The organism is Kitasatospora aureofaciens, from assembly GCF_001188955.3.
Lineage (GTDB): Bacteria > Actinomycetota > Actinomycetes > Streptomycetales > Streptomycetaceae > Kitasatospora > Kitasatospora aureofaciens.
In genome coordinates this window covers 108,757-289,624 of the sequence record NZ_JPRF03000097.1, presented here as the reverse complement: position 1 = coordinate 289,624, position 180,868 = coordinate 108,757, and the positions used below count along the sequence as shown (strand labels likewise).

189 protein-coding genes and 7 pseudogenes (1 of these 196 cut by a window edge) are annotated in these 180,868 nt (G+C 74.1%); 101 read left to right on the top strand and 95 right to left on the bottom strand.

The window, feature by feature from the left end; translation table 11 throughout:
- From HS99_RS40275 to HS99_RS40265, 3 genes and pseudogenes are all read right to left on the bottom strand, one after another.
- Positions 1-367: pseudogene (locus tag HS99_RS40275) on the bottom strand (BREX-1 system adenine-specific DNA-methyltransferase PglX); the annotation flags it as partial.
- Complete coding sequence (locus HS99_RS42990) at positions 367-1,008, bottom strand: hypothetical protein (RefSeq protein ID WP_030290188.1); 642 nt, start codon at positions 1,006-1,008, stop codon at positions 367-369. The gene HS99_RS42990 and the pseudogene HS99_RS40275, both read right to left, overlap by 1 nt.
- A gap of 229 nt (positions 1,009-1,237) precedes the next feature.
- A complete protein-coding gene (locus tag HS99_RS40265; RefSeq protein WP_030558288.1) occupies positions 1,238-1,648 on the bottom strand; it encodes a winged helix-turn-helix transcriptional regulator in 411 nt (136 codons plus the stop codon).
- 100 nt (positions 1,649-1,748) lie between these two features.
- Here HS99_RS40265 and HS99_RS40260 point away from each other — a divergent pair, with 100 nt between their 5' ends.
- Together HS99_RS40260 and HS99_RS40255 are read left to right on the top strand one after the other, a co-directional pair.
- Positions 1,749-2,606: an alpha/beta hydrolase gene (locus HS99_RS40260; protein ID WP_030558287.1), complete on the top strand. Its 858-nt coding sequence runs from the start codon at positions 1,749-1,751 to the stop codon at positions 2,604-2,606.
- Positions 2,607-3,173: 567 nt separating this feature from the next.
- Complete coding sequence (locus tag HS99_RS40255) at positions 3,174-3,584, top strand: SRPBCC family protein (RefSeq protein ID WP_030290191.1); 411 nt, start codon at positions 3,174-3,176, stop codon at positions 3,582-3,584.
- A gap of 67 nt (positions 3,585-3,651) precedes the next feature.
- Here HS99_RS40255 and HS99_RS40250 read toward each other — a convergent pair whose 3' ends face one another.
- On the bottom strand, positions 3,652-4,173 hold the full coding sequence (locus tag HS99_RS40250; RefSeq protein ID WP_030290192.1) for a metallophosphoesterase family protein: 522 nt from the start codon (positions 4,171-4,173) through the stop codon (positions 3,652-3,654).
- A 123-nt stretch (positions 4,174-4,296) separates the two neighbouring features.
- Entirely contained in the window at positions 4,297-5,094 is a 798-nt protein-coding gene (locus HS99_RS40245) for an SDR family NAD(P)-dependent oxidoreductase (RefSeq protein WP_030290194.1), read from the bottom strand.
- A 246-nt stretch (positions 5,095-5,340) separates the two neighbouring features.
- Between HS99_RS40245 and HS99_RS42135 the strand changes: the two are divergent.
- A pseudogene (locus tag HS99_RS42135) lies at positions 5,341-5,727 on the top strand (FAD-dependent oxidoreductase); the annotation flags it as partial.
- 112 nt (positions 5,728-5,839) lie between these two features.
- Here the strand turns inward: HS99_RS42135 and HS99_RS40240 are convergent.
- Positions 5,840-6,931, bottom strand: a complete 1,092-nt coding sequence (locus HS99_RS40240) for a vWA domain-containing protein (protein WP_030290196.1) — start codon at positions 6,929-6,931, stop codon at positions 5,840-5,842.
- Positions 6,932-7,017: 86 nt separating this feature from the next.
- On the bottom strand, positions 7,018-8,250 hold the full coding sequence (locus tag HS99_RS40235) for a PP2C family protein-serine/threonine phosphatase (RefSeq protein WP_046387115.1): 1,233 nt from the start codon (positions 8,248-8,250) through the stop codon (positions 7,018-7,020).
- An 81-nt stretch (positions 8,251-8,331) separates the two neighbouring features.
- On the opposite strand from HS99_RS40235, the gene HS99_RS40230 reads away from it, so the two are divergent.
- Complete coding sequence (locus tag HS99_RS40230) at positions 8,332-9,189, top strand: YihY/virulence factor BrkB family protein (RefSeq protein ID WP_050366291.1); 858 nt, start codon at positions 8,332-8,334, stop codon at positions 9,187-9,189.
- Positions 9,190-9,260: 71 nt separating this feature from the next.
- Here HS99_RS40230 and HS99_RS46050 read toward each other — a convergent pair whose 3' ends face one another.
- The 3 genes from HS99_RS46050 to HS99_RS40215 form a co-directional block, all read right to left on the bottom strand.
- Positions 9,261-9,725 (bottom strand): hypothetical protein, encoded by a 465-nt coding sequence (locus tag HS99_RS46050; protein ID WP_079151563.1) that lies wholly within the window; start codon positions 9,723-9,725, stop codon positions 9,261-9,263.
- A 168-nt stretch (positions 9,726-9,893) separates the two neighbouring features.
- Positions 9,894-10,433: a hypothetical protein gene (locus HS99_RS40220; protein WP_030290130.1), complete on the bottom strand. Its 540-nt coding sequence runs from the start codon at positions 10,431-10,433 to the stop codon at positions 9,894-9,896.
- A gap of 214 nt (positions 10,434-10,647) precedes the next feature.
- On the bottom strand, positions 10,648-11,493 hold the full coding sequence (locus tag HS99_RS40215; protein WP_046387038.1) for an SAM-dependent methyltransferase: 846 nt from the start codon (positions 11,491-11,493) through the stop codon (positions 10,648-10,650).
- Positions 11,494-11,838: 345 nt separating this feature from the next.
- Between HS99_RS40215 and HS99_RS40210 the strand changes: the two genes are divergently transcribed.
- On the top strand, positions 11,839-12,846 hold the full coding sequence (locus HS99_RS40210; RefSeq protein ID WP_232543075.1) for an AraC family transcriptional regulator: 1,008 nt from the start codon (positions 11,839-11,841) through the stop codon (positions 12,844-12,846).
- Positions 12,847-13,024: 178 nt separating this feature from the next.
- On the opposite strand, the gene infA is transcribed toward HS99_RS40210, so the two are convergent.
- Positions 13,025-13,249 carry a translation initiation factor IF-1 gene (gene infA, locus HS99_RS40205; protein WP_030290127.1) on the bottom strand — a complete coding sequence of 75 codons (225 nt, stop codon included), beginning with the start codon at positions 13,247-13,249 and terminating at the stop codon, positions 13,025-13,027.
- 57 nt (positions 13,250-13,306) lie between these two features.
- Positions 13,307-13,639: a hypothetical protein gene (locus HS99_RS40200; RefSeq protein ID WP_030557470.1), complete on the bottom strand. Its 333-nt coding sequence runs from the start codon at positions 13,637-13,639 to the stop codon at positions 13,307-13,309.
- 239 nt (positions 13,640-13,878) lie between these two features.
- Here HS99_RS40200 and HS99_RS40195 point away from each other — a divergent pair, with 239 nt between their 5' ends.
- Complete coding sequence (locus HS99_RS40195; RefSeq protein WP_030290123.1) at positions 13,879-14,523, top strand: CatB-related O-acetyltransferase; 645 nt, start codon at positions 13,879-13,881, stop codon at positions 14,521-14,523.
- 63 nt (positions 14,524-14,586) lie between these two features.
- Here the strand turns inward: HS99_RS40195 and HS99_RS40190 are convergent, their stop codons facing one another.
- Complete coding sequence (locus HS99_RS40190; protein WP_030557469.1) at positions 14,587-15,684, bottom strand: baeRF3 domain-containing protein; 1,098 nt, start codon at positions 15,682-15,684, stop codon at positions 14,587-14,589.
- Between the two features lie 178 nt (positions 15,685-15,862).
- Between HS99_RS40190 and HS99_RS40185 the strand changes: the two genes are divergently transcribed.
- On the top strand, positions 15,863-16,273 hold the full coding sequence (locus HS99_RS40185; RefSeq protein WP_030557468.1) for a tautomerase family protein: 411 nt from the start codon (positions 15,863-15,865) through the stop codon (positions 16,271-16,273).
- Here HS99_RS40185 and HS99_RS40180 read toward each other — a convergent pair.
- The 3 genes from HS99_RS40180 to HS99_RS40170 all read right to left on the bottom strand — a co-directional run bounded on the left by HS99_RS40180 (position 16,266) and on the right by HS99_RS40170 (position 18,997).
- Positions 16,266-17,513, bottom strand: a complete 1,248-nt coding sequence (locus tag HS99_RS40180) for an NAD(P)/FAD-dependent oxidoreductase (protein WP_046387134.1) — start codon at positions 17,511-17,513, stop codon at positions 16,266-16,268. The genes HS99_RS40185 and HS99_RS40180 overlap by 8 nt on opposite strands.
- Complete coding sequence (locus HS99_RS40175) at positions 17,510-17,719, bottom strand: ferredoxin (RefSeq protein ID WP_030290119.1); 210 nt, start codon at positions 17,717-17,719, stop codon at positions 17,510-17,512. The genes HS99_RS40180 and HS99_RS40175 overlap by 4 nt, the downstream gene beginning before the upstream one ends.
- 75 nt (positions 17,720-17,794) lie before the next feature.
- Positions 17,795-18,997 (bottom strand): cytochrome P450, encoded by a 1,203-nt coding sequence (locus HS99_RS40170; protein ID WP_030290118.1) that lies wholly within the window; start codon positions 18,995-18,997, stop codon positions 17,795-17,797.
- 221 nt (positions 18,998-19,218) lie between these two features.
- Here HS99_RS40170 and HS99_RS40165 point away from each other — a divergent pair, with 221 nt between their 5' ends.
- The gene (locus tag HS99_RS40165; protein ID WP_063738041.1) at positions 19,219-19,788 is read left to right on the top strand and encodes a MarR family winged helix-turn-helix transcriptional regulator; all 570 of its coding nucleotides are present in this window, start codon (positions 19,219-19,221) and stop codon (positions 19,786-19,788) included.
- Between the two features lie 22 nt (positions 19,789-19,810).
- On the opposite strand, the gene HS99_RS46045 is transcribed toward HS99_RS40165, so the two are convergent.
- Both HS99_RS46045 and HS99_RS40155 read right to left on the bottom strand, forming a co-directional pair.
- Entirely contained in the window at positions 19,811-20,401 is a 591-nt protein-coding gene (locus tag HS99_RS46045; RefSeq protein ID WP_050366289.1) for a hypothetical protein, read from the bottom strand.
- 602 nt (positions 20,402-21,003) lie between these two features.
- On the bottom strand, positions 21,004-22,326 hold the full coding sequence (locus HS99_RS40155; protein ID WP_050366288.1) for a M14 family zinc carboxypeptidase: 1,323 nt from the start codon (positions 22,324-22,326) through the stop codon (positions 21,004-21,006).
- Between the two features lie 298 nt (positions 22,327-22,624).
- Between HS99_RS40155 and HS99_RS40150 the strand changes: the two genes are divergently transcribed.
- Positions 22,625-23,251 (top strand): hypothetical protein, encoded by a 627-nt coding sequence (locus HS99_RS40150; RefSeq protein ID WP_030557464.1) that lies wholly within the window; start codon positions 22,625-22,627, stop codon positions 23,249-23,251.
- A gap of 48 nt (positions 23,252-23,299) precedes the next feature.
- On the opposite strand, the gene HS99_RS40145 is transcribed toward HS99_RS40150, so the two are convergent.
- From HS99_RS40145 to HS99_RS40120, 6 genes are all read right to left on the bottom strand, one after another.
- Positions 23,300-24,187 carry an NAD-dependent epimerase/dehydratase family protein gene (locus HS99_RS40145; RefSeq protein WP_030557463.1) on the bottom strand — a complete coding sequence of 296 codons (888 nt, stop codon included), beginning with the start codon at positions 24,185-24,187 and terminating at the stop codon, positions 23,300-23,302.
- Positions 24,187-25,266, bottom strand: coding sequence for a cytochrome P450 family protein (locus HS99_RS45655; RefSeq protein WP_051835638.1), 1,080 nt, complete (start codon positions 25,264-25,266; stop codon positions 24,187-24,189). The genes HS99_RS40145 and HS99_RS45655 overlap by 1 nt, the downstream gene beginning before the upstream one ends.
- A complete protein-coding gene (locus HS99_RS40135; protein WP_030557458.1) occupies positions 25,263-26,732 on the bottom strand; it encodes a class I adenylate-forming enzyme family protein in 1,470 nt (489 codons plus the stop codon). Before HS99_RS40135 ends, HS99_RS45655 begins: the two co-directional genes overlap by 4 nt.
- A gap of 20 nt (positions 26,733-26,752) precedes the next feature.
- Positions 26,753-27,490, bottom strand: coding sequence for a glycosyltransferase family A protein (locus tag HS99_RS40130; protein WP_030557457.1), 738 nt, complete (start codon positions 27,488-27,490; stop codon positions 26,753-26,755).
- Complete coding sequence (locus HS99_RS40125) at positions 27,487-28,503, bottom strand: 3-oxoacyl-ACP synthase III family protein (RefSeq protein ID WP_030557456.1); 1,017 nt, start codon at positions 28,501-28,503, stop codon at positions 27,487-27,489. Before HS99_RS40125 ends, HS99_RS40130 begins: the two co-directional genes overlap by 4 nt.
- 109 nt (positions 28,504-28,612) lie before the next feature.
- Positions 28,613-29,332 carry a ricin-type beta-trefoil lectin domain protein gene (locus HS99_RS40120; protein ID WP_046386181.1) on the bottom strand — a complete coding sequence of 240 codons (720 nt, stop codon included), beginning with the start codon at positions 29,330-29,332 and terminating at the stop codon, positions 28,613-28,615.
- 243 nt (positions 29,333-29,575) lie between these two features.
- Between HS99_RS40120 and HS99_RS40115 the strand changes: the two genes are divergently transcribed.
- The 4 genes from HS99_RS40115 to HS99_RS40100 all read left to right on the top strand — a co-directional run bounded on the left by HS99_RS40115 (position 29,576) and on the right by HS99_RS40100 (position 33,626).
- Positions 29,576-30,472: a PIG-L family deacetylase gene (locus HS99_RS40115; RefSeq protein ID WP_030290104.1), complete on the top strand. Its 897-nt coding sequence runs from the start codon at positions 29,576-29,578 to the stop codon at positions 30,470-30,472.
- An 82-nt stretch (positions 30,473-30,554) separates the two neighbouring features.
- On the top strand, positions 30,555-31,226 hold the full coding sequence (locus tag HS99_RS47540) for an ATP-binding protein (protein ID WP_030557454.1): 672 nt from the start codon (positions 30,555-30,557) through the stop codon (positions 31,224-31,226).
- A gap of 139 nt (positions 31,227-31,365) precedes the next feature.
- Positions 31,366-32,760, top strand: coding sequence for a uracil-xanthine permease family protein (locus HS99_RS40105; protein ID WP_030557453.1), 1,395 nt, complete (start codon positions 31,366-31,368; stop codon positions 32,758-32,760).
- A 134-nt stretch (positions 32,761-32,894) separates the two neighbouring features.
- Positions 32,895-33,626, top strand: a complete 732-nt coding sequence (locus HS99_RS40100) for a heparin lyase I family protein (RefSeq protein ID WP_046386180.1) — start codon at positions 32,895-32,897, stop codon at positions 33,624-33,626.
- 65 nt (positions 33,627-33,691) lie between these two features.
- Here the strand turns inward: HS99_RS40100 and HS99_RS40095 are convergent, their stop codons facing one another.
- Both HS99_RS40095 and HS99_RS40090 read right to left on the bottom strand, forming a co-directional pair.
- A complete protein-coding gene (locus HS99_RS40095; RefSeq protein ID WP_030290097.1) occupies positions 33,692-33,904 on the bottom strand; it encodes a DUF397 domain-containing protein in 213 nt (70 codons plus the stop codon).
- Positions 33,901-34,767, bottom strand: a complete 867-nt coding sequence (locus HS99_RS40090) for a helix-turn-helix domain-containing protein (protein WP_046386179.1) — start codon at positions 34,765-34,767, stop codon at positions 33,901-33,903. The genes HS99_RS40095 and HS99_RS40090 overlap by 4 nt, the downstream gene beginning before the upstream one ends.
- A 105-nt stretch (positions 34,768-34,872) precedes the next feature.
- Here HS99_RS40090 and HS99_RS45650 point away from each other — a divergent pair, with 105 nt between their 5' ends.
- The 4 genes from HS99_RS45650 to HS99_RS40070 all read left to right on the top strand — a co-directional run bounded on the left by HS99_RS45650 (position 34,873) and on the right by HS99_RS40070 (position 38,549).
- Positions 34,873-35,118 carry a hypothetical protein gene (locus tag HS99_RS45650; RefSeq protein WP_030557450.1) on the top strand — a complete coding sequence of 82 codons (246 nt, stop codon included), beginning with the start codon at positions 34,873-34,875 and terminating at the stop codon, positions 35,116-35,118.
- A 37-nt stretch (positions 35,119-35,155) separates the two neighbouring features.
- Positions 35,156-35,662 (top strand): NUDIX domain-containing protein, encoded by a 507-nt coding sequence (locus HS99_RS40080; protein WP_050366250.1) that lies wholly within the window; start codon positions 35,156-35,158, stop codon positions 35,660-35,662.
- Positions 35,663-35,750: 88 nt separating this feature from the next.
- Positions 35,751-36,599: a LamG-like jellyroll fold domain-containing protein gene (locus HS99_RS40075; protein ID WP_030557448.1), complete on the top strand. Its 849-nt coding sequence runs from the start codon at positions 35,751-35,753 to the stop codon at positions 36,597-36,599.
- Between the two features lie 552 nt (positions 36,600-37,151).
- Positions 37,152-38,549, top strand: coding sequence for an MFS transporter (locus HS99_RS40070; protein ID WP_046386582.1), 1,398 nt, complete (start codon positions 37,152-37,154; stop codon positions 38,547-38,549).
- A gap of 64 nt (positions 38,550-38,613) precedes the next feature.
- Here HS99_RS40070 and HS99_RS40065 read toward each other — a convergent pair whose 3' ends face one another.
- On the bottom strand, positions 38,614-39,594 hold the full coding sequence (locus tag HS99_RS40065; protein ID WP_141763912.1) for a hypothetical protein: 981 nt from the start codon (positions 39,592-39,594) through the stop codon (positions 38,614-38,616).
- Positions 39,595-39,790: 196 nt separating this feature from the next.
- On the opposite strand from HS99_RS40065, the pseudogene HS99_RS48660 reads away from it, so the two are divergent.
- A pseudogene (locus HS99_RS48660) lies at positions 39,791-40,246 on the top strand (AAA family ATPase); the annotation flags it as partial.
- Positions 40,247-40,350: 104 nt separating this feature from the next.
- Positions 40,351-42,540 carry an ATP-binding protein gene (locus HS99_RS40060; protein WP_370863341.1) on the top strand — a complete coding sequence of 730 codons (2,190 nt, stop codon included), beginning with the start codon at positions 40,351-40,353 and terminating at the stop codon, positions 42,538-42,540.
- A gap of 46 nt (positions 42,541-42,586) precedes the next feature.
- On the opposite strand, the gene HS99_RS40055 is transcribed toward HS99_RS40060, so the two are convergent.
- Positions 42,587-43,021 carry a DoxX family protein gene (locus HS99_RS40055; RefSeq protein ID WP_030290087.1) on the bottom strand — a complete coding sequence of 145 codons (435 nt, stop codon included), beginning with the start codon at positions 43,019-43,021 and terminating at the stop codon, positions 42,587-42,589.
- A 341-nt stretch (positions 43,022-43,362) separates the two neighbouring features.
- Between HS99_RS40055 and HS99_RS40050 the strand changes: the two genes are divergently transcribed.
- The gene (locus tag HS99_RS40050; protein ID WP_030557445.1) at positions 43,363-44,466 is read left to right on the top strand and encodes an NADH:flavin oxidoreductase/NADH oxidase; all 1,104 of its coding nucleotides are present in this window, start codon (positions 43,363-43,365) and stop codon (positions 44,464-44,466) included.
- Between the two features lie 272 nt (positions 44,467-44,738).
- Here the strand turns inward: HS99_RS40050 and HS99_RS40045 are convergent, their stop codons facing one another.
- From HS99_RS40045 to HS99_RS40030, 4 genes are all read right to left on the bottom strand, one after another.
- The gene (locus HS99_RS40045; protein WP_037831338.1) at positions 44,739-45,827 is read right to left on the bottom strand and encodes a hypothetical protein; all 1,089 of its coding nucleotides are present in this window, start codon (positions 45,825-45,827) and stop codon (positions 44,739-44,741) included.
- Positions 45,824-46,522, bottom strand: coding sequence for a hypothetical protein (locus tag HS99_RS40040; protein ID WP_141763911.1), 699 nt, complete (start codon positions 46,520-46,522; stop codon positions 45,824-45,826). The genes HS99_RS40045 and HS99_RS40040 overlap by 4 nt, the downstream gene beginning before the upstream one ends.
- A 172-nt stretch (positions 46,523-46,694) precedes the next feature.
- Positions 46,695-47,615 carry a hypothetical protein gene (locus tag HS99_RS40035; RefSeq protein ID WP_030557442.1) on the bottom strand — a complete coding sequence of 307 codons (921 nt, stop codon included), beginning with the start codon at positions 47,613-47,615 and terminating at the stop codon, positions 46,695-46,697.
- A 61-nt stretch (positions 47,616-47,676) separates the two neighbouring features.
- Complete coding sequence (locus tag HS99_RS40030; RefSeq protein ID WP_030557441.1) at positions 47,677-48,621, bottom strand: hypothetical protein; 945 nt, start codon at positions 48,619-48,621, stop codon at positions 47,677-47,679.
- Positions 48,622-48,853: 232 nt separating this feature from the next.
- Between HS99_RS40030 and HS99_RS40025 the strand changes: the two genes are divergently transcribed.
- Both HS99_RS40025 and HS99_RS40020 read left to right on the top strand, forming a co-directional pair.
- Positions 48,854-49,390, top strand: a complete 537-nt coding sequence (locus tag HS99_RS40025) for an AAA family ATPase (RefSeq protein ID WP_030557440.1) — start codon at positions 48,854-48,856, stop codon at positions 49,388-49,390.
- A gap of 142 nt (positions 49,391-49,532) precedes the next feature.
- Positions 49,533-49,955, top strand: a complete 423-nt coding sequence (locus tag HS99_RS40020) for a carboxymuconolactone decarboxylase family protein (RefSeq protein WP_030557438.1) — start codon at positions 49,533-49,535, stop codon at positions 49,953-49,955.
- 34 nt (positions 49,956-49,989) lie between these two features.
- Here HS99_RS40020 and HS99_RS45645 read toward each other — a convergent pair whose 3' ends face one another.
- On the bottom strand, positions 49,990-50,166 hold the full coding sequence (locus HS99_RS45645) for a hypothetical protein (RefSeq protein ID WP_157881761.1): 177 nt from the start codon (positions 50,164-50,166) through the stop codon (positions 49,990-49,992).
- Between the two features lie 76 nt (positions 50,167-50,242).
- Complete coding sequence (locus tag HS99_RS40015; RefSeq protein ID WP_030557437.1) at positions 50,243-51,184, bottom strand: helix-turn-helix domain-containing protein; 942 nt, start codon at positions 51,182-51,184, stop codon at positions 50,243-50,245.
- Between the two features lie 155 nt (positions 51,185-51,339).
- Between HS99_RS40015 and HS99_RS40010 the strand changes: the two genes are divergently transcribed.
- A complete protein-coding gene (locus HS99_RS40010; RefSeq protein WP_030290579.1) occupies positions 51,340-51,663 on the top strand; it encodes a cupin domain-containing protein in 324 nt (107 codons plus the stop codon).
- An 890-nt stretch (positions 51,664-52,553) separates the two neighbouring features.
- Here HS99_RS40010 and HS99_RS40005 read toward each other — a convergent pair.
- Positions 52,554-53,546 carry a helix-turn-helix transcriptional regulator gene (locus tag HS99_RS40005; protein ID WP_050366299.1) on the bottom strand — a complete coding sequence of 331 codons (993 nt, stop codon included), beginning with the start codon at positions 53,544-53,546 and terminating at the stop codon, positions 52,554-52,556.
- A gap of 211 nt (positions 53,547-53,757) precedes the next feature.
- Between HS99_RS40005 and HS99_RS40000 the strand changes: the two genes are divergently transcribed.
- Positions 53,758-54,861, top strand: a complete 1,104-nt coding sequence (locus tag HS99_RS40000; RefSeq protein WP_030290573.1) for an alpha/beta hydrolase — start codon at positions 53,758-53,760, stop codon at positions 54,859-54,861.
- 42 nt (positions 54,862-54,903) lie between these two features.
- Positions 54,904-55,995 carry an RICIN domain-containing protein gene (locus HS99_RS39995; RefSeq protein WP_030290571.1) on the top strand — a complete coding sequence of 364 codons (1,092 nt, stop codon included), beginning with the start codon at positions 54,904-54,906 and terminating at the stop codon, positions 55,993-55,995.
- Between the two features lie 67 nt (positions 55,996-56,062).
- Here HS99_RS39995 and HS99_RS39990 read toward each other — a convergent pair whose 3' ends face one another.
- Together HS99_RS39990 and HS99_RS39985 are read right to left on the bottom strand one after the other, a co-directional pair.
- On the bottom strand, positions 56,063-56,455 hold the full coding sequence (locus HS99_RS39990; RefSeq protein ID WP_232543077.1) for a hypothetical protein: 393 nt from the start codon (positions 56,453-56,455) through the stop codon (positions 56,063-56,065).
- Between the two features lie 5 nt (positions 56,456-56,460).
- Entirely contained in the window at positions 56,461-56,982 is a 522-nt protein-coding gene (locus tag HS99_RS39985; RefSeq protein ID WP_030290567.1) for a peptidylprolyl isomerase, read from the bottom strand.
- Between the two features lie 101 nt (positions 56,983-57,083).
- Here HS99_RS39985 and HS99_RS39980 point away from each other — a divergent pair, with 101 nt between their 5' ends.
- Together HS99_RS39980 and HS99_RS39975 are read left to right on the top strand one after the other, a co-directional pair.
- Positions 57,084-57,308, top strand: a complete 225-nt coding sequence (locus HS99_RS39980) for a hypothetical protein (protein ID WP_037831553.1) — start codon at positions 57,084-57,086, stop codon at positions 57,306-57,308.
- Between the two features lie 3 nt (positions 57,309-57,311).
- Positions 57,312-57,644: a hypothetical protein gene (locus HS99_RS39975; protein WP_050366300.1), complete on the top strand. Its 333-nt coding sequence runs from the start codon at positions 57,312-57,314 to the stop codon at positions 57,642-57,644.
- 210 nt (positions 57,645-57,854) lie between these two features.
- On the opposite strand, the gene HS99_RS39970 is transcribed toward HS99_RS39975, so the two are convergent.
- On the bottom strand, positions 57,855-58,232 hold the full coding sequence (locus tag HS99_RS39970; RefSeq protein WP_030290563.1) for a nuclear transport factor 2 family protein: 378 nt from the start codon (positions 58,230-58,232) through the stop codon (positions 57,855-57,857).
- Between the two features lie 94 nt (positions 58,233-58,326).
- Here HS99_RS39970 and HS99_RS39965 point away from each other — a divergent pair, with 94 nt between their 5' ends.
- The gene (locus HS99_RS39965; RefSeq protein ID WP_030557434.1) at positions 58,327-59,274 is read left to right on the top strand and encodes an NAD-dependent epimerase/dehydratase family protein; all 948 of its coding nucleotides are present in this window, start codon (positions 58,327-58,329) and stop codon (positions 59,272-59,274) included.
- A 296-nt stretch (positions 59,275-59,570) separates the two neighbouring features.
- Here the strand turns inward: HS99_RS39965 and HS99_RS39960 are convergent, their stop codons facing one another.
- Together HS99_RS39960 and HS99_RS45640 are read right to left on the bottom strand one after the other, a co-directional pair.
- The gene (locus HS99_RS39960) at positions 59,571-59,900 is read right to left on the bottom strand and encodes a DUF1330 domain-containing protein (RefSeq protein WP_030290559.1); all 330 of its coding nucleotides are present in this window, start codon (positions 59,898-59,900) and stop codon (positions 59,571-59,573) included.
- Positions 59,901-60,052: 152 nt separating this feature from the next.
- A complete protein-coding gene (locus HS99_RS45640) occupies positions 60,053-60,625 on the bottom strand; it encodes a hypothetical protein (RefSeq protein ID WP_157881791.1) in 573 nt (190 codons plus the stop codon).
- A 378-nt stretch (positions 60,626-61,003) separates the two neighbouring features.
- Here HS99_RS45640 and HS99_RS39950 point away from each other — a divergent pair, with 378 nt between their 5' ends.
- Positions 61,004-61,867 (top strand): alpha/beta fold hydrolase, encoded by an 864-nt coding sequence (locus HS99_RS39950; protein ID WP_030557431.1) that lies wholly within the window; start codon positions 61,004-61,006, stop codon positions 61,865-61,867.
- A gap of 75 nt (positions 61,868-61,942) precedes the next feature.
- Here HS99_RS39950 and HS99_RS39945 read toward each other — a convergent pair whose 3' ends face one another.
- Positions 61,943-62,887: an aldo/keto reductase gene (locus HS99_RS39945; RefSeq protein WP_046385798.1), complete on the bottom strand. Its 945-nt coding sequence runs from the start codon at positions 62,885-62,887 to the stop codon at positions 61,943-61,945.
- 140 nt (positions 62,888-63,027) lie between these two features.
- Entirely contained in the window at positions 63,028-63,255 is a 228-nt protein-coding gene (locus HS99_RS39940) for a hypothetical protein (protein ID WP_043481481.1), read from the bottom strand.
- A gap of 414 nt (positions 63,256-63,669) precedes the next feature.
- Here HS99_RS39940 and HS99_RS39935 point away from each other — a divergent pair, with 414 nt between their 5' ends.
- The 3 genes from HS99_RS39935 to HS99_RS39925 all read left to right on the top strand — a co-directional run bounded on the left by HS99_RS39935 (position 63,670) and on the right by HS99_RS39925 (position 66,261).
- Complete coding sequence (locus tag HS99_RS39935) at positions 63,670-64,203, top strand: XRE family transcriptional regulator (protein WP_223885855.1); 534 nt, start codon at positions 63,670-63,672, stop codon at positions 64,201-64,203.
- Positions 64,204-64,372: 169 nt separating this feature from the next.
- On the top strand, positions 64,373-64,954 hold the full coding sequence (locus tag HS99_RS39930; RefSeq protein ID WP_232543078.1) for an ImmA/IrrE family metallo-endopeptidase: 582 nt from the start codon (positions 64,373-64,375) through the stop codon (positions 64,952-64,954).
- Positions 64,951-66,261: an MAB_1171c family putative transporter gene (locus tag HS99_RS39925; protein WP_037831548.1), complete on the top strand. Its 1,311-nt coding sequence runs from the start codon at positions 64,951-64,953 to the stop codon at positions 66,259-66,261. Before HS99_RS39930 ends, HS99_RS39925 begins: the two co-directional genes overlap by 4 nt.
- Before the next feature lie 194 nt (positions 66,262-66,455).
- On the opposite strand, the gene HS99_RS39920 is transcribed toward HS99_RS39925, so the two are convergent.
- Positions 66,456-66,770, bottom strand: a complete 315-nt coding sequence (locus HS99_RS39920) for a hypothetical protein (protein WP_046385794.1) — start codon at positions 66,768-66,770, stop codon at positions 66,456-66,458.
- A gap of 258 nt (positions 66,771-67,028) precedes the next feature.
- Here HS99_RS39920 and HS99_RS47535 point away from each other — a divergent pair, with 258 nt between their 5' ends.
- Together HS99_RS47535 and HS99_RS47530 are read left to right on the top strand one after the other, a co-directional pair.
- Positions 67,029-67,487, top strand: a complete 459-nt coding sequence (locus HS99_RS47535) for a hypothetical protein (RefSeq protein ID WP_030290551.1) — start codon at positions 67,029-67,031, stop codon at positions 67,485-67,487.
- Positions 67,484-67,828: a winged helix-turn-helix domain-containing protein gene (locus HS99_RS47530; RefSeq protein ID WP_030290550.1), complete on the top strand. Its 345-nt coding sequence runs from the start codon at positions 67,484-67,486 to the stop codon at positions 67,826-67,828. The genes HS99_RS47535 and HS99_RS47530 overlap by 4 nt, the downstream gene beginning before the upstream one ends.
- 192 nt (positions 67,829-68,020) lie before the next feature.
- Here HS99_RS47530 and HS99_RS39905 read toward each other — a convergent pair whose 3' ends face one another.
- The gene (locus HS99_RS39905; protein ID WP_072656138.1) at positions 68,021-68,458 is read right to left on the bottom strand and encodes an ATP-binding protein; all 438 of its coding nucleotides are present in this window, start codon (positions 68,456-68,458) and stop codon (positions 68,021-68,023) included.
- Between the two features lie 245 nt (positions 68,459-68,703).
- On the opposite strand from HS99_RS39905, the gene HS99_RS39900 reads away from it, so the two are divergent.
- From HS99_RS39900 to HS99_RS39885, 4 genes are all read left to right on the top strand, one after another.
- Entirely contained in the window at positions 68,704-69,510 is an 807-nt protein-coding gene (locus tag HS99_RS39900; RefSeq protein WP_232543079.1) for a helix-turn-helix domain-containing protein, read from the top strand.
- A 24-nt stretch (positions 69,511-69,534) separates the two neighbouring features.
- Positions 69,535-69,747: a DUF397 domain-containing protein gene (locus HS99_RS39895; protein WP_030290547.1), complete on the top strand. Its 213-nt coding sequence runs from the start codon at positions 69,535-69,537 to the stop codon at positions 69,745-69,747.
- A 248-nt stretch (positions 69,748-69,995) separates the two neighbouring features.
- A complete protein-coding gene (locus tag HS99_RS39890; RefSeq protein WP_030290546.1) occupies positions 69,996-70,415 on the top strand; it encodes a YciI family protein in 420 nt (139 codons plus the stop codon).
- The gene (locus HS99_RS39885; protein ID WP_191093525.1) at positions 70,415-71,728 is read left to right on the top strand and encodes an RNA polymerase sigma factor; all 1,314 of its coding nucleotides are present in this window, start codon (positions 70,415-70,417) and stop codon (positions 71,726-71,728) included. Before HS99_RS39890 ends, HS99_RS39885 begins: the two co-directional genes overlap by 1 nt.
- Before the next feature lie 95 nt (positions 71,729-71,823).
- Here the strand turns inward: HS99_RS39885 and HS99_RS48780 are convergent, their stop codons facing one another.
- The gene (locus HS99_RS48780; protein WP_465390020.1) at positions 71,824-71,901 is read right to left on the bottom strand and encodes a 50S ribosomal protein bL37; all 78 of its coding nucleotides are present in this window, start codon (positions 71,899-71,901) and stop codon (positions 71,824-71,826) included.
- 167 nt (positions 71,902-72,068) lie between these two features.
- Here HS99_RS48780 and HS99_RS47525 point away from each other — a divergent pair, with 167 nt between their 5' ends.
- Positions 72,069-72,212 (top strand): hypothetical protein, encoded by a 144-nt coding sequence (locus tag HS99_RS47525; RefSeq protein ID WP_223885857.1) that lies wholly within the window; start codon positions 72,069-72,071, stop codon positions 72,210-72,212.
- Positions 72,212-72,691 (top strand): hypothetical protein, encoded by a 480-nt coding sequence (locus tag HS99_RS39880; protein ID WP_232543080.1) that lies wholly within the window; start codon positions 72,212-72,214, stop codon positions 72,689-72,691. Before HS99_RS47525 ends, HS99_RS39880 begins: the two co-directional genes overlap by 1 nt.
- Positions 72,692-72,697: 6 nt before the next feature.
- Here HS99_RS39880 and HS99_RS45635 read toward each other — a convergent pair whose 3' ends face one another.
- From HS99_RS45635 to HS99_RS39870, 3 genes are all read right to left on the bottom strand, one after another.
- On the bottom strand, positions 72,698-72,874 hold the full coding sequence (locus HS99_RS45635; protein WP_157881937.1) for a hypothetical protein: 177 nt from the start codon (positions 72,872-72,874) through the stop codon (positions 72,698-72,700).
- The gene (locus HS99_RS39875; RefSeq protein ID WP_078939096.1) at positions 72,871-73,431 is read right to left on the bottom strand and encodes a mycothiol transferase; all 561 of its coding nucleotides are present in this window, start codon (positions 73,429-73,431) and stop codon (positions 72,871-72,873) included. Before HS99_RS39875 ends, HS99_RS45635 begins: the two co-directional genes overlap by 4 nt.
- A 278-nt stretch (positions 73,432-73,709) precedes the next feature.
- Entirely contained in the window at positions 73,710-74,609 is a 900-nt protein-coding gene (locus HS99_RS39870) for a LysR family transcriptional regulator (RefSeq protein WP_030291100.1), read from the bottom strand.
- Between the two features lie 65 nt (positions 74,610-74,674).
- Between HS99_RS39870 and HS99_RS39865 the strand changes: the two genes are divergently transcribed.
- The 5 genes from HS99_RS39865 to HS99_RS39845 all read left to right on the top strand — a co-directional run bounded on the left by HS99_RS39865 (position 74,675) and on the right by HS99_RS39845 (position 79,490).
- Positions 74,675-75,460 (top strand): NAD(P)-dependent oxidoreductase, encoded by a 786-nt coding sequence (locus HS99_RS39865; protein ID WP_030558265.1) that lies wholly within the window; start codon positions 74,675-74,677, stop codon positions 75,458-75,460.
- Between the two features lie 418 nt (positions 75,461-75,878).
- On the top strand, positions 75,879-76,736 hold the full coding sequence (locus tag HS99_RS39860; RefSeq protein WP_050366257.1) for a BPL-N domain-containing protein: 858 nt from the start codon (positions 75,879-75,881) through the stop codon (positions 76,734-76,736).
- A gap of 437 nt (positions 76,737-77,173) precedes the next feature.
- Positions 77,174-78,391 carry an FAD-dependent monooxygenase gene (locus tag HS99_RS39855; protein ID WP_030291094.1) on the top strand — a complete coding sequence of 406 codons (1,218 nt, stop codon included), beginning with the start codon at positions 77,174-77,176 and terminating at the stop codon, positions 78,389-78,391.
- 71 nt (positions 78,392-78,462) lie between these two features.
- Positions 78,463-79,254, top strand: coding sequence for a MerR family transcriptional regulator (locus HS99_RS39850; protein WP_046386319.1), 792 nt, complete (start codon positions 78,463-78,465; stop codon positions 79,252-79,254).
- Positions 79,251-79,490, top strand: a complete 240-nt coding sequence (locus HS99_RS39845; protein WP_030558268.1) for a hypothetical protein — start codon at positions 79,251-79,253, stop codon at positions 79,488-79,490. The genes HS99_RS39850 and HS99_RS39845 overlap by 4 nt, the downstream gene beginning before the upstream one ends.
- Here HS99_RS39845 and HS99_RS39840 read toward each other — a convergent pair.
- Together HS99_RS39840 and HS99_RS39835 are read right to left on the bottom strand one after the other, a co-directional pair.
- Positions 79,468-79,884 (bottom strand): VOC family protein, encoded by a 417-nt coding sequence (locus HS99_RS39840; protein WP_030291088.1) that lies wholly within the window; start codon positions 79,882-79,884, stop codon positions 79,468-79,470. The two genes, HS99_RS39845 and HS99_RS39840, sit on opposite strands and share 23 nt — an antisense overlap.
- 10 nt (positions 79,885-79,894) lie before the next feature.
- The gene (locus HS99_RS39835) at positions 79,895-80,260 is read right to left on the bottom strand and encodes a helix-turn-helix transcriptional regulator (protein ID WP_046386320.1); all 366 of its coding nucleotides are present in this window, start codon (positions 80,258-80,260) and stop codon (positions 79,895-79,897) included.
- A gap of 147 nt (positions 80,261-80,407) precedes the next feature.
- Here HS99_RS39835 and HS99_RS39830 point away from each other — a divergent pair, with 147 nt between their 5' ends.
- The 3 genes from HS99_RS39830 (at position 80,408) to HS99_RS39820 (ending at position 83,026) form a co-directional block, all read left to right on the top strand.
- Positions 80,408-81,499, top strand: a complete 1,092-nt coding sequence (locus HS99_RS39830) for a PP2C family protein-serine/threonine phosphatase (protein ID WP_046386318.1) — start codon at positions 80,408-80,410, stop codon at positions 81,497-81,499.
- 68 nt (positions 81,500-81,567) lie between these two features.
- Positions 81,568-82,197 carry a carbonic anhydrase gene (locus HS99_RS39825; RefSeq protein ID WP_223885860.1) on the top strand — a complete coding sequence of 210 codons (630 nt, stop codon included), beginning with the start codon at positions 81,568-81,570 and terminating at the stop codon, positions 82,195-82,197.
- 193 nt (positions 82,198-82,390) lie between these two features.
- A complete protein-coding gene (locus tag HS99_RS39820) occupies positions 82,391-83,026 on the top strand; it encodes a flavin reductase family protein (protein ID WP_030291080.1) in 636 nt (211 codons plus the stop codon).
- A gap of 77 nt (positions 83,027-83,103) precedes the next feature.
- Here HS99_RS39820 and HS99_RS39815 read toward each other — a convergent pair whose 3' ends face one another.
- From HS99_RS39815 to HS99_RS39805, 3 genes are all read right to left on the bottom strand, one after another.
- The gene (locus HS99_RS39815) at positions 83,104-83,715 is read right to left on the bottom strand and encodes a hypothetical protein (RefSeq protein ID WP_223885861.1); all 612 of its coding nucleotides are present in this window, start codon (positions 83,713-83,715) and stop codon (positions 83,104-83,106) included.
- A 603-nt stretch (positions 83,716-84,318) separates the two neighbouring features.
- Complete coding sequence (locus tag HS99_RS39810) at positions 84,319-88,308, bottom strand: Pls/PosA family non-ribosomal peptide synthetase (protein WP_078968689.1); 3,990 nt, start codon at positions 88,306-88,308, stop codon at positions 84,319-84,321.
- A gap of 1,805 nt (positions 88,309-90,113) precedes the next feature.
- A complete protein-coding gene (locus tag HS99_RS39805) occupies positions 90,114-90,578 on the bottom strand; it encodes a winged helix DNA-binding protein (protein ID WP_030291181.1) in 465 nt (154 codons plus the stop codon).
- 742 nt (positions 90,579-91,320) lie between these two features.
- On the opposite strand from HS99_RS39805, the gene HS99_RS45630 reads away from it, so the two are divergent.
- Together HS99_RS45630 and HS99_RS39800 are read left to right on the top strand one after the other, a co-directional pair.
- Entirely contained in the window at positions 91,321-91,497 is a 177-nt protein-coding gene (locus HS99_RS45630) for a hypothetical protein (protein ID WP_157881918.1), read from the top strand.
- Positions 91,498-91,611: 114 nt separating this feature from the next.
- Entirely contained in the window at positions 91,612-92,103 is a 492-nt protein-coding gene (locus HS99_RS39800; protein ID WP_030558306.1) for a GNAT family N-acetyltransferase, read from the top strand.
- A gap of 31 nt (positions 92,104-92,134) precedes the next feature.
- Here the strand turns inward: HS99_RS39800 and HS99_RS39795 are convergent, their stop codons facing one another.
- Both HS99_RS39795 and HS99_RS44400 read right to left on the bottom strand, forming a co-directional pair.
- Positions 92,135-92,524 carry a Dabb family protein gene (locus HS99_RS39795; protein ID WP_030291184.1) on the bottom strand — a complete coding sequence of 130 codons (390 nt, stop codon included), beginning with the start codon at positions 92,522-92,524 and terminating at the stop codon, positions 92,135-92,137.
- Between the two features lie 175 nt (positions 92,525-92,699).
- On the bottom strand, positions 92,700-92,915 hold the full coding sequence (locus HS99_RS44400) for a hypothetical protein (protein ID WP_141763910.1): 216 nt from the start codon (positions 92,913-92,915) through the stop codon (positions 92,700-92,702).
- 827 nt (positions 92,916-93,742) lie between these two features.
- Here HS99_RS44400 and HS99_RS39785 point away from each other — a divergent pair.
- Positions 93,743-94,108: a hypothetical protein gene (locus HS99_RS39785; protein ID WP_030558308.1), complete on the top strand. Its 366-nt coding sequence runs from the start codon at positions 93,743-93,745 to the stop codon at positions 94,106-94,108.
- Positions 94,109-94,191: 83 nt separating this feature from the next.
- Here HS99_RS39785 and HS99_RS39780 read toward each other — a convergent pair whose 3' ends face one another.
- Positions 94,192-95,094, bottom strand: coding sequence for an MBL fold metallo-hydrolase (locus HS99_RS39780; RefSeq protein ID WP_305953139.1), 903 nt, complete (start codon positions 95,092-95,094; stop codon positions 94,192-94,194).
- Positions 95,095-95,821: 727 nt separating this feature from the next.
- Between HS99_RS39780 and HS99_RS42100 the strand changes: the two genes are divergently transcribed.
- The 3 genes from HS99_RS42100 to HS99_RS39765 all read left to right on the top strand — a co-directional run bounded on the left by HS99_RS42100 (position 95,822) and on the right by HS99_RS39765 (position 99,256).
- Positions 95,822-96,871 carry an AraC family transcriptional regulator gene (locus tag HS99_RS42100; protein ID WP_078867796.1) on the top strand — a complete coding sequence of 350 codons (1,050 nt, stop codon included), beginning with the start codon at positions 95,822-95,824 and terminating at the stop codon, positions 96,869-96,871.
- A gap of 110 nt (positions 96,872-96,981) precedes the next feature.
- The gene (locus HS99_RS39770) at positions 96,982-98,079 is read left to right on the top strand and encodes a sugar ABC transporter substrate-binding protein (protein WP_050367093.1); all 1,098 of its coding nucleotides are present in this window, start codon (positions 96,982-96,984) and stop codon (positions 98,077-98,079) included.
- A 397-nt stretch (positions 98,080-98,476) separates the two neighbouring features.
- Positions 98,477-99,256: a class I SAM-dependent methyltransferase gene (locus HS99_RS39765; protein WP_030553910.1), complete on the top strand. Its 780-nt coding sequence runs from the start codon at positions 98,477-98,479 to the stop codon at positions 99,254-99,256.
- Positions 99,257-99,275: 19 nt separating this feature from the next.
- Here HS99_RS39765 and HS99_RS39760 read toward each other — a convergent pair whose 3' ends face one another.
- Positions 99,276-100,190, bottom strand: a complete 915-nt coding sequence (locus HS99_RS39760; protein ID WP_232790638.1) for a glycoside hydrolase family 113 — start codon at positions 100,188-100,190, stop codon at positions 99,276-99,278.
- A gap of 295 nt (positions 100,191-100,485) precedes the next feature.
- Positions 100,486-102,369 carry a DUF2334 domain-containing protein gene (locus HS99_RS39755; protein ID WP_030553906.1) on the bottom strand — a complete coding sequence of 628 codons (1,884 nt, stop codon included), beginning with the start codon at positions 102,367-102,369 and terminating at the stop codon, positions 100,486-100,488.
- 717 nt (positions 102,370-103,086) lie between these two features.
- Here HS99_RS39755 and HS99_RS39750 point away from each other — a divergent pair.
- From HS99_RS39750 to HS99_RS39740, 3 genes are all read left to right on the top strand, one after another.
- The gene (locus HS99_RS39750) at positions 103,087-104,340 is read left to right on the top strand and encodes a glycosyltransferase (protein ID WP_030553904.1); all 1,254 of its coding nucleotides are present in this window, start codon (positions 103,087-103,089) and stop codon (positions 104,338-104,340) included.
- 76 nt (positions 104,341-104,416) lie between these two features.
- Positions 104,417-105,652, top strand: a complete 1,236-nt coding sequence (gene wecB / locus HS99_RS39745; protein WP_232790640.1) for a non-hydrolyzing UDP-N-acetylglucosamine 2-epimerase — start codon at positions 104,417-104,419, stop codon at positions 105,650-105,652.
- Positions 105,649-106,317, top strand: a complete 669-nt coding sequence (locus HS99_RS39740; RefSeq protein ID WP_037831679.1) for a hypothetical protein — start codon at positions 105,649-105,651, stop codon at positions 106,315-106,317. Before wecB ends, HS99_RS39740 begins: the two co-directional genes overlap by 4 nt.
- Here the strand turns inward: HS99_RS39740 and HS99_RS39735 are convergent.
- On the bottom strand, positions 106,286-107,059 hold the full coding sequence (locus HS99_RS39735) for a TetR/AcrR family transcriptional regulator (protein ID WP_030291023.1): 774 nt from the start codon (positions 107,057-107,059) through the stop codon (positions 106,286-106,288). The genes HS99_RS39740 and HS99_RS39735 overlap by 32 nt on opposite strands.
- 87 nt (positions 107,060-107,146) lie before the next feature.
- Between HS99_RS39735 and HS99_RS39730 the strand changes: the two genes are divergently transcribed.
- Together HS99_RS39730 and HS99_RS39725 are read left to right on the top strand one after the other, a co-directional pair.
- Positions 107,147-107,692 carry a DUF1707 SHOCT-like domain-containing protein gene (locus HS99_RS39730; protein ID WP_030553900.1) on the top strand — a complete coding sequence of 182 codons (546 nt, stop codon included), beginning with the start codon at positions 107,147-107,149 and terminating at the stop codon, positions 107,690-107,692.
- Between the two features lie 389 nt (positions 107,693-108,081).
- The gene (locus HS99_RS39725) at positions 108,082-109,425 is read left to right on the top strand and encodes a M64 family metallopeptidase (protein ID WP_030553898.1); all 1,344 of its coding nucleotides are present in this window, start codon (positions 108,082-108,084) and stop codon (positions 109,423-109,425) included.
- A gap of 57 nt (positions 109,426-109,482) precedes the next feature.
- On the opposite strand, the gene HS99_RS39720 is transcribed toward HS99_RS39725, so the two are convergent.
- On the bottom strand, positions 109,483-110,340 hold the full coding sequence (locus tag HS99_RS39720; RefSeq protein ID WP_030553897.1) for a helix-turn-helix transcriptional regulator: 858 nt from the start codon (positions 110,338-110,340) through the stop codon (positions 109,483-109,485).
- 113 nt (positions 110,341-110,453) lie between these two features.
- Here HS99_RS39720 and HS99_RS39715 point away from each other — a divergent pair, with 113 nt between their 5' ends.
- A complete protein-coding gene (locus tag HS99_RS39715; RefSeq protein ID WP_232790731.1) occupies positions 110,454-112,082 on the top strand; it encodes an MFS transporter in 1,629 nt (542 codons plus the stop codon).
- Here the strand turns inward: HS99_RS39715 and HS99_RS39710 are convergent.
- Positions 111,986-112,345 carry a hypothetical protein gene (locus HS99_RS39710; protein ID WP_030291013.1) on the bottom strand — a complete coding sequence of 120 codons (360 nt, stop codon included), beginning with the start codon at positions 112,343-112,345 and terminating at the stop codon, positions 111,986-111,988. The two genes, HS99_RS39715 and HS99_RS39710, sit on opposite strands and share 97 nt — an antisense overlap.
- Positions 112,346-112,421: 76 nt before the next feature.
- Positions 112,422-112,781: a hypothetical protein gene (locus HS99_RS39705; RefSeq protein ID WP_141763909.1), complete on the bottom strand. Its 360-nt coding sequence runs from the start codon at positions 112,779-112,781 to the stop codon at positions 112,422-112,424.
- Between the two features lie 327 nt (positions 112,782-113,108).
- On the opposite strand from HS99_RS39705, the gene HS99_RS39700 reads away from it, so the two are divergent.
- Both HS99_RS39700 and HS99_RS39695 read left to right on the top strand, forming a co-directional pair.
- Positions 113,109-113,522, top strand: a complete 414-nt coding sequence (locus HS99_RS39700) for a hypothetical protein (protein ID WP_030289551.1) — start codon at positions 113,109-113,111, stop codon at positions 113,520-113,522.
- Positions 113,523-113,576: 54 nt separating this feature from the next.
- Positions 113,577-113,990: a hypothetical protein gene (locus tag HS99_RS39695; RefSeq protein WP_030289552.1), complete on the top strand. Its 414-nt coding sequence runs from the start codon at positions 113,577-113,579 to the stop codon at positions 113,988-113,990.
- A gap of 98 nt (positions 113,991-114,088) precedes the next feature.
- Here HS99_RS39695 and HS99_RS39690 read toward each other — a convergent pair whose 3' ends face one another.
- Entirely contained in the window at positions 114,089-115,729 is a 1,641-nt protein-coding gene (locus HS99_RS39690; protein ID WP_046386790.1) for an alpha/beta hydrolase, read from the bottom strand.
- Between the two features lie 126 nt (positions 115,730-115,855).
- Between HS99_RS39690 and HS99_RS39685 the strand changes: the two genes are divergently transcribed.
- The gene (locus tag HS99_RS39685; protein WP_043480871.1) at positions 115,856-116,425 is read left to right on the top strand and encodes a hypothetical protein; all 570 of its coding nucleotides are present in this window, start codon (positions 115,856-115,858) and stop codon (positions 116,423-116,425) included.
- Here the strand turns inward: HS99_RS39685 and HS99_RS39680 are convergent.
- Together HS99_RS39680 and HS99_RS39675 are read right to left on the bottom strand one after the other, a co-directional pair.
- Positions 116,415-117,254, bottom strand: a complete 840-nt coding sequence (locus HS99_RS39680; RefSeq protein WP_030553889.1) for a PH domain-containing protein — start codon at positions 117,252-117,254, stop codon at positions 116,415-116,417. The two genes, HS99_RS39685 and HS99_RS39680, sit on opposite strands and share 11 nt — an antisense overlap.
- Before the next feature lie 96 nt (positions 117,255-117,350).
- A complete protein-coding gene (locus tag HS99_RS39675) occupies positions 117,351-118,298 on the bottom strand; it encodes a TIGR01777 family oxidoreductase (RefSeq protein WP_030553887.1) in 948 nt (315 codons plus the stop codon).
- A 391-nt stretch (positions 118,299-118,689) separates the two neighbouring features.
- Between HS99_RS39675 and HS99_RS39670 the strand changes: the two genes are divergently transcribed.
- The 9 genes and pseudogenes from HS99_RS39670 to HS99_RS47515 all read left to right on the top strand — a co-directional run bounded on the left by HS99_RS39670 (position 118,690) and on the right by HS99_RS47515 (position 128,770).
- Positions 118,690-120,402 carry a glycosyltransferase gene (locus HS99_RS39670; protein WP_030553885.1) on the top strand — a complete coding sequence of 571 codons (1,713 nt, stop codon included), beginning with the start codon at positions 118,690-118,692 and terminating at the stop codon, positions 120,400-120,402.
- 317 nt (positions 120,403-120,719) lie between these two features.
- Positions 120,720-121,463, top strand: coding sequence for an SOS response-associated peptidase (locus HS99_RS39665; protein ID WP_030553883.1), 744 nt, complete (start codon positions 120,720-120,722; stop codon positions 121,461-121,463).
- A 115-nt stretch (positions 121,464-121,578) separates the two neighbouring features.
- Positions 121,579-123,084 (top strand): annotated as a pseudogene (locus tag HS99_RS48775) (tetratricopeptide repeat-containing protein); the annotation flags it as partial.
- 58 nt (positions 123,085-123,142) lie between these two features.
- A pseudogene (locus HS99_RS48770) lies at positions 123,143-123,229 on the top strand (hypothetical protein); the annotation flags it as partial.
- 15 nt (positions 123,230-123,244) lie between these two features.
- Positions 123,245-124,330, top strand: a complete 1,086-nt coding sequence (locus tag HS99_RS45620) for a tetratricopeptide repeat protein (protein WP_157881886.1) — start codon at positions 123,245-123,247, stop codon at positions 124,328-124,330.
- Positions 124,213-124,719: pseudogene (locus HS99_RS48765) on the top strand (tetratricopeptide repeat protein); the annotation flags it as partial. The gene HS99_RS45620 and the pseudogene HS99_RS48765, both read left to right, overlap by 118 nt.
- A gap of 18 nt (positions 124,720-124,737) precedes the next feature.
- On the top strand, positions 124,738-127,146 hold the full coding sequence (locus HS99_RS45610; RefSeq protein WP_043480867.1) for a tetratricopeptide repeat protein: 2,409 nt from the start codon (positions 124,738-124,740) through the stop codon (positions 127,144-127,146).
- Positions 127,104-127,292 (top strand): hypothetical protein, encoded by a 189-nt coding sequence (locus tag HS99_RS45605; protein ID WP_030553881.1) that lies wholly within the window; start codon positions 127,104-127,106, stop codon positions 127,290-127,292. Before HS99_RS45610 ends, HS99_RS45605 begins: the two co-directional genes overlap by 43 nt.
- 5 nt (positions 127,293-127,297) lie before the next feature.
- A complete protein-coding gene (locus HS99_RS47515; protein WP_232790725.1) occupies positions 127,298-128,770 on the top strand; it encodes a CHAT domain-containing protein in 1,473 nt (490 codons plus the stop codon).
- A 78-nt stretch (positions 128,771-128,848) separates the two neighbouring features.
- Here the strand turns inward: HS99_RS47515 and HS99_RS39635 are convergent, their stop codons facing one another.
- Together HS99_RS39635 and HS99_RS39630 are read right to left on the bottom strand one after the other, a co-directional pair.
- Positions 128,849-129,394, bottom strand: a complete 546-nt coding sequence (locus HS99_RS39635) for a hypothetical protein (RefSeq protein ID WP_030289567.1) — start codon at positions 129,392-129,394, stop codon at positions 128,849-128,851.
- 135 nt (positions 129,395-129,529) lie between these two features.
- Complete coding sequence (locus HS99_RS39630; RefSeq protein WP_030553877.1) at positions 129,530-130,771, bottom strand: styrene monooxygenase/indole monooxygenase family protein; 1,242 nt, start codon at positions 130,769-130,771, stop codon at positions 129,530-129,532.
- A gap of 271 nt (positions 130,772-131,042) precedes the next feature.
- On the opposite strand from HS99_RS39630, the gene HS99_RS39625 reads away from it, so the two are divergent.
- The 3 genes from HS99_RS39625 to HS99_RS39615 all read left to right on the top strand — a co-directional run bounded on the left by HS99_RS39625 (position 131,043) and on the right by HS99_RS39615 (position 134,593).
- Positions 131,043-131,396, top strand: coding sequence for a zinc ribbon domain-containing protein YjdM (locus HS99_RS39625; protein WP_030289569.1), 354 nt, complete (start codon positions 131,043-131,045; stop codon positions 131,394-131,396).
- A gap of 199 nt (positions 131,397-131,595) precedes the next feature.
- The gene (locus HS99_RS39620; protein ID WP_030553875.1) at positions 131,596-132,633 is read left to right on the top strand and encodes an alcohol dehydrogenase catalytic domain-containing protein; all 1,038 of its coding nucleotides are present in this window, start codon (positions 131,596-131,598) and stop codon (positions 132,631-132,633) included.
- Positions 132,634-132,865: 232 nt separating this feature from the next.
- Positions 132,866-134,593: a penicillin-binding transpeptidase domain-containing protein gene (locus HS99_RS39615; RefSeq protein ID WP_050367090.1), complete on the top strand. Its 1,728-nt coding sequence runs from the start codon at positions 132,866-132,868 to the stop codon at positions 134,591-134,593.
- A 17-nt stretch (positions 134,594-134,610) separates the two neighbouring features.
- On the opposite strand, the gene HS99_RS39610 is transcribed toward HS99_RS39615, so the two are convergent.
- Positions 134,611-135,090, bottom strand: coding sequence for a hypothetical protein (locus HS99_RS39610; protein ID WP_037831105.1), 480 nt, complete (start codon positions 135,088-135,090; stop codon positions 134,611-134,613).
- Positions 135,091-135,229: 139 nt separating this feature from the next.
- Here HS99_RS39610 and HS99_RS48250 point away from each other — a divergent pair, with 139 nt between their 5' ends.
- Positions 135,230-135,520, top strand: coding sequence for a DUF2199 domain-containing protein (locus HS99_RS48250; protein WP_107050785.1), 291 nt, complete (start codon positions 135,230-135,232; stop codon positions 135,518-135,520).
- Here the strand turns inward: HS99_RS48250 and HS99_RS48655 are convergent.
- On the bottom strand, positions 135,415-135,696 hold the full coding sequence (locus HS99_RS48655) for a hypothetical protein (protein WP_370863340.1): 282 nt from the start codon (positions 135,694-135,696) through the stop codon (positions 135,415-135,417). The genes HS99_RS48250 and HS99_RS48655 overlap by 106 nt on opposite strands.
- 411 nt (positions 135,697-136,107) lie before the next feature.
- On the opposite strand from HS99_RS48655, the gene rox reads away from it, so the two are divergent.
- Positions 136,108-137,538 carry a rifampin monooxygenase gene (gene rox / locus HS99_RS39600; RefSeq protein WP_030553868.1) on the top strand — a complete coding sequence of 477 codons (1,431 nt, stop codon included), beginning with the start codon at positions 136,108-136,110 and terminating at the stop codon, positions 137,536-137,538.
- Positions 137,539-137,609: 71 nt separating this feature from the next.
- Here rox and HS99_RS39595 read toward each other — a convergent pair whose 3' ends face one another.
- Positions 137,610-138,389, bottom strand: a complete 780-nt coding sequence (locus HS99_RS39595) for a VOC family protein (protein ID WP_030289575.1) — start codon at positions 138,387-138,389, stop codon at positions 137,610-137,612.
- 271 nt (positions 138,390-138,660) lie between these two features.
- Between HS99_RS39595 and HS99_RS39590 the strand changes: the two genes are divergently transcribed.
- From HS99_RS39590 to HS99_RS39580, 3 genes are all read left to right on the top strand, one after another.
- A complete protein-coding gene (locus HS99_RS39590; protein ID WP_050367089.1) occupies positions 138,661-139,062 on the top strand; it encodes an effector-associated constant component EACC1 in 402 nt (133 codons plus the stop codon).
- 159 nt (positions 139,063-139,221) lie between these two features.
- On the top strand, positions 139,222-139,476 hold the full coding sequence (locus tag HS99_RS39585; RefSeq protein WP_030289577.1) for a hypothetical protein: 255 nt from the start codon (positions 139,222-139,224) through the stop codon (positions 139,474-139,476).
- Positions 139,477-139,558: 82 nt separating this feature from the next.
- A complete protein-coding gene (locus tag HS99_RS39580) occupies positions 139,559-140,284 on the top strand; it encodes a class II aldolase/adducin family protein (RefSeq protein ID WP_030553858.1) in 726 nt (241 codons plus the stop codon).
- 33 nt (positions 140,285-140,317) lie between these two features.
- Here the strand turns inward: HS99_RS39580 and HS99_RS48080 are convergent, their stop codons facing one another.
- Positions 140,318-140,440 (bottom strand): hypothetical protein, encoded by a 123-nt coding sequence (locus tag HS99_RS48080; RefSeq protein ID WP_267885557.1) that lies wholly within the window; start codon positions 140,438-140,440, stop codon positions 140,318-140,320.
- Between the two features lie 76 nt (positions 140,441-140,516).
- On the opposite strand from HS99_RS48080, the gene HS99_RS39575 reads away from it, so the two are divergent.
- Together HS99_RS39575 and HS99_RS39570 are read left to right on the top strand one after the other, a co-directional pair.
- Positions 140,517-141,494, top strand: coding sequence for a phosphotransferase family protein (locus HS99_RS39575; RefSeq protein WP_232790771.1), 978 nt, complete (start codon positions 140,517-140,519; stop codon positions 141,492-141,494).
- Between the two features lie 16 nt (positions 141,495-141,510).
- Complete coding sequence (locus HS99_RS39570) at positions 141,511-142,281, top strand: Fic family protein (protein WP_078939055.1); 771 nt, start codon at positions 141,511-141,513, stop codon at positions 142,279-142,281.
- Between the two features lie 72 nt (positions 142,282-142,353).
- Here the strand turns inward: HS99_RS39570 and HS99_RS39565 are convergent, their stop codons facing one another.
- From HS99_RS39565 to HS99_RS39550, 4 genes are all read right to left on the bottom strand, one after another.
- Positions 142,354-142,725, bottom strand: coding sequence for a hypothetical protein (locus HS99_RS39565; protein ID WP_030289584.1), 372 nt, complete (start codon positions 142,723-142,725; stop codon positions 142,354-142,356).
- Positions 142,722-142,970, bottom strand: a complete 249-nt coding sequence (locus tag HS99_RS39560; protein ID WP_030289585.1) for a plasmid mobilization protein — start codon at positions 142,968-142,970, stop codon at positions 142,722-142,724. The genes HS99_RS39565 and HS99_RS39560 overlap by 4 nt, the downstream gene beginning before the upstream one ends.
- A 30-nt stretch (positions 142,971-143,000) precedes the next feature.
- Positions 143,001-143,678: a DNA topoisomerase subunit B gene (locus HS99_RS39555; RefSeq protein ID WP_046387216.1), complete on the bottom strand. Its 678-nt coding sequence runs from the start codon at positions 143,676-143,678 to the stop codon at positions 143,001-143,003.
- Positions 143,679-143,865: 187 nt separating this feature from the next.
- Entirely contained in the window at positions 143,866-144,522 is a 657-nt protein-coding gene (locus HS99_RS39550) for a pyridoxamine 5'-phosphate oxidase family protein (protein WP_037831108.1), read from the bottom strand.
- Between the two features lie 238 nt (positions 144,523-144,760).
- Between HS99_RS39550 and HS99_RS39545 the strand changes: the two genes are divergently transcribed.
- From HS99_RS39545 to HS99_RS39535, 3 genes are all read left to right on the top strand, one after another.
- Entirely contained in the window at positions 144,761-145,621 is an 861-nt protein-coding gene (locus tag HS99_RS39545) for an NmrA family NAD(P)-binding protein (RefSeq protein ID WP_030553849.1), read from the top strand.
- 213 nt (positions 145,622-145,834) lie between these two features.
- On the top strand, positions 145,835-146,668 hold the full coding sequence (locus HS99_RS39540; protein WP_037831110.1) for a slipin family protein: 834 nt from the start codon (positions 145,835-145,837) through the stop codon (positions 146,666-146,668).
- Positions 146,669-146,828: 160 nt separating this feature from the next.
- Positions 146,829-148,193 carry an FAD-dependent oxidoreductase gene (locus HS99_RS39535; RefSeq protein WP_030289591.1) on the top strand — a complete coding sequence of 455 codons (1,365 nt, stop codon included), beginning with the start codon at positions 146,829-146,831 and terminating at the stop codon, positions 148,191-148,193.
- Positions 148,194-148,196: 3 nt separating this feature from the next.
- Here HS99_RS39535 and HS99_RS39530 read toward each other — a convergent pair whose 3' ends face one another.
- Positions 148,197-148,829: a TetR-like C-terminal domain-containing protein gene (locus HS99_RS39530; RefSeq protein WP_030289592.1), complete on the bottom strand. Its 633-nt coding sequence runs from the start codon at positions 148,827-148,829 to the stop codon at positions 148,197-148,199.
- 243 nt (positions 148,830-149,072) lie between these two features.
- Between HS99_RS39530 and HS99_RS39525 the strand changes: the two genes are divergently transcribed.
- Positions 149,073-149,894: a lipase family protein gene (locus tag HS99_RS39525; protein ID WP_030289594.1), complete on the top strand. Its 822-nt coding sequence runs from the start codon at positions 149,073-149,075 to the stop codon at positions 149,892-149,894.
- 229 nt (positions 149,895-150,123) lie between these two features.
- On the opposite strand, the gene HS99_RS39520 is transcribed toward HS99_RS39525, so the two are convergent.
- The 4 genes from HS99_RS39520 to HS99_RS39505 all read right to left on the bottom strand — a co-directional run bounded on the left by HS99_RS39520 (position 150,124) and on the right by HS99_RS39505 (position 154,106).
- A complete protein-coding gene (locus tag HS99_RS39520; protein WP_030289596.1) occupies positions 150,124-150,807 on the bottom strand; it encodes a response regulator in 684 nt (227 codons plus the stop codon).
- Positions 150,804-152,120, bottom strand: coding sequence for a sensor histidine kinase (locus tag HS99_RS39515; RefSeq protein ID WP_046386692.1), 1,317 nt, complete (start codon positions 152,118-152,120; stop codon positions 150,804-150,806). Before HS99_RS39515 ends, HS99_RS39520 begins: the two co-directional genes overlap by 4 nt.
- A 128-nt stretch (positions 152,121-152,248) precedes the next feature.
- Positions 152,249-153,100, bottom strand: coding sequence for an ABC transporter permease (locus HS99_RS39510; RefSeq protein WP_030553843.1), 852 nt, complete (start codon positions 153,098-153,100; stop codon positions 152,249-152,251).
- A gap of 67 nt (positions 153,101-153,167) precedes the next feature.
- Positions 153,168-154,106: an ABC transporter ATP-binding protein gene (locus tag HS99_RS39505; RefSeq protein WP_030289600.1), complete on the bottom strand. Its 939-nt coding sequence runs from the start codon at positions 154,104-154,106 to the stop codon at positions 153,168-153,170.
- Between the two features lie 190 nt (positions 154,107-154,296).
- On the opposite strand from HS99_RS39505, the gene HS99_RS39500 reads away from it, so the two are divergent.
- From HS99_RS39500 to HS99_RS47500, 3 genes and pseudogenes are all read left to right on the top strand, one after another.
- Positions 154,297-154,785 (top strand): GNAT family N-acetyltransferase, encoded by a 489-nt coding sequence (locus tag HS99_RS39500; RefSeq protein ID WP_050367088.1) that lies wholly within the window; start codon positions 154,297-154,299, stop codon positions 154,783-154,785.
- Positions 154,782-155,021: pseudogene (locus tag HS99_RS47505) on the top strand (DUF5946 family protein); the annotation flags it as partial. The gene HS99_RS39500 and the pseudogene HS99_RS47505, both read left to right, overlap by 4 nt.
- A complete protein-coding gene (locus tag HS99_RS47500; RefSeq protein WP_244916013.1) occupies positions 154,907-155,290 on the top strand; it encodes a DUF5946 family protein in 384 nt (127 codons plus the stop codon). The pseudogene HS99_RS47505 and the gene HS99_RS47500, both read left to right, overlap by 115 nt.
- An 86-nt stretch (positions 155,291-155,376) precedes the next feature.
- On the opposite strand, the gene HS99_RS39495 is transcribed toward HS99_RS47500, so the two are convergent.
- From HS99_RS39495 to HS99_RS39465, 7 genes are all read right to left on the bottom strand, one after another.
- Positions 155,377-155,787, bottom strand: coding sequence for an ATP-binding protein (locus HS99_RS39495; RefSeq protein ID WP_094742970.1), 411 nt, complete (start codon positions 155,785-155,787; stop codon positions 155,377-155,379).
- A 76-nt stretch (positions 155,788-155,863) separates the two neighbouring features.
- Positions 155,864-156,280, bottom strand: a complete 417-nt coding sequence (locus HS99_RS46035; RefSeq protein WP_063738038.1) for a hypothetical protein — start codon at positions 156,278-156,280, stop codon at positions 155,864-155,866.
- A gap of 115 nt (positions 156,281-156,395) precedes the next feature.
- Positions 156,396-158,786: a SpoIIE family protein phosphatase gene (locus HS99_RS39485; RefSeq protein WP_050367087.1), complete on the bottom strand. Its 2,391-nt coding sequence runs from the start codon at positions 158,784-158,786 to the stop codon at positions 156,396-156,398.
- Positions 158,783-162,322 carry a HAMP domain-containing protein gene (locus tag HS99_RS39480; protein WP_046387140.1) on the bottom strand — a complete coding sequence of 1,180 codons (3,540 nt, stop codon included), beginning with the start codon at positions 162,320-162,322 and terminating at the stop codon, positions 158,783-158,785. The genes HS99_RS39485 and HS99_RS39480 overlap by 4 nt, the downstream gene beginning before the upstream one ends.
- A 130-nt stretch (positions 162,323-162,452) precedes the next feature.
- Positions 162,453-162,821: a hypothetical protein gene (locus HS99_RS39475; RefSeq protein ID WP_030289606.1), complete on the bottom strand. Its 369-nt coding sequence runs from the start codon at positions 162,819-162,821 to the stop codon at positions 162,453-162,455.
- A gap of 57 nt (positions 162,822-162,878) precedes the next feature.
- Complete coding sequence (locus HS99_RS47495; protein ID WP_232790762.1) at positions 162,879-163,259, bottom strand: STAS domain-containing protein; 381 nt, start codon at positions 163,257-163,259, stop codon at positions 162,879-162,881.
- A 271-nt stretch (positions 163,260-163,530) separates the two neighbouring features.
- Entirely contained in the window at positions 163,531-163,980 is a 450-nt protein-coding gene (locus tag HS99_RS39465) for an STAS domain-containing protein (RefSeq protein WP_072656112.1), read from the bottom strand.
- A gap of 194 nt (positions 163,981-164,174) precedes the next feature.
- On the opposite strand from HS99_RS39465, the gene HS99_RS39460 reads away from it, so the two are divergent.
- From HS99_RS39460 to HS99_RS39450, 3 genes are all read left to right on the top strand, one after another.
- Complete coding sequence (locus tag HS99_RS39460; RefSeq protein WP_030553829.1) at positions 164,175-164,441, top strand: hypothetical protein; 267 nt, start codon at positions 164,175-164,177, stop codon at positions 164,439-164,441.
- 60 nt (positions 164,442-164,501) lie between these two features.
- Positions 164,502-164,720 (top strand): hypothetical protein, encoded by a 219-nt coding sequence (locus HS99_RS39455; RefSeq protein ID WP_030289611.1) that lies wholly within the window; start codon positions 164,502-164,504, stop codon positions 164,718-164,720.
- A gap of 132 nt (positions 164,721-164,852) precedes the next feature.
- Positions 164,853-166,112: an AI-2E family transporter gene (locus tag HS99_RS39450; protein WP_370863342.1), complete on the top strand. Its 1,260-nt coding sequence runs from the start codon at positions 164,853-164,855 to the stop codon at positions 166,110-166,112.
- Here HS99_RS39450 and HS99_RS42075 read toward each other — a convergent pair.
- Positions 166,014-166,337 carry a hypothetical protein gene (locus HS99_RS42075; RefSeq protein ID WP_030553825.1) on the bottom strand — a complete coding sequence of 108 codons (324 nt, stop codon included), beginning with the start codon at positions 166,335-166,337 and terminating at the stop codon, positions 166,014-166,016. The two genes, HS99_RS39450 and HS99_RS42075, sit on opposite strands and share 99 nt — an antisense overlap.
- A 136-nt stretch (positions 166,338-166,473) precedes the next feature.
- Here HS99_RS42075 and HS99_RS39445 point away from each other — a divergent pair, with 136 nt between their 5' ends.
- Positions 166,474-167,103 (top strand): DNA polymerase ligase N-terminal domain-containing protein, encoded by a 630-nt coding sequence (locus tag HS99_RS39445; protein WP_030553823.1) that lies wholly within the window; start codon positions 166,474-166,476, stop codon positions 167,101-167,103.
- A gap of 159 nt (positions 167,104-167,262) precedes the next feature.
- Here the strand turns inward: HS99_RS39445 and HS99_RS39440 are convergent, their stop codons facing one another.
- Entirely contained in the window at positions 167,263-167,454 is a 192-nt protein-coding gene (locus tag HS99_RS39440) for a DUF2795 domain-containing protein (RefSeq protein ID WP_030289615.1), read from the bottom strand.
- 235 nt (positions 167,455-167,689) lie between these two features.
- Here HS99_RS39440 and HS99_RS39435 point away from each other — a divergent pair, with 235 nt between their 5' ends.
- The 4 genes from HS99_RS39435 to qcrB all read left to right on the top strand — a co-directional run bounded on the left by HS99_RS39435 (position 167,690) and on the right by qcrB (position 174,337).
- Complete coding sequence (locus tag HS99_RS39435) at positions 167,690-168,286, top strand: hypothetical protein (protein WP_030553821.1); 597 nt, start codon at positions 167,690-167,692, stop codon at positions 168,284-168,286.
- Positions 168,287-168,300: 14 nt separating this feature from the next.
- The gene (locus tag HS99_RS39430; protein ID WP_030553819.1) at positions 168,301-171,873 is read left to right on the top strand and encodes a hydantoinase B/oxoprolinase family protein; all 3,573 of its coding nucleotides are present in this window, start codon (positions 168,301-168,303) and stop codon (positions 171,871-171,873) included.
- Between the two features lie 69 nt (positions 171,874-171,942).
- Positions 171,943-172,416: a nucleoside deaminase gene (locus HS99_RS39425; RefSeq protein ID WP_030289619.1), complete on the top strand. Its 474-nt coding sequence runs from the start codon at positions 171,943-171,945 to the stop codon at positions 172,414-172,416.
- Between the two features lie 154 nt (positions 172,417-172,570).
- Positions 172,571-174,337: a cytochrome bc1 complex cytochrome b subunit gene (gene qcrB / locus HS99_RS39420; protein WP_063738035.1), complete on the top strand. Its 1,767-nt coding sequence runs from the start codon at positions 172,571-172,573 to the stop codon at positions 174,335-174,337.
- Here the strand turns inward: qcrB and ctaF are convergent.
- Both ctaF and ctaD read right to left on the bottom strand, forming a co-directional pair.
- Positions 174,297-174,698 (bottom strand): aa3-type cytochrome oxidase subunit IV, encoded by a 402-nt coding sequence (gene ctaF / locus HS99_RS39415; protein ID WP_030289622.1) that lies wholly within the window; start codon positions 174,696-174,698, stop codon positions 174,297-174,299. The two genes, qcrB and ctaF, sit on opposite strands and share 41 nt — an antisense overlap.
- Positions 174,695-176,398: an aa3-type cytochrome oxidase subunit I gene (gene ctaD / locus HS99_RS39410; protein ID WP_078867636.1), complete on the bottom strand. Its 1,704-nt coding sequence runs from the start codon at positions 176,396-176,398 to the stop codon at positions 174,695-174,697. The genes ctaF and ctaD overlap by 4 nt, the downstream gene beginning before the upstream one ends.
- Before the next feature lie 191 nt (positions 176,399-176,589).
- Between ctaD and HS99_RS39405 the strand changes: the two genes are divergently transcribed.
- Together HS99_RS39405 and HS99_RS39400 are read left to right on the top strand one after the other, a co-directional pair.
- Positions 176,590-176,955, top strand: coding sequence for a DUF488 domain-containing protein (locus HS99_RS39405; protein WP_030289624.1), 366 nt, complete (start codon positions 176,590-176,592; stop codon positions 176,953-176,955).
- Positions 176,956-176,986: 31 nt separating this feature from the next.
- Positions 176,987-177,256 (top strand): hypothetical protein, encoded by a 270-nt coding sequence (locus HS99_RS39400; RefSeq protein WP_043480863.1) that lies wholly within the window; start codon positions 176,987-176,989, stop codon positions 177,254-177,256.
- Positions 177,257-177,411: 155 nt separating this feature from the next.
- Here HS99_RS39400 and HS99_RS39395 read toward each other — a convergent pair whose 3' ends face one another.
- The gene (locus HS99_RS39395; protein WP_232790679.1) at positions 177,412-178,638 is read right to left on the bottom strand and encodes an MFS transporter; all 1,227 of its coding nucleotides are present in this window, start codon (positions 178,636-178,638) and stop codon (positions 177,412-177,414) included.
- A 39-nt stretch (positions 178,639-178,677) separates the two neighbouring features.
- Positions 178,678-179,697 (bottom strand): homoserine dehydrogenase, encoded by a 1,020-nt coding sequence (locus HS99_RS39390; RefSeq protein ID WP_030289627.1) that lies wholly within the window; start codon positions 179,695-179,697, stop codon positions 178,678-178,680.
- Positions 179,698-179,822: 125 nt separating this feature from the next.
- Between HS99_RS39390 and HS99_RS39385 the strand changes: the two genes are divergently transcribed.
- Positions 179,823-179,990 (top strand): hypothetical protein, encoded by a 168-nt coding sequence (locus HS99_RS39385; protein ID WP_030289628.1) that lies wholly within the window; start codon positions 179,823-179,825, stop codon positions 179,988-179,990.
- Positions 179,984-180,199 (top strand): DUF1360 domain-containing protein, encoded by a 216-nt coding sequence (locus HS99_RS39380; RefSeq protein WP_030553811.1) that lies wholly within the window; start codon positions 179,984-179,986, stop codon positions 180,197-180,199. The genes HS99_RS39385 and HS99_RS39380 overlap by 7 nt, the downstream gene beginning before the upstream one ends.
- Before the next feature lie 37 nt (positions 180,200-180,236).
- Here the strand turns inward: HS99_RS39380 and HS99_RS39375 are convergent, their stop codons facing one another.
- Entirely contained in the window at positions 180,237-180,527 is a 291-nt protein-coding gene (locus HS99_RS39375; RefSeq protein WP_030553810.1) for a helix-turn-helix transcriptional regulator, read from the bottom strand.
- Between the two features lie 201 nt (positions 180,528-180,728).
- Positions 180,729-180,868, bottom strand: partial view of a hemerythrin domain-containing protein gene (locus tag HS99_RS39370; RefSeq protein WP_030289631.1) — the 3' end only. It continues 361 nt past the right edge of the window; 140 of the gene's 501 nt are visible here — the last part of the coding sequence; its start codon lies off the right edge, out of view; the stop codon is at positions 180,729-180,731.

Below are 180,868 nucleotides of genomic sequence, written 5' to 3'. Positions count from 1 at the left end.
GGCGGGTCAGCGCCGGAGCGACCGCGCTCACGGGTTCGGCGACCGGCTCGGCCTTCGGCGCCTCGACGGGCGCGGGCGTGGCAGCGGCGGCCCGGTCGTCGGTCTTGACGGCGCGGACGGCGGCCGGGGTCGGGTCCAGCAGCGGGGCGATCCGCACGACGTCGCCGACCGACAGGCCCGAGGCCTTCGCGACGGCGTCGGCCTTCGCACCCTCGTACCCCGCGAGCCCGGCGACCCGGCGCGCACGCTGGGCGGTCAGCTTGTCCAGCTCCTTCTGCGCGGCCGCGACCTGCTTCTCGGCGGCCGTGATCCCGGTGCGCAGCTCGCGCAGAGAGGCGAGCTCGGCGGTGTACGTCTTCCGGTCCATCAGCGGGTCATTCCCCCCTCGGTGTCGGGCTGGTGGGTGGTGGTCGGGTTGGTGGGGACGTAGGCGATCGGGCCGCCGGAGACGGACGCCAGGCGGGTGCCGAGCAGCAGTCCCGCCAGGCGGGCGTCCTGCGGGTCGGTGGGGGTGGCGGCGTTGGCGGGGGCGGTGAGGTCGGTCAGGTAGCCGGCCAGGCGCGCCTTCGGGAAGCGGAACCGGGCCGCGGTGCCGACGGTGCCGTCGCCCTCCCACTCGGTGAGGCCGGTCAGCACCGCGACGACGAACCCGGCGACGGTCACCGGCAGCACTGCGCCGGCCGCGACCCGGGCCGGGTCGCACCGCCACCAGCCGGACAGGGCGGCCAGCAGCTGCGCCCGGTCCAGCGCGGTGCCGAAGCCGATCCAGTCGCGGTCCGGCTCGTCGACCCGGGTCGGGGCGTCCGAGCGCAGCACTGCGATCTCGGGCGCGCTGAGCACGGTCAGACCGGCGGCGGGCCGGGCCTGGAGCGCCTGGAGCGCGGCCAGCGGGAACACCTGCCGGCCCTGCTCGCGGACCCCGGGGACCACGCCGGTGGCCATCAGCTTCTTCACCGTCGGGATCGAGCACCCCAGGGCCGTCCCGGCCTGCCCGGTCGTCACGAACACACCCACGACCCTCCATGCCTATTCAGCTGACTTGAACCGCTATGGCGACTCTACGCCCCTCCGGCAGCGTCCTGGCCAGGCCGCCTGCCCGGCTTCCTCATGGACGGCCGGAGGTCCACCGGACGGTGGGCCTGCGGCGACGGCTCGACACGGCGACGGGCACCGAGGCGGCGACACCGGCCGCATCGGGTAACCCCCGGCCGTCGGCAGCGAGCGCGACACCGGCTGCCTAGTCCTCGTCGGCCTCCTGGTCACTGGCGGCGTTGGCGCGGTCGATCTCGGCCATGTGCTCCTCCGCCCAGGTCCGCAGCCCCGCGAGTACGGCTTCCAGGGACATCCCGAGTCCGGTGAGCCGGTAGAAGACCCGCGGGGGCACGGCCGGTTCGACCCGGCGCGACACCAGCCCGTCACGGGTCAGGCTCCGCAACGTCACGGACAGCATCTTCTGCGAGACGCCGGGCATCCGGCGCCTCAGCTCCGCGAAGCGCACCTCCTCCGGCGCGGCGTCGGCGAGCGCCTTGACGGCCATGGACGTCCACTTCGTCCCGATGCGGTCCAGCAACTGCCGCGTGGGGCAACAGGGGTCGAACAGATCGCCGCGTACGCCGCGACCGCCGGCCGGGGCTCCTCGGGTGGTCACCCGCGGCTCACCACCTTCCTCGAAAGTGCCGTCTGGGAACTGGCCAGGCAGTTACCTATCGTTTTGTCGTCACCAATGGTAACCAGGCTGAGGAGCCGTCATGCCCGCCACCCGCACACCCCGGCTGCGCCGCATCGAGACGAACGGCGTCCGTCTCAATGTCGCCGTCGCCGGGGAAGGACCCGCGGTCCTCCTGCTGCACGGATTCCCGCACACCTGGCGGCTCTGGGACGGCATCATGGGCCGGCTCGCCGGGCGGTACCGGGTCATCGCCCCGGACCTGCGAGGCTTCGGTGGCAGTGAACGCGCCGTCGGCGGTTACGACGCGGGCACCCTCGCGGCCGACGCCGAAGGGCTGCTCGACGCACTCGGCGAACCCTCGGCAGCAGTGGTCGGCATCGACGCCGGCACCGCCCCCGGCGCCCTGCTGGCGCTGCGCCGACCCGACCGCGTCCGGCGCCTGGTCGTGATGGAGGCGCTGCTCGGCCACCTGCCCGGCGCCGAGCACGTCGTCGCGGGCGGCGCCCCGTGGTGGTTCGGCTTCCACGCCGCCCCCGGCCTCGCCGAGACCGTGCTGGCCGGCAACGAGGCCGCCTACATCGACTGGTTCCTCGACTCGGGGACACTCGGACGAGGAGTACCCGCCGACATCCGCGCGGCCTTCGTCCACGCCTACACCGGGCGCGAGGCCCTGCGCTGCGCGTTCTCCTACTACCGGGCCCTGCCCACCAGCGCGCGGCAACTCCAGGACGCCGTCGCCACGGCCCGGCTGACCGTGCCCACCATGGCCCTCGGCTCCCACCCCGTCGGAACCGGGCTCGAACGCCAACTCCGTCCCGTCGCCGACGACCTGGTGGGCCACCACCTCCAGGACTGCGGTCACATCATCCCCCTCGACCGCCCGGACGCGCTGCTCGCGCTCCTCGCTCCCTTCCTCTCCGAAGACCTGCCGAGGTGACCGAATCGCGCCCGTGGCGCGCAGGACTGCGTCGACCTGCGCACCGCTGCCCGGGCGGCCCGGGACCGGCTGGACGGCAACCGCCCCGCCGACGACGCGGGCCCGGTCCACGCCGGCGACCCGATGCCGCGGCTCGCGATCGGCCGGGCCTGCGACGTCCTCGTCCACCCGCACCGGGCCACCCGGGTCCGCGGGTTCTGACCCCGGCCAGGCGGAGGCGGAGACGTCGGTGGTGAACAGGCGCAGGAGTTGGCGGCCCGGTCGAACCGGGCGGCCATCACCCAGGCCGTCAACACCCCGCGCCGGGCGTGCGAGACCGTCTGAGCACGCCCGGCCCGCAGGCAGCGCCCGCACCAGGTCCTTGCGCCAGCACCTCACCCCGTCGCTCCGGAGCGGCCCGGCTCCGACCGGGCCGCTCCCCGGCCGTCCCGGCGCACCGGGCCCGCCGGTCGGGCCCGGTGTCCGTCGGCCGGCGGCTTCCTGGTCGCGGTATCGCCGGGCGGGGCCGAGGGTGGGCAGCGGAGCGCCCGGCCCGCTGCCGGCGCGGACAGGATCCGAGGAGTGCCGATGACCGAGTACGAGCGCACCCGCACCATGCCGGCCCTGCCGGAACTGGTCTTCGACCAGGCCTGCGACCCCGGGCGGTTCGACGCGTGGATGCCCCGCGACCTGCACGTGCGGGTCGACGACCCGCCCGCGGTGACCGTGCACGAGGACCGCACCGGCGAGGACGAGCGCGGACTCCTGCGGGCGCAGAGGGACCAGATGCGGATGGAGTGGGGCACCCGGGACAACGGCCGGTACGCCGGCTGGCTCCAGGTGGCGGGCCTGGACACCGGGACCAGCCAGGTGACCGTCCACCTGTCGTTCTTCGACGCGAAGTCGGCCCCGCCGCGCGAGGAGGTCGAACAGCTGCTGGAGGACAGCCTGGCCCGGCTGGAGGAGCAGGTCCGCCTGCGGGCCGACTCCAGCGGCTGAGCGACCGCGTCCCTGCCGACCGGTGCGCGGCCGACCGATGCGCGGCCGGGTCAGGAGCGCGGCGGGGTCAGGAGCGCGGCGGGAGCCGGTGGAGGCGCAGCTCGGTGAGGTGGCCGTCGTCCGCGCGGGCGGTCAGGTAGGTGGCGAAGGGCTGGCGGCGCCGGTCGGTCGGGGAGCCGGGGTTGAGCAGCCGCGGGCCGCCGGGGGCGCGGCTGTCCCACGGGATGTGGCTGTGTCCGAAGACCAGGACGTCCGTGTCGGGAAAGCGGGAGCGGCAGCGCTGTTCGCGCCCCCGGGCGGGGCCGGTCTCGTGGACGACCGCGAAGCGCAGGCCCGCCAGTTCGGCCCGGGCCACTTCGGGCAGCCGTTCGCGCAGCTCCTGCCCGTCGTTGTTGCCGTGGACGGCGACCAGCCACCGGGCCCGGGCCTCGAACAGGTCGAGCGTGGCGGTGTCGACCCAGTCCCCGGCGTGGAACACCACGTCGGCCTCGTCGAGGGCGCGCAGCAGCGGGGCGGGCAGGGAGCGCGCCCGGGTGGGGACGTGGGTGTCGGAGGTGAGGAGCAGTCGGGCGAAGCTGTCCGACGGCATGGTGCGACCTCCCGGGGGACGCGGCGGTCCGCGCGGACCGGGGACCGCGTGCGACGCCTACCCGGGTGCGGCGGGGCCAACCGGGCGGGCCGGCCGCCGCTGCGGGGACGTCGCGGACGGGCGTCAGCCGTCGCCCGAGCCGGGTCGGGCCATGGTGCGGTGCATCTGCGCCTTGGCGCTGTCGGGCAGCACCTTGTTCGCGGCGGCCTGGGCGCGGGTCCTGAGGGAACCGGCGGTCACCCTGTCCTTGCCGGCCATGAGGGCCTCGAAGCCCTGCCGGGCGACCTGGGCCGGGTCGTCCTTGTCCTGCCGGCCGAGCTTGGTGTCGGTCATGTCGGCGCGGCGGAAGAAGTCGGTCTCGGTGGGGCCGGGCATCAGCGCGGTGACGGTGACGCCGGTGTCCTTCAGCTCGTTCTGCAGGGCCTGGGCGAAGGACTGGAGGAAGGACTTGGAGGCGTTGTAGACGGCCTGGAAGGGGCCGGGCATGGTCGCGGCGATGGAGGAGGTGATGAGTACGCGGCCCTCGTCGCGGGCGGTCATGTCGCGCAGGACGTGCTTGGCCAGGCGGACGGTCGCGGTGATGTTGAGGTCGATGATCTCCAGTTCGTCGCTGAGGTCGGTGTCGACGAAGGCGCCGCCCCGGCCGACGCCGGCGTTGAGTGCGACCGCCGCGACGGGCCTGCCGGTGGCGGTGATCGCCGACCACAGGGTCTCCACGCCGTGGCGGGTGCGCAGGTCCGCGTGGACGTCGGTCACGACGGCGCCGTCGGCGCGCAGGCTCTCGGCGGCCGTGGCGAGGTCGCCGTCCTCGGCGTTGATCAGAAGGTCGAAGCCGTGTTCGGCGAACTGGCGGGCCAGTTCGTAGCCGATGCCGCTGGAGGCGCCGGTCACCACGGCGAGGGGTCGGGTGGGAGTCGTCATGCCGCGCGACTGCCCAGCCGCTCGCACGTGAATCACACCGGGCGTGGCCGCCGGCACCGGCCTGCCGCTCCCCGGTGGGCCGTCCGCGAAGGGTCAGGTTCTGCGGGAGACGACCATGACGTATTCGCAGGGGGCGTGCCGTGGCGACGGCTACGCGCTGGAGTCCCTCGCACCGCCGATCGGCTGACCGCGCCCACGGCGGCGGGCGTGGCCGTGCCCGCGCCCGCACCGGCTCGTTGACGGGGCATGCGAGCGATCACAGCAGCCGCGCGCACCCGGCGCGCCCTGCTCACCGGGGCGGCCGGGGCGGCCGCCGGTCTCGGCCTCGACCTCGGCCCGAGCGCGGGCGGGCCGGCGCGGGCGGCGGGACGGACCGAAGGGCAGGCGGGACGGACCGAAGGGCAGGCGGGACGGTCCCAGGGGCAGGCGGGACGGTCCCAGGCCGGGCGGCGGGTCGCCGTGCTCGGCGGCGGGGTCGCCGGCCTGAGCGCGGCGCAGGAACTGGCCGAGCGCGGCTACCGGGTAACGGTCTACGAGCGCAACCGGGCGCTGGGCGGCAAGGCCCGCAGCATGGACGTGCCCGGCACCGCCCGGGGCGGACGGCGGCCGCTGCCCGGCGAACACGGCTTCCGAGGCCCGCTACCGCCGGGGCCTGCCGAACGCCCTCGACCTGGGCTGACGGCGGACCCGGCGGACCTGGGCCGGCGCCGGGGCCCGGGCCCCGGCGCGTGTCCTGCCCGCCCCGCTACAGCATGACGAGCAGCTTGGTGCCGGGGACGAGCTTGCGGTTGACCGAGGTCGACTGGACGAAGACGGTGTAGGCGGGGTTCTCGCCGGGCTTGACGGTGGCTTCGGCGCAGGGCAGGCCGAGGAGTTGGCGGGCGGCCGGGCCGGAGAAGACGCGGCCGGTCATCCGGCCGGTGGCCGGGTCCTTCTCGGCGACGGCGAGCTGCTTGTTGCCCTGGATCTTCTCGCGCTTGGAGAGCTCGTAGAAGGCGCAGCCGGTCCGGTACGTGTGGCCGGCGCTGGTGACGAAGTCGCGGATGGGGGTGGGCTGGTCGACGGGGACCAGCATGTACTTGCCGGTGTCGAGGGCGTCGAGCTTGGCCTTGACCTCGGCGGTGTTGAGGTCCTGGCCCATGGCGAAGAGGTTCTTGGTGCCGCGCACGCCCTGTTCGCGGCCGCGCAGGAAGCTGGTGGCGGCCGACTTGACGGTGCCGATGGCCTCTTCGACGCCCTGGCTGGAGTCGGCGTCCCAGATCGCGATGTTGCCGGCGGGGAAGCCGTACTCCTGGGCGGTGCGCTTGGCCAGGGAGTTGGGGACCAGGATGGCCGAGGTCCAGTGGTCGGGCAGCTCGTCCATGGCGCCCTGGATGCGGTCCCGCCAGGTGCGCAGGACGGTGGTGCCCCGGCCGGCGTTCATCCGGGTGTGCATCTGGCCGGTCTGGGAGAAGCCGGAGGCGTTCTCCTCGCCGTCGGTGACGACGACCTGGAGGAAGGAGTGCTCGCCGTAGCCCTCCCAGATGTTCTTGAGGTCGTCGACGGACTTCACGGCGGCTTCGATGAGCGCGGTGGCGCCGTTGTCGACGCGGTAGAGGCCGCGCAGGGAGGGCAGGTGTTTGACGTCCATGTCCCAGACGAGGTTCTGCACTTCGTGGTCGAAGGCGTAGAGGCTGATCCGGGTCTCGTGGCCGAGGCGGTCGGACTCCTCCTGCAGGCCCTTGACGAACTCGTCGACGACGCGGATGAGTTGGGCCTGGTGCTGGCGCATCGAGCCGGACTTGTCGACCACGAGCGAGACGTGGTTGACCTTGTGCTTGATCCTGTTCGCGGACATGGGTGTGCCCCCCCTTGTTCGTGCGGTGGTTTTTCGGCGGGCTCTGCGGGCGCCTTCGCGGCGCCCTCTCCGTCGTGGTTCCCACCCTAGGCGGGGGCACTGACAGTGCGTCCGCTCCCGTGGCGCCGGGGGTGCCACTCGGCCAGGGCGATGGTGGCGTCGTCGCGCAGCTGGTGGTCCTGGTGGGTGAGCAGGGCGTGGACCAGGCGGCGCAGGGCCTCGGGAGCGGGGTCGCCGCCGGCCATGTGGTGGACCAGGGTGTCGGTCAGGCGGTGTTCGCCGAAGAGTTCGCCGGCGGCCGAGCGGGCCTCGGTGACCCCGTCGGTGTAGACCAGCAGGCGGTCGCCGGGCTGGAGCCTGGCGTGGTGGACGGGTTGCGGCCCGTGCTCGTGGAAGCCGAGGCCGAGCGGCAGTTCGGGCCTTCGGCGCAGGGCGTCGGGGACGACGCGGGCGTCGCGGATGAGCAGCGGCGGCGGGTGGCCGCAGTTGACCCAGGACAGTTCGCCGGTGGCGGTGTCGAGGTCGGCGATGACGGCGGTGAGCAGTCGGTCCGGGATCCACCGGGCGAGGGTGCGGTCGATGGTGCGGGCGATGTCGGCCAAGCCGCCGCCGGAGCGGCGGGTGGAACGACAGGCGGCCAGGGCGACGGAGCTGGCGCCGCCGGAGGCGAGGTCGTGGCCCATCGCGTCGAACACGGACACGTGGAGGTGGCCGTGGGCCACCGCGTGGTCGAAGGCGTCGCCGCCGACGTCGTAGGCGGGTTCCAGGACCGCGCTGGAGGTGACGTCGCGGGTGCCGATGGTGCGCGGCGGCAGGAAGGCCCACAGCAGTTCGGCCTGCAGGCTCATCCGCTGCCGGCGGACCGCTTCGACGATGACGTCGCTGTAGGCGCTCTTGGACGCCACCACCAGGGCGACCAGGCCGGCCAGCGCCTCGCAGCACTCGATCGTGTGGCGGTCCAGCGCTGCGCCTTCGACGCCTTCGATCCGCAGCACGCCGATCCGTTCGACGCCGTCGACCAGGGGGAACCAGCCGGTGGGCGGCGGGCCGGCGGACAGCTGGGTCTGCTGCAGGCGGTAGGCGCGGCCGCCGAGTGTGCCCTCGATGTCGACCCGGTGGCCGTCCTCCCCCGGCTCGGGGCCGGGCAGCGGGACGAGGGAGTGCTGCTGGACGTCGGCGAGCAAGACCCGTGCGCCGTCGGTGCCCAGTGCGCGGGCGGCCTCGTGCACCAGGGCGGGCAGCTCGGCCGGCCCGCTGGTCCGGGAGCCGGTGAGCAGCCCGGCCAGGGCGCCGCCCAGCACCGCGTCGTCGCAGGTCACCGCTTCGCACCTCCCGTCGCAGCGGCGTGTACCCCGTTCGGGGCCGGCCGCACGCGGTTGGCGGCCCACCCGCGGTTGGCGGTGGCCCTCCACGGCCATCCGCAGGCCCGGCAGGCCGTCGTCAACTCCGCCCTCGCCGACTTCCCCATCATCGGCGGCCAGCTGCGCCAGAACGTCCACTCCGTCCAGGGCAGCGGGCTGGCGCTGGTGGTCGCCGTGCTCGGCCTGCTGTACGGCACGCTGGGCATCGCGCAGGTCCTCCAGCACGCCATGGCCGAGATCTGGAACGTGCCGGGGGTGGTGCGTCCCGGCTACTTCCCGCGCCTGGCCCGCAGCCTGCTGCTGTTCACCGTCCTGGCCCTCGGGCTGCTGCTGGCCACCTGGGCCGCCACCCTCGTCGCCGTCGCCCTCACCGGGCCGGCCGCGCAGGTAGGCGGGCCGGTGCTGTCCGCCCTGGTCAACACCGCCCTGTGCCTGGCGTGCTTCCGCGTCCTCACGCCCACAAGCGTGCCCACCCGCGCGCTGCTGCACGGGTGCCTGCTCGCCGGCCCGCTGTTCACCGTGCTGCAGGCCTTCGGCGCCCTGCTGGTCGCCCACCAGCTGCGGCACGCCACGGCCGTCTACGGGTTCTTCGCCACCGTGATCGGCCTGCTGTCCTGGCTCTACCTGAACGCCCAGATCACCGTGTACGCCGCCGAGGCCAATGTGGTGCTGCACCGGCGGCTGTGGCCGCGCAGCATCCTGCAGCCCCCGCTGACCGGGCCGGACCAGGAGGTCCTGTCGTCCATCGCGCGCCAGGAGGAGCGGCGGCCGGAGGAGCGCGTCAGCGTGGACTTCGGGGAGGGGGGCGGGAGCGGGGACGGGGAGGAGAGCAGGGACGGCGACGGGAAGGGGGAGGACGGGGACGGGGACGCCGGGAGGGCGCCGCCGTCCGGGTAGGGCCGCCCGGGACGGCGGCGGCCCGCCGGGTGCAGGGACTCTGCACGCGGCGGGCCGCCGGGTGTGCGGGGTCAGCGCACGGTCACGGTGAACACGGGCGAGGCGGTGTTCCCGCTGACGATGCGCAGCTCGTTCAGGCCCTTGATGCCGAGCTTGACGCCGAGGGAGTAGGAGCCGTTGCGGGTCGTGTGCACGGAGGCCGGCAGGGTGACCCACGTGCCGTGCTGCTTCTGCTGGAGGGTCACCGTGCTCCCGGCCTCGAGGCCGGTGGTGGTACCGGTGACCCGGAACAGCTGCCAGGCCTGGACGGAGGTGACCGACGGCTTGGCGGTGATGCCGGCGGACACGGAGGCGACGGGGGCGGAGGCGACGGGGGCGGGGGCGGGGGCGGGGGCGGGGGCGGTGGCGGTGGCGGCGACGGGGTCGGGGTCGGTGGCGGCCGGGGCGGCCGCCATGGCGGTGCCCGCCGTCCCGAGGAACAGCGCGCCCAGGGCGGCGACGGCGGCCAGGCGCAGGGAGTTCCGCTTGGTGACGATCACTGGTGCACCCCTTTCAGAGGGGAGGTGGTCGTTCGGCCCGAGGCACCGTCGGTGCGGTTCGGGCACTGTCCTTCCTGAGGACGTCCCACTCCGCGCCACCGGTTGTGTGCGGAACGTCACTGTCATGTAACAGTCGGACGGGCTCCCGGTCGGACGGGACCGGGGTCAGTCCTCCTCGGCGCGGGAGAGGGCGTCGGTGATCAGCCGGGTGGCGAAGTCTCGGTCGTCGCCGCAGATGCGGTTGACGTACTCCGCGAGGAGGGTGGCGGTGGCTTCCAGCGGGTTCATCTCGGCGTCGGTCCAGGGACCGTACTGGGCGCGCCACAGGTTGGGGCTCAGGCCGCTGCCGGCGGCGATGAGCAGGCCGGCCATGGTGGGGACGACCTCGGGGCGGAAGGTCCTGGGCATCATGCGCATCGTGGCGACGAGGGTGGGCACCACGTACTCGATGACGTCCTTGCCGTGGTCCTCGCACGCCCGGCCGAGCCAGTTCATGTACATGTAGATGAGGGTGCAGGCGCCCTCCAGCAGGGCTCCGAACTCGTCGGGGCCCATGGAGGCGGCGAGTTGGTCGACCATCCGCAGGTGTTCGGGGTCGGCCTCGGTGCGGCCGTCGTAGAGGGCCTTGAGCCGGGAGTCGATCACCATGAGCGCTGCGCTCACGTCGCCGGCGGGAGCGTACTGGGGGTCGCAGGGCGAGGACACGGGTCTCCTCCTCCATGGGGCGTAGCGGGTTTCGCCGTGCCCGGGGCCGGGCTGCTCCATGACAGCCCGGGCGGGCCCGGCCCGGAGGGGAAACCGCGTGCGCGTCACCCGGACGGGACCCCGCAGGCCGCCCGGGTGTTGACGCGGGGGCGGTTCTGCGGACGGCTGGTCAGGGGTCGGCGGCCAGGGGCCCGGCCGGGGGCCCGGTCGGTGGTCAGGGCTTGAGGGCGACGCCGGCGTAGAAGGAGACCTGGGCGTCGGTGACGGTGGCCGGCAGCAGGTCGGCGGCGCCGTCGGTGCCGTCCGGGTGCCAGCGGTGGGCCGGGACGATGCCCGGGTCGAGGAGGTCCAGGCCTTCGAAGAGGGTGGCGAACTCGGCCCGGGAGCGCAGCCGCAGGGAGGTGCCGGCCTGGTTGTAGATCTCCTCGACCTTGGAGGCGCCGGGCGGGTCGAGTTCGGCGGTGGCGTGGGAGAGGACCAGGGCGGATCCGGCCGGCAGGGGGTTCAGGAGGTGCTCGACGATGGCGCGGGCGTCGTCGAGGTCCGGGACGAAGTGGAGCAGGGCCACCATCGACAGGACCACGGGCCGGGTCAGGTCGAGGGTTTCGGCGACCTGGGGGGTCGTCAGGATCGAGGCCGGGTCGCGGACGTCGCCGTGGACGTAGGCGGTGCGGCCCTGGGGGGTGCTGGTCATCAGGGCGCGGGAGTGGGCCAGGACGACGGGGTCGTTGTCGGCGTAGACGACGCGGGCGCGCGGTTCGACGGCCTGGGCGACCTCGTGGAGGTTGGGCGAGGTGGGGATGCCGGTGCCGATGTCCAGCCACTGGCTCAGGCCGCGCCGGGCCAGCGCGCGGGTGGCGCGGTGCATGAAGGTGCGGTTGGCGCGGACGGCGGTGCGCATGGTGGGGAAGGCGGTCAGGACGCGCTCGGCGGCTTCGCGGTCGACGGCGAAGTTGTCCTTGCCGCCGAGGAAGTAGTCGTACATCCGGGCGCTGTGCGGGATGTCCTGGCGTATCTGCGGCCCCGCCGGCTCGGCCGGGTCGGGATCGGTCACGGTCATCCAGGTCTCCCCCATGCTCATCCCTGCCCCTTCCCTGTCCCTTGGTGATCACACCGGGCCGGGGCAGTCTAGCCAACTGGGCGGTACCGCGCGGGAAGTGGGTCCAGGTCCGGTACGGCAGCGGCCGGCAGCGGGGGCCGGGGCCGTCGGGGCGGCCCGCTGGCCCCGGGGCGGGCTGACCAGTGCTCGGCGGGGGGGTAGCGCTGTCCCGGGCCGGGGCGGGATCGGCTACGGTCGGCCGTCCGGGTCCGGGCGTGGTCCGGGCCGGGGAGGTCCCGGCCCGGCGGGCAGCCGAGGAGGAAGGGGCGAGGGGTGGCGGCGCGGAGTGTGTTCCGGGGTGAGGGTGTGCCCGCGAAGGAGCGGTTCGACTGCTGGCGGGAGCTGATCGGGCGCACCCGGGCCAGCGAGATGACCAGCGTTCACGCCGACGACTTCCGGGCGGAGATGCGGCGCCTGGAGCTGGGGCCGGTGACCCTGCTGAGGTCCTCCTTCCCGCCCACCCGGTTCCGGCGCACCGCCGCGATGGTGCGGCGCGCGGACCCGCAGGTGTACCACCTGACGATGCCGCTCGGCGGCGGGCTGTCGCTGAGCCGCGGCGCCCGGGAGGGGGCCCGCGCCTTCGGGCCGGGCGACCTGTACCTGGTCGACAGCTCGACGCCCTACGACGTGCGGGCCGTCGGGGTGCGCGTCGACGGCCGCCGGGAGCGGCGGACCGACGCGGTGGGCATCGACTTCCCGGCCTCGCTGCTGCCGCTGCCGCCGGAGCGGCTGCGCGACCTGCTGGGCCGGGGGTTCTCGGTGCGGGAGGGGACGTGTGCGCTGCTGTCGGAGTTCCTGGTCGGCCTGGACCGGCAGGCCGCCGTGCTGGGGCCGGGCGAGGCGGCGCGGCTGGGGACGGTCGCGGTGGACCTGGTGGCCGCCTGGCTGGCCCGGGAGTTGGAGGCCGAGGCCGCGCTGCCGGACGACGCCCGGCGGCGGGCGCTGGTGCAGAGCGTGCGCTCCTTCGTCCGGCGCCGTCTGCACGACCCGGAGCTGTCGCCGTCCGTGATCGCCGCCGCCCACCACGTCTCGGTGAGCCACCTGCACCGGGTGTTCAGCGGGCAGTCGCGCGACGGCGTGACGCTGGCCGCGTGGATCCGCGGCCAGCGGCTGGAGCGGGCGCGTCGCGACCTGGCCGACCCGGCGCTGCGGGCGCTGCCGGTCCACGTCGTCGCCGCGCGCTGGGGCATCCCGCGGGCCTCCGACTTCAGCCGCTCCTTCCGGGCCGCGTACGGGCTCTCGCCCCGCGAGCACCGGCAGCGGGAGCTGGCCGGGGGCACGAGTGCGGGCGGCGCGGGCGCGGCGGGCGCGTAGACGCATTGCCAAGGAAGTGACGACGCAGTGACAACACGGCGGGGCGGCGGCCTGGCATCCTCCACGAGGAACACCGCGGTACGCGCCCGGGCCACCCGGCCGGGGCGCGGCAGAACCGCCGGTGACGGCCCGGCACGCCACGGGGGAGCGTGCCGGGCCACCGGCGCTGTCGGAACCGCTAGTTGCGGTAGCGGAAGCGGATCCGGCCGCGGGTGAGGTCGTAGGGGCTGAGCTCCACGAGCACCCGGTCGTGCGGGAGGATCTTGATGTGGTTCCTCCGGACCTTCCCGCTGATGTGGGCGAGCACGACGTGCCCGTTGGGGAGCTCCACCTTGAAGTTGGCGTTGCGCAGGCACTCGACGACGGTGCCTTCGACTTCGATGCCGTTCGTTGTCTTGGTCATGGTCCTTCACCTCTTCGGTTCGTGACGTTTCGTAACGTGTAGTGGCCCGGGGACGCGTCAGCGGCGGACGAGTTCCAGGGGGCTGCTCATGCGGAGGGCGCCGACGCCCTTGAGGAGTGCGGTGGCGGCCGGGGCGGGCGCCACCGCCTCGGCCCACGCTTCGGTGGTGCCTTCACGGTGCGGGGATTCCGGTGCGTGGGCCGGCAGGGCCCGGGCGGCGCCGCAGCGGTGCAGCTCGGCGCGTACGGCGAGCCGGCCGATCCGCGGGCGGCGCGGCGGTGACACCCGGATGTCCTCCACGGCGTGCCACTCGGTGTCGCGGACCCGCGCGAACGCGGGGGCGCGGTGGTCGGTGCTGCGCCCGTTCGGGGCGGGGTGGGCAGGGTTCATGGTGGCGCCTTTCGGAAGTGCCTGGTCTGAGGCGCTCCCGGGCGACACCGACGTCAATCGCCCACCGTGACGACAAGGGGGAGCACCCACACGGATACAGCCTTCATGGGTCTCACCTCCTCGCGCTTCTCTCATGGCTGCGCTGACGGTAGCAGTCAACGGCGCACCCGCCCAACCGATTTACGCCGACGTAGTGGATCATGAGGGGGTCGCTCCGCCGGTAGGGAAGAGGTGGTCTCGTGGTTCCCGTCGTGCCCGATCCTGGGGTGCTGCACCCGTTTCCGGAGCAGCCGCGGGTGGTGCTGCTGAAGCCGTTGGTGACCTCGCCGTTGATCGAGGTGGGTGAGTACTCGTACTACGACGACCCGGAGGACCCGACGGCGTTCGAGACGCGCAACGTGCTGTACCACTACGGGCCGGAGCGGCTGGTGATCGGGAGGTTCTGCGCGTTCGCGCAGGGGGTGCGGTTCGTGATGAACGGGGCCAACCACCGGATGGACGGGCCGTCGACGTTCCCGTTCCCGATCATGGGCGGCGCGTGGGCGGAGCACTTCGACCTGCTGAGCGGGCTGCCGGGGCGCGGGGACACGGTGGTGGGGCACGACGTGTGGCTCGGGTACCGCACGACGGTGATGCCGGGGGTGCGGATCGGCAACGGGGCGATCGTCGCCGCCGGGTCGGTCGTCACCTCCGACATCCCGGACTACGCGATCGCCGGCGGCAATCCCGCGAAGGTGGTCCGGATGCGGTACGAGGAGGACGAGGTGGCGCGGCTGCTGGCCGTCGCGTGGTGGGACTGGCCGGTGGAGCACCTGACGCGCCATCTGCGGACCGTGATGTCCGGCAGCGTCGAGGAGTTGGAGGCCGCCGCGCCCCGGCCGTGAGGCCTCGGACCCGAGGCGTCGGGCCCGAGGCGGCGCGCGGCGGACCCGGGCGCGGCGGGCCGGTCAGTGGCGCAGGACGGCGGCGATGCGCCGGCTGTCGGCGAGGGTGTCGTCGGGGACGAAGGTGATCCGGGCGCCGGTGTCGAGGGCGCGTTCGATGACCTCGTCGACGATGTCCTCGCGGGCGCCGGCCTCGTCGGCCTGCGCGGGGACGAGGTGGTCGCCGTCGTCGCGGACGGTGGCGCGGTAGTTCTCCTCGACGACCAGGCGGGCGATGCGGGCCTCGCCGGCGGCCCGCCAGACCTCGTCGAGGCCGGCGGCGAACTCCTGGCGGCCGCGGGCCTTGTCGAGCTGGGCGAGGGTGTCGTCGACCTCGCGTTCGGCGTGGGCGCGGACGGCGGGTTCGACCACCCGGTGGACGGTCGCGACGTCGGCCTGGGCGAGGCCGCCGTGCGGGACCTGGGCGGCGGCCTCCTTGGCGATCGGGCCGGCGGCGTCCAGCAGGGCCAGGGCGGGGGCGTCGCCGACGACGTACAGCGGGCGGGGGTCGGCGGCCAGGACCTTGCCGATCGCGGTGTCGGCCTGGCGCAGGAAGGTCTTGGCCTCCTCGTCGCGGAAGGTGCTGGGGGTGTCGCCGATGCGCTCCTGGCGTTCGGGGTCGGGGTTGGGGAAGGTGCGGACCAGCGGGAAGCCGTTGCCGCTCTCCTCGGTGACCCGCTCCTGGTTGCCGCCCCACAGCACGGCCCGGTCGGCGGCGACGGCGAGGACCCAGTAGGGGCGCTCGGCGGCCTGGGCGGCGACCAGGTTGCGGGTGAGGAAGGTGTCGGACAGGACCACCCGGGCGGGGGCGGTGCGGGCGAACGACCACACCTGGTGCTCGCCGGGCGCGGCAAGGACGGCCAGGCCGTCCTCGGCGTGGACGAGGTCGACCTCGGCGAGTGCCCGGTCGAGCTGTTCGAGGACGTCGATGCGGTCGGCCCGGGAGACCTTGGGGTCGGCCTGGACCCGCTCCCTGGCCTCGGCCAGCAGGTTGCGCAGCCGGACCGGGTCCTGGGCGCTGTCCGGTTCGCGCCGGTGGGTGGGCATCAGGACGGACACCGCCGGGTAGGGCCGGGGCCGGCGCAGTTCGGCGAGGACGGCGGGGCTGAGGGCGGGGCGCATGAAGACCCCTTTCCGAAGGCGGTCGGCCTTCTCTGCGTGGACGCTCGGTTCCTGGCACAGCTGCCCAATGTCCTCAATGTAACGATTTGCACACCGGGTCGCCGGGCCAGCTCTTGCCCCGGAGCCGTCCAGGCTGTACCTACTGGTACGTACAGTTGAGGCCAGGGAGGGAGTCGGCATGCCGTTCGTCCGCATCGACGCGTTGGGGGCCGGATCTGAGCGGCTCGGCGCCCTCGGGCGCGCCGTCCACGAGGCGCTGGTGGAGGCGATCGGGATCCCGCCGAACGACCACTTCCAGGTGCTGGTCGGGCACGACGGCACCAACAGCCTGCTGCGCTACGGCGATTACCTCGGGGTGCGGCGGGACGAGGGCATCGTGTACGTGGCGATCACGCTGCGCGCCGGACGCACGGACGCGCAGAAGCGGGCCCTGTACGCGAGGATCGCCGAGCTCGCCCAGGCGTACGCGGGCACCGAGCCGCGCAACGTGTTCGTCGTTCTGACGGAGAACACGTCGGCCGACTGGTCACTGGGCCACGGGCTCGCCCAGTACGCCCTCCCGGACGGGGAGGGCGTACCGCTCAGCTGAGGCGGGCGGGCGCGTGGTCCGCGGTCTGCCGCGTGACGGGGTCGGCGGGCGGCCAGGGGGCGTGGGCCGCGACCTGGGCGCGCAGTTGGCGCAGGGCGCGGGCGCAGGCGATGCCGACCGCGCCGGTGACCCGGCCCCGGTGCAGGCAGGCGGCGGCGAAGCGGTGGTCGGCGGGGCTGCCGTCGACGAGTTCGAAGCGGTCGGCCGTGCCGGGGCTGCCGAACGCCTGGATACGCAGGCCGTACTGGTCGGTCCACAGGTACGGGACCGGGGCGTAGGCCTGCCGGGCGCCGTCCGGGCCGGCCAGCAGGTTGCGGGCGGCGTGCAGGGCCTGTTCGGTGGCGTTGGTGCGCTGTTCGAGGCGCCGGCGGCGGCCGGTGCGCGGGTCGGGCCAGGAGGCGGCGTCGCCGGCCGCCCAGACGCCGGGGCCGGCGGCGCAGTGGGCGTCGCAGGCCACGCCGCCGCCCGCGTCCAGGGGCACCCCGCTGCCGGCCAGCCACTCGGTGGCGGGCTCGGATCCGATCGCCATCAGCACGGCGTCGGCGGCCAGTTCGGATCCGTCGGCCAGCCGCACGCCGGCGGCCCGGCCGCGCCGCCGGACCACCGCGGCGGCCGTGCCCCGGTGGATGCGCACCCCGTGTTCGCGGTGCAGGCCGGTCAGCAGCGCGGCCGTCTCGGCGCCCAGGACGGCGGCCAGCGGGGCGGCGGCGGACACCAGCCAGACCACCTCGGCCCCGAGTCCGACGGCGGTGGCCGCCGCCTCGGCGCCGAGCAGCCCGCCGCCGGCCACCAACAGCCTTGTCCCGGGGCGCAGTTCCTCGCGCAGGGCGAGGGCGTCGGCGAGGGTGCGCAGCACGTGGGCGCCGGGCAGCGGCGCCTCGGCCCCGGGCAGTCGGCGGGGGCGGACGCCGGTGGCGAGGACGACGGCCTGGCAGCGGACCTGGTGGCCGTCGGCGAGGTGCACCGTCCGGGCCTGGCGGTCCAGGCGTTCGGCGGGTACGCCCAGGCGCAGGTCGAGCCGTAGCTCTGCCAGGGCGTCGGGGCTGCGCAGGGCAAGTCTGTCGGGTTGCCACTGCCCGTCGAGCAGGTGCTTGGACAGCGGCGGCCGGTCGTACGGGGGTTCGTCCTCGGCTCCGATGAGGGTGAGGCGGCCGTCGTAGCCGGCCCGGCGCAGCGCCTCGGCTGCGTGCAGTCCGGCGGCGCCGGCGCCGACGACGGCCACCTCCCGCAGTGCGGTCATGCCCGGTCCGGGGCCTGGTCCAGCTGGATCGCGGCGGCCGGGCAGACGGCGGCGGCGTCCTGGACGGCCTGGTGGAGTTCGGCAGGCGGGCGGGCGTCGAGCAGGACGACGATGCCGTCCTCGTCGCGCTGGTCGAAGACGTCGGGGGCGGCGAGGACGCAGTGTCCGGCGCCGCAGCACTTCTCCTGGTCGATCTGGACGAGCACGGGGGTTTCCCTTCAGGGGTACGGCGGGTGTCGGGGTGGGGCTGCGGTGGGGCGGGCGTGGTGGCGCCCGGCGGGTCACCAGGCGAGCGGCAGCTCGTGGACGCCGTAGATGAGCATGTCGCCGCGGAAGCGGACGTCCTCGAACGGTACGGCCAGGCGCAGTTCGGGCAGTCGCCGCAGGAGGGTGGCGAGGGCGATCTGCAGTTCCAGCCGGGCGAGGGGCTGGCCCAGGCACTGGTGGACGCCGAAGCCGAAGGCCAGGTGGCGGCGGGCGTCGCGGGTCAGGTCGAGTTCGTCGCCGTCCGGGAACTCGTCCTCGTCGCGGTTGGCGGTGCTGATCATGCAGACGACGCCTTCGCCGGCCCGGATGCGCACCGCGCCGAGGTCGACGTCCTCGGTGGCGACCCGGCCCAGGCCGGAGTGGACGATGGTCAGGTAGCGCAGCAGTTCCTCGACCGCGCCGGTGACGGCTTCGGGGTGGCGGCGCAGGTGGTCGAGCTGGTCGGGGTTGCGCAGCAGGGCGAGGACCGACAGGGCGGTCATGTTGGCGGTGGTCTCGTGTCCGGCGACGAGCAGCAGCCGGCCCATCGCGCCGATCTCCGCGGTGGTCAGTTCGCCGCGTTCCACCAGGCGGCTGAGGATGCCGTCGTCGGGCTGGGTGCGCTTGGCCTCGGTGAGCCGGTTCAGGTAGTCGACCAGGCGGTCCTGGGCGGCGCCGACCTCCTCGGCGGAGGATTCTCGGCGCAGCATGACGCGGCTGCACTCCTGGAAGAACTCGTGGTCCTGGTAGGGGACGCCGAGCAGCAGGCAGATGACCAGGGAGGGCAGCGGCAGGGCGAACTCGCGGACCAGGTCGGCGCCGGTGCGTCCGTCGGCGGTCATCCGGTCGAGCAGGTCGTCGGCGATGCGCTGGATCCGGGGGCGCAGCGCCTCGACCTTCTTGATCACGAAATCGCCGGTGAGCATCCGGCGCAGCCGGGCGTGCTCGGGGTCGTCCATCCGGATGAAGGTGGGCCGGCCGGCGTTGAGTTGCCGGACACCCGCGGTGAGGAAGGGGAAGCCGGGGCGGGTGCTGTCGGCGCTGAAGCGGGGGTCGGCCAGGACCGCCTTGACGTCCTCGTGGCGGGTGGCCAGCCAGCTGGCGCTGCCGTCCCACAGGGTGATGCGGCTGACCGGCTCCTCCTGCTGGGCCTGGCGGTAGGCGGGCGGCGGGGCGAAGGGGCAGGTGCCGCGGGCGGCGGGGTGGGTGAAGCGGGGGGTCTGTGCGGCGGTGGCCATCAGGGGGCTCCCTTCTCGGAGCTGGGTGTGCTGGCGGTGCCGGGTGGGGGTGCGGTGCGGGCCCTGAGCATTTACGTGCCAAAAGCAACTAACTCGCCGTCACGCTAACTCGCGGTCCGTGGCGGTGGAAGAGCCCGTCCGGTGGGCGCGGAAACTGTCCGAAATCCGGTCAGCGGTCGGCACCGCAGCGGTGGCGGGCACCGGCTCGCTACAGTTCGCCCATGTCGGACGCCGCAGACGATCGGACCGCCGCGGACGCCACCGCGGACCTGGAGGCCGTACTGGCCTCGCTGGCCTACCTGCTGACCCGCTCCCAGGAGCACGAACGCCGCACCGCCCGGGCCGGCATCACCGCCGCCCGCTCGGACGTCTACCTGCTGCGCGCGCTCGCCGAGGCCGAGGGGCCCAGCCGGGTGGGCGACCTGGCCGCCAGACTGATGGTCAAGCCCTCCCACGTCACCCGGCAGATCGACCGCCTGGAGGGCCAGCGGCTGGTCGAGCGCACCCCGGACGCCCTGGACCGGCGGGCCCGCCGGGTCGCGCTCACGGCCGACGGGCGGGCGATGCTGGAGCGGCTGAAACAGGCCAACATCATCGGGCTGACCAGTGCGCTGGACGGCGTGGCGGAGCCGGACGTCACCGCGACGGTGGGGGTGCTGCGCCACCTGATCGAGCGCTACGTGCAGCGGGTGCGGGGCTCGATGCTGCCGGAGGAGGACGGCTCCGCTCCCCCGGCGGACGGGGCCGCGGGGGCGCGGCGGGGCATCGTGCGCGACGCCGTGGAGACCTGAGCACCCCCACCGCCGGGGCCGGTCACGAGCCGGACCCGGCGCAGGATGCGCAGGAAGGCCCGGTTCCGGTCGGCGGGGCCGGCTCGGTGCGCCAGCGGGCCCGCAGGACCCCGTCGGCGTCGGGCAGCACGGCGGCGAACAGCGGGCTGCGCTCCCCGGTGTACACCGACAGGACGGCGGCGGCCCGGGCTCCGGACAGCTCGGCGGTCCGCGCCCTGAACTCCTGCGGGTCGTCGACCTCGCTGGTGATCCTGCCGCCGTGGTCCTCCCGGACGAACTCGACCAGCCCGTCCTCGGGGAGGGCGGCCAGGACCGCCGCGACGTCGGTGGACAGGTCCGGCCAGACGGCGAGCCTGGCGCGCGGGGTCAGCCGGGCGCGCACCGCCTCGATCGCTCCCCCGTCGAGCCGGTGCCAGCGGGAGGCGTTGTCGATGTACGTCTCCTCCAGCAGCGCCGCCCGGCCCGCCGCCACGCACCCGCGCAGCCGGGCCCAGAAGTCGTCGTCGGCGGGGCGCTGCTCGCCCGGCTCGCCGGACCCGGCCTCGGCCTCGGCCTCGTACGGCGAGGCGTCCAACGGCTCGGGGTGGAGGCCCAGTTCGCGGGTGCGCGCCACCGCGGCCGGGCAGGGCCCCTCGCTGCCGACGTAGACGTACTGGTCCCAGCCGACGGCACGGCGAAGGCGGGCTCAGTGGAGGAGGGCACGGTGAACGCGGGCCCGGTGAACGCGGGCCCGGTGAAGGTGTCGGGCTCGGTTTCCAGGCGGCACCAGGCGCCGCTGTCGCGGAGCATCGCCCGTACCAGTTCCAGGCCGACGGCGACCGGTACCCGGGCGCCGTCGTGGAAACCGGTCAGGTCGGGCGGGAAGATCCCCGCGAGGCCGCCGCCCTCGAGCGCCGGCTCCAGGCCGAAGTGGGTGAAGCCGAGCGGGGCCTGGGGCTCGCGGATCGACAGGTGCCGCACGCCGCTCTCCTCGGCGAAGGCGGCGATCGCCTCCAGGTAGGCGGCCTCGACCGGCCCGTGGTCGCTGACCGCCTCCTCCGGTCCCGTGTAGACGCCCCGCTCGTCACGGTCGGCCGGGTCGTACTTGGTGATCCGGTACACGTGGGGCGGCGCGTCGCGGGGCCGTCGGGGAAGGGAGTCCATCCGGGCCATCGTGCCGCAAGCGGTGCTCAGGGCGGCGGTCGGGGCAGATCGGGGCGGGGCGGGCGGGCCGGGTCAGGGCAGGCGGGCGGCGGCTTCGGCGGTGTTGGCGTGGTGGGCGGCCTGGCGGTGGACGGGGAGCCAGGTGGGGCGGAAGCGGCGGCGGTAGTGGGCGCACCAGGTGTGCAGGAGTTCGTCGAGGCGGGGGTCGGGTTCGGGGGTGGCGCGGCGCAGGAGGGCGGCGGCGCGTACCGGGATGCGGTGGGCCCACAGGTCGATGCCGGCCAGGTGGGCGCGGGTGAGCAGGGGCGGCGGGAGGAGGGGGGCCTGGGCGGTGCGCGGGTCCCAGGCGTCGGCGAGTTGCCGTAGGGCGGTCAGCTGGGTTCGGACGGCGCGCAGCAGCGGGGTGTCGTGCGGCGGGAGCGCGGGGGCCAGGTCGGTGAGCTGGCGGCCGCGTTCGCGCAGTTGGTCGGCGGCGGCGCGCAGGCGCGGGTCGGCGTCGTCGGCGGGGCGGGTGTCGCCGAGGCGGTCGGTGGTCCAGGCGGGCACTTCGACGACGACGGTGCGGCCGCCGTGGCGCCGGGGGGCGAACCAGGTGGCGGCGCGGGCGCCGGGCGGGGTCTCGTCCGGGGCGAGCATGCCGGTGGTGTTCTCCTGGGAGTCGATGTGGTGGGGCTCCATCAGGAAGACGCCGGGGCCGGCGACCGGCAGGCGGTAGGTGTCGAAGGAACCGGTCTCGACCGGGATGCCGAGGGCGGCGGCGGAGCGGGCGAAGGGTTCGGCGAGGGCGCTGGGGTCGGTGCGGGCGCTCGGGTCGGCAGTGGCCTGGAGGAAGGTGCCGCCCACGTCGGCGGTGTGGAGGGTGAGTTGGAGGCGGGGGCGTAGTTCGTCGATGAGGTCGAGGAGGATCCGGCTCTCGGGCAGGCGGCCGCCGACCGCCGGGGCCCATTCGGGCTGTTCGTCGGCGGCGGGGCGGTAGTAGCCGGCGAAGTAGGCGGGCAGGGTGCGGGCGAGCAGGCCGCCCTGGGCCAGGTGCGCGCCGTCGGGGTCGAGGCAGAGCAGGAAGTGCCAGGCCGTGGCCGCGGCCGGGGTGGGGCGGGCCAGGACGCGGTGGGCGAGTTCGACGATGCCGGCCCGGCCGGAGAACTCGTCGGCGTGGGCGCCGGAGACGACCAGGACGTTGTCGGGGGCGCGACGGGTGTCGGCGTCGGCCCCGGGGCCGATGGACAGCAGGTGCAGGGGGCGGCCGGCGCGGGAGGTGCCGAGGGTGCGCACCCGGCAGCGCCGGGGGTGGCGGGCGGCCAGTCGGTGTGCGGCGTCGGCGAGTTCGTCGAGGGTGGGATAGCGGTCGTGGAGCAGCATCGCCCTGCCCGCGCCGGTCGAGGTGTCGGTCAGCACCGGTTCTCCTTCCCCTGGCCCCGGCAGCCGGTGGGCCCGGGGGTGTCATTGGATCCGGCCGGGTGCGGGTCCGTCCAGGGGCTGGCCGCCGCCGAGGCCGACCACGACCCCGGCCCCCCGCGGAGGCCGTCCTCCACCTGGAAGCGGACCTGCGCGCCGCCCGGACCCACCGGTACGACGAGGGCGAGGCGGCCGCCCTGGCCGCCCTGCGGGCCCTGCCGGGCGGGGCCCGCACCGGGCTGGCGGCCTTTCGGCCGTGACCCCTCGCCGACCCGTCCAGGGGGGGCATGATGCCGGGATGGAAACAACCACGGCAACAGCCGCCGACGGGGAGTTCACCGCTCTCTGTGATCGGGCCTGGGACGTCCTGGTCCCCGCCCGCGCCGGTTACCTGGCGGGCGTCTCGCCGCACTACGACGAGGTCTTCGCCGAGGTCGCGCAGCGGGCCCGGCTCAGCGGCAGCCTCGGCAAGGCCGACATCGCGGTGCTGACGGTCTGGAAGCGGCTGTCCGCGCGCACCCCGTGGGCGGCGGTGCTCATGTCCCGGCCCGATGCGGAGGTGCGGGCCGTCACCGCGCGGGCCGTCGCGGCCGTCCGGGACACCGCCCTCCCGCGCGGCGAGGCCGCCCGTGCGGGACGGGCCGTCCTCGGGCAGCTGCCCGGGCTTCGCACGGGGGACGCACTCGCCTCCGCCGTGCTGACCGCGGCGGCACCGGGGCGGATGGCCGTCTACGACCGCCGCGTCCAGGCCGCCCTGGACGCCCTCGGATTCACCCTCACCCCGGCACCGGGCCGCTACGGCCGCTACCTGCGGCTCCTCGACGGCCTCCTGCTGCACGGCGGGCCACGGGCGGACGGCTGGACGGCCCGCGACCTCGACACCGCCCTGTACTGGGCGGGCGGCAACGGACCGCAGCCGTCCTGACGCACCGGCCCCGACCCGCCACCCCACGGGCCATCGGGTCCGGGGCGGTCAGGGGTGGTAGTCGGTGAGGGTGTGGTGGGGGTGCCAGCCCTGGGTGTGGGCGCGGGTGAGGTCGAGGACGACGCTGCGGGTGAGGAGGTCGAGGGTGTAGGGGGTGAGGCCGGGCAGGAGGGTGGTGCGGGCGGCGAGGCGGGCGAGGGGGGCGGGGAGGTGGAGGATGCGGGCGGACCGGCGGTGGGCGGCCAGGACGTGGCGCAGGGCGGTGTCGCGGCGGTAGGGGGCGGGATCGGCGATGTTGTAGGCGCCGGGGGGCCAGGGCGGGGTGGTGGTGAGGCCGAGGGCGGCCAGGCAGGCGTCGGTGAGGTTGGCGACGGCGGTGAGGCTGAGGGGGATGTCGGGGCCGGGCAGGGGCAGCAGGCCGTGGCGGGCGCGGGCGAGCAGGGGTGGCAGCAGGTGGGGGTCGCCGGGGCCGTAGACGGCGCGGGGGCGCAGGACGACGGCGCCGGCGGCGAGGGCGTGGTGTTCGGCGGCGGCCTTGGTGCGGCCGTAGGCGTTGAGGTGGCCGGTGTGGGTGGGGTGGTCCTCGGTGAGGGCGGCGGCGGTGGTGCGCGGGTCGTAGACGCTGGCGCTGCTGACGTGGACGAGGGGGCGGCCGGCGGCGGCGCGCAGGACGCGCTGGGTGCCGGTGACGTTGACGGCGTGCTGGTGGGCTTCGTCCGGGTGGCCCGGGGGCAGGTCGGCGACGGCGGCGGCGCAGTGGACGACGAGGTCGGCACCGGTGAAGTCGGGGTCCGCTTCGGTGGCGTCCCAGGGGAGGTGGCGGCCGAGCGGGCCGGGGCGGCGGCCGTGGCAGGTGACGTCGAGGCCCAACCGGGCGGCGGCGCGGGCGAGGTGGGAGCCGCAGAAGCCCGCGGCGCCGGTGACGGCGATGCGCATCAGCGGGTTCCTTCCGCGCGCAGGGTGAGGTGGGCGTATCCGGGCAGGGCGGCGTGGCGGTCGACGCGGGCGCGTACGACGCGGGGGCGGTGGGGGGCCAATGCGAGGAGAGTGTCCGCGAGTTGGGCGCGGGCCAGGGCGGCGCCGGGGCAGGCGTGGGCGCCGGTGCCGAAGACGGCTTGGGTGGCGGCGGGGTCCTGGGGTGGGGTGCGGTGGTGGGCGCGGGCGGCGTGGCGGGCGACGAGGACGAGCCGGTCGCCGGCGCGCACGGGGTGTCCGGCGAGGGTGGCGTTCGCGGCGGCGGCTCTGGGCAGCAGCGGGGAGGGGGCGGTCAGGCGCAGGAGTTCGGCGGCGAGGGCGGGTGCGGAGGTGGCGTCGACGGCGGGCCACAGGCGGGCGTCGGCGCACCAGGCGGCGGCTCTGGGCAGGGCGGCGACGGTGGTGTTGACGGCGGCGACGGCGAGCATGGCGTCGCGGGGGTCGGGCAGCAGGGCGGTCAGGCGCGCGGCGGCCTCGGCGGCGTCCGTCCCTCGTGGAGGGCGGGGCCCGGGCAGGTGGTCGCGGGCGGTGGCGGCGGCCGCTTCGCGGGCGGCGCGGGCGAGTTCGCGGGGCGGGGCGTCGGTGCCGGTCAGGGCGGCGGCGGTGGCTGCGGCCAGTTCCTCGGCGAGGTCGACGAGTTCGAGGGTGCCGGTGGCGAGGGCGGGGACGCGTTCGGCGAGGACGTCCTGCCACAGTGGGCGCAGCCGGGACAGGGCGGGGGCGGCGAGGTCGGTGGTCAGGGCGCGGCGGGCGGCGCGGTGGTCGTCGCCGTCCTGGTCGAACAGGATTCGGCCGCCGGTGAATTGGGCGGCGGCGCCGCCGGTGGTGCCGGGTGCGGTGCGTTCCAGGGGGATGCGGGTGAGGGCGTGGCGGTAGGCGTCGGGGTCGTGGACGATCAGGGTGCGGCCCAGGCGCAGGACCGGGCGGTGGCGGGTGGCGCAGAGCAGGGCGAACAGCAGGGGGTGGCTGCGCAGGTAGACGGTGCGGTCGCGGCGGCGGGCGCGGCGGGAGGCGGCGGGGTGGACAGCGGGCGGTGTCATCGGGCCAGCTCCCGTGCGCAGTGGGCGGATGCGGCGGCCCGGTCGGGTTTGCGGGAGCGTCCGGCAAGGGGGACGGTGCCGAAGAGCAGGGCGTCGGGGCGGGCGGCGCCCATGCGTTGCAGTGGGCCGTCGAGTCGGGTGCGCAGCTGTCGGGGGTCGGTGCCGGGGTCGGGTTGGACGAGGGCGACGAGGCGTTCGTCGCCGTCGGTGTCGGGTACGCCGACGAGCAGGGCGAGTTCGACGCCGGGGATGTGCAGGGCGGGTTCGTACAGGCCCGGGTAGATGTTGCGGGCGCGGCGCAGCACCATGTCCTTGAGTCGGCCGGCGAGGACGATGCGGCCGTCCGGGGTGAGGGTGGCGCGGTCGCCGGTGCGGATCCAGGGGTCGGGTTCCTGGCCGAGGTAGCGGTGGCGGGCGGCGGGGCCGGTGAGGTGGAGTTCGCCGTCGTCGGCGAGGCGGGTGCGGACGCCGGGCAGGGGGTGGCCGACGAGGTCGCCGTCGCCGGTGTGGGCGCTCTTGTCGCTCTCCTCGACGGCGGCGGCGGGGAAGAGTTCGGTGAGGGCGTAGACGCTCCAGGCGGTGTCGGCGCCGGCGTCCTTGGCGCGGCGCAGCAGGGCTGCGTCGGCGGGGGCGGAGCCGGTCCACAGGGTGCCGGTGAGGCGGGCGCCGGCGGCCAGGGCGGTGCGCAGTCGGGGCGGGGTGAGGTAGGCGTGGGCGGGGGTGAGGTGGGTGAGTTGGCGGGCGAGGGCGGTGGGGGTGCGGGCGGGCAGGGCGACGGTGGCGCCGGCGGCCAGGGCGGGGGCGAGGACGAAGAAGGTGCCGCCGAGGACGGTGGTGCCTTCCTGGGGGCGGACCAGGTCGGTGACGGTGCGCAGGCCGGCGGTGAGGCCGCCGTGGGTGTGGACGACGGCGCGGGGGCGGGCGGTGGTGCCGGAGGTGAAGACGATCACGGCGTCGGCGTCGGGGTCGTGGCGCCGGGGTGGGACGGGGGTGGTGGCGGGGCGCAGGCGGGGTGCGCAGCCGGGCAGGCGGGGGCCGAGGGTGGCGACGGGGCCGAGGGTGGCGAGGCGGGGCAGGTGGAGGTCGGCGCGGCGGGCGAGCGGTGCGGCCCAGCCGGCGGCGGCCTGGGCGGTGGCGTCGGCGAGGATGAGGCCGGGCCCGGCGAGGGCGAGGTGGGCGGCGAGGACGTCGGGGCCGGCGGTGGGGTCGAGGACGGCGACGCGCAGGCCGAGGCGGTGGGCGGCGATCAGGGCGGCGAGGGCGCGGGGGCCTGGGCGCAGGGCGAGGCCGAGGGTGGCGCCGTGGGTGAGGCGGCGGGCGTGGAGGGCGGCGGCGTAGCCGTCGGCGAGGTCGGCGAGCTCGCCGCGGCGGATGCGGGTGCGGGTGGCGCCGGTGCGGGTGTGGTGCAGGACGGCGGGGCGGTCGGGGTGGTGGGTGCGCAGGGCGTGGGCGAGTTGGTCGAGCACGGCGGGTTCCCCCTGGGGTGTCAGCGGATGTCGGCGGGGCGGGGGCCGGCGCCGCGTTCGAGGTACCAGCGGGCGGTGCCGAGGACGCCGTAGGCGCGGATGCGGCGGGTGGAGTTCTGGACGACCATGGCGCGGCTGCGGGTGATGGCGGTGGTGTGGCGGCGGACCTGGTTGAGGAAGGTGCGGTCGGTGGGCGAGGGGCGCCGGGGCATGCCGCCGACGGCCTGGTAGAGCGCGGCGGTGATGGCCATGTTGTTTCCGGCGTGCATCCGGTAGGGGGTGAGGTAGCCGTGGCGGCGGTGGTGGGCGGGGCGGATGCGGCCGAAGAACGCGCCGAGGGCGACCAGGAGGAGGAAGAGGGCGCGTCCGGCGGGTCCGTGTTCGTCACGGCGGGCGGTGACGCGGCCGCAGACCAGTCCGTCGTGGGCGAGCAGGGCGGTGCGGGCGGCGGCGGTCCAGCCGGGTTCGGGCAGGCAGTCGGCGTCGGTGCGGGCGAGCAGGGTGGCGCCGTGGGCGATGGCGTGGCGGAAGGCGGTGTCGACGGCGCAGCCGACGCCCTTCTGCGGTTCGGTCAGGACGTGGACCGGGAAGGGGGCGTGGGCGGCGAAGGCGCGGACGGTGGCGACGGTGGCGTCGGTGGAGCCGTTGTCGGCGACCAGGAGGGTGAAGTCGCGGTCGTGCTGGGCGGCGAGGGCGCGCAGGGCGCCGTCGATCCGGGCTTCCTCCTGGTAGGCGGGGATGATCACCCAGAGGGTCATGAGGCCTCCCAGACCATGGTCATCAGGGAGACGCCGCCGCCCAGGCCGATCATGAGGACCTTCTCCCCCGGTTTCAACTGCGCTTTGACAAGGTCGAGTTGGATGCCGATGGTGGCGCTGGCGACGTTGCCGAGCTCGGGCACGGTGAGGACCAGCCTGTCGGCGGGGGCGCCGGTGAGTTCGACGAAGCGCTCCAGGTAGGGGACGGTGACCTGGTGCACCAGGACCCGGGCGTAGTCGTCCCAGGTGAGGCCGGTGCGCTGGGTGAGGTCGGCCAGGGCGGCGGGGCCGATCCGTTCGAAGATGCCGCGCAGTTCCTTGCCGCCGCCGCGGAAGTAGCTGTACTCGTCGCCGCGCGGGTGGCGTGAGCCGCCGCCGGGGATGCCGCCGGCCTGCCAGTGTTCGGAGGCGGTGACGGTGGCGGTGTCGAGGATGCCGCCGCGTTCGACCGGTTCGACGACGACGGCGGCGCCGGCGTCGCCGAAGGTGTAGCCGGCGAAGCCGTCGCGCAGGGCGGCGGCATCGGCGGGGTCACGGCGCATCGCGCGGCTGGGGGTCTCGCCGGTGACGACCAGGGCGCGGCGGGCGCGGCCGGCCAGGATCATCGCGCGGGCCAGGTCGATGCCGTTGAGGAAGCTGTTGCAGGCGTTGCTGACGTCCAACGCGTGGGCTCGGGTGCCGAGTTCGGTCTGCACGATGTGGGCGGTGGCGGGCTCGCAGATGTCCCGGGTAGCGGAGGCGAAGAGCAGCAGGTCGATGTCGCGGGGGTCGAGGCCGCGAGCGGCCAGGGCGCGGCGGGCGGCGCCGGTGGCGAGGGTGGAGGCGTACTCGCCGTCGGCGGCGAAGCGGCGGGTGCGGATGCCGGTGGCCTTCTCCAGCATCCGCTCGGGCAGGGCGAGCCGGGTGCCGGCGGTGATCTCGTCCTGGAGCTGCTGGGAGGTGAGCCGGCGGGCGGGCAGGTGGGAGCCGACGGCGGTGATGCCGATCCTCTGTGTCGCTGCTGGATGTTGCATGGCCCCATGCTGCGTGGCGGGTGCCGGGGCCCACCTGAGTACGGGTACTCAGGTGGGCCGGGGCGGATACCCGTTCGGGTCGTGCGGGCTACCCGGGCGGGCGGCGGCCTCAGGGCGTGAGGACCCACTTCTGGTTGGCCAGGCCGTTGCAGTCCCAGATGCCCAGCTGGGCGCGGTTGGAGGTGTCGAAGCCGAGCTCGTCCAGGCACTTGCCGGTGAGCACGTTCTTCAGCGAGCCGTCGGGCTGCGGGATCCACTGCTCGCCCTGGCTGCCGACGCAGTCGTAGATCTCGACCTTGGTGCCGTTGGGGCTGGAGGCGCTGCCCCACACGACGTTCAGGCACTTGCCCAGGCCGCGGACGGTGTTGTCCAGGCCCAGGGTCCACCACTGGGCGCCGGTGCCGTTGCAGTCGTAGATCTGCACGGGAGTGGCGTTGTTGTTGCTGCCGTGGGCGATGTCCACGCACTTGCCGCCGTATCCGACCAGGCGGCCCTGCTTGCCCTGCATGCCGATGACGACCGGGCGGATGGTGTCGGTGGCGGTGTCGCCGGGGTGGCACACGGCGGTGGAGGTCCCGTTGCCGACCACGGTGTTGCCGGCGACCCAGTAGGTGATCGGCTGGCTCTGGACGACGTAGAAACAGACCACCTGGACCTGCCAGACCGTGCCGGGTGGCACGTTGTTGCAGGTGGCGGAGGCCATCGGGCCGCCGCGGCCGGTGCCGCAGGCGCCCGGGGTCTCGGCCTGGGCGGTGGAGGACAGGGCGGCGACGCCCGCCAGGGTGAGCAGGGTGGTCAGGAGGGCGGCGAGGGTTCGTCGCAGGCGCATACGCGGGGTCCCTTCTGGTCGACGGGGCCCAACCGGATGTGTGGATCGTGTGGTTGGTGCCGCCCAGCGTGGGCGATGACATGAGCGTGCGTCAACTGTTGTGAATTGCTTGTCCGGAAACGATTCATGTCAGCTTGCTGCGCCAGTGGCCCGGCCGGCCCGGGGGACGGGGGTCGGGGACCGGCTGTCACACCCGCCCGGCAGACTGGGCGCGGACCACCCGAGCGAAGCGAGGACGACACCATGGCCGACCGGCCCCTGACACTGATGGCAGTGCACGCCCACCCCGACGACGAGGCCACCGGCACCGGCGGCGTGCTCGCCCGCTACGCCGCCGAGGGCATCCGCACCGTCCTCGTCACCTGCACCGACGGCGCCTGCGGCGACGGCCCCGGCGGCGTCAAGCCCGGCGAGGACGGGCACGACCCGCAGGCGGTGGCCGCCCTGCGCCGCAAGGAGTTGGAGGCCAGCTGCCGCGTCCTGGGCGTCGACCATCTCGAGACGCTCGACTACGGCGACTCCGGGATGATGGGCTGGCCCGCCAACGACGCCCCCGGCTCGTTCTGGGGCAGCCCCGTCGCCGAGGGCGCCGCCCGCCTGGCCGAGCTGATCCGCCACTACCGGCCGGACGTCGTCGTCACCTACGACGAGAACGGCTTCTACGGCCACCCCGACCACATCCAGGCCCACCGCATCACCATGGCCGCCCTGGACCTGGCCCCCGACCTGGCGTCCAAGGTGTACTGGACCACCGCACCGCACTCGGCGATGAAGCGCTTCGGCGAGGTGATGCGGGAGTTCGGCGCCGACTGGGACGAGGCGGGCGATGCGGCCGAGACGGCCGAGGCCGGCGAGGGGACCGACGGGACGAGCGGGGCCGGATCGGCCGTCGAGGCCCCCGAGCTGCCGCCGATCGGGCTGCCCGACGAGGAGGTCACCACCTGGGTGGACACCAGCGCCTACGGCGGGCAGAAGTACGACGCGCTGGCCGCCCACGCCAGCCAGGGCGAGAACATCTTCTTCCTGCGGATGGGCAAGGAGCGCTTCACCGACCTGATGGGCATCGAGACCTTCGTGCGCGTCCGCGACACCACCGGCGCGCCGCTGCCCGAGCAGGACCTGTTCGCCGGCCTGCGCTGACGCCCCCGGCCCCCGGGCCCCCAGCAGGGGCCAGGGGGCCGTTTGTCCTTTTGACGCGGGGGTTTATGGGCAGTGGCCCCCTATGGGCATCCCCAGTCCGCCCGGAGCGCCGTCGCGGCGGCTGCCGGCAGCGCCGGAGAGCGCCGCGCTGGCCCGCCGGTTCGTGCGGTCGGTGCTGGACGGTGTCACGCCCGAGGTGGCGGACACCGCCGAACTGCTGACCTGCGAGCTGGCGACCAACGCGGTCCTGCACGCGCGCGGCGACTTCGAGGTACGGGGCTGGGCGGGTGAGGACCGGGTCCAGGTGCAGTTCAGCGACGGCTGTCCGGAGCGCGGCCTGGTCCCGCACGACCACCACCCCTTCGCCTGCACCGGCCGGGGCCTGGCCCTGGTGGAGGAGCTGGCGCCCAGCCACGGCGTCCACAGCGGCGCGGACCGCAAGACCGTCTGGTTCGAGCTGTGGCCCGGTCCGACGGCGCCGCCCACCGTGAAGCGACGGGGCGTCGGACCGGGACTCCCGCGAAGGAGACGACGGCGCTTCGCGCCCACGGGCCAGGGCCGCATTCCCTCCCAGCTGAAACCGGGCGGGGGCGGACCGCCGGTCGGCGAGGGCGGCGGCGTCCTGGTGCGCACCGAGGAGATCCACTCCGGGCCACAGGTCGACGCGGACGCCCCGGCCGCCACCGCGATCCTGCGCCAGGGCCTGGACGCCTGGCTGGGCGACCTCAAGACCGCCGCCGAGCACTGCGGCTGACCGGCCGTCACACCTCCCCCGGCCCCGCTCCCCGCGCGAGTGCGCAGGTCAGGAGCGGGTCCAGGTGTGCGCGGGTGGCCGGATGACCATGAGAATGGTGCGGACAGTCCCCCCGAAAGTTCAGAGAAGGAACCCCCACATGGATCTCGGCGTGCGCTGGAAGCTGCACGGTGACGGGCGAACGCCCGCACCGGGAGCGGTCGTCCGCCCCGACGAACGGCTCTCCTGGCCCCGCACGGCAGGGCTCGGCGCCCAGCACGTGGTGGCCATGTTCGGCGCGAGCTTCGTGGCCCCGGTGCTGATGGGGCTGGACCCCAACCTGGCGATCATGATGTCCGGCGTCTCGACCGTGATCTTCCTGCTGGCCACCCGCGGCAAGGTGCCCAGCTACCTCGGCTGCTCGCTGTCCTTCGTCGGGGTCGCCGCGGTGATCCGGGCCCAGGGCGGCACCAGCGCGACGGTCACCGGCGCGGTGCTCGTGGTGGGCGTGGTGCTGTTCCTGGTGGGCCTGGCCGTCCAGTACTTCGGGGCGCGGATCATCCACGCGACGATGCCGCCCATCGTCACCGGCGCCGTGGTCATGCTGATCGGCTTCAACCTGGCCCCGGTGACCGCCTCCACGTACTGGCCGCAGGACCAGTGGACGGCGCTGCTGGTGATGCTGTTCACCGGTCTCGCGGTGGTGTGCCTGCGCGGCTTCTGGTCGCGGGTGGCGATCTTCCTGGGGCTGGTCTTCGGGTACGGGATCTCCTTCGTGTTCGACCGCGTCTTCGGCAAGATCCACTCGGTGGACGGCGGCGGGCACATGACCGACCACTGGCGCCTGGACCTGTCCGGCGTCGGCAAGGCCGACTGGATCGGCCTGCCCGCCTTCCACGGCCCCTCCTTCCAGTGGTCGGCCGTCCTGGTCGCGCTGCCCGTGGTGATCGCGCTGGTCGCCGAGAACGCCGGGCACGTCAAGGCGGTCGGCGAGATGACGGGCGAGAACCTGGACGACAAGCTGGGCACCGCGATCTCGGCGGACGGTGTGGGTTCTGTGCTGTCCACCGCCCTCGGCGGCCCGCCCAACACCACCTACTCCGAGAACATCGGCGTCATGGCCGCCACCCGGGTCTACTCGACGGCGGCGTACTGGGCGGCGGCCGGGTTCGCGCTGCTGTTCGGCATCTGCCCGAAGTTCGGCGCGGTAGTGGCCGCGATCCCGGGCGGGGTGCTCGGCGGGATCACGGTCATCCTGTACGGCATGATCGGCCTGCTCGGCGCGCAGATCTGGATCAAATCCAAGGTGGACCTGCGCAATCCGCTGAACCTGGTGCCGGCCGCGGCGGGCATCATCATCGGCATCGGCAACGTGACGCTGAAGTTCACCGACACCTTCAGCCTCAGCGGAATCGCGCTCGGCACCCTGGTCGTCATCACCGGCTACCACGCGCTGCGGGCGCTGGCCCCGGCGCACCTCAAGACCCAGGAACCGCTGCTGGACGAGGGCCCCTCGTCCTACGACGAGAACGGCGGGCAGCGGCGTACCCCGTAAGGGTGATGTCCTCAAAGACCGGCGGAAGTACCCGAAAGGGTACTTCCGCCGGTCTTTTTTGCCTGGTCAGAGGGGTCGTCAGATGGTCGAATCGCTCCGTACACCCTTCTTGACCGCCCATTGACGGGAGAGGCATGTCCGTTCTGCCCCAGCACCGCAAGCTCACCGTCGGAGCCCTGGCCCTGGCCACCTTCGCGATCTCCTGCAGCTCGGCCGCGGCCAGCAGTTCGGCCGCCACTGGCAAGGTCCTGTGGACCCCGAGCACGGCCAAGGGGCCGTCGTCCTTCGTCGGCGTCCAGTGCGCAGCCCCGAGCAGCTTCGGCGTCGTCAAGGACCCGGTGAAGGGGAGCGTGTGGAAGGCGTTCCAAGCCGCGAACCAGGAACGCTGCGAGACGGTCGGCCCGGACCTGAAGGAGGGCGACACGTTCTACCTGGGCTGGTCGTCCAAGGTGGAGATCGGCGATGACCAGAGCCGGTACGTGTTCCAGCTCAAGTGCTCGCCCAGCGAGGGCACAGCGAACCACCCGATCGAGATCGACCTCACCACCGGGCGGGTGCGGCTGCAGGAGTGGGACACCGAGCACGTGGCGCACCCGCTGTGGACCGCGCCGGTGAAGAACGGCGAGTGGCACGCGTACGCGTTGAAGATCCACCTGGGGCGCAGCGACGGGACGATCGACTTCTGGTTCGACGGCAAGAAGCAGACGTTCAGCGGCGGTTCGGGGACGTTCAAGGGCACGACGTGGGACGGTGACCGCAACTACCTCAAGTGGGGCTCCTACCACCCGAACCCGGGCGATGCGACGAACACCTTCACCAGCCCGGTGATGGCCACCACGTTGGAGACGGCCACCGCCGGCTCGTAGCGGAAGAGGAGGACAACGACGGCGACAGGCCCGGACCGCAGGGATTGCGGTCCGGGCCTGTCGCTTTAGAGGTCGCCGAACTCCCCACTGCGGACAGCGGAGACGAACGACTTCCAGGCCTCGGACGGGAAGACCAAGGCGGGCCCCTGAGGGTCCTTCGAGTCGCGAACGGGCATCAGTCCCTGGAAGTCGAACGCCACCTCAACGCACTGTCCGCCGTTGCCGCTGTAGCTGCTCTTGCTCCAGGAAGCACCCGTCAGGTCAACGTTCTCGCTCATGCTGAAGAGTCCCTTCGCGCCTTGCTGATCTTTGCGAGCGATGCCGTCTGCGACAGCGCTTCCACCTGGAGCAGATCGTATTCCCTCGCCCAAGCGGACACGATTGCCCGGTCGTTCTCCAGGTAGCCACGTTGATGCGTCTCGGTGTACCCGAGCGAGGCGCCGTCGCCGAGATCGAGAATCGACATGGACCGCATGAACGGGCGAAGCGCGCCCAACTCGAAGGGCGCGACCTGGACCACATAGTTGGACCGCTGGGCCAACATCTCCAGATGTGCCAGCTGTTGAGACATCACAGCCCCACCACCGCCAACCACGGTCCGTAGACAGCTCTCGTCAAGGATCACATGGATCAGCGGAGCAGGGTCTCTGTTGATTCGTTCTTGTCGATTCAGAAGGAGCCGGACCCGTTCGGCTCCTTGCTCAGCTGTGACACCGCCTCGCGCAACAGCACCGGCCTCCAGGGCCTCAGCGTAACCGCGAGTCTGCACCAGGCCGGGGATGATGCCCAGCTCGAAGAGCCGGATGACCCTGGCCTCCCGTTCCTTGGCTGCGTACTCCGGGTAGCCCGGCAGGAAAGACGACCCTCTGAGACTCCAGTACGTCAGTTCTAGCGTGCCACCGGTAACAAGGACCTTGTCAGCAGCGCGGACCCACTCAAGCGTGGGATTGCGCGTCCCTCTTTCGAGGTTCGAAATCTGACTATCACTCAACTGCGTGCGCTCCCCCAGCTGGGTCTGCGTCAAGCCCGCCGCCTTGCGCAGCCTGCGCAATTGGGCTCCAAACGCCTTGAGGGGCGAAGCCGATGGATCCAGCCGAGACTCACGCACCGTCAGACCTCCACTGCTGCGCGAATTCCACATGAGGAAACTGTCAAGTGGGAAAGCCTTCCGATCGTACCGAGCGAAGCGCCACCATGGCCACACCCGGTAATTCACCGGACGCACAGCGCTACCTGCGGAGACCCCATGCCTGACGCGCAGAACTCCCCTCATTCCTTCCAACTCCACGAAGTCGTCCGGGACTTCAGCTGTCTGGAGGACGGGAAGCCGCGCGAGGGGGTCTTCGTCGAAGTGCTCCTCGGAACGGCGGTTCTCCGACCGCTCGGAGCGACCGGGCCCGAGTGGCGGGTCGCCCCTGCCTTCCTCCAGTCCCTCAACCCCCGGGAGACCGCGCCGGGGACCTGCGGCAAGCCGCGCCGTCGGCCGCTGTAACCAACCCCCTTCGAGCCCCTCCCACCCTGGAGCAGAGTTGAACCGCACCCGCCTCATGAGCCGTCCTCCCGCCCGGCGGTCGGGTCAGCAGGTCTTCGTCCTCCTCGAAGACCCCGACCGGGCGGACGACTTCTTCGTCCTCCTCGTCGACCCCGTCCACCGCGAGGGCCTGACCCTGCCCGGTGGCAGCGCCGAGCAGGACGAACTCCCCCACCTCGCGGCCCGCCGCCACCTCGAAGCGGAGACCGGGCTCGTCCTGGGCCTGCGCACGGTCCTGACCATCGACTACGTGCCCGCCGCCGAGTTCCCCGAGGGCGTCGACTTCGTCTACGCGGGCGGGATGCTCACGCCCCAGCAGGCCGACACCGTCCGCCGCCACCAGCCGCCGGCCGACATCCGCGGCCTGCACTGGGTGCCCCAGTCCAAGCTGCGCGAGGTCATGGCCGACGACCAGTACCGGCGCGTCGACGACGCCTGGGACGCCTGGGAGCACGGCGCCGGCCTCCCGCTCCTCATCCAGGGCGTCCCGGTCCCGGTGGGCTGACCAGCGTGCACCAAAAGGATTGACATCGGTTCGTGTGCTCCACGAAGCTTCTGCTCCGTTTCAGATGATCTTCAACCGTGGAGCCGATATGACCGTACGTGGATCCAGACTGCTGGCGGCCGTGGCCGTGACCGGAGTACTTCTGGCCGCCCCGGCCGCCACCGCGGCCGCCGACACGAACCAGCCGCAGCCGATCGACCGCTGGAAGTTCGCCCAGGCCGCCGGCAGCCCGCTGAGCTCGCCGGACGAGGGCTCCGCCCACGCGGCCGCCGTCCTCGGCAACGGCGCCTCGGTCAGCCCGGAGGAGCCCCTCCTCCCGGCCCCCGGCTTCCTGCGGCTCGACGGCGCCACCGGCTACGCCGAGGCCGCCGCCGCTTCCCTGCACGCCGACCGGAGCTTCACCCTCACCGCCTGGGCCAACAGCAGCGACCCCACCCGGGACATGACGGTGCTCTCCCAGGGCACCGGCACCACCAGCTCCGTCGCCCTGCGCTGGCACTACCTGGGCGTCGACCCGTACGGCGGCGGCCCCATGGGCGAGTGGCAGGCCACGGTCGCCGACTCCGACAGCCCCACCGCCGCCCGCACCACCGTCGCCCACACCGCGAACATCTCGGTGCTGGAGAACTGGACCCACCTGGCGGTGGTCTACGACGCCGACGCCTCCCGGCTCACCCTGTACGTCGACGGGCAGCGCGAGAACCAGTCCTGCGAGCCCGACGCGAGCGGCTGCACCCCGCACGTCTCCTCCGCCCCGAGCGTGCGCCCCTTCGACGCGGGAGCGGGCCTGGAGTTCGGCCGGGCGCGCACCGACGGCGCCTGGGGCGAGTACTTCGCCGGTTCGCTGGACGACGTCTGGGTGCACCAGGGCGTCCTGAGCGAGACCCGGATCGCCCAGCTTGCCGACTACAACGTCGAGTTGGGCACGCCCGGCTAGCGCCCGGCCCGGGGCCGGCGAAAGGCACTCCTTTCCAACGGATTCTGGACTTGTGGGTCCATTTTCGGCTGCCTACCGTGCTGGACGTTCCCTCCCGAACGAACCCGCGCAGGAAGGCGGTCACCCCGTGCACGCGATCCGCATCGAGGAGCACGGCGGCCCCGAGGTCATGCGCTGGACCGAGCTGCCCGACCCGGGACGCTTGGTCTGGACCAGGAGTCGAAACTGTGGCTCTCGCCACGCCCGCGGGCGCCCGTCGTGAGAAGGCTCACCTGCGGCGGGGGATCGCGGCGGCAGACGGCGACGACGCCTACGGGCACTGGGCAGGCCTTGGTTCGGCACGGGCGAAGGCCCTGTCCGTTTCGGGACCAAGGTCACCGGTCCGGTTGACCTTGGACCCGGTGGTGGCACGTGTGTACCCGGGCAACCGTGGACGGTCGCCCGGTGTGATCGGGCGGAGGCGCCGTCCAGCGTGGGCGGCGTCGTTCCCTGCCGTCTACCCGGCGCACGGGCGCGAGACGCGGCCGTACGCTCCGGAGGACCCCGAAACCCATGTCCCAGACCATCGACAACGCCCCGTATACCGCCTTCCACCGCCGGCTGGCGCTCGCCTGTTCCGGTGGGCCGCTGCTGGACGGCTACATCCTGAGCATCGTCGGCGTCGCCCTGATCGGGATGCGCCCCGACCTGGGCCTGTCCACCGCGCAGGTCAGCCTGATCGGCGCCGCCGCCCTGGTGGGCATGTTCGTCGGCGGCGCCCTGTTCGGCGTGCTGACCGACAAGATCGGCCGGGAGGTGATGTACACCGCCGACCTGCTGGTGATGGTCGCCTGCTCGGTGCTCTCCTTCTGGGTCGACTCGGTGTGGGCGATCGCCGTGCTGCGCTTCGTGCTCGGCATGGCGGTGGCCGCCGACTACCCGATCGCCACCTCCCTGCTCGCCGAGTGGCTGCCCGCCAAGCACCGCGGGCGGCTGCTCGGCCAGCAGATCGTCGCCTGGTACGCCGGCTCGGTGCTCGCCTACGTGGTGGGCTACCTGTTCCTGGAGCTGGCCGGACCGGGCAGCTGGCGGTGGATGCTGGCCAGTTCGACGGTGCTGTGCGTGGTGTTCCTGGTGATCCGGCGCGGTTCGCCGGAGTCGCCGCGCTGGCTGGCCGCCAACGGGCGGGTGGGCGACGCGGTGCGCGTGGTGGAGAAGCACCTCGGGGTGCGGGTGGACGGCCGCGAGCTGATGCCCGACCCGGCCGAGCGCGCCCGGCGCAGCAGCGGGCTGCGGCTGCTGATGACCCCGCCGTACCGGCGCCGCACGCTGTTCTGCGGCCTGTTCTTCCTGTGCCAGGTCGGCCCGCTGTTCGCGATGCTGACCTTCGGCCCGCAGATCCTGTCCTCCTTCGGCATGCCCGGCGGCACCGTGATGGAGACCCTGGGTACCGGGCTGATCAGCCTGGTCTTCCTGCTGGGCTGCTACCCGGCGCTGCGCCTGGTCGACACCAAGGGCCGGCGCCCCGTCATCGTCTGGTCGTTCGCGCTGATGACCGTTCCGCTGGCGCTGCTGGGCGTGTGGCCCACCGCGCCGGCCGCCGTGGCGCTGACGGCGCTGTGCGCGTACGCGTTCCTGTGCGGCGGGCCGAACGTGCTCGACTGGACCTACCCCAACGAGCTGTTCCCGACCGAGATCCGGGCCACCGCCGTGGGCGTGGCGACCTCGGTGAGCCGGATCGGCGCGGCGGTGGGCACCTACCTGCTGCCGCTGTCGCTGACCGGGCTGGGCACCGGGCCGACCATGCTGATCGCCGCCGGGACGACGGCGCTGGGCCTGCTGGTGTGCGTGCTGTGGGCGGAGGAGACCCGTGGCACGGCGCTGGGCGCCGCCCCGGTCGCCGGCCGTACGGGTACGGCGAAGACGTCGGCCGTCCCGGCGCAGCGCGTGCCGCAGACGGCGCGCGGCTGACGGCCGGCACGTGAAGGCGGCGGCGCCGTCCGGGATGCGTCCCGGGCGGCGCCGTCGTCGTTGCTCACCGGTGGTCGTCCTGGGTGTCGTCGACGCCGTTCAGGCGGTTCAGGACGGCCCGGAAGACCCACCGGTCGAGGTAGCCCGCGTAGAGGGGGTGGGGTGGGAGGGGGTCGTCGCGTTCGACGCCGGGGGGCAGTCGGCCGGTGGCGGGGGCGAGTTCGCGTTCGTCGTGGAAGGCGAGGGCGGCCCAGTACTCGGCGGCCAGCGGCGCGGCGGCCACGCCCGGCGGCGTGGGCCAGGGCTCGCCGGTCTGCGGATGGCGCGGGACCACGGCGATGTCCGGGAGGGGACGGGGCAGTGGTCGGCCCGGTCCGGCCAGGGCCGCGCGCCGGGCCGGGCGGGCCTGCGGGGGCGGGAGTTGGCCGAGGAGTCCGCGGAAGGCCTGGGCGAGCGGGCCGGGGGCGAGGGCGAGGGGCGCGCCGTCGGCGGCGGAGACCAGGTGGGCCAGGGTCACGGCGGCTTCCACGTCCCAGCGGATGCTCCGGCTCCCGTCCGCCTCCACCAGGGCGGCGGCGCGCCACCGGCCGGCGACCGACGCCCAGTCGGCGACCGGGCGGGGCGGACCCGCGGGGACTCGGCGCGCCGCGTCCGGTTCCAGCCAGGTGGCCTGCCACGCGGAGCACTCGTCGATCCGGGCCGCCACCGGGCGGCCGCAGCCCGCGCAGGCGAGGTTCGGTCCGCCGTAGCCGTCGAGGCCGCAGCAGTTGCCTTCGTTGCGCCCGGGGATCAGGCGGGTGCCGGCGGCGTCGCCCGGGGCCAGCAGCACCGACCCCTCGTTCTCGCCCTCGTCGGCGGGGTCGAGCAGGTCGATGCCGAGGGCGTAGGTCCCGGACTCCATCAGGACGGGCATGGCCACGCCGTTGCCGTAGGGGATGCCGGCGTAGACGGGGAACGGGACCCGCGACAGCGGCCCGGTCAGGGCGGTGCCGCACCCCCTGCACTCGAAGACCTCCACGCCCGCCCGCTCCCCCTTCGTCCGCACCGCCGGCAGGCGAGTATCGCGGTCCGGGCGGACACGGGCCAACGGTTTTGCGGGGCGGGTCGGCGTGTCCGTGGCGCGCCGGGCCCGGGCGGCGGGCCGCGTGCGGCTTTGTCAAGCCCGCACCGGAGCGGGCTGATCGGCAGTAACCTCGGCTCTCTGCAACGACGGGCCCGGCAGGGCGAATTGGAGGCGGCGGGTGGCCGAGGGGAAGGCCGGGGGCGGCGAGGGGGCCGGACGGGACGACGGGCCGCTGCACGAGCGCGAGGCCGAACTGCGGTCGGCGGCCCAGGCGATCGAGGCGCTGACCCGGCCGGCCGGCACCGGGGTCGGGGAGCTGCTGCTCTACACCGGAGCGGCCGGACTGGGCAAGACCGCGATGCTGACCGAGGTGCGCCGGGCGGCGAGGCACGCGGGCTGCACGGTGCTGTTCGCCCGGGGCGGCCAGCGGCAGTGCCACGAACCGTTCCATGTGGTGCGCCAGCTGGTGCGGCCGGTGCTGTCGGCCCTGTCCGACGACGAGCGGGCGCGGGTCTTCGGCCCGTGGGAGGACGTCGTCGGCCCCGCAGCCGGCCTGCGGCCGCCCGGCGGGCAGCTCGACCCGCAAGGGGTGCGCGACGGGCTGGACTTCGTCGTGACCCGCCTGGTGCAGCTGCGTTCGCCGCTGGCCGTGCTGGTCGACGACCTGCACTGGGCCGACCCGGAGTCGCTCGGCTGGCTGGCTTCGCGGTCCGGGCCCGGGAGCTGCCGGCCCTGCTGGTGCTCGCCTGCCGCGACGAGTTCCCCGACGACGCGCTGGCGCTGCAACGCGGCCTCGCCGACCGGGCCGACCGCCGGCACGAACTGCGCCCGCTCCAGCCCGCCTCGGTCGCGCACCTGGTCCGCGCGGCGCTGGGCGCGCAGGCCGAGGACGCCTTCTGCCGCCACGTCTGGGCCGTCACCGCCGGGAACCCGTACGAGACCGCCGCCCTGCTGCGCGAGGTGGCCGACCAGCGCCTCGACCCGGTCGAGGAGAGCACGGGGCTGCTGCGCGAGATCGCCGCCACCGCCCGCGGGATGACGCTGCGGCACTGGCTGGACCGGCTCGGCCCCACCGCGCTGCGTTTCGCCTGGGCGGCGTCCGTCCTGGACACCGACATCCGCCCCGACCTCGCCGCCGCCATCTGTGCCCAGGGGCCCGAGACCGCCGCCCAGTCCGTCCGGGAACTGCGCCGCCACCGGGTGCTGACCGGCACAGCGGCGGGCCGGCTGGAGTTCGTCCACCCGCTGATCGCCACCTCCGTCTACCAGTCGATGACGCCGGCCGCCCGGACCGGGATGCACGGGGTCGCCGCCGTCGAGGTCGAGAACGCCGGCCTCGGCCTGCCGGCGGCCTCCCGGCACATGCTGGAGATCCTGCCCGAAGGGGACGGCGTCATCGTCGACAAGCTGCGCCGGGCGGCCCGCGAGCACCTGGCGATCGGCGCGCCCGAGGCCGCGCAGCGCTGCCTGCGCCGCGCCCTCAGCGAGCCGCCCGCCGACGAGGACCGCGCCTCGGTGCTCTACGAGCTCGGCTGCTCGGCCCTGCTCACCGACCCGGCGACCACGGTCAACCAGCTGCGCCTGGCGCTCGCCGACCCGTACGGGCTGGACCCCGGGCTGCGGGTGGACGCGACCTTCCGCCTCGCCCAGGCCCTCGCCCACAGCAACCGGCTCGGCGAGGCCGCCGCGCTGTGCGCCGAGGAGGCCGCGCGCACCCCGCCCGGGCCGGGACGGCTGCGTCTGGAGGTCGCCCACTTCATGTTCGCCGCGTTCCAGTCCGAGGACGCGGACGGCCCCGGCCGTTCCCGGCGCCTTGCGCAGTTCCACCGGACGCTGGACACGGTCGGCATGGCCTTCACCGACGCCGGCGCGGACGCGGCGGCCCCGGGCGGGGCCGTCTTCGAGCACGACGGTCTGGCCCACGCGGTGGCCGTGCTGCGCTGCTGGGACCTCACGCTGCGCGGCGCCGACCGCGCGCGGGCGCTCGCGCTGGCCGACTCCGCGCTGCCGCAGGGCCGGCTGCCGCACAGCCTCGGCTGGACCAACACCACCTGGGGCTTCGAACTGCCCGGGATCCTGGGCCTCAGTTACCTGTACGCCGACCGCGTCGAGCGGGCGGAGGAGCTGTTCACCGAGGCGGTGCGCGCCTACGAGGTCGCCGGGTGGAGCGGCGGCCACCTGGGCTTCGCCTACCTGCTGACCGGCATGCTGCGGTTCCGCTGCGGCGCGCTCGTCGAAGCGGAGGACTACCTGCGCCGCGCCCTGCGCACGGCCGGGCGGATCGGCCCGGGCACCCCGCTGCACTGGGACGCGGTCGGGGCGCTGGCCGAGACCCTGGCAGCGCGCGGCCGGCTGGAGGAGGCCCTGGAACTCGCGCGCGAGCACGCCTTCGGCCCGCCCTACCCGACGGTGATGGTGCTGCCCGACGCTCCCACGCTGTACGGGCGCCTGCTGCTGGCGGCGGGCGACGCGGCGGGGGCGGCCGAGGTGCTGACGGCCGCCGGGGCGGCCCTGGACGCGCGCGGGTGGCGCAACACGGTGTGGGCGCCGTGGCTGGGGCACCTGGCGCGGGCGGTGGCCCCGTCCGAGCCGCAGCGGGCCCGCGAGCTGGCCGGGGAGGCCGTGCGCCGGGCCCGGCGGTCGGGCACGGACTCGGCCGTCGGCAGCGCGCTGCGCCTGTGCGCCGCGGTGCACGACGGTCCGCGCGCGGCCGAGCTGCTGGCGCAGGCGGTGCGGCACCTGGAGCGCTCGCCGGCCCGCTACGAGCACGCGATGGCACTGGTCGACCTCGGCGGGGCGCCGGTGCCGGCTCCGCAGGCCCGTGCCGCGCTCGCCCGGGGGCTGGAGCTGGCCGTCGAGTGCGGCGCCGACGGCCTGGCGGACCGCGCCCGCGGCCTCCTGGAGGCGGGGGCCGGGGCGGGCGGCTGAGGCCGGGGGCTGCGGCCAAGGGCTGCGGCCGGGGGGCTGGGGGCGGTCAGACGGACAGGGCCGCTCTGCCGGGCACCCGGCGCAGCACCCGGCCCGGGGTCAGGCCGCCGGGCCCGACCGCGGCGATCAGCAGGAAGGCCCAGCAGAACATCACCGCGGGTTCGCCGCCGTTCTGGATGGGCCACAGGCCGTGCTCCTGGTGCACGCCGAAGTAGGCGTAGGCCATCGACCCGGAGCACAGGAGCGCGGCCGGGCGCACCGCCAGGCCCACGAGGACCAGGACGCCGCCGGCCAGCTGGATGGCGGCCGCCCACCAGCCGGGCCACTGCCCGAACCCGGGTGCCTTGCCGTGCGTACCGCCCAGGACGCCGAAGATGGTGGCCGCGCCGTGGCAGGCGAACAGCAGGGAGACCACGATCCGGAACAGCCCCAGGACCAGGGGGCGGGTGCGTTCGGCGAGGGGCGAGGGGTCGACGGTCATCGGAAGCTCCTCGGTCAGGTGGGGGTTGGGGGATGCGCGCCGGTGCCGGGGCCGTGCGGGGCCTCTCCGGCCGCGGTTGACGCGGCGGCGCCAATTCTGACCCCGCGTCACCTCGGGCGGCAGGAGTGGGGAGCTCTGAGGTTCCTCTGAGTTGCGCGGCGGCCGCCGGCGGCGGGGCCGTCCACCGCGCGGGGCCGCCCGCCGGTGGGCCCGCCCGCAAAAATATGCAGCTCTTGCAACTTAATGAGTGCACAACTATTGTCGGAGCGCGTAGATTTCATTCGCAACAAGCTGCGCCCGCCCGCGCCGACGGGCGCCGCGGACCGAGCCGGGAGCCCGACATGAGCACCACCCTCTTCACCCCGTACACCCTGCGGGACGTGACCGTCCCCAACCGGGTCTGGATGCCGCCGATGTGCCAGTACAGCGCCGCCCCGGCCGGGGAGGCGGCCGGGGTGCCCACGGACTGGCACTACACCCATCTGGCGGCGCGGGCCGCGGGCGGCACCGGGCTGATCATCGTGGAGGCCACCGCCGTCAGCCCCGAGGGGCGCATCAGCCCGTACGACCTCGGGCTGTGGAACGACACCCAGCTGGAGGCGTTCCGCCGGATCACCTCCTTCCTCAAGGAGCAGGGCACCGTCCCGGCCGTCCAGCTCGGACACGCCGGGCGCAAGGCCTCCACCGAGCGGCCGTGGGTCGAGCGCGGGCGCGCCCTGGCCCCCGAGGAGGAGCACGGCTGGACCCCGGTCGCGCCCAGCGCCGTGGCCTTCTCCCCCGACCACACCACGCCGGAAGAGCTGACGGTCGATCAGATCCGGGAGATCGTCGGCAAGTTCGCCGACGCCGCCCGGCGCGCGCTGGAGGCCGGCTTCCAGGCCGTCGAACTCCACGGCGCCCACGGCTACCTGATCCACCAGTTCCTCTCCCCGCAGAGCAACCACCGCACCGACGCCTACGGCGGCGACTTCCAGGGCCGCATCCGCTTCGCCCTGGAGGTCGTCGACGCGGTGCGCGCGGTGTGGCCCGAGGAACTGCCGCTGTTCTTCCGCGTCTCGGCCACCGACTGGCTCACCGAGAACCCCGAGGACGGCCGCGAGGGCTGGACCTGCGAGGACACCGTGCGCCTGGCCAAGGAACTCCAGGCGCACGGCGTGGACCTGCTGGACGTCTCCACCGGCGGCCTCGTGCCCGACGCCCGGATCGAGGCCGCGCCCGGCTTCCAGGTGCCCTTCGCCGAGGCGGTGCGCAACGAGGCCGGGCTGCCGGTGGCGGCCGTCGGCCTGATCACCGACCCCGCCCAGGCCCAGGACATCCTCGCCACCGGCCGGGCCGACGCCGTCCTGCTCGGCCGCGAGCTGCTGCGCAACCCGTTCTGGGCCCGCCACGCGGCCGGCGCGCTGGGCGGCGAGGTCCACTCCCCCGTCCAGTACCACCGCGCCTGAGCGCGGACGAGCGCGCCTGAGCGTGGACGAGGGGCGCCGCAGGACAGCCGTCCTGCGACGCCCCTCCACCTTTTCGCTCCCACCGGGTCAACGGCCCCACGGGCCGAGCGGGTTCACGGCCGCAGGAGCCGGATCGCCGGAAGGGAGCACGGGGACCGTTCGGGGGGCGCGCTCCGCACGGACGAGAGCCCGTTGGGGGACATGACGCCCCGCGCACAGGGCCCCGCACCCCCTCCAGGGAAAGGGGTGCGGGGCCCTGGTGGCGGGTCCGGTCAGGCCAGCAGGTCGCACTGGAGGGTGACGACCTGGCGGAACGCCGTGGCCGGCACCCCGCGCGGGTTGGTCATCGTGACCACGGCCACCACGTCGGAGGCCGACACGAACGCCACCCGCGTGGTCGGCACGCCCTTGCCCGCGGTCTCCTGGGAGTCCTTGCGGGTCACCTCGATGCCCGCGACGGTGTCCCAGCCGTCGCCGGAGGCCATCTTCGCGTCGGGGGCGGCCTTGAGCTGCAGGTCCGTGCGCCCGCGGAAGTAGGTTTCCCGGGCCTCGTTCGGGGAGCCGAAGCGCAGCAGCCGGATCCGGGTCGAGGTGCCGTCGGAGGCCGTCCACTCCCGGACGGTCGCCGCGCGGCACACGTTCTGCAGCAGCAGGCCGTGCAGCCTGGCCGGGTTCTGCAGCTCGGAGCCCATCGCCTCGCAGCCCACCCAGTTGGCCGGGGCCGTCGCGCCGGGGGCGGCGGACGCGGCCGGCGCGGCGGTGGCCGAGGCGCTCGCTCCCGGGGTCGCCGGCGCGGTGTCCGAGGGCGCGGCCGACGCGGAAGCCGGGGCCGAGGCGGTGGCGGTGGGCGCGGTGGGCGACGGGAAGACCGGCGGGTTCACCGAGCCGCCGGCCTCCTTGGGGGCGGGCAGCAGCAGGTAGCGCAGGTCCGCCTGGTGCAGGCCCTTGCTGTTGTCCTTCAGGTCCGGCGCGGCCTTGCCCGAGGGCAGCGGAGGCAGCGTCAGGGGCGGGAAGGTGTAGCGGCCGTCGTTGGCGGTGGCCAGACCGGGAATGTCGGTGCGCTCGGGCGCGGTGACCGCCAGCGCGGTGCCGGTGCCCGCGATCGCGAACACCAGGACGGCGCAGCTCCACCGCACCGCGGCCCTGCGGCGCCGGGCGCGGCGGGCGGCCTGCTCCTGCGGGCTCTGCGTCGGCTCGGGCGGCGCGAACGGCGCGGGGGCCTGGCCGGCGTCGGGCTGCGGGTCGTCGATCGTGATGGCGGCCCAAGGGTTGGCGTCGTCCGCGGGGGTGACCGGGGTGACGGCGGTGGCCTGGTCGTGGGGCTCCGGCCCGGGCTGCGGCGCGGTGGCGTGGTCGGTCATGCGGAGGCTCCCGGGCTGGCGAGGCGGTCGAGCTGCAGGGTGAAGAGGCCGACGATCTTGTCCTTGGGCAGCGGTGCCACGCCCTCGACGCTCATGACCACCAGCAGGTCGCCCTCGGCGGCCGAGCACTCCAGGTAGTCGATCGGCGCGGACGGCGGGGCGGGCATCAGGTAGCAGTGCGCCTCGGGGTGGCCCGGGATCTGCGGGCCGGAGCGGAAGATGCCGGTGTCGCCGGTGAACACCGCGGTGTACTCGTTGATCCGCTGCACCTCCTGCTGGTTGAACTGGCGCAGCCGCAGCCCGACCACCAGGTTGTTGCCGTCGTTGCGGTAGGTCCGCACGCCGGTTCCCTTGACGTGCAGCCCCTCCCAGTAGGAGCGCAGCTTGTCGCGCTTGTCCTTGGGGACCTGCTGGAGCTCGGCGTCCAGCTCGTCCGAGATCTGCCCGGCGCCGATCTCGGTGTCGTTGCCGTAGCCGCCCTCGTCGGGGCCGAGTTCGAAGCCGGCCGGGACGGGCAGCAGCAGGTCGCGCAGCGAGCCGAAGTGGCTGCCGTTGGACTTCGCGCCGTACGGCGTGGGGGTGGCCGTCGGGGCGGGGGCGCCGGTGGGGCCGGCGGCCGCGGCCGGGGCGGGGTCGTCGTACCGGGTCTTGATGATGCCGACGCCGATGACCACGCCCACCAGCGCGGCGGCCACCGTCGCCGCGCCCGCGCGCAGCAGGCGGCGGGAGGCGGGGCGGGGCGCGGCGGGGGGCTGCTCGGGGGTGAACCCCGCTGCGGCGTCGGCGGGTTCGGGGCGGCGGGTTCGGGGGCGGCGGGTTCGGGGGCGGGCGTGGTGGCCGGCGTCGCGGTCACGGAGTCGTCGTCGGTCATGCCAGTCGCTCCCACTGCTGCTTGGCCAGGGCCTTGAGTTCCTCGCCGTCCACCGGCTTCGGGCTGAAGATCTCCACCTTCATCTGCACCGTGCCGCGCTGGGCCTGGGCCTGCCCGTAGTAGTACTGCTCCTCGGTGTCGGACCACTTCCTGGGCGTGAAGTCCATGCTGTAGCCGCCGTTGGCGTCGCCGGCGAAGGGCATCCAGAAGCCGGAGGCGGCCTCGGCCTCGTCGATGTGCTCGGGGGTGTACTGGGTGAGCGAGACGCGGTAGCGGGTGTCGCCCTTCATCCAGTCCACCTCAGCGGCGCGCCGGAAGCCGGAGGAGGCCAGGTCCTTGAAGACCAGGGCCGCGCCGCCCCTGCGCTCGGCGAGTTCGCCGATCGACATCCAGCCCGGCTTGTTCGGGTAGTCGCCCCAGGCGGTGCTGCCGTCGGGGGCGCTGACCAGCAGCTTGGGCAGGTCGCCCTCGATGGCCGGCGGCCCGGGCTGCGCGGCGGCGAGGGCGGCCGGGTCGACCACCTCGGCCGGGTAGGCCGGCAGGGCCACCTGCAGCGGCGGCAGGGGCGTGGGCGGGCGCTGGGCCTGGATCGCGTAGCCGGCGCCGCCACCGGCCAGGACGCCGACGGCCAGCGCGCAGACGGACAGCAGCACCGGGCGGGGGCGGCGCGGGGCGCGCGGGGCCGACTCCGGGCCGGCGGACAGGATGTCGGCGGCGTAGGGGTCCTGGTGCGGCGTCTGCTCGGCCGACGGCGCGGCGGACGGTTCGTCGGACGCCTCGGCGGAGCCGAACGGGACGGGCGGGACGGGCGGCACGGGCGGCACGGGCGGGACCGGCGGCTCGTCCGGCGCCGGGGGTACCGGCGGCAGCGGCGGTTCGGCCGCCGCGGACGGCGGCTGCTCGGGTTCGGTGGTCACGGAAGTGGCTCCAGACAGGAGGAAGGGAGGACGACGTCGTGGGGCGGGCGCCGGCGCGGGCTCAGCCGCCGGATGCGAGCCACTCGCGCTGGCGCTTCATCAGGTCGTTGAGCAGCGCCTTGTCCGGTGTGCCCTTGACGTCGACGTCGATGGTGTACTGGACGTCACCCTGGCTGGAGACGCCGGTCATCGAGCCGGTGTACGCCTCGTGCTTGGGCGTGCGGCGGAAGCCGTGGGCGTTGGGGTCGCCGTCGATGTCGATCGGCTCCTGCGACTTGATGGTGTAGCCCTGGACGAACCTGCTGGCCGTGTCGGCGGAGCCGAAGTGCAGCAGGGTGACGGTCACTTCGGCCTTGCCGTCGGCCGTGCGGTAGGTGCGGGTCGCCCCGTCCCGGTAGCCGAGCCGGTTGAGGATGGTGTCGATGTCGTCCTGTTTGCCGAAGATCCCGGAGACGTCGTCGCGGGTCATCGGCATCCCGTCCGCGGGCCCGTAGGACTCGCCGCCGGCGGGGATCGGGAGCAGGAAGTAGCGCAGGTCGCCCTCGTGCTTGCCGTTGCTGACCGTGCCCTTGACGGTGCTGGCCGGGGCGGGCTCGCTCGGCACGACGGTCGGCACCGGGACGGCGGAGGGCGTCGCGCTCGCACCGGCGCTCGGCGAGGCGGTGGCGGTGGCGCGGGGCGCGGGCGCGGCGGCCGGACGGCTGTCGGGCTTGCCGACCGCGACGGTCACCGCGGCGCTGGCCGCGGTGACGGCGAGCAGCCCGGCGGTGGCCAGCGCGACGCCGACGGCGCGCGGCAGCCGGCGCGGGGCCGGGGCCTGGTCCGGCGCGGGTACGGGCGCGGGCGCGGGCGCGGGCAGGGGCACGGCAGCCGCTTCCGGCGCGGCTGCGGGCCCGGGCACCTCTACGGGTGCGGGCGTGGGTGCGGCGGCCGGTTCCGTCACCGCGGCAGCCGGCTCCGGCGGCGGATCGGTGAAGGCGGCGCTCTCGTTCTCGGGCGCGGACAAAGGACTCCCCCCAAAGGGAAAACGTGGGATTTCGCACGCGGGCCACCGTCGGATCCCGCTCCCCCAAGCGGCTCTCCGGACCGTCCGTCACGTGTCTCAGCAGGCATTATGAGAGTCCGATGACATTCACGCCAACAAAATCAATCGCCGCACTCCCACCCAATGCTTGACGAACCGGACGCTCCGTGATCCAACCGCAACACCGCCCCGTCGGCGGCACCAGGGTGGCCCGGTGACGGGCAGTCGGGACACGGTGCTGGTGGTGGTGCGGGGGCCGAGCGGGGCTGGCAAGTCCAGCGTCGCCGCCGGACTGCGGGCCGCGTACGGGCGCGGCCTTGCCCTCGTCGGGCAGGACCTGCTGCGGCGCACCGTGCTGCGCGAGCGCGACGTGCCGGGCGGGGCGAACATCGGCCTGATCTCCCTGGTGGCGCGGCACGCGCTGGACAGCGGCTTCCACGTCGTGGTGGAGGGCATCCTCGCCGCCGAGCGCTACGGCCCGATGCTGGCGGACCTGGTCGCCGACCACCGGGGGCGCAGCCACCTGTACTACCTGGACGTCGACTTCGCGGAGACGGTGCGCCGCCACGCCACCCGGTCGCAGGCGGCCGAGTTCTCGCCCGAGGACATGGCCGGCTGGTACCGGGAGCGGGACCTGCTGCCGGGCGGCGCCGAGCGGGTCGTCCCGCAGGACAGCACGCTGGCGGGGACGGTCGCCCGAATCCTCGCCGATACCGCGCTGACTCCGCCCGGGTGGACGCCCCGCCCCTGACGGGGTGTCGTACGGGCGCGGCTTTGGCTCCGGCTTGAGTTGGAGTGCACTCCAAGTCCTACGGTTCATGCCGTGGTCACGACCGCAAGGGCCGGGACCACGGCACGAGCACGAGTACGGGTACGAGGAGAGGACAGGCGCCATGGGTGTTTCCGCGAACGGGGCCGAGCAGCGGCAGGAGCGTTTCGACCGGGGCCTGGAGGTGCTCACCCGGGTCGACGGCGAGGGCGGGCAGCGGGTGATCGACGCGCTGGCCGACATCAATCCCGAGCTGGCCCACCAGGTCGTCGCCTGGGGCTTCGGCGAGATCTACAGCCGCCATGAACTCGCTGCGCGGGAACGCCAGTTGGTGACCCTGGGGATGCTCACCGCGCTGGGCGGCTGCGAGCCGCAGCTGGAGGTGCACATCAACGCCGCCCTCAACGTCGGCCTCACCCCCACCGAGATCACCGAGGCCCTGCTGCACTCCGCCGTCTACTGCGGGTTCCCCAAGGCCCTGAACGCGACCTTCGTCGCCAAGAAGGTCTTCGGCGAGCGCGGCCTGCTCCCGGTCGCGGCGAACTGACGCGGCGCCGGGAGCGGTGCGCGGCCGCCCGGGCTCAGAACCTGGACTCGCGGGCGAAGACGGTCTCGGCGACGGCGTCCTGCAGCGGGGTCAGGCGGTCGACGAACTGCTGGCGGCCGGTGGAGCGGCCGTCCGCCCACTGGCCGAGGGCGGCCGCCGGTCGGGCGGGGCCGTGCCGCGTCACCCGGTCCAGCGCCGGGTGACGCGACACCTGGGGTCCGGGGGCTTCGACGGGCGGTTCGCCTTCCCCCTGTGTCCACCGGCATCGAACTGCCGGGGCGCGGGCGCTAGTTGAGGCGTTCGCCGAAGGTGCGGCGGTAGGCGCCGGGGGTGGTGCCGAGCGCGGCGTGGAAGCGGCGGCGCAGGTTGACGGCGGAGGCCAGGCCCACCCGGGCGGCGACGGCCTCCACCGGCAGGTCGGTCTGTTCCAGCAGGGCCCGGGCGGCGTCGATGCGCCGGGCCAGCAGCCACTGGCCGGGGCTGGTGCCGAGCTGTTCGGTGAAGCGCCGGGACAGGGTACGCCCGGACAGTCCGGCGCGGGCGGCCAGGTCGTCCAGGGTCAGCCGCTCCCCCAGCCGTTCCTGGGCCCAGTCCAGCAGCGGCGCCAGCGACTCGTCCGCGCGGGCGGGCGCCGGGGCGGCGGCGTACTGCAGCTGGCTGCCCTCGCGGTGCGGGGGCAGCACCATGTGCCGGGCGACCTGCCCGGCGTAGGCGGCGCCGTGGTCGCGGCGCAGCAGGTGCAGGCACAGGTCGATGCCGGCGCCGGAGCCGGCGCTGGTGGCGACGTCGCCGTGGTCGACGTACAGCACGTCCCGGTCGACCTCCAGGGCCGGGTGCTGGGCGGCGAGTTGGGCGGTGCGGCCCCAGTGGGTGGTGGCGCGGCGTCCGTCGAGCAGTCCGGCCTGGGCGAGGACGAAGGCGCCGGTGCAGATGGAGACGATCCGGGTGCCGCGGGCGTGGGCGGTGCGCAGCGCGTCCAGGACGGGGGCCGGCGCGGGTGAGCCGGGCGGGTGCCAGCCGGGGACGACGACGGTGTCGGCGTGCTCCAGCGCCTCGAGGCCGTCCTCGACCAGCAGGGGGACGCCGAGGGTGGTGGGCAGCGGGCCGGGGGTCTCGGTGCACAGGGCGAACTCGTAGTAGGAGGGCAGTCCGGCGCGTTGGGTGCCGAAGGCCTCTGCGGCGCAGGCGAGTTCGAAGGGTGCCTGGGGTGCGCCGAGCAGGGCCACCACCCGGTGGCGGGGTGCTTCCGCGGGCGCTGTCACGGCTGCTGTCACGGGTGCGTTCCCGGCAGGGGCGGCGGCGGGTGCGTGCATGGCAGGAATGTACCCGAGGATGTCTTTGCGGACACTGGGGCGGCGGGGGTGGGGGCGGCCACAGTGGGGGCATGGACGAGAACGACGCACTGAAGACGACGTTGCTGGTCGACGACGTGGAGCCGGTGGAGGTCGGGCCGGGGATCCTGCGGCGCCGGCTGACCGCCACCGGGTACGCCCGTGCCTGGCTGATCGACTTCGAGCCGGGCAGCCGGTGGCCGGAGGTCGACGTGCACGACACCGAGGAGCGGTACTACGTGCTCAGCGGCGAGGTGATCGAGGGCGAGGAGCGCCATCCGGCGGGCAGTTACGTGGTGTTCGCGCCGGGCAGCCGGCACCGGCCGCGCACCGAGGCGGGCGCGCGGATCCTGGGGATCACCCTGTCCGCCGTCTGACGCGCGGGCCGCCGCGCGCCGGCGCGCCGGGGCATCGTCACGACCGGCCGCCGCGCGCCGGTCGTGACGATGTCGCGGCCTTGTCACCGTTGTGGGAGGAGGCCTGGTCACGGGGGCCGGGCGGCCCGAGGATCGGGGTCCGGGACGGTGGCGGGGCGCGGGCGCCTGGGGGGCGGGGCTGATGGGGGCGGGAGCGGTTCGGGCGGGAGTGGTCGGGGCGGGGCCGGTGCGCGGCTGCGTGGCGGTGGCCGTGGCGGCGGTGGTGGCGCTGGCGCTCGCGGGCTCGGCGGCGGTGTGGCGGTGGTCGCAGGACGATCCGGTGGGCGGGTGGCTGGGGTGGCTGTGCGCCGGGTCGGCGGCGGTGGCGCTGGCGGCGTCCGCCGTGCTGCGCGGTCGCGATCCGCAGGCGCCCGTGGGGATGGGCACGCGGGCGGTGGGGTTCCTGCTGCTGACGCTGGTCGCGGTGTTCCCGGCCGCGCAGGTCGCCGGCACCGTGCGGGAGCGGCTGGGCCGTCCGCGCAGCACGACGGCCCGGGTGACGGGCTGTCGGGTGAGCGGCCAGGAGCCGGGCGGGGAGGGCAACGGCCTGGGGGCGAAGACGTACGCCTGCACCTTCCGCTGGAGCGTGGAGGGGCGGGAGTTCGGCGCGGAGCGGCCGGAAGGGCCGTACGAGCAGGGCGAGGAGGTCACGGTGTGGCTGGACGAGCGGGGGCGGATGAGCACCGGCCGGCCGAGCCGGGTGTTCGGTGCCGCTGTTCGCCGCCCCCGTCCCGTTCGCCGTGTTCGGCGCGGTGTTCCTGGGCCGCTGGGCGGCCCGGGACGCGGTGGGGTGGTGGCGCCGGGCGGCGCGGGAGTGAACCGCCGGGCCGGCTTCGCGTGGTGGCGGGCCGTCACAGCCAGCCGCGGCGGGCGGCCTGGACGCCGGCCTGGAAGCGGGTGGTGGCGCCGAGGTGGGCGAGCAGGGTGGAGACCCGGCGCACCACGGTGCGCCGCCCCAGGCCCAGGCGGCGGGCGATGGCGTCGTCGGTGGCGCCGGAGGCCATCAGGGTGAGGATGCGCCGGTCGCGTTCGTCGATGCGCAGGTCGACCCCGGCCACGGTGGCGGGCACCGCCAGGCGCCACAGCGTCTCGAAGACCGCGGCCAGGGCGTTCAGCAGCCCGGAGGGGCGCACCAGCAGCGAGACGACGCCGTCGCGGCCGTCGGCGGGCAGGGTGACGATGGCCAGGTCCTCGTCCCCGATGGCGAGTTTGAGCGGTGGCTCGTCCAGGGTGCGGGCCTGCTCCCCCGCCTCGACCATCCGCGCCATGTTCGGCCCGGCCACCGGGTCCTCGAAGGCGCAGCCCTGGTAGATCGCCCGGTAGACCACGCCCGCGGCCATCCGGCGGCGCTGCAGTGCCTCCTGGTCGAGGTAGTGGGCGCTGCTGCCGGAGTACGGCGGCACGTCGATCACCCGTACCTGGTGTCGGGCCGCCAGCTGCAGCCGGTTGCTGGCCGCCATCACCTCGGCGCGGTCCTCGACCACTTCCAGCGCGCCGTAGGTGCCCGCGTCGCGCCGGGCGTAGCGGTAGAGCCGTTCGAGTTCGTCCCCGGCCCGGCGGGCGGTGGCCTGGCGCATGGCGTCGCGCTGGAGCACGGTCTCGACCACCCGGGCGGGCGGCAGGGCCTCCCAGCAGTGGTCGCGGTCGTCGCTGCTGTGGGCGGGGCCGAAGGCCACCGCGGCGCCCTCCTCGGCGAGGTCGCGGAGCACGGCCAGCACGGTGTCCGCGTCCAGGCCCGCCGCCGGGGCCAGCTCCTGGATCCGGGCCCGCGGCCGGGCGACCAGGCAGCGGTAGACGCGGCCGCGTTCGGAGTCCGCGTCCAGCACGTCGTGCACGGTGAGCACCCCCCTTTCGTCGCCTTCCGGCCCCGGCCCCGGGCGGGGCCGGGGGAGGCCGGAGGCCGTGGGAGGCTACCCACGGGTGTGGCGCACATGCGCCAGTGGCCCAGGTGGGCCGCCGGGCGCTCTGGCGGACGGCCCGGGCACCTCGCAAGAGTTGTCAGTGCTCAGACATTCTCTGAGTTCCGGACCAGCCCGCTGAAGGCCGAGGACGCCCATGACCCCTGCCCGGCTCCGGCGCGCCCGAGCGGCCCTCGCCGCCCTGGCCGCCTGCCTGCTCCTGCTCGCCGCGCCCGCTTCCCCGGCCGCGGCCGCCCCGGGCGCCGCGCCCGTCGAGGCGCCCGGCCCGCCGCCGCTGGCCGACGGCTTCGGCCTCACCCAGGTCGGCGCCGCCACCGGCAGCGCCACCAACTTCGTCATCACCGTCACCACCGCGCAGGTCGCCGGGGAGCACACCATCCGCATCCTGCTACCCGCCGACTACGCCGCCCGGCCGGACAAGCGCTACCCCGTGCTGTACTTCCTGCACGGCGCCTCGGACAACCCGGCCGACCCGGCACTGGCCTACCCCGCCCTGACCGCCGCCCGGTCGATGATCACCGTCATCCCGGACGGCGGCCTGCGCGGCTGGTACACCGACTGGCTCGACCAGGGCACCGCCGCCGGGGCGCAGAACTGGGAGACCTTCCACCTCGGCCAGGTACTCCCGTTCGTCGACGCCAACCTGCGCACCCTTTGCGACCGCGCCCACCGCGCCGTCGGCGGCCTGTCCATGGGCGGCTTCGGCGCCCTGCACTACGCCCAGGACCGCCCCGAACTGTTCGGGCAGGTCCTCACCATGTCCGGCGCCGACGACCTGTCCGCCGACGAGATGATCATCCGCGGCGCCGTCGTCGCCATGCTCACCAACGTCGGCACCGTCCTGTGCGGGCCCAGCGACGGGCGCCCCTGCGCCCTGGACTACGGCCCCACCGTCTCCAGCGACGCCGTCTTCGGCAGCCCGTACCCGGTGTTCAACGCCGACTGGCGCTGGAACGCCGTCGACCCCACCGCCCGGGCCGCCCTGCTCGCGCACACCGGCATCGCCGTCTACACCGGCAACGGCGACGGCAACGCCGGCGACCTGGAGTTCTGGGCCGAGGGCACCGCCAAGCGCCTCAAGGACCGCCTGGACGCGCTCGGCCTGCCCTACCGCTACGTCGACTACGGCAACGGCGCCGGCTGGGGATCCGACTGCCACGGCGGCCACACCCCCGGCTGCTGGGCCCAGGACCTCGCGGACTACGTGCCGCGCCTGGAGGCGGCCTTCGCGGCCGCCTGACACCGCCCGCTCCCCCTCTTTTCTCCTAGGAAAGGACCCTCCGTGCCCTCCACCCCCGCCCCGGCGCGCACCGCGCCCTGGCCGCGGCTGCTGGCGACCGCCCTGGCGCTGTGCTGCGCCCTCCTGGGCCTGAGCGCCGCACCCGCCCTCGCCGCACCGGCCGCGCCGGCCCTGTCCTCCTGCGCCTCGCCACAGCAGTGCCTGACCATCAAGTCGCTCAGCAACGGGCGCCAACTCGACGTCCAGAACGGCACCATGGGCGACGGCGCGTACATCGTCACCAACTCCGCGCCCGGCTACCACCAGTCCTGGCACCTGAGCGTCGACCCCTCGGACTTCACCTTCACCATCGTCAACAACGACACCGGCAAGTGCATCGACCTGGCCTTCTTCACCCCGGCCCTGCGCCAGCAGACCTGCGCCGGACAGGCCAGCCAGCGCTGGTTCCTGCAGCCGGCGCCGGGCTCGGACGACGCCTTCATGATCCGCCACGCGGGCGACAACACCTGCCTGGACCTGCTGATGGGCGCCAACTACGACGACGCCTGGACCGACCAGTACACCTGCAACGGCACCAACAACCAGCAGTGGTCCACCGGATTCCCGCTCGCCGCCCGCAACCTGGCCGTCGACCACGCCGCCAAGCAGTGCGAGAAGGACACCTCCACCTGCTCCTGGTCCGTGAAGAGCGAGGCCCCCGCGGCGCCGCTGCCGCGCGCCTGCGTCTCCTCGGTCTGGTTCAACAACACCAGCGGCACCGTCCAGCAGTCCTTCTCGGTCACCGACGAGAGCGGCTGGTCCAACACCATCGGAACCAGCCTGACCTCCAGCATCTCCGCAGGCGCCCCGACCGTCCTGACGGCGACCATCACCTCGGCCCTGTCCTTCACCAACGAGTGGCACGGGTCGAGGAGCGTCAACAACGCCGTCGTGGTCTCCGTCCCGCCCCAGCAGTACGGCTGGGTGACGCTGGCCGAGGTCGCCCGCAAGGTCACCGGCAGCTGGACCTTCGACACCCACGGCTTCCCGTGGACCGCCGACGACACCATCACCGTCCCGGTCACCTCGGACCCCAACGCCGGCCCGACCCTCTACATCGCCAACACCAGCCCGACGTTCACCAGCTGCGTCTGACGGAGCGTCGAGACCATGCCGCCGCCCGGTGCCCCGCGCCGGGCGGCGGCCCGGTTTCCGGCTCCGGCTACCGGCCTGCGCCACCGGCCCCGAGGAGGGCGAGCACCTCGCGCACCGCCACCTGCCCGGCCCTGCGGTAGGCGTACTCGCTGGTGTCCACGTCGTGCACCCCGGTGCGGCGCACCACGAGCGCCAACGCCACCATGGCATCCGGCAGTTGCTCCGCCAGCTCGGCGCGCACGCCCTCGGCCAGCGCCGCGTGGTAGCGGGCGAGGCCCTCCTGCGAGGCGGCGCCGCCGTACACGGTGGCACCGGCGGCGACCTCCAGGTGCACGCCCTCCTCCCACGGCTCGAAGTCGACCACGGCGTCCGCGAAAGGGCCGCAGCCGCCCTGGAGGACGTAGCGGGCCCGCACCCCGCGCACCGGGCGGGGCGGGAAGGCCTCCCCTGTGGCGGTCACGGCCGTCAAGACCGGGTGATCTCGACCTTGGTGATCACCACGTCCTCGACCGGGCGCTCGCCCTCGGTCGGGGCGGCCGCGATCGCGTCCACCACGGCCTTGGAGGCGGCGTCGGCGACCTGGCCGAAGATGGTGTGCCGGCGGTTGAGGTGGGTGGGCGTGCCCACCGTGATGAAGAACTGCGAACCGTTGGTGCCCGGACCGGAGTTGGCCATGGCCAGCAGGTACGGCTTGGTGAAGAACAGCTCCGGGTGGAACTCGTCCGCGAAGGCGTAGCCCGGACCGCCCGTGCCGGTGCCGGTCGGGTCACCGCCCTGGATCATGAAGCCCTTGACCACCCGGTGGAACGTCGTGCCGTCGTAGTACGGGCCGCTGCCCGGCTCGCCGGTGCGCGGGTCGGTGTACTCCCGGGCCCCCTCGGCGAGTTCGACGAAGTTGCGGACCGTCTTCGGCGCGTGGAACGGGAACAGTTCCAGCCGGATCGGGCCCGCGGTGGTGTGCAGGGTGGCGAACCGGGCGTTGGCCACGGGTGACTCCTTCTTCGTCGGTCGTGTTCGGTACTCGGACGGAAATCCTGGCACATGGCAGGATTCGTGGCCGAACCGGTGAGGGAGAAGAGGAGTCCGTGATGGTCGGAGCGGTGCTGGTCGGGGTGCTGGTACTGGTGCTCGCCGGGTGCGGGTGCGTGGTGTGGGCCGAGCGCGGCGGCCCGCGCTGGGCGCGCGCGGTCGCGGCGCTGACGCTCGCCGCGGGCGACCTGCTGCGCAGCGCGGAGCAGCGCCGGCGGCGGCGGGAACGGCGGGAGCGGTGGCTCCTGGGCAAGGGCGGCAGCGGCGAGAGCAGCGGGGACTGAGCCTTGACGGATGACCAGCACGAGCGGGACGGGCAGGACGGGCAGGACGGGCGGGACGGGCAGCGGCTGCGCCGCGTCTTCGCGGCTGCGCTGGACGACGCCCTGACCGGGCGCGGGGTGGCGACCTGCCTGGGCCTGGACCAGGAGACCGAGGAGGCCCTGTGGGCGGTGTACGACGCCGGGTACTTCGGGGCCGGGCGGCAGGTGAGCGAGGAGCGGGTGGCGGCCGCCCACCGGGCGTTCGAGGGGCAGTTGGACGGCAGCAACGCGGCGCGGTGGCGCGAGCAGCTCGCGCACCGGTTCCCGAGCGCTGAGAACCGGCACCGAGAACGCTGAGAGCGGGCGCGTCCCGGCCCGCCGTCGTGGGGGCGGCGGGCCGGGACGCGACCGGGTGTCAGCTCTCGGCGGAGCGGCGGCGGGAGAGCGCGACCAGCGCGGCTCCGGCGGCGAGGGCCGCGGCTGCGCCGCCGGCCTCCCAGCCGAGCCCCTCGGTACCGGTGGCGGCCAGCGTGCCCGTGGTGGCTCCGGTGGTGCCGGTGGCATGACTCAGGAGGCGGACGGTTCGATCTCCCCCGCGAAGACGATGATCTGGTCGATGAGGCTCCGTCGCAGATGGACGACGTCCGTTCCCGCCAGGCGGGGGCCTCCGTCAGGCGTGGTGAAGACCCACCGGTACCGGGCCCATTCGTCGGGCATGTCCACCGCTGAGCAGCGCACCATCGTGCCGGTCCCCGCCGGGTGGCGTCGGATGTCCAGCACGAACCGCTCGACCGCCGCGATTCCTTCGCTGCGACCCAACGGCCCCCAGAAGACCACGTCCGAGGTCAGGGCCTGCGGGAGAAGGGCAGTCACATAGCTGTCGTCCGAGGCGTTGAACGCGGAGATGAACGTGTCGATCGCCGAGCGTGCGGTCTCTTCCTGCATACCCCAGTAATACCAGCCGTTTCGCGTGCGCTCGCCCCACGAGCCGCCTTCCGGTCACGGTGAACCTCCCGGTCACAGCACTAGGGTGGGGCGGGTGAGCTTTCATCTGGTCGTCGGACACGGGCCCGCCGGGGCCGCCACCGCCCGCCTGCTGGCCGAACAGGGCCACGAGGTCCGGGTCGTCACCCGCGGCGGCCGCCCCGCCGGACCTGCCGTCGAAGGCATCGGGCACCTCGCCCTGGACGCGAGCGACCCCGCCCGCCTGACACAGGCCGCCCGCGGCGCCGTCGCGATCCACGGCTGCGCCGCACCGCCGCTGGCGCAGTGGGCCGCGCAGTGGCCCGCCCTCACCTCCGCGCTGTGCGCGGCGGCCGAGGACAGCGGCGCCGTGCTGGTCATGCTCGGCAACCTGTACGGCTACGGCCCGGTCGAGGGCCCGCTGACCGAGGACCTGCCGCCGGCCGCGACCGGCCCCAAGGGCCGGGTGCGGGCGGCGGGCTGGGAGCAGGCGCGGGCCCTGCACGAGGCCGGGCGGATCCGCGCCGTGGAGGTGCGCGCCTCGGACTTCTTCGGCCCCGGCGTCACCGACGGCGGCCACCTGGCCTCCCGCGCGATGCCGAACCTGCTCAAGGGCCGTCCGGTCGCCGTCCTCGGCGACCCGGACACCCCGCACAGCTGGACCTACCTGCCCGACGTGGCCCGCGCGATGGCCGAACTCGCCACCGGGGAACGCGCCTGGGGCCGCCCCTGGCACGTCCCCACCGCCCCCGCCCTGCCGGTGCGCGCCATGGTCGAACGCCTCGCCGCCGAGGCCGGCACCGGCCCCGTCGCGGTGCGCCGCCTGTCCCCCGTCCTGCTGGGCGCAGCCGGGCTGTTCTCCCCCCTGGTGCGTGAACTGCGCGAGGTCCGCTACCAGTTCGACCGCCCCTTCGTCATGGACTCCTCCGCGTACGAGGCGGCCTTCACCCTCCGGGCGACCCCTCTGGAGCAGCAGCTCGAGGCAACCGTCGGCTGGTGGCGCGAGCGGCTGCGGACGGCCTGAGGCGCGGTGGGCGACGCTCTGAGGCCCGGGGCGGTCGCGGTGGGCGGCAGGACGGCGACCGCCCGCACCCTTCGAGGACGAGCCGGACCCGGCACTGCCGAACAACCCCTGCGCCTGGCTCTCCACCGCGAGCGGGGGCACGCCCGGGCTCGGCCACCGCGGCGCGCACGCCGTGGAAATGGTGTCCGACGGCGACAACACCGTGGAACGGGTGGCGCACGTCAAGGGCCTCGCGGCTCCGATCGCCGAGCAGATCCAGGACGTTGCGCCCTGACGGCCGCTGGGCGCCCCCGGACTCAGTGCTCCTTGAGGGCGTCAGCGCCCCGGTAGCCGGCCGGCACGCCCTCGGCGATGATCACGTCGGCGACCATGTGCCGGGTGCGCAGCGGCAGGATCTCCCGGTAGGCGGGCGAGTCGTACCAGGCGCGGGCCCGCTCGTAGTCGGGGAACTCGATCAGGATCAGACCGAGTGGTCCCCAACTTCCCTCCGGGTTCTCGAACGTGCCGCCGTGGACGACGAAGCGGCCGCCGAAGGGGTCGAGGGTGTCGTCGATGCGCTCCAGGTACTCGACGATGTCGGGGCACATCTCGGCGGAGTGGACCTGGGCGAGGGCGAAGGCGGACATGTGCTGCTCCGTGGTGTCGTGGGGGCGGTCCGGTTGACGTCTTCGACGGTACGGGGCGGCGGGGGCCGGGCGAATCAGTCACGCATCAGTAGGGGTGACGTACGGACGGCCCTGATGGTTCGTGTAAAGTCCGCCCAGCTCGAGCGCTTGACCTAAATGAAGTGGAGGAGCGGCGTGCCGGACAGTGCCGGAGACGGGCCGCAGGACGGCAGAACGACGACGCGCAACCGGCGGGCCCTCGCCGTCGCGGCGTGGGCCTGCGCCCTCGGTGTGGCGGGGATCGGCGGGGCGCAGCTGCTGACCGGCTCACCGGGCACCGCCCCGGCGGCGCCGGACGCGGCGGCCACGTCGAGCCCCTCGGCGGCGGCGTCGCCGTCGGCCTCGGCGGCGGCTTCGGTTTCGGTTTCGGTTTCGGCTTCGGCTTCGGCTTCGGCGGTGGAGACGACGACCGCTCCCCCGGCGCCCCTCCCGGCCGAGACCCCCACGGCCGTTCCGGTGGACGACGGGACCGGGGCCGCGCCGGAGCCCTCCGCCACCAGGCACACGCAGGCCCCGGCCCGCCCCCGCGCCACGGCGGCCGCGACGGCGACTGCGACTGCGGCTGCGGCGAGGCAGCCCTCGGGCGACCAGGCGCCGGCCCCCGTCCGCACCGTCCCGCCCCGGCCGGCGCCGCCGACATTCGGGCCGGTGCGGACCAACGCGCCCTGCCCGCCCTTGCAGGCCATCACCTACGCCGGCTGCCGTCCGATCGGCCCGGTCATCACCCTCGGCCCGACCACCCCGCACGGCTGAGCCGGCCGGCCGGGTTCCCGCGGTTTCGCGCGGTGCGCCGTGCGGGGCGGGTCGTCGGGGTAGTGCGGATGATCTTCCGGTGAGTAGGGTGAACCACCGGATCGTGGGCGGTCGTTCGCACGCCGCCCGGGCGGATCCGCGCTTGACCGCTGACGCTTGCCATGCACGTGGACGTCTGTGCGGCGGGCTGGTGCACTGCGAAGCGTTGTCCCGTTTTCCGGCCGCGAGGGTGAGAGGCGGTGCGCGGCGCCGGGACGAGCGGCGCGTGTGCCGGCGGCGCCGCCGGGCACCAGAAAGTGAGTCGTAGACAGATGCAACCGACGTTCGTACTGGTTCACGGAGCTTTCGCGAACTCCTTCTCCTTCGCACCGCTCCAGGCCGAACTGGGCCTGCTGGGCCACCGCTCCGTCGCGGTCGACCTCCCGGGGCACGGGTTCGCCGCGACGTACCCGGGCGCCTACCAGGCGCCGCAGGACCTCGCGGGGCTCGCCTGCGCGCCCGGGGCCATCAAGGGCGTCACGCTCGCCGACAACGCCGCGCACCTGATCGGGATACTGGAGCGGGCCAAGCGCAACGGTCCGGTCATCCTCGTCTCGCACAGCCGCGGCGGTGTGACGGCCACCGTCGCGGCCAACCGGCGGCCCGACCTGATCGACCGCATCGTCTACGTCTCCTCCTGGTGCCCCGTCGACCTCGACGTCAGCGCCTACTACGCCGAGCCCGAGATGGCCGCCGTCGACGCCCGGGGGCTGGCCTCGGCGATGGTCGGCAATCCCGCCGAACTCGGGCTGCTGCGCTGCAACTTCCGCACGGCCGACCCCGGCGTCCTGGCGTCCTTCAAGGCGGCCTTCCTCGCCGACGGGACGGACGAGGAGTTCATGGTCTTCCTCAACACCTTCCAGCCCGACGAGAACCTCGACGCCGGAACCCCCGACGACCGGGCGCAGGCCGACAGCTGGGGGCGGATCCCCAGGACGTACGTCCGGCTGAGCGAGGACACCAGCGTGCCGCCGGCCATGCAGGACCGGATGATCCGCGAGGGCGACGCGCTGACGCCGCAGAACCCCTACGACGTCCGCACGCTGACCAGCAGCCACCTGAAGTGGCTGGTGGACCCGGCGCCGGCGGCCCGGGTGCTGGCGGAGGTCGCCGCGCTCCTGCCGTCCGGGTCGTGACCGGCGCCGGCTGAGGAGAGCAGAAGGGCCGGCCCGCCGCCCCGGACACCGGGCGCGGCGGGGCCGCCGTCTCCCTCAGGCCCAGGGCAGCGACGAGCGGGTGCGCCAGTAGTCCTCGGCGGGTTCGGCCATCGCGGCCAGCGGGGCGAGGTCCTCGGGGCCGAGGACCACCTCGGCGGCGGCGAGGTTGGAGGTGAGCTGGTCGAGGGTGGCGGCGCCGGACAGGACGACGTCGGCCCAGGGCTGGGCGGCGGCTGCGGCCAGGGCGAGGGCGTCGGGGGCGGTGGCGGTGCGGGCGGCGAGGGTGCGCAGGGCGGCGGTGTCGGGGCCGGTGGCGTTGCGGCCGGCCAGGCGGCCGTTGGCCATGCCCTCCTTGACCACGACCAGCCAGCCGGCCCGGTGGGCCTCGGCGAGGGCGGGGGCGGCGGAGGTCTCCAGCAGGTTCCAGGTGGCCTGGACGGCGGTGAACAGCGGGCGGCCGTCCACGGTGACGGCCAGCGCCCGGCGGATGGCCTCGGCCTGGGCGGGGCCGCTGGTGGACAGGCCCACCCGCACGCCCTCGGCGGCGAGGCCGGCCAGGCGCCGGTGCAGGGCGGGGTCGGTGAGGGCGGGGCTGTCGGCGGTGACCGAGTGGACGAGGTAGACGTCCAGGTGGGGGCCGAGCAGGGCGCGGGTCTCGCGGATCTGGCGGTCGTACACCGCCGTCGAGTGCTCCTTGACCTCGTGCGCGGCGACGCCGCTGGTGCGCCAGTCGGCCGTGTAGGTGTAGCCCCACTTGCTGCCGACCGTCACCTCGGCCGCGGCCTCGGGGTGTTCGGCGAGCCACTGGGCGAGGAACTCCTCGGCGCGGCCGTAGGAGCGGGCGGTGTCGAGGTAGCGCACGCCGGCGGCGTACGCGGCGTCGAGCAGGGCGTGGGTGCGTTCGCGCAGGGCCTCGACGGTGCGCTCGGCGGGCAGGTCGTCCGCGCGGCCGAGGGTGATGTAGCCGGGGCGGCCGACCGCCGCGGTGCCCAGTCCCAGGCGCGCGGCCCGCGGGCGCGCGGCGTGCGGGCCCGCGGCCTGCGGGCGGGCGTCGGCGTCGGCGTCGGGCGTGGTGGCGGCGGGGTCGGTCGGCACGGCGGGGTCTCCTCGGGCGGGCGCGGGGGTGCTCACCTGGGACTTTAGCCGCCGCCCCGCCCCGGGCCGGTGGCCGGCCGGTCCAGGCGCAGCACGAAGTCGACGTAGTCCAGCGGCTTGCCCGGCCAGTGGCGGTCGCTGCTGGTGAGCAACTGGCTGCGCACGCCGTCGTGTTCGGTGAGCGGCCCGGGGGTGGTGCGCGGGTTGGGCTGCCGGCTGCGGCCGCACGGGCGGTGTTCCAGGGCGAGCGTCCGGCTGTCCTCAGGGGTCAACGGATGCGGGACGCACGGAGGAGCGGACGGACGGCGACCGGGCGGTGACCGGGCGGTTCCGGGGCGTACGCGGGCTCGGTGCGGCCGCCCGGGCCGTACGGGCGGCCCGGGCGGAGAGCGGGTGCGGCGGGAGGGCGCGGAGGCGGGCGGCGGTGGCGGTGCGGGACGCGGGGCGCCGCGCGACGGGGCAACAGCCGCCGCCAGGACGTGGTCTGATGAGACATCAGGTTGGTCGACGGCGCCCGCGGGCTGCCCGTCCAGGATGTCAGTCGCCGTTACGCGGGTCAACTGGAGTTGATTGCGGGTATCTTCGGATCCATGCCAGCTGATGCCGTTCGGCTATCGTGACCTGGCCGGCCCTGCCCGTCCGTCGAGGTCGCGGCGCGGAGGGCCCGGGTGTGAGGAAGGTGGGGAATGGCGGAGTCGACGGGGGACGGCGTTGAGGTGGAACCCGAGGGCGCTCCACCGGAGCTGAACAGCCCCGGGGACGGCCCCGGGGGCGGGGACGGGGACGAGGGCCTTCCGGCGAGCGCGGAGGCGAGCGGGCTCGCGGCCCGGATCGAGGCGCTGTTCCACACCGTCCGCCGCCCCGACCGCGAGCAGTACACCAACGAGGAGGTGGCCCGGGCCTGCCGCGAGGCGACCGGGGAGTCCTTCTCCACCACCTACCTGTGGCAGCTGCGCACCGGGCGCCGGGACAACCCGACCAAGCGTCACCTGGAGGCGCTGGCCCACTTCTTCCAGGTCCCGCCCGCGTACTTCTTCGACGAGCGGCAGGGCGCCGAGATCGCCAAGGAGCTGGCACTGCTGGGCGCGCTGCGCGACGCGGGCGTGCGCAGCCTGGCGCTGCGGGCGGTGGGCCTGTCGCCGGAGGGGCTGGACACCGTCAGCGAACTGGTCGACGTGATCGCCCGCCGGGACGCGGCGCGCAAACGCCCCTCGTCCTGAGAGCGGGAGTCCGTCGGCCCCGGGCGCTGTCGACCGGGGCCCGGACGGGCTGGGCCCGGGGCCCGGGGCCTGGGACGTGCGTAGGGGTGGAGCTGGAGGGGAGCTCGGCTTGTGGGGTGACTTATGGGGTGGCCGGGGCTACCGGTCCACGCTGCGGCGATGTCGCCGGATGGCCGAACAGCTGGAGCTGCCGCGCCCGTTCGACCCGGTGGCGCTGCTGGAGCAGCTCGCCGTGCGGCGCGGACGGCCGATCGAGCTGCTGCCGGTGGCGGCCCGTCCGCACGCCCCCTGCGGGCTGCTGGTCTCCACGCTGGAGGCGGACTACATCCTGTACGCGGCGGACACCGGCGCACTGCACCAGCGGCACATCCTGGTGCACGAGATCGCGCACCTGCTGCTCGACCACGCCGGGTCCGCGCCGCTGGCACCGGCCGCCGCGCTGCTGCCCAACCTCTCCCCCGCGCTGGTGCAGCGGGTGCTGGGGCGCACCAGCTACGACGAGCCGCAGGAGCGGGAGGCGGAGCTGCTGGCCTCGCTGATCCTGAACCGGGCGGACCGGGCGGACGCCGCCGGCGGTCCGGGGAAGGCCCCGGCCCACGGTTCGCTGGACGCGCTGGGCCTGCTGCTGAGCAGCGGCCGCGGCCCGCAGCCCGCCGACGGCGAACGGACGGACAGCGGGGAGCCCAAGGGCGGCGGGGAGCCCAAGGGCGGCGAACCGGAGGACGGCGAGCCGAAGGAGGGGCGGCCGTGAGCAACCTGGCCCTCTACCCCGTCGGCCTGTTCTTCGTGCTGAGCGCCGCCCACTTCGCGCGCAGCCGCATCGACTCCCGCGCCACCGCCCGCTACACCTGTTACGGCACCGCGCTGCTGGGCGCCGCCCTGCTGGTGCTCGCCCCGCCGACGATACGGGCGGTGCAGAGCACGGGGGTTGCGGTGCTCGCGGTGCTGGCGATCGTGCTCGGCGACGGGCTGCGCGACGGCGCGGCCGCGGCGATCCGGCTGCTCGCACCGGCACTGCGGGCGGCCGACGCCGCCGCGCACGCCGCACAGGCCGGCAACGCCGAGGCCGCCGGGAACGCCGCCCGCGCCGTGCACCGCCACGAGGTGCGGGGCGGCCTGGCCCTGCTGGGCACGGTGCTGGGGCTGCGGCTGGCGCTGATCACCGCGGCCGCGCCGGGCCTGTCGGGCGAGGACCTGACCGTCGGTCCCGAGCTGTCCGCGCGCCTGGCGCTGGCCGGGTACACCGCCGTGGGCATGCTCCACACCACCGTGTGCCTGGTCGCGCTGCTGCGCGAACTGGTCCGGCGCGCCCGGGCGGCCGGCCCCGGGCGCCTGGGCACCGGGCTGCGGCTGCTGACCGGCGGGCTGGTGGCCGGGCTGCTGTGGAACGCCTGGAGCATGGACGACGTGCTGCGCGCGGCCGCCACCGGCATCCAGGACGGCCCCGAGGACACGCTGTGCGCCGTCCTGGGCGGGCTGTGCGCGGCCCTGATCGCCGCGGGCCTGGGCAGTACGCTGTGGCCGGCCGCGGCCGGGGCGGTACGGGGCTGGGTGCACGCCCACCGCCGCTACCGGGCGCTCACCCCGCTCTGGCGCGACCTGCACACCGTGCTGCCGCAGATCGCCCTCGACCCGGCCCGCCGCCTTCCGCTGCCCCCGCGCGACCCGCAGTTCGCGCTCTACCGGCGGATCATCGAGATCCACGACGCGCGCCTGATCCTGCGCCAGCACTGCGACCCGCGCACCGCCCAGTGGCTCGACCAGGCCACCCGCCGCTTCCCGCCGCCCTGCGACCACGCCGCCGCCACCGCGGAGGCGGCGGCGCTGGCCGCCGCCCTGGAGCTGGCCGCTTCCGGCGCCGTACCGGAAGCCGCCGCACCGGAAGCCGTCCTGTCCGCCGTGCCCGGGACGACCGTCACGGACACCATGGACGGCGAGGCCGAGCACCTCGCCCACCTGGCCCGGGTCTACGCCACCTGCCCCGCCGTCGCCGAGGTCCGCACCCGCGCCCGCGCCGAACGGGCCCGCGCCGCAAGCGCCGCAGGGGCGCTGCGGTGAGCCGCCGTCGACATCGACGACCCCCGCCTGGAGCCGTAGGGCCGCTGTCGGGCGAAGCCGGGGACGAGCTCCGCCGGGCGATAGCGCGCGAACCCTGCCTGCCCGGTACCCACCCAGCCCTAGCCGTCCCGGCGTAGCGCCTGCGCCGTAGCGCCTCGGCCGCGGCTTCAGCGGTGGCGTTGTGCCGCAGCGTCTCAACCGGCCTGCGCGGTCAGCGCCTTGACCAGCGCGACGGCCTCCTTGAGGCTCAGGCCGGGGCGTGCGGTGCGCAGCTCGCGGACGGCCTTGATCTCGGCCGTACGGGGGTCGATGCCGGCCAGCGCCAGGACGTTGCGCGCCCAGTCCACCCCGGCCGCGCCGCCGGCGGGGACGAAGTCCTCCACGATCCGGATCGCGCGGCGCAGGCCCGCCAGTTCGTCCTGGTCGGCGGCGTCCAGGGCGGCCTGCAGGGCTGCCTGGAGGGCTTCGAGGTTGGCCGGCTTGGCGCGGTTGGACAGCGGGTTGAACACGGTGGTTCCTCTTTCTTCCGTTCAGGGTCGTGGTAGCGCATCCGCGGTCCGGCCCCCCGAGTCGCCGGTTCGCCGCCGGCCTGTCCGGCCTGCTCCGGCCCGTTCGGCCTGCTCCGGCTGCGGCGTCGTCGCGGGTCGAGCCCTCGCCTCCCCCCGTGCGCATGCCCGCCACGCTAGTACTTGCCCGGTGGGAAAGTAAATGCCAGGATCGCGGGGCACCGCACAACCGCGCCAGGGAACAACCGAGTTGGAGACCTGATGGCAGTTCACCACGTCGACCCCGCGGATGCCCTCGCCGCCCTGCGCACCGCGCGCCGGGCCCGGGCGGCGGCCCGTCCCCGTCCGCTGCCGGGCTGGTACCCGGCGACGGCCGCCGGGCTGTTCGCGCTGGGGTTCGTCCTGTTCGGTCTGTCGGTCCTGCTGCCGGAACGGCTCTGGCTGCCGGCCGCCGGACTGCAACTGGCCGCGGCTGCGGCCCTGATCGGCCACGTCGTGGTCAGCCACCGGGTCGAGCACCGGCCCGGGATCGTCCCGGCCCTGCCGCGCCCGGGCGCCTGGTTCCCGGCCGCGGCGGCCCACCTGCCGGCGCTGGCCGTGTCCGGGGTGCTGGCCCTGTCGTACGGCCCTGCCGGGTTCCTGCTCGCCCTCGGCCCCACCTGCGGCCTCGCCCACCTGCTGCTGCTGCGCCGCAAGCGGGCGCGGGCGGGCGCCGAGTGAACGCCGAACCGCCCGCCCCGGCGTTCGACGAGCTGATCCACCAGCCCACCCGGCTCACCGTGGTGGCCTTCCTCTCCGGCTGCGCCGAGGCGGAGTTCCGTACCGTACGGGAGAACTGCGGGGTCTCGGAGTCGGCGCTGAGCAAGGTGGTCAGCACCCTGGAGGCCGCCTCCTACGTCAAGGTCCGCCGCGGCTACGTCGGCAAACGCCCCCGCACCTGGCTGCGCCTCAGCCCCGAGGGCCGCCGCGCCCTGGCCGCCCACCTGGCCGAACTGCAACGCATCGCCGCCACCGCCACCGCCCTGGCCGCCACCTTGGACCACCACCCGCCCCAGCCCTGACCCGGGCCGCCTCCGCCCGCTGCGCGGGAAGTCGGCCGGGCCGACTTCCCGCGCGAGAGTCCGGACGATGCCCTCGCTGCTGCGGTCGGCCGAAGCAGCGACGCAGACCCACCCTTCGCTCCGCGCGGGGGGTCCACTGGACAGGGCGGGGCCGTGGACACCACCGCGGCCCCGCCCTGCGGCCTATCGGACTCACGGCTTCACCACGAGTGGCGCGGCTGCGCACTCGCACCACACCACCTTCCCCACACCGCCCGGGCGCGGGAAGTGGCCCCATTGCGTGGCGAGGGCTTCCACGAGGAGCAGCCCGCGCCCGCACCCGGCCGTGGGATCGGGCTGCTGCGGAAGCGGGGGCCGGTCGCTCGCGTCGTGGACCTCGATGCGCAGCCGGATGGCGTCGACGTCGAAGGACACCCGGATCAGCCGGCCCGGCATGCCCGAGTGCAGCACGGCGTTGCCCACCAGCTCCGTGGCGAGCAACTCGCCGACCTCCGAGTAGCGGTCGCCGCCCGGCACAGTGGCGAGCAGCTCGCGCAGCATCCGCCGCGCGAGCAACGGCGAGCGGCAGGATCGCGGGAACCAGCAGCTGCGGACGGCGGTCGGACCGACGGGCGCGTCAGTTTCAGGCATGGCGGAGCCACCTCCGGTGGGGATGCGGATCGGGCAAAGGGATACCCGGCGGTCGATCGCAGAGAGTGTTCACCTCATCGACCGTGAGTAGCATGCGCCCACCGGAAGATCATTCGCAAGATTTCCTGATGGAACATTTTCCGATCTTGATTTCCGAGTAATCTGGCATCAGTTCCGCTTCTTGATGGGGAGTTGATCACATGGGCCAACCGCGGCCCTCGGTCCGTCGTCGCCGCGTAGCAAGCTTGCTCATCCGCCACCGCGAGGCGGCGGACAAGACTCCGGATGAGGCCGCGGCGCGCATCGACTGCCATCGCTCCAAGATCAGTCGGATGGAGAATGCCTGGCTGCCGATCTCCAGCAGCGAGCTGCGAGACCTGCTCACGTTCTACGGCGTGGACGATCCGGCTTATGTGGAGGAAGTGGTCGCGCTCAACCGGCAGGGTTCTGAACGTGGTTGGGCACAGCGGTTCGATATCACGCCACCGTCGTACGTCGACTACATCGATTACGAAGAGAGCGCCAGCCACATCCGCTCGTTCCAGCCGATGATGGTGGCAGGGCTGTTGCAGACGGCGGACTACGCGCGAGCCGTCTACCGGGCATCGCCGTTCGACATCCCTCCGGAGCGGATCGACGAGCTCGTGGCAGTTCGCCTGCAACGGCAGAAGGTGCTGGATCACGCTGAGCCGCCGCGGCTCAGCGTGATCCTGGGAGAAGCCTCGCTTCGAGGGCACGTAGGCGGCGTGCACGTCCTGCGGAAACAGCTGGACCATCTACGGAAGTTGGCCGACCGCCCGAACATCGACCTCCAGGTGCTGCCCTTCACCGCGGGAGCCCATGCCGGAATCATGGGCTCGTTCGTGCTCTTCAGCTTCTCCACAGCCGCTTTCTCCGACGTGGCGTGTGTGGAGCACCAGGCAGGCATGCTCTACATGGAGAAGCCCGAGGAGACGTCTGCCTATACGCTCACGTTCGACTCGTTGCGTTCGAGTGCGTTGAGTGCCTCCGAGAGCCTCGACCTGCTCACTCGGGTCATACGAGAGCTGTAGCGGTATCGACCGGAGGTACTGAAGGTGTCCACTCCCGATCTCAGCGGTGCGAACTGGCGGAAGAGCTCGTTCAGTGGAGAGACCGGGGCCTGCGTCGAAGTGGCGGACGGGTTCCCGGGGTTGCTTCCCGTCCGCGATTCCAAGGACCCGCAGGGGCCGTGCCTCCTCTTCACCCCCGATGCCTGGGCGGCCTTCATCACCGCTGTCCGCGCGGGGGAGTTCCGCGTACGGCACTGACCGGCAGCAGATCGGCGCCCCATCCCTCGGCAGCCGCCGACACCACACCTCACGCGCCGCCGTCCCGGAGCCCGCGCACGCAGGAAGTCGGGCCGGTCCGACGTCCTGCGCAGCGACGCGCTTCCTGTCGGGCGAGGGGCGGCGGAAAGGAATATGGTCCGTCTTCGCCCACCGTGTCGATCCGCGGCCGCGCCGTTCGACCTTGGGGTGGAGAGGGTCGGCAGGCGACCCCGTTCGAGGAGGTTGAGATGGCGAAGTACATGCTGATCATGCGGGGCACGGACGAGTCCGTGGCGAAGATGATGGAGACGCCGTTCGAGGAGATGCTGGAGACCGTGGGGCGCTTCAACGAGGAGCTGATCCGGGCGGGCGTGCTGGTGGCGGCCGAGGGGCTGGACGACCCGTCGCAGGGCGCGGTGGTCGACTTCGGCGGTGAGGCCCCGGTGGTCACCGACGGCCCGTACGGGGAGACCAAGGAGCTGTTCGGCGGCTTCTACATCCTCGACGTCGCCTCCAAGGAGGAGGCCGTCGAGTGGGCCAAGCGGATGCCCGCGTTCCCCGGTTCCAAGTGCGAGGTGCGCCGGGTGCCGGGCATCGAGGAGTTCCCGCAGGACAACGAGTGGATCGTCAAGGAGCGGGCCTGGCGCGAGCGCACCGGCCAGCTCTGATGCCCGCGGCAACCGACCTCCCGCCGGGCGGCGAGTCCGCCCGGCGGGCCGTCGAGGCCGTGTGGCGCATCGAGTCCGCACGGATCGTCGGCGCGCTCGCCCGCTACACCGGGGACTTCGCGCTCGCCGAGGACGTCGCGCAGGAGGCGCTGGCGCAGGCCCTGGTCAGCTGGGAGCGCGACGGCCCGCCGGCCAGCCCGGTGGGCTGGCTGCTGGCCACCGCCCGGCGCCGCGCCATCGACGCCTTCCGCCGCGCCTCGGCCCTCGACGAGCGCTACGCCGCACTCGCGGGCCCGCTCGCCGAGGGCGAGTTCAGCGCGGGCGCGGCGGGCGCACCCCAGCAGCCGGACGACCTGCCGTGGGACCCGGACCGCGTCGACGACGACGTCCTCGCCCTGATGTTCACCGCCTGCCACCCCGTGCTCTCCCCCGAGGCCCGGGTGGCGCTGACCCTGCGCGTGGTGGGCGGACTGTCCAGCGAGGAGATCGCCCGCGCGTTCCTGGTGCCGGTGCCCACCGTCCAGGCCCGGATCACCCGGGCGAAGAAGACCATCGCCGCCGCGCACGTCCCCTTCGAGCTGCCCCCGCAGCAGGAGCGGCGCACCCGGCTCGGCGCGGTCCTGAGCGTCCTGTACGTGATCTTCACGGAGGGCTCGACGGCGACCGCCGGCGAGGACCTGCTGCGCCCCGACCTCGCCCACGAGGCCCTACGGCTGGCCCGGATGCTCGCCGCCCTGCTGCCCTGCGAGCCGGAGGTGCACGGGCAGCTCGCCCTGTTCGAGCTCACCGCCGCCCGCTTCCCGGCCCGCACCGGGCCGGACGGGGAGGCGGTGCTCCTGGAGGACCAGGACCGGCGCCGCTGGGACCGCTCCGCGATCCGCCGCGGCCTGGCCGCGCTGGGCCGGGCCGCGAGCCTGGGCCGCGGTCTTGGCCCGTACGGGCTGCAGGCCTCGATCGCCGCCTGCCACGCGGCGGCGCCCTCGGTGGCGCGGACCGACTGGGAGCGCATCGTGCTGCTCTACGAGGCGCTCGGCCGGGTCGCGCCGTCCCCGGTGGTCGAGCTCAACCGGGCGGTGGCCGTCGCGATGGCCGAGGGGCCGCGCCAGGCGCTCGCCCTGGTCGACGACCTGGCCGTCTCCGGCCGGCTGTCCGGCTCGCACCTGCTGCCGGGCGTGCGCGGCGAACTCCTGGCCCGCCTCGGCCGCACCGCCGAGGCCCGGGCCGAACTGGAGCTCGCCGCCCGGCTGTGCCGCAACACCCGCGAGCGCGCCGTGCTGCTGCGCAAGGCGGCCGCACTCGACACCGGGGAGTGATCACCCGGTCACAGGACGGGAGTTGCGCCGGACGCGGACGGCCCCGCGCCGGGCCCGCCCGGCCCCGCAGCCGCGGGGCCGGGCCGCTCAGCCGCTCAGCTCTGGGGGCGGCGGCCGTGGTTGGCCCCGCGCCGGGCCCGGGCCTTCTTCTTGCGGCGGCGCTTGGACGACATGGCGACTCCTCTCGCGGCTCTCACAGCCAGGACCCCCGGTCTTCCACCGTTCCACACCCCGCCCGCCCCGGCCCGTCGAGGCACCGGCCCGCCCCCGGCCCCCTCGCCCCCCGGCCCCGGCCCCGGCCCCGGCCCCCGGCGCATGGGGACACTGGCACACTGGCCCGATGACGACGGACGAGGAGCTCCTGCGCCACCAGGCAGCCCTGCAGGCGGAAGCCGACGCGGTCCACGCCGACCTGGGCCTGGAAACAGCCGGCTCGGCGCCCTCGGCACGCCGGTGCGGGTGGGCGGTTCGGCGCTGGGGCTGATGGTGCGCCGGGACCTGGACGTCACCGTGGTGTGCCCGCGCCTGGACACCGCCGCCCACGAGCGGGTCGCCGCCCTGGGCGCCCGCCTGGCCGTGCACGAGCGGGTGCGGCAGGTGCGCTTGCGCAACGACACCGGCGCCTGGAACGAGGACCCCGACGCCTACCCGGACGGCCTCTACCTCGGCCCGTCCTACCGCTCCCCCGCCTCCCACTCCCCCTGCCCCCCGGAAGGCCGGGACTGGACGCTCGACCTGTGGTTCGTCGACGACCCCGCCCGCCAGCCCGACCTCGCCCACCTGCGCGAGCTGCCCCCACGGCTGACCCCGCAGGCCCGCACCGCGATCCTGCGCATCAAGCACGCCTGGGCCCACAACCCCGACTACGGCCGCACCGTGCGCGGTTGGGACGTCTACCGCGCCGTCCTGGACGGCGGGGTGCGCACCCCCGAGGAGTTCGAGCGCCCCCGCCGCGGCACCTGACCCCCCTCACACCGCCACGCCCGCCATCTCCCGCACCACGGCGCGCAGCAGCCGGTTGAAGGCGGCGGGCTGCTCCTCGTGCGGCATGTGGCCGGAGCCCTCGATGACGTGCGGGCTGCCGTGCGGGGTGTCCTGGGGGCCGTCGGGGGCCGCCGGGGTGCCCGCCGCCCCGGCGGGCGTCACTGGCCCACCCGGCCGTCCACGCACTCGCGCAGCAGGTCGGCGTGCCCGCAGTGGCGGGCGTACTCCTCGACGCGGTGCACCTGCAGCTCCCGCACCGCGATGCCCTGCCTGCCGAGCCGCTCCCCCAGATCCGTGTGGGCGGCCAACTCGGAGTCCAGTGCCGCCTGTTCGCGCTCCAGGTCGCGCCAGGCGGCCTCGACCACCGCGGGATCGGCCACCGCCCCGTCGAAGTCCGCGTCCCGCGCGCCGTACAGCTTCGACAGCGGCTCGTCCTCGGTGATCCAGTTCCGCCAGTCCCGCTCCACCCGCGCGAGGTGGCGCACCAGCCCGAGCAGCGACATCGTCGACGGCGGCACCGAGCGCCGGGCCAGCTGCTCGGCGTCCAGGCCCTCGCACTTCATCCGCAGGGTCAGCCGGTAGTTGGCCAGATAGTCCTCGAGGGTGGCGAGTTCGCCGTCCGGGGAGGTGCCTTCGCTGTTGCGCGGATCGTCGGCCGGGTCGGCCCACATGTCGGGGTAAACGGTCGCCTGGGTCCATCGCTCAAGTCGCTCGGTCATACCGGCATGCTCACCCGCCACCGCCCCTTCCCGTCAAAGGGTTTACGGCGGGCGGCGGGCCGTGACCGGGCGCTCTCGCGGGGCACCGGCGGGAAGCGGCCCGGCATCCCGTCGATGCGTGCGCGCCTGAGCCACTGGTGGGAGCCCAGGAGCGGCCCGTGACCGACCTTCACCGGCCGACGGACGGCACCGCCCTCGCCCGCCGGGGCGGGGCCGAGGCCGAAGGGGTGGTCGGGGCCGAGGCCGAAGGGGCACCCGGTCGGGGCCGCCCGGTCAGGTCAGTTTCCCGCCGCGGCCCGCAGGAACCCCGTGAAGGCGGCGACGGCGGGGGCGATCCGCCGGCCGCGGCGGGTGGCGGTGCAGACGTGGCGCACGGGGGTGTCGTCCGGGTGGAGGGGGACCAGGGTGACGTCGGGGCGGGCGGCGCGGGCGGCGAGGGAGGGGATGAGGGTGGGGCCCAGTCCGGCGGCGACCAGGCCGAGTTTGGCGGTCCAGGCGCCGACGGCGTATTCGATGCGGGGCTGGAAGCCGCTGCGGACGCAGGCCGCGAGGAGGGTGGACTCGGGGTGGCGGCTGGCGGCGATCCAGGGTTCGTCGGCGAGTTCGGCCAGCCGCAGGCGGCGCCGGGTGGCGAGGCGGTGCCCGGGGGGCAGGGCGACCAGGACCGGGTCGTCCAGCAGGGGCCGCACGTCGAACTGCTCGGTGTCGTAGGCGGCTTCGGCGTCGCGGGTGTAGGAGGCGACGACGGCGAGGTCGATCGCGCCGTCGGCGAGCCGCTCCAGCAGGTGGGCGGTGAGCCCTTCGGTGGGGGCGATCTCCACCCGCGGGTGGGCGGCACGGAAGGCGGCGAGGGCGCTGGGGACGAGTTCGGCGTTGGCGCTGTCGAAGGCGCCCACCCGGAGGCGCCCGGCGCCCAGTTCGGTGAGGGCGACGAGGTCGCGCCGGGTGGTGTCGAGGCGTTCCAGCAGGGCTTCGGCGTGCGGGAGCAGGGTGCGCCCGTGTTCGGTCAGCCGCACCCCGCGGGCCAGACGGTCGAACAGCTGGGCGCCCAACTCGGCTTCCAGGGTGGCGATCTGACGGGAGACCGCGGACTGGGTGAAACCGAGGCGCTCCCCGGCGGCGGTGAAGGAGCCCAGGTGGGCGACGGTGCGGAAGACGTCCAGCCAAGCCATGTCCATTGCGCATGGATACCATGCCGGACATTCGCTTGTCGCCTGGCTCGGGACTGCCTAGCGTTGCGGCCATGGAAAAGATCGCCTTTCTGGGCCTGGGCCGGATGGGGCAGCCGATGGCCCGTCGCCTGGCCGCCGCCGGCTACCCGCTGACCGTCTGGAACCGCTCCCCGGGCCGCGCCGACGACCTCACCGAGGCCGCGAGCCCGGCCGAGGCCGTCGCCGGGGCCGACGTCGTCGTCACCATGCTGTCCGACCCGCAGGCCGCGGCCGAGGTCGCCGGGCGGTTCACGCCCGCGCTGGCCCCGGGCACGCTGTGGATCGACATGTCCTCGATCGGCCCGCGGGCCGTCGCCGGGCTGCGCGCCCAACTGCCGGACGGCGTCGCCCTGGTGGACGCCCCGGTGGTCGGCAGCGTCGGCCCTGCGACCACCGGCGACCTGGGCATCCTCGCGGGCGGCGAGGACGCCGACCTGGAGCGCGCCGAACCCGTCCTGGCCCAGCTCGGCCGGGTGCGGCGCTGCGGCGGCCCGGGCGCGGGGGCGGCGCTGAAGGTGGTGGTGATCGGCGGGATCGTGGCGTGCGTCACCGTGCTCTCCGAAGTCCTGGCGGTGGCCGGCGAGTTGGGCGTCCCGCGGGAGGTGGCGCTGGAGGTGCTGTCGGCCGGTCCGCTGGCGGGGGCCCTGGCCCGGGCGCGCAGCGCCGAGTCGGACTTCCCGGTGCGGCTGGCCGCCAAGGACCTCGCCCTGGCGGGCGGGGGCCCGGTGCTGTCGGCGGCCCGGCAGGTGCTGCTGGCGGACCCGTCGATCGCGGACCGGGACCTGTCGGCGGTGGTGGGGGCGCTGCGGGAGGAGTAGCCGGGTTTCCGGACACCTCAGGTCTGCGCGCGGGCGGCGAGGCGGGTCTGCGCGCAGGGGGCGGGCGTCGAGGGTGGTCGGGGCCGAGCAGGGGGACGCGGTCGGGGACGAGGGCGTCCGGGAGCCGGGCGCCCCCGCCTCGCCCTGGCCGGGCGGATCACGCCGCCCGAGCGCGTGGGCGGGGCGATGGCGCCGCCGGGCAGCGGGCGCATCGCCGGGCAGGGCCCGCGGTGACCGCCTGCGGGCCGCCGACCGGCGCCCACGGCCCGCCCCGGCTGCCGGGGAGTGCCCGCACCCGTCAACCACCGGTCCCGCGTTCACCCGATCAGGGTGGCCGGTGTGCAAGCGGGGGCAGGCGGCACGTAGCGTCGTAACAGGGTACGAAGCAAGGCCGGGGAGGGCGACAGGAGTGCAGGTCATGAGGGCTGAACGGGTCACCACGGCGCTGGCGCTGGCGCTGGCGGTACTGGTGGCGACGGCCTGCGGGGCACCCCCGTCCGGCAGCGGCAGCGACGACGCCGACCCGACGGGCGGGGCGGCCAGGGTCGGCAAGGCCGCGCAGGATCCCGACGGCCGCCCGCTGGCCCTGGTCTACCGGGGCCCGGCGGCCTGCGACGGCTGCCCCGAGGCCGCGCACGACATGCTGGAGACCGACGGCTTCACGGTGCGCTACATCGGGCCCGACGAACAGGCCCGCTTCGGCCCGGACGCGCTGTCCGGCGCGGCCCTGTACGTGCAGCCGGGCGGCACCAACGGGCAGGAGGTGAGCACCGCGTGGAGCCTGCTGCAGCGCGACCCGGGCTTCTCCCCGGAGCTGGTGCGCTCCTACGTGCGCGGCGGCGGGCACTACCTGGGCCTGTGCATGGGCGGCTACCTGGCGGGCAGCGAACCGGGCTACGGCCTCCTGCCGGGCGACTCCGGCCAGTACATCAGCTCCCGGAACGCCGCCGTCACCGACGAGCAGGACCACCTGCTCGACGTCCTGTGGCGCGGGCAGCCGCAGAAGATGTACTTCCAGGACGGCCCGTACTTCGACGTGGACGGCCCGGGGGCGGAGGTGCTGGCCCGCTACACCAACGGCCGGGCCGCCGCCGTGGTCGCCTCCTACGGCGCCGGGCGGATCGCGGTCAGCGGCCCGCACCCGGAGGCACCCTCGGAGTGGTACCGCGACTACAAGCTGCCCAACGAGTCGCAGACCGGCCTGGCGCTGGGCAAGGACCTGCTGAACACCCTGATGGCCACCGCACCCGCGGCCACCGCCGCACCGGCGCCCTGACCCCCGGCGCCCCCGGCGCCCTGCCCTTTCGTCCATGGACGGACGCCGGGAGCCCCCCGCCGTACGGCTGCGGGCCACCGACAGCGCCGCCGCGTACGACCTCGGCGCGGCCCACGACCCCGGCACGGCGCGGCCGCCGGCCCGGGCCCCGCGGCACGTCCTGCCGGCCTGGCTGATGGGGCGCGCCCCGGCGCCCGGGCCGGGGCTGCCCGCCCCGCCGTTCCTGTACCGGGCCGTACCGCCCCGCCCTGCCAGCCAGCCCGCACTAGTGCACCCGGCCCGGCCCGGTACGCCCCCCGCCTGCGCAGACCCTCCCCCGCTGCCCCCGAGCGCGTTCGGCGCCGCCCCGGAACCACCCTGGTGCACTAGTGCAGGATCTCAAGTAACCGTAGAACAAGCCTTGTTGAGTCTCGCGCGTACGGCGTACGGTGGCGGGCGTGGAGAACACCGACATCCTCATCTGCGGCGCCGGCATCGCCGGCCCCGCCCTCGCCCACTGGCTGCGCCGCCACGGCTTTCGCCCCACCGTCGTCGAGCGGGCCCCCGGGCCGCGCCCCGGCGGGCAGGCCGTCGACCTGCGCGGCGCCGGACGCACCGTCATCGAGCGCATGGGCCTCATGGAGCGGGCCCGCGCGCTGTGCGTCGAGCAGCGCGGCGTCGCCCTGGTGGACCGCCGCGGCCGGCACACCGCCCGGATGCCCGTCGAGCTGTTCGGGGGCGAGGGCATCGTCTCCGAGATCGAGATCCTGCGCGGCGACCTCGCGGACCTGCTCCGGGAGGCGAGCGAGGGCGTGGAGTACCTGTACGACGACACCGTCACCGCGCTGACCGAGGACGCCGGCGGCGTCACCGTCCGCTTCGAGAACGCGCCGCAGCGCCGCTTCCACCTGGTCGTCGGCGCCGACGGGCTGCACTCGGCGGTACGGCGCCTGGCGTTCGGCCCCGAGCAGGACCACTACCGCCCGCTCGGCGGCTACCACTGCTGGTTCACCGTCCACGACCCGGCGCTCGCCCGCGCCCTGGACGGCTGGTTCCTGATGTACAACGCCCCCGGCGGGCTGGTCGCCGGCGTCCGGCCGGGCCGGCTGCCCGGCGAGGTCAAGGCCTGCCTGGGCTTGCGCTGCGAGCCGCCGGCCGGGGAGCTGCGCGACGCGCACGCCCAGCGGCGCCTGCTCGCCGCGCGTTTCGCCGGCGCCGGCTGGGAGGTGGAGCGCCTGCTCGCCGCCATGGCCACCGCGCAGGACTTCGCCTTCGACTCCTTCGGGCAGATCCACCTCGGGCGCTACAGCCGCGGCCGCACCGCGCTGCTCGGCGACGCCGGCTACAGCCCCAGCCCGCTCACCGGCCTCGGCACCAGCCTGGCCCTGGTCGGCGCCTATCTGCTGGCCGGTGAACTCGCCGCCGCGGCAGGCGACTTCACCACCGCCTACGCCCGCTACGAGGAGCTGATGCGCCCCTACGTGGCGCGCGCCCAGGAGCTGCCGCCCGGCGGCGTGCAGGGCTACGCCCCCGACAGCGCCCTGATGATCCGCCTGCGGGCGGCCTCCATGCGCTGGATGGGCCGCTGGCCGCTGCGCAGCCTCCTGGCCGCCCAGTTCGCCAAGGCCGGCGACATCACCCTGCCCGACTACCCCCTGCCCGCCCGCACCGCCTGAAGGCGTGTCCGTGCGCTGCGGCGCGGCCCCGGGCTTGCACCTCACGCGGCGTGAGGAGGAATGCTCGTGCCATGCCCTCCCGTGAAGAACAGACCCGGTCCGAGGAACGGACCTGGAAGGTCGGCCCGCTCGCCGAGGCCAGCGGCCTGACCGTACGCACCCTGCACCACTGGGACGAGATCGGCCTGCTGCGCCCCTCCCGGCGCACCTCCTGCGGCCACCGCGCCTACACCGAGCAGGACGTCGTGCGCCTCTACCAGGTCCTCGCGCTGCGCCGCCTGGGCCTGGGGCTGGAGACCATCGCGACCTGCCTGGACGCCGGCGTGGACCCGCGGCGGCTGGTGCGCGAGCACCTGGCCGCCACCGAGGCCTCCCTGGCCGCCCTGCACACCCTGCGCGAACGCCTCGCCCGCCTGCAGGACGAACTCGACGCCGAACGCACCCCCGGCACCGCCGAGCTGCTGCGCCTGGTCCAGGCCGTCGGCGCCACCGGTGCGGCGGCCGGCGAGGCCCTGCGCCGCCACCTCGACGAGGACCAGCTGCACGCCCTCGCCGACCACGCCGCCGCCCTGGGCCCGGGCGCCCACTACCTGCTGGAGGTCGAATGGCCCCAGCTCTACCGCCGCGCCGAGGCCCTGCGCACCGCCGGCACCGACCCCGCCGACCCGCGGGTGCGGCGCATCGCGGCGCGCCTGGACGAACTCTCCCGCCTCTTCAGCGGCGGCGACACCACCCTGTCCGCGGCCGTGCGCACCGCCTGGCGCGAGGACCCGGGCGCCCTGTCCGGCGACCCGGCGGCCCCGGCCGACGCCTGGGCCGCGCTGCGCGCCTTCCTGGACCGGGCCCGGCAGGTGTCGCGATGACCGCCCCGGTGATGCCCCGACACCTGCGGCCGCGCGTCGCCCTGCTGAGCACCCTGCCGGTGCTGGCCGTGGCCGCCGTCGTGCTGCCCCCGCCGGCCGCGGCCGGCCTGCTCCCGTGGTCGCTGCTGCCCGCCGTGGCCCTGGCCCAGGGCGTCCGGGCGTGGCTGGTCTCGCGCCGCCTGGGCCGCGCCGACGACGGCGGCGGGCCCGGGGCTACTTCCCGCGCGGCTGGTTGAAGCGCAGCATGTTGCCCGCCGGGTCGCGGAAGGCGCAGTCGCGCACGCCGTAGGGCTGGTCCATCGGCTCCTGGAGGACCTCGGCGCCGGCGGCGCGGATGCGCTCGAAGGTCGCGTCGCAGTCGTCGGTGCGGAAGATGACGCCGCGCAGCAGGCCCTTGGCCAGCAGTTCGGCGGCGGCCCGGCGGTCGTCCTCGCAGGCGTGCGGGTCGGCCAGCGGGGGTTCCAGGACGATCTCCACGCCGGGCTGTTCGGGCGAGCCGACGGTGACCCAGCGCATCCCCTCGAATCCGACGTCGTTGCGCACCTCGAAGCCGAGCACGTCGCGGTAGAAGGCGAGCGCCTTGTCGTGGTCGTCGACGGCGATGAAGCACTGTGCGAGTTCGATGCTCATGCCCGTCACGCTACGGGAACCGGCCTTGGGTGCGCCGCACGGGACGGGTGCGGATCTTGGCGACGCAGGCGGGGATCGGTTCGCCGTCGGCGTGGTCGCGGGCGCGGTAGGCGCTGGGGCTCTCGCCGACCAGTTCGGTGAAGCGGGTGCTGAAGGAGCCCAGCGAGGTGCAGCCGACGGACATGCACACGTCGGTGACGCTCAGGTCGCCGCGCCGCAGCAGGGCCTTGGCCCGTTCGATCCGGCGGGTCATGAGGTAGCTGTAGGGGGTCTCGCCGTAGGCGGCGCGGAAGCTGCGGGAGAAGTGGCCGGGCGACATCAGGGCGGTGGCGGCCAGCGCGGGCACGTCCAGCGGCTGGTCGTACTCGCGGTCCATCCGGTCGCGGGCGCGGCGCAGCCGGACGAGGTCGTCGAGGGGGACTCGGGTGGGCACGCCCTTCACCTTAGCGAGTGTCCCTGGCGAACTCCCCCGCCCGGCGGCGGCCCGCTCGCGTGGGCCGCGCGGGGCCGACCATCCTGGAGGGTGGCCGCAGACGACGAACCGCTCTCCCCGCGCGCCCCCGGTAACGGGGCGGTGGCCGTCGGGGTGCTGGTGGCCACCGCGCTGGTGCTGCTCGCCCAGGCGGCCAGCGGGACCAGTTCCCGGCTGGTGCTGCTGCTGGTGTTCCTGCCCGCGCTGCTGGCGGGTCTGGGCACGGTGGCGCAGACGGTGGCCGTCTCGGTGTGGGTGAGCGCCGTGGTGGCGGTGTACTCGGCGCTGTACCCGCCCGCGGACCTGCCGGCCCGGCTGGGCACCCTGCTGGGCGTGGTGGCCGCCGAGGCGGCCGTGATCGCCCTGTGCGCGCGGCGGGTGCGGCGCGAGCGCCAGCTGTTCCGGATGCGCCAGAGCGCGGTGGCGCTGCAGCGCCAGCTGCTGCGGCCGCTGCCGGTGCGCACGGCGGAGCTGGACCTGTTCGGGCTGTACCGGCCGGTGGAGGAGGACACCCTGATCGGCGGTGACCTGTACGACGTCGCCGAGACCCCGCACGGCACCCGGGTGCTGGTCGGTGACGTGCAGGGCAAGGGCCTGCGCGCGATCGGCACGGGCTTCGCGGTGCTGAGCGCCTTCCGGGAGGCGGCCTTTAGGGAGGCGGAGCTGACGGCGGTGGCCGACGCCCTGGAGGCGGCGGTCGAGCGCCACAACGCCTACGCCGTGCAGAGCGGGGAGCCGGAGCGCTTCGTCACCGCCACCGTGCTGTGCGTGCGGCGCGGCGGCGACGTACGGGCCGTCAACTGCGGGCACCTCGCGCCGTGCCTGCTGCACCCCGACGGGCGGGTCGAGGCCGTGGGGCTGCCGGCCGGGGTCCCGCTGGGCCTGGCGGCGCTGACCGGTGAGCCGCGGACCATGGAGCGCTTCGCGCTGCCCGAGGGCGGGGTGCTGGTGCTGCTGACCGACGGCATCACCGAGGCCCAGGACGCCTCCGGGGCGTTCTACCCGGCCGAGCAGGGCCTGGCGGAGCTGGCCGGCACCCCGGCCGCCGAGCTGCCGGGGGCGCTGGACGGGTGCGCCCGGCGCTGGAGCGGCGGGCGCAGCCGCGACGACGTCACGGTGCTGGTGCTGCGCCCGGCCCGCTGAGCGCCGCACCGCCCCGGGGGCGGGGGCCCGGCTGCGGCTGCCGTCAGGGGCGTTCTAGGGTGGCTGGCATGATCCCTGCTGCGATGTCCGCTCCGATATCCGACCCCGACGAGGCCCTGCGGGTGCTGCTGGAGGGCAATGCCCGGTTCGTGGCCGGCAGTCCCGAGCACCCCAACCAGGACGCCGGGCGGCGCGCGGCGCTCGCGCCGGGTCAGAAGCCCTTCGCCGTGCTGTTCGGCTGCTCCGACTCCCGGCTGGCCGCCGAGATCATCTTCGACCAGGGCCTGGGCGACCTGTTCGTGGTGCGCACCGCCGGGCACGTGACCGGTGTGGAGGCGCTGGGCAGCGTCGAGTACGGGGTGGCGGTGCTGGACTGCCCGCTGGTGGTGGTGCTCGGGCACGACTCGTGCGGCGCGGTGGCGGCGGCGCTGGATTCCCTGGAGGGCAGGCTGCCCGGCGGCTTCGTGCGGGACGTGGTGGAGCGGGTGACGCCGAGCGTGCTGTCCGCTCGGGCGGCGGGCATCGAGGAGCCGGAGGCGATCGTGGACGAGCACATCCGCCAGACCGTGGACCTGCTGCTGGAGCGCTCCCAGCTGCTGGCCTCGCGGGTGGCCGAGGGGCGGCTCGCGGTGGTGGGGCTGTCGTACCGGCTGCACGACGGCCGGGCCCGTACGGTCGCCGCCCGCGGCATCGGCTGACGGGGCCGAAGCGGCCGGCCGGCGGCGGGCACGGGACCGGCGGGAGGGGCGGGAGGGGCGGGAGGGGCGGGAGGGGCGGGAGCTGGATGTCCGATCCCCGCCAGCGCCGGTGCGCGGGCGGGGGCAGAGTCGGTGGCCGGCGGCGGATCATTCCCGGTCCGCCCGTCTCCCGGTCCAAGGAACGGCTCTTCCCGTGCACAAGGTCACCGATCTCAAGGTCCTCTACTTCGGCACCCCGGTGGTGCTGATCGGCTCGCGCAACGAGGACGGCGGCGCCAACCTGGCGCCGATGTCCTCGGCCTGGTGGCTGGGCCAGTCGTGCGTGCTGGGGCTGGGCAACAGCTCCCAGACCAGCGCCAACCTGCGGCGCGAGGGCGAGTGCGTGCTCAACCTGCCCTGCGCGGCGCAGGTGGACGCCGTCGACGCCCTCGCGCTGCTGACCGCCAACCCGCACATCGCCGAGTACCGGCGCGAGCAGGGCTACCGCCACGAGCGGGACAAGTTCGGCGCCGCCGGGCTGACCGAGCTGCCCGGCGAGCTGGTGCGGGCGCCGCGGGCCGCCGAGTGCCCGGTGCAGCTGGAGTGCCGGGTGGAGGCGGCCACCCCGCTGGCCGGCAACGAGGGGTGCACGGCGTTCGAGGTCACCGTGGTGCGCGCCCACGTGGACGAGGGCCTGATCGTGCCGGGCACCGACCACTACGTGGACCCGGTCGGCTGGGACCCGCTGATCATGAAGTTCTGCGAGTTCTTCGGCGAGGGCCGGCGCCTGAGCCCCTCCCGCCTGGCCGAGGGCTGGCGCATGCCGGGCCGGCTGCCGGCCGCGGTGTGAGGACCGCGCCGCTGGCCGGCGCCACGGCCGCCGTGTGACGGCCGCCGTGCGACGGCTGGCGTTTCACAGGTGGCGTTTCACGGCGCGACGGCCGCTCCGCAGGAGTCGCACACCCGGGTCGCCGGCAGCTCCAGGAAACAGGTCGGGCAGATCGCCGGCGGGCGCGGCGCGGGCGCCGCGGCGACGGTGGTGGTGGTGGTGCTCCGGCGGGTCGCCGCGGTCTTCAGCCGCGGGGCCAGCGCCGGGATGCCGCCGTCGGCGGGCAGGTCGGCGCCGAAGTGGCGGTAGCAGGCCAGCCGGGCGGCGGCGGCGTGCTGCTCGCGGTCCATCTCGTCCGGGATCGGCGGCTGTCCGGCCACCGCCAGCACGTCCTGGTAGCCGGTTCCGACCATGCCGTCGGCGGCGTGCACCACCAGGGAGGTCAGCGGCGGGTCGCCGCGGCGGTGGGCCTCGCGCACCACCAGGGCCAGCACCTTGCCGATCCAGTGCCGCTGGTTGATGCTGGTGCGCACCCCGGAGGCCTGCTGGACGGCCTCGGCCAGCTCGGCGTAGGTGATCACCGCGTGGTAGCGGCGTGCCACCTCCACCAGGGCCGGGTAGGCCGCCCTGGTCCACACGATGTGCGCCTGGCTGACGGCGACGGGCGAGCCGTCCGAGTCCCGCCAGTAGCCGCGCTGCTGCTGCGTCATCCGTCCGCCCCTGTCCGTTGTGCCTGTCGGCGCCCGCCGGGAGCGAGGCTACCCGGCGAAGGTGGCGCTCTTCCCGTCGGGGCGGGCGGCCGGGCCCGGCTTCCCGTGCTGCCGAAGGCGTTGCCCGGGCGCCGGCCGCGGCCGTACGGGCTTGCGCGGTCGATGCCCCCTGTACGGGAACGCCCCGGGGCCGGGGCCGTTTCCCGGCCGTGCCGCCGGCGGCCCCGGCCCCCGGTTCACCCCGTCCACCCCGTCCACCCCGTCCACCCCGTCCGCCCCGTCCGCCCCGTCCGCCCGGTCCGTGCGGTCCGTGCGGTCCGTGCGGTCCGTGCGGTCCGTGCGGTCCGTGCGGTCCGTCCCGTTCACCACGGTCGGGGGCGGAGCGTTCGCGGCCGCGGCCGCGGGTGGTACTGCCCACCTCCACGGTACGGGCCCTCGCGCCGCCCTTCGCCTCCCGCCCCCCCCGGGGGGGCGGTTCGTGCGCGGGCCTTCACAGGCGGGGCGCCCTGGGCGGTGTCCCGCCAAGGGCGGGCAAAGCGGAAAAGGGCGGTGCGGTCACGGTGGGGACCGTGACCGCACCGCCTTTGCGGTGCCCGGGGTGGGCTACGTCACAGGGCTGCGGCGTCGGGCGCGGGTGGCGCGGCGGCCGGGGGGCGGGGTGGGGTCGGCGTTCCAGGCGGCGACGGGGTTGCCGAGCCAGCGGGTGGCGTCGGGGACGTTCTCGCCGCGCATGACCAGGGAGGCGGGGCCGACCGTGGTGTTGGCGCCGAGGGAGGAGTTGAGCAGCACGATCGAGTGCGGGCCGGTGGTGGAGCCGGTGCCCAGGTGGACGGGGCCCAGGCGCATCACCCGGTCGTGGAACAGGTGGGTCTGCAGCACGGTGCCGCGGTTGACGCTGGCGCCGGCCCCGACGGTGACCAGGTCGCTCTCGGGCAGCCAGTGGGTCTCGCACCACACGCCGCGCCCGATCCTGGCGCCGAGGCTGCGCAGCCACAGGTTCAGGTAGGGGGTGCCGGTCATGGCGCCGCCGCCGAAGGGCATGGCGAGTTCCTCGACGAAGGTGTCGTAGAGCTCGTTGCGCCACACGAAGGACGACCACAGGGGGTGCTCGGCGACCCGGAAGCGTCCGACCAGCAGCCATTTGGCGAGGGTGGCGATGGTGCAGGCGGCGACGGCGGCGGCGACCAGCACCAGGCCGGCGGCGCCGACGGCCACGCCCAGCCCGTAGCCGTTGCGGATGGCCTGCAGGGCGGCGAAGACCAGGTCGGCGAGCAGGGCGGCGATGATCACCGGGACGAGCCGGCACAGCTCGACGCCTGCGCGCGCCCACATCAGGCGCCTGGGCGGCTCGTAGGTGCGGGCCTCGCCGCCGCCTTCGGCCACCCGGGGCAGGGCGAAGGCGGGCCGGCCCAGCCACGAGGAGCCCTCCAGGGCCTGGGCGGGGGTGTCGGAGAGCACGCCGACCAGGGAGTTGTCGGGCAGCCAGCGGCCGGGGCCGACGATGCCGGAGTTGCCGACGAAGGAGCGGCGTCCGACGCGGGCGCGGCCCAGGTGCAGCCAGCCGCCGCGCAGCTCGTAGGGGGCGACGAGGGTGTCGTCGGCGAGGAAGGCGCCGTCGTCGACCCGCATCAGGCCGGGCAGGGCGAGCACGGTGGAGGCCTCCACCCGGCGGCCGATCCTCGCGCCGAGCAGGCGCAGCCACACCGGGGTGAAGAGGCTGGCGTAGAGGGGGAACAGGGTGCGCCGGGCGCTGTCGCTCAGACCGGAGACGGCCCAGGCGCAGAACGCGACGCCCCCGGTGGCCGGGTGGAAGCCGGGGCGCAGCGGCAGGGAGAACAGGCGGATCAGCAGGGCTATCAGGGTGGCGTGGCACAGGACGGTCAGGACGGCGAGCGGCACGGTCAGCGGCAGCAGTTGGAGCAGGGCGGTGCCGAGGGTGTGCTCGTTGTCGACCATCGGGTAGACGATGAACAGGGCGGGCAGGGCGGAGAGGAGGGGGACGAGGCCGAAGAGGACGAGGCTGAGGCCGTAGGCGGCGTTCCAGATCCGGTGGGGGCGGGCGGGGGCGGCGGGCCAGGGGGTGCGGGTCTCGGTGGAGGGGCGGGCCGGGGAGCCGTGCCAGTGTTCGCCGGGTGGGACGGTGGCGGTGACGCAGGTGCCGGGGGCGATCTCGGCGCCGGCGCCGATGCGGGCGCCGGGCATCAGGGTGGCGCGGTGGCCGATGCTGGCGCCTTCGCCGATGTCGATGTGGCCGAGTTGGAGGGTGTCGCCGTCGAGCCACCAGCCGGCGATGTCGACCTCGGGTTCGAGGCAGGCGCCGGCGCCGATGCGGGCCAGTCCGGTGACCGGGGGTGCGGTGTGCAGTTGGACGCCGCGGCCGACGCGGCAGCCGAGCATGCGGGCGTAGCGCGGGGCCCAGGGGGTGCCGGACAGGGAGGCGGTGGCGAACATGGCGGTGTAGCGTTCGGCGGCCCACAGCCGCAGGTGGACCTGGCCGCCGCGGGGGTGGCTGCCGGGGCGGATGCCGGCGGTGATCAGGCGGGCTCCGGCGGCGGCGAGCAGGGTGCGGCCGGGGGCGCTGTAGAAGGCGGCGGCGCCGGCGGCGACGGGCCACCAGGAGCTGTGGGGGGCCCATGACAGGTGGGTGCCGAGCAGGTTGTCGGCGGCGACCAGGACGATCGTCCAGCGCAGTCCGGCGAGGGCGAACAGGGCGAGCAGCATGAGGGTCTGCCACAGGGCGGCGCTGCGCGGGGTGGGGCGTACCGCTCGTGCGGGGTGGGCGGTCGTGGCGGTTTGTGGCCCTGCCGCGGCCCGGGGGGCCGGGGCGAGGGAGTCGAGGTAGTGGGCGAGGTCGCCGAGCACGGGGTGGGCGTAGAGGTCGGCGACGGAGACGCCGTTGTGGCGGGTGCGCAGTTCGGAGACCAGGCGGGCGGCGGTGAGGCTGGAGCCGCCGAGGGCGAAGAAGTCGTCGGTGGCGGCGGGGGCCGTGCCGAGCAGGCGTTCCCAGTGGCCGGCGAGCCAGCCGGCGGTGCCGTGCAGTTGTTCGGCGGGGCCGTGGGTGGTGGTGGCGGTGGTGGCCAGTGGCCAGGGCAGGGCGCCTCGGTCGACCTTGCCGGAGGTCTTGGTGGGCAGGGAGTCGACGAGGGCCAGGACCGGTACCAGGGGTGCGGGCAGGTGTTCGAGCAGGTGCTGGCGGGCGGTGGCGAGGTCGGGGCCGGTGCCGGGCTGGGGGACGAGGTAGCCGACCAGCAGGTCGGCGCCGGCCGGGGTCTTGCGCACGGCGGCGGCGGCTGCCCGGATGCCGGGCAGGGCCTGGAGGGCGGCGTCGATCTCGCCGAGTTCGATGCGGCGCCCGCCGAGTTTGATCTGGTCGTCGGCGCGGCCGAGGAAGATCAGGCCTTCGGGGTCGTTGCGGACCAGGTCGCCGCTGCGGTAGACGCGGGGGGAGGCGATCGCGGGGTGGGGGCTGTACTTCTCGGCGTCCTTGGCGGGGTCGAGGTAGCGGGCGGTGCCGATGCCGCTGATCAGCAGTTCGCCGCTCTCGTACCAGGGCACGGGGTTGCCGGCCTGGTCGACGACGGCGATCTCCCAGCCGTCCAGGGGGGCGCCGATGCGCACCGGCTGGCCGGGCAGCATCCGGGCGGCGGTGGCCACCACGGTGGTCTCGGTGGGGCCGTAGGTGTTCCAGAACTCGCGGCCGGGCACGGCCAGGCGTTCGACGAGTTCGGCGGGACAGGCCTCGCCGCCGACGATGATCAGGCGCACCTGGTCCAGGCACTCCTGCGGCCACAGGGCGAGCAGGGTGGGGACGGTGGAGATCGCGGTGATGCGGCGCTGGACCAGCCAGGGGCCCAGGTCGGTGCCGGCCTTGACCAGGGCGCGGGGGGCGGGGACCAGGCAGGCGCCGTGGCGCCAGGCCAGCCACATCTCCTCGCAGGAGGCGTCGAAGGCCACCGAGAGGCCGGCCAGGACGCGGTCGCCGGGGCCCAGCGGGTGCTGGCGCAGGAAGATGCGCGCCTCGGCGTCGACGAAGGCGGCGGCGCTGCGGTGGGTGACGGCCACGCCCTTGGGGCGGCCGGTGGTGCCGGAGGTGAAGATGATCCACGCGTCGTCGTCGGGGTTGGGCCAGGCGGGACGGCCGCGGGGGCGGGCGCCGGGGCCGGCGAAGAGACGGCGTTCGGCGCCCAGGACGGCACAGACCTGGGCGTCCTGCCAGATCATCTCGGCGCGTTCGTCGGGATCGTCGGCGTCCACCGGCACGTAGGCGGCGCCGCAGCGCAGCACGGCCAGGATGGAGACGTACAGGTCGGCGGTGCCGGAAGGGATGCGGACCCCGACCCGGTCGCCGGTGCCGATGCCGTGGCCGGCCAGGACACCGGCGAGGGCGTCGACCTCCTGCAGGAGGGTGCGGTAGTCCAGGACGGTGGTGCCGGTGTCGAGCGCGGGTGCGTGGGGGTGCGCGTCGGCGGTGGCGGCGATGACGTCGAGCAGGCTGCGCGGGTGGGCGGGCTGGGCCACCGGCCAGCCCGCGGCGAGCCCGGGATGGGGGCGGTGCAGCGTGCGTGGGCCGGCCGTGTCGTGGCGTACGTCCATGGGGGTGGGTTCCTCGGCTCCGTTTTCCTGGGGGGCGCGTATCGCTTGCTACGTGCGGTGACGGCGTTGTCACCTGGTGGGACGCGCCCACTCACCATGACTCCGCTGGGAGTCGGCTGGATGCAGCGAAGGTGCGGTCAAAGAAAATTCTCATCATCGATGCCGTAATTCGGCGGCAGCGGTGCGTTTCGAATGTCATTTCGGTGTTTTCGAACGTTTTCGCTGGTGAAGGGTAATCGGCGCCGACCCGGGGGCCGTGACGACAGGGGGACGCGTGGTGAACACCATGGCGTCCGGAACGGTACCGGTAGTGAGGGGCCGACTACCGAATCGGGGGGTTCTGGTCCTCGGATCACCAACCCGTTCACGTCGCTCGCACGTTTGTGTGGGACCGTGCCGCCGCCGCTGTCCCTGCGGAGGATTCCTGGGAATACGGTGTGCAGCACAGCGGCCCCCTTCCGGCCGCGGTGACGAGGAACCACCCGGCGCCGCACCGGCCGTCCCACCGCGGGGGACCGGCCGGCGCAGCGCCCGGTGAGCCGCTCGTCCGGTGCGCGGCCACGGATCCAACCTGCACGCCACACGCCTGGCCTGCTACCCGTACGAGGACCCCACAAGGGCCGTCCGGACGGCGGCGCCCACCCCCACCCGCCCACCCGAGACCCCTCCACCCCGAGCGGAAGACCATGCAGACACTGCCCGGGACCCCCTCCCTCACCACGCCCCGACCGGCCAGCGGCACCACGCACGCCTTCCACAACCCGCCATCACCCGGACGGGCTCCTCCACGCCCCCACCCCCCTCACCCACCACCCACTCCCCCGCCCCACCCCACACACCCACCACCCACCCGACACCGGCCCCCACCCCGATCCCGGCCACCACACACGAACACACCCACCCCCAGCCACCACAACACCCCACCGCGCGAAGACACGCCCAGACAACCCCCACCACCCACCCCCACCACCACCACCCACAGCGCCAGCGGCCGGGGGGCTCGCCGCCGGCGGCCCCAGCGAGAGGAAGCCACGCACATGCCTCCCGTCCCGGTGAAGCCCGGCAGCCACGAAATCGACGGCACCATCCTGGGCGGACAGGCCGTGGTCACGGCCGGCGAGCACGCGACGGAGCACGCAGTGCCCCTCATCACCAGCCGCCCGCCGCACCCGCCGTTCCAACAGACCCGGACCATCGAGCCGGGCGAGCCCGTGCCGGGCCCGCCGTACGTGATCCGCCCGACCCACCACGAGCAGGCCGGCCTCGTGATCGCCGAGGACAAGCTGGGGGTCAACGACGCCCCGCGCCGGCCATGGGCGCAGTTCACGTTCGAGCCGGCCCTCGGCGGGTCCGGATCCGGTCGGACAAGGGCCTGTCCCTGCGCCTGGTGCGTCCCGGCGAACAGCTCGAACTCCCGCGCCGCAGCGGCAGCCCCTGGAGCCGTGGCACCTGACGCTGCGCCCGTTCGGCGAGGAGCAGACGCCGGGCGAGCGCCCGGGTGGGCGCGCGAGTGGGCGCCCACGCCCGGGGCCGCCGGGGCCGCTCGCCCCGGCCGCCCCGCCCCGATCCCTCCGAGCGGTGGTGAACCCGTCCGGCGGTGGGATCCGTCGAATTCCGGTGGGGGCCTGAGGCCGGTAGGCCCGCCCGGGCGGGAAGTCGACGGGGCCGACTTCCCGCGCGGGCGGGCGGTTCCGGCCGGCGCCGTCGGCGGGGTGACGGCCCCGCCGACGGCTGCCCCGGCGCACGGCAGCGCCGCGGGCCGACCGTAGCGGGCCGGTGGCCACCCAGGCGGGCGGACCGGCCGCTCAGGCGGGCAGGTTGCCCTCACCGCCCAGGTTGGCGGTGATGCGGCGCAGAACGTTGACGGCGGTCACGAACTCCGCCTCGTCCACGCCCTCGTGGGCGCGGCGGTGCACGCGCAGGTTGCGTTCGCGGGCCCGCAAGCGCGCGGCCTCGCCCTCCTCGGTGAGCGACATGGCACCCGTCGCCCGGTCCTCCAACAGCCAGCCGCGCGCGGCGAGGTCGTCGAAGACCTCGCCGAAGTCGAGGCCGAGGTCCTCGTAGCGGGCCAGGCGCTCGGCCAGCGTCGCGCGGTTCCAGACGCCCGGGGCCCCGGCGGCGTGGTTGAGCGTCCACCAGTGGGGCTGGGTCAGGCCCTCCACGGCCAACTGCTCACGCAGCGCCCCCACCACCCGCCGGTACACCTCGCCGCTCCACGCGCCGATGGGCTGGGCCGCCAGGACCTCGTGCGGATACTCCTCAAGCGCCACGCCGACACACCCTTCCTCGCCTCCTCGCCGGACCACCGGGACACGAACACCGTAGAACCTCAAGTCTCCTTGAGATCAAGGAGGTTCCTGCCGGGATCCCGGCAGCGGGATCAGGCCGAAGCCGCGCGCCGGACCGGCCGACTTCCCGCTGCGCAAACCCGCCGGCGCACTACGGCCCGGCCCCGCTCACCCACACGGGTGGCCGGCGCCTGCCCCTCCGACCCGGCCCCGCCACCTGACACGGCGGGGACACGGCAGGCCCCCCGGGCAAGGAACGGCGGGAACAACGGCCCGCACCCCGCCGAGCGCCAACTCCCCTCCCCCGGGCGGCCACCGCACGCCCACCACCCACCACGCCCCTTGCAGACGGGCCGAAGCCGCCCGCACCGGACCGCCCCCCCCCCCCCCGCACCGGCTCCGGCTTCAGCTCCGGCCGACCGCAGTCCCCCCTGACCGGAGCGGGAAGTCGTCCCCGCGACTCTGCTGGCGAAGTCGGTTGGGGGTTGTGGGACAGTAAGTGTCCGCCGATTTGGGTGAACCACGCACCCAGCGCGTCCTCTCCATGCGGCCGAAGAAGAACGGCCTGCTCCGCGTCGCCTTCTCCCGCGCAAACGGTCGCCCCCGCCCGATCCGCGCCCAGTGCACCACCAGCGCCCCACACCCCGGCCGGGTCCTGAAGATCCATCGCGAACCGATCCATACCGCGCAGGCTCGCGCACCGCCAGCCGGTGATCGTGCCGAAATGGCGCTGCGAACGGCGGTGACCCGTCACGGCTTCGGCGGACAGCGGGCCGCCGCTGCACGGGAACGGACGGCGCGCACCGGGCGGGTGCTGCCGGCGGCCGGCCCCCGGGTGCGCGGGGCCGGCTCCCAGGAGACCGACCCCATCGCGGGCTCTCAGGTGCCGGCCGGGTGCTGAAATTGAGACCGCGTACGACGAGCCGACGTCGCGGGCCCTTCTCCCCCGACACCAGCCGCCGAACGCTGCTCTGGTGGCAGGGCGGTTGTCACAGGCCCGCGCTAGCGTGCGGGCATGACGACCTCCCTCACCCTCGCGCCGTGGTCCGAGCCGGGCCTGGACCTGCTGCACCGCCAGAACACCCCCGAACTGACCGAACACCTGGGCGGGGTGGAGAGCGCCGAACAGGTACGGCGCCGGCACGAGCGCTATCTCGCGATGACCGACGGGCAGATGTTCCTGCTACTGCTCGGCGGCCGGGCCGCCGGGTCGGTCGGGTACTGGCCGCACACCTGGCAGGAACAAGACGTCTACGAGACGGGGTACGCCGTGCTGCCCGAGTACCAGGGCCGCGGCCTGGCCGTACAGGCGGTGCTGCTGTGCGCACAGCGGGCCGCACAGCAGGGCGTGCTGCCGTGGCTGCACGCCTTTCCCTCGGCGGCACACCAAGCCTCCAACGCCGTGTGCCGCAGAGCGGGCTTCGAACTGCTCGGCGAGGTGGCCTTCGAGTACCCACCGGGCCACCCCATCCGCTCCAACAACTGGCGCCTGCCCCTGACCGGTTGACCACAGCGACCACCCCGGCCCGCCCGCCCCGCTACGCCGTCAGCAGCGCGGCGAGGCCGGCGGCCCCGTGCGGGTGGAGCGCGGCCTTGTCCTCGTGCAGGGCGAGGATGCGCGCGGCGAGGTCCGCGGCCACGTCGTCGAAGAGGTCGGGGCCAATGGCGATCTCCGCCAGACGAGGCGCGATCTGCGGGTCGCCGGCCACGTGGAGGGGGTCGTGCCTGTAGCGGCGCAGGGCGTCCAGGTCGGCGATACCCACGCAGTAGGCGTGAACGCCACCGTCCTCCTCACCCAGGCCCCGGCCGACGGTGGCCGAGGCCACCGACACCGCGGAGGCCGTGCGGCGCATCACCACGAGCACGTGCTCGCGTACGGCTCCCGTCGCCCCCTCCTTGAACGCGAACCGCAGCACGTGGACGATCACGTCGCTTTCCGCCCCCTTCCCGCGTTCTGGACTGACTGGTTCAGGAACTCCCACCGACTGGTCCAGCTGGCCGGCCCTGAACCGAGCCCACGACTTCGGAAGCGTCAACCGCCTCCGGCCGGCCCCCCTTCGCGACCGGCCGGACACGCACCGCCCGCGGTTCACTTCGCGGGGTTCACTTCCCGGCCGTCGCCGCGCAGGCGGCCGCCTCGGCGACACCGGCGCGGTACAGGCCCATCCAGGGGCCCAGAACCCGCACGCCGCCGGGCAGCGGGAAACTGCGGATGCCCGCCAGAGGCACGCTGACACCGTCCTGGTCGACCAGCACGTTGATCTCGTTGACCCCCTGAACGGTGCCGGTGATCGCACCGCTGCAGTCAAGACCGATCACCGCGCAGGCCCTCTGCCCGGCCCGGACAGTGAAACGCGCCGCGCCACCGGCCAGCACCGGCCCGGGGCTCTCACTCCGGTCCCGCCCGGCGCCACCGCCCAGGCCGACCCCCGGAGAGGAGCTGAAACCGCAGGCACCCGCACCGGTGCCGTACACCTCGATCACCCCCTGGTCCGGCGCCCCCCGAGCGAGCCAACGCCCTGATCAACAGACTCTCAACATCACACCGACCCGCGCCCGCGGAACCGCTGCCGGACGAACCGGAGGACAAGGCGCCGGACGAACCGGAGGACGAGGCGCCGGACGAGCCGGAGGACGAGGCGTGCGGGACCGGGCGCGAGGGCGACATGGTCACCGGTGCGCCGCCAGCCGCCTCCCCGGCCATCACAGGGGCCGCCGTCGCGGGCACGGAAGCCGCCGGAGCGGCGGAGTCGGTACCGCCGGGCCCACAGGCACTCAACGCCAGACCCGCCCCGCGACAAGGACGACAACGGCAAGCAGCGGACGGCGGTGGCACCCGGACACGACGGCTCCCCGTGCCGGTAGACACTGACGGCTGCGGACACACCCCAGGACCGCCCTACGGCCGCCCGCGGTGCCACGCACCACGTCACAAACGCGCGGACACCACCCGGGTACGGCCATGACACTTCGCCACCCGCCACACCCGCCCCCCCAGCGGCGTTACCAGACACCGGCGCCCGGCACACACCGGCGCGCCCCTGACGCATGTCAGGGACCGCCATCGGGCCCGCGTTCCTAGGCTGACCAGCACCAGGCCCGGCCCCCTCGACCGGGCCGCCGCAACCAGCAAGGGAGAACCACCCATGCGCAGGACCACCCATGCCCTGGCCGCCCTCACAGTGGCCGCCGCCGCGCTGACCGCCGTGGCCACCGGCAACGCCGGCGCCGCCGACGGCTCCTGGGCCGGCTGCCCCTACGGCGCCGTATGCGTCTACCCTCAGGACCAGAACCCCGCCTCCTCGCCCAGCGCCGTCTACTGGAGCTACGGCGCCCACAACCTCAACGGCCAGTACGGCAACCACTGGGTACTCAACAACCAGTCCGCCGGCGCCCACGCCCACCTGTGCCAGAGCTACAACGGCGCCAACTGCGTGTACGACATCCCCGCCCAAAACGGCGTCTACTACAACCTCGGACCGATCAACTCCATCACCCTCGACCACCCCTAACACCCACCGATGAGCCCGGGGTGCCCGCCACCACCACAGAGAACGGGCACCCCACCCCCCACCACCACAACCCGCCCGCTTGTTCACGACACCCAGCGCGGCACGAAGCCCGCCCCGGCGCGCTCCACACGGGCGGCGCCGGGCCCGGCGAAGTGCGCGGGCAGGACCAGCTCCCGCCGGTCGGCGGCCTGCCGCAGGATCCTCAGGCGGCTGGCCGCGGCCTGCTCCTGGTCCAGGCAGAAGCAACTGCTGCACCCGGGGTTCGCCAGCTGGACGGGCGAGTGCAGCAGATCCCCGACGAACACTGCGTGTTCACCCCCGGAGGTCAGCCGTAGCACGCTGGAGCCGGGGGTATGGCCCGGCGCCTCCTGAAGGACGAGGCCTGTGCCGATGGTGCGGGTGCCCGACCAGGGGGCGGCCTGTCCGGCGGCCAGGACGGGGGCGAGGCTGTCGGCGAAGACACGGTCCCATTCGGCCCAGCGGGCCGGGTCGACGCTGTCGTCGGTGCGGGCGGGATGTGCCGCGCCAGGGTCGAAGAAGGCGAGGTCGGCGGCGGGCAGGTGGTAGACGGCATTGGGAAACGACGGAACCCAACTACCCTGCCGGTCCCGGGTGTTCCAGCCGACATGGTCGGCGTGCAGGTGGGTGTTGACCACGACATCGACGTCCTCGGGACGGATACCCGCTTCCGCCAGCAGATCGAGGAAGCGGCCCTTGCGGCGGTGGAACAAGGGGGTGTCGGGGCGTTCACGGTCGTCGCCGACACCGGTGTCCACCACCACAGTGTGCGCACCGGTGCGCACCACCCAGGTCTGCAGGGCGCCGAGGTAGGAACCGGAAGCGGGGTCGTAGTGGTCGGGGCCGGCACGGCGCCAGGCGGCCTCCGCGGGTTCGGGCACGATACGCCCGGCCGGGGCGAAAGCGCCCTGCCACTCCAGAATCCGGATGATCTCCGCATCGCCCAGCCCGATCCGTTGCACCGTCACGCTCTCCGCCTTTGCCGTGTGTCGTGGTTCTACGCCTCGAGCCTAGGAAACCCGGATGAGCGACTCAATGCGCTGACGGCTTGAGCAGATACGCAAACAGCTCAGGCCGATCAGACCGACGGCCACGGACATGAACAGCGACGCGAACGCGGCGGTACACGACAAACCGCCCGCCCCCGACCAGACACAGCCACAACGACCCGCAGGGCACGGATCCCGGGCCACGCCGGGCCCGGGCTCCCACGCGCCACCCGCACACCCCGCCAACTCATCACCCAGAACAGCCACAAGGCGGACCACCTCACGGCGAAACACGCGACACCACCACGCAACACCGAACAACTCCCACCCGCCGATGAGTTGACCTACCACCAATCACGACGACTGCCCCAGCTGAACACACCGCCCGAGCGGCCCCCACAGACAAACCCAACGGCCGACACAAACGGGACCGGCGGCACGAACCCCGCGGACGAAACGGGCAGCACGAACGGAACGGGCGGGACGGTCGACGCGGCCGGCCGGGGCGAAGCGCCCTGCCACCCCAGAATCCGGATGATCTCCGCATCGCCCAGCCCGATCCGTTGCACCGTCACGCTCTCCGCCTCTGCACCTCTGCCGTGTGCCGTGGTCTGCGCCTCGAGCCCAGGAAGACCGGGCGAGCGGCTCAATGCGCAGACGACTGGATCGGATACGCGACCGGCTCAGGCCGGTTAGGCTGACAGCCATGGATGTGGTCAGCGACGCGATCGCGGCGGTACGGGTCGGGCGGCCGTCCTTCGACCGGGTACGGGCACGGGGGCGCTGGGGGGCGTGGATCCCGGGGTACGCGGGCGCGGGCTTCCACGTGGTACTCGCGGGCTCCTGCTGGCTCGTGACCGAGAGCGGCCGCAGGGCGGTACGCCTCGAGGCGGGAGACGCGGTACTACTACCACACGGCACCGGACATGCCCTGTCCGCCGAAGAGTTGACCTACCCCCAAGCACGACAGCTGCCCCAGCTGAACACGCTACTCGAGCGGCCCCCGCAGGCAAACGGAACGGTCGGCGCGAACGGGACGGACAGGACAGGCGGCACGGGCACGACGGGCGGCGCGGAGGACGCGGAACTGCTGTGTGGAAAATACCGGCTGGAGCGCGGCCCGGCCCATCCGCTGATGCGTGAGCTGCCGGCCCTCCTCCACCTGCCCACCCACGATGGCGAGCACCCCGAACTGCGCTCGGCCGTCGAGCTGTTGGGCGCCGAGCTGGCCACCGCACGCCCCGGCGCCCAGCTGGCCGCGCCCGCACTGATCGACCTGCTGCTGGTGTACCTGGTGCGCGCCTGGACGACCCGACCCGAGGCCGGGGGCTGGGGAGCGGCACTGGCCGACCCGGTGGTGGCCGCCGCACTGGCCGCCGTCCACACAAACCCGGCCCACCCGTGGAACGCCGAGACACTGGCCGCCCGGGCGGGCGTCTCACGGGCCACCCTCAACCGCCGCTTCACCGCACTGACGGGCCGCCCGCCGATGGCTTACCTCACCTGGTGGCGGATGACCCGAGCCGCAGCCCTGCTACGCCGCGGCACGGACCCGCTCGAAACGGTCGCCCGCCAGGTCGGCTACAGCAGTGGGTACGCTCTCTCACACGCCTTCACCCGCCAGTTCGGCACCACCCCAGGCCGCTACCGCACCGCAACCGCAACCGCCACCGACGAGACGGTAGGCGCGAACACCCCCGCACACGCCGCCGCAAAGGCCGCGCAGCCAGGGCACGTTCACGAAGGTAACGAATAGCGGCACATTCCCAGGAGGCTGTTTTACTTCTTGACGCCATGTACGCGGTCACGTTTAACTCCCCCCACCCCCGCCGCACCGCCGCGGCGCCCCCAGGGAGAGGCACCCGTATGAACGCCCGACTGCGTCGCGTCATCGTCTCGACCGCCGGCCTCGCGCTGGCCCTTTCCATGACCGCCGCCTGCGGCAAGGCCGGCGGCGACAAGAAGGATTCCGCCGCCTCCGGCGACAACAAGTCCATCGGCCTGCTGCTGCCCGAGAACGCCTCCTCGGTGCGCTACGAGTCCTTCGACAAGCCCTTCATCGAGGCCAAGGTCAAGTCCCTGTGTGCGGACTGCAAGGTGCTCTACAACAACGCCGAGGGCAGCGCCGCCAAGCAGAAGCAGCAGTTCGACACCCTGATCGCCCAGGGCGTCAAGGTGATCGTCCTGGACGCCTTCGACGCCACCTCGACCGAGAGCTGGGTCAAGGAGGCCGCCGCCAAGGGCGTCAAGGTCGTCGCCTACGACCGCCTGGCCACCGGCCCGGTCGCCGCCTACGCCTCCTTCGACAACGAGAAGGTCGGCGAACTCCAGGGCCAGGCCCTGCTCGACGCCCTCGGCCCCCAGGCCCCCGACGACAACATCGTCATGATCAACGGCGACGAGGCCGACCCCAACGCCGCCCAGTTCAAGGCCGGCGCCCACAAGATCCTCGACGGCAAGGTGAAGAAGGTCGTCTACGAGCAGTCGGGCGAGTGGAAGCCCACCGTCGCCGGCCAGAAGATCGGCGCCGCGATCACCCAGCTCGGCAAGGACGGTTTCCAGGGCGTCTACTCCGCCAACGACGGCATGGCCGGCGCCATCATCACCCAGCTCCAGGGCGCCGGCATCAAGGTCCCCGTCGGCGGCCAGGACGCCGGCCTGGACGCCGTCCAGCGCATCGTCAACGGCGACCAGGCCTACACCATCTACAAGGCCTACAAGCCACTCGCCGACTCCGCCGCCGAACTGGCCGTCGACCTGCTCCAGGGCAAGGACGTCAAGACCGTGGCCACCACCACCGTCGACAGCTCCACCGACAAGAACATCCCCGCCAAACTCCTCGACGCCAAAATCGTCACCAAGGCCAACATCAAGGACACCGTCATCGCCGACGGCCTCTACAAGGCCACCGACATCTGCACCGCGGACTACGCCGCCGCCTGCACCACCGCCGGCCTCAAATAGTTCCAGCCACCCAACAACCCCGCCCCACACCCCCAAACCGCCCACCAGCCCCTCAGCCGTCAAGCAGCCCATCAGCCGAGCCGACTACACAGCGGCCTACACCCACGTGTGGGCCGCCACCGAGGAACAGCGGCGAAGATGGTGATGCCGCGGTCGCGTTCCTGGGAGTCGGAATCGGTGACCGTGTTACCGGTGTGTACCTCGCCGCGCTCGCCGGTGACAACTGTGGGATAGACGATCCGGTCTGACGGTCGATTCGGTCCGGAGGACGGAACGGGGAGCGATTGCCGACTCAGGTGCGCGGTGAGGACCGGTTCGGCACCATGGCAGTCAGCCGTCCGGTGAGGAACTGATGAGAACGGCCGCCCACCATCACCCGCGCCGATAGCGTGAACAGATGGATCAGAACGAGCGGCACCTCCACGCATCGTCCTTCGGCGCGGCGGCGGCCGCCTACGCCGAGCACCGCCCGGACTACGCGCACGCGGCGGTGCGCTGGGTGCTGGAGGCCGCGCCCGGGTTGCGGGTGCTCGATCTCGGGGCCGGAACCGGCAAGTTGACCGGGGTGCTGGTCGGGTTGGGGGCGGAGGTGGTTGCGGTCGAGCCGGATCCGGCGATGCTGGCCGAGCTGCGCTGTTCGCAGCCGACGGTCCGGGCGCTGTCGGGCAGTGCCGAGGCGATTCCGTTGCCGGACGCGTCCGTCGATGCCGTACTGGCCGGGAATGCGATGCACTGGTTCGACATGGCGGTCGCGGGGCCGGAGATCGACCGGGTGCTCGCGCCGGGCGGGATCCTGGCCGGGTTGTGGAACGTGATGGACGACCGGGTCGCGTGGGTGGCGGATCTCGCACGCGTCAGCGGGCCGGCGGCCGTCGGGCCGCGGGACACGCCGGCCGGTTGGCGGGCCGCGACGGCTGCGGCACACCTTCCGAGGACCGGTGGGACCGCCCGCTTCGGTTCGCCGGAGCAGCGGCTGTTCCCGCACGGGCACCGCCGCACCGCGGATTCCCTGGTCGCGACCCTCGGGACGCGCGCGGGAATGCTGGTGATGCCGGAGAAGGAGCGGAAGGCCGCGCTGGACGGGATCCGGGCGTTCCTCGCGGGCAGGCCGGAGACCGCCGAGGGCGAGTTCGCCCTGCCGATGCTGACCGCCGTGCTGCGCGTCGGGCGATTGTGAGCGTGAGCCACCGCCGCACTCACGTGCCGGGCGCCCACCACTTCCGCAGCACCTGTTCCGCAGGCTTCCCGTGGGGGGTGTACGCGAGGTTCTTCGCCGTCTCGCCGCTGTCGGGCCAGTCGTCCCACATCCACCAGCAGACACCGGCCCACCACGGCTTGCTGTCGAAGGTGTCGAGCAACGCCTCGTAGGCGGCGGCCTGTTCGGCGTCGTCCTCGGTCTTGCTGACGGTCCAGGAGTACGGGGCGGTGGTGGTGCCGCGCTGGCTGACGTAGCCGGCCTCGGTGAAGAGGATCTTCCGCTGCAGGCGCCCGGAGAAGGCGGCGAGTTGGTCGGCGATGGGCTGCCAGGCCCGGCGCAGCTGCGCCGGGTCGGTGGTGGCCTGGTCGGCGAGCGGCCAGTAGGCGTCGATGCCGATGACGTCGAGGTCGTTCCAGAACGGGATCCGCTGGTACTCGTCGTAGTTGGCGGCGTACGTCAGCGGGCCCTTGTAGCGGGCCCGGACGGCGGCGATGACCTTGCTCCAGTGCGGGCCGTCCTGCGAGGTGCCCGCGAGTTCGGTGCCGACCGCGAGCTGTTCGGCGCCGGTGTCGGCCGCGAGTTGGGCGTAGTGGGTGATGAAGCGCTCGTAGGCCGCGAACCAGGCGTCCGGGTCCTTGGGCTTGATCCTGGCCCGGTCGCCGCCCTTGGTCAGGTCGACGTGGGGCTTGACCATGGTCTTGAGGCCGGCGTCGTGGGCGAGGCGGATGATGTTGCGCAGGCTGTCGTCGGCGGCGGTCTCGTCGGTGGTGTGCATCTCCGGGTCGCCGACGCGGTCCTGGTACCAGGTGGGGGTGAAGGCGACCCACCGGGCGCCGGTGGCGGCGATCTGACGGAGGTACGTGGTGGCCTGGGGGCTGTTGTAGTCGTCGGTGTTCCACGCGGGGAGCGTCATGCCCCGCATCCGGCTCGCCCTGGCATCCTCGGGCCCACCGCCCGCAGCACCGGTTCCGGTCGGGGAAGCGGGAGATGAGGGAGAAGCGGGAGAAGCGGGAGAAGCGGGCCCGGCCGAGCCGCTGCGGCTGCTCGGTCCGCCGGCCGAGGGGGCGGGCGTTTCGTCCTCGCCGCCGCCGGACGAGGAGCATCCGACGGCGGCGAAGAGGACGGCCACCGCCGACAGGGCCGCGGCGGCCGCCCTCTTCATCGGGTTCACTGCTGGGGACTCCTCACCTGTCGGGAAGTCGGGGAGTTCAGTTGGCGAGGTCGGTCGGGCCGACGAAGGTGTAGCCGAGGGCCCTGATGCCGTCGATCGTCTGCTGGAGCGGCGCCACGTCGTAGTACGGGTGGTAGAAGAAGCTCGCCACACCGTCCCGGACGGCCAGGTTGGCCTTGGCGGAGGCGATCAGATCGGCGGGCAGCCTCGCCGGGTGGTTGTTGTACGGCAGCGGCTCGTAGTTGCCGATGTCCTCGGGCAGCACGGTCGTACCGTAGACGTCCTTCACCCAGTAGGGGAAGAACTGGCCGATGTAGCGGCTGGCGTTCACCGGTCCGCCGCTGAGCGTTCCGGCGAAGTAGAGCGAACGCTCCAGCCGCGCCGTGTAGTTCCGGCCGAAGACCTGGTAGTCGGCGGCCGAGGCGGCGTAGTGCGGGGTCGTCCAGAGCGTGGGCCGGGGCAGGCCGGCCGCGGCGAAGGCCGCGAGCGCGGAGGTGACCCGGCTCTGGGCCCAGGCCGTGGAGTCCTCGCCCGGCGGTCCGTCGTAGACGACGTTGTCGGCGGCGTCGATGTGGGCGCGGAAGAACTCGAAGTCGTCGCCGGTGACGCCGGTGTACGGGTTGTCGACGTTGCTGTACTGGTGGGTGTAGCCGTGGTTCATCAGCACGGCGCCGTGCTGGAGCATGTACTGGAGCGCGGCGGCGACGTCCGGGGCCTGGGCCAGGGTGATGGTCTGCGGGATCCCGTTGTCGTAGGCGCCCTTGGGGTCGGTGTAGACGGGGATGACGTTGATTCCGTACGGGATGTGCTGCGAGGCCAGGTAGTCGGCCATGGTCCGCAGTTGCGTCGGGTCCGAGGCGGGGCTGATGTCCTCCAGCCGCACGAAGGCCCGGTGGCGGTCGGTGGTGGCGGGGGCGAGGGAGTCGAAGAGGAGGTCCTCGAAGGCGATCACCCGGTCCGACTCGGAGACGTAGGAGAAGGGGATCTCCCCGACGTAGGTGAGGTTGGCCGAGCGGATCGCCCACGGGCTGGTGGCCCCGGTGGTGCCGTCGACGGCCCGGGCGAGCTGGGTGACCTGGGGGTAGCCGGCGCCGGAGAGGGCCGGGTGCAGCACTCCGCCGTCCTGGCCCGCGGGGATCTTCCTGGTCAGCGACTGGTTCCTGTACGTGACCTGGTTGATGTTGCCGACGCTGCCGTTGGTCTCGAAGTAGGAGTTGGTCGGGTCCCAGCCGTACTTCTTCTTGAAGTTCTCGATGCCGACGGCGTTGGCCATGTTCCAGACGTTGTCGCCGATCCAGGTGACCGGCTTGGCGGTCGTCATCGCGTCCTGGTAGAAGGCCGCCGGGACGGCGTCCGGGACGGCTCCGCCGTAGTACGTCGAGCCGATGTAGAAGGTGGCGGTGTACTGCTCCACCGTGCTCGCGGTGTACGCGGAGACCGGTTGGGCGGTGACGGTGCCGAAGTGACCGGCGAGGTTGGCGACGGCCATCGCGTAGAGCTCGCCGAGATAGCCGTAGGGGCCGGTGGTGTCGTAGAGGACGAGGGCCGAGGTGCCGGCCGGGCCGGCCGCGGCGTCCGCGGCGTCCGCGGCGTCTGCGGCGTTCGTGTTCCGGGCGGCGGCCTTCGGAGCCGCGACGGTGGGCCGGGCCGGTGCCGGGGTCACGGCGAGCCGGTGGGCGTGGCGCTCGCGGTCGTTGGCCAGCCCGGCGGCGTTCCAGGCCGTCAGGTCCTCGGGGCCGACGGCGGAGGGCGCCCCGGGATCGGCGGCCCCGAGGCCACGGGACGCGGCGGGCGGCCTCCTGCCCCGGCCCGTCGCCGCCTCGGCGCCCGCGGAGAACGCGATGCCGCCCAACAACGCCCCGACCACGGCCAGGACGAGCGGGACCCGGGAGAGCGGAGCTCTCCCTCGCACGCTTTTCATGGTGCCCCCCTGAATCAAGAGTTTTGTCGGCACCTCCGTCCGGGATCTCCATCCGGGATCTCCGACCGGGGTCTGCATCCGGGGTCTGCATCCGGGGTCTCCGCCCGGGATCTTCACCCAGGATCTCTGCCTGATCCGCGGTTGAGATCTGCCGTCCGAGATCTCGATCCGAGGCACCCCTCGACGAAACCGGTGAAGGCGCGGCGATGAGGCCCCGACAGATTGCCGATTCTTGCGCCGGGCCTGGAGGAGTGTCAACAGGAAATCTCGGCCCGGGGTGCCGCATTCATGACAGATCAACCCTCGGCGCACCGAAATTGGCCAGGGATGGCCCGTTCAGGCCATTGATCCCACGTGTCACACAGCCCCCTGATCAGGCACAACGGCCCGCTGCTCGGTGGAATTAATCATTCCGATCCTAAATTTCCCACCATCTCGGACGGGCGCGAGCCTGCCGTCTGATAGCTTCCGGTTCGCAACGCCTCGGAACGACGAACGAGGCGGAATCCGGGGGGATCTCATGTACGGAAAACCCGCTCTGGGGATAGTCCTGCCCCTGGCCGGACTGACGGCAGCCCCAGAAGTTCTGCCGGGCCTTCCTTTTGCCAAAGACCTTCAGGAAGCGGCCGGCGCCGGATTCCTTCTCTACTGCTTCCTGGCTGTCGCCCTCATCGGGGTAAAATTCTGGTTCGCTTTCCGGAACCCCGGTGATCGCCGGTGATCACGGACGTTCTCCTCGGGGCGAGCATCGCCATCATCGTGATGGCGGGCTGCTACAACTCCGCCCTCTTCCTCCTCTCCAGACGCCGGGTCCGCAACGACCGCGCCCCGCACGCCGAGCGGCTCTACGTCTTCCTTCTCGCCTGCCTGAACGAGGAGAAGGTCCTCGCCGAAAGCCTGGCCCGGATCACCTCACTGCCGGTCGGCAGCTTCCTGGCCCTGGTCATCGACGACGCGTCCGAGGACCGCACCGCCGAGATCGCCCGCGCCGCCGACCCCGACCGGGTCAAACTGCTCCAGCGACACCTGCCCGACGCCCGCAGGGGCAAGGGAGCCGCCCTCAACGCCGGCATCCGCCACCTGCGGGAATCCGGCATCCTCGACGGCCGCGACCCGAGCGACGTCATCGTCTGCGTGGTGGACGCCGACGGCCGCCTCGACCCGCACATCGTCCAGGCCGTCGACCCCTTCTTCGACGACCCACGCACCGGCGCCACCCAGGTCGGCGTGCGGATGTACAACCGTCACCAGGGCCTGTTGGCCCGGCTCCAGGACATGGAATTCGTCATCTACGGGGACATCTTCCAGTCCGCGCGCCGCTACTTCGGCAGCGTCGGCATGGGCGGCAACGGCCAGTTCATGCGGCTCTCCGCGCTGGATACCCTCAGCGACGGAAGCGGGAAGGGGCCGTGGAGCGACTCCCTGACCGAGGACCTGGACCTCGGAGTGCGCCTGATCGCCCGCGGCTGGACCAACCACCACTGCACCACCGCCGCCGTCTCCCAGCAGGCCGTGCTCGACGTGCGCCGGCTGGTGCGCCAGCGGTCCCGCTGGTTCCAGGGCCACCTCCAGTCGGCCCGGCTCGTCCCGCTGATCCTGCGCGAAGTGCCCACCAGGGCCGCGATCGACCTGCTGTACCACCTCTCCAGCCCCGTGCTGATCCTGCTCACCTCGCTGCTGCCGCTCTCCTTCGCCGTGGCGGCGGGCGGCGTCGTGGCGGGCTCGGTCGAGGCCGGCCGCCCGCTGATGTCACCGATGTGGTTCATCGGCCCGTACGTCCTGTCCTTCACCGCGGCGTACGCCTACGGCTGGGTCTACTCCCGCCGCGAGCGCGGACTCGGCCTGGTCCGCGCGGTGCTGCTCTCCCACGTCTTCGTCGTCTACGGCTACATCTGGTTCGCCGCCGGCTGGTGGGGCCTGTGGCGAATGCTCACCGGCAAGCAGACCTGGCTGAAGACCGCGCGCACCTGAGGCGCGCCCGCCCCACTCGCCGCCTCCCTTCCTCTCTGCGTCTCAAGCAGCTTCAAGCACCCTCCTTGGAGACCCCATGTCCCCGAACGGCTCGATGTCCCCGAACAGCTCGACGGCCCCGGACCCCGGCCCGGCTCCCGTCCGCGCGATGCTCGTCCTGGGCACCCGCCCGGAAGCGATCAAGCTCGCGCCCGTGGCCCGCGCCATGGCCGCCTCCCCGCACTTCGAACCCCTCGTCGTCACCACCGGCCAGCACCGCGAGATGCTCCAGCAGATGCTCGAACTGCTGAACGTCCAGGCGAAGTTCGAGCTCGACGTGATGAGAGAGCGGCAGGAGCTGTCCAAGCTGACGGCCCGGCTGGTCGACAGGCTGGGCGAGGTCGTCCGCGCCGAACGCCCCGACCTCGTCATCGTCCAGGGCGACACCACCTCCGCGCTGACCGGGGCTCTCGCCGCCTTCTACGAGCACGTGCCCGTCGCCCATGTCGAGGCCGGGCTGCGCACCGGGGTGGCGGACAACCCTTTCCCCGAGGAACTCAACCGCCGGCTCATCGGCCGCATCGCCCGTCGGCACTTCGCGCCCACGCCCCGCGCCGCCGGACACCTGATCGCCGAGGGAGTTCCGGCGGGCGAGGTGTTCGTGACCGGCAACACCGTCGTCGACAACCTGCTGTGGGTGCTCGAACAGGGCGTCGGCCGCGACCAGTTCGAGAGCAGCGGCGCCCTGCGGCGCCTCCTGGTCACCCTGCACCGCCGCGAGAACCAGGGCGACACGATGCGTGCCATGGGCAAGGCCCTGCGCCGACTGGCCGACCGCGGCGACGCGGAGATCGTGCTGCCGCTCCACAGGAGCCCGGCCGTCCGCGAGGTCCTGCTGCCCGAACTGTCCGGACACCCCGGCATCCGGATCGTCGAACCGCTGGGCTACGCGGACTTCTCCGCCACCCTGGCCGGCTGCGACCTCGTCCTGACCGACTCCGGCGGGATCCAGGAGGAGGCCCCCACCCTCGGCAAACCCGCCCTGGTGCTGCGCACCACCACCGAGCGGCCCGAGGCCGTGGAGGCCGGTGCGGCCCGGCTGGTGGGCACGGACCCGGACGTCATCATGGACGCCACGGTCCGGCTGCTGGACGACGAGGCGGCGTACCGACGGATGGCGAAGGCCGGGAACCCCTTCGGTGACGGGCACGCCACGGCGCGGATCGTGGCACAGCTGGCCCGGGACTTCGGCGTCGAGGCGGCTGCGGCGTCCACGGCGGTCCCGTCGGTCACCCCTCGGCCCGGCGGTGCGGGGTCATACTCGACGGCATGACGAGAGTTCGCCTGGTCCTCGCCCTCGCCCTGCTCGCCGCCACCGCGGCCACGGGACTCGCCGTCGCGGTGAGCACCGGCTGGGGAGGCGGCGGCGGAGGGCCGGCCCGGCCGTGGACCGACGGTTCGGTCCACGGCCCGTGGCGGTCGGTCTTCGACGGCCACGGCGAGAACACCGGCCTCGACGACGGCCTGTCGCTCTCCCCCATGCCCTCGCGCACCGCGTCGGAGACCCACGCCGGGCTGATCGTCTCCACCCGGCAGTACCGGGACATGGACCTGAAGGCGCGGATGCGCACGGTCGCCCAGCTGCGCACGCCCACGCCCAACCCGTGGGAGGTCCCGTGGCTGGTGTGGGCGTACTCCGATCCGGAGCACTTCTACTACCTCATCCTCAAGCCCAACGGCTGGGAGTTGGGCAAGCGCGACCCCGTCTACCCGGGCGGCCAGCGCTTCCTGGCGACGGGCCCGGACCAGTTCCCCGTCGGCCCCTGGTCCGGGGTGACGGTGGCCCAGCGCGGCGCGCACCTGGAGGTGAGCGTCGACGGCAGGGCCCTGGTGTCCTACCAGGACGACGAACGCCCGTACCCGGCCGGCAGCGTCGGGGCGTACACCGAGGACGCCCGGGTGGAGTTCACGGACATCGCGGTGGAACCGGCGCAGTAGCGCCGGCCTGGCCGTCGGACGGAAGAGCGGCCGGGAGGGCGGCCGCGATGCAGTCGAGGACGCGCTGCAGGCCGGAGCCGAACTGCTCGTCGCGGCCCATCCGCGGCTGCCGCGCCTCCGTCGCGATCCTGCCGAAGATCGGGTACTGCCCGCTCTCCAGCAGCTGCTGGACGTACGGGTAGCTGCGCGCCAGCCACTCGGACTCGCTCACCCCGCTGCGGCGGACCTCCTCGGCCCAGCTGACCTCGTCGCGGGCGGCGCCCTCGACGTAGCCGTTGAGGAGGGCCATCAGCGCGAGGTTCTCGTCGATCGGGACGTGGGCGTCGAGCGCCCCCATCACCGCTTCGATCAGGCGCAGTTGCTGGGGGCCGAGGACCGGCAGCGCCCGCTGCGCGGTGGCGATCCACGGGTGCCGCAGCCACATGGCGCGCAGCCCGTGGGCGTAGCGGGTCAGATCGGCCCGCCAGTCGCCGGAGGGCATGCCGTCGACGTCGATCTCGCCCATCAGCCGGTCGGCCATCAGCAGGACCAGGTCGTCGCGGCTGGGGACGTACCGGTAGAGCGACATCGCGCCGGCGCCGATCTCGGCGGCGATCCGCCGCATGGTGGCGGCTTCCAGTCCTTCGGCGTCGGCGATCCGCACTGCGGCCTCGGCGATCTGTGCCCGGCTGTAGGCGGGCTTCGGTCCGCGGGCGGGGCGTTCGGGCCGCATCCAGATGTTCACGTACTCGGCGTCGGTCACGGTCGGCCCTCCTTCTTGCGTACACGGTACCCAGTAATCTACCTTGGCCGCCATGACCGCGTACAACGTACTCAGTAGTGGCATCGGATGACGGCGGCCGGGACCGAAGGGCCGCCGATCAGCGCCCAGCACCGCGACACCGCCGTACGGCGGCTACAGGAGGCGTACGCCGAAGGACACTTGTCGGACGAGGAGTTGGACGAGCGCCTCCGGACGGCACTCACCGCCACCACCCCCGGCGGGCTCGACTCGGCCCTGGCCGCGCTCCCGGAGCCGCCCCCGGACGCCACGGCCACCATCACCGGCACCGGAACGGGCGGGTGGATCCGGCGGCGCGGGGCCTGGAGCGTCCCCCGGGTCCTCAAGGTCGCGTCCGCGCTCGGCCGGGTGCGCCTGGACCTGTCCCGGGCGGTCATCGCCCACCCGGTGGTCGACATCGAGCTGCACCTCGGCACCGGCGGTGCCAACGTCATCGTGCCCCGGGACGCGGTCGTCGACCTCAGCGGCCTGCACGCCGGCCTACGGGCGCCGCGCTACCGGCCCCGGCAGCCCGCCCGGGCGGGCGGGCCGACGATCCGGATCTCCGGGGGTCTGGGGCTGGGACGGCTGAGGATCCGCCACGCACGTTGGTGAAGCCTCTCAGCGAGCGGCCGTTGCACCCGGCCTCACCGAGCGACCGCCCGCAGCGAGCGACCGTCCGCACCGCCTCGATGAACCCGCCGGCCCGGCCGAGGCCGTCCAGCAACGGCTGCCCGGGGCGGACAGCGAGCCGACGGGTCGACGAACAGAGGGTCGAGTCGACCGCTCTCCAAGGACCGGACCCGCGCGACGGACAGGGCGGTGCGCGAGGCCGGGCTCATCGCGTCAGGCATCGACGTCATGCCGGACAGTCTGCCCCGCTCCACAAGTCCGGCCGCGGCGAAGGGAATTCCTCGCACTCGTGATCGCCACTGAGTGATTGTCAGGACCTCGACAAGGGAAGGAGCCTCCCCACAGACCCGCCGTCCACCGGGAGGCCCCTCGTGCACACCAGGACCACCAGCACGGTCAGCAGGGCCGCGTCCGCCCTGCTGACCACCGCCCTCGCCGCGACCGTGCTCGGCGCCGCCCCCGCCTGGAGCGCACCGGCGGACGGGCGCGGCGCACCGGCGGCGGACGGGCCCCGGCGCCAGGTGGAGGCCTTCGCCGAGGACGGCGGCATCTCCCGCGCCACGGCCCCCGCCGCCTCCCCCTACCTCGCGGCCCCGCCCGCCGGCCTCGCCGCGCCGACCGGCGACGGCGACGGCGAGGTCACCGCCCTGGTCCGCAACGGCGACCCGGCCACCAAGCTGGACGTTGTGGTGGTCGGCGACGGCTACTCCGCCCAGGAACAGGAGAAGTTCCGCACCGACGCCGCCGAGAAGTGGCGCGAGATCACCGCCGTCGAGCCGTACGCCACCTACCAGCGCCTGTTCAACGTCTGGACGGTGAACGCGGTCTCCCCCGAGTCCGGCGTCACCGGCGATCCGGACCAGGCGACCGTCCGGCACACCGCGCTCGGCTCGTACTTCTGGTGCGACGGCGTGGAGCGGCTGCTGTGCGTGGACGAGAAGGCGGTCGAGCGCTACGCCGCCAAGGCCCCGCAGGCGGACCTGGTGATCGTGGTGGCCAACAGCGCCAAGTACGGCGGGGCGGGCTACAACGACGTCAAGTCCCCGGTCGGCTACGAGGGCATAGCCACCGTCGCGGGCGGCAACGCGAAGTCCGGCCAGATCGCGGTGCACGAGACCGGGCACTCACTGGGCAAGCTGGCCGACGAGTACGCCTACGACGGCCAGGGCACCTACCAGGGCGACGAGCCACCGGAGGCCAACCTCAGCACGCTGACCGCCGACCGGATGAGCGACCAGGGCACCAAGTGGGCCCGCTGGCTGGGCCAGTCCTCCCCCGACGGCGGGACGGTCGGCACTTACCAGGGCGGCGGCTACTACCCCACGGGGCTCTACCGGCCGACCGAGAACTCGATCATGCGCTCGCTCGGGCGGGAGTTCAACCTGCCCGGGCGGGAGGCGATGATCGCCGGCTTCTACCGCCACGCCACCCCGCTGACGAGCCCCACGCCGGTCGGCAGCTGGCTCACCGCCGCCGACCGGCTGACCGTCGACCTCCCGGTGCCCGGCACCGTGCTGCGCTGGTACCTGGACGGGCGCGAGCAGCCCCGGCTGCGCGGGCGCACCGCGCTCGACCTCGACGCCCTGCACCTGACCGGCCCCCGTTCCCGGCCGCACCTGCTCTCCGCCGTCGCCACCGATCCGACCCCGGCGGTCGCGGACCCGGCGCTGCGGACCGAGCTGACCGGCAGCCTTTCCTGGCTGGTGACGCGCTGATCGGCCCCACTGCCAGGAGCTGTCCGACCGATCGTCACCTGACCGGACGCACAGGTCCTACTCGGAGGCGGTGAGGCTGCCGAGGAGGTGCAGCGCCTCCTCGGCGGGGCTGCCGGGCGGGGCCGTGTAGACCACCAGCAGGTGGTGGGCGGCGCCGGGGACGTGGAAGGTCTCGTAGTCGAGCGTGACCTCTCCGACCGACGGGTGCCGGAAGCGCTTGGGGCCGTGGTTCTTCTCGTGCACGTGGTGGCCGGCCCACAGCCGGCGGAAGGTCTCGCTGCCCAGGGACAGTTCGCCGACCAGGCGCACGAGTTCCGGGTCGTGCGGGTGCCGCCCGGCGGCCATCCGCAGGATGCCGACGGTGGTGCGCGCGGCCTCGTCCCAGTCGAGGTGGACCTCCCGTGCGTCCGGGTCCAGGAAGATCCGGCGGGCCATGTTCCGCTCGGGCGGGGCGAGGCGGGGGAAGTCGGCGATCAGGGCGGCGGCCGGCCGGTTCCAGGCCAGGACGTCGTTGCGGTCGTTCATGATCAGGGCCGGGGTGACCGGGATGGCCTCGACGATCTGCCGCAGTGCCGGCCGCAGCGCCTCTCCCCGTCCGGCGGTCGCCGCCTTCGCCGACGCCCTGCGGGGTGGCCGGGCCAGGTCGTACAGATGGGCGCGCTCGGCGGGCCCGAGCCGCAGCGCCCTGCCGAGCGCGTCCAGCACCTCGTCGGAGGGGCGGTCGGCGCGCCCCTGCTCCAGCCGGACGTAGTAGTCGGCGCTGAGCCCGACGAGTTCCGCGACCTCCTCGCGGCGCAGGCCGGGCACCCGGCGGCGGCCGGTCTCCGGCAGGCCCGCGTCGGCCGGTGACACCAGGGCACGCCGGGCGCGGAGGTAGTCGCCGAGACTGCTGGTGATCATGCTCGTGTTGGCCATGCGCCCCAGTATGGGGGCCTTCGGTAGGGGCGCGGCGGCCCGAGGGTGGCCCTGTCGTTCCCAGGGAACGGCGGTCACTTCATGCCCCGGCGGATCCCGCCGACGATCGGGGCATGTCCACACCTTCCTCCCTCGCCACCGCCCGCCGCCCCGGGCCGCACCGCTCCCGAACCGCGGACGACAGCGGGCGCGGCTACTGGCCCACGGCGGTCGCGGTCGCGTCCGCCAGCATGATGCTGCCGTTCTCCGTGACCGGCGCCGCCGTCGCCCTGCCGAACATGGCGGCACACCTGGGTTCCTCGGTCGGCGCCGCCCAGTGGATGCTGAACGCCTTCAACATCACCTTCGCCGCCCTGCCGCTGGCGGCCGGCAGCCTCGCGGACCGGCTCGGCCGACGACGCGTCCTGCTGACCGGCATCGCCTTGGTCGGGGCACTGTCCCTGCTGGTCGCGCTGGCGCCGTCGATGGCCTTCGCCGATGCGGCCAGGGCGGTCCAGGGATGCGGAGCCGCGGCCGTACTGGCCTCGGGGGCGGTGCTGGCCCACTCCACCTCCGGGCGGCGCCGGCAGCTGGCCTTCGGGGTCCTCGGCTCCTCCTTCGGCACGGGCCTGGCGATCGGACCGCTGGTCGCCGGAGCGCTGGTCGAAGCGGCCGGCTGGCGCTCGGTGTTCGCCCTGGTCGCCGTGATGTCCGTGCCCGCGTGGCTGTGCGCGACCCGCGCGCCGGAATCCCGCACCCCCGACCGGCCCGCCCTCGACCTGGCCGGGGCCGTCGCCTTCACCGCCGGACTGGCCTGTCTGTCCTTCGCCTTCGTCCGGGCCGGGTCCGCGGGCTGGGGCGCGGTGAGCACCCTGCTGCCGATGTTCGCGGCGGTGGCGCTGGTGGCGCTGTTCGCCGTGGTGGAGCAGCACCGGGGCGACCGGGCGATGTTCGACGTCCGCCTGCTCCGCCGGCCGGAGTTCCTCGCGGTGGTCTGCCAGCCCTTCACGGTCACCCTCGGCTTCGTCATCCTCCTGGTCTACCTGCCCGCCTACCTCCAGGGCGTCGCCGGCCGCACCGCCCTGGCCGGCGGACTACTCCTGCTCCCGATGACCGCCCCGGTCCTGCTGCTGCCGCTCGCCGCCGGCCGACTGGCCGCGCGCACCTCGGTACGGGCGGTGCTGACCTGCGCCTCCGCGCTGATCGCGGTCGGCTCCCTGCTCCTGACCACCCTGCACGGCAACGGATCGTGGCTCCAACTGGCGCTTCCCCTGCTGCCCTTCGGGGCCGGGGTGGGACTGGCCTTCGGGGTCATGGACAACGCCGCCGTCAGCACCGTGCCGGTCGAGAACGCCGGAGCGGCGGCGGGCATCTTCAACACCATGCGGATCACCGGCGAGTCCGTCGCCGTCGCCGGGGCGTCCGCCCTGCTCGCCGCGCTCACCGCCGCCCGGTTGAACGACAGCGGCCTTCCCACCGGAGCGGCGGCCCGGATCGCCGGGCAGGCCGTCCAGGGACAGGTGGCCGAAGCCCACCGCCCGGCCCTGACGGAGGGGTTGACCAGCGCCTTCCACACCCTCGGCCTCGTCCTCGCGGCGCTCTCCGCGCTCGGTGCGGTACTGACCCACCTCGCGCTCGCGCCCGACCGGGCGGTGCCGAAGCCCGGTCAGGGCGACGGCGTCCGGCCCGGCGGGGTGCCGAAGTCGGGGGCGGGCCGCCAGATCCGCCCGTCGGGGAGGTTCTGGCGGGCGCCGAGGAAGTAGTCGAGGCCGTCCTCGAAGCCGGGCGGTCCGAGCAGGTCCTGCACGGGCCGCCACAGCTGTGCGGGGACGGGGTACCCGCCCGCCATCATCCAGTCGTCGTCGCCGAGTTCGGCCGCGAAGAGGTGCCGGATGCGCAGGTACTCCTCCCGCCCGAGCAGCCGGGAGGAGTGCTGACGGTCGTCGGAGCCGTAACCCTCCAGCTCCCAGAGCACGTTGTGCCCGTCGGCGAACGGGTAGTCGCGGTAGGCGTGATCACGGTCCACGCCCCCAGCCTAGGCCTGTCTTCGAACTCGCGTCTGCAGGAGTTCGAAGACAGGCCTAGGCCGACACACGCCCTGGTCAGACGGCGGGCCAACGGCGCTCCGTGCCCTCCGGGGGGCGGCGGCGCAGCGGGGCCAGTTCGCGCTCCAGGGTCCGGACGTCGCGGGCTATGCTCGCCGCGAGTTCCCTCGGGGCGGTGTCACTCGGCAGTCGGCGCGTCCAGGAACGGGCCTTCGCCGGGCCGTCCTGAACCATGTGGAAGGTGAGGCCCACCACTCCTCCGACGTCGGCCAGGCTCACCAGGATCCGGGTGTCGGCGAGGTCGATGGTCACCTCGTTGCCGATGCAGGAGCAGGCCACCAGGCCCTCGATGCCCTCCTCCGCCAGGTACCTGGCCAGCGGAACCGCCCTGCCCCGGACCAGAAACGGACGTGCCACCGGACCCACGGGATCCGCCTCCTCTCGCCGTACGCGTGCCACCTCGGCCGGGCGCAGGCGCGCCGCAACAGACCGGACTCCGCCCATGCTCCACCACGTCGCCGAAAAGCACCAACTTCGCGCCTCACAAGGCGACTTGAGCGCATGCACTCGACCGGCGCACCGGCGCACACCGGGGCGCACCGGACGGCTCACGGCACCGGGGGCGCACGGTTCGCCGACGGGCGGACCGACGCCGCAACCCGACGGACTTGCCGGTGGCCAGCCACGGCGGATAGCTTGAACGCGTTCAATTTGAACCCGTTCAAACCTCCCCGGGGGGACCGGATGTCAGTACACCTCTTCGCCTTCCGAGCCGGAAGGCCCTGGCCGATCGCCCTGTTCGCCGCAGCCACCTGGGTGCAGCCCTGGGTACTGGTGGACGCGACCGCGCCCCGGTGGCTCGCCACCCTCTGGGCCCTGTTCCTGGCGCTCACCACGGTCCCCCTCACGATCGCGGACCCGCTGGTCTTCCGCCGCGCCTGTCTGACCGTCGGCACGACGGTGCTCGGCACCCAGGTCGCGCTCTCCGTCCCGTACCTGCTGATCCCGCTGCCGTTCGCCCTCATCCTGTTCCCGGCCGGCCTCCTCCTGCTGCTCGCGGGCTGGAAGCGCTGCGCCCTGGCCCGCGGCACCCTCGCCGCCCTCCTGCTGGTCGTCCCGGTGCTGGCCGGCTTCACCACCCTCTGGCCGCCGCACTGACCACGCCCGGGAAGTGCGGCCGCCCACCTTCACCGACACATCCGGAGGGACAGCATGACCGAACGCCCCGTCCCGTTGCGCACCGACCGCCCGTGGCAGATCGTCGCCCTGGCCGGGGCCAGCTGGTTGACGCCCTGGGCGCTGGTGCGCGGTGACGTCAACGGGGAAACCATCGCGCTCTGGTTCCTGCTGCTCGCGCTGACCGTACTGCCGCTCTCCTACCGCAACCCCTACCTGTTCCGCCGCACCTGCCGGATCGTCGGCGGGGTCCTGCTCGGCCTGCAGTTCGTGGTCTCCGTGCCGTTCCTCCTGCTGGTCCTGCCGCTCCTCGTCGCCTTCCTGCCCGCCGGCGCGCTGCTCCTGCTCGCGGGCTGGAAACGCAGCGGGCCGGTCCGCACCGGTCTCGCCGTCACCCTCGCCGCCCTCCCGCTCGTGATCGTCGCCGGAGTGCTCTGCCACTCCCGCTGACCATGCCCGAGCGGCGCAGCCTGGAGTCGCCGGCTGCGCCGCTGAGCGCCGTCACGGCGTCGGAGAGCCCGTAGGGCGTGTCTCTCGGAGCTCCCTGGCTAGCGGAGGACGCCTCGCACGGCCTCCGGGTCGGTGGGCGGGAGCGGACCGGTCCGGGCGGCCGTCAGCGCCTTGGCGGTGGCGGGCGGCGGGGTCACGTAGACCGGGGTCGGATCGGCCTCGGGGGCGCAGGTCTTGGCGATCCGCCCCTTGCCCTGGGGCAGGCTGCCGTCGCGCAGGTAGGCGGTGAAGGTGTCGTCCAGACAGGCGTTGCCGTGGAACAGGATCTCGTGGAAACTGCCGCCGTCCTGGACGACCAGCTTGGAGCCGGGCAGCGCGTCGTGCATGGCGAGCCCGCCCTGGTACGGCGTGGCCGCGTCCTCGGTGGCCTGGAAGAGCAGGACCGGGGGCAGGTTCTTGCCGGTGATCTTCAGACGGCCCGCCGGGTTGCCCTGGTAGGGCCAGAACATGCAGGCGGCGTTGTACCACATGTTGTTATAGGTGTAGAAGGGCGCGGTGGCGTCGACCTTGGCCTGGTCCTTCTTCCAGAACTCCCAGTCGCGCGGCCAGGCGTTCTCGGTGCACTGGGCGGCGTTGTAGGCCGGGAAGGCGCCGTCGTCGGCGCCGGGGGCGGCGTACTTGTTGTAGGCGATGGTCAGTGGCCGGGTGTCGTGCTGGTTGAGGTAGGCGGAGAGCACGGTGGCCATCCGGGGCCAGCGCAGGAAGTTGTAGCCGCCGCTGTAGAAGGTGTCCTCGAACTCGGCGGGGCCGATCTTCCCGGTCGAGGGCGCGGCGTCCGCCGGCTCCTTGCGCAGGGCGTCCTCGACCTGGTGGTAGGCCTGTTCCACGGCCTTGGCGTCGGTGCCGAGGTGGTAGACGGAGTCGGCCTTGGCGGTCCAGTCGGCGAAGGCGTCGAAGCGGCGCTGGTGCTCCCGGTCCTGGAGGACGTTGTGGTCGTACCAGCTGATGGTCGGGCCGACGATGCTGTCCAGCACCATCCGGCGCACGTGCGAGGGGAAGAGCTGGCCGTAGGTGGAACCGAGCGAGGTGCCCCAGGAGCCGCCGTAGAAGTTGATCTTCGTCACGCCGAGCGCCCGGCGGATGCTGTCCAGGTCGCGGGCGTTGTCGACGGTGGTCATGTGCGGGAGCAGCCAGGACCAGTCGGCCGCGCAGTCGGCGGCGTAGCCGGCCGCCTTCTTCAGCCACGCCTTCGAAGTCCCCTGGTCCACCTGGTAGTCGGGGCGCTCGGCGTCGAAGTAGTGGGCGTCGCAGACCACATGCGGGTCGCTGCCGTTGGTGCCGCGAGGGTCGAACCCGATCCAGTCGTAGGTCGACGCGACGTCCGCCGGGATCTGCCCGGAGATGTAGCCGGGCATCCAGAGCCCGGAGTCGCCGGGGCCGCCCGGGTTGAGCAGGATCGGGCCCTGCTGCTTGTCCTTGGGGGCGGTGGCGGGCAGCCGGTTGAGCTTGATCTTGATCTTGCGGCCACGCGGGTCGGCGTAGTCCACCGGCACCTCGAGCATGGCGCACTGGAGCGCCGGGGTGGTGGTGTCGTTGCAGGAGCTCCAGACGAGCTTCCCCTGACCGGTGTCGACCAGGTCGGGACCGTCGGGCTCGACGGCGGAGGCGGCGGGGCCGACGATCCCGCCGAGGGTGGCCACGGCGGCGGCGGCCGAGAGGAGGGCGATGGCTTTTCTCATGGGGAGCATGATGTGACATGTGCAATGGCACATCCAAGGGGCGAAACCGGACTTTGCCAAGCCTTGACCGTTCCTGTCGGCCCGATCACGGCTTCATCGCGTCAGGTCGCCCGGTTAGGCTGCGGTATGGCCCGTTTCGTCCTGACCCGTCTCAGCCCGCTGCCGCCCGCCGACTGCTGGGCGCGGCTCACCGCCTGGCCCCGGCACGGCGACCGGGTGCCGTTCACCCGGGTGAGCGTGGTGCGGGGCACCGGACGGCAGCCGGGGGACGTGATCCTGGCGCGGACGGCCCTCGGGCCGCTGCGCTTCGACGACCCGATGGAACTGGTCGAGCTCGTGGCGCCCATGCACTGCCTGTTGGCGAAGCGGGGGCGGGTGGTGCGCGGCGGCGCCGAGCTGCGGATCCGCGCGGTGGGCGCGGGCACGGTGGGCGCGGGAAGCGAGGTGGGCGCGGGCACGGTGGGCGCGGGCACGGTGGGCGCGGGCACGGTGGGCGCGGGAAGCGAGGTGGGCGCGGGAAGCGAGGTGGGCGCGGGCACGGTGGGCGCGGGAAGCGAGGTGGTCTGGGCCGAGGAGCTGCGGATCACCGGCCTGCCCCGGCTGTTCGACCCGGCGGTGGCGCTCGCCGGGCGGCTCGTCTTCGGCCGCGTGCTGGACCACCTGCTGGCCACGCCCCCCGCTTCCGCTACGGGTTGAGGGCGCGCCGGCTCAGGTACTGCTGGCGCACGTAGTGGCGCTGGTCGCCCTCGACCCTGACCCGGTCGTGCTCCACCAGCCGCTGCGCCTCCCCCAGCGCGATCGCCAGCGCCAGACCGTCCCCGTCGCGCAGGAACACCCGGTCGGCCAGCGCCGCCCGACGCAGCAGGTGCTCCCGACCGAGCCGGACCCGCCGCTTGACGGCCTTCCCCAGTGCCACGAGGTCCTGCCGCTCCTCCTCGATGCCCGGCGCGTCCGCGTAGGCCTGCTCGGGATCGGGCGCACCCTCGACGGGCGGGGCCCACAGCGGCAGCGGCGGCAGCTGTGGCAGTCCGCGCACCCTGAGCACCTCGTTCGCGAACTCCGGTAGGTCGACGGGCAATTCATGCTCGACGAAGACGGCGAACAGTTCGGCCAGCGCCCGGGGCGGGACGCCCTCCGGGGTGTCCTCATCGGTGACGTCGATCCGGCCGAGGCGCGGGCCCCAGAACCGGCCGGGCGGCTCGGCGAGGCGCAGCCGCAGGGTGAGGTGGTGTCCGTCGTTCTCCTCGTCCCGGCCGAGTTCCATCGCCAGCCCCCGGACGTCCGCCCAGGCGTAGTGGCGCGGCACCAGCAACCGCACCAGGGTGAGCCCGTCCTCGTCCGCGCGCAGCCAGTACGCGTGGGGCGCGGCGAGGGCCGCCACCGCGACGATCGCCGCCATGACCAGGAAGGCCGCTCCCCCGCCGACCGTCCCCGTCTCGGTGAGGACGGCGGCCGCGACCAGCCCCACCATGGAGCCGACGCCGGCCAACTCCCCCCGCTGCTGCATGAACCACAGCCGCACCACGTCCCGGCCCCCTTTCGCCGACCCCACGCTCCCGACCGCGACCGGCCCTCGGCAACCACCGCCGCGAAGCTGTGACACCGCCGTGACGAACCCGCGTCACCGTTGTCGCCCGCGAAGCCGCCGGACCAGGTTGCGGGCGGCCTGCGGCCAGTGCGGGTACGCGAAGGCGAAGCCCGCCTCCAGCAGCCGGGTGGGCACGACGCGGCGGCTCTTCAGCAGCAGTTCGCTCTCCGAGCGCAGCGCGAACGCGCCGAGTTCCGTCATCCAGCGCGCGGCGGGCAGCGCCAGCGGCATTCCCCAGCCCGCGCGCAGCTCGCGCATGAACTCCCGCTGGGGCAGCGGGTCCGGGGCGGCGAGGTTGACCGGCCCGCTGAGCTCCTCGTGCTCGATCAGGAACTCGACGGCGCGGGCGAAGTCCCGGTCGTGGATCCAGGACCCGTACTGCGCGCCGCCCGCGATCGGCCCGCCGACGCCGAGCCGGGCCAGCCAGGACAGCGAGTCGAAGGCGCCCCCGCGCTCGGGGCCGAGGACGACGGCGGTGCGCAGCGCGAGGCGGCGGGTGTGCGGGGTGTCGGCCTGCGCCTGGGCGTCCTCCCAGGCCCGGGCGATGTCGATGCTGTACCGCCAGGAGGCCGGGGCATCGGGTTCGCCGCCGCCGATCCGGCCGGTCAGCTCGTCGTTGGGCGCGTGGTGCCGGTGGGCGTAGACGGTGGCGGTGCTCATCTGCAGCCAGACGGCGGGCGGTCGGCGGGCTTCGGCGATCGCCCGGCCGACGGCCCGGGTGGAGTGCACCCGGGAGTCCATCATGGCCCGCCGGTTCTCCGGGGTGTAGCGGCAGTTGACGCTGCGCCCGGCCAGGTTGACGACGGCGTCGCTGCCGTCGATCTCGGCCGTCCAGGCTCCGGGACTGCGCCCGTCCCAGCCGACCTGCCGGGGCCCGGCGGGCCGTCGGCTGAGCACCACGACCTGGTGCCCGGCGGCCGTCAGACTGCGGTCCAGAAGGGTCCCGAGCGCACCGGAGCCGCCGGGGATGACGATCTTCATGATTTCCCCCTCATCTCTGGCCGCGAGCCTAGCGCCATAATTGAACACGTTCAATTCAATGTGCCCCCACTCCGACTCCCCACTCCACCGCGCTCGGGCCGCCGACCGCCGACGGCCCGCACCGGCAAGGGGTTCACCTCGGAAATATTTGATGCAAACATGACATCTATCTTTGTCCGGCGCGCCCCGCTACCCGATCCCACCACCGTCCCGCATGCCGGCCCTGCCGCCTGGTACGGCGCGACAAACGGAAGCCCCGTCGGTACGTTGAATTACGTCCACCTGGACGGTTCCTCGCCCGGTTCCACCGGGCCGACGGTCACCCGTGCGATGACGCGGGCACGAACGGTAGTCGCAGCCTGAAGTCGGCAGTTCGGCGCATGGGGGAATCATGCACACCAGCCTGGTGATTTCCGCCTACAACGAGGGCCCGGTGCTTCTGCGTACCGTCCGAGCATGCATCCAGGTACTCGAGGACCTGTACGCCGAAATCGTCGTGGCGGACGACGCGTCGGACGACGGCTCGGTGGCCGAGGTCGAGCGGAGCCTGCCTGTGGTCCGGACCGTGCACAGCGCACGGCGCCGCGGGGCCTCACCGACGAAGGCGATGGGCGCCGACGCCGCGCGCGGAGACGTGCTGGTGTTCCTCGACGGCCCCACCAAACCGGAACCGGGCTCGCTGCGTCGGCTCGTCGAGGACGTGGAGCGTACCGACGGACAGGCGGTGGCCACGCCGCGCCTGTTGAATCTGGACGTCGAACGATGGATCAACGACCCGCTGCAGGCCGGTCACGGTTACCGGTTGGATCTGGGCACACTCGACTGCGGGTGGCTGGACCTGCCGGACATGACGGCCGTCTCCGTGGGGCGGCGTCGGCTGTACGAGTCCCCGAGCCTGATCGGATGCGCGTTCGCGATCAGCCGTCAGCTGTACGAGAAGTTGTGGGGGATGGATCGGGACATGCTGTTCTGGGGGGTCGAGGACCTCGATTTCGGGCTCAAGTGCTGGCTCATGGGTCATCGGATCCTGCACGATCCGGAGGCGACCATCGGACACCGGTTCCGTGAGTCCTTCGACAACTACGACGTACCGCCGGAGCACTTTCTCGCCAACCAGCTCAGAATGGCGCGGAAGAACTACACCGAAGGCACGTGGCGGCAGTGGCTGGAAGCCACCGCGCAGCGCCAGCTGCAGGTGTCCGAGGACGTGCCGGAGAGCCTGTGGGCGCGTGCCTGGCTCACGTTCGACCGGGCGAGGGCCAGTGTCGAACAGGAGCGGGCCTACCTGCACGGGAGCCGTACCCGGGACGAGTTCTGGTACGCCCGCCGCTTCTCCCTCGACTGGCCCTACGTGTCGGAGTTCCCCGCCCCTGCGTTGCCCTTGGACCTGTCGATCACGCCCAGTGGCGGTCCCCGTCCCAGTGGCGGTCCCCATCCCAGTGGCGGCCCCCATCCGACCAGCGTCCCGCCCCAGCCGCCCGTCCTGGTCCTGGTGCGCCCGACAGCGGGCCAGACGTTCGCGATCACCGGAGACGCACAGATGCCGACCGTCGTGGCCGAGGCCCGGGTCACCGGGGTGACCCCCGATCCGACCCCCGCCACCGACTTCCACTGGACGGTCCAGATCTCCTTCGACGCCAGTACCTGCCGGCACGGACCGCACCGGACCATCAACCCGCCGCCCGTCACGCAGACCACGCACGGCACCCCGCTGACGATCGCCTTCCCGCTGGTACGTGGCGGCAGCCTTGCCATCCAGGTGCAGGCGACGGTCGGCGGCCGCCTGCTGACCGCGCGCTCGCAGCACCTGTCCATCGTGGGCACCAACCCGCCCGCCGCCACCCTGCACGCGGCGCTGCCCCACGACGTGCTGCGGCGCATCGCCCGCCACGAGTCCGGCTGCCGACAGTTCGACGCGGGGGCCGACGGAGGCACCTCCGGCTGCCCCCTCTGTCAGCGGCGGCACCAACGCCTGGACGGGCGCCGGGTACGCCCTGGACCGGGTGGCCGGCGCCCGGCCGGTGTGGGCGATGGACCCCTGCCGCCGTGCCGCCGCCCAGGCGCTGGGAGGCGAACAGGGGCAGGAAGGTGCTCAGCCCGGTGAAGACGCTCGAGCGGCACCACGGCCAGCGACAGCTCCACGACCGCTCGGCCTCGACCGGCCCACCGTCCTCGCCGTCGGCCCACTGCTGTGGCTCACCCAGCTGCGGCTGCACCGCGCCCTGGTGCTGCTCGCCGAGGGGCAGCCGGTCACCGCCGCGGCCCACCGCCGCGGCTGGTCCTCCGCCAGCGCCTTCATCGACGTCTTACGCCGCGCCGCCACCGCCCCGACCGCACGCCGGGCAGCGCCGACCGCGCGCCGGACGGCCGACCGGCGCGCTGAAGGCCCCGGTTGTCCGTGCCGGGTGGCAGGCTGGGGACATGTGCGGCCGCTTCGTCTCCACCACCACGCCCCAGGACCTCGTCTCGCTGCTCGGAGAGCTCCGGTGGGACCCGGCCGAGACCCTCGCGCCGAGCTGGAACGTCGCGCCCACCGACCCGGTCCCGGCCGTCCTGGAGCGCCTCGACCGTGACACCGGCGAGGTGCTGCGCCAGCTGCGTCCGCTGCGCTGGGGACTCGTCCCCTCCTGGTCCAAGGACCCGTCCGGCGCCGCCCGGATGATCAACGCCCGCTCGGAGACCGTCGACACCAAGCCCGCCTTCCGCAAGGCCTTCGCCGCCCGCCGCTGCGTCATCCCCGCCGACGGCTACTACGAGTGGCGTGAGGTGCCCGCCACCGACGACCGCAGGAAGTACAAGCAGCCGTACTTCCTCAGCACCGGCGGCCTGATGCTGATGGCCGGCCTGTACGAGTTCTGGCGCGACCCCAGCCGCCCCGAGGACGACCCGCTCGCCTGGCTCGCCACCGCCACCGTCATCACCACCGACGCCACCGACTCCGCCGGGCGCGTCCACGACCGGATGCCGCTCACCATCGCCCCCGGCGACCTGCCCACCTGGCTCTCCCCCGGCCACACCGAACCGGCCGAGCTCCACCACCTGCTGCGCCGCCCCGCCGACGGCGCCCTGCGGGTCCGCGCCGTCCCACCCACCGTCAACAGCGTGCGCAACAACGGCCCCGAGCTGCTCGCCACCGCCCCGGACCCGCTGGGGCTGGCCGACTGATCCCCACCGGCCCCGACGGATCCCGGCCTTGGGGCAATCCGCTGACAACGCGTCTGACCAGCACTACGGTGGGCGGGCGAAGCCGTAAACAGGGGGTTGGGGGCGCGAAGTGTTGATGTCCATGACGGCGCACATCCGTCCCGAGAGCGGCATGCCCGACCCGGAGCCCTTCGAGCAGCGCCGCCGCCCCGGCTCTCCCTCGGCCGCCGACGCGGACCCGCACGCCGCCGTCCTCCCGCCCGAGGCCGCGCGGTCCGCGCTGACCGTCGAGGCGACCACCCCGACGCCCAACCTGCCGCCCCGCGCCTCCGGCCGACTCGTCGGCCGGGAGAGCGAGCTGCGGGCCGTCGCCGACGCCCTGGCGCACGACGGCGGCGGCGGGCTGGTCACCCAGGCCACCACCCTCCACGGCCTCGGCGGCGTCGGCAAGACCAGCCTCGCCCTGCACCACGCCTACGCGCGGGCCGACCACTACCGGCTGATCTGGTGGATCACCGCCGAGTCCGAGGGACAGCTCGCCGAGGCCTTCGCCGGACTCGCCGTCCACCTCCACCCCTCCTGGGCCCTCACCGCCCCGCCCGGCCAGCAGGTCGAGTGGGCCATCGCCTGGCTGCGCGCCCACGACCGCTGGCTGCTCGTCTACGACAACGCCGAGGACCCGGCTCACCTCACCCCCTACGTCGGCCGGCTGCTCGGCCGCGGCCACCAGCTGGTCACCAGCCGCCGCGCGGGCGGCTGGCACCCGGGCATCCGGCCCGTACGGATCGACGTCCTCGACGCCCCCGAGGCCGCCCGGCTGCTCTGCGGGGCGGCGTACCCGGGCACGGCCCTCGATCCGGCCGAGCAGGACGAGGCCCGCGCCCTCGCCGACGAGTTGGGCCACCTGCCGATCGCCCTCGCCCAGGCCGGCGCCTACGTACAGCAGACCGGCACCACCTTCGCGGCGTACCGCGAACTGCTGCGGGACACCGGGCCGGTGGGACCGGGGGCCGAGCACACCGTCGCCCGCCTCTGGCGGACCACGCTGCGGACCGTCCAGCACACCGCGCCCTTCGCCGTCGACCTGCTGCGCACCCTGGCCTGGTACGCCCCCGAGGCGCTGCCGCGCGAAACCCTCACCCCCTTCGGGGAGCGCCGCCCGGACGAGGTGGACCGGGCACTGCGGTTGCTCGCCGACTACCACCTGATCACCCTCGGCGACACCGTCACCGTGCACCGCCTGCTCCAGACCGTGCTGCGCGACTCCGGCCCCGCGCAGGGCTTCCGGCAGCGGGCGGAACGGCACCTGGCGGAGGCCGCGGCCCGGCTCTGGCCCTCGGGCGGGTCGGAGCTTCGGCGGGCACTGCTGCCGCACGTCCGGGAACTGGCCGACAGCGGCCCCTCGGCGGAGCCGACGGCGCAGACCGTGGCGTTGTACGGGCTGGCGGCGGCCGAACTGACCGACCGGGCACAGCGGGTGTACGCCGCACGGCTGGTGGAGGCCATGGCGGACGGGCAGCGGCGGCTGCTCGGCGACGACCACCCGGAGACGCTGACCACCCTCGGGCGACTCGGCAGACTGCAGGCCAAGACCGGCGACCCGGCGCGGGCCGTGGCACTCTGCCAGGACGTGGTCGCCCGGCGGACGCGCGTCCAGGGCGGACCATCCGGCCGCCCTCGCCGACCGGCACACGCTCGCCCAGGCCTACCGCAGGGCCGGCCGACACGAGTTCGCCATCGCGGAGTTCCGGGCCGTCGTCGCCGATCGGGCTCGGGTGCTGGGACCGGACCACCCCGAAACGATGCACAGCCGGGCGAGCCTGGCGTACGCCCTCCAGGTGGCCGGAGAGCACCGGGACTCGGTCGCCGAGTACGAGCGGCTGGTGGCCGACGCGGAGCGGGTGCTCGGCCTGGACCACCCGGAGGTGGTGACCCGGCGCAGCGGCCTCGCCTTCGCCCAACTCGCTGCCGGTCTACACGAATTGGCGATCCGCCGGTACGAGCAGGTGGTCGCCGACCGGACCCGTGTGCTGGGTGCCGACCACCCCGACACCCTGAACAGTCGCGGCTGGCTCGCGGCCGCCCACTCCGACGCGGGCGACCACCTCGCGGCGATCGCCGCCTTCGAGACCCTCGTCGCGGACCGCACCCGGGTCCAGGGCCCGGACCACCCGCAGACCCTCTACGCGCGCAAGCGCCTGGCCTCCCTCCACCGCAAGTCCGGCCATCCCGCCCTCGCCGTCACCCGGTTCGGCGAGCTCGTCGCCGACTACACCCGGGTCCTCGGCCCGGACCACCCCCACACGCTCAACGCGCGCAGCGGCCTGGCCCGCGCCCACCGGGAGGCGGGTACTCCCGGCCGCGCGGTCGAGCAGCACCGGGCCCTGGTCCGCGACCGCGCCCGCATCCAGGGCGAGCGCCACCCCGACACCTTGGAGGAGCGCAGCTTCCTGGGGTTCGCGCTGCGCATCGCCGGCCTGCCCGCCCTCGAAGTCGAGGAACTGAAGCGCCTGGTGGCCGACCGGGTCCGGATCCAGGGCCCCGACCACCCCGGCACCCTGGAGGAGCGCTCCGGCCTCGCCCGCGCCCTGAACGCCGCCGGCCGCCCGCGCGAGGCCCTCGCCGTACGGGAGCAACTCGTCGCCGACCGCCTGCGCATCAACGGCCCCGAGCACTTCGAGACCTTCGACGCCCGGCTGCGGCTGGCCCGGTCCGTCGACGAGGCCTGCTCCTCGACGAGCAGAACCACGCCCTGGGACTGCACGACGCGCTGGTCGCCGATCACACCCGGGTCAACGGGCCGGACCACCCCGACACCCTGGACGCTCGTGCCAACTGCTTCTCGGCCTACCAGAGCGCCGGCCACCACCGCCGCGCGATCGAACTGATCGAGTCACTACTGGACGATCGGATCCGGCTCCAGGGCGCCGACCACCCCGATACCCTCTCCACCCGCCAGTGGACGGCCACCGCCCACGGGAACGCCGGCGATCACCGCCGCGCGACCCACCTGCTCGAATCACTCGTCACCGACCGCACCCGCACCCAGGGCGCCGACCACTTCGAGACCCTCTTCACCCGTTTCGCTCACGCCCTCGCCTGCCGGAACGCCGGCGACCACCGCCGAGCCCTGTCCCTGCTCGAACCCCTCGCGCGCGACTACGCCAGGACGCTCGGACCGGACCACCCCAGCACTCTCGGCGTACTGGTCTGGCAGGCGTCCACCTGCTGGTCCGCCGGTGACCGCCACCGGGCCGCCGCACTGTTCGAAGGCCTGGTCACCGACCACATCCGGGTGTTCGGGCCGGACCATCCCAGTACGCTGCACTGCCGCCGCGAACGGGCCTCCGCATGGCGGGAGTCCGACGAACACGCCCTGGCCCTCGCCGAATTCGCATCGCTGGCGGCGGATCACACCCGGATCAACGGGCCGGACCACCCGCAGACGCTGGAGATCCGCCAGGACCTGGCCCGCTCGTACGCGCAGGCGGGCGATCACCGTCGCGCCACCGAGGCCTTCGTCGCCCTGATCGCCGACCGCTGTCGGATCCAGGGCCCGGACCACTGGGGAACGCTCGACACCCGCTGGTGGCACGCGTTCGCCCGGGACAGCGCGGGAGATCACCGCCTCGCCGGTGAACTGTTCGACGCGCTGGCAGCCGACCGCGCACGGATCCTCGGATCCGATCACCTGGAGACCCTGCACGCCCGGCAGTGTCACGCCACCTCCTGCCGCGCCGCCGGCAATCTCCGGCAGGCTCTGCAACTGTTCGAGACGCTGCTGGCCGACCGCGTGCGGATCGCCGGCCCGGACCACCCGGAGACCCTCAACACCCGTCTTCTGCTCGCCTGGACCCACCGGACCTCCGGCAACCATCTGCGCAGCATCCGGCTCAACGAAGCCCTGGTCCGCGATCGGATCCGCATCCAGGGCCCCGACCATCCGGCCGTGTTCACCGCCCGGAGCATCCTCGCCACCGATCGTGGGTTCGCCGGACTGCACCGTCGGGCGGTCGCCGACCGGGAGCAGTTGGCCACGGATTCCGCCCGCGTCCACGGGCCGGAGCACCCGGACCGCTTCCTCGAGCGCTCCCTGCTGGCCCAGGAGGTCCGCGAGACCGGCGAGCTCGACCGTGCCGGCGACCTCCTCGCAAGACTGGTCACCGATCGGACGCGCAGTCAGGGCCCGGACCATCCCAGCACCCTCGACGAGCGTGCCGAACTCGCCTACATCCGCCGCCTCGCCGGACGTCATCACCAGGAGGTCGCTGAATCGCAGGCGCTCGTGGCCGACCACGAGCGGGTCCACGGCCCCGACCACCCCGCCGCACTGACCGCCCGCTCCAACCTGGCCCACGCCCTCCGCCACGGGTGGAGGCACCACCGCGCCCAGGTCATGTACCAGTCCGTCCTGGCCGACCGCGGCCGGGTCCTGGGAGCCGACCACCCGGACACCCTCGACGTCCGGGACAGCATCGCGCGGAACCTCTTCGACGCCGGCCGGCACGCCGAGGCGGCCGCGTACTACCGCGACGCGCTCGCCCTCGCCGGCGAGGCGCTCGGGCCCGAGCACTCCACCGTCCGGGAACTCCGGCGCGACCTCGGCAAGGCCCTGATCCTCAGCGGTGCGCTCGACGCGGCCGTCGCCGAACTGTCCCCGATGGCCGACGACTGGGACGGGCCCAGCGGTCCCGGCCTGCCCGACCTGGTCCACGCCGGATGCGTCCTCGCCTACGCACTTCACCTCACCGGGGAGCAGCAGGCGGCCCTGCGGCTGGTCGGCGGCCTCGCCACCACCGCCACCGCCGCCCTGGGCGGCCCGGACGAGGCGACCGTCACCGCCCGGACGTCCCACGCGCTCCTCCTGGCCGAGGGCACCCGCCCGCTGCGGGCCGTCGTCCGGTTGGAGGAGCTCGCCGAAACCTGCGCCGAGAGCGCCGGTCCGCGCAGCCGACCGACCCTGGACGTCCGCCGGAGCCTCGCGCACGCCCGGCTCCGGGCCGGGGACGCCGACGGCGCCGTCCAGGTGTACGAGCGCATCATCGCCGACCGGACCACCGTCGGGTACGCCTCGCCGACCGCCGTGCTGCTGGCCGGCCACGCGGACGCCCACGACGTCGCCGTCAGCATCGGCGCCCAACGCCCCGGGCCGCTCCCGGTGTTCCCCTCGCTGGCCGTCGGACTGGCCCACGCCCTGGTGGCGGCCGGGCGCCGCGACGCCGCCCGGGAGCTGCTGGCGGCGGTGTGCACCGGGCGGGAGGCCCTGATGGACCCGGGACACCCGCTGGCGGCCGAGGCGCGAACCGCGCTGGCCCGACTCGACCGCACCGCACCGCACCGCACCGCACCGGAGACCGAACCGGAGCAGGAGCGCCCGCCGAAGCCTCCCGCAGCCGCCGGCGCCCAGCTCGGCCGGACCCCGGCCGCCCCGCTGCCCGGCAGCGCCCCCGCCCGCCGCGCCGCGCCGCCCGGCCCATCCAGCTCCGGCCCGCCTGGCGCCCCCGCCTCACCCTGTTGGAGGAGCCCGCCGTGGGCGCCACCACCGATCTGGAGCTGCGCCTCCTTCCCGCCGGCGGCGCCACCCGCATCAACTACGGCTACCTCCCCCGCCTCCGGCTCGTCCTCGCCGTGGCCGGCGATGCCGTGCTCGATCCGCCCGTCATGGACTACGACCCGGGCCGCGAGCCCGCCCGGTTCACGCTGACGCCGTCCGCGCCCGGCCCGTACACCCTGCGGATCACCGTCCTCCACCGGGGCCACGGCCATGTCCTCCAGGACCTGTCCGTCGTGATCGACGTCCCGGCGGCCGAACCGGCCGCCGGTCCCCGCGCCACCCAGGATCAGGAGTAGTCGACGTGCCCCGGGAACTCCAGGTCGAGATCCGGCAGAACCCCTCCGCCGACTACACCCGGCTGCCCCAGCCCGCCTACCAGGTGGTGACCGCGGCCTCGCGCACCGGCTCGGGCCCGTTCGCACGCCCGCGCGTGATCGATCGCCCGGCCGAGGGCCCGGACCCGCTGGACCTCGTCGTCTCCCTCCGCCGCAACGGCGACGACCTGCAGGTCTCGGCCTTCCGGACGGGCGAGCGCACCCCCGGGAACCGCATGCACCGGGCCGGCTTGACCATCTCCGCGCCCAAGCTCCTGCACCTCGCCGCCCGGCTGCGCACCGTCTGGCGCGACCGCCTGATCGGCTACGATCCCGACCCGCTGAACCCGTACCCCTTCGCGAGCACCGTCGATTTCTCCCCGCTGGCCGCCGTCGCCGAGCGCAAGGTCGCCGAACTCGCCGAAGAGGGCCGGTACTTCCTGGAGACGATGTTCGAGGGCAGCGATCGCAGCCTGGTCCTGTTCCGCGAATACCTCAACCGCACCCTCACCGAGCTCGACTCCCTGCGGATCAGGTTCGACTCCGACCTCCACCTCCCCTGGCCGATGCTCGCCGTGGACGGTGACCCGTCCGACCCCTGGGCGGACTTCCTCGGCCACCGCCACCAGATCGAGCAGACCGGCGCCGCCTACCCGCCGATCCAGCCGCCCAACTCCGCCCGCACCAGACCCGTCACCAGCCTGAACACCGACGACCAGCTCACCGGCATCGGCCGGGCCCCCGAGGTCCGCAAGCTCCTGGAGGACCGCTCCCAGCTGACCGTGCGCACCGACTCGGACCTGCTGCTCAAGGCGCTGTCCGCGGCCGTGCTGGACGAGGACGTCATGTACTTCTGGTGCCACGGCCAGTTCGTCGCCAACGACTCCCCGTACGAGCAGCTCGCCGTCCGGCTCTCCGACGACCGGCACATCGACGCCGAGCTGGTGCGCCGCCACCGCCGCCGACACCTCGACCGGCCGGACGCCGTCTTCCGGCCCTTCGTGCTGCTGAACGCCTGCCACACCGGGCAGTCGGCGGCGGCCGTCGACAGCGCGCTCGTGTTCCAGATGGCCGCTCCCCGGGACGCCTTCGACCGGCTGTTCCCCCGGCTCTTCCTCGGCCCCGGCCGGGCCGGCGCCCCTCTGCGCGGCCCGCTCGTCCTCACCCACTCCCGCTGGGACCGCGCCACCGGCTTCTGGCACCTGCGCGCCGAGGGCCGCCCCGGCATCGGCCACTCCGGTACGGGCTCCGCGCCGGTCGCCCAGTTCAGCACCCGGCTGCGCCCCACCGACTCCCCGTACCCGCACGCCGACCTCGACCACCCGATCGTCAACATCGACGCCGGGCACGTCTACCGGGGCGGCCTGGCCACCCGCCTCCACCCCTCCGGCGCCCACTCCGACTTCCAGCACCCGGAGTCCGCCCACCTGCTCCTCAGCCTCGCCTCCCACTCCCGCTGAGGGCGTGCTCAGGAACGCGGGCGAGCGGCTCGCCCGCGAGCTCCACGCTCCACGGGCGAGCAGCAGCTGTCAGCGCTGTCAGCGCTGGCGCACCGCGCTGAAGCCGCAGACCGGGGTGCAGAGTGTGACGATGCCGCTGTAGCGGTAGTTGGTCCGCCCCCGGGAGATGGTGTGCACGGTCAACTTCTCCCGTAGGTTGGGCTGGTAGCAGCGCGGGCAGACGGCGGTGACCGGCTTGCCCCAGGGGCGCTCGGGGTTGAGCTTGGTGACCGCCACGCCCATCAGGACGACGGACAGGCCGGTGCCGACGAAGCCGACCACCTGCCACACGCCCTTGCCGGACTCGCGGCGGTCGATCATCTCCTGGTAGCCGTAGGTGCCCCCACCGCCGTGGTTGGACCAGATCCGGCACTCGTCGTTCCGGGTCATGGTCGTCCCGTTGCAGGTCGGGGCGCTGGTCGGGTCGGACTTGCCGACCACCAGCGCCAGGAAGAGACCGAGGCCCGCCAGGAGGACCAGCACCACGAGCGCTGTCGCCCGGCTGCGACCGGTCTGCAGCCGCGTGCGTTCCTTCACCGCCGTCTCGATCACAGCGTGCGCCATGTTGCTGCCGTCGACCGCCACCACATGTCTCCTGATGCTCGCGTTCTGTGCGTAGATGTCCCCCGGCGGGCCGGGGTTGACACGAACCCACCATGATCACGACGCTCCCGGGCGGAACTTGGCGAGACCTTGACCTCACCGTGACACGTCCGACGCTCAGCCCCGCGGTGCCACCGAGGCCAGGTAGGCGGCCGCCTTCTCCGGGTCGAGCAGCCACCCCTCCACATCCGCCGGGTCGTTGAAGCAGTTCGCGAACCGGTCGGCCACGGTGGGGAGTTCACCGGCCGCGGCGAACAGCTCCACCGCGTGCGGGGGCGCTGGGGCGAGCATCGCGTTCGTCCAGGTGGTCACGGCCCGGGCGGTGTCCGCCCAGAAGCGGTCGAAGGCGGACTGCTGGAAGTCCCGGTCGAAGGGCTTGTCGCCGTGCGCGAGGATCGCCTCCAGGTACAGGGCGGCACACTTGGCGGCGTTGTTGGCGCCCTGGCCGGTGATCGGGTCGTTGGTGACGACCACGTCGGCGACTCCCAACACCGCCTCGCCACCGGGGAGTTCCCCGACCGGACGGCGGACCACCGGGGTGAAGCGGCCCGCCAGGGTCGCTCCGGCGTCGGTGAGTTCGACGCCGGAGCGGGCGCGGTCGTACTCCCAAGGTGTGAAGGTCTTCATCAACTCCAGCATCACCCTCAGGTGTTCGGCCGGGTCGTGGATGCCGTCGAAGGCATCCGCCGGGCCGCCCGGCTGCGCCTCCCAGAACAGGATGTCGCAGGGCCCGGCGGCCGTCAGGGCCGGCATGGTGAAGAACTCGCCGATGCCGGGCACCAGGTTGCAGCGCACCACCGGAAAGTCTTGCTCGGGGCGCGGCGCGAGCCCGTACACGTAGCTCACGGCCAGGGCGCGCTGCGGCCGCTGGTACGGGGACCGCTCCTCGTCGCGTTCGAACAGCGAGGCCAGCTTGCCCTTGCCGGAGGCGACCAGCACCAGGTCGTACGAGCCGGCGAGGTGCTCGAGGTCGGCGGCGCTCACCTGCCGCACCTCCACCCGGCCGCCACGGGCGGCGAAGGCGTCCAGCCAGGTGGACGTCTTCAGCCGCTGGTCGACCGACTGGGCGCAGGCGTCCAGCCGCCCGACCCAGTCGATCACCGGGGCCGACTCCGGCCCGCCGACCGACACCCCGACCCCCTCGATCCGGGGGGCCTGCCCGGCCCACAGGTCGAGGCCGAGGGCGCGCTCGGTGCGCAGCGCGGAGTCGAACATGCACTGGGTGGACAGCACCCGCCCGCCCCGCACCTCCTGTGCATCACGGTCCGTCAGCAACGTGACGTCGTAGCCGTGGGACTGCAGCCCGAGGGCCAGTTGGAGGCCGGCCTGCCCGGCGCCGACGATCAGGATCCTGCGCATCGCCCCTGCTTCCTTGGTGGTCCGTCCGGCCCGGGGGCGCCCGCTCCACCCGGTTGGCAGTGGACTGGATATCAGCCCGGAGCGTCCGCGTCCACGGCGCGGACGGGGCGGACGCGCGCCGGGCAGGCGCCGGGGGGGCGGCCGGGGGCGGCCGGGGGCGGCCGGGGCGGCCGGGGAACCGGGATAGCGATTTGAAAAATTCTTCAATTTCATAGAGGCTGACCAGCCGCCGACGCCGTGCCGAACGGACAGAACAGGACAGCCAGAGCCCATGAGCGACACCCTCCCGCCGTGCCCGCAGTGCTCCAGCGAGTACACCTACGAGATGAACGCCCTGATGGTCTGCCCGGAGTGCGGCCACGAGTGGGCTCCGGCCGACCCCGACGCCCAGGCGGGTGCCGGCGAGCGCGTGATCAAGGACTCGGTCGGCAACGTGCTGAGCGACGGCGACACCGTGACCGTCGTCAAGGCCCTCAAGGTCAAGGGCAGCGCCTCGGGCATCAAGGCCGGAACCAAGGTCCGCAACATCCGCCTGGTCGACGGAGTGGACGGCCACGACATCGACTGCCGGATCGAGGGCTTCGGGGCGATGCAGCTCAAGTCCGGTGTGGTGAAGAAGGCCTGAGCCGCCGGGACGGACGGCCGGCCCCGCAGGCCGGTCGCGGTGGCCGCGTCCGGCCTGCGGCGTGAGCGGACGCCCGCCCACGGTGGACCCGTCGTCGGACCGGCAGTGCGTGGCCAACCCCTGGCGGACGTATCAAGCTGGTGTGGTCAGCGCGTGCGGGCCCCGCCCCGCGTCGCCCTCCCATGACGAAGGACCCCTCATGGCTGCCACCACCCCCACCCCCGCCGTCCGGTCCGTTCAGGTCGCCGCGCCGGGGGCGGCGCCCGAGCTGGTCGAGGTCCCGCTCCGCGATCCCGGTCCCGGTGCGGTCCGCATCGCCGTCGAGGCCTGCGGTGTGTGCCATTCCGACCTGCTGATCGCCGCCGGCATGCTGCCCGGCACCACCTTCCCGGTCACTCCCGGTCACGAGATCGCGGGCCAGATCGACGCCCTGGGCGACGGCGTGCAGGGCTGGAAGGTCGGCGACCGGGTCGCCGTCGGCTGGTTCGGCGGCAGTTGCGGGCGCTGCGACGCCTGCCGCTCCGGCGACGCCATCCACTGCGCCCTGCTGCAGGTCCCCGGCGCCGCGTACCCGGGCGGCTACGCCGACTCCGTCATCGTGCCCGCCGACGCCCTCGCGGCCGTGCCCGACGAGCTGACCGCCGCCGAGGCCGCACCGCTGGCCTGCGCCGGTGTGACCGTCTTCAACGCCCTGCGCCGCGCCGCCGCCCGCCCCGGCGACACGGTCGCGATCCTCGGCCTGGGCGGCCTCGGCCATCTGGGCGTCCAGTTCGCCCACGCGATGGGCTTCCGCACGGTCGCGATCGCCCGCGGTTCGGAGAAGGAGCCGCTGGCCCACGAACTCGGCGCGGACCACTACGTCGACAGCACCGCCGGGAGCGTCGCGGACGTCCTCCAGGCGCTCGGTGGCGCCAAGGTGGTTCTGGCCACCGTCACCGACGCCGACGCCATGTCCGCCACCATCGACGGCCTGGGCCGCCGCGGCGAACTCGTCATCGTCGGGGTGTCCCCCGACCGCCTCGCCGTCAGCCCGCTGCAGTTGCTGAACGGTGACCGCCGGATCTACGCCCACTCCTCCGGCGCCGCCGTCGACATCCAGGACACCCTGCGCTTCGCCGCCCGGACCGGGGTGCGGGCCTGGATCGAGGAGCTTCCGCTGGAGCAGACCGGAGCCGCCGTCGCGAAGATGACCAACGGGCGGGCGCGGTTCCGCATGGTCGTCACCACCGGCCGCTGAGGCCGTACCGGCCCGCCCGCAGCCGCCCGCGTCGCCCGTACCGGGCTACCCGCGCCCACCCGCCGTACCGGCGGTTCCGCAGGTCAAGCGCTCGCAAAGCCCCCGCTGTCGACCGGTGGGCCGCCGCCGCATAGGCTGTCCGGGCCCGAACGGCCCGGCGGTGTCCGAGCGTGCGGCGCATCCGGGAGGGGCGGGCGGCACACACCGAAGTACGCAGGGGGGACGAAGCAGCATGTACCGAGAACACGACGAGCGGTACCCGGAACAGGACCACGACGAGCACCTCGTCCTCGACGACCACGAGGAGGCCCCGCGCCGCCCGCGGTCCCGCCGGGTCTGGCTGGTGGCGATCGGCGGGGTGTTCACCGCACTGGTGGTGGTCGGCGGGTACGGCGCCCACAACGTGGTGAGCGCCGTGTCCGGCGGCTCCTCCGACAAGGGGGCCGGTGCGGACGCGACGGTCTCGCAGGGGCCTCAGACGCCGCCCACCGCCGCGGAGGCCGACGCCGTCGCCAAGGACTTCCTGGCGGCCTGGGGCCGCGGGGACCTCACGGTCGCGGCCGGCCTGACCGACCGCCCGGAAGCCGCCCGGATGGCGTTGACCTCGTTCCACGACGGGGTCTCCGCCCGTAAGCTCACGCTGACCGGGACGGGCGCCGCCGCCACCGGCACGCCGAGCGAGCCGGCCGTCGGCTACCGGGTTCGGGCCGAGTTCGACGGCACCTCGGAGGCCTGGGAGTACGACAGCACGCTGGGCGTCGTGCGCGCCGCGGACGGGCGCATCCTGGTCCGCTGGGCGCCGGCGGTGATCCACCCGAAGCTCGGTGCGGGGAAGACGCTCGCCGTGAAGACCCTGCCCAACCCGGTGTCCAAGCCCACCGACCGCAAGGGCCGGCCGCTGGACTCGTTCCCGTCACTGCGGTCCGTGCTGCCGCAGATCGCGCCGCCCGACGGTGCGAAGGTCGTCACCGGGCAGGCCGTGGTGCTCAGCGGCGGCGGTTCGCAGGAGGCGGAGCAGCTGTTCGTGCTGGCCCCGCCGAGCGCGCCACAGGTCAAGCTCACCCTGGACGCCGATCTCCAGCAGGTCGCCGAGGACGCGGTGAAGCAGCAGTCGGCGGGTGGCAAGCCCGCCTCCCTGGTCGCGGTCCAGCCGAGCACCGGGAACATCCTCGCGATGGCCTTCGCCCCGCAGGGCGAGTTCAACCGGGCGGTCGGCGGCGGGCAGGCGCCCGGTTCGACGATGAAGGTGATCACCTCCGCCGCGCTCCTCCAGGCCGGGATGACCCCGGACACGGCGGCGCCCTGCAAGGAGACCACCAACTCCCCCCGGACCTGGCACAACGACGAGCCCGGCAGCCACCTCGACTACACCCTCAGCGACGACTTCATCCACTCCTGCAACACCGGGTTCATCGACAAGGGCCTGGAGAAGCTCCAGCCCGGCACCCTGGCGTCGGTCGCCCGCGACCAGTTCGGCCTCGGCCTGCAGTGGCGGATCGGCATCCCCAGCCGGGACGCCACCATCCCGGCGCCGGGGAACAAGGACGAGGCGGCGGCCGAGTACATCGGCCAGGGCCAGATCCAGGTGAACTCGCTGCTGATGGCCTCGGTCGCCGCCACCGTGCAGAGCGGAACGTTCCGCCAGCCCGTGCTGCGGGAGGACGCCAAGCGCGTGACGGCCCCCGGCCGGCTGCCCGCCGACGTCGCCCAGAGCCTGCGCTCGATGATGGCCCGGACCGTGACCCAGGGCACTGCCCAGGCCCCGATGTCCGGGCTGAGCGGTCAGATCGGCGCCAAGACCGGCACCGTGGAGGCCGGTTCGCAGGCCACCAACAGCTGGTTCATCGCCTACCGCAACGACCTCGCCGTCGCCGCCGAGGTCGAGGGCGGCGGCCACGGCAACAGCGCCGCGGGCGTGGCCGCCGCCCAGGTCCTGAAGGCGGGCGGCGGCAAGGGCTGACGCCACCTGACAGAGCACTACCGGAGCAGTTCGACCTGTTCCGGGGTCACGCAGTGGGTGTAGTCGCCCACCTCGACGGTGTACCCCATCGGCGGCTCCAGCGCGCTCTCCCACCACAGCCCGGTGACCCGCCCGACGGCCCCGGCCGGCCCGCCCTCCGGGGCCGGGCCGGCCAGGATCCGCACCCGGGTGCCCTCCGGCAGATCGCTGCGGTAGCGCGGTGGCAGGTCCGTCCGGCAGCCACCCAACGCGGCCAGGAACTCCGGCCCCAGCCGCCACGGGCTCCCGTCCTCGGTCACCACCCCGTAGACCGGGCCGTCCCCCTCGACCTCGCAGCCGACCACCACCCCCCGGGTGCCGACCAGCCCGTCCCCGAGCCATCCGAGGTCCGGCACCCGTGGCTCGGGCGTGACCAGCTCCACCAACGCGCCGTACCCCAACCGCGCCTGCTCCGGCCAGGGCGTCTCGTCCAGCAGCCACCGATGCCCGCCCGCCACGCCCGTACTCCCATCACCGCGGATTCCCGCGCCACGCTAGCAGGACCGGGGCGCCCGCAGTCGGCCGCTTCCGCTTCGTTCGTCATCAACCCACCCGGAAGAACACGGCCAGTGGCGGCCCGCAAGCTCCCCTGCATGTCTGATCATCTCGGCTACACCTGCACCTGCTGCAACCGGCACCACGACGAACTCCCGCTCGACTTCTCCGCCCCGGCGCCTCGCGCTGAGCCAGGCCGACTTCGCCCGCGCCACCGAACTGCGGGAGACCGAGGGCCGCGAGACGGAACCGCCGTACTTCGGTCGGCTGACAACGGAGTTGCCGATCTACTCGCCGAGCACGATCAACCTGAAGACCATGGCCCACACCCGCCCGGTCGGCGAGCGCCACGGACGGTCACAAGCTCCGCTACCTGGTGACGGCCGCGCCTGACGCCCCCTCAGTCGATCGTCACCGGGAAGGCGCCCGGGCCACCGCTCGGGCACCTCGGGCAGTTCGCCCTCCAGCTCGTCGCGCGAGCGGGGGCGGCCGAGGTAGCTGTGCACCTGCGGCGAGGCAAGCAGCTCGATGGATGCCACCCGGTCCCGGGGCTCGGCCTCACGGGGCATGAGCCTCTCGATCCTGATCGGCGCCGTCTGCGCCACCAACCGTCGATTGCCTGGGGCGAATCGGACATCCTCAGCCACGGCATCGGCGTGCTCCGCCGGTCGAACTCGGCGTTGAGACGGGCGACCAGGCGACCGAGGCCAGTGCGGGAGCCTCCGGCGCACAGTCCGGCCGCGTCGGGGACAAGGCCACGAACGACGAAGGCGAGGAGATCAGGGACTCCTCGCCACTACCAAAGTATCCCCTCCGGGGGGCCTTGCCGCAAGGCCCCCCGGAGGCCGCACAATCGTCGCCCTGGGCCGGAACCCGGCGAATTGCGTGGTTCGCTCCCTACCTGCGCCGGTGTCCCGACTTGCCGGGCTTCGCCGGCCTCCACCGGCCTCTTCTGTTCCAACTCACTGGGGGATGTACCGATGATCGATGTGATCGTGGTCGGCGGCGGGCCGACCGGCCTCATGCTGGCGATCGAGCTGCGGCTGCAGGGCGTGCAGGTGGTCGTGCTGGAGCGGCTGACCGAGCCGACCGGGGAGTCCCGCGGCCAGGGGCTGCACGTGCGCAGCGTGGAGATGATGGACCAGCGCGGCCTGCTCGACCGGTTCCTCGCGGTGGGCGGGAAGTTCAAGGTCGGCGGCTTCTTCGGCCACATCCACAAGCCGTGGCCGGAGACCATGGACACCGCCCACCCGTACGGCCTGACCGTGGAGCAGCCGGTCACCGAGCGGCTGCTCCACGAGTACGCGCTCGACCTCGGCGCCGAGATCCGGCGCGGCCAGGAGGCGACCGGTCTCAGCCAGGACGAGGACGCGGTGACGGTCGAGCTGGCGGACGGAACCCGGCTGCGCTCGCGCTACCTGGTCGGCTGCGACGGCGGCCGCAGCACGGTGCGCCGGCAGCTCGGCATCGCCTTCCCCGGGGAACCGTCCCGGGTCGACACCCTGCTCGGCGAGCTGTCGCTGGCCGAGGACCCGGCGACGATCGAGGCCGTCGTCACCGAGGTCCGCCGCACCGAGCTGCGCTTCGGCGCCATCCCCCGGGGCGAGGGGGCGTACCGGGTGATCGTGCCCGCCACGGACGTGGCCGAGGACCGGGCCGAGGCGCCCACCCTGGAGGAGTTCCGGCAGCAGCTGCGCGCCATCGCCGGCACCGACTTCGGGGCGCACTCGCCCCGCTGGCTCTCCCGCTTCGGCGACGCCACCCGGCAGGCCGAGCAGTACCGGCTCGGCCGGGCCTTCCTCGCCGGTGACGCCGCGCACATCCACCCTCCCACCGGCGGCCAGGGCCTCAACCTCGGCATCCAGGACGCCTACAACCTCGGCTGGAAGCTCGCGGCCGCCGTGCGGGGCCACGCCCCCGCCGACCTGCTGGACAGCTACCACGCCGAACGCCACCCGGTGGGCGCCCGCGTCCTGGCCAACACCCGGGCGCAGATGACCCTGCTGGGCGCCGAACCGGGCGCGGTCGCGCTGCGGGAGCTGCTCTCCACCCTGATGGACTTCGAGGAGGTGAACCGCTACATCACCGAGATGGTCTTCGGCGTCGGGGTCCGCTACGACCTCGGCGAGGGCCACGAACTGCTCGGACGCCGTCTGCGGGACGTCCGGCTGAAGCAGGGGCGCCTGTACGAGCGGATGCACGGCGGCCGGGCGCTGCTGCTCGACGCGACGGGCGGCAGCCTCTCGGTGGCGGGCTGGGCGGACCGCGTCGACCGGGTCGTGGACCCGCTGGAGGAGTTGGACGCCCCCGCCGTCCTGCTGCGCCCCGACGGGCACGTGGCCTGGGTCGGTGCCGAGCAGCAGTCGCTGAACGGGGCGTTGGCCCGCTGGTTCGGCGCCGCGACCGCCTGACCGGACCGAGCCGGGGGATCAGTCGGCCGCCGGTTCCGGCGGGCCCGGGGTTCGGTCGGCGGGCGGTGCTGCTACTGCGCCGTGGGCTTGATGATCGCGAAGGGAGCATCCTGCGGGTCGGCGACCACGGCCATCCGGCCGGCGACCATGTCGAATGGCGGGGCGAGCAGGGTGCCGTTGCGCTTGACCACGGTGTCGGCGGCGGAGTCCACGTCGTCGACCGCGAAGTAGCACAGCCAGTGCGCGGGGGTGCCGGGCGGGTCGTTGTCGAGCAGTGAGGCGCCGCCGACGGGGCGGCCGCCGACCTTCAGCTCCCAGTACTGGTCGTTGCCCTCCACCGGTACGACCTCGATGCCGAAGGCCTCGCCGTAGAAGGCGCCCGCGCCGCCGATGTCGTCGGTGTGGAGTTCGTTCCAGATCAGCGCGCCGGGCTCGTTGACCACCCCGGCTCCGGGGAAGTCCAGCGCCTGCCAGACGCCGAACACCGCGCCCTGCGGGTCGGCGGCGACCAGCATCCGGCCGAGGTTGCCGACGTCCATCACGGGCACCAGCAGGGTGCCGCCTGCCGCGACGATGGCGTCCTGGGTGGCCTGGGCGTCGGTGGTAGCCAGGTAGCTGGTCCACACGGTGGGCGGCTCCGGCACGCCCTCGGGGGCCATCGCCGGTCCGATACCGGCCGCCGGCTTGCCGTTGAGCCGGCAGACGGCGTACCCGCCGAACTCGTCCGGGCCGGTCTGCCCCTGCCAGCCGAACAGGTCGCGGTAGAAGTCCAGCGCGGCCTGCTGGTCCTGCGCCATCAGGTCGACCCAGCACGGGGTGCCGGTCACGTACGGGGTGGTGGCTTCGGGCATGCTCGCTCTTTCCTCGGGTGGTCCCCCGGCAGTCACCCTCCCGTCCCGTCCTGGGATCCGCCACCCGACACGCCGCCACCGGCAGGGGCGCCGGACGGCCGGGCCAGGAGGCTCCGGACGGCCGGGTCCTCTCACCCGTTCGGCGCAGCGCGAGCCCCGGGCCCTCCGCCCGGCCCTCCCCCGGCCCGCCCACCACGGCGTTTGACCGCGACCACTCATTCTTGTGACGCTTGGTCAACACAGCGTGCACCATCGACTCCTGGGGGGGACCGTGGACGACCTGCTCCGAATCCGTGTGGCCGACGCCGACCGCGGCGCCGCCGCCTCCCTGCTGGCCTGGCTGCGGGCCGAGGACGAGCTGCGGGGGCGCGTCGAGCTGGAGGCCGCGCCGCCGCAGCCCGGCTCGCCGGGCACCCGCGCCGACGTGCTCACCGTCGCGGTCGGTACGGGCGGCGCCGCGTCCGGCCTGACCTGCGCCCTGATCGCCTGGGTCCGGCGGCGGGGCGGCGAGACGGTGGTCCGGGTGACCCGCGCGGACGGCAGCTCGATCGAACTGCGGGCGACGGCGGTGCACGGCCTCGAGCCGGACGGCGTCGCCGAACTCGTCCGCGAGGTGGGCCGGTCGCTCGCCGACCGCCCCGGCCCGGCCGCCCTCCCGGACGGCGATGAGTGACACCGGTCTGCCGTTGGGGCTCCCCGGTGCCCGGGCCCCGGTCATCGGGACCGGCAGCCACGCCCCCGGCTCGGTTCTGCCCGCGGTGCCGGCCACCGCCGGGACCGTCCGTGCGATCGGGCGGGCCCTCGTCCACCGCTGCTGCCTCGCCCGGAGCACGTGCGCACGGTGCTCGACCCGGAGAACCCCGTCGTGCTCGGCGAGGAGCTGACCGCCACCGCCGAGACGGCGGACTGCGTCCTGGCCTCCGCCGCTCCGGAGGAACTCTCGCTGGCCCCGCCCGGCGCGCCGGACACCGCCTTCAGCGGCGAGCTGCTGCGCCTGCTGCACGAGTGCGACCCGACGGGGCCGCCGCGGCGCTCCGGACCATGTCCTCTACGTCAGCGAAGCCCGGCGCGCGCGAGGACCGAGTGAGCCGCCGCAGCAACCCCCGCCGGTCAACTGCCTTGCTCCACGTAGCTTCATGGCAGCCGACGAACACAACCGAGGAGCGGCCATGAAGAACATCGACGCACCCGAGACGGACGACGAGGCGGCGGAACTCACCGCGCTGGGCAGCCGGGTGCTCGCCGAGGCCGGGCACGGGGACATGATCTGGGGACACCTGGCCGTCCGCGACCCGGGCGGCCGCGGGGTCTGGATGAAGGCGGCGGGCTGGGGGCTGGAGGAGATCGAGCCGGAGCGGGTGGTGCTGGTCTCGTGGGACGGCGAGCGACTCTCCGGTGACGGGCCGCTGCACCTGGAGTTCCACATCCACACCGAGGTGATGCGCGCCCGCCCGGATGTCCAGGTCTCGGTTCACACCCACTCCGGCACCGTCAACGCGTTCGCCTCCGTCGGCGAGCCGTTGCGGCCGCTGAGCCACGACGCGGTGGCCTTCGCCGAGCACGGCCTGCCGAACTTCGGCGCCACCGCCAACCTGATCCGCACCCAGGAGCTCGGCCGGGCCCTGGCCGCCGACCTCGGGCCGGCCCGGGCCTGCCTGATGCCGCAGCACGGCCTGCTCACGGTCGGCCCGGACATCGCCCACGCCGTGATGTACGCCGTCCTGCTGGAACGGGCCTGCGGCCTCCAGTTGGCCGCCCGGGCGGCGGGCGGACCTCGGCACTGGACCGGACACCAGGAGAGCCTGGAGAAGGACGCGCTCGTCTGGGCCTCCGGCCAGATCGCTGCCGGATGGCGGTACTGGGTCCGGCGCACCGAGCGCCGGACCCGGCGGTAGCCGGCGGAGCGGCCCGACCGGAGGCCCGTCGCCTCAGCGGAAGGCGGCGGCGTTCTCCGCGACCCACTGCTCGAACGGCCGGGCGGGCGTCGCCTTGCGCCAGCCGCGCCGGTGCAGCCGCTCACCGACCGCCGCCTCGTTGTCCTCGGGACTCATCGCCGCAAGGCTCTCATGCGGCCGTGCACCCGGCACCGGGTAGGGTGCGCGCATCGGGGAGACGAAGGGGTGGCTCGTGGAGACGGCAGCGGTGCGGGCGCAGTTGTCGGGCGCGGCGCGGGCCGCCCTCGGTGGACGGCTGGCGGCCGTGCAGCGGCTGGCGGGCGGCAGCAAGAAGGGCGTGTACCGCCTGGTGACGGACGACGGGGCGACGGCGGTCGCCTACCGCTGGGACGACTCCGAGAATTACTGGCCGGCCGCCGAGGGCGACGACGACCTCGCCGACCCGTTCTCCCCCGGTCTCGGGCTCGACCTGTTCGAGGCGGCGCACGCACGCCTCGCCGGCCTCGGAGTCCGTGTTCCGGCGATCCGGCTGGTCGACCGCGAGGGTGCGTACGGCCCGGCGGATCTCGCGGTCGTCGAGGACGTGCCGGGCGAGAGCCTGGCGTCCCTGCTCGCGCGCGATCCGCTGGCCGCCACCCCGGTGCTGGCCCGGCTCGGCGAGGCCCTGGAGGCGATGCGCGGCCACCGGGCACCGGCGTACGGCAAGGTGGCCGTGGTCGACGCGGGCAGAGCCTCGCGCGGGAGCTCGTGCGAGGGGGTCGTGCTGGAGCGTGCCCTGCGGGACCTGGCCGAGGCGGCGGCGCGCGATTCCCGGATGGCGGGCGCCCGGGAGCGGCTGGAGGAGCGGCTGCGGGCCCTGGCGGGGGCGGTGCGGCCGCGGGCGGAGTACGCCGTCGTGCACGGTGAACTCGGCCCGGACCACGTACTGGTGGACGCGGGCGGGCAGCCCGTGGTGATCGACCTGGAAGGCTCGATGTACTTCGACGTCGAGTGGGAGCACGTGTTCCTGCGGATCCGCCTGCACGAGGCCTACCCGCCGTTGGAGGCACCAGGGTTGGACGAGGACCGGCTCGCCCTCTACCTGCTGGCGCAGCGGCTCTCCCTGACGGCGGGACCGCTGCGGCTGCTGGACGGGGACTTCCCCGACCGGGCGGCGATGGCGGGCATCGCCGAGTACAACCTGAAACGGGCCCTGGAACTGGTCCGCTGAACCGCCGTCCCCCGACGTGCCGCCCCGGTACCGTTGCGATCATCGCGGGCGTGGCGGAAATCGGTGGCGGACATCGTCTTCGCTGCCGCCACCCCCGGCGCCCACACGGACGGCGCGGGCTCGCTCAGCCTCCTCGCCACGGCCGCCCTCCGGGACGTCACCGCCGCCGACCTCGTGCTGGTCCCCGGGCGCCCGGCGGGGCGTCAGCGACCAACCGCTGCTCGACTGGATCCGCCGCATCCACCGCGACGGCGCCGCGGCGGACATCCGTGCCTTCGACGCCGCCATCGATCCGGCACGCGCGGAAGGCCTGCTGACCGCCCTCGACCGGGTACGGGCCGATGCCGCACGTGGCGCCGACCTCGACTTCGAGCTGCTCCGACACTGGCAGCAGTTCGTCCTCGGCACCCCGCGACCGCCGGAGTTCCGCGCCCTGCCCGCTTTCGCCAAGGAAGGCCGGGAGCGCTACGGCATCGGCCCGGACACCCGCGCCCGTCTCGATGCCTGCCTGGCCGAGAGCGCGCCGGACAGCGAACGCCCCCTACCGCTGACGGCCCGTGCCGCGCGCGCCTACCTGGACGTGTGCTTCTTCCATCCGTTCGACGACGGCAACGCCCGCTGCGCCTTCCTCACCCTGGTCTTCGTCCTGGCCCGCGAGGGCGCCGCCCTGGACAACGTCAGCCTGCTGCGCCGGGTGAGCTACCGTGCCGCCGATCCGTCGGGGCCGGTGTTCCTCGGCAATTTCGTCAACCGCCACCTCGTAGAGACCCGGCGCCGAACCGGCTGAGCGGGCCCGGCCGTTGCGCGAGAAGTCGGCCGGTCCGACTTCTCGCGCGCGACGGCCATCCTGGACGTCGGCTCAGCGGTACCAGGTGCGGATCGTGGTCGAGGTCTCCCGGACGTCGGCGTGGCCCGCGCGGATGCGGGCCGCGAGGTCGACGGCGTGCTTGGGTTCGGCGGTGACGATGACGCCGGAGGCGCTGAGGTAGGCGGCGGCGACCACGGCGGCGAAGTGCTCGTTGGCCGATTCCAGGGCGGGGACGCGGATCAGCTGGTGCATCAGCGCGGCCGCGCGCTGGTGCACCGCGCCGTAGACGGGGACGTCCATGACCTCGTCGGCGTGCCGGGCGACGGCGGCGGCAAGGGTGCCGTAGTCGGTGACGTCCGGGTCGCCGGGCAGGAACTGGTGGGCGAGGTCGAGCAGCCAGGTCCGGTCGATCCGCAGGATCACGCGGCGTCCGCCGCGGCGCCGCGGGCGGGGGCCGGAGCCGGGTACGGGCCGAACTCCGCCTCGAACGCCGGGCCCCAGGCCTGGGCGAAGTGGGCGGCGGCGGTCAGGAAGCGCTCTCGGCGCTCGTCCGCCTCCTCGGCCAGCACCTTGCGCGCGTAGTCCGGCAGGCTCATCCCGGCGGCCTCGGCGCGCTGCTCCAGCGCCTCGTGCACGGCGTCGTCCAGGCGGACGTTCAACTGCTTCATGGCGGTGAGCGTAGCGGTCGGTAGCGGCCGCTACAAGGCGGCCCGGCCACGCGAGGGCCCACCACCGACGCCGGTCTGGTCCTCCCGCACCGCGGACTCGACGCGGACCTCCAGGGCCGGCCAGTGCGCCGCCCAGCGGGTCAGCCGGTCCGCGTCCAACGGGCTCTGCGGGAGCAACGACGGATCGGGCCGGAAGGTCACGGAGGTGCCGGTGGTGCCGTCGGGTTCGACCGGGTCGAGGCCGGTGACCGGGAGGCCATGCTCGTAGCGCTGGGTCCAGGCCCCGTTGTGCCGGCGGTTGGTGTGCACCAGCCAGGAGCTGAGTGCCGCGACCACGGACATGCCCCGGCGCGGGTGCCCGTCCGGGAGACGCTCCGCCTCGGGCCGGTCGAAGAAGCGCAGGTCCTTGGTGGCCATGACCGGCTTCTTCACCACCTCGCCGTGCTCGTCGACCCGGGTGTCGGTGCCCCGCCCGTCGTCGCGGACGGACACCGAGCCGTCGGCATGCAGGATGACGACGCACCGGCCCGCGCCGCGCGCGGCCGCCTCGTCGCCGGGGTAGGCGAGCACCTCCAGGACGAGGTGCTCGACCCCGCCCGGCGCGAACTCGGCGGCCTCCGCGCGGATCCCGGCGAGGTGCCCGGTGTCCACGGCGGCGGCCCAGTCATGGGTGGTGTTGGTCCAGGCAGCCCTGGTGCGTCCGTCCATCCGACGAGTATGCCCGAGCGGTCAGCTGCCGCCCGCCACCAGCTGGTCCACCAACTCGCCTTTTAAAAAAACAAGTTGATGTGGCGTGCGCGCTTCGCGCCGCCCTGACCGCCCCGCCCTCGTCCTGGGCCGGCGCCCGACGCCCGCCGCCCGCCGGTCATCCGCACGACCGCACCGGCCACCGCGCTCAGCCGGTCACCAGCCGCCGGCCGCTGATCTCCGCGGGCCGGATCCGCACCCAGCGCGGCCGGTCGCCGCCCGCCCACGGGGCCGCGCCGGGCAGGCCGTCCAGGTGGCGCCGCTCCTCCGGGTCGTCCACGTACCGCGCCGGCCCGATGACGAGGACGGTCCAGCCGCGACCCTGGAACTCGTCGATGCGGTCGACCTCCAGCGACACCTCCGCCCCCTCCTCAGGCGCGGTCCCGGTCCGGTCGCCCGTTCGGTAGGCGAACGAGGCCCGGTCGACCACGTAGTTGACCGGGTGGACCGCCGGGCCGGGCCGCACCGGCAGGGCGATCCGGCCGATCCCGTGCGAGCCGACCAGTTCCCAGCACTCGGCGTCTGTCAGGTGGAGCAGCCTCGGCCGCGGACCGGGCCCGCCGAGACCGGGCGGGGTGTCGGGGCCGTCCGCCAGGAGTTCGTCCCGGGTCGCGCCGAGCGCGGCGGCGATCCGCACGAAGCCGCCGGGGTCGAACACGGGCCCGGCCTCGAGCAGGTGGGCCAGGTAGCGGGGCGCCATCGCCGCCCGGTGGGCCAGGTCCTCCTCGCTGAGGCCGAGCCGCTCGCGCCGTTCGGCGACCCGGCGGGCCACGGCGGTGGGGTCGGGATCGGACGGTTGGTTCACGGTGGTGGCTCCTCGGCTCGCCCAGGGGGCCACCGGACCGGCGTCCGGGCGGTGACCAGGCCCGATCCATCCAAGCGTCCGGCCATCGCCAAGTCGAGGAACGGCAGGGCCCCGTGCGTGTCGGCACGCCCGCACGGTGTGCGCGGGACCCGACCTTGATCCCCCACCCGGCGCCTGCGATCATCCACCTGACGCGGAATCAGGTCCGGGTCGCCAACGGGGACGAGGAGACACATCCGTGATCGTCGTGACGGGTGCCACCGGTACGGTCGGTTCCAAGGTGGTCGTGGGGCTGCGTGAGCGCGGCCGGTCGGTCCGGGCGCTGGTGCGCGCGGGGTCCGAGGGCCCGGCCGAGTGGGACGAGGCCGTCGAGCGGGTCGCCGCCGACTTCGCCGACCCGGCGTCGCTGGACGCCGCCCTCGCCGGAGCCGACACGGTCTACCTGCTGGTGGCCGTCCACCCGGAGATGGCCCAGCACGAGAAGAACGTGGTCGACGCGGCCGTCCGCACCGGCCGCCGCCCGCGGATCGTGCTGCACGCGGCTGCCGGCATCGAGTACCGCCCGGAGGGCGTGCGCTTCATCGGCGCGCACATCGCGGGCCTGGACCACCTGAAGGCCTCCGGCCTGCCGTGGACGGTGCTCGGCCCGAACGGCTTCTACCAGAACTTCCTCGGCACGGCGCCGACCGTCAGGGCCGGCCACCTGGCCGTGCCGGGCGGCGATGGCGCGGTGTCGTACGTGGACGCCCGGGACGTCGCGGCGGCCGCCGTCGAGGTGCTGGCCACCGAGGGGCACGAGGGCGCGGTCTACACCCTGACCGGCCCGGCGGCGCTGACCCACGGCGAGCTGGCCGCGCAGCTGGCCACCGTCGCCGGCCACCCGATCGCCTACACCGCGCTCACCCCCGAGGTGGCTCTGGAGGGCCTGCTCGGCATGGGCTGGGAGCGGTGGCGGGCCGAGGGCATGGTCGAGCTGTACGGGCTGTACGCGGCCGGGCGGGCCTCGGCGGTCAGCTCGGACGTGGAGAAGCTGACCGGCCGTCCGCCGCGCACCTTCGCCGAGTTCGCGGCGGAGCACGCCGAGGCCTTCCGCGCCTGAGCCGTTCCCGGGGCGCGCCGGTCGGATCCCACCGGCGCGCCCCGAGCCCCGCCCCCGCCGCCGCCCGTCAACGATGCGTCAAGATCCCGCCGCACACGCCTTACCGTCCCGCCCGGCCGGGCGCATACTGTGCTGCGCGCGGCGAGCATCCGGCGACAGGGCCACCCCGGACCCGGCCCGGCTGCGCCGCGACGGGGAGAAGGTAGAACAGGCGTGGCGGTACTCGTGGTCGTCGTGGTGGTCGTCCTGCTGTGGCTGGTGACCGGCGTGCGGGTGGTGCAGCAGTACGAGCGCGGTGTGGTGTTCCGGCTCGGCAGGGTGCGCGGGCAGGTCCGCGAGCCGGGCCTGACGATGCTGGTGCCGGTGCTCGACCGGATGCGCAAGGTGAACGTCCAGGTGGTCACCATGCCGGTGCCCGCCCAGGAGGGCATCACCAAGGACAACGTCTCGGTGAGCGTCGACGCGGTGCTGTACTTCCGCGTGGTCGAGCCGATCAAGGCCACCGTGGACGTGCAGAACTACGGCTTCGCCATGCTGCAGGTCGCCCAGACCTCGCTGCGCTCGATCATCGGCAAGAGCGAGCTGGACGACCTGCTGTCCGGGCGGGAGAACCTGCACCAGGGTCTGGAGGTCATGCTGGAGAGCCCGGCGGCCGGCTGGGGCGTGCACATCGACCGGGTGGAGATCAAGGACGTCAGCCTGCCCGACTCGATGAAGCGCTCGATGGCCCGCCAGGCCGAGGCCGACCGCGAGCGCCGGGCCCGTATCATCACCGCGGACGGCGAGTTCCAGGCGGCCGCCAAGCTCGCCGAGGCGGCGGGCAAGATGGCCGAGACCCCGGCGGCGATGCAGCTGCGCATGCTGCAGACGGTGGTCGAGGTCGCGGCGGAGAAGAACTCGACGCTGGTGCTGCCGTTCCCGGTGGAGCTGCTGCGCTTCTTCGAGGCCTCCACGGCCCGGCTCACCGGGGCCCCGGCTGCCGCGGCCCCGAGCGTCCCGCCGCAGGCCACCGACGCCGACGCCAGCGCCGACGCCGAGCACAGCTGACGGCCGCTGGACCGGCCCGGGAAAAGTTCCCGGGCCGGTCATAGGTCAGCTCTATGACCTCATAGATCAGCACCGACTACACCTCCGCTCGAACAGCGGGTTGGCTGCGAGGGTCCAGACCAATTCACCTCCCCTGCGCCCGACCGGAGGATCCGCCCGCATGACCCGCCCGATCCGAGTCGCCATCGTCGGAGCCGGCCCCGCCGGCATCTACGCCGCCGACGCCCTGCTGAAGTCCGACGCCGCGCAGGCGCCCGGTGTCTCGATCGACCTGTTCGAGCGGATGCCCGCCCCGTTCGGCCTGATCCGCTACGGCGTGGCCCCCGACCACCCTCGGATCAAGGGCATCGTCACCGCCCTCCACCAGGTACTCGACAAGCCCCAGGTCCGCCTCTTCGGCAACGTCGACTACCCGTCCGACCTCGCCCTGGACGACCTGCACCGCTACTACGACGCCGTGGTCTTCGCCACCGGCGCGATGGCCGACCGCGCGCTCGACCTGCCCGGCATCGAGCTGGACGGCTCCTACGGCGCCGCCGACTTCGTCTCCTGGTACGACGGCCATCCGGACGTGCCCCGCACCTGGCCGCTGGAGGCCGAGAAGGTCGCCGTCCTCGGCGTCGGCAACGTCGCCCTGGACGTCGCCCGGATCCTCGCCAAGACCGCCGACGAGCTGCTGCCCACCGAGATCCCGCCGAACGTGTACGAGGGCCTGCGCCGCAACCGCGCCGTCGAGGTGCACGTCTTCGGCCGCCGCGGCCCGGCCCAGGCCAAGTTCAGCCCGATGGAACTGCGCGAGCTCGACCACTCGCCCACCATCGAGGTGATCGTCAACCCGGAGGACATCGAGTACGACGAGGGCTCGATCGCCGAGCGCCGCGCCGTCAAGCACGTCGACCTGGTCGCCGCCACCGTCGAGAACTGGGCGATCCGCGACGTCGGCGACCGCCCCCACCGGGTCTACCTGCACTTCTTCGAGTCCCCGGTCGAGGTCCTCGGCGAGGACGGCCGAGTGGTCGGCCTGCGCACCGAGCGCACCGAGCTGGACGGCACCGGCAACGTGCGTGGCACCGGCCGCCACACCGACTGGGACGTCCAGGCGGTCTACCGGGCCGTCGGCTACTACTCCGACGAGCTGCCCAAGCTGCCGTTCGACCCGGCCTCCGGCACCGTCCCGCACCGGGCCGGCCGCGTGCTGGACGGCGACGGCTCCCACCTCCCCGCCGTCTACGTCACCGGCTGGATCAAGCGCGGCCCGGTCGGCCTGATCGGCCACACCAAGGGCGACGCCAACGAGACCGTCGCCTGCCTGCTGGACGACCACGCCGGCGGCCGCCTGCCCGGCGCCGCCGAACCCGACCCGGCGGCGGTCGAGGAGTACCTGCGCGCCCGCGGCGTCCGCTACACCACCTGGGACGGCTGGAAGCAGCTCGACGCCCACGAGCGCGCCCTCGGCCGGGCCCAGGAGCGCGAGCGGGTCAAGGTCGTCGAGCGCGAGGACATGCTGCGCAACAGCGGCGCCTGATCCTCAGGGGCGGACGATCGGCAGCAGCACCTCGTCGACGATCGCCGCCGGATCGAGTTCGACGGCGCCCCCGCCGCACATCTTGATCCGGTACAGCATCAGCGCCGGCACCACGTCGGTGACCAGGGGGGTGACCGCCCCGGGACGGACCTCGCCCCGGGCGGTGCCCCGGTCGAGCACCTCGGCGATCAGCGCGGTGGTCGGCTCGACCACCCGCTCCAGGACCAGCTCCAGGAAGGCGCGGGCGCGCTGGTGGTCCATCTCGCTCATGATCGCGCGGACGGCGGCGCCCAGTTCGCTGAACATCGCGGTGCGCAGCCCGGTCACCACCGCGAGGAGGTCCCCGCGCAGGCTGCCGGTGTCGGGGGCCGCTCCGGCCGGGGGCAGGCTGGCCCGCAGCGCGTCCATCACCAGCTCCTCCTTGGAGGACCAGCGCCGATAGAGCGCGGCCTTGCCGGTCTGCGCGGCGGCGGCCACGCCCTCCATGGTGAGCCGCGCGTAGCCGTCGGTGGTGAGCTGTTGGAGGACCGCCCCGTAGATGGCGCTCTCCAGCGCCTCGCCGCGCCGACGGACCGGGGCGGCCGTCGCCGCCGCCCGCTCGGTTCCGTGCCCTGCAGTTCGGGCTTCAGCGGACATGGCTGCACACCTTCCGGGGTTCGCTGTTCACCGGGCCCACCGCGTTCCCCAGGCCCACCGCCAATGTTAGTGAACGAATCCGTTCTCTCCCAAGGCCCGGGCCGCCGCCGATCCCGTTGCGCGATCGATCCGTGCGGTGCCCCGGACCCGTTCGGGTGACTACCGGGCGGCGCCGACCGGGCGACGGCCGACGGGTCCGCTACCAACGAGGGACACCTTCCCCGACGAAAGGCGGTCCCCGCCGTGGCCGTACCCACCACCTTCGACCGGAACGCGACCGGCTACAGCCTCGCCCACGCCTACAACCTGGCCAGGGCCGCCGACCTCGCCTACGAGGACGACGCAACGATCGACCGGCAGGCCCACGACTGGGGCTTCGACACGGTACGCCACCACGACACCCGGTTCACCCCGCCGTTCCCCCTGGAGGACACCCAGGCCTACACCATGGCGAGCGACCGGATGATCGTGGTCGCCTTCCGCGGCACCGAACCCAGGGAGATCCGCGACTGGCTCACCGACTCCACCACCCCGCCCTGGCCCGGTCCGGCGGGCACCGGCTACGTCCACTACGGCTTCGCCGAGGCCCTCGAGTCGGTGTTCCCCGACGTCCTGAAGACCCTCGCCGAGCTGCGCGACAACGACCAGACCGTGTGGATCACCGGTCACAGCCTCGGCGGCGCCCTCGCGATGCTCGCCGCCGCCCGCCTCAGCCTGGAGGACCCGCGACTGACGGCCGACGGCGTGTACACCTTCGGCCAGCCCCGCACCTGTGACCGGCTCCTCACCGCCGCCTACAACAAGGCGCTGAAGGGCCGGAGTTACCGCTTCGTCAACAACCACGACGTCGTCCCCCAGCTGCCGCCCGAGCCGGCCTTCACCCACATCGAGGCGCTGCGGTTCATCGACTCCGCGGGGACCGTCCACGACGGCGCCAGCAGCCTGATCTCCGGTCTTGCCACCCGCGCCAGGAGCCTGACCTCCGCCGCCTTCGAGCCCACCGGCGAGGGCGTGCGCGACCACTTCATGCACAGCTACCTGGCAGCGCTGGAGAAGAACCTCTGAGCGGCTGACCGCCCGCCGGACCGCGCCGTGCTGATCCACGTGCCGGACGAGAAACCGCTGGACGGCGGTCCTCCCCGCCTTCCCGTCGCGGTCCTGGCACACCGACGACCGCACCGGCCACCCCCCGTCCGCCTCCGTGCCGCGCCCCCACCGGCCGCCGCAGGAGGCCCCGGTCGGCACCGACCGGCAAGCGGCGAGACGCGGCAGAACGGGGCCCGGGCCCGCCGGATCAGCCCGCGACCGGCGGGTTCGGCCGGGTCAGGCCGCGGTCGTAGGCGAAGATCACCGCCTGCACCCGGTCCCGGGCGCCGATCTTCCCCAGCACCCGGCTCACGTGCGTCTTGACGGTCGACTCGGCCAGCACCAGCCGCTGGGCGATCTCGCTGTTGGTCCAGCCCTGCGCGATGGCCAGCAGGATCTCCCGCTCGCGCTCGGTCAGCGCCTCCAGCCGGGGGTCCTCCACGGGCGCCGCGCCGGGCGGACGGACCGGCAGGTGGTGGGCGTAGGCGTCGAGCAGCCGCCGGGTGATCGCCGGGGCCACCACGGCGTCGCCCTCGGCCACCGCCCGGATGCCGGCGAGCAGTTCCTCCGGCCGCGCGTCCTTGAGCAGGAAGCCGCTTGCCCCGGCGCGCAGCGCGGCGTGGGCGTACTCGTCCAGGTCGAAGGTGGTGAGCACCAGGATCCGCGAGCGGCCGCCGCCGGCGACGATCCGGCGGGTGGCCTCGATGCCGTCCATACCGGGCATCCGGATGTCCATCAGGACGACGTCGGGCCGCAGGTCGGCGGCCAGCCGGACGGCCTCGGCGCCGTGGGCGGCCTCGCCGATCACCTCGGTGTCGGGCTGGCTCTCCAGCAGCATCCGGAAGCCGTAGCGCTGCAGTGGCTGGTCGTCCACGATGAGGACGGTGGTCACGGGCGGCCGCCTGTCGGGTCGGGGGTGAGGTCCAGTACGGCCTCCACGGTCCATCCTGCCCCAGGGCCGGGGCCCGCCGTGACGGTGCCGCCGTACACGGCCGCGCGTTCGCGCATCCCGGCCAGGCCGTGCCCCTCGCCGTCCGGGCGCACCGGCGGGCGGGCGCCGCCGGGCGGCCCGCTGTCCCGGACCCGCACCCGCACCCGGGTGGCGTCGGCCGTCAGGGTCACGTGCGCCCGGGTCTCGGGGCCGGCGTGCTTGAGGGTGTTGGTGAGGGCCTCCTGGACGATCCGGTAGGCCATCAGCTGGACCCCGCGGTCCAGCTGGTCAAGGTCGCCGCCGACCGTGTACACCACCTGGGGGCCGGCCGCACGGATCCGGGCGCACAGCCCGTCGAGGTCGGCGATGCCGGGCTGCGGGTTGAACTCGGCGCCCCGGTCGGCCTGGTCGCGCAGCACGCCGAGCATCCGGCGCAGCTCGCCGAGCGCCTGGCGGCTGGTCTCGCCGATCAGCTGCAGCGCCTCCCGGCCGCGTTCGGGGGAGGCCAGGGCGGCGTAGGCACCGCCGTCGGCCAGGGTGACGATGACGGACAGGTTGTGGCCGATGATGTCGTGCATCTCCCGGGCCACCCGGGTGCGTTCGGTGGCGGTGGCCAGCCGGCTGCGCTGGTCGCGTTCGATCTCCAGCCGGGCGGCACGCTCGCGCAGCCCGGCGAGCTGGGCCCGTCGGATGCGCACTGCGATGCCCAGGGCGACGCCCGCGGTGGCGGCGCTGACCAGGAAGAACAGGGCGTCCCCGACCGGCAGCCCGCCGCCGGAGACCTCCACCGCGACCAGGCCCATCGCGCCGACCATCACCGCGCAGGACCAGGCCAGGTGCCGCAGCCGGCCGTGCAGGGCCAGGCTGTAGAGCGCCACCAGCAGGGCGGCGTCGGCGCGCAGCCCGATGCCCAGCGACCACTGCAGGACGAACACCGCCATGATCGCCGCGAAGGCCTCGGTGGGCCGCCTGCGGCGCCACAGCAGCGGCAGCACCAGACCCGCCTGCAGGGCCAGGGTGGCCGGCAGCGGCGGGCGCACCAGGGCGAGCCGGTGCTCGTGCGGGCCGTCCTCGCCGTGGGGCGGGAAGAGGTCGGGCAGGCAGAACATCAGGAACACCACGGCCACCACGGCGGCGTCCAGCACCCAGGGGTGGGCGCGGTCCGCCTCGCGCAGCCGCTGGCCGAGCCGGGCCAGCCGGGCGAACAGCGGGTGGCCGGACAGCGCGTCGGCCGCCGCGAACGGGCCGGCGGGGGTGGCGTGGTCCTGGGTCACCGGTGGGTCTCCCTGCTGGTCGTGAAGCGGTGCGGGGCTCGGCGAACACGGGCTCCGCAGAGCACTGCGGTGCGGCCCCGGTCGGTTCCGGCGCCGCACCGCGAGTGTGCCAGGCCCTTCGCCGGGGCTCAGGCGTCGGTGCGCAGCAGCCGTACGGCGGCACCGGCCAGGGCGAGGACCGTCCAGCCGAGGAAGACCAGCAGACCGGCCGTCGGCGAGAGCGTCGTCGCGTCGTGGTGCAGGATGAACATCGCCTCGCCGGCGTGGCTGGGCAGGTAGGGGGTGATGTGGCTCTGCCAGGAGGTGGGCAGCAGCGACGTCAGTCCGGGGATCAGCATCAGCGAGGCGACCAGGACGGCGATGCCGCCGGCCACCGAGCGCAGCAGCGCGCCGAGTGCGACGCCGATCACGCCGACCAGGCCGAGGTACAGCCCGGCACCGAGCAGTCCGCGCACCACGCCGGTGTCGGAGAGCGTCAGCGCCGCCTTGGTGCCGGACAGGATCCCGCTGTCGGCCGAGAAGGCGACGAACACCCCGACGGTGGCCAGGACCAGGGCGATCAGGCCGTACACGGCGGCCTTGGACCACAGCACCGGCAGGCGACGCGGGACGGCGGCCAGCGTGGAGCGGATCATGCCGGTCGAGTACTCGCCGGCCGCGACCAGCACCCCGAGGACGCCGAGCGCCAGCTGGGCGAAGTTGGTGCCGAACAGGGAGAGGCTGAGCGTGCTCGCGTCGGCGAGGTCGCGGTCCATCGGACCGCCCGAGGTGATCCGCGACTTGAAGTGGAAGGCGGCGATCAGACCGAAGGCGACCAGGAACACCAGCGCCAGGCCGAGGGTGATCCAGGTGGAGCGCAGCGACCACAGCTTGGCCCACTCCGAGCGCAGCACGCGGGCGGCCGTCACCTTGTAGGCGGGACGGGCGGTGCGCAGCTCGGTGGGCGTGGACGACGTCTGGCTCGGGGCGACAGTGCTCATGCGCCCACCTCGCTGCGCTCGGCAGGCGCTTCGCACAGTGCGCACCTCTCGATGATCCTTCGCTCACTCATGCCGCGTTCCTCGTGGTCTCGGTGGTGGTCGTGGTGCCGTGGTACTCGACGGCGTCCCGGGTGAGGTCCATGAACGCCTCCTCCAGGGAGACCGTGCGGGGGGTCAGCTCGAACACGGCGATGCCGTGCTCGGCGGCGGTGAGGCCGATCTCGCGGGCCGTCCGCCCGGCGACCAGCAGCTCCTCCGAGCCGGTGCGGCCGGTGATCTCCACGCCCGGTCCGGCGAGCAGGGAGCGCAGCCGGGCCGGGTCGGCGCTGGCCACCTTGACGACGTCTCCGCCGGCCTGCTGGACCAGCTCCTGCACGGTGGTGTCGGCCAGCAGCTTGCCGCGTCCGACGATGATCAGGTGGTCGGCGACCAGCGACACCTCGCTCATCAGGTGCGAGGAGACGAAGACCGTCCGGCCCTCGGCGGCGAGCGAGGTGAGCAGGTTGCGGATCCACAGCACGCCCTCGGGGTCGAGCCCGTTGACCGGCTCGTCCAGCATGACCGTGGCCGGGTCGCCCAGCAGGGCGGCCGCGATGCCGAGCCGCTGCCCCATGCCGAGCGAGAACGCCCCGGCGCGCTTGCGGGCCACCGACTGGAGGCCGGTCAGCTCGATGACCTCCTCGACCCGGCGGCGCGGGATGCCATGGGTGTGGGCCTGGGCCATCAGGTGGTTGAACGCCGAGCGGCCGGGGTGGATCGACTTGGCCTCCAGCAGGGCGCCGACCTCCTGCAGCGGGGCGGCGTGCTCGGCGTACCGGCGGCCGTTGACCCGCACCGAGCCGCTGGTGGGCGCGTCCAGTCCGACGATCATCCGCATGGTGGTCGACTTGCCGGCCCCATTGGGCCCGAGGAACCCGGTCACCGCTCCCGGCCGGACCGTGAAGTCCAGCCCGTCCACGGCGGTCTTCTCGCCGTACCGCTTCGTCAGCTGGTGCGCCTCGATCATCGCTCGCCCTTACGTCCAGGGGCCGGTCCGTCCCGGCCGCCCACGGCTCCACGCTAAGGGCGGGCGGCGACCGATCCGTGGCACCGCGGGCTGATCATCGGGCCGTCCGTAGTACCGCGGTACCACGCCCTCGCCCTACCCGCGGCAAAAGCGCTTTCGCTGCGGCCGCCCTCTGGTCGAGGATGGCGGGATGGACGAGCGGACAGTGACCCTGCGTCAGATGACCCCGGCCGAGTACCGGTCGGCCACCGAGGAGCGCGAGGCGCAGACGGTGCGCGAACTCTCCGAGCTCATGCCCCGGGAACTGGCCCGGGAGCGCACCCGCCAGGGCACCGCCAGGTTCCTCCCCGACGGCCGGGACACCGCCCACCACCACCTCGTGGTGGCGGAGAACGAGGCGGGCGAGACCGTCGGCACCGCCTGGATCGGCCCCGACCCGCGCGCCGAGGCCGGCACCTCCGGCTCCGCCTGGCTGTACCACATCCACGTCCTGCCACCGTTCCGCCGTCAGGGTTACGGCGCCGCCGTCCTGACCGCCGCGGAGCGGCTCGTCGCCCGGGAGGGCATGACGGCGCTCGCCCTGAACGTGTTCGGGGGCAACGAGGCCGCCATCGGCCTGTACCGCCGCAGCGGCTACGGCGTGTCCTCGATGTACATGAGCAAGGAGGTCCGGGCGTGACGGATCCCCGCGGAGAGCGCGGAGAGCGCGGAGAGCGCGGGGAGTGCGCTGAGTGCGGGGCGCGGGGGTGCGAGGAGCTGTTCCACGGCCTGCTCGCGCTGGACCACTCGCGGGCGGAGCCGTGGGGGCCGCTGCACGGGGTGTCGGTGTCCTGCTTCCTGCTGCAGCACCCCGGCCGGCTACCCGCAGACGGAGGGGCGGCCGCGCGGGGCCTGCTGGGGGCGTACCTCGACGGCGGGCAGCCGGCGGTGGAGCGGCTGATCGGCCGGGCGCGCGCGGCGAACTCGCACCGGGTGAAGGGCGGCGCCGTGCCGGGCGGGCCGCGCCGGACGGGGCCGCGCAGGGCCCTGCGGTCCGGCCAGGGCGGGAGGCGCCGCGGGGCGGCTTCGCCGTCACCATCGAGCAGGTCGCGCAGGGCGGGACCTTCCCGGCCGCGGGATTCCCGGAGCGGGTGCGGGCCTGGGCGGCGGCCACCCTCGACGTGTGGGGGCCGCACAGCGGGTAGCCGGCGCCCGGGACCGGAACGGGACCCTGGTGCCATGTGCACGGGGCGGGCGCGGCAGTGTCGTGGAGGGGTGGCCGGGTGGGCCGTCAGTCCTCGGGGATCCGCAGCTCGCACCAGACGGCTTTGCCCGGCCCCACCGGGCGCCAGCCCCAGCGCAGGGCGAGGCGGGCCAGCAGGAACAGTCCGAGGCCGCCGCTCTCGCTCGGGCCGTGCGGCACCCTCGGCAGGGGCGGGCGGCGGCTGGCGTCGCTGACCTCGATCCGCAGCAGTCCCGGGCGGCGCACCAGGAGCAGCGAGCCCGGGGAGCCGGTGTGCCGGATGGCGTTGCCGACCATCTCGGACACCAGTAGGACGGCGTCGGCGACCACGCAGGGGTCGCCGACGTCGGCCAGGAACCCGGCGGTGCAGGAACGCGCCTCGGCGACCGCACCCGGCCGGGCGGACAGCGCCAGTCGGCGGGCCCACGGCCACGGGGAGGAGCGGGAGCGTGCGGGCACTCGGGCTCCGCCCATCCGACCGCACCTCCCTCCTCCGTGGTGTCCTGCCGGCTTTCCGCGGGCTCGGTACCCCGGATCAGTGGCCGAACAGGTGCCGGCCGCGCCGCCGCTGCGGCTCCGGGGTGATGGCGCCGGCCTGGCCGCCCTGATCGGCGGCTCGCTCGTCACGTGTCACGGGTGCCGCATCGCCCGGGCGGTCGAGGGTCTCCGGCGGCGCGACGGGCTCCACCCGGCGGGCCGCCCGGCCGCGGTACCCGGCGGCCGCCACCGGACGCCGGGTGGCCCGGCGGGCCAGGCCCATCAGGGCCAGGCCCAGGCAGAAGAGCAGGGCGAGGGCGACGCCGGAGAGGAAGATCGCGAGGCTGTTCAGTTTCACGAACTCGGTGCCGAGAACGGTCGCCTGGTACTCCGGCCCTCCGGCGAGGTTGTCGGCGATCAGCAGCCCGATGAAGGCGCCGGAGGCCGCCATCAGCAGAAGTCCTAGCAGCAGCATGGGGGATTCCCCTTCCGTCCCGGTGTCGGCCACCCCCGTTCCGAGGCGGCGCCTACCCGTCGGGCTCCGGCCGTAACGTTCCGGGAGCCCCGGCCCGGGGGCGGTTCCGCCCGCCCTACTCGACCCGGACGGCGATCAGACAGGTGTCGTCCTCGGTGTCGGCGGGGCTGAGGTCGAGCAGCCGGTCCAGGTAGAGCTCCAGGTCCGGGCCCGGCGCCCCGGCCGTGCGGATCAGCTGGTCGACGGAGTCCTCCACCGGACGGTCCCGCCGCTCGACCAGGCCGTCGGTGTAGAGCAGCAGGACGTCGCCGGTGGACAGCTGCGCGCGGTACTCCTCGTACCGAACCTCCTCCAGGGCCCCGAGCAGCACGCCGTGCGGCAGCGGCAGCACGTGCGCGCCGTCGCTGCCCAGCCGGATGGGCGGCAGGTGGCCGGCCCGCGCCCAGCGCAGTTCACCGCCGGCCGGGTCGAGCAGCACGCACACGGCGGTGGCGGTGACCTGCCCGGGTTCCCGCAGCGCCACGGTGTTGGCCCACTCCAGCAGCCGGGCCGGCCCCGCCCCGGTGACCGCCAGGCCGCGCAGCGCGTGGCGCAGCGCGACCATTCCGGTGGCGGCGCCGACGCCGTGCCCCGCAACGTCGCCGACGGCGAGCAGGACGCGCTTGTCGGGCAGCGGCAGCACGTCGTACCAGTCGCCGCCGACCCGGTCGCGCTTGGCGGCGGGGCGGTAGCGCACGGCCGCCCGCAGGCCGGTCACGTCGCGCGGTGGCTCGGCGGGCAGGATGGCCTGCTGGAGCCGCAGGGCGAGCTGGGCGCGTTCGGCGGACTCCTGCTCGCTGTCGGCCAGCCGCGCACGGGTGGCGCCGAGGGCGACCTCGGTGCGGTGCTGGGCGGAGACGTCGTGGTAGGCGCCGCGCACCGCGACGAGCCGGCCCTCGGCGTCGAGGACGGGTTCGGCGATGACCCGGGTGTAGTGGTAGCCACCGCCCGGGCGGGCCAGCCGGAACACCGCGGAAGAGGCGCGCCGCCGGTGCCGGACGGTGTCGACCAGGCGGCGCACGGCGGCTTCGTCGTCCGGGTGGACGTGCCGGGCGAGGTCGGTCAGCGGGACGGGCGGCGCTCCGGCGGGCAGGCCGAAGAGCTGCCGCAGGCCGTCGCTCCAGCGGATCCGGCGGTGGTCGGCGTCCTCCTCGAACCCGGCGACTCGGGCCAGTCGCTGGGCCTGGCTCAGCAGCGCCGCCTGTTCGTCCTCGCCGGACGACCCGTTCGCCGCCTCCCATCCGACCAGCAGCCGCCCGCCGAGCGGGGCGACCGCGAGCCGTACGGTGGCGGGCACCGACGGGCCGTCCTGGAGCACCAGCTGGAGCAGTTCGCCGGTCAGCGGGACGCCGGTCCGGTGCACCCTGAGCAGGCGTTCGAAGAGTCCGCTCGCGCCGGCGGCGGGGTAGGCCTCCAGAAAGGACACGCCCTCCAGCGCGTCGCGGGGGCGGCCCAGCGGGTCGCGGAACTGCGCGTTGACCCGCCGGATGGCGAAGTCGACGAGTTGATCGTCCCTGAGCTGGGGCTCCAGCAGCAGCGCGGGGGCGAGCAGGCCCTCCAGAAGGACGTCCGCGTCCTCGGGCGTCGGCGGTTGGCCGACCGGGCCGAGCAGGGTCGTGCAGAGCTCGGCGAGGGCCCACAGCTGCCGGCACTGGGACGGTGTGAGGGACGGGCCGGGCACGGGCCAGAGCACCTCCAGCGCGCCCCGGCGTCGGCCCGCCTCCACCAGCGGCAGGACGGCCCGGGCGGACCCGGGTCCGATGGACGGACCGGCGGCCGCCGGATCGCCGGGCCACAGCTCCGCCGCACCGCCGACCACCTGCTGGGCCGGGGTGGCGACACCGGGCGGGACCCGGCTCCAGGCCTCGGCCTCGGCCTCGGCGAGTCCGCTGTGCGCGGCGAGGCAGAGCCCACCGCCCGGCAGGCGCTGCCAGACGGCCAGGGCGCGGGCGCCGAGCGAGGTCGCCAGCTGTTCCAGGACGGCCCCGGCGGCCCGCTGCAGGTCGGGCTCGGCGGCGAGGGCGGGGGCGACGGGCGGCGCGAGGGTCGCGAGCCGGGCAGCGGGCCCCGCGGCGGGTTCTCCCGGTGCTCCTCCGGACCGCCCCTCCGCCACCTCGGACCCCTGCCGCCCGTCGGTCTCGCCCGCCGAGGCGTCCTCCCCCTCCGCCGCCGGCTGCCCCTCCGCCGCCGGCTCCCCAGCCGCTCCGGCTGCGGCCGTCGGCAGCCCCACGATGTCCGCGGCCAGCGCCACGACCGTGACACCCGACTCGCGGGCCAGCCGGACCAGGCGGGCGGCCGCCTCCGCGGGCAGGACCCCGAGGCGCTCGGACAGGATGCCGGTGGCCAGGTCGACGACGCTGCGGGTCCGGGCCTCGGCCCGCAGCCGGGCGGCCGCGTCCTGCAGTCGGCGGACGGTCCCGGCGAGGGCCCGGGCCGTGCTGTCGTCTCGCTCGGGCCGGGCGGTCATGGCGCGTCCAGCCAGCGGTGCATCCGGTCGATCAGCCGGGTGGTGTCGACGGGCTTGGTGACGTGGTCGTCGGCGCCCGCGTCGAGGCTCTTGTCCTTGTCGCCGGGCATGGCCTTCGCGCTGACGGCGATGACCGGCAGCCGGGCGAAGCGCTCGTCGGCGCGGATGGCGGCGATCGCGGCGTAGCCGTCGAGGCCGGGCATCATGACGTCCATCAGCACGAGGTCGGTCTCGGGGTGGTCGCGCAGCAGGTCGAGCCCGGTCCGGCCGTCGGTGGCGTGCAGGACGGTCAGTCCGCTCTCCTCCAGGACGGAGGCCAGGGCGAAGACGTTGCGCACGTCGTCGTCGACGATCAGGACGGTCCGCCCGGCGAGCCGCTCGTCGGCGGCCGCGGCGGGGTCCGGGCCGGGGTCGGCCGGGTGGCGGCCGCCGAGCCGCTGGATCAGGCGTTCGCGCAGGTCGTCCAGGCCGTGGATGAGTTCCACTCCGCCCACCGCGGCCGGGGCGGTCGCTCCGTCGCCCTGGTAGCCGAGGACGGCGGCGCCGTCGCCGAGCGCGTCGAGCAGGGCGGGCGCGAGTTGGCCGGAGTGGGCGAGGTCGAGCACCACGAAGCGGTGCGACCCGGTGGCGAGGGCCGCCCGCAGGCCCGGTTCGTCCTGCGCGCTGTCGATCCGCACCGCCGGGTCGGCGGCGCCCAGGGACTCGACGGCGGCGCGGGTGAGCAGGGTGAGCAGGCCGGGCGGCTCCGGTTCGACCACCAGCACCCCGGGCTCGGTCTCCGCCCCGGTGTCGCGCCGCTCGGACGAGGCGACGGGCAGGTAGAAGGTGAAGCGGCTGCCCTGCCCCGCGATGGAGGTGACGGTGAGGGTGCCGCCGAGCAGCCGGGCGAGTTCCCGGCTGATCGACAGGCCGAGACCGGTGCCCCCGTAGCGGCGGCTGGTGGTGCCGTCGGCCTGCTGGAAGGCGCCGAAGATGGTGTCCAGCTGGTCCGATTCGATGCCGATGCCGGTGTCCTCCACGTGGAAGGCCACCGCCGCCCCCACCCGGCCGAGTTCGAGCGGCAGATCCGGGCCCTCGACGCACTGGATCCGCAGTTCCACCCGGCCGTTGTCGGTGAACTTGATCGCGTTGGAGAGGAGGTTGCGCAGGACCTGGCGCAACCGTGCCTGGTCGGTGACGAGTTCGTCCGGGACGGACCGGTCGACGGCGACGGCGAAGCTGAGGCCCTTCTGGTCGGCGAGGGGCTGGAAGCTGGACTCGACGTACTCCAGCAGCTCGCGCACCGTGAAGGGTTCCGGGGTCAGCTCCATCTTGCCGGCCTCGACCTTGGAGAGGTCGAGGATGTCGTTGATGAGCTGGAGCAGGTCGGCGCCGGCGGAGTGGATGACGCCGGCGTACTCGACCTGCTTGGCGGTGAGGTTGCCGGTGGCGTTCTGGGCGAGCAGCTGGGCGAGGATCAGCAGGCTGTTCAGCGGGGTGCGCAGCTCGTGGCTCATATTGGCCAGGAACTCGGACTTGTACATCGAGGTGAGGCTCAACTGCCGGGCGCGCTCCTCCAGTTCCTGGCGGGCCTGCTCGATCTCCAGGTTCTTCGCCTCGATGTCGCGGTTGCGGTCGGCGAGCAGCGCGGCCTGCTCCTCCAGCTCGGCGTTGGACCGCCGGAGTTCCTCCTGTCCTGACTGCAACTCCTCGGATCTGGCCTGCAGTTCGGCGGTGAGCCGCTGGGACTCGCCGAGCAGTTCGTCGGTGCGCGCGTTGGCCAGCAGGGTGCCGATGTTGACGCCGCAGGCCTCGGCGAACTGGGCCAGGAAGTCGCGGTGCACCTCGGTGAAGGGGCGTACGGAGGCGAACTCCAGGACGCCGAGCAACCATTCCTCCAGCGCGATGGGCAGCAGGACGAGCGAGCGGGCGTCGCTGGCCCCGGCGCCGGAGGCGATGACGGCGTAGCCGGGCGGGAGTTCGTCGACCGCGATGATCCGCCGGCTGCGCGCCGCCTGGCCGACCAGGGACTCCCCCAGCTTGAGGCGCTGGTCGGGGAGTTCCTCCGCCGCCCGGCCGTAGGCGCTGATCCGGACCAGTTCGGTGCCGCCGTCGGTCTCCTCGGCCAGGAAGAAGGCGCCGTACTGGGCGCCGACCAGCGGTGTCAGCTCGTCGGTGATCATGTCGGCGACGGCCTGGATGTCCCGGCGGCCCTGGATGGCGGCGGAGAAGCGGGCGAGGTTGGTCTTCAGCCAGTCCTGTTCCTGGTTGGCCAGGACGGTCTCGCGCAGCGACTCGACCATGGCGTTGATGTTGTCCTTGAGGTCGGCGACCTCGCCGGAGGCGTCCACGCTGATCGAGCGGGTGAGGTCGCCGGCCGCGACGGCGCTGGTGACCTCGGCGATCGCCCGGACCTGCCGGGTCAGGTTGCCGGCCAGCTCGTTGACGTTCTCGGTCAGCCGCTTCCAGGTGCCGGACACCCCTTCGACCTCGGCCTGGCCGCCGAGCCGGCCCTCGGTGCCGACCTCGCGGGCCACCCTGGTCACCTCGGCGGCGAAGGAACTCAGCTGCTCGACCATGGTGTTGACGGTGGTCTTCAGCTCCAGGATCTCCCCGCGCGCGTCGACGTCGATCTTGCGGGTGAGGTCGCCCTCCGCGACGGCGGTGGTCACCTGGGCGATGTTGCGGACTTGGCTGGTCAGGTTGTGCGCCATGAAGTTGACGCTGTCGGTGAGGTCCTTCCACGTCCCGGCGACGTTCGGCACCCGGGCCTGGCCGCCCAGGATGCCCTCGGTGCCGACCTCGCGGGCGACCCTGGTCACCTCGTCGGCGAATACCGAGAGGGTGTCCACCATGGTGTTGATCGCGGCCGCGAGCGCCGCGACCTCGCCCTTGGCCTCCACGGTGATCTTCTTGGAGAGGTCGCCGCGCGCGACGGCCGTCGCCACCTCGGACATCGAACGGACCTGGCCGGTGAGGTTGGAGGCCATCACGTTGACGTTGTCGGTGAGGTCCTTCCAGGTGCCGGAGACGCCCCGTACGGTCGCCTGCCCGCCCAGGTTCCCGGCCGTACCGACCTCCCCGGCCACCCGGGTGACCTCGTCGGCGAAGGCCGACAGCTGGTCGACCATCGTGTTGAGGGTCTCCTTGAGGTCCAGGATCTCGCCGCGCGCGTCCACCCGGATCTTCTGGGTGAGGTCGCCTTCGGCCACCGCGGTGGCCACCCGCGCGATCCCCCGGACCTGGCCGGTCAGGTTGCCCGCCATCGCGTTGACCGACTCGGTGAGGTCCAGCCACGTCCCGGTCGCGTCCGGCACCTGGGCCTGCCCACCGAGCCGGCCCTCCGTACCGACCTCGCGGGCGACCCTGGTGACCTCCGAGGTCACCCGGGACAGCTGCTCGGACATCCCGTTGAACACCGTGGCGATCTCCCCCAGCTCCCCGGGCCGGTCCGGGTCCAGCCGGGTGCGGAAGTCGCCGTCGCGGACGGCCGTCAGCCCGACGAGCAGCTGCCGCAGCGGCTGTTCGGCAAGCCCGTTCTCAGGGTGCTCGTCCATCCGTCCACCGTCCGGATCGCACGGCCGGGCGCCGCTGGGCGTCCAGGCGCGGGGCGGCGGGCCACCGCCCTGCTCCCACTGTGCCACCGGATGCCCCGGGGCGGCAGCCCCGGCCATCCCGGCTGCCCGTTCAGGCGGGGCCGGCGCGTCCACGGACGGTGCGCAGCTCGGCCGCGGTCCGCAGCGGGTCGTCCGTCTCCACGGCGAGCCCGGCGAACGGCGCGGGCGGGCGCAGTCCCACGCACAGCACGGCCCGGTGCCCGCGCAGGGCGACGAAGTCCCGCCCGTCCTTGTGCCGCCACACGCCGAGGCAGAGCGCGCCGGGGACGGCCAGTCCGCCGATCCGGACGCCGCGCAGCGCCCGCCAGCGGTCCGGCTGGACGTCGACCTCCGTGACGGTGTCCAGCGGCACCCGCACCTCCCTGCGGCGGGCCACGATCCGCTCCCACCAGGCCAGCCGGACGACCAGGTCGTCACCGTCGATCAGCAGCCCGGCCATGGTCCGGTCCTTCCTACGCTTCCCCGGCCGCGCGACGCCTCCCTGCCGTCGGCGCGGTCAGCCGGGAACGGTGTCCCGCACCCTGAAGGCATCGGTGGCACCGGTGAGTTCGAGCATCCGCAGGACCAGCGGGCGGGGGCGGGCCAGCTCGATCCGGCTGCCGTCGTCGACGGCGCGGGCCTGGGCGCGCAGCAGGGCGTTGAGGCCGGTCGAGTCGCAGAACTCCAGCCCGGCACAGTCGATCACGATGACGGTCGCGGGCTCGGCCAGGGCCGGCCGGAGCACCTCGTTCAGCTCGGCGACCGAGTCCAGGTCGAGTTCGCCGTACAGGGCGATCACGGTGCCCTCGGCCCACGGCGAGGCCTGCGCGGTGAACACCCCGGGTGCACTGGCGCGGCCGGACACCACGCCCGGTCCCTTCGACTGGCGACTCGCCACCGTGCTCCTCCTCCATGCCCTTCCCGCGACGGCCCCCGCACCGCGACTGTCCACTGCGGGGGCCGGGAAACGCTGAGTGGCCGGGCGGTTCAGTCGCACTCCTCCGACTCCTCGGCCCACCCCGGGGCGTCGCGGTCCGCGAGCCGCTCGCGCAGCCGGGCCGGTGTGGCGCTCAGTACTCGGGAGACGTGCATCCGGGGATTCGCCGATCCGCGCGGGGATCTCGGACGTGGTGCAGCCGTCACTCCCCGGCGGGCTCACGGTGCGCCGCCTATTCCGCCTCGGGTGAGGCGGCGGGCGGGGAGGCGGGAGGGGAGGCATCGGTGGCGGCCTCCGGCGCCGGGGGGCCGGGTTCCGCGTCGCGGTCGAGCCGGACCCGCAGCAGGGTGTCGGTACCGGTGATCTCGAACAGCCTGGCCACGATCGGCCGGGGCCGCGAGACTTCGAGGGTCCGACCGGCCGCGTCCGCGTCGAGGCGGGCGCGCAGCAGGATGTTCAGGCCGGTGGAGTCGCAGAACCGCAGCTCCGCGAGGTCCACCACGATCCGCCGGACGCCGTCGTGCAGCGGTTGCGCGAGCGCGGCGCGCAGCACGTGCGCCGAGTCGTGGTCCAGTTCCCCGGCGACCGTGACGACCCGCACCGAGACCCGGTCGTCCACCACGACGCGCAGACTCCCGCTCTGCTTCTCGCCCTCGCTGGGGACCTCGGTTGGCCTTGGCATCGTGCGCTCCCGGTCCGCTAGGAACGGCGGGGTGCCGTCCCGACCATCATGCCGCGCGGCGCGCCGAACCGCTCGGACGGCCCTCTGGGAGGTTCGGCCGCGGCAGGCGGGAGGTCTGATCCGGAGGCTCCGAGGTGTACGAGCCCCTGAGCCGGAGAGACGCTGGGGGCAGGACTTCCACCAGGGAGGCTTCCATGGACAGCAGGCCCACGATCGCGGGCCGTTCGGTCCGCCCCGTGCGCATCGCCCACCCCCGGGGGGACTGCACCGGCACACTGGTGGGCTTCGCCCCGGCCCTCGCCTCCGCCGGACCGGTCCGCACGGTCGGCGCCGGGTACCTCGGCTGGAAGCCGGTGCAGAACCACCACATCGGTGTCCGGCTCACCCACTACCAGGAGGACGACGAGCCCGGGGTGCGGAACATCCGCCCGCTGCGCATCCACCACGACAAGGCCACCTAGCCCGCCCGGTGCGGGCGGGACACGGCCCGGAGCAGGACCGAGGCGAAGGAGGCGAGCCCCATGAGCGACCAGGACCCGGCCCGCGGCCACGACGAGCCCGTGCCCAGGGACCCGGTGCCGAAGGACCCGCCGGTCCCGGTCGGGATGCCCGGATCCGGGGCGGCCGACGACGGGCCGCCGCTCGCGCCCGAGGAGGGGCAGCGCGGTCAGGACGGCGGACGGGAGTCCGAACCGACGGGACCGGCCCACGAGCCGGAGCCGCACGAGACGCCGGACTGAGCCGACCGTGGCCCGCCCAGGAAAGCACATGAACAGGCCGCTCCGGGACCCGTGGCCGCACCGGCCCACCCGGCCGGTGCGTCCGGTGCTGCCCGTCCGGCGCGGTGCACGCCCCGGAGCCGACCGGTGGACGTGAACGGCCCCGGACGGCCGCCCCGGCGCCCCCGGCCGCTCGGCAGCCGTCCGCCCCGGGTGGCGTTGCGCCGGCCCCGTCCGGCAGCACCCCCGGAACCCCCGGAACACGTCCCGGCCGGGCTGCGCACCGCCGCCGGCTACGCCTGGCGGCTGGGGCTGCTCGGTGTGGCCGTGTACCTGGCCGTCGACGTCCTCGGCGAACTCCAGGTGCCGGTGATCGCGGTGTTCCTGGCGCTGGTGATCACCTCGGTGCTGCGCCCGCTGGTCGACCTGCTCGACCGGGTGATGCCCCGCTCGCTCGCCGTGCTGCTGGCCTTCGTGTGCGCGGTCGCGCTCGTCGGAGGGGTCCTGGCGCTGGTCGGGACGAACGTCGCCGACGAGTGGAACGGGATCGGCAACGAGCTGCGCGGGGGCCTCGGCCGGATCGACCAGTGGCTCACCCACGCCCCCTTCCACCTGCGGGCCGGCACGGTCACGGCCCTGCGGGCCAAGATCGGGGCCTTTCTCTCGGCGCACCGCTCGGCCCTGCTGACCACCGCGCTCAGCGGGGCCAGCACGGCGGTGGAAATGGCGACCGGGCTGGCCCTGGCGGTGTTCTGCTCGGTGTTCTTCCTGCACTCCGGCGACCGGATGTGGGCCTGGGCGCAGCACCAGCTCCCGGCCCGGGCCCGCCCGGTCTGGGGCCGGGCCGGGCGGGCGGCCTGGCACACCTTCGCCGGCTACACCCGCGGGGTGCTGATCGTGGCGGCGACCAACGCGGTGCTGGTCGGGGTCGCCCTGGCCGTCCTGCGGGTGCCGCTGGTGCTGCCGCTGATGGTGCTGGAGTTCGTCGCGGCGCTGGTGCCGCTGATCGGCTCCCCGATCGCCCTGGCGGTCGCCGCGCTGGTGGCGCTGGCCGCGCGGGGGCCGGTGGTCGCACTGCTGGTGCTCGCGCTGATCGTAATCATCGGCCAGATCGAGGGGCACCTGCTGCACCCGCTGGTGCTGGGCTGGTCGGTGCGCATCCACCCGGTGGCGGTGGCCCTGTCGGTGATCGGCGGCGCCGTGCTGGCCGGGGTGCTGGGCGCGGTGGTCGCCGTACCGGTGGTGTCGGTGGCCTGGGCGGTGATCAGCGAGCTGCGGGACCACGGCCCGCCGGAGGAACGGGGCGGTCCGCGCTCACGGGGCGATGCCCCGGTGGTGGGCGATCACCCGCGCCGTACCCAGCGTGATCGACGACGCCCAGACCAGGGAGGAACCCGTGAACACGGCGGGTGAGTGCGCGGTGACGCTGACCAGCAGCAGGGTCGCGCAGAGCCCCCCGAGCACGGAGAACACGAGGACGGGCACCCGGGCGGCCTTCCGCAGCATCCAGCCCGCCAGCCAGCGGGGGCCGTGCCGCATGCTGCGCAGGGCACGGTCCAGGCGGCGGTCCACCCGCAGGTGGTTCTCGATCTCCGTGAGGATCCGCAGTTCGCGCCCGGAGAGCCCCGGCCCGTCCATCCGCGCCACCTCCCATCGGGCGGTTGCCCGGCCGGGCGCTGCCCGTAACCTCCGGGGCGAGCGGAAGCCGGTGGGGTGGGAACGGGCGGTCGGGGTAGCCGCTCCGGGTCGGAACCGCACCCGTCGGGAGGACGCGATGGCCGCCCACGACGCCCTGGACCGCTACCACCGCCGTCGGGACTTCACCCGGACGGCGGAACCGCGCGGCGCGGAGCCCGGCGAGCCGGGCGACCGGCCACGCTTCGTGGTGCAGATCCACGACGCGCGCACCCTGCACTTCGACTTCCGGCTGGAGGCCGACGGCGTGCTGAAGTCCTGGGCCGTCCCGAAGGGCCCGTCCACCGACCCGCACGACAAACGCCTGGCCACCCCCACCGAGGACCACCCGCTGGAGTACCGCACCTTCGAGGGCGTCATCCCTGAGGGCGAGTACGGCGCGGGCGCGGTGATCGTCTGGGACGAGGGCACCTTCCGCAATCTCACCACCGACCGGGACGGCCGCCCGGTGCCCTTCGCCGAGGCGCTCGACCGCGGCCACGCCTCCTTCCGCCTCGAAGGGCACAAGCTGCACGGCGGCTACGCGCTCACCCGGATCCGCACCGACCGCGACCCGGCCCGGCGCGGCGGCGGCAACCGGGAGGCCTGGCTGCTGGTCAAGCGCGCCGACGCCCGCGCGTCCACCCAGGGCACGCCCGACCCGTACCGCGCCCGCTCCGCCCGCAGCGGCCACACCCTGCGCCAGGTCGCGGCCGGGGCGACGCCCTGACGGCTCGGGCCGTCGGACCGGGCGGCAGGTGGACGGTCATTGGTGACCAGCTCGTGCGCTCAACCTCCCCGATGGCCGGCCCGTCCCGGTGAACGGCGCACGGACAGCACGAGCCGGAGGCCCGGGGATGCCCCCGGGCCTCCGGTCACCGCAGGTGGGTCAGCGGCGGAACAGCGCCTGGCTGACCTCGTCGGGGCCGTCGAAGCTGTCCGTGTCGAGGTGGGAGATCTGGTCCACGAGACTCTCGTCCGCCCCGTTCGAGCGCGCCGTCTCGGCGAGCTCCTCACGGTCGGCCGGGTAGCTGGCGCCCTTCAGGGCCTTCTGGACATCGGTGGGCTTGATCCGGCTCATCAGCCGTCTCCTTCGGTGGTCTGTGCCGTCGCTGAGCCTCGGCGGAGCGCCGGGGCCGAAAGGCGACGGGAGAACTTCATTACCAGGGCCTGTCCGGCCCTAAGGGAAACCGTGCACCCGGCTCCGCCGGTTCGCACCCGTGCGTGACGATTGATGAGCCGTACGTGTCCAAAGCGGTCGCTGCGCCGACCCGGCGGCGGGGAGACACTGGTCGAGGGGGTGGGAGGTGATGAGGATGTCCGGCTACCGCGCTCTGGTGGGTGAGCTGGCCGACCTCGTCCGGCTGGCGCACTCCGCCCTGGGCGGCGCCACCGCCGTACTGACCGACCCCGCCGCCGGCCACGACGCGATCGCGGCGGCCGAGAAGGACCTGGCCGAGCTGCGCGCCCGGATCGAGGAGGACTCCGCCACGGCGCTCGACGGGCGCCCCGGGGTCGTCGTCGGTGTCCACGTCGGGTGCGAGGCGGAGGCGCTCGGGCAGCTGGTGCAGCGACTTCTGGAGGCGGCCTGGGCGCGGCAGGAGCGGAAGCCGTACGGAGACCGGCTGCTGGCCCCGCTGCGCGGGCTCGCCGGAGCCGCGCTGGACCTGGTCGCACAGGCGGCCGACGCCCTGGAGTCCGGCGCGCCCGAGGGCGTCACCCACGTGCTCACCGAACTGCCTGACACCGGCCGGCGTCAGCGGCTGCTCTACGAGCTGCTGCTGCGCGACGGCGCCACCGACCCGGTGGACGCCGCCGACCTGGTGCTGCTCGCCTGCTGCTACCAGCAGTGCGCCGACCACGCCGGGGCGATCGCCCGCCACGCCGCCCTGTTCGCACACGCCGGGGCCTGAGGAGGGACCCGGTCATGAGGCGCAAGGGCTGGCAGTTCTGGGTGGACCGCGGCGGCACCTTCACCGACGTGGTGGCGCTGGCCCCGGACGGACGGCTGCTGACCCACAAGCTGCTCTCGCACGACCCGGCCCACCACCGCGACCCCGCCGTGGCCGGGATCCGCGCCCTGCTGCCGCCCGACGCCGACCTCGGGCGGGACGTCGACTCGGTCCGGATGGGGACGACGGTGGCCACCAACGCCCTGCTGGAGCGCACCGGCGAGCCGACCGCCCTGTGCATCACCCGCGGTTTCGCGGACGCGCTGCGGATCGGCTACCAGAACCGGCCGCGGATCTTCTCCCGCCGGATCACCCTGCCCGAGCCGCTGTACGCCCGGGTGGTCGAGGTGGACGAGCGGATCACCGCCGACGGCGAGGTGCTGCGCCCGCCCGACCTCGACCGGCTCGCCGAGGAGCTGCGCGGCTGCCTGGCGGACGGCATCCGCTCCCTCGCCGTGGTCTGCCTGCACAGCTACCTCCACCCCGCGCACGAACGCGAGATCGGGCAGCTGGCCGAGCGGCTCGGCTTCGAGCAGGTGTCCCTGTCCAGCGAGGCCAGCCCGCTGATGAAGCTGGTGCCGCGCGGGGACACCGCCGTGGTCGACGCCTACCTCGCCCCCGGGCTGCGCCGCTACGTCCACCGGGTGGCGGACGAACTCGCGGGCGTGCGGCTGATGTTCATGCAGTCCAACGGCGGGCTGGCCGAGGCCGGGCACTTCCGCGGCAAGGACGCGATCCTGTCCGGCCCGGCGGGCGGCATCGTCGGCATGGTGCGGATGTCCCAACTGGCCGGGTACGACCGGGCGATCGGCTTCGACATGGGCGGCACCTCCACCGACGTGTCCCACTTCGCGGGCGAGTACGAGCGGGTGGTCACCACCCAGGTCGCCGGGGTGCGACTGCGGGCACCGATGCTGGCCATCCACACCGTCGCGGCGGGCGGCGGCTCGGTGCTGCGCTTCGACGGCGAGCGCCTGCGGGTCGGACCGGACTCGGCCGGCGCGGACCCCGGTCCGGCCTGCTACCGCGCGGGCGGGCCGCTGACCGTGACCGACGCCAACCTGCTACTGGGCCGGATCCAGGCCGAGCACTTCCCGCACGTCTTCGGCCCGGACGGCGACCAGCCGCTCGACCGCGAACTGACCGAGCGTCAGTTCAACGACCTGGCCGGGGAGATCGGCGACCGCTCGGCCGAGGAGGTGGCCGAGGGCTTCCTGCGGATCGCGGTCGGCGACATCGCCAACGCGATCAAGCGCATCTCCGTCCAGCAGGGCCACGACGTCACCCGCTACGCCCTGACCACCTTCGGCGGCGCGGGCGGCCAGGTCGCCTGCCCGGTGGCCGAGGCGCTGGGCATCCGTACCGTGCTGGTCCCGCCGATGGCCGGTGTGCTGTCCGCCCTCGGCATCGGCCTGGCCGACACCACCGTGCTGCGCGAGCACGCCGTCGAACGGCCGCTGGCGGAGGGCGAGATGGCCGCCGTACGGGAGCGGGCAGACGAGCTGGCGGCGGATGCCGCCGGCCGGCTGCTCGACCAGGGCGTCCCGGAGGAGCGGATCCGGCTGACCCGCCGGGCCCGGCTGCGCTACCGGGGCACCGACACCACGATCGGCGTCCCGCTCGGCGAACCGGCGGACATGCGGGCCGAGTTCGAGCAGCGGCACCGGGCCACCTACTCCTTCCTGATGGACCGCCCGCTGGTCGTCGAGGCCCTCGCCGTCGAGGGCACCGGCCTCACCGAACAACCGGAGCTCGGCGTCGCCCTCTCCCCCGACCCCGGGACCGAGCCCGAGCCCGAGCCGCTCACCGTCGAACTCCGCACCGGCGGTGCGTGGCGCCGGGTCCCGTTGCTGAAGCGGGAGTCCATGCGCGCCGGGCGCACCGTGGCCGGCCCGGCCGTGATCGCCGAGGCCAACGCCACCACCGTGGTGGACGACGGCTGGCGGGCGACCGTGACGCCGGCCGGGCACCTGCTGGTCGAGCACGTCGGGGCCCGTACGGAGGAGGCCGTCACCACCGCCGCCGACCCCGTTCTGCTGGAGGTGTTCAACAGCCTCTTCACGGCGATCGCCCAGCAGATGGGCGCCCGGCTGGAGTCCACCGCCCAGTCGGTCAACATCAAGGAGCGGCTGGACTTCTCCTGCGCGCTCTTCGACCCGGACGGCAACCTCGTCGCCAACGCCCCGCACATCCCGGTGCACCTCGGCTCGATGGGCACCACCGTCAAGGAGGTGATCCGCCGCCGCGGCCCCCGGCTGCGCCCGGGCGACACCTATGCGGTCAACGACCCGTACCACGGCGGCACCCACCTGCCCGACGTCACCGTGGTCACCCCGGTCTTCGACGCCGCCGGGAGGGACGTCCTGTTCTTCGTCGCCTCCCGCGGCCACCACGCCGAGATCGGCGGCATCACCCCCGGCTCGATGCCCGCCGCCAGCCGCGAGATCGACGAGGAGGGCGTGCTCTTCGACGACTGGCCCCTGGTGGTGGACGGCCGGCTGCGCGAGGCGGAGACGGTACGGCTGCTCACCGGGGCGCGGTACCCCTCCCGCGACCCGGACACCAACCTCGCCGACCTGCGCGCCCAGATCGCCGCCAACCGCAAGGGCGTCGACGAGGTCAACGCGATGATCGAGCACTTCGGCCTGGACGTCGTCCAGGCCTACATGCGGCACGTCCAGCACAACGCCGAGCAGGCGGTGCGCCGCGCCGTAGACGGCCTGGGCGACGGCTCGTACCGCTACGAGACCGACTCCGGCGCCGTGATCGCCGTCGAGGTCCGGGTGGACCGCGCGGACCGCAGCGCCACCATCGACTTCACCGGCACCTCGCCCCAGCTCGCGAGCAACCTCAACGCCCCCTCCGCCGTGGTCACCGCCGCCGTCCTGTACGTCTTCCGCACCCTCGTCGACGACGACATCCCGCTCAACGACGGCTGCCTGCGCCCGCTGCGGATCGTCGTCCCCCCGGGCTCGATGCTCTCCCCGGCCCACCCCGCCGCCGTCGCCGCGGGCAACGTCGAGACCTCCCAGGCCATCACCGGCGCACTGTACGCCGCGCTCGGCGTCCAGGCCGAGGGCTCCGGCACGATGAACAACCTCAGCTTCGGCAACGAACACCACCAGTACTACGAGACGATCGCCTCCGGCTCGGGCGCCGGGCCCGGGTTCCACGGCGCCGACGTCGTCCAGACCCACATGACCAACTCGCGCCTCACCGACCCCGAGGTCCTGGAGTTGCGCCTGCCCGTCCTGGTCGAGGAGTTCGCCGTCCGGCCCGGCAGCGGCGGCGAGGGCCGCTGGCACGGCGGCGACGGCGCGCTGCGCCGGCTGCGCTTCCGCGAGGCGATGACGGTCAGTCTGCTCACCGGCCACCGCCGCGTCCCCCCGTACGGCCTGGCCGGCGGCTCCCCCGGCGGCCTCGGCGAGAACCGGATCCTGCGTGCCGACGGCAGCGTCGAGGAGCTGCCCGGCTGCGGCATCGCCGACGTCGGGGCGGGGGACACGCTGGAGATCCGCACCCCCGGCGGAGGAGGCTACGGCACCTGACCACCACCCACCAGTTGTGACGTTATACGTTTAACTCCACGACCTGCACCGCCCCGAGGAGACCCCGTCATGGCCGACCACTCCCCCGACTACCTGCTCGCCGCCATAGAGCTCGGCGCCTCCGCCCGCGCCCACGGCAACCACCCCTTCGGCGCGCTGCTCACCGACCCTGCCGGAACCGTCCTGCTCACGGCGGAGAACACCGTCCTGACGGACCACGACGTCACCGCCCACGCGGAGATCAACCTGGTCCGCCAGGCCTCGCGCACCCTGGCCCCGCACCAGCTCGCCGAGGCGACCCTCTACTCCAGCACCGAGCCCTGCGCGATGTGCGCCGGGGCGATCTACTGGAGCGGCATCCGCCGGGTCGTCTACGCGCTCGCCGCCACCGAGCTGAACGCCATCGCGGGCGTGGACCCGGACGAGCCGGTGCTCGAACTGCCCTGCCGCACGGTGTTCGCGGCCGGCGGCAACACGGTGGAGGTGTCCGGCCCGTTCCTGTTCGAGGAGGCCTCCGCGGTCCACGTGGGCTACTGGGGATAGCCGGGAACGGCCGGGCGGTCTCGTGGCTCACGGGAGCCACGAGACCGCCCGGGCCGCGTGGGTTGCTCCGATGGGGTGCTCCGTCGCTCGCTCGGAGGGAGGATCGCGACGCCCTGCGCGCCCGGACGCGGCGGTTCCCACTAGGTTGCCCGCTATGGACGGAAATCAGGGCATCGACCCACCTCCGGACGGCCTGGCGGACCGGGACGAGCAGGTGGGGACGAGCCCGGCGGGGCCGACGCGCGGCGAGCGCGCCGTGCGGGCCGTCGACGGGCGGCTCCCGCTGGCCGAGGCGGGCAAGGAACTGCTCCGCAAGGTGTTCCCCGACCACTGGTCGTTCCTGCTGGGCGAGCTGGCGCTGTACAGCTTCGTCTTCCTGCTGCTGACCGGGGTCTTCCTCACCTTCTTCTTCACCCCGAGCATGACCGACCTCGACTACCACGGCTCCTATTTGCCGCTGCGCGGGGTGCGGATGTCCGAGGCCTACGCCTCGACCCTGCGGATCAGCTTCGACGTGCGCGGCGGCCTGCTGGTCCGTCAGATCCACCACTGGGCCGCCCTGCTGTTCACCGCCTCGATCTGCGCGCACCTGCTGCGGGTGTTCTTCACCGGCGCCTTCCGCCGCCCCCGCGAGCTCAACTGGGTGATCGGGCTGACCATGTTCGCCCTCGCCCTGCTGGAGGGCTTCTCCGGCTACTCCCTGCCGGACGACACCCTGTCCGGCACCGGGCTCAGGATCGCCGAGGGCGTCCTGCTCTCCGTGCCGGTGGTCGGCACCTACCTCAGTTTCTTCGTCTTCGGCGGCGATTTCCCCGGGCACGCGGTCATCCCGCGGCTGTTCACCGTGCACATCCTCCTGGTGCCGGGGCTGCTGCTGGCGCTGATCGGCGCCCACCTGACCCTGGTGGTGGTGCTCAAGCACACCCAGTGGGCGGAGCCCGGCCGCACCAACCGGAACGTGGTGGGGCACCCGTTCTTCCCCCAGTTCCTGGTCCGCACCACCGGCCTGGCGTTCACCGTCGGCGGCGTCCTGGCGCTGTCCGCGGTGCTCGCGGAGATCAACCCGATCTGGCGGTACAGCGCCTACCGGCCCGACGTCGTCGGGGCGGGCGCCCAGCCCGACTGGTACATCGGGTTCATCGAGGGCGCCCTGCGGCTGATCCCGGCCGTCGAGACGGGGGTGCTCGGGCACACCGTCTCCTGGAACGTCTTCCTGCCCGCGCTGGTGGTGCCCGGGCTGCTGTTCGCGGGACTGTACGCCTACCCCTTCGTGGAGCGCTGGCTGACCCCGGGCAGCGGCGAGCACCACCTGTGCGACCGACCCCGCAACAAGCCCGTCCGCACCGGGCTGGGGGCGGCCGGGGTCGCCTTCTACACGGTGCTGCTGGTCGCCGGCGGCAACGACGTGATCGCGTACTACTTCGGGATCTCGGTCAACTCGCTGACCTGGGGACTGCGGGCGGCGTTCTTCCTGGCGCCGCCGCTCACCTTCGTGGTGACCCGCCGGATCTGCCTGGCCCTTCAGGCCCGCGACCGCCACCGGCTGCTGGAGGGCGACGAGACCGGCCGGATCGACCAGTCGATCGTGGGCGGCTTCGACGGGCACCACCGGCCGGTGCCGGCGGCCGAGCGGTACGCGATGCTGGTCCGGGACGTTCCGGAGCCCGAAGAACCGCTGCCCGGGGCCCCGCGCACCGAGCGGGTCCGGGCGGCGCTCGGCTCCTGGTACCACGGCGACCGGGTCGAGCTGCCCGCCACCGAGCAGGAGTCCCGCGCCGTCACGGCCGTCCTCACCGATCCGGTGCACGCCCCGCGGCCGGCGGCCGAGCGGCCCGCCCCCGTCGGGGGACGCGGGCCGTTGGGCCGGCTGTTCCGGCGGCTCAGGCCCCGTCGTCGCCGCGGTCGTGGTACTGGAAGATGAAGCCGAACACGGCGAAGCCGAGCAGCACCGCCCCGCAGACGATCAGCCACAGGGCGTACACCAGGCCCAGCGAGAAGAGCGCCACGCCCAGCGCCGTGAGCACCGGGTAGCCGCTGCGGGGCGGGAAGAAGCCCTTCGACCCGGAGCTCTCCACGATCTCGGCGTCCTTGCGGTCCTCGGGCCGTCCGCCGCCCTTCCGCTGGTGCTGGACGAACCAGAACAGCGCGACCAGCGCCGACATCAGGAACGCCACCGTCAGGATCGCCTTGCCGGCCGGCTCCCGGGCCCAGAATCCGTACACGAGTCCGGTCACCGCGAAGAACACCGTCATCACGGTGAACAGCCATCCCTCGGCCTTCATCGCCCCTCCTCCTCTCCGGTCCGGCCGGCGTGCGACTGTCCGGAGGTGCTCGACGACTCCTCCGTCGGGACCTCGGGGTGGTGCAGGTCGAAGGCCGGCGACTCGGAGCGGATCCGGGGCAGTACCTGGAAGTTGTGGTGCGGCGGCGGGCAGGAGGTGGCCCATTCGAGTGAGCGGCCCCAGCCCCACGGGTCGTCCTGCTCGACCGGGGTGCCGTGCCGGGTGGTGATCCAGACGTTGTAGAAGAACGGGAGGTTGGAGACCCCGAGCAGGAAGGCGCCGATCGAGGCGACCACGTTGAGCGTGGTGAAGCCGTCCACCGCCAGGTACGTCGCGTAGCGCCGGGGCATGCCCTGGGCGCCCAGCCAGTGCATCACCAGGAAGGTGGTCTGGAACGCGACGAACAGGATCCAGAACTGCACCTTGCCGAGCCGCTCGTCGAGCATCTTCCCGGTGATCTTCGGCCACCAGAAGTAGAAGCCCCCGAAGGTCGCGAACACGACCGTCCCGAACAGGACGTAGTGGAGGTGGGCCACCACGAAGTAGCTGTCGGTGACGTGGAAGTCGATCGGCGGCGCGGCCAGCAGGACTCCGCTCAGGCCGCCGAACAGGAAGGTCACCAGGAACCCGATCGACCACAGCATCGGGGTCTCGAAGGACAGCGAGCCGTTCCACATGGTCCCGATCCAGTTGAAGAACTTCACCCCGGTGGGCACCGCGATGAGGAAGGACATCATCGAGAAGAAGGGCAGCAGCACCTGCCCGGTGGCGAACATGTGGTGGGCCCACACCGACATCGACAGGGAGGTGATGGCGACGGTCGCGCCGATCATCCCGTAGTAACCGAACATCGGCTTGCGGCTGAAGACCGGGATGATCTCGGTGACGATGCCGAAGAACGGCACCGCGACGATGTACACCTCCGGATGGCCGAAGAACCAGAACAGGTGCTGCCACAGCAGCGCCCCGCCGTTGGCCGGATCGTAGACGTGGGCGCCGAACTTGCGGTCCGCCTCCAGCAGCAGCAGGGCGGCGGTGAGCACCGGGAAGGCCAGCAGCACCATGATCGAGGTGAACAGCACGTTCCAGGTGAAGATCGGCATCCGGAACAGCGTCATCCCCGGCGCCCGCAGGCAGGTGATGGTGGTGATGAAGTTGACCGCGCCGAGGATCGTCCCGAGCCCGGCCACCACCAGGCCGAGCGCCCACAGGTCCCCGCCCAGCCCCGGCGAGTGCGCCGGGCCGTTCAGCGGCGCGTACGCGAACCAGCCGAAGGCGGGGGCCCCGCCGGTGGTGAGGAAGCCGCTCAGCACGATCAGGCCGCCCAGCAGGAACGCCCAGTAGGTGAAGGCGTTCAGCCGGGGGAAGGCCACGTCGGGGGCGCCGATCTGCAGCGGCATGATCGCGTTGGCGAAGCCCGCGAAGGTCGGGGTGGCGAACAGCAGCAGCATGATCGTGCCGTGCATGGTGAACATCTGGTTGTACTGCTCGTTCGACAGGAACCCGGTGTGGGGGCCCAGCAGCTGCGTCCGCATCAGCAGCGCCATCGCACCTCCCGCCAGGAAGAACCCGAAGGCCGTCACCAGGTAGAGGTTGCCGATCACCTTGTGGTCGGTGGTGAACAGCCAGCCCAGCAATCTACTGCCCCGCCGCACCCTGACCTGGGTGCGCGGCGGCGCGGCGGTGTCGGACGCACTCATGGAACCTCCGTGACGGAGCCGATGGCACCCCCCGGCGGGACCCTAACGGCGGCCGGACGGCGCGCCCGGGTGCCACGCGGCAGCGCCGGCCGCAGGCCGCCGTCGGTGTGCGGATCCCCCCGGTCAGGGCACACGCTGGTGTGGGGCGCCCGCCGCCCCCCACCGCACCGCGCGAACCGGAAGGGCCCGTCATGACCGCGAAGATCACCTACCGGCGGATCTACGAGGGCTCCTCGCCGCAGGACGGGCAGCGCGTGCTGGTGGACCGCGTCTGGCCGCGCGGGGTGAAGAAGCAGGACGCCCACCTGGACGAGTGGCTGCGTGACGTCGCCCCGTCCACCGAGCTGCGCGAGTGGTACGGCCACGACCCGGAGCGCTTCGCCGAGTTCCGCCGCCGCTACCTCACCGAGCTGCGCGACGCCGACCACCAGGAGGCCGCCGGACACCTGCGCGAACTCGCCGCCCAGGACAGGCTCACCCTGCTGACCGCCACCAAGGACGTCGACCACAGCCAGGCCGCCGTGCTCGCCGAGTGGCTGGCGAAGAAGAAGCGGTGACCGGCCGACGGCGCCGGACGGGCGGAACGACATGACGGCGATCGTGGTCCTGTTCGAACTGGAACAGGACGAGGCCCTGGGGCCGGACGGCGTGGAGCCGGTGGTGTGCGCGGTGCACGCGGCGGGCGGCGACCCGGACGTGCCCGAGGACCCGCTCCCCCGCACCCTGTGCGGCCTGGACACCGACCCGATGGAGCACTCCCACTACCGCCCGGCCCGCCCGGGCGAGCCCTGGTACCCGCCCGCCCTGGCCGACCGGCGCTGCCTCGCCTGCGAGGCGGCCCTGCGGGCGGCGCCGTGATCAGGTGCGGAATCGGGTGCGGGATCGGGTGCGGGGTCAAGTACGGGATCGAGTGCGGAATCAGCCGCGCGTGGTGAAGCGCCCCCGGCCCCGGCGACCGCGGAGGCCGGCGGGAGGTGCAGGGCGGCCGCGGGGCGGTGACGTCAGCGGTGACGTCAGCGACGGCCCGGGCGTACGGCGACGAGCAGCAGCAGGGCGGCCGCCTGGACGGCGACCACGGTCACGACCAGAGCGGGCACGGACACCGCGTAGAGAGCGCCCGTGAGGGCCCCGCCGGCCAGGGTGGCGGCGCCGACGACGGCCGCGAACACCCCGTACGCCGTCGCCCGGCGCGGCGCGGGGACGAGGTCGGCGACCACGGCCCGCAGGGTCGACTCCTGCACGCCCAGCGCCGCGCCCCACACCAGCGCACCGGCCACCGCCGCCGTCACCGCCGCGCTGAAGCCCAGCGGGGGCACCGCCGCGGCCAGCACCGGCAGCGCCACCAGGGTGCGCGGGCCGATCCGGTCGTACAGCCAGCCGGTCGCCAGGCTCGCCAGCGCGCCCGCGAGCATCGCCCCGGCGTACAGCACCGGTACGGCGGAGGCGGGGAGCAGGTGGCGCCGCACGAGGTGAAAGGAGAGCACGCCGTAGGTCGTGAAGCCGGTCATGGTGGCTGCGGTGAACGCGGCGTAGGCCCAGAACGCGCGGGGCAGCGGCATCCGTACGGGCGCCACCGGGGTGGGCTCCGGAGCAGGGTGCAGCGCGGACTCGTAGCGGCTCGGGTCGGGCACCCGGGTGCGCAGCCACCACAGCAGACCGAGCATGGCCACGCCCGGGACGGCGAGGACGCCGAGCGCGGGGCCGTAGCCGCCGGTGGCCGCGAGCACGCCCGCGACGGTGAGCGGGCCGACGACGGCGCCGACCTGGTCCAGAGCCTCGTGCACGGCGAAGCCCCGGCCCCGGCCGGTGGCGGCGGTGGCGTGGGAGAGCAGGGTGTCCTTGGCCGGGGAGCGGATCGCCTTGCCGACCCGCTCGGTGATCACCAGCACGCAGGCCGCGCCGAGCGAGCCCACCACGCCGAGCAGCGGGACGGAGGCCACCGTGAGCACGTAACCCCCGATCGCCAGCGCCCAGAACCGCCCGGTGCGGTCGGCCAGCGGCCCCGACAGCAGGCGCGGGACGAGCGCCGCCGCCTCGCCCGCGCCCGTCACCACGCCGACCACCGTCGCGGTGGCGCCCAGCGAGGCCAGCAGCGGTCCGGTGATGGAACGGGCGCCCTCGTAGACGAAGTCCGCGAGCAGGCTGACGGTGCCGAACCACACCACGAACCGCCACGGCCGCATGCCCGCGCCGCCGTCCGCCCGCTCGGCCGCCCGCCCGCCGGCTGGATCCGTGCCCACAACGCCTCCACGATCCGCGGCCCCCGGGGGCCGTCCGCCTCAGCCGAAGCCGTACCCGCGCGGGGCCGTCACGTCGAGGGTGTCCCGCAACATCGCGAGCGCCGCGCCGAGCGGGCTGGACCGGCCGCCGCTGACCGTGATGTCCCCGGCGTCGGGGCAGCCGTAGACGACCGCCTTCTCCGGGCCGGTGAGCGCGTGCAGTGGGTCGCCCGGCACGGTCTCCTCCAGGCGCACCTCGACCACGAACGGGCGGTCCGCGCTCGCGCTCGCCACGGCCCGCAGCCGGTTGCCCCGGACGGCCGCGGCCACCGCCGCCGGGCCGGTCCGCGCGTCCACGGCCTCCGTGCCGACCCGGACGGCGGACGGCTCCCAGCCCCACAGCAGGGCCGCGAGCAGCCGCACCTTGGTGGCCGCGTCGCCGCCCGAGAGGTCGGCCGTGGGGTCGGCCTCGGCGATGCCGCGGCACCGGGCCTCGCCGACCGCCCGGTCGAGGGAGTCGCCGGCCGCCAGGCGGTCGAGCACGAAGGTGGCGGTGCCGTTGGGGCAGGCCCGGAGAGAGCGGCAGCCGAGCCCGCGCACTCCGGTGCGGGCCAGGTCCGCGGCCGGAAGGGCCGCGCCGGTCGCGCCGGAGATCCTGATCAGGCTGCCGCCCGACCGAGCGGCCTCCCCGAGTTCACTCCAGTGGCTCAACAGGTGGCTCTTGGTGGCGGTGACGACGTGGACCCCTCGGCCCAGCGCCAGCACGGCCTCCTCGGCGGCCTGCTGCCGCGCCTTCGGGGAGGACGGGAGCGCCTGCACCAGCACCCGCGCACCGGTCCGGTCGAGGGTCTCCTCCAGCTCGGCCGGCGGGGCCCATTCCGCCCGCGGCGGGACGGGTCCGCCGTCGGGGAGCAGGACCTGTGCGGTGCCGACGCGTACGGCCGCGAGCCTCGGCCGTACGCCGTGGTCGCGCGCGAGCCCCTCACCCCGGGTCAGCAGTCGCTCGGCGTAGGCACGGCCGACGGGACCGTAGCCCGACAGCACGACGGCCGGATCGCTTCCGGCATGTGGTGAAGACACTTCGGCAGGATACGCGGGGCGGTCAACTCTCCGGAGCCGGACCGGCGTCCGCGCGTATGGACCGTGCCGGAGCGGGCCCACGCCGGATCCGTAACGATCCGCACCCCACGAGAAGGCCGAATCCGATGGTCCTCATCATTCTCGTCCTGTTGCTGGCGATCATCCTGGGCGGAGCGGGCTTCGCCGTCCACGCCCTGTGGTGGATCGCCCTCGCCGTACTGGTGCTGTGGCTCCTCGGTTTCGCGTTCGCCGGAGGCCGCCGGGGTGGCGGCGGCCGGTGGTACCGATGGTGACCGCAGGCCGACCGCCTGCGGACACCGGCGAAGCCGCCCTGCTGATCACCTGCCCGTTCTGCGGCGGTCTGTGGATCGCGACGGGCCTGACCGGCGCTCAGGTGTTCGCGCCCGGGGCGACCAGACTCGTCTGCTCCGGGCTGACTGCCCTCACCGTGGCCGACCTGCTGCATTTCGTCCGGGTCGGCCTCCAGAACGCCACCGACTGACCCCGCCCACCCTCGGCCCACCCGCGCCGAGCTGCGGTCAGCGCAGCAGCGCGGCCAGCAGCTCGGCGAGGGTGGGCCCGGCGTCGGCCGGGTGACGCAGTTGCTTGCCGGTGATCACCCGGTAGTGGTTGACCCGCCCCCGCCGCTCGTGAGTGAGGTACCCGGCCTCTTCCAGGTCGACGATGATCCGCTGCACCGCCCGTTCGGTGAGCAGGCAGCGGGCGGCGATGTCCCGCACCCGAACCCCCGGGTCGCGGGCTATCTGCACCACTACGCGGGCGTGGCTGGTGAGGAAGGTCCACCCGAGGGCCGCCCGCCGGCCCGTCATGGGGTGCGCCCACGGCCGGTACGGACGGCGTTCCCGCCGGAGTGCCGGGCACTACGGGAAGCGGCTGCGCACATCGGGGCCCTCCGGTTCAGAGGCTGCTGAGCAGTTGCGGGGAGAGGGTCAGGTCTTCGTCGTGCCGCACGGGAGTTCCTTCCTCGCGGTCCGGCTGTTCCGGGTGCTGCTCGCCGCCTCGGGCTCGGGTCAGCCCTCCAGCGCGTCGGCGATGCGGTGCAGGACGCCGCCGGCGGTCGGCTGGCGCGGGGCGGTCTCGCGCACGGCCTGCATCCGCTCGCCCAGCTCCCGCAGTTCCGTGCGGCCGAGCGCGGCCCGCACCTTCGGGA

What these genes read in the sequence shown, in the direction of transcription:
- HS99_RS39875 (WP_078939096.1), bottom strand. Translation starts at nt 73,431, where the DNA reads ATGACCGAGCGACTTGAGCGATGGACCCAGGCGACCGTTTACCCCGAC.
- HS99_RS39465 (WP_072656112.1), bottom strand. Translation starts at nt 163,980, where the DNA reads ATGCCAAGGCCAACCGAGGTCCCCAGCGAGGGCGAGAAGCAGAGCGGG.
- HS99_RS39720 (WP_030553897.1), bottom strand. Translation starts at nt 110,340, where the DNA reads ATGGCCAACACGAGCATGATCACCAGCAGTCTCGGCGACTACCTCCGC.
- HS99_RS40170 (WP_030290118.1), bottom strand. Translation starts at nt 18,997, where the DNA reads ATGGCCACCGCCGCACAGACCCCCCGCTTCACCCACCCCGCCGCCCGC.
- HS99_RS39380 (WP_030553811.1), top strand. Translation starts at nt 179,984, where the DNA reads ATGGTGACCGCAGGCCGACCGCCTGCGGACACCGGCGAAGCCGCCCTG.
- HS99_RS40125 (WP_030557456.1), bottom strand. Translation starts at nt 28,503, where the DNA reads ATGCAACATCCAGCAGCGACACAGAGGATCGGCATCACCGCCGTCGGC.
- HS99_RS39740 (WP_037831679.1), top strand. Translation starts at nt 105,649, where the DNA reads ATGACGAGAGTTCGCCTGGTCCTCGCCCTCGCCCTGCTCGCCGCCACC.
- HS99_RS45640 (WP_157881791.1), bottom strand. Translation starts at nt 60,625, where the DNA reads ATGGCCTGCAAGGGCGGGCAGGGCGCGTTGGTCCGCACCGGCCCGAAT.
- HS99_RS39760 (WP_232790638.1), bottom strand. Translation starts at nt 100,190, where the DNA reads ATGACGCTCCCCGCGTGGAACACCGACGACTACAACAGCCCCCAGGCC.
- HS99_RS47525 (WP_223885857.1), top strand. Translation starts at nt 72,069, where the DNA reads ATGACGACGGACGAGGAGCTCCTGCGCCACCAGGCAGCCCTGCAGGCG.
- HS99_RS45620 (WP_157881886.1), top strand. Translation starts at nt 123,245, where the DNA reads ATGCACAGCCGGGCGAGCCTGGCGTACGCCCTCCAGGTGGCCGGAGAG.
- HS99_RS39980 (WP_037831553.1), top strand. Translation starts at nt 57,084, where the DNA reads ATGGTCGGAGCGGTGCTGGTCGGGGTGCTGGTACTGGTGCTCGCCGGG.
- HS99_RS47540 (WP_030557454.1), top strand. Translation starts at nt 30,555, where the DNA reads ATGGGCATCCCCAGTCCGCCCGGAGCGCCGTCGCGGCGGCTGCCGGCA.
- HS99_RS39885 (WP_191093525.1), top strand. Translation starts at nt 70,415, where the DNA reads ATGCCCGCGGCAACCGACCTCCCGCCGGGCGGCGAGTCCGCCCGGCGG.
- wecB (WP_232790640.1), top strand. Translation starts at nt 104,417, where the DNA reads ATGTCCCCGAACGGCTCGATGTCCCCGAACAGCTCGACGGCCCCGGAC.
- HS99_RS40055 (WP_030290087.1), bottom strand. Translation starts at nt 43,021, where the DNA reads ATGACCGTCGACCCCTCGCCCCTCGCCGAACGCACCCGCCCCCTGGTC.
- HS99_RS39595 (WP_030289575.1), bottom strand. Translation starts at nt 138,389, where the DNA reads ATGCCCGAAGCCACCACCCCGTACGTGACCGGCACCCCGTGCTGGGTC.
- HS99_RS40010 (WP_030290579.1), top strand. Translation starts at nt 51,340, where the DNA reads ATGGACGAGAACGACGCACTGAAGACGACGTTGCTGGTCGACGACGTG.
- HS99_RS45630 (WP_157881918.1), top strand. Translation starts at nt 91,321, where the DNA reads ATGGCGCTGCGAACGGCGGTGACCCGTCACGGCTTCGGCGGACAGCGG.
- HS99_RS40050 (WP_030557445.1), top strand. Translation starts at nt 43,363, where the DNA reads ATGAGCACCACCCTCTTCACCCCGTACACCCTGCGGGACGTGACCGTC.
- qcrB (WP_063738035.1), top strand. Translation starts at nt 172,571, where the DNA reads ATGGACGGAAATCAGGGCATCGACCCACCTCCGGACGGCCTGGCGGAC.
- HS99_RS42100 (WP_078867796.1), top strand. Translation starts at nt 95,822, where the DNA reads ATGGATGTGGTCAGCGACGCGATCGCGGCGGTACGGGTCGGGCGGCCG.
- HS99_RS39695 (WP_030289552.1), top strand. Translation starts at nt 113,577, where the DNA reads ATGACCGAACGCCCCGTCCCGTTGCGCACCGACCGCCCGTGGCAGATC.
- HS99_RS39535 (WP_030289591.1), top strand. Translation starts at nt 146,829, where the DNA reads ATGACCCGCCCGATCCGAGTCGCCATCGTCGGAGCCGGCCCCGCCGGC.
- HS99_RS39870 (WP_030291100.1), bottom strand. Translation starts at nt 74,609, where the DNA reads ATGGACATGGCTTGGCTGGACGTCTTCCGCACCGTCGCCCACCTGGGC.
- HS99_RS39555 (WP_046387216.1), bottom strand. Translation starts at nt 143,678, where the DNA reads ATGGACGGACGCACCAGGGCTGCCTGGACCAACACCACCCATGACTGG.
- HS99_RS39560 (WP_030289585.1), bottom strand. Translation starts at nt 142,970, where the DNA reads ATGAAGCAGTTGAACGTCCGCCTGGACGACGCCGTGCACGAGGCGCTG.
- HS99_RS39800 (WP_030558306.1), top strand. Translation starts at nt 91,612, where the DNA reads ATGACGACCTCCCTCACCCTCGCGCCGTGGTCCGAGCCGGGCCTGGAC.
- HS99_RS39845 (WP_030558268.1), top strand. Translation starts at nt 79,251, where the DNA reads ATGACCGCCCCGGTGATGCCCCGACACCTGCGGCCGCGCGTCGCCCTG.
- HS99_RS40215 (WP_046387038.1), bottom strand. Translation starts at nt 11,493, where the DNA reads ATGACCGTGACCGATCCCGACCCGGCCGAGCCGGCGGGGCCGCAGATA.
- HS99_RS39435 (WP_030553821.1), top strand. Translation starts at nt 167,690, where the DNA reads ATGTCCGGCTACCGCGCTCTGGTGGGTGAGCTGGCCGACCTCGTCCGG.
- HS99_RS45655 (WP_051835638.1), bottom strand. Translation starts at nt 25,266, where the DNA reads ATGACACCGCCCGCTGTCCACCCCGCCGCCTCCCGCCGCGCCCGCCGC.
- HS99_RS40090 (WP_046386179.1), bottom strand. Translation starts at nt 34,767, where the DNA reads ATGTGGAATTCGCGCAGCAGTGGAGGTCTGACGGTGCGTGAGTCTCGG.
- ctaF (WP_030289622.1), bottom strand. Translation starts at nt 174,698, where the DNA reads ATGAAGGCCGAGGGATGGCTGTTCACCGTGATGACGGTGTTCTTCGCG.
- HS99_RS40200 (WP_030557470.1), bottom strand. Translation starts at nt 13,639, where the DNA reads ATGAACCCTGCCCACCCCGCCCCGAACGGGCGCAGCACCGACCACCGC.
- HS99_RS39730 (WP_030553900.1), top strand. Translation starts at nt 107,147, where the DNA reads ATGACGGCGGCCGGGACCGAAGGGCCGCCGATCAGCGCCCAGCACCGC.
- HS99_RS47535 (WP_030290551.1), top strand. Translation starts at nt 67,029, where the DNA reads ATGGCAGTTCACCACGTCGACCCCGCGGATGCCCTCGCCGCCCTGCGC.
- HS99_RS39815 (WP_223885861.1), bottom strand. Translation starts at nt 83,715, where the DNA reads ATGACGCAGCAGCAGCGCGGCTACTGGCGGGACTCGGACGGCTCGCCC.
- HS99_RS40255 (WP_030290191.1), top strand. Translation starts at nt 3,174, where the DNA reads ATGACCGAGTACGAGCGCACCCGCACCATGCCGGCCCTGCCGGAACTG.
- HS99_RS39385 (WP_030289628.1), top strand. Translation starts at nt 179,823, where the DNA reads ATGGTCCTCATCATTCTCGTCCTGTTGCTGGCGATCATCCTGGGCGGA.
- HS99_RS39880 (WP_232543080.1), top strand. Translation starts at nt 72,212, where the DNA reads ATGGTGCGCCGGGACCTGGACGTCACCGTGGTGTGCCCGCGCCTGGAC.
- HS99_RS45650 (WP_030557450.1), top strand. Translation starts at nt 34,873, where the DNA reads ATGCCTGACGCGCAGAACTCCCCTCATTCCTTCCAACTCCACGAAGTC.
- HS99_RS39425 (WP_030289619.1), top strand. Translation starts at nt 171,943, where the DNA reads ATGGCCGACCACTCCCCCGACTACCTGCTCGCCGCCATAGAGCTCGGC.
- HS99_RS42075 (WP_030553825.1), bottom strand. Translation starts at nt 166,337, where the DNA reads ATGGACGGGCCGGGGCTCTCCGGGCGCGAACTGCGGATCCTCACGGAG.
- HS99_RS39690 (WP_046386790.1), bottom strand. Translation starts at nt 115,729, where the DNA reads ATGAGAAAAGCCATCGCCCTCCTCTCGGCCGCCGCCGCCGTGGCCACC.
- HS99_RS48780 (WP_465390020.1), bottom strand. Translation starts at nt 71,901, where the DNA reads ATGTCGTCCAAGCGCCGCCGCAAGAAGAAGGCCCGGGCCCGGCGCGGG.
- HS99_RS48655 (WP_370863340.1), bottom strand. Translation starts at nt 135,696, where the DNA reads ATGCCCCGTGAGGCCGAGCCCCGGGACCGGGTGGCATCCATCGAGCTG.
- HS99_RS40020 (WP_030557438.1), top strand. Translation starts at nt 49,533, where the DNA reads ATGGGTGTTTCCGCGAACGGGGCCGAGCAGCGGCAGGAGCGTTTCGAC.
- HS99_RS39840 (WP_030291088.1), bottom strand. Translation starts at nt 79,884, where the DNA reads ATGAGCATCGAACTCGCACAGTGCTTCATCGCCGTCGACGACCACGAC.
- HS99_RS40180 (WP_046387134.1), bottom strand. Translation starts at nt 17,513, where the DNA reads ATGACCGCACTGCGGGAGGTGGCCGTCGTCGGCGCCGGCGCCGCCGGA.
- HS99_RS39440 (WP_030289615.1), bottom strand. Translation starts at nt 167,454, where the DNA reads ATGAGCCGGATCAAGCCCACCGATGTCCAGAAGGCCCTGAAGGGCGCC.
- HS99_RS45605 (WP_030553881.1), top strand. Translation starts at nt 127,104, where the DNA reads ATGGACTACGACCCGGGCCGCGAGCCCGCCCGGTTCACGCTGACGCCG.
- HS99_RS40130 (WP_030557457.1), bottom strand. Translation starts at nt 27,490, where the DNA reads ATGACCCTCTGGGTGATCATCCCCGCCTACCAGGAGGAAGCCCGGATC.
- HS99_RS48080 (WP_267885557.1), bottom strand. Translation starts at nt 140,440, where the DNA reads ATGAGTCCCGAGGACAACGAGGCGGCGGTCGGTGAGCGGCTGCACCGG.
- HS99_RS39485 (WP_050367087.1), bottom strand. Translation starts at nt 158,786, where the DNA reads ATGACCGCCCGGCCCGAGCGAGACGACAGCACGGCCCGGGCCCTCGCC.
- HS99_RS40120 (WP_046386181.1), bottom strand. Translation starts at nt 29,332, where the DNA reads ATGCGCCTGCGACGAACCCTCGCCGCCCTCCTGACCACCCTGCTCACC.
- HS99_RS40190 (WP_030557469.1), bottom strand. Translation starts at nt 15,684, where the DNA reads ATGCGCCCCGCCCTCAGCCCCGCCGTCCTCGCCGAACTGCGCCGGCCC.
- HS99_RS40150 (WP_030557464.1), top strand. Translation starts at nt 22,625, where the DNA reads ATGGAAACAACCACGGCAACAGCCGCCGACGGGGAGTTCACCGCTCTC.
- HS99_RS40100 (WP_046386180.1), top strand. Translation starts at nt 32,895, where the DNA reads ATGTCCGTTCTGCCCCAGCACCGCAAGCTCACCGTCGGAGCCCTGGCC.
- HS99_RS40045 (WP_037831338.1), bottom strand. Translation starts at nt 45,827, where the DNA reads ATGACCGACCACGCCACCGCGCCGCAGCCCGGGCCGGAGCCCCACGAC.
- HS99_RS39405 (WP_030289624.1), top strand. Translation starts at nt 176,590, where the DNA reads ATGACCGCGAAGATCACCTACCGGCGGATCTACGAGGGCTCCTCGCCG.
- HS99_RS39970 (WP_030290563.1), bottom strand. Translation starts at nt 58,232, where the DNA reads ATGCAGGAAGAGACCGCACGCTCGGCGATCGACACGTTCATCTCCGCG.
- HS99_RS39625 (WP_030289569.1), top strand. Translation starts at nt 131,043, where the DNA reads ATGAGCGACACCCTCCCGCCGTGCCCGCAGTGCTCCAGCGAGTACACC.
- infA (WP_030290127.1), bottom strand. Translation starts at nt 13,249, where the DNA reads ATGACCAAGACAACGAACGGCATCGAAGTCGAAGGCACCGTCGTCGAG.
- HS99_RS39510 (WP_030553843.1), bottom strand. Translation starts at nt 153,100, where the DNA reads ATGAGCACTGTCGCCCCGAGCCAGACGTCGTCCACGCCCACCGAGCTG.
- HS99_RS39810 (WP_078968689.1), bottom strand. Translation starts at nt 88,308, where the DNA reads ATGGACGTACGCCACGACACGGCCGGCCCACGCACGCTGCACCGCCCC.
- HS99_RS40260 (WP_030558287.1), top strand. Translation starts at nt 1,749, where the DNA reads ATGCCCGCCACCCGCACACCCCGGCTGCGCCGCATCGAGACGAACGGC.
- HS99_RS39530 (WP_030289592.1), bottom strand. Translation starts at nt 148,829, where the DNA reads ATGTCCGCTGAAGCCCGAACTGCAGGGCACGGAACCGAGCGGGCGGCG.
- HS99_RS39685 (WP_043480871.1), top strand. Translation starts at nt 115,856, where the DNA reads ATGGCCCGTTTCGTCCTGACCCGTCTCAGCCCGCTGCCGCCCGCCGAC.
- HS99_RS39475 (WP_030289606.1), bottom strand. Translation starts at nt 162,821, where the DNA reads ATGGCCGGGCTGCTGATCGACGGTGACGACCTGGTCGTCCGGCTGGCC.
- HS99_RS39445 (WP_030553823.1), top strand. Translation starts at nt 166,474, where the DNA reads ATGGCCGCCCACGACGCCCTGGACCGCTACCACCGCCGTCGGGACTTC.
- HS99_RS40185 (WP_030557468.1), top strand. Translation starts at nt 15,863, where the DNA reads ATGCCGTTCGTCCGCATCGACGCGTTGGGGGCCGGATCTGAGCGGCTC.
- HS99_RS39930 (WP_232543078.1), top strand. Translation starts at nt 64,373, where the DNA reads ATGGCCGAACAGCTGGAGCTGCCGCGCCCGTTCGACCCGGTGGCGCTG.
- HS99_RS39615 (WP_050367090.1), top strand. Translation starts at nt 132,866, where the DNA reads ATGTACCGAGAACACGACGAGCGGTACCCGGAACAGGACCACGACGAG.
- HS99_RS39620 (WP_030553875.1), top strand. Translation starts at nt 131,596, where the DNA reads ATGGCTGCCACCACCCCCACCCCCGCCGTCCGGTCCGTTCAGGTCGCC.
- HS99_RS39505 (WP_030289600.1), bottom strand. Translation starts at nt 154,106, where the DNA reads ATGATCGAGGCGCACCAGCTGACGAAGCGGTACGGCGAGAAGACCGCC.
- HS99_RS39700 (WP_030289551.1), top strand. Translation starts at nt 113,109, where the DNA reads ATGTCAGTACACCTCTTCGCCTTCCGAGCCGGAAGGCCCTGGCCGATC.
- HS99_RS39765 (WP_030553910.1), top strand. Translation starts at nt 98,477, where the DNA reads ATGGATCAGAACGAGCGGCACCTCCACGCATCGTCCTTCGGCGCGGCG.
- HS99_RS39665 (WP_030553883.1), top strand. Translation starts at nt 120,720, where the DNA reads ATGTGCGGCCGCTTCGTCTCCACCACCACGCCCCAGGACCTCGTCTCG.
- HS99_RS40115 (WP_030290104.1), top strand. Translation starts at nt 29,576, where the DNA reads ATGGCCGACCGGCCCCTGACACTGATGGCAGTGCACGCCCACCCCGAC.
- HS99_RS39890 (WP_030290546.1), top strand. Translation starts at nt 69,996, where the DNA reads ATGGCGAAGTACATGCTGATCATGCGGGGCACGGACGAGTCCGTGGCG.
- HS99_RS39375 (WP_030553810.1), bottom strand. Translation starts at nt 180,527, where the DNA reads ATGACGGGCCGGCGGGCGGCCCTCGGGTGGACCTTCCTCACCAGCCAC.
- HS99_RS40070 (WP_046386582.1), top strand. Translation starts at nt 37,152, where the DNA reads ATGTCCCAGACCATCGACAACGCCCCGTATACCGCCTTCCACCGCCGG.
- HS99_RS40245 (WP_030290194.1), bottom strand. Translation starts at nt 5,094, where the DNA reads ATGACGACTCCCACCCGACCCCTCGCCGTGGTGACCGGCGCCTCCAGC.
- HS99_RS39455 (WP_030289611.1), top strand. Translation starts at nt 164,502, where the DNA reads ATGAGCGACCAGGACCCGGCCCGCGGCCACGACGAGCCCGTGCCCAGG.
- HS99_RS39935 (WP_223885855.1), top strand. Translation starts at nt 63,670, where the DNA reads ATGGCGGAGTCGACGGGGGACGGCGTTGAGGTGGAACCCGAGGGCGCT.
- HS99_RS39825 (WP_223885860.1), top strand. Translation starts at nt 81,568, where the DNA reads ATGATCCCTGCTGCGATGTCCGCTCCGATATCCGACCCCGACGAGGCC.
- HS99_RS39715 (WP_232790731.1), top strand. Translation starts at nt 110,454, where the DNA reads ATGTCCACACCTTCCTCCCTCGCCACCGCCCGCCGCCCCGGGCCGCAC.
- HS99_RS40165 (WP_063738041.1), top strand. Translation starts at nt 19,219, where the DNA reads ATGTCGGACGCCGCAGACGATCGGACCGCCGCGGACGCCACCGCGGAC.
- HS99_RS39400 (WP_043480863.1), top strand. Translation starts at nt 176,987, where the DNA reads ATGACGGCGATCGTGGTCCTGTTCGAACTGGAACAGGACGAGGCCCTG.
- HS99_RS39480 (WP_046387140.1), bottom strand. Translation starts at nt 162,322, where the DNA reads ATGGACGAGCACCCTGAGAACGGGCTTGCCGAACAGCCGCTGCGGCAG.
- HS99_RS39835 (WP_046386320.1), bottom strand. Translation starts at nt 80,260, where the DNA reads ATGGACCGCGAGTACGACCAGCCGCTGGACGTGCCCGCGCTGGCCGCC.
- HS99_RS39430 (WP_030553819.1), top strand. Translation starts at nt 168,301, where the DNA reads ATGAGGCGCAAGGGCTGGCAGTTCTGGGTGGACCGCGGCGGCACCTTC.
- HS99_RS39785 (WP_030558308.1), top strand. Translation starts at nt 93,743, where the DNA reads ATGCGCAGGACCACCCATGCCCTGGCCGCCCTCACAGTGGCCGCCGCC.
- HS99_RS39755 (WP_030553906.1), bottom strand. Translation starts at nt 102,369, where the DNA reads ATGAAAAGCGTGCGAGGGAGAGCTCCGCTCTCCCGGGTCCCGCTCGTC.
- HS99_RS40240 (WP_030290196.1), bottom strand. Translation starts at nt 6,931, where the DNA reads ATGTCCGCGAACAGGATCAAGCACAAGGTCAACCACGTCTCGCTCGTG.
- HS99_RS39580 (WP_030553858.1), top strand. Translation starts at nt 139,559, where the DNA reads ATGAAGAACATCGACGCACCCGAGACGGACGACGAGGCGGCGGAACTC.
- HS99_RS39675 (WP_030553887.1), bottom strand. Translation starts at nt 118,298, where the DNA reads ATGAAGATCGTCATCCCCGGCGGCTCCGGTGCGCTCGGGACCCTTCTG.
- HS99_RS39860 (WP_050366257.1), top strand. Translation starts at nt 75,879, where the DNA reads ATGAGGGCTGAACGGGTCACCACGGCGCTGGCGCTGGCGCTGGCGGTA.
- ctaD (WP_078867636.1), bottom strand. Translation starts at nt 176,398, where the DNA reads ATGAGTGCGTCCGACACCGCCGCGCCGCCGCGCACCCAGGTCAGGGTG.
- HS99_RS46035 (WP_063738038.1), bottom strand. Translation starts at nt 156,280, where the DNA reads ATGCTGCTGCTAGGACTTCTGCTGATGGCGGCCTCCGGCGCCTTCATC.
- HS99_RS40105 (WP_030557453.1), top strand. Translation starts at nt 31,366, where the DNA reads ATGGATCTCGGCGTGCGCTGGAAGCTGCACGGTGACGGGCGAACGCCC.
- HS99_RS39460 (WP_030553829.1), top strand. Translation starts at nt 164,175, where the DNA reads ATGGACAGCAGGCCCACGATCGCGGGCCGTTCGGTCCGCCCCGTGCGC.
- HS99_RS39865 (WP_030558265.1), top strand. Translation starts at nt 74,675, where the DNA reads ATGGAAAAGATCGCCTTTCTGGGCCTGGGCCGGATGGGGCAGCCGATG.
- HS99_RS39500 (WP_050367088.1), top strand. Translation starts at nt 154,297, where the DNA reads ATGGACGAGCGGACAGTGACCCTGCGTCAGATGACCCCGGCCGAGTAC.
- HS99_RS40075 (WP_030557448.1), top strand. Translation starts at nt 35,751, where the DNA reads ATGACCGTACGTGGATCCAGACTGCTGGCGGCCGTGGCCGTGACCGGA.
- HS99_RS40095 (WP_030290097.1), bottom strand. Translation starts at nt 33,904, where the DNA reads ATGAGCGAGAACGTTGACCTGACGGGTGCTTCCTGGAGCAAGAGCAGC.
- HS99_RS39770 (WP_050367093.1), top strand. Translation starts at nt 96,982, where the DNA reads ATGAACGCCCGACTGCGTCGCGTCATCGTCTCGACCGCCGGCCTCGCG.
- HS99_RS40000 (WP_030290573.1), top strand. Translation starts at nt 53,758, where the DNA reads ATGACCCCTGCCCGGCTCCGGCGCGCCCGAGCGGCCCTCGCCGCCCTG.
- HS99_RS39905 (WP_072656138.1), bottom strand. Translation starts at nt 68,458, where the DNA reads ATGCCTGAAACTGACGCGCCCGTCGGTCCGACCGCCGTCCGCAGCTGC.
- HS99_RS39950 (WP_030557431.1), top strand. Translation starts at nt 61,004, where the DNA reads ATGCAACCGACGTTCGTACTGGTTCACGGAGCTTTCGCGAACTCCTTC.
- HS99_RS39850 (WP_046386319.1), top strand. Translation starts at nt 78,463, where the DNA reads ATGCCCTCCCGTGAAGAACAGACCCGGTCCGAGGAACGGACCTGGAAG.
- HS99_RS40250 (WP_030290192.1), bottom strand. Translation starts at nt 4,173, where the DNA reads ATGCCGTCGGACAGCTTCGCCCGACTGCTCCTCACCTCCGACACCCAC.
- rox (WP_030553868.1), top strand. Translation starts at nt 136,108, where the DNA reads ATGATCGATGTGATCGTGGTCGGCGGCGGGCCGACCGGCCTCATGCTG.
- HS99_RS40145 (WP_030557463.1), bottom strand. Translation starts at nt 24,187, where the DNA reads ATGCGCATCGCCGTCACCGGCGCCGCGGGCTTCTGCGGCTCCCACCTC.
- HS99_RS39670 (WP_030553885.1), top strand. Translation starts at nt 118,690, where the DNA reads ATGCACACCAGCCTGGTGATTTCCGCCTACAACGAGGGCCCGGTGCTT.
- HS99_RS39960 (WP_030290559.1), bottom strand. Translation starts at nt 59,900, where the DNA reads ATGTCCGCCTTCGCCCTCGCCCAGGTCCACTCCGCCGAGATGTGCCCC.
- HS99_RS39630 (WP_030553877.1), bottom strand. Translation starts at nt 130,771, where the DNA reads ATGCGCAGGATCCTGATCGTCGGCGCCGGGCAGGCCGGCCTCCAACTG.